General features: G+C 65.0%; 210 protein-coding genes, 3 tRNA genes and 1 pseudogene (2 of these 214 only partly in view). 116 read left to right on the forward strand and 98 right to left on the reverse strand.

The genetic code is table 11. The features are described 5' to 3' along the window. The 4 genes from KY496_RS17990 to KY496_RS18005 form a co-directional block, all read right to left on the reverse strand. A protein-coding gene (locus tag KY496_RS17990; protein ID WP_184240134.1) for a glutamate synthase-related protein crosses the window boundary here: on the reverse strand, window positions 1-976 show its beginning. The gene continues 3,740 nt to the left of window position 1, outside the view; the window shows 976 of its 4,716 coding nt (coding positions 1-976); it begins with the start codon at window positions 974-976; its stop codon lies off the left edge, out of view. A 251-nt stretch (window positions 977-1,227) separates the two neighbouring features. Continuing rightward, window positions 1,228-1,938, reverse strand: coding sequence for a transposase (locus tag KY496_RS17995; RefSeq protein WP_184240132.1), 711 nt, complete (start codon window positions 1,936-1,938; stop codon window positions 1,228-1,230). Window positions 1,939-2,193: 255 nt separating this feature from the next. Beyond that, window positions 2,194-2,874 (reverse strand): response regulator transcription factor, encoded by a 681-nt coding sequence (locus KY496_RS18000; RefSeq protein WP_005664361.1) that lies wholly within the window; start codon window positions 2,872-2,874, stop codon window positions 2,194-2,196. A gap of 123 nt (window positions 2,875-2,997) precedes the next feature. After that, on the reverse strand, window positions 2,998-4,128 hold the full coding sequence (locus KY496_RS18005) for a sensor histidine kinase KdpD (protein ID WP_219861847.1): 1,131 nt from the start codon (window positions 4,126-4,128) through the stop codon (window positions 2,998-3,000). A gap of 182 nt (window positions 4,129-4,310) precedes the next feature. Between KY496_RS18005 and KY496_RS18010 the strand changes: the two genes are divergently transcribed. Beyond that, a complete protein-coding gene (locus tag KY496_RS18010) occupies window positions 4,311-4,559 on the forward strand; it encodes a DUF3297 family protein (RefSeq protein ID WP_005664358.1) in 249 nt (82 codons plus the stop codon). Window positions 4,560-4,644: 85 nt separating this feature from the next. Here KY496_RS18010 and KY496_RS18015 read toward each other — a convergent pair whose 3' ends face one another. Then, window positions 4,645-7,758 carry a DEAD/DEAH box helicase gene (locus KY496_RS18015; RefSeq protein ID WP_219861849.1) on the reverse strand — a complete coding sequence of 1,038 codons (3,114 nt, stop codon included), beginning with the start codon at window positions 7,756-7,758 and terminating at the stop codon, window positions 4,645-4,647. 228 nt (window positions 7,759-7,986) lie between these two features. Between KY496_RS18015 and KY496_RS18020 the strand changes: the two genes are divergently transcribed. Next, window positions 7,987-10,341: a Tex family protein gene (locus tag KY496_RS18020; protein ID WP_219861851.1), complete on the forward strand. Its 2,355-nt coding sequence runs from the start codon at window positions 7,987-7,989 to the stop codon at window positions 10,339-10,341. Between the two features lie 4 nt (window positions 10,342-10,345). Continuing rightward, on the forward strand, window positions 10,346-10,792 hold the full coding sequence (locus KY496_RS18025) for a GNAT family N-acetyltransferase (RefSeq protein ID WP_219861853.1): 447 nt from the start codon (window positions 10,346-10,348) through the stop codon (window positions 10,790-10,792). A 24-nt stretch (window positions 10,793-10,816) separates the two neighbouring features. Here the strand turns inward: KY496_RS18025 and KY496_RS18030 are convergent, their stop codons facing one another. Both KY496_RS18030 and KY496_RS18035 read right to left on the reverse strand, forming a co-directional pair. Beyond that, window positions 10,817-11,101, reverse strand: coding sequence for a hypothetical protein (locus KY496_RS18030; protein ID WP_005664350.1), 285 nt, complete (start codon window positions 11,099-11,101; stop codon window positions 10,817-10,819). A gap of 62 nt (window positions 11,102-11,163) precedes the next feature. Then, window positions 11,164-11,475, reverse strand: coding sequence for a hypothetical protein (locus tag KY496_RS18035; RefSeq protein WP_219861855.1), 312 nt, complete (start codon window positions 11,473-11,475; stop codon window positions 11,164-11,166). A gap of 171 nt (window positions 11,476-11,646) precedes the next feature. Between KY496_RS18035 and grxD the strand changes: the two genes are divergently transcribed. Both grxD and KY496_RS18045 read left to right on the forward strand, forming a co-directional pair. Further along, window positions 11,647-11,961: a Grx4 family monothiol glutaredoxin gene (gene grxD, locus KY496_RS18040; RefSeq protein ID WP_005664345.1), complete on the forward strand. Its 315-nt coding sequence runs from the start codon at window positions 11,647-11,649 to the stop codon at window positions 11,959-11,961. Further along, on the forward strand, window positions 11,961-12,554 hold the full coding sequence (locus tag KY496_RS18045) for a UbiX family flavin prenyltransferase (RefSeq protein WP_219861857.1): 594 nt from the start codon (window positions 11,961-11,963) through the stop codon (window positions 12,552-12,554). The genes grxD and KY496_RS18045 overlap by 1 nt, the downstream gene beginning before the upstream one ends. 31 nt (window positions 12,555-12,585) lie before the next feature. On the opposite strand, the gene KY496_RS18050 is transcribed toward KY496_RS18045, so the two are convergent. The 3 genes from KY496_RS18050 to KY496_RS18060 all read right to left on the reverse strand — a co-directional run bounded on the left by KY496_RS18050 (window position 12,586) and on the right by KY496_RS18060 (window position 14,634). Next, window positions 12,586-12,756 carry a hypothetical protein gene (locus KY496_RS18050; RefSeq protein WP_005664342.1) on the reverse strand — a complete coding sequence of 57 codons (171 nt, stop codon included), beginning with the start codon at window positions 12,754-12,756 and terminating at the stop codon, window positions 12,586-12,588. Window positions 12,757-12,883: 127 nt separating this feature from the next. After that, window positions 12,884-13,303, reverse strand: a complete 420-nt coding sequence (locus tag KY496_RS18055; RefSeq protein WP_040775023.1) for a hypothetical protein — start codon at window positions 13,301-13,303, stop codon at window positions 12,884-12,886. 278 nt (window positions 13,304-13,581) lie between these two features. Then, complete coding sequence (locus tag KY496_RS18060; protein WP_219861859.1) at window positions 13,582-14,634, reverse strand: MBL fold metallo-hydrolase; 1,053 nt, start codon at window positions 14,632-14,634, stop codon at window positions 13,582-13,584. Window positions 14,635-14,770: 136 nt separating this feature from the next. Here KY496_RS18060 and KY496_RS18065 point away from each other — a divergent pair, with 136 nt between their 5' ends. Then, a complete protein-coding gene (locus KY496_RS18065) occupies window positions 14,771-15,175 on the forward strand; it encodes a MerR family DNA-binding transcriptional regulator (protein ID WP_005664336.1) in 405 nt (134 codons plus the stop codon). Between the two features lie 171 nt (window positions 15,176-15,346). On the opposite strand, the gene KY496_RS18070 is transcribed toward KY496_RS18065, so the two are convergent. Continuing rightward, window positions 15,347-15,556 carry a hypothetical protein gene (locus KY496_RS18070; RefSeq protein WP_005664334.1) on the reverse strand — a complete coding sequence of 70 codons (210 nt, stop codon included), beginning with the start codon at window positions 15,554-15,556 and terminating at the stop codon, window positions 15,347-15,349. A 612-nt stretch (window positions 15,557-16,168) separates the two neighbouring features. Here KY496_RS18070 and KY496_RS18075 point away from each other — a divergent pair. The 5 genes from KY496_RS18075 (at window position 16,169) to KY496_RS18095 (ending at window position 21,029) form a co-directional block, all read left to right on the forward strand. Then, on the forward strand, window positions 16,169-17,353 hold the full coding sequence (locus KY496_RS18075) for an isovaleryl-CoA dehydrogenase (RefSeq protein ID WP_219861861.1): 1,185 nt from the start codon (window positions 16,169-16,171) through the stop codon (window positions 17,351-17,353). Window positions 17,354-17,375: 22 nt separating this feature from the next. Further along, window positions 17,376-18,575, forward strand: a complete 1,200-nt coding sequence (locus KY496_RS18080) for an acetyl-CoA C-acyltransferase (RefSeq protein WP_219861863.1) — start codon at window positions 17,376-17,378, stop codon at window positions 18,573-18,575. A gap of 74 nt (window positions 18,576-18,649) precedes the next feature. Further along, window positions 18,650-19,318 carry an SDR family oxidoreductase gene (locus KY496_RS18085; RefSeq protein WP_219861865.1) on the forward strand — a complete coding sequence of 223 codons (669 nt, stop codon included), beginning with the start codon at window positions 18,650-18,652 and terminating at the stop codon, window positions 19,316-19,318. 35 nt (window positions 19,319-19,353) lie between these two features. Further along, a complete protein-coding gene (locus tag KY496_RS18090; protein WP_219861867.1) occupies window positions 19,354-20,481 on the forward strand; it encodes an acyl-CoA dehydrogenase family protein in 1,128 nt (375 codons plus the stop codon). Next, a complete protein-coding gene (locus KY496_RS18095) occupies window positions 20,478-21,029 on the forward strand; it encodes a GNAT family N-acetyltransferase (protein ID WP_219861869.1) in 552 nt (183 codons plus the stop codon). The genes KY496_RS18090 and KY496_RS18095 overlap by 4 nt, the downstream gene beginning before the upstream one ends. Here KY496_RS18095 and KY496_RS18100 read toward each other — a convergent pair. From KY496_RS18100 to KY496_RS18110, 3 genes are all read right to left on the reverse strand, one after another. Further along, on the reverse strand, window positions 21,022-22,074 hold the full coding sequence (locus KY496_RS18100; protein ID WP_219861870.1) for an LD-carboxypeptidase: 1,053 nt from the start codon (window positions 22,072-22,074) through the stop codon (window positions 21,022-21,024). The genes KY496_RS18095 and KY496_RS18100 overlap by 8 nt on opposite strands. 82 nt (window positions 22,075-22,156) lie before the next feature. Next, window positions 22,157-25,012, reverse strand: coding sequence for a TonB-dependent receptor domain-containing protein (locus KY496_RS18105; RefSeq protein WP_005664320.1), 2,856 nt, complete (start codon window positions 25,010-25,012; stop codon window positions 22,157-22,159). A gap of 219 nt (window positions 25,013-25,231) precedes the next feature. Continuing rightward, window positions 25,232-26,977, reverse strand: coding sequence for an ABC transporter substrate-binding protein (locus KY496_RS18110; RefSeq protein ID WP_219861872.1), 1,746 nt, complete (start codon window positions 26,975-26,977; stop codon window positions 25,232-25,234). A gap of 163 nt (window positions 26,978-27,140) precedes the next feature. Between KY496_RS18110 and KY496_RS18115 the strand changes: the two genes are divergently transcribed. The 3 genes from KY496_RS18115 to KY496_RS18125 all read left to right on the forward strand — a co-directional run bounded on the left by KY496_RS18115 (window position 27,141) and on the right by KY496_RS18125 (window position 30,960). Beyond that, window positions 27,141-28,379 (forward strand): nucleoside recognition domain-containing protein, encoded by a 1,239-nt coding sequence (locus KY496_RS18115; RefSeq protein WP_005664317.1) that lies wholly within the window; start codon window positions 27,141-27,143, stop codon window positions 28,377-28,379. Window positions 28,380-28,389: 10 nt separating this feature from the next. Next, window positions 28,390-29,850, forward strand: coding sequence for a D-alanyl-D-alanine carboxypeptidase/D-alanyl-D-alanine-endopeptidase (gene dacB / locus KY496_RS18120; protein ID WP_219861874.1), 1,461 nt, complete (start codon window positions 28,390-28,392; stop codon window positions 29,848-29,850). Between the two features lie 177 nt (window positions 29,851-30,027). Then, window positions 30,028-30,960, forward strand: coding sequence for a GGDEF domain-containing protein (locus KY496_RS18125; protein ID WP_229520310.1), 933 nt, complete (start codon window positions 30,028-30,030; stop codon window positions 30,958-30,960). On the opposite strand, the gene KY496_RS18130 is transcribed toward KY496_RS18125, so the two are convergent. The 9 genes and pseudogenes from KY496_RS18130 to KY496_RS18170 all read right to left on the reverse strand — a co-directional run bounded on the left by KY496_RS18130 (window position 30,961) and on the right by KY496_RS18170 (window position 40,335). After that, window positions 30,961-31,572, reverse strand: a complete 612-nt coding sequence (locus tag KY496_RS18130; RefSeq protein WP_219861876.1) for a M15 family metallopeptidase — start codon at window positions 31,570-31,572, stop codon at window positions 30,961-30,963. Window positions 31,573-31,575: 3 nt separating this feature from the next. After that, window positions 31,576-32,475 carry a LysR family transcriptional regulator gene (locus KY496_RS18135; protein WP_005664309.1) on the reverse strand — a complete coding sequence of 300 codons (900 nt, stop codon included), beginning with the start codon at window positions 32,473-32,475 and terminating at the stop codon, window positions 31,576-31,578. Between the two features lie 325 nt (window positions 32,476-32,800). Next, a pseudogene (locus KY496_RS18140) lies at window positions 32,801-33,565 on the reverse strand (N-acetylmuramoyl-L-alanine amidase); the annotation flags it as partial. A gap of 28 nt (window positions 33,566-33,593) precedes the next feature. Next, window positions 33,594-34,511, reverse strand: coding sequence for an N-acetylglucosamine kinase (locus tag KY496_RS18145; RefSeq protein ID WP_184240083.1), 918 nt, complete (start codon window positions 34,509-34,511; stop codon window positions 33,594-33,596). 18 nt (window positions 34,512-34,529) lie between these two features. Further along, on the reverse strand, window positions 34,530-36,119 hold the full coding sequence (locus KY496_RS18150) for a glycoside hydrolase family 10 protein (RefSeq protein WP_229520311.1): 1,590 nt from the start codon (window positions 36,117-36,119) through the stop codon (window positions 34,530-34,532). A 33-nt stretch (window positions 36,120-36,152) separates the two neighbouring features. Further along, a complete protein-coding gene (locus KY496_RS18155) occupies window positions 36,153-37,295 on the reverse strand; it encodes an acyltransferase family protein (protein WP_219861880.1) in 1,143 nt (380 codons plus the stop codon). Window positions 37,296-37,301: 6 nt separating this feature from the next. Further along, complete coding sequence (locus KY496_RS18160; RefSeq protein WP_184240086.1) at window positions 37,302-38,567, reverse strand: MFS transporter; 1,266 nt, start codon at window positions 38,565-38,567, stop codon at window positions 37,302-37,304. A 41-nt stretch (window positions 38,568-38,608) separates the two neighbouring features. Next, window positions 38,609-39,487 carry an N-acetylmuramic acid 6-phosphate etherase gene (gene murQ, locus KY496_RS18165; protein ID WP_005664298.1) on the reverse strand — a complete coding sequence of 293 codons (879 nt, stop codon included), beginning with the start codon at window positions 39,485-39,487 and terminating at the stop codon, window positions 38,609-38,611. Between the two features lie 107 nt (window positions 39,488-39,594). Further along, the gene (locus KY496_RS18170) at window positions 39,595-40,335 is read right to left on the reverse strand and encodes a GntR family transcriptional regulator (RefSeq protein ID WP_005664296.1); all 741 of its coding nucleotides are present in this window, start codon (window positions 40,333-40,335) and stop codon (window positions 39,595-39,597) included. 124 nt (window positions 40,336-40,459) lie between these two features. On the opposite strand from KY496_RS18170, the gene KY496_RS18175 reads away from it, so the two are divergent. Further along, window positions 40,460-41,755 (forward strand): serine hydrolase, encoded by a 1,296-nt coding sequence (locus tag KY496_RS18175; RefSeq protein ID WP_219861882.1) that lies wholly within the window; start codon window positions 40,460-40,462, stop codon window positions 41,753-41,755. 116 nt (window positions 41,756-41,871) lie between these two features. Next, the gene (locus KY496_RS18180) at window positions 41,872-43,104 is read left to right on the forward strand and encodes a D-amino acid dehydrogenase (RefSeq protein WP_219861883.1); all 1,233 of its coding nucleotides are present in this window, start codon (window positions 41,872-41,874) and stop codon (window positions 43,102-43,104) included. A 17-nt stretch (window positions 43,105-43,121) separates the two neighbouring features. Here the strand turns inward: KY496_RS18180 and KY496_RS18185 are convergent, their stop codons facing one another. Further along, the gene (locus KY496_RS18185) at window positions 43,122-43,424 is read right to left on the reverse strand and encodes a HigA family addiction module antitoxin (protein ID WP_219861885.1); all 303 of its coding nucleotides are present in this window, start codon (window positions 43,422-43,424) and stop codon (window positions 43,122-43,124) included. A 168-nt stretch (window positions 43,425-43,592) separates the two neighbouring features. Here KY496_RS18185 and KY496_RS18190 point away from each other — a divergent pair, with 168 nt between their 5' ends. The 10 genes from KY496_RS18190 (at window position 43,593) to KY496_RS18235 (ending at window position 55,050) form a co-directional block, all read left to right on the forward strand. Then, window positions 43,593-44,054, forward strand: coding sequence for a YchJ family protein (locus KY496_RS18190; RefSeq protein ID WP_005664290.1), 462 nt, complete (start codon window positions 43,593-43,595; stop codon window positions 44,052-44,054). A gap of 46 nt (window positions 44,055-44,100) precedes the next feature. Then, window positions 44,101-45,708 carry a carboxyl transferase domain-containing protein gene (locus KY496_RS18195; protein WP_005664288.1) on the forward strand — a complete coding sequence of 536 codons (1,608 nt, stop codon included), beginning with the start codon at window positions 44,101-44,103 and terminating at the stop codon, window positions 45,706-45,708. Window positions 45,709-45,721: 13 nt separating this feature from the next. Next, on the forward strand, window positions 45,722-46,510 hold the full coding sequence (locus KY496_RS18200; RefSeq protein ID WP_219861886.1) for an enoyl-CoA hydratase/isomerase family protein: 789 nt from the start codon (window positions 45,722-45,724) through the stop codon (window positions 46,508-46,510). A gap of 16 nt (window positions 46,511-46,526) precedes the next feature. Continuing rightward, entirely contained in the window at window positions 46,527-47,867 is a 1,341-nt protein-coding gene (bioA, locus tag KY496_RS18205; protein ID WP_005664284.1) for an adenosylmethionine--8-amino-7-oxononanoate transaminase, read from the forward strand. Window positions 47,868-47,869: 2 nt separating this feature from the next. After that, window positions 47,870-49,057, forward strand: a complete 1,188-nt coding sequence (bioF, locus tag KY496_RS18210) for an 8-amino-7-oxononanoate synthase (protein WP_005664282.1) — start codon at window positions 47,870-47,872, stop codon at window positions 49,055-49,057. After that, window positions 49,054-49,902 (forward strand): dethiobiotin synthase, encoded by an 849-nt coding sequence (gene bioD / locus KY496_RS18215; protein WP_005664281.1) that lies wholly within the window; start codon window positions 49,054-49,056, stop codon window positions 49,900-49,902. Before bioF ends, bioD begins: the two co-directional genes overlap by 4 nt. 19 nt (window positions 49,903-49,921) lie before the next feature. After that, complete coding sequence (gene bioB, locus KY496_RS18220; RefSeq protein WP_081589885.1) at window positions 49,922-50,947, forward strand: biotin synthase BioB; 1,026 nt, start codon at window positions 49,922-49,924, stop codon at window positions 50,945-50,947. Between the two features lie 77 nt (window positions 50,948-51,024). Next, entirely contained in the window at window positions 51,025-53,037 is a 2,013-nt protein-coding gene (locus tag KY496_RS18225; RefSeq protein WP_219861888.1) for an acetyl/propionyl/methylcrotonyl-CoA carboxylase subunit alpha, read from the forward strand. 164 nt (window positions 53,038-53,201) lie between these two features. After that, window positions 53,202-54,131 carry a glyoxylate/hydroxypyruvate reductase A gene (locus KY496_RS18230; protein WP_219861890.1) on the forward strand — a complete coding sequence of 310 codons (930 nt, stop codon included), beginning with the start codon at window positions 53,202-53,204 and terminating at the stop codon, window positions 54,129-54,131. Between the two features lies 1 nt (window position 54,132). Next, a complete protein-coding gene (locus KY496_RS18235; protein ID WP_071361003.1) occupies window positions 54,133-55,050 on the forward strand; it encodes a hydroxymethylglutaryl-CoA lyase in 918 nt (305 codons plus the stop codon). A gap of 71 nt (window positions 55,051-55,121) precedes the next feature. Here the strand turns inward: KY496_RS18235 and KY496_RS18240 are convergent. After that, a tRNA-Pro gene (locus tag KY496_RS18240) sits at window positions 55,122-55,198 on the reverse strand. Between the two features lie 105 nt (window positions 55,199-55,303). Here KY496_RS18240 and KY496_RS18245 point away from each other — a divergent pair. Continuing rightward, window positions 55,304-55,918 carry a hypothetical protein gene (locus KY496_RS18245; protein ID WP_219861891.1) on the forward strand — a complete coding sequence of 205 codons (615 nt, stop codon included), beginning with the start codon at window positions 55,304-55,306 and terminating at the stop codon, window positions 55,916-55,918. A gap of 4 nt (window positions 55,919-55,922) precedes the next feature. Here the strand turns inward: KY496_RS18245 and rsmI are convergent, their stop codons facing one another. Next, complete coding sequence (gene rsmI, locus KY496_RS18250; protein WP_005664275.1) at window positions 55,923-56,828, reverse strand: 16S rRNA (cytidine(1402)-2'-O)-methyltransferase; 906 nt, start codon at window positions 56,826-56,828, stop codon at window positions 55,923-55,925. 11 nt (window positions 56,829-56,839) lie between these two features. Here rsmI and KY496_RS18255 point away from each other — a divergent pair, with 11 nt between their 5' ends. From KY496_RS18255 to KY496_RS18275, 5 genes are all read left to right on the forward strand, one after another. Beyond that, entirely contained in the window at window positions 56,840-58,180 is a 1,341-nt protein-coding gene (locus KY496_RS18255; RefSeq protein ID WP_005664274.1) for a penicillin-binding protein activator, read from the forward strand. Window position 58,181: 1 nt separating this feature from the next. Then, complete coding sequence (locus KY496_RS18260; RefSeq protein WP_005664273.1) at window positions 58,182-58,541, forward strand: YraN family protein; 360 nt, start codon at window positions 58,182-58,184, stop codon at window positions 58,539-58,541. Window positions 58,542-58,597: 56 nt separating this feature from the next. After that, the gene (locus tag KY496_RS18265) at window positions 58,598-59,194 is read left to right on the forward strand and encodes a phosphoheptose isomerase (protein ID WP_005664272.1); all 597 of its coding nucleotides are present in this window, start codon (window positions 58,598-58,600) and stop codon (window positions 59,192-59,194) included. Beyond that, window positions 59,187-59,831: a BON domain-containing protein gene (locus KY496_RS18270; RefSeq protein WP_005664270.1), complete on the forward strand. Its 645-nt coding sequence runs from the start codon at window positions 59,187-59,189 to the stop codon at window positions 59,829-59,831. Before KY496_RS18265 ends, KY496_RS18270 begins: the two co-directional genes overlap by 8 nt. Before the next feature lie 72 nt (window positions 59,832-59,903). Continuing rightward, window positions 59,904-60,431: a TlpA disulfide reductase family protein gene (locus KY496_RS18275; protein ID WP_219861893.1), complete on the forward strand. Its 528-nt coding sequence runs from the start codon at window positions 59,904-59,906 to the stop codon at window positions 60,429-60,431. Window positions 60,432-60,434: 3 nt separating this feature from the next. Here KY496_RS18275 and KY496_RS18280 read toward each other — a convergent pair whose 3' ends face one another. The 3 genes from KY496_RS18280 to KY496_RS18290 all read right to left on the reverse strand — a co-directional run bounded on the left by KY496_RS18280 (window position 60,435) and on the right by KY496_RS18290 (window position 63,426). Further along, complete coding sequence (locus KY496_RS18280; RefSeq protein WP_143054479.1) at window positions 60,435-60,857, reverse strand: PaaI family thioesterase; 423 nt, start codon at window positions 60,855-60,857, stop codon at window positions 60,435-60,437. A gap of 83 nt (window positions 60,858-60,940) precedes the next feature. Then, window positions 60,941-62,956 carry a helicase-related protein gene (locus KY496_RS18285; protein ID WP_005664266.1) on the reverse strand — a complete coding sequence of 672 codons (2,016 nt, stop codon included), beginning with the start codon at window positions 62,954-62,956 and terminating at the stop codon, window positions 60,941-60,943. Window positions 62,957-63,018: 62 nt separating this feature from the next. Next, complete coding sequence (locus KY496_RS18290; RefSeq protein WP_071360999.1) at window positions 63,019-63,426, reverse strand: rhodanese-like domain-containing protein; 408 nt, start codon at window positions 63,424-63,426, stop codon at window positions 63,019-63,021. Window positions 63,427-63,516: 90 nt separating this feature from the next. On the opposite strand from KY496_RS18290, the gene ftrA reads away from it, so the two are divergent. After that, a complete protein-coding gene (gene ftrA / locus KY496_RS18295; protein ID WP_219861895.1) occupies window positions 63,517-64,509 on the forward strand; it encodes a transcriptional regulator FtrA in 993 nt (330 codons plus the stop codon). Here the strand turns inward: ftrA and lipA are convergent. The 7 genes from lipA to KY496_RS18330 form a co-directional block, all read right to left on the reverse strand. Next, window positions 64,506-65,498, reverse strand: coding sequence for a lipoyl synthase (lipA, locus tag KY496_RS18300; RefSeq protein ID WP_071360997.1), 993 nt, complete (start codon window positions 65,496-65,498; stop codon window positions 64,506-64,508). The two genes, ftrA and lipA, sit on opposite strands and share 4 nt — an antisense overlap. Before the next feature lie 24 nt (window positions 65,499-65,522). Beyond that, entirely contained in the window at window positions 65,523-66,218 is a 696-nt protein-coding gene (lipB, locus tag KY496_RS18305; protein WP_005664261.1) for a lipoyl(octanoyl) transferase LipB, read from the reverse strand. A 118-nt stretch (window positions 66,219-66,336) separates the two neighbouring features. Then, window positions 66,337-66,603 (reverse strand): DUF493 family protein, encoded by a 267-nt coding sequence (locus tag KY496_RS18310; protein WP_005664257.1) that lies wholly within the window; start codon window positions 66,601-66,603, stop codon window positions 66,337-66,339. Window positions 66,604-66,650: 47 nt separating this feature from the next. After that, a complete protein-coding gene (locus KY496_RS18315; RefSeq protein WP_219861897.1) occupies window positions 66,651-68,567 on the reverse strand; it encodes a DUF6600 domain-containing protein in 1,917 nt (638 codons plus the stop codon). Window positions 68,568-68,703: 136 nt separating this feature from the next. Further along, window positions 68,704-69,342, reverse strand: a complete 639-nt coding sequence (locus tag KY496_RS18320) for a LysE family transporter (RefSeq protein ID WP_005664254.1) — start codon at window positions 69,340-69,342, stop codon at window positions 68,704-68,706. A gap of 124 nt (window positions 69,343-69,466) precedes the next feature. After that, on the reverse strand, window positions 69,467-69,754 hold the full coding sequence (locus KY496_RS18325; RefSeq protein ID WP_005664253.1) for an HU family DNA-binding protein: 288 nt from the start codon (window positions 69,752-69,754) through the stop codon (window positions 69,467-69,469). An 89-nt stretch (window positions 69,755-69,843) separates the two neighbouring features. Next, entirely contained in the window at window positions 69,844-70,065 is a 222-nt protein-coding gene (locus tag KY496_RS18330; protein WP_071360995.1) for a BrnA antitoxin family protein, read from the reverse strand. A 219-nt stretch (window positions 70,066-70,284) separates the two neighbouring features. Here KY496_RS18330 and KY496_RS18335 point away from each other — a divergent pair, with 219 nt between their 5' ends. Next, window positions 70,285-71,226: a DUF808 domain-containing protein gene (locus KY496_RS18335; RefSeq protein ID WP_005664250.1), complete on the forward strand. Its 942-nt coding sequence runs from the start codon at window positions 70,285-70,287 to the stop codon at window positions 71,224-71,226. A gap of 43 nt (window positions 71,227-71,269) precedes the next feature. Here the strand turns inward: KY496_RS18335 and KY496_RS18340 are convergent, their stop codons facing one another. Continuing rightward, a complete protein-coding gene (locus tag KY496_RS18340; RefSeq protein ID WP_071360994.1) occupies window positions 71,270-71,743 on the reverse strand; it encodes a hypothetical protein in 474 nt (157 codons plus the stop codon). A gap of 36 nt (window positions 71,744-71,779) precedes the next feature. Here KY496_RS18340 and KY496_RS18345 point away from each other — a divergent pair, with 36 nt between their 5' ends. The 3 genes from KY496_RS18345 to KY496_RS18355 all read left to right on the forward strand — a co-directional run bounded on the left by KY496_RS18345 (window position 71,780) and on the right by KY496_RS18355 (window position 74,842). Beyond that, a complete protein-coding gene (locus KY496_RS18345) occupies window positions 71,780-73,072 on the forward strand; it encodes an SDR family oxidoreductase (RefSeq protein WP_005664246.1) in 1,293 nt (430 codons plus the stop codon). Continuing rightward, complete coding sequence (locus KY496_RS18350) at window positions 73,072-73,536, forward strand: DUF2269 domain-containing protein (protein ID WP_005664245.1); 465 nt, start codon at window positions 73,072-73,074, stop codon at window positions 73,534-73,536. The genes KY496_RS18345 and KY496_RS18350 overlap by 1 nt, the downstream gene beginning before the upstream one ends. 280 nt (window positions 73,537-73,816) lie before the next feature. Further along, a complete protein-coding gene (locus tag KY496_RS18355) occupies window positions 73,817-74,842 on the forward strand; it encodes an NAD(P)-dependent alcohol dehydrogenase (RefSeq protein WP_005664241.1) in 1,026 nt (341 codons plus the stop codon). Window positions 74,843-74,856: 14 nt separating this feature from the next. On the opposite strand, the gene KY496_RS18360 is transcribed toward KY496_RS18355, so the two are convergent. The 3 genes from KY496_RS18360 to KY496_RS18370 form a co-directional block, all read right to left on the reverse strand. Further along, the gene (locus KY496_RS18360; protein WP_219861899.1) at window positions 74,857-75,645 is read right to left on the reverse strand and encodes a glutaminyl-peptide cyclotransferase; all 789 of its coding nucleotides are present in this window, start codon (window positions 75,643-75,645) and stop codon (window positions 74,857-74,859) included. Window positions 75,646-75,709: 64 nt separating this feature from the next. Beyond that, on the reverse strand, window positions 75,710-76,114 hold the full coding sequence (locus tag KY496_RS18365; RefSeq protein ID WP_219861901.1) for a hypothetical protein: 405 nt from the start codon (window positions 76,112-76,114) through the stop codon (window positions 75,710-75,712). An 83-nt stretch (window positions 76,115-76,197) separates the two neighbouring features. Further along, complete coding sequence (locus KY496_RS18370) at window positions 76,198-76,542, reverse strand: DUF6152 family protein (RefSeq protein ID WP_071360989.1); 345 nt, start codon at window positions 76,540-76,542, stop codon at window positions 76,198-76,200. Window positions 76,543-76,687: 145 nt separating this feature from the next. Between KY496_RS18370 and KY496_RS18375 the strand changes: the two genes are divergently transcribed. Together KY496_RS18375 and KY496_RS18380 are read left to right on the forward strand one after the other, a co-directional pair. After that, window positions 76,688-77,167, forward strand: a complete 480-nt coding sequence (locus KY496_RS18375; protein WP_219861902.1) for a GNAT family N-acetyltransferase — start codon at window positions 76,688-76,690, stop codon at window positions 77,165-77,167. 91 nt (window positions 77,168-77,258) lie between these two features. Then, the gene (locus KY496_RS18380; protein WP_184240113.1) at window positions 77,259-77,897 is read left to right on the forward strand and encodes a DUF6624 domain-containing protein; all 639 of its coding nucleotides are present in this window, start codon (window positions 77,259-77,261) and stop codon (window positions 77,895-77,897) included. On the opposite strand, the gene KY496_RS18385 is transcribed toward KY496_RS18380, so the two are convergent. From KY496_RS18385 to KY496_RS18395, 3 genes are all read right to left on the reverse strand, one after another. Continuing rightward, window positions 77,857-78,618 (reverse strand): SDR family oxidoreductase, encoded by a 762-nt coding sequence (locus KY496_RS18385; RefSeq protein WP_219861904.1) that lies wholly within the window; start codon window positions 78,616-78,618, stop codon window positions 77,857-77,859. The genes KY496_RS18380 and KY496_RS18385 overlap by 41 nt on opposite strands. A 179-nt stretch (window positions 78,619-78,797) precedes the next feature. Continuing rightward, window positions 78,798-79,451: an oxygen-insensitive NAD(P)H nitroreductase gene (gene nfsB / locus KY496_RS18390; protein ID WP_071360985.1), complete on the reverse strand. Its 654-nt coding sequence runs from the start codon at window positions 79,449-79,451 to the stop codon at window positions 78,798-78,800. Window positions 79,452-79,498: 47 nt separating this feature from the next. After that, the gene (locus KY496_RS18395; RefSeq protein ID WP_219861906.1) at window positions 79,499-80,506 is read right to left on the reverse strand and encodes a zinc-binding alcohol dehydrogenase family protein; all 1,008 of its coding nucleotides are present in this window, start codon (window positions 80,504-80,506) and stop codon (window positions 79,499-79,501) included. A gap of 108 nt (window positions 80,507-80,614) precedes the next feature. Between KY496_RS18395 and KY496_RS18400 the strand changes: the two genes are divergently transcribed. Further along, window positions 80,615-81,529: a LysR family transcriptional regulator gene (locus KY496_RS18400; protein ID WP_219861908.1), complete on the forward strand. Its 915-nt coding sequence runs from the start codon at window positions 80,615-80,617 to the stop codon at window positions 81,527-81,529. Here KY496_RS18400 and KY496_RS18405 read toward each other — a convergent pair. Next, entirely contained in the window at window positions 81,526-82,809 is a 1,284-nt protein-coding gene (locus tag KY496_RS18405) for an amidohydrolase family protein (RefSeq protein WP_219861910.1), read from the reverse strand. The genes KY496_RS18400 and KY496_RS18405 overlap by 4 nt on opposite strands. 72 nt (window positions 82,810-82,881) lie before the next feature. Continuing rightward, entirely contained in the window at window positions 82,882-83,499 is a 618-nt protein-coding gene (locus KY496_RS18410; RefSeq protein ID WP_005664221.1) for a LysE/ArgO family amino acid transporter, read from the reverse strand. A gap of 96 nt (window positions 83,500-83,595) precedes the next feature. Between KY496_RS18410 and KY496_RS18415 the strand changes: the two genes are divergently transcribed. Beyond that, window positions 83,596-84,489, forward strand: a complete 894-nt coding sequence (locus KY496_RS18415; protein WP_219861911.1) for a LysR family transcriptional regulator ArgP — start codon at window positions 83,596-83,598, stop codon at window positions 84,487-84,489. Here KY496_RS18415 and KY496_RS18420 read toward each other — a convergent pair. Both KY496_RS18420 and KY496_RS18425 read right to left on the reverse strand, forming a co-directional pair. After that, window positions 84,414-84,881, reverse strand: a complete 468-nt coding sequence (locus tag KY496_RS18420; RefSeq protein ID WP_005664217.1) for a hypothetical protein — start codon at window positions 84,879-84,881, stop codon at window positions 84,414-84,416. The genes KY496_RS18415 and KY496_RS18420 overlap by 76 nt on opposite strands. Window positions 84,882-85,004: 123 nt before the next feature. Beyond that, on the reverse strand, window positions 85,005-87,272 hold the full coding sequence (locus KY496_RS18425; protein ID WP_370660084.1) for a PhoX family phosphatase: 2,268 nt from the start codon (window positions 87,270-87,272) through the stop codon (window positions 85,005-85,007). A 221-nt stretch (window positions 87,273-87,493) separates the two neighbouring features. Between KY496_RS18425 and KY496_RS18430 the strand changes: the two genes are divergently transcribed. Beyond that, window positions 87,494-89,833: a PAS domain-containing protein gene (locus tag KY496_RS18430; protein ID WP_219861913.1), complete on the forward strand. Its 2,340-nt coding sequence runs from the start codon at window positions 87,494-87,496 to the stop codon at window positions 89,831-89,833. Between the two features lie 9 nt (window positions 89,834-89,842). Here the strand turns inward: KY496_RS18430 and KY496_RS18435 are convergent, their stop codons facing one another. The 4 genes from KY496_RS18435 to tssE all read right to left on the reverse strand — a co-directional run bounded on the left by KY496_RS18435 (window position 89,843) and on the right by tssE (window position 93,785). Further along, on the reverse strand, window positions 89,843-90,250 hold the full coding sequence (locus KY496_RS18435) for a DUF2750 domain-containing protein (RefSeq protein ID WP_005664212.1): 408 nt from the start codon (window positions 90,248-90,250) through the stop codon (window positions 89,843-89,845). Between the two features lie 70 nt (window positions 90,251-90,320). Then, window positions 90,321-91,460: a type VI secretion system baseplate subunit TssG gene (gene tssG / locus KY496_RS18440; protein WP_184240120.1), complete on the reverse strand. Its 1,140-nt coding sequence runs from the start codon at window positions 91,458-91,460 to the stop codon at window positions 90,321-90,323. Further along, window positions 91,424-93,265 carry a type VI secretion system baseplate subunit TssF gene (gene tssF / locus KY496_RS18445; protein WP_219861915.1) on the reverse strand — a complete coding sequence of 614 codons (1,842 nt, stop codon included), beginning with the start codon at window positions 93,263-93,265 and terminating at the stop codon, window positions 91,424-91,426. Before tssF ends, tssG begins: the two co-directional genes overlap by 37 nt. Before the next feature lies 1 nt (window position 93,266). Beyond that, window positions 93,267-93,785 (reverse strand): type VI secretion system baseplate subunit TssE, encoded by a 519-nt coding sequence (gene tssE / locus KY496_RS18450; protein WP_071360976.1) that lies wholly within the window; start codon window positions 93,783-93,785, stop codon window positions 93,267-93,269. 149 nt (window positions 93,786-93,934) lie between these two features. Between tssE and tssK the strand changes: the two genes are divergently transcribed. The 8 genes from tssK to KY496_RS18490 all read left to right on the forward strand — a co-directional run bounded on the left by tssK (window position 93,935) and on the right by KY496_RS18490 (window position 103,518). Next, window positions 93,935-95,287: a type VI secretion system baseplate subunit TssK gene (tssK, locus tag KY496_RS18455; RefSeq protein WP_219861917.1), complete on the forward strand. Its 1,353-nt coding sequence runs from the start codon at window positions 93,935-93,937 to the stop codon at window positions 95,285-95,287. Window positions 95,288-95,305: 18 nt separating this feature from the next. Beyond that, a complete protein-coding gene (locus tag KY496_RS18460; protein WP_219861919.1) occupies window positions 95,306-98,074 on the forward strand; it encodes a type VI secretion system Vgr family protein in 2,769 nt (922 codons plus the stop codon). 20 nt (window positions 98,075-98,094) lie between these two features. Beyond that, window positions 98,095-98,826, forward strand: coding sequence for a hypothetical protein (locus KY496_RS18465; RefSeq protein ID WP_219861921.1), 732 nt, complete (start codon window positions 98,095-98,097; stop codon window positions 98,824-98,826). A 130-nt stretch (window positions 98,827-98,956) separates the two neighbouring features. Beyond that, entirely contained in the window at window positions 98,957-99,529 is a 573-nt protein-coding gene (locus KY496_RS18470; RefSeq protein WP_157225430.1) for a hypothetical protein, read from the forward strand. 105 nt (window positions 99,530-99,634) lie between these two features. Then, window positions 99,635-99,898, forward strand: coding sequence for a PAAR domain-containing protein (locus tag KY496_RS18475; protein WP_071360974.1), 264 nt, complete (start codon window positions 99,635-99,637; stop codon window positions 99,896-99,898). 4 nt (window positions 99,899-99,902) lie between these two features. Beyond that, the gene (locus KY496_RS18480; RefSeq protein ID WP_219861923.1) at window positions 99,903-101,135 is read left to right on the forward strand and encodes a hypothetical protein; all 1,233 of its coding nucleotides are present in this window, start codon (window positions 99,903-99,905) and stop codon (window positions 101,133-101,135) included. Next, complete coding sequence (locus KY496_RS18485; RefSeq protein ID WP_184240401.1) at window positions 101,132-102,634, forward strand: hypothetical protein; 1,503 nt, start codon at window positions 101,132-101,134, stop codon at window positions 102,632-102,634. Before KY496_RS18480 ends, KY496_RS18485 begins: the two co-directional genes overlap by 4 nt. A gap of 146 nt (window positions 102,635-102,780) precedes the next feature. Beyond that, the gene (locus KY496_RS18490; protein WP_229410094.1) at window positions 102,781-103,518 is read left to right on the forward strand and encodes a DNA-binding protein; all 738 of its coding nucleotides are present in this window, start codon (window positions 102,781-102,783) and stop codon (window positions 103,516-103,518) included. Between the two features lie 116 nt (window positions 103,519-103,634). On the opposite strand, the gene mqo is transcribed toward KY496_RS18490, so the two are convergent. The 6 genes from mqo to KY496_RS18520 all read right to left on the reverse strand — a co-directional run bounded on the left by mqo (window position 103,635) and on the right by KY496_RS18520 (window position 112,558). Continuing rightward, window positions 103,635-105,263 (reverse strand): malate dehydrogenase (quinone), encoded by a 1,629-nt coding sequence (gene mqo / locus KY496_RS18495; protein WP_370660081.1) that lies wholly within the window; start codon window positions 105,261-105,263, stop codon window positions 103,635-103,637. Between the two features lie 437 nt (window positions 105,264-105,700). Further along, complete coding sequence (locus KY496_RS18500) at window positions 105,701-105,976, reverse strand: DUF6150 family protein (protein ID WP_005664187.1); 276 nt, start codon at window positions 105,974-105,976, stop codon at window positions 105,701-105,703. Between the two features lie 14 nt (window positions 105,977-105,990). Continuing rightward, on the reverse strand, window positions 105,991-107,139 hold the full coding sequence (tssA, locus tag KY496_RS18505; RefSeq protein WP_184240400.1) for a type VI secretion system protein TssA: 1,149 nt from the start codon (window positions 107,137-107,139) through the stop codon (window positions 105,991-105,993). Between the two features lie 148 nt (window positions 107,140-107,287). Then, the gene (locus tag KY496_RS18510; RefSeq protein WP_219861924.1) at window positions 107,288-109,384 is read right to left on the reverse strand and encodes a bifunctional diguanylate cyclase/phosphodiesterase; all 2,097 of its coding nucleotides are present in this window, start codon (window positions 109,382-109,384) and stop codon (window positions 107,288-107,290) included. A 390-nt stretch (window positions 109,385-109,774) separates the two neighbouring features. Further along, window positions 109,775-111,583 carry an amidohydrolase gene (locus tag KY496_RS18515; RefSeq protein ID WP_219861926.1) on the reverse strand — a complete coding sequence of 603 codons (1,809 nt, stop codon included), beginning with the start codon at window positions 111,581-111,583 and terminating at the stop codon, window positions 109,775-109,777. Between the two features lie 105 nt (window positions 111,584-111,688). Beyond that, window positions 111,689-112,558 carry a LysR family transcriptional regulator gene (locus KY496_RS18520; protein WP_219861928.1) on the reverse strand — a complete coding sequence of 290 codons (870 nt, stop codon included), beginning with the start codon at window positions 112,556-112,558 and terminating at the stop codon, window positions 111,689-111,691. Between the two features lie 133 nt (window positions 112,559-112,691). On the opposite strand from KY496_RS18520, the gene KY496_RS18525 reads away from it, so the two are divergent. Beyond that, a complete protein-coding gene (locus KY496_RS18525; protein WP_219861930.1) occupies window positions 112,692-113,438 on the forward strand; it encodes a glucose 1-dehydrogenase in 747 nt (248 codons plus the stop codon). Beyond that, window positions 113,438-114,286: an NAD(P)-dependent oxidoreductase gene (locus KY496_RS18530; protein WP_005664175.1), complete on the forward strand. Its 849-nt coding sequence runs from the start codon at window positions 113,438-113,440 to the stop codon at window positions 114,284-114,286. The genes KY496_RS18525 and KY496_RS18530 overlap by 1 nt, the downstream gene beginning before the upstream one ends. Before the next feature lie 118 nt (window positions 114,287-114,404). Here the strand turns inward: KY496_RS18530 and KY496_RS18535 are convergent, their stop codons facing one another. Both KY496_RS18535 and glmS read right to left on the reverse strand, forming a co-directional pair. Next, complete coding sequence (locus tag KY496_RS18535) at window positions 114,405-114,980, reverse strand: hypothetical protein (protein ID WP_071360965.1); 576 nt, start codon at window positions 114,978-114,980, stop codon at window positions 114,405-114,407. 213 nt (window positions 114,981-115,193) lie between these two features. Then, entirely contained in the window at window positions 115,194-117,023 is a 1,830-nt protein-coding gene (gene glmS, locus KY496_RS18540; RefSeq protein WP_219861932.1) for a glutamine--fructose-6-phosphate transaminase (isomerizing), read from the reverse strand. Between the two features lie 162 nt (window positions 117,024-117,185). Here glmS and KY496_RS18545 point away from each other — a divergent pair, with 162 nt between their 5' ends. Beyond that, window positions 117,186-117,656, forward strand: coding sequence for an Lrp/AsnC family transcriptional regulator (locus KY496_RS18545; RefSeq protein WP_071360963.1), 471 nt, complete (start codon window positions 117,186-117,188; stop codon window positions 117,654-117,656). Between the two features lie 124 nt (window positions 117,657-117,780). On the opposite strand, the gene glmU is transcribed toward KY496_RS18545, so the two are convergent. Further along, the gene (glmU, locus tag KY496_RS18550) at window positions 117,781-119,157 is read right to left on the reverse strand and encodes a bifunctional UDP-N-acetylglucosamine diphosphorylase/glucosamine-1-phosphate N-acetyltransferase GlmU (protein WP_219861934.1); all 1,377 of its coding nucleotides are present in this window, start codon (window positions 119,155-119,157) and stop codon (window positions 117,781-117,783) included. Between glmU and KY496_RS18555 the strand changes: the two genes are divergently transcribed. The 4 genes from KY496_RS18555 (at window position 119,117) to KY496_RS18570 (ending at window position 121,685) form a co-directional block, all read left to right on the forward strand. Further along, entirely contained in the window at window positions 119,117-120,076 is a 960-nt protein-coding gene (locus KY496_RS18555; RefSeq protein ID WP_307718442.1) for a DUF6279 family lipoprotein, read from the forward strand. The two genes, glmU and KY496_RS18555, sit on opposite strands and share 41 nt — an antisense overlap. Window positions 120,077-120,129: 53 nt before the next feature. Then, the gene (gene rsmD, locus KY496_RS18560; RefSeq protein WP_370659599.1) at window positions 120,130-120,786 is read left to right on the forward strand and encodes a 16S rRNA (guanine(966)-N(2))-methyltransferase RsmD; all 657 of its coding nucleotides are present in this window, start codon (window positions 120,130-120,132) and stop codon (window positions 120,784-120,786) included. Window positions 120,787-120,908: 122 nt separating this feature from the next. After that, window positions 120,909-121,409, forward strand: coding sequence for a pantetheine-phosphate adenylyltransferase (gene coaD, locus KY496_RS18565; RefSeq protein WP_005664073.1), 501 nt, complete (start codon window positions 120,909-120,911; stop codon window positions 121,407-121,409). Between the two features lie 15 nt (window positions 121,410-121,424). Next, the gene (locus tag KY496_RS18570) at window positions 121,425-121,685 is read left to right on the forward strand and encodes a YfhL family 4Fe-4S dicluster ferredoxin (RefSeq protein WP_071360959.1); all 261 of its coding nucleotides are present in this window, start codon (window positions 121,425-121,427) and stop codon (window positions 121,683-121,685) included. Window positions 121,686-122,334: 649 nt separating this feature from the next. On the opposite strand, the gene KY496_RS18575 is transcribed toward KY496_RS18570, so the two are convergent. Beyond that, window positions 122,335-122,619 (reverse strand): hypothetical protein, encoded by a 285-nt coding sequence (locus KY496_RS18575; RefSeq protein WP_005664069.1) that lies wholly within the window; start codon window positions 122,617-122,619, stop codon window positions 122,335-122,337. Window positions 122,620-122,768: 149 nt separating this feature from the next. On the opposite strand from KY496_RS18575, the gene KY496_RS18580 reads away from it, so the two are divergent. Continuing rightward, window positions 122,769-123,722 (forward strand): LysR family transcriptional regulator, encoded by a 954-nt coding sequence (locus KY496_RS18580; RefSeq protein WP_005664067.1) that lies wholly within the window; start codon window positions 122,769-122,771, stop codon window positions 123,720-123,722. A gap of 96 nt (window positions 123,723-123,818) precedes the next feature. Here KY496_RS18580 and KY496_RS18585 read toward each other — a convergent pair whose 3' ends face one another. Next, entirely contained in the window at window positions 123,819-124,274 is a 456-nt protein-coding gene (locus tag KY496_RS18585) for an Lrp/AsnC ligand binding domain-containing protein (protein ID WP_005664065.1), read from the reverse strand. A gap of 212 nt (window positions 124,275-124,486) precedes the next feature. Between KY496_RS18585 and putA the strand changes: the two genes are divergently transcribed. Further along, entirely contained in the window at window positions 124,487-128,134 is a 3,648-nt protein-coding gene (gene putA / locus KY496_RS18590) for a trifunctional transcriptional regulator/proline dehydrogenase/L-glutamate gamma-semialdehyde dehydrogenase (protein ID WP_219861936.1), read from the forward strand. Window positions 128,135-128,236: 102 nt separating this feature from the next. Further along, window positions 128,237-129,352 carry an alanine dehydrogenase gene (gene ald / locus KY496_RS18595; protein WP_184240381.1) on the forward strand — a complete coding sequence of 372 codons (1,116 nt, stop codon included), beginning with the start codon at window positions 128,237-128,239 and terminating at the stop codon, window positions 129,350-129,352. Here ald and KY496_RS18600 read toward each other — a convergent pair. Continuing rightward, window positions 129,322-130,116, reverse strand: a complete 795-nt coding sequence (locus tag KY496_RS18600) for a 5'-methylthioadenosine/adenosylhomocysteine nucleosidase (protein ID WP_071360956.1) — start codon at window positions 130,114-130,116, stop codon at window positions 129,322-129,324. The two genes, ald and KY496_RS18600, sit on opposite strands and share 31 nt — an antisense overlap. Window positions 130,117-131,359: 1,243 nt before the next feature. Between KY496_RS18600 and KY496_RS18605 the strand changes: the two genes are divergently transcribed. From KY496_RS18605 to KY496_RS18685, 17 genes are all read left to right on the forward strand, one after another. Then, window positions 131,360-132,199, forward strand: a complete 840-nt coding sequence (locus KY496_RS18605; protein WP_005664054.1) for an alpha/beta fold hydrolase — start codon at window positions 131,360-131,362, stop codon at window positions 132,197-132,199. 83 nt (window positions 132,200-132,282) lie between these two features. Then, window positions 132,283-133,053, forward strand: coding sequence for a TSUP family transporter (locus tag KY496_RS18610; protein WP_005664052.1), 771 nt, complete (start codon window positions 132,283-132,285; stop codon window positions 133,051-133,053). 199 nt (window positions 133,054-133,252) lie between these two features. Next, entirely contained in the window at window positions 133,253-135,184 is a 1,932-nt protein-coding gene (gene mnmG / locus KY496_RS18615; RefSeq protein ID WP_005664050.1) for a tRNA uridine-5-carboxymethylaminomethyl(34) synthesis enzyme MnmG, read from the forward strand. Beyond that, entirely contained in the window at window positions 135,181-135,828 is a 648-nt protein-coding gene (rsmG, locus tag KY496_RS18620; protein ID WP_005664048.1) for a 16S rRNA (guanine(527)-N(7))-methyltransferase RsmG, read from the forward strand. Before mnmG ends, rsmG begins: the two co-directional genes overlap by 4 nt. Before the next feature lie 116 nt (window positions 135,829-135,944). Further along, entirely contained in the window at window positions 135,945-136,715 is a 771-nt protein-coding gene (locus tag KY496_RS18625) for a ParA family protein (protein ID WP_005664046.1), read from the forward strand. 23 nt (window positions 136,716-136,738) lie between these two features. Beyond that, window positions 136,739-137,617 carry a ParB/RepB/Spo0J family partition protein gene (locus tag KY496_RS18630; protein ID WP_005664045.1) on the forward strand — a complete coding sequence of 293 codons (879 nt, stop codon included), beginning with the start codon at window positions 136,739-136,741 and terminating at the stop codon, window positions 137,615-137,617. A gap of 366 nt (window positions 137,618-137,983) precedes the next feature. Continuing rightward, window positions 137,984-138,319 carry an ATP synthase subunit I gene (locus tag KY496_RS18635; protein ID WP_040774964.1) on the forward strand — a complete coding sequence of 112 codons (336 nt, stop codon included), beginning with the start codon at window positions 137,984-137,986 and terminating at the stop codon, window positions 138,317-138,319. A gap of 4 nt (window positions 138,320-138,323) precedes the next feature. After that, a complete protein-coding gene (gene atpB / locus KY496_RS18640) occupies window positions 138,324-139,157 on the forward strand; it encodes a F0F1 ATP synthase subunit A (RefSeq protein ID WP_005664043.1) in 834 nt (277 codons plus the stop codon). A gap of 85 nt (window positions 139,158-139,242) precedes the next feature. Continuing rightward, window positions 139,243-139,488, forward strand: coding sequence for a F0F1 ATP synthase subunit C (gene atpE / locus KY496_RS18645; RefSeq protein WP_005664041.1), 246 nt, complete (start codon window positions 139,243-139,245; stop codon window positions 139,486-139,488). Window positions 139,489-139,563: 75 nt separating this feature from the next. Continuing rightward, window positions 139,564-140,034, forward strand: a complete 471-nt coding sequence (locus tag KY496_RS18650; protein ID WP_005664039.1) for a F0F1 ATP synthase subunit B — start codon at window positions 139,564-139,566, stop codon at window positions 140,032-140,034. Window positions 140,035-140,036: 2 nt separating this feature from the next. Continuing rightward, window positions 140,037-140,570: a F0F1 ATP synthase subunit delta gene (locus KY496_RS18655; protein WP_005664037.1), complete on the forward strand. Its 534-nt coding sequence runs from the start codon at window positions 140,037-140,039 to the stop codon at window positions 140,568-140,570. 78 nt (window positions 140,571-140,648) lie between these two features. After that, on the forward strand, window positions 140,649-142,190 hold the full coding sequence (gene atpA / locus KY496_RS18660; protein WP_005664034.1) for a F0F1 ATP synthase subunit alpha: 1,542 nt from the start codon (window positions 140,649-140,651) through the stop codon (window positions 142,188-142,190). Between the two features lie 57 nt (window positions 142,191-142,247). Then, window positions 142,248-143,123: a F0F1 ATP synthase subunit gamma gene (gene atpG / locus KY496_RS18665; RefSeq protein ID WP_005664033.1), complete on the forward strand. Its 876-nt coding sequence runs from the start codon at window positions 142,248-142,250 to the stop codon at window positions 143,121-143,123. A 55-nt stretch (window positions 143,124-143,178) separates the two neighbouring features. Continuing rightward, entirely contained in the window at window positions 143,179-144,582 is a 1,404-nt protein-coding gene (gene atpD / locus KY496_RS18670) for a F0F1 ATP synthase subunit beta (RefSeq protein ID WP_005664031.1), read from the forward strand. 32 nt (window positions 144,583-144,614) lie between these two features. Continuing rightward, window positions 144,615-145,037 carry a F0F1 ATP synthase subunit epsilon gene (locus tag KY496_RS18675; RefSeq protein WP_005664028.1) on the forward strand — a complete coding sequence of 141 codons (423 nt, stop codon included), beginning with the start codon at window positions 144,615-144,617 and terminating at the stop codon, window positions 145,035-145,037. A 323-nt stretch (window positions 145,038-145,360) separates the two neighbouring features. Then, window positions 145,361-146,179: an Abi family protein gene (locus tag KY496_RS18680; RefSeq protein ID WP_219861938.1), complete on the forward strand. Its 819-nt coding sequence runs from the start codon at window positions 145,361-145,363 to the stop codon at window positions 146,177-146,179. A gap of 160 nt (window positions 146,180-146,339) precedes the next feature. Continuing rightward, complete coding sequence (locus KY496_RS18685) at window positions 146,340-148,019, forward strand: serine hydrolase (protein ID WP_219861940.1); 1,680 nt, start codon at window positions 146,340-146,342, stop codon at window positions 148,017-148,019. A 36-nt stretch (window positions 148,020-148,055) separates the two neighbouring features. Here KY496_RS18685 and KY496_RS18690 read toward each other — a convergent pair whose 3' ends face one another. Further along, complete coding sequence (locus KY496_RS18690; protein WP_005664022.1) at window positions 148,056-148,697, reverse strand: peptidoglycan recognition family protein; 642 nt, start codon at window positions 148,695-148,697, stop codon at window positions 148,056-148,058. A 111-nt stretch (window positions 148,698-148,808) separates the two neighbouring features. Here KY496_RS18690 and KY496_RS18695 point away from each other — a divergent pair, with 111 nt between their 5' ends. The 3 genes from KY496_RS18695 to KY496_RS18705 all read left to right on the forward strand — a co-directional run bounded on the left by KY496_RS18695 (window position 148,809) and on the right by KY496_RS18705 (window position 150,663). Continuing rightward, window positions 148,809-149,231 carry a CoA-binding protein gene (locus KY496_RS18695; RefSeq protein ID WP_005664020.1) on the forward strand — a complete coding sequence of 141 codons (423 nt, stop codon included), beginning with the start codon at window positions 148,809-148,811 and terminating at the stop codon, window positions 149,229-149,231. A 73-nt stretch (window positions 149,232-149,304) separates the two neighbouring features. Then, window positions 149,305-149,889, forward strand: coding sequence for a glutathione peroxidase (locus tag KY496_RS18700; RefSeq protein WP_071360943.1), 585 nt, complete (start codon window positions 149,305-149,307; stop codon window positions 149,887-149,889). 162 nt (window positions 149,890-150,051) lie between these two features. Further along, the gene (locus tag KY496_RS18705; RefSeq protein WP_219861942.1) at window positions 150,052-150,663 is read left to right on the forward strand and encodes an OmpW family protein; all 612 of its coding nucleotides are present in this window, start codon (window positions 150,052-150,054) and stop codon (window positions 150,661-150,663) included. A 110-nt stretch (window positions 150,664-150,773) separates the two neighbouring features. On the opposite strand, the gene pabB is transcribed toward KY496_RS18705, so the two are convergent. The 5 genes from pabB to argB form a co-directional block, all read right to left on the reverse strand. Next, window positions 150,774-152,591 carry an aminodeoxychorismate synthase component I gene (pabB, locus tag KY496_RS18710; protein WP_005664015.1) on the reverse strand — a complete coding sequence of 606 codons (1,818 nt, stop codon included), beginning with the start codon at window positions 152,589-152,591 and terminating at the stop codon, window positions 150,774-150,776. A 9-nt stretch (window positions 152,592-152,600) separates the two neighbouring features. After that, window positions 152,601-153,179 carry a nucleoid occlusion factor SlmA gene (slmA, locus tag KY496_RS18715; protein WP_005664013.1) on the reverse strand — a complete coding sequence of 193 codons (579 nt, stop codon included), beginning with the start codon at window positions 153,177-153,179 and terminating at the stop codon, window positions 152,601-152,603. Between the two features lie 7 nt (window positions 153,180-153,186). Beyond that, window positions 153,187-153,945 carry a pyrimidine 5'-nucleotidase gene (locus KY496_RS18720; RefSeq protein WP_005664011.1) on the reverse strand — a complete coding sequence of 253 codons (759 nt, stop codon included), beginning with the start codon at window positions 153,943-153,945 and terminating at the stop codon, window positions 153,187-153,189. 89 nt (window positions 153,946-154,034) lie between these two features. Beyond that, window positions 154,035-154,109, reverse strand: a tRNA-Thr gene (locus KY496_RS18725). 68 nt (window positions 154,110-154,177) lie between these two features. After that, window positions 154,178-155,107 carry an acetylglutamate kinase gene (gene argB / locus KY496_RS18730; protein ID WP_005664009.1) on the reverse strand — a complete coding sequence of 310 codons (930 nt, stop codon included), beginning with the start codon at window positions 155,105-155,107 and terminating at the stop codon, window positions 154,178-154,180. Window positions 155,108-155,229: 122 nt separating this feature from the next. Between argB and KY496_RS18735 the strand changes: the two genes are divergently transcribed. After that, the gene (locus KY496_RS18735) at window positions 155,230-155,433 is read left to right on the forward strand and encodes a cysteine-rich CWC family protein (protein WP_184238609.1); all 204 of its coding nucleotides are present in this window, start codon (window positions 155,230-155,232) and stop codon (window positions 155,431-155,433) included. A 4-nt stretch (window positions 155,434-155,437) separates the two neighbouring features. Here KY496_RS18735 and KY496_RS18740 read toward each other — a convergent pair whose 3' ends face one another. Further along, window positions 155,438-156,493: a PHB depolymerase family esterase gene (locus tag KY496_RS18740; RefSeq protein ID WP_219861944.1), complete on the reverse strand. Its 1,056-nt coding sequence runs from the start codon at window positions 156,491-156,493 to the stop codon at window positions 155,438-155,440. A gap of 98 nt (window positions 156,494-156,591) precedes the next feature. Next, window positions 156,592-157,071: a hypothetical protein gene (locus KY496_RS18745; RefSeq protein WP_219861945.1), complete on the reverse strand. Its 480-nt coding sequence runs from the start codon at window positions 157,069-157,071 to the stop codon at window positions 156,592-156,594. Between the two features lie 152 nt (window positions 157,072-157,223). On the opposite strand from KY496_RS18745, the gene KY496_RS18750 reads away from it, so the two are divergent. From KY496_RS18750 to KY496_RS18760, 3 genes are all read left to right on the forward strand, one after another. Then, the gene (locus KY496_RS18750) at window positions 157,224-157,418 is read left to right on the forward strand and encodes a DUF1289 domain-containing protein (RefSeq protein ID WP_184238604.1); all 195 of its coding nucleotides are present in this window, start codon (window positions 157,224-157,226) and stop codon (window positions 157,416-157,418) included. A gap of 9 nt (window positions 157,419-157,427) precedes the next feature. Then, on the forward strand, window positions 157,428-158,339 hold the full coding sequence (locus tag KY496_RS18755) for an MBL fold metallo-hydrolase (protein ID WP_219861948.1): 912 nt from the start codon (window positions 157,428-157,430) through the stop codon (window positions 158,337-158,339). A 73-nt stretch (window positions 158,340-158,412) separates the two neighbouring features. Beyond that, window positions 158,413-159,366: a nitronate monooxygenase family protein gene (locus KY496_RS18760; protein ID WP_005663998.1), complete on the forward strand. Its 954-nt coding sequence runs from the start codon at window positions 158,413-158,415 to the stop codon at window positions 159,364-159,366. Window positions 159,367-159,369: 3 nt separating this feature from the next. Here the strand turns inward: KY496_RS18760 and KY496_RS18765 are convergent, their stop codons facing one another. After that, the gene (locus tag KY496_RS18765; protein ID WP_219861950.1) at window positions 159,370-159,954 is read right to left on the reverse strand and encodes a hypoxanthine-guanine phosphoribosyltransferase; all 585 of its coding nucleotides are present in this window, start codon (window positions 159,952-159,954) and stop codon (window positions 159,370-159,372) included. Window positions 159,955-160,081: 127 nt separating this feature from the next. Here KY496_RS18765 and KY496_RS18770 point away from each other — a divergent pair, with 127 nt between their 5' ends. The 7 genes from KY496_RS18770 (at window position 160,082) to KY496_RS18800 (ending at window position 165,288) form a co-directional block, all read left to right on the forward strand. After that, window positions 160,082-161,899 carry an aminopeptidase P family protein gene (locus KY496_RS18770; RefSeq protein ID WP_219861952.1) on the forward strand — a complete coding sequence of 606 codons (1,818 nt, stop codon included), beginning with the start codon at window positions 160,082-160,084 and terminating at the stop codon, window positions 161,897-161,899. Further along, window positions 161,899-162,159 carry a hypothetical protein gene (locus KY496_RS18775; RefSeq protein ID WP_071360932.1) on the forward strand — a complete coding sequence of 87 codons (261 nt, stop codon included), beginning with the start codon at window positions 161,899-161,901 and terminating at the stop codon, window positions 162,157-162,159. The genes KY496_RS18770 and KY496_RS18775 overlap by 1 nt, the downstream gene beginning before the upstream one ends. Before the next feature lie 30 nt (window positions 162,160-162,189). Further along, entirely contained in the window at window positions 162,190-162,933 is a 744-nt protein-coding gene (locus KY496_RS18780) for an MgtC/SapB family protein (RefSeq protein ID WP_071360931.1), read from the forward strand. A 59-nt stretch (window positions 162,934-162,992) separates the two neighbouring features. Further along, the gene (locus KY496_RS18785; RefSeq protein ID WP_219861954.1) at window positions 162,993-163,571 is read left to right on the forward strand and encodes a DUF924 family protein; all 579 of its coding nucleotides are present in this window, start codon (window positions 162,993-162,995) and stop codon (window positions 163,569-163,571) included. Window position 163,572: 1 nt separating this feature from the next. Then, a complete protein-coding gene (locus KY496_RS18790; protein ID WP_219865139.1) occupies window positions 163,573-164,403 on the forward strand; it encodes a Rossmann-like and DUF2520 domain-containing protein in 831 nt (276 codons plus the stop codon). 24 nt (window positions 164,404-164,427) lie between these two features. Then, a complete protein-coding gene (locus tag KY496_RS18795; RefSeq protein ID WP_219861956.1) occupies window positions 164,428-164,805 on the forward strand; it encodes an MAPEG family protein in 378 nt (125 codons plus the stop codon). Window positions 164,806-164,925: 120 nt separating this feature from the next. After that, on the forward strand, window positions 164,926-165,288 hold the full coding sequence (locus tag KY496_RS18800; RefSeq protein ID WP_005663981.1) for a hypothetical protein: 363 nt from the start codon (window positions 164,926-164,928) through the stop codon (window positions 165,286-165,288). Between the two features lie 16 nt (window positions 165,289-165,304). Here the strand turns inward: KY496_RS18800 and KY496_RS18805 are convergent, their stop codons facing one another. Beyond that, window positions 165,305-165,895 carry a hypothetical protein gene (locus tag KY496_RS18805; RefSeq protein WP_005663979.1) on the reverse strand — a complete coding sequence of 197 codons (591 nt, stop codon included), beginning with the start codon at window positions 165,893-165,895 and terminating at the stop codon, window positions 165,305-165,307. 63 nt (window positions 165,896-165,958) lie between these two features. Here KY496_RS18805 and KY496_RS18810 point away from each other — a divergent pair, with 63 nt between their 5' ends. Together KY496_RS18810 and KY496_RS18815 are read left to right on the forward strand one after the other, a co-directional pair. Further along, a complete protein-coding gene (locus KY496_RS18810) occupies window positions 165,959-166,555 on the forward strand; it encodes an alpha-ketoglutarate-dependent dioxygenase AlkB (RefSeq protein WP_184238623.1) in 597 nt (198 codons plus the stop codon). Between the two features lie 176 nt (window positions 166,556-166,731). Further along, entirely contained in the window at window positions 166,732-167,304 is a 573-nt protein-coding gene (locus KY496_RS18815; RefSeq protein WP_005663975.1) for a porin family protein, read from the forward strand. A 77-nt stretch (window positions 167,305-167,381) separates the two neighbouring features. On the opposite strand, the gene KY496_RS18820 is transcribed toward KY496_RS18815, so the two are convergent. From KY496_RS18820 to rarD, 3 genes are all read right to left on the reverse strand, one after another. Beyond that, a complete protein-coding gene (locus KY496_RS18820; protein ID WP_005663973.1) occupies window positions 167,382-167,939 on the reverse strand; it encodes a transposase in 558 nt (185 codons plus the stop codon). A gap of 187 nt (window positions 167,940-168,126) precedes the next feature. Further along, window positions 168,127-169,794 carry an energy-dependent translational throttle protein EttA gene (gene ettA, locus KY496_RS18825; protein WP_005663971.1) on the reverse strand — a complete coding sequence of 556 codons (1,668 nt, stop codon included), beginning with the start codon at window positions 169,792-169,794 and terminating at the stop codon, window positions 168,127-168,129. A 128-nt stretch (window positions 169,795-169,922) separates the two neighbouring features. Next, window positions 169,923-170,804 carry an EamA family transporter RarD gene (rarD, locus tag KY496_RS18830; protein ID WP_005663969.1) on the reverse strand — a complete coding sequence of 294 codons (882 nt, stop codon included), beginning with the start codon at window positions 170,802-170,804 and terminating at the stop codon, window positions 169,923-169,925. Window positions 170,805-170,971: 167 nt separating this feature from the next. Between rarD and KY496_RS18835 the strand changes: the two genes are divergently transcribed. From KY496_RS18835 to KY496_RS18860, 6 genes are all read left to right on the forward strand, one after another. Beyond that, on the forward strand, window positions 170,972-172,849 hold the full coding sequence (locus tag KY496_RS18835; RefSeq protein ID WP_219861958.1) for a potassium transporter Kup: 1,878 nt from the start codon (window positions 170,972-170,974) through the stop codon (window positions 172,847-172,849). Between the two features lie 509 nt (window positions 172,850-173,358). Further along, a complete protein-coding gene (locus KY496_RS18840) occupies window positions 173,359-174,294 on the forward strand; it encodes a glycosyltransferase (RefSeq protein WP_229520544.1) in 936 nt (311 codons plus the stop codon). A gap of 101 nt (window positions 174,295-174,395) precedes the next feature. Then, window positions 174,396-175,883, forward strand: coding sequence for an asparagine synthetase B family protein (locus KY496_RS18845; protein ID WP_219861961.1), 1,488 nt, complete (start codon window positions 174,396-174,398; stop codon window positions 175,881-175,883). Window positions 175,884-176,088: 205 nt separating this feature from the next. Next, the gene (locus KY496_RS18850) at window positions 176,089-176,523 is read left to right on the forward strand and encodes an FKBP-type peptidyl-prolyl cis-trans isomerase (RefSeq protein ID WP_071360923.1); all 435 of its coding nucleotides are present in this window, start codon (window positions 176,089-176,091) and stop codon (window positions 176,521-176,523) included. Between the two features lie 134 nt (window positions 176,524-176,657). Then, the gene (locus tag KY496_RS18855) at window positions 176,658-176,852 is read left to right on the forward strand and encodes a hypothetical protein (RefSeq protein ID WP_005663961.1); all 195 of its coding nucleotides are present in this window, start codon (window positions 176,658-176,660) and stop codon (window positions 176,850-176,852) included. Window positions 176,853-176,981: 129 nt separating this feature from the next. Beyond that, window positions 176,982-179,093 (forward strand): PEP-CTERM sorting domain-containing protein, encoded by a 2,112-nt coding sequence (locus KY496_RS18860; RefSeq protein ID WP_169331310.1) that lies wholly within the window; start codon window positions 176,982-176,984, stop codon window positions 179,091-179,093. Window positions 179,094-179,125: 32 nt separating this feature from the next. Here KY496_RS18860 and KY496_RS18865 read toward each other — a convergent pair whose 3' ends face one another. The 9 genes from KY496_RS18865 to KY496_RS18905 form a co-directional block, all read right to left on the reverse strand. Then, window positions 179,126-179,593: a GNAT family N-acetyltransferase gene (locus KY496_RS18865; protein WP_005663958.1), complete on the reverse strand. Its 468-nt coding sequence runs from the start codon at window positions 179,591-179,593 to the stop codon at window positions 179,126-179,128. Window positions 179,594-179,631: 38 nt separating this feature from the next. After that, entirely contained in the window at window positions 179,632-180,678 is a 1,047-nt protein-coding gene (locus tag KY496_RS18870; RefSeq protein WP_005663957.1) for a histone deacetylase family protein, read from the reverse strand. Between the two features lie 88 nt (window positions 180,679-180,766). Beyond that, complete coding sequence (gshA, locus tag KY496_RS18875; RefSeq protein WP_184238587.1) at window positions 180,767-182,362, reverse strand: glutamate--cysteine ligase; 1,596 nt, start codon at window positions 182,360-182,362, stop codon at window positions 180,767-180,769. 77 nt (window positions 182,363-182,439) lie between these two features. After that, the gene (locus KY496_RS18880; protein WP_219861963.1) at window positions 182,440-184,464 is read right to left on the reverse strand and encodes a DUF885 family protein; all 2,025 of its coding nucleotides are present in this window, start codon (window positions 184,462-184,464) and stop codon (window positions 182,440-182,442) included. A 67-nt stretch (window positions 184,465-184,531) separates the two neighbouring features. Next, a complete protein-coding gene (prmC, locus tag KY496_RS18885; RefSeq protein ID WP_219861965.1) occupies window positions 184,532-185,353 on the reverse strand; it encodes a peptide chain release factor N(5)-glutamine methyltransferase in 822 nt (273 codons plus the stop codon). Then, complete coding sequence (locus KY496_RS18890) at window positions 185,350-185,832, reverse strand: disulfide bond formation protein B (RefSeq protein WP_005663953.1); 483 nt, start codon at window positions 185,830-185,832, stop codon at window positions 185,350-185,352. Before KY496_RS18890 ends, prmC begins: the two co-directional genes overlap by 4 nt. 116 nt (window positions 185,833-185,948) lie before the next feature. Beyond that, entirely contained in the window at window positions 185,949-187,025 is a 1,077-nt protein-coding gene (gene prfA / locus KY496_RS18895; RefSeq protein ID WP_071360916.1) for a peptide chain release factor 1, read from the reverse strand. 99 nt (window positions 187,026-187,124) lie between these two features. After that, window positions 187,125-188,399 carry a glutamyl-tRNA reductase gene (hemA, locus tag KY496_RS18900; protein WP_005663950.1) on the reverse strand — a complete coding sequence of 425 codons (1,275 nt, stop codon included), beginning with the start codon at window positions 188,397-188,399 and terminating at the stop codon, window positions 187,125-187,127. 60 nt (window positions 188,400-188,459) lie between these two features. Beyond that, window positions 188,460-189,149 (reverse strand): response regulator transcription factor, encoded by a 690-nt coding sequence (locus tag KY496_RS18905; protein WP_005663947.1) that lies wholly within the window; start codon window positions 189,147-189,149, stop codon window positions 188,460-188,462. Window positions 189,150-189,373: 224 nt separating this feature from the next. Between KY496_RS18905 and KY496_RS18910 the strand changes: the two genes are divergently transcribed. Continuing rightward, the gene (locus KY496_RS18910) at window positions 189,374-189,988 is read left to right on the forward strand and encodes a hypothetical protein (protein WP_219861967.1); all 615 of its coding nucleotides are present in this window, start codon (window positions 189,374-189,376) and stop codon (window positions 189,986-189,988) included. Between the two features lie 42 nt (window positions 189,989-190,030). Here KY496_RS18910 and KY496_RS18915 read toward each other — a convergent pair whose 3' ends face one another. From KY496_RS18915 to minC, 4 genes are all read right to left on the reverse strand, one after another. Continuing rightward, window positions 190,031-190,567: a carboxymuconolactone decarboxylase family protein gene (locus KY496_RS18915; protein ID WP_005663944.1), complete on the reverse strand. Its 537-nt coding sequence runs from the start codon at window positions 190,565-190,567 to the stop codon at window positions 190,031-190,033. A gap of 203 nt (window positions 190,568-190,770) precedes the next feature. Continuing rightward, window positions 190,771-191,022: a cell division topological specificity factor MinE gene (gene minE / locus KY496_RS18920; protein ID WP_005663943.1), complete on the reverse strand. Its 252-nt coding sequence runs from the start codon at window positions 191,020-191,022 to the stop codon at window positions 190,771-190,773. 1 nt (window position 191,023) lies between these two features. After that, a complete protein-coding gene (gene minD / locus KY496_RS18925; protein ID WP_005663941.1) occupies window positions 191,024-191,839 on the reverse strand; it encodes a septum site-determining protein MinD in 816 nt (271 codons plus the stop codon). Between the two features lie 35 nt (window positions 191,840-191,874). Beyond that, window positions 191,875-192,672, reverse strand: coding sequence for a septum site-determining protein MinC (minC, locus tag KY496_RS18930; RefSeq protein WP_184238578.1), 798 nt, complete (start codon window positions 192,670-192,672; stop codon window positions 191,875-191,877). Window positions 192,673-193,005: 333 nt separating this feature from the next. Between minC and KY496_RS18935 the strand changes: the two genes are divergently transcribed. From KY496_RS18935 to KY496_RS18965, 7 genes are all read left to right on the forward strand, one after another. After that, window positions 193,006-194,184: an acetyl-CoA C-acetyltransferase gene (locus KY496_RS18935; RefSeq protein ID WP_184238577.1), complete on the forward strand. Its 1,179-nt coding sequence runs from the start codon at window positions 193,006-193,008 to the stop codon at window positions 194,182-194,184. Between the two features lie 92 nt (window positions 194,185-194,276). Beyond that, window positions 194,277-195,017, forward strand: coding sequence for an acetoacetyl-CoA reductase (phbB, locus tag KY496_RS18940; protein ID WP_005663936.1), 741 nt, complete (start codon window positions 194,277-194,279; stop codon window positions 195,015-195,017). An 88-nt stretch (window positions 195,018-195,105) separates the two neighbouring features. Beyond that, on the forward strand, window positions 195,106-196,440 hold the full coding sequence (locus KY496_RS18945; RefSeq protein WP_005663934.1) for an amino acid deaminase: 1,335 nt from the start codon (window positions 195,106-195,108) through the stop codon (window positions 196,438-196,440). Window positions 196,441-196,497: 57 nt separating this feature from the next. Further along, window positions 196,498-197,454 carry a prolyl aminopeptidase gene (pip, locus tag KY496_RS18950; protein ID WP_219861969.1) on the forward strand — a complete coding sequence of 319 codons (957 nt, stop codon included), beginning with the start codon at window positions 196,498-196,500 and terminating at the stop codon, window positions 197,452-197,454. A gap of 157 nt (window positions 197,455-197,611) precedes the next feature. After that, the gene (locus KY496_RS18955) at window positions 197,612-198,094 is read left to right on the forward strand and encodes a DUF2721 domain-containing protein (RefSeq protein WP_005663930.1); all 483 of its coding nucleotides are present in this window, start codon (window positions 197,612-197,614) and stop codon (window positions 198,092-198,094) included. Window positions 198,095-198,114: 20 nt separating this feature from the next. Next, the gene (locus tag KY496_RS18960; RefSeq protein ID WP_005663928.1) at window positions 198,115-198,570 is read left to right on the forward strand and encodes a hypothetical protein; all 456 of its coding nucleotides are present in this window, start codon (window positions 198,115-198,117) and stop codon (window positions 198,568-198,570) included. A 56-nt stretch (window positions 198,571-198,626) separates the two neighbouring features. Continuing rightward, window positions 198,627-200,660 carry an NADPH-dependent 2,4-dienoyl-CoA reductase gene (locus KY496_RS18965; RefSeq protein WP_219861971.1) on the forward strand — a complete coding sequence of 678 codons (2,034 nt, stop codon included), beginning with the start codon at window positions 198,627-198,629 and terminating at the stop codon, window positions 200,658-200,660. Window positions 200,661-200,698: 38 nt separating this feature from the next. Here KY496_RS18965 and KY496_RS18970 read toward each other — a convergent pair whose 3' ends face one another. Further along, window positions 200,699-201,820 carry a beta-ketoacyl-ACP synthase III gene (locus tag KY496_RS18970; RefSeq protein ID WP_005663922.1) on the reverse strand — a complete coding sequence of 374 codons (1,122 nt, stop codon included), beginning with the start codon at window positions 201,818-201,820 and terminating at the stop codon, window positions 200,699-200,701. 110 nt (window positions 201,821-201,930) lie between these two features. Then, complete coding sequence (locus KY496_RS18975; protein ID WP_071360905.1) at window positions 201,931-203,367, reverse strand: S41 family peptidase; 1,437 nt, start codon at window positions 203,365-203,367, stop codon at window positions 201,931-201,933. 583 nt (window positions 203,368-203,950) lie between these two features. Between KY496_RS18975 and KY496_RS18980 the strand changes: the two genes are divergently transcribed. Continuing rightward, complete coding sequence (locus KY496_RS18980) at window positions 203,951-206,026, forward strand: M13 family metallopeptidase (protein WP_005663918.1); 2,076 nt, start codon at window positions 203,951-203,953, stop codon at window positions 206,024-206,026. Window positions 206,027-206,099: 73 nt separating this feature from the next. Next, a complete protein-coding gene (locus KY496_RS18985; protein WP_005663917.1) occupies window positions 206,100-208,172 on the forward strand; it encodes a M13 family metallopeptidase in 2,073 nt (690 codons plus the stop codon). A 130-nt stretch (window positions 208,173-208,302) separates the two neighbouring features. On the opposite strand, the gene KY496_RS18990 is transcribed toward KY496_RS18985, so the two are convergent. Further along, the gene (locus KY496_RS18990) at window positions 208,303-209,748 is read right to left on the reverse strand and encodes a hypothetical protein (RefSeq protein ID WP_005663916.1); all 1,446 of its coding nucleotides are present in this window, start codon (window positions 209,746-209,748) and stop codon (window positions 208,303-208,305) included. 551 nt (window positions 209,749-210,299) lie between these two features. Here KY496_RS18990 and KY496_RS18995 point away from each other — a divergent pair. Further along, window positions 210,300-210,941 (forward strand): PEP-CTERM sorting domain-containing protein, encoded by a 642-nt coding sequence (locus tag KY496_RS18995; RefSeq protein WP_005663915.1) that lies wholly within the window; start codon window positions 210,300-210,302, stop codon window positions 210,939-210,941. Between the two features lie 102 nt (window positions 210,942-211,043). On the opposite strand, the gene KY496_RS19000 is transcribed toward KY496_RS18995, so the two are convergent. Beyond that, complete coding sequence (locus KY496_RS19000; protein WP_219861973.1) at window positions 211,044-211,925, reverse strand: cytochrome c5 family protein; 882 nt, start codon at window positions 211,923-211,925, stop codon at window positions 211,044-211,046. 175 nt (window positions 211,926-212,100) lie between these two features. Here KY496_RS19000 and KY496_RS19005 point away from each other — a divergent pair. The 6 genes from KY496_RS19005 (at window position 212,101) to KY496_RS19030 (ending at window position 220,633) form a co-directional block, all read left to right on the forward strand. Further along, a tRNA-Arg gene (locus KY496_RS19005) sits at window positions 212,101-212,176 on the forward strand. Between the two features lie 273 nt (window positions 212,177-212,449). Next, window positions 212,450-213,535 carry an acyltransferase gene (locus KY496_RS19010; protein WP_005663913.1) on the forward strand — a complete coding sequence of 362 codons (1,086 nt, stop codon included), beginning with the start codon at window positions 212,450-212,452 and terminating at the stop codon, window positions 213,533-213,535. 664 nt (window positions 213,536-214,199) lie between these two features. Further along, entirely contained in the window at window positions 214,200-215,603 is a 1,404-nt protein-coding gene (locus tag KY496_RS19015) for a TIGR03013 family XrtA/PEP-CTERM system glycosyltransferase (RefSeq protein ID WP_005663912.1), read from the forward strand. Between the two features lie 90 nt (window positions 215,604-215,693). After that, window positions 215,694-217,802 carry an XrtA/PEP-CTERM system histidine kinase PrsK gene (prsK, locus tag KY496_RS19020; protein WP_005663911.1) on the forward strand — a complete coding sequence of 703 codons (2,109 nt, stop codon included), beginning with the start codon at window positions 215,694-215,696 and terminating at the stop codon, window positions 217,800-217,802. Window positions 217,803-217,816: 14 nt separating this feature from the next. Then, complete coding sequence (prsR, locus tag KY496_RS19025; protein WP_219861975.1) at window positions 217,817-219,181, forward strand: PEP-CTERM-box response regulator transcription factor; 1,365 nt, start codon at window positions 217,817-217,819, stop codon at window positions 219,179-219,181. A gap of 24 nt (window positions 219,182-219,205) precedes the next feature. Beyond that, window positions 219,206-220,633, forward strand: a complete 1,428-nt coding sequence (locus tag KY496_RS19030) for a NosD domain-containing protein (protein WP_219861976.1) — start codon at window positions 219,206-219,208, stop codon at window positions 220,631-220,633. 4 nt (window positions 220,634-220,637) lie between these two features. On the opposite strand, the gene KY496_RS19035 is transcribed toward KY496_RS19030, so the two are convergent. The 5 genes from KY496_RS19035 to KY496_RS19055 form a co-directional block, all read right to left on the reverse strand. After that, entirely contained in the window at window positions 220,638-221,513 is an 876-nt protein-coding gene (locus KY496_RS19035; RefSeq protein ID WP_040775560.1) for a hydrolase 1, exosortase A system-associated, read from the reverse strand. 19 nt (window positions 221,514-221,532) lie between these two features. Then, window positions 221,533-222,378: a hydrolase 2, exosortase A system-associated gene (locus KY496_RS19040; protein WP_005663902.1), complete on the reverse strand. Its 846-nt coding sequence runs from the start codon at window positions 222,376-222,378 to the stop codon at window positions 221,533-221,535. Further along, complete coding sequence (locus KY496_RS19045; RefSeq protein ID WP_005663900.1) at window positions 222,375-222,623, reverse strand: acyl carrier protein; 249 nt, start codon at window positions 222,621-222,623, stop codon at window positions 222,375-222,377. The genes KY496_RS19040 and KY496_RS19045 overlap by 4 nt, the downstream gene beginning before the upstream one ends. Before the next feature lie 11 nt (window positions 222,624-222,634). After that, on the reverse strand, window positions 222,635-224,095 hold the full coding sequence (locus KY496_RS19050; RefSeq protein WP_005663898.1) for an oligosaccharide flippase family protein: 1,461 nt from the start codon (window positions 224,093-224,095) through the stop codon (window positions 222,635-222,637). 280 nt (window positions 224,096-224,375) lie between these two features. Next, a protein-coding gene (locus KY496_RS19055; protein ID WP_005663896.1) for a glycosyl hydrolase family 79 C-terminal domain-containing protein crosses the window boundary here: on the reverse strand, window positions 224,376-225,920 show its 3' portion. Its footprint extends 621 nt past the window's final position; the window shows 1,545 of its 2,166 coding nt (coding positions 622-2,166); its start codon lies off the right edge, out of view; it ends in the stop codon at window positions 224,376-224,378.

Here is a 225,920-nt window from a genome sequence, read left to right on the forward strand (position 1 = left end):
GGTTTTCCCAGGCTTCAGGGATCATCATCATCATCGCCTGGGCCACCGGATAGCCGGCCATCACCAGCAGCTCGAGCGCGTTGTCGAAGCAGGCGGTGTCGGACTGGCCTTCGTAGATCAGCGGGAACAGCTTGTTCAGGTCTTCGCCCAGCACGGCCGACTTGAGCGTGCCTTCGCGCGCGCGGGTCCAGTTGAAGTTGCCCTTGACGGTGTTGATCTCGCCATTGTGGGCGATCATGCGATACGGGTGGGCCAGCGGCCACTCGGGGAAGGTGTTGGTCGAGAAGCGCTGGTGGACCAGCGACAGGGCCGAGATGCAGCGCGGATCCTGCAGGTCCTTGTAGTAGACGCCGACCTGGTCGGCCAGCAGCAGGCCTTTATAGACGATGGTGCGCGCCGACATCGACGGCACGAAGAATTCCTTGCCGTGCAAGAGTTTCAGGGCCTGGATCGCGTGGCCGGACGATTTGCGGATGACGTAGAGCTTGCGTTCGAGCGCGTCGGTGACCATGATGTCCGGGCCGCGGCCGATGAAGATCTGGCGGATCACGGGTTCCTTGGCGCGCACGAAAGGCGACATCGGCATGGTCTCGTCGACCGGCACGTTGCGCCAGCCCAGCACGACCTGGCCTTCGATGCGCACGGCGCGCTCGATTTCCTGTTCGCAGGCGATGCGCGAGGCGTGCTCTTTCGGCAGGAACACCATGCCGACGCCGTATTCGCCGGGCGGCGGCAGTTCGACGCCCTGCTTGGCCATCTCGTCGCGGAAGTACTGGTCCGGGATCTGGATCAGGATGCCGGCGCCGTCGCCCATCAGCGCATCGGCGCCGACGGCGCCCCGGTGATCGAGGTTCTTCAGGATCTGCAGACCCTGTTCAATAATCGAGTGACTCTTGTTGCCCTTGATATGGGCGATGAAGCCGACGCCGCAGGCATCGTGTTCATTGGCGGGATCATACAAACCTTGGGCAATCATGAGACATTCTCCACAACTTTACGGGGATCGAACGCCGAGAATAGTGCACTGCAAAATGCCTCGTCAACCAGAATAATTAGGGTCAGAGTCGAATTGTTTGACAACTTTTTGTCTTGACGATTAATTGGGGACAGAGTCAATCACGCCTGTTCAGAATCAGTTGATTTAGCACTAAGTCGTTGATGTCATGAGGATTTCTGGCAAAAAAAACGGCACGAATAACCGTGCCGTTGTGTCAGGAATTGTGCGCTTCAGGCTGCTGAAAGTGGCGGTAGCGGTGGATTGAAGGGACGTCCGCGCTTGGCCGGCAGGATCTGGCGTTGCGTTTTACGCTCGAGTTCAGTCTTGAAGGAGAGCGAGCCGAGCGGCTGGTTCTTGAGGATCGCGATCGTGATGAAATCGACCTCTTCCGTGCTGAGGCCTTGCCGGACCATGTCGATATACGCCGCCTCGCGCTGGAACGGCGTGTTGCCCAGTGCCCAGAACAGCGGATGATCGGCGACCAGGGTGTCGGTGCGGATGCCGGCGTGGTGGGCGTAGCTGGACCAGGGATAGTCGTCCGGCGCCACCGTGAGCTGCGCACGCACCGGATTGAGCTCGATGTAACGGCTGCAGGTCATGAAATAGCGGTCCGAATCGATCAGCGAGGTGCGAAAACGTCCTTCGAACAGACCGCCGCTGCGCTCGTACTTGAGATTGAACCAGGGGACGTAGAGCCGGCCCACCTTCTGCATCATCAGCGCCAGGCCGGTGGCATCGCTGGGCGTGGCCAGCAGGTGCAGGTGGTTCGGCATCAGGACGTAGGAGTGGATCGCCACGTCATAGAACTTGGCGCCCTCCTTGAGCCAGACCAGGAAGCGCTGGTAGTCGGCCTCTTCGCGAAAGATCACCTGGCGGTTATTGCCGCGCTGGATGACGTGGTGCGGTTGCTCGGGAACGATGAGTCGGGGTTGGCGTGCCATGGCGTCTGCTCAAATGTTGAGCAGGCGATTTTACAGCAGAAATCGACTCTGTCCCCAATTAATCGCAAGCGTCGGCAAAAATACGCCGACTCTGTCCCCATTTACTGGACACACAAGCCAGGAGCAATCGAAACCGCGCAATGTTGAGTAAAACTGAGTAAAGTCGGCAAGATTGCCAAGGAAATTGGCCAATAATTCTACTCTGACCCTAATTGTCCGAGGGGCTATTGGCCAATAATTCGACGCTGACCCTGATTAGGAGAGGGTGAAGCCGGCGGAGAGGCTGTAGCCTTCGCCATAGGCGCTGCGCAGGGGGAGGTCCTGGCCGAGGCCGGAACGGGCTTTCTTGCGCAGGCGGTAGACCAGCATGTCGACCCGGCGGCTGGCGTCCGGGTCTTCGCCGCCCATGCCTGCCACGATCACGTGGCGCGGCACCGGACGGGTATTGATCGTCAACAGGTGCAGGAAATTGCACTCTTTTTCGGTCAGGTCGATCACCTTGCCCATCAGCTCGAGCTGGCGCGCGCTCACGCGCAGGGTCCACTTGCTCGGCGTCGGGACCGGATCGGGCGGACGCACGCGCCGGTCCAGGGCTTCGATGTGGGCCGCCAGTTCGGGGAACTTGATCGGCTTGGTCAAATAATGGTCGGCGCCCAGGCGCAGGCCCAGGATGCGGTGGTCGAACGCCACCCGGCCCGTCAGCACCAGCAGGCCGATCTCGGGATACAGCTGGCGCATGCGCGGAATGACATTGAAACCGTCCTCGTCCGGCAAGCCAAGGTCGAGCACGACCACCGCGGCCGGGGTGCGCGTCAGCGCCGCCCACATCTCGCTGGCGGTCCTGGCGATCGTCACTTCATGGTCGAGCTCCTTCAGGAACTCGGCCATGTCGTCGGCGTATTCGCCATTGTCTTCAACAATCAGTATCTGCGTCATTCCTTGGCCGTAGTGTTCTTTAACCCGACAATGATACCAATGGTAGCGTTATCCTTGCCGGGTCGCGGTCCGATTATCGTTGCTGAGGCGGTCTGAAGCAAGGAGTTGTTCCTCTATAACTCCCTAAAGGCTCAAAGCAGGCATCCATAAACGGAATTCGGCGCCCGCCCCTTCCTCTCCCGGCGCCAGGCTCAGCACACCGCCATGCACCTCGACGATCGAGCGCGCCATGTACAGACCGAGGCCGCTGCCGGGCAGGCCGGCGGCATTGCGGCCGCGGTAGCCCTTGTCGAAGACCCGCGCCACGTCCTCCGGCGGCACGCCGGCGCCGCCGTCCAGCACCGCCAGCTCGACCCCGCCGCCGCTGCGCCGCGCACGCAGGATCACGGGCGCCGACGGCGGCGAAAACGCCAATGCATTATCGATCAAGACCTTGAGCGCCAGGCGCAGGCCTTCCGGCTCCCCGCGCAGGGTCAGTGGCAGTTCTTCCAGCCGCAGCGCAGCTTCGCGGCCGGCCGCGCGGATCTGGACGGCGCCGCTGTCGACCAGGTCGCGCACGGTGATCGTGTTCGGCTGGCGCGCGCGGCCGAGCGCGGCCATGCGATCCGGCGACAGGTATTCGTCGAGCATCCCGATCAGGCGGTCGACCGCGGCGCCGATCTTGCGGTAGCGCGTGCGCGTGGGCTCGTCGGCGTGGCTCGACGTCGCCTCGAGGCGCTGGATGGCGCCGTCGATCGTGGCCAACGGGGTGCGGAATTCGTGATTGAGCATGCTGGCAAAACGCTTCTGCTCGCTTTGGTGGGCGCGTCGCGCCGACAGGTCGCGCAGCAGCCCGACCAGGGTCGCGCCATGGTCGGCAGCACCGTCGGCAGAGCCGTCGACCAGCGCCGTGGCCAGGCCTTCCAGCGCCAGCGGCCGGCCCTCGGCGTCGAACAGGTCGAATTCGCGCTGGCTGCGCGCGCCGGGCGCGCCGCCGGCCGCCTCGCGCAGCCAGGCCGCGAGCGGCGCCAGGGGCGAGACGGCGTCGCCGTCGAGCGCACGCTGCAGCGCCTCGCGGTCGAAGCCGCTCAGTGCGCCGAAGGCGGGGCTCAGATACACGAAGCGGTGCGCCGGCAGCGCGATGGCGAAGGCGACATCGCCGCCCAGTTCGGCGATCGCGCGGAACTGCCCGGCCGGCAGCGCATCGTCGTCAGGGCGGCCCGCGATGGGAGGGGAGCCTGGCGACGAGGCGGCGGCATGGGGGCTGGACTTCATCGGGCTCTTTCTTGACCAACTAGCAAGGATGTCAGGTTTACCATCAAGTATACAGCCATGAAACAGTGTTTGTGAAATATCTCTCGATGGGCACGCCATGATTCGGGCCAGGCCCGGGCCAAAGGCCGCCCGCGCAAAGAAATGCGCCATGTCCCGGCGAGTTGAGGGATAATTCGCGCACCATGAACGATACCGCAACCCTCCCCCCGCTCCCAGACCGGCTGTCGATCGATCCGAGCAGCCCTTTCCACAACCGTGACGTGTTCCAGCGCGAAATCGGCATCCGCTTCAACGACAAGGATCGCTACGACGTCGAAGAATATTGCCTCAGCGAAGGCTGGATCAAGGTCGCCGCCGGCAAGACCCTCGACCGCCGCGGCAAGCCGATGCTCATCAAGCTCAAGGGCAAGGTCGAAGCCTTCTACAAATAAGCTGTCTTGACAGCGTCGCACGCGGCCTTGCGCCGCGTGCCTTCTTTTCGGCCGTGCTCACGCCAGCGAGCGCGGCCCCATCCAATCAGTCGTCCAGCGGCGCGAAGATCGCCTGCAGGTCTTCCTGCGTCAGCGCCATCTTCTGCGATTCGCCTTCGGACAGGATCGACTGCGCCAGCTCCGACTTCTTCTGCTGCAGCTGCTGGATTTTTTCTTCCAGCGTGCCTTTCGCGATCAGTTTATAAACGAACACGGGCTTGTCCTGCCCGATGCGCCAGGCGCGGTCGGTCGCTTGATTTTCGGCCGCCGGGTTCCACCACGGGTCGTAGTGAATCACGGTGTCGGCCGCTGTGAGATTGAGTCCTACTCCGCCGGCTTTCAGGCTGATCAGGAAGATCGGCACCGCGCCCTGCTGGAAGGCCGCCACCTGGGCCGAGCGGTCGCGCGTCTCCCCGGTCAGGATCGCGTACGGGATGTTGCGCGCGTCGAGTTCTTCCTCGATCAGGCCGAGCATGCTGGTGAACTGCGAGAACACCAGGATCTTGCGGCCCTCGCCCAGCAGGTCTTCGACCATCTGCATCAGGTCCAGCAGCTTGGCCGACACGGCGGCCGTGTTCTTCTTGGACGGCATCGCCTTCACCAGGCGCGGATCGCAGCACACCTGGCGCAGCTTGAGCAAGGCCTCGAGGATGACGATCTGGCTGCGCGCCACGCCCTTGCGGTCGATCTCGTCGCGCACCTTCTTGTCCATCGCCAGGCGCACGGTCTCGTACAGGTCGCGCTGCGGGCCGGTCAGCTCGATGCGGCGCACCATCTCGGTTTTCTCCGGCAGCTCCTTGGCCACGTGGTCTTTCGTGCGGCGCAGCAGGAAGGGACGGATGCGGCGGTTCAGCAGGGTGCGGCGCACCGGGTCGTCCTGGCGCTCGATCGGATGGCGGAACTGCGTGTTGAAGGTCTTCTCGTCGCCCAAGAGGCCCGGGAGCAGGAAGTGGAACTGCGACCACAATTCGCCCAGGTGGTTCTCGAGCGGGGTGCCCGACAGGCACAGGCGGTGGCGGGCGTCGAGCGAGCCGGCCGTCTGCGCCGCCTTGGAGCGGGTGTTCTTGATGTAGTGCGATTCGTCGAGGATCACCAGGTGATAGTGGTGCTTGCGCAGTTCTTCTTCGTCGCGCGGCAGCAGCGCATAGGTGGTCAGGACGATGTCGGCGTCGTCGATCTGGTCGAACAGGTCCATGCGCTCCTTGCCCTGCAGGAGCAGCACCTTGAGGCTCGGCGCGAAGCGCGCGGCTTCGTCGAACCAGTTGGCCATCAGGCTGGTCGGGGCGATCACCAGGGCCGGGCTGGTAAGACGGCCGGCCTCTTTCTCGGTGAGGATGTGGGCCAGCGTCTGCACCGTTTTACCGAGACCCATGTCGTCGGCCAGGATGCCGCCCAGGTCGTACTCGCGCAGGAACTGCATCCAGGACAGGCCGTCGAGCTGGTAATCACGGAGGGTCGCTTGCAGGCCCTTGGGCGCTTCGACCTTCTTGACCGCGCCGAACTGGCTCAGCTTGCGGCCGGTCTCGCGCAGGCGCTCGCCGCCGGTCCAGCGCAGCTCGACGCCGCGCGCCAATTCTTCGAGGCGCGCCGCATCGAGGGTCGACAGGCGCAGCTTGCCCTTGATCTTGTCGTTGAAGTACAGCTCGCCCAGGGTGGCGAGGATCGGCTTGAGGCGGCCCCACGGCAGCGCCACGCGCACGCCGTCAGGCAGGACGGCCAGCATCTGGTCGGCCTCGGCATGGGCGGCCAGCACGGCCGGGTCGAATTCGAGCGGCGCGCTGCGGATCAGCTGCACCAGCACCGGCAGCAGCGGCACGCGCTTCTTCGCCACCACGATGCCCAGCTCCAGTTCGAACCAGGCATTGCCTGCTTCGGCCGGCTCGTCGATGTCGGCGTACCAGTCTTCGACCGGGACCACGTCATACCGGTACTTGTTCGATTTCTGCAGGTGCCAGCCGGCGTCGGACAGCGCGTCGACGTCGTTCTCGGCAAAGCGCAGCCAGTGCGCCTGGCTTTCGAGCTGCAGCGCGCCGGCCATGGCGTTGAACGGGGCGGTGGCCGGCTTGCGAAAGCCGATCTCGCCCAGTTTATCGAGGGCGTCGCTCTCGGCTTTCGGGTCGCGTTCGATGATTTCGGTGAGGTCGCCGATCTGGCGCACCACGCGCTGCGACGGGTCGAACGAGACGCGCTGGCCGTCGTAGTCGAAGGCCAGCACGGCGAAGTCTTGCCAGCGCGTGACGTTGCCGTCGGCCAGCTGCACGGCATCGAGCAGCAGGTGCGGAATCGGCTTGACGTCATTGCGCAGGCGCTGGGTCAGCGGCTGCGGCAATGGCATCAGCTGCTGCAGGCCGTGGGCCAGCAGCAGCTGCGAGACGCGTTTTTTATCGGTGCCGGTCAGGGCCGGGGCTTGCGCCACCAGGGCCTGCAGTTCGGCCAGCGAGATGTCGATGCCGCCGCGATTGAGTTCGAGCGGCCCGCAGGACAGGTTGTCGATGTACCACGGCGGATCGGTCGGCAGCATGTAGTCGATCTGGTCGGCCGCGCTGTGCGTGGCGGCGCCACCGACCGGCTCCACCGACCATCCGAGCTTGGACACGCGGCCTTCGTCGCGCCAGGCCAGGCTGGCCAGGCGGGTCGGGCCACCCTGCAACGGATAGACAAGGCCGCTGGCCATGTCGGACCACGAGTTCGCCCACAGCAGCTTGCCCTGATCGAGCAGCATCTGCAGCAGGATCGCGCCCACCTTGCCCTTGGGTTCGGTGGCGCTGGTGCCCTGGGCCGACCCGCTGCGCATGGCGATGAAGAAGCGCACCAGGTCGACGTCGTCGCCTTCGAGGTAGGCGGGCGGCGCCGACAGCAGCGAGAACACTTCGCTGACCGGGCTGGCCGCGGCCACGTCGCCGTTCGGACGCAGGCGCGCCTTGCACAGGCACAGCGCGACGTGGCGGCCGCCGCTGGTGGGCGCCATGACATAGACGAACTTGTATTGCGCGGCCTTGGGGTCGACGACTTCATCGGTCAGCTTCGGCTGGGGGTGGGCCGCGGCCTCGACCCGTTGCAGCCAGCTCACCACCGGCGCCGGAAGGGCCGGGGAACGTGCGGGAGCGCGGACCGGAGGTGCGTCGCTGGCTTTCTCGCGAAGATAATCGACTGTGGTCATTGGGTCTCGTGGCTTCGTATCAAAAAAGGCAATAAACGGCATTATCTCGCATACGATCACTTCCGTTTTGTTCGGAATCGCACGTAGCGGACAAATCTCATCCGTGCGCAGTGCGCACGCTTTCTCGTCAACCGGTTGTTCTCTCATGTCCGCGACACGCTGTCAAGACTGGCGCATCGTCGATGAGCGCGTATCATTGGCCGCTTGATCTTCGATACAACGATTCACATGCTGCCCTCCATCGAACAACGCCTCGCCCAAGAACTCGCCGCCCGCCCGGCCCAGGTGGCCGCCGCCATCGCCTTGCTCGACGAAGGCGCCACCGTGCCCTTCATCGCCCGCTATCGCAAGGAAGCCACGGGCGGTCTCGACGACACCCAGCTGCGCCTGCTCGAAGAACGCCTGCGCTACCTGCGCGAGCTCGAAGACCGGCGCGCCACCATCGTCGCGTCGATCACGGAGCAGAACAAGATGACGCCCGAGCTGATGCAGGCGATCGCCATGGCGGAAGACAAGACCCGCCTCGAAGACCTGTACCTGCCCTACAAGCAGAAGCGCCGCACCAAGGCCCAGATCGCGATCGAGGCCGGCCTGGCGCCGCTGGCGGATAGCCTGCTGGCCGATCCGACCCTGAACCCGGAAGAAGTGGCAAACGGCTACCTGCGCGAGGCATTCACCAATGCCGATGGCGGCGCCAACCCCGGCGTGCTTGACGCCAAGGCGGCCCTGGACGGCGCGCGCCAGATCCTGATGGAGCGTTTTGCGGAAGACGCAGAACTGCTGCAATCGCTGCGCGAGTACGTGCAGGAGCACGGCGTGGTCGAATCGAAGGTCGTCGCCGGCAAGGAAGACGAGGGCGAAAAGTTCGCCGACTACTTCGACTACAACGAGCCCCTGGGCGCCGTGCCGTCGCACCGTGCGCTGGCCCTGCTGCGCGGCCGCCGCGAGGGCGTTCTGGACGTGAGCCTGCGCCTGGATTCGGAACCCGAGAAGCCGAAGTGGGATGCGCCGCTGAACCCGTGCGAGGGCCGCATCGCGGCGCGCTTCGGCATCAAGGCGCAAGGCCGCCCGGCCGACAAGTGGCTGCAGGACACCGCGCGCTGGACCTGGCGCGTGAAAAGCTTCATGCACCTGGACACCGAGTTGATGGGCGCCCTGCGCGACAAGGCCGAACTGGACGCGATCGGCGTCTTCGCGCGCAACCTGAAAGCGCTGCTGCTGGCGGCGCCGGCCGGCCAGCGCGCCACCATGGGCCTCGATCCGGGCCTGCGCACCGGCGTGAAAGTGGCCGTGGTCGACGCCACCGGCAAGGTGGTCGACACCGCCACCGTCTATCCGCACCAGCCGCGCAACGACTGGCATGGCGCGCTGCACACGCTGGGCCAGCTGGCGGCCAGGCACAAGGTGTCGCTGATCTCGATCGGCAACGGCACCGGCTCGCGCGAGACCGACAAGCTGGCGCAAGACCTGATCAAGCAAAACCAGGAACTCAAGCTGACCAAGATCGTGGTCTCGGAAGCCGGCGCCTCGGTGTACTCGGCTTCGGAGTTCGCGTCGCGCGAACTGCCCGACATGGACGTCTCGCTGCGCGGCGCGGTCTCGATCGCGCGCCGCCTGCAGGATCCGCTGGCCGAACTGGTCAAGATCGATCCGAAGTCGATCGGCGTCGGCCAGTACCAGCACGACGTCTCGCAGACCCAGCTCGCGCGCTCGCTCGACGCGGTGGTCGAGGATTGCGTGAACGCGGTGGGCGTGGACGTGAACACCGCCTCGGCGCCGCTGCTGGCGCGGGTGTCGGGCCTGTCGAACACGGTGGCCCAGGGCATCGTGGCCTACCGCGACGCCAACGGCGCGTTCGCCTCGCGCGCCGCGCTCAAGAAGGTGCCGCGCCTGGGCGACAAGACCTTCGAGCAGGCGGCCGGCTTCTTGCGTATCGTGAACGGCGCCAATCCGCTGGACGCGTCGGCGGTGCACCCGGAATCGTATCCGGTGGTCGAGAAGATCCTGGCCGACGTCAAGCGCGACGTCAAATCGCTGATCGGCGACGGCCCCTTGCTGAAAGCCCTGTCTCCGTCGAAGTACGCGGACGAGAAATTCGGCGTGCCGACCGTGAGCGACATCCTGAAGGAGCTGGAAAAGCCGGGCCGCGACCCGCGTCCGGAATTCACCACCGCCACCTTCAAGGAAGGCGTGGAAGAGATCTCGGACCTGCGTCCGGACATGATCCTGGAAGGCGTGGTGACCAACGTCGCCGCCTTCGGCGCTTTCGTGGACATCGGCGTGCACCAGGACGGGCTGGTGCACATCTCGGCGCTGTCGAACACCTTCGTGAAGGATCCGCATACGGTGGTCAAGGCCGGCCAGGTGGTCAAGGTCAAGGTGCTGGAAGTCGACCCCAAGCGCAAGCGCATCGCGCTGACCATGCGCCTGGCGGACAGCGCGCCGCAGGCGGGTGCGCGGCCGGAGCAGCGCGGCGATCGTACCGACGCCAAGCGCGTGGCCCAGCACCAGCGCCAGGAACGTTCGGCGCCGCCGTCCAACAATGCGATGGCGGACGCCTTCGCCAAGCTGCGCGGAAAATAAGCGGATGCCGCTGCTGGCCAGCGTCGATCCGGACAGCCCCGATGCAAGGCAGCTGATCGCCGAGCTCGACGCGGCGCTGGCCGCCATCACGGGCGACAGCGGCGCCTCGTCGTTCGATCCGCAGGATTGCCGTGGGGCCGGCGCGGTCTTCGTGATCGCCTATGACGCGCAAGGCGTCGCAGTGGGCTGCGGCGCGCTGCGATCGCTCGAAGGCGAGGTGGGTGAAATCAAGCGGATGTATGCGCGTGCCGGCAGCGGCGCCGGCGCGCCCATTCTGGCCGAGCTGGAACGGCGTGCCGCTGCCTGCGGCTACCGCCGATTATCGCTGTCGACGCGGCGCGTGAACGTGCGCGCGGTCGACTTCTATGAACGGCACGGTTACGTGGAAGTGCCGCCTTACGGCCGCTACGTCGGCCGCGCCGTGTCGATCTGCCTGGGCAGGCAGCTGTGAGCGCTCATCTTGTGAGCGCTCATCTCAGGCGTGCTTCATGAACATGCCGATCAGGTAGACCGTCAGGCAGCCGAAACCGATCAGGAGCATGCGCGCCTGCGGGATGGCCGGCAGGCCGGTCTTCTTGATGTGCACGGCGTCGCGCACCAGCAGCACGGCATACACCAGGGCCGCCACGCCGGACAGGATGTCGCCCACGCTGGAGCGTGTGACGCCGCTATAAATGTTCAGCAGGCCGGGAATGCCCAGCAGGGCGGCGATCACGAAGTTCATGTTCGGCGATGGTACGCGCGGGCGGGGTTGCTGCATCGTTACTCCAATAATCTGAATGACAAACCGGGCGATCATACCGCAATGCCGGCCGCATACCGTCACATCCCGGGCAGTCTCAGGGTCGCGCCCTGGGTCATGATCTTCACCAGGAAGCTGCCGACGAAGGCGCCGAAGCAGATGTAGCCGATCAGGGTGACGCGCGGCGACGCCAGCAGCGCCGTGCGGCCGGCCTGGCGCTGCAATGCGCACCAGGCCAGGTACAGCGCCATCATCAGCGGCCCGAGCGCGAAGAAGATGCCGGCGAACCAGCCACGCGAGAGGGCGCTGGCGATATCGAACAAGGCAGGCAGCCCCAGCACGGCCGCGAACACCCACATGGCCACTGGAGGCAAGGAAGCAAACGTCTTCATCGTGTTTCTAGGTAATCTTTAACTGGTCGATGATACCGCAGACCACCGACGGTCGACGGCGATATGAACTTGGCCCCCCACCTGCGTGGGGGCGACTTGGCCAACTTTGTCGGCCAAGTCGTTATAGAATGTCGCCATCTACTTATTCCTTTTCTTCAAAGGCAAAATCAAATGAGCGACGTGCAAACCTGGATCAAAGAAACCGTGACCTCCACCCCGGTCGTGCTGTTCATGAAGGGCACCGCCCAGTTCCCGCAGTGCGGCTTCTCGGGCCGCGCCATCCAGATCCTGAAAGCCTGCGGTGTTGACAACGTTGCCACCGTCAATGTGCTGGACGACGCCGAAGTTCGCCAGGGCATCAAGGACTATTCGAACTGGCCGACCATTCCCCAGCTGTACGTGAAGGGCGAGTTCATCGGCGGCACCGACATCATGAACGAGATGTACGAATCCGGCGAACTGCAGACCCTGCTGAAGAACGGCTGATGGCCGAACGTCCGCGTCGAATCATTGTCGCCATCACCGGCGCAACCGGCGCGACCTATGGCGTGCAGCTGCTGCGGCGGCTGAACGCCACCCCGGGCGTCGAGACCCACCTGGTCGTTTCCGACGCCGCCTCCCTCACCCTGCACCAGGAACTCGGCCTGCAGCGGCGCGACGCCGAAGCGCTGGCCCACGTCGTCCACCGCAACCGCGACGTCGGCGCCTCGATCGCCAGCGGCTCATACCAAGCGGACGGCATGGTGATCGCCCCCTGTTCGATGAAAACGCTGGCAGCGGTCGCGCATGGTTTTTCTGACAACCTTGTGACACGCGCGGCCGACGTGATCCTCAAGGAGCGCCGGCGCCTGGTCCTGATGGTGCGCGAAACGCCCTTCAACCTGGCCCACTTGCGCAATATGACGGCCGTGACGGAAATGGGCGGCATCGTCTTCCCTCCCCTGCCCAGCTTCTATCATCGGCCGGCGACGATCGCGGACATGGTCGAGCACACGGTGGACCGTGTCGTGGATTTATTAGGGATAGAGAATGCCCAGGCCGCCCGCTGGGGCGGCATGAAGGGCGAACAAGACGCCTGAAGGCGCGCCAGCGTCCTGCCGGCGCACGCGTTCAGCGTTTGTCGTCGTACTTGTCTTGGGACTTCTTCAACTCGCGCGCCTCTTCAAGCATTCGGCGCCGGGCATTGCGTTCTCGCATGACCTCGGCATGACGCGCTGCCGTCATGGGGGGCGCCGTCATCAAATCCTTGAGCTGGGCGGTATTGGCGTAGTTGTTTCGCATGCGTCAGCTGCTCCTGGGTAGACCTGGGGCGGTGGCGGACATGCTGCCACCTGAACAGATTATGACCCAGCTGCGGCCGTTTGTGCGGCTCGGCATGACGAAAAGTGCAAGCCCCGGGGGAACCGGCTTACTTCGCTTCCGCTTTCTGGTGGTTCATGCGCACCAGCATGCGGATGAACTCGCGCGCCAGCTGGCGGTGGTGTTCATCCAGGCGCTGCAGGTCGGCGATCAGTTTGACGTCGGCCGATTCGAAGCGGGCGCCACCACCGTTGGCGGCGTCAAGGCTGGCGGCCTGCTCGGCGCCGCCGAAGCGCAGCCAGTCGGCCGGCACGCCCAGCCACTGGGCGATCATGCGCAGCTTTTCCTGGGTGGGAATGGCTTCGCCTACCAGCCATTTACGGGCCGCGTGAACCGTGATCGGACGGCCTTCGAAGCGGATATTAAATTCTCGGGCAAGGCGGGTCGGACTGTCGGGCGAGTAGTGTGCGTTCTTCAGGGCCTGCTGCAGTCGCTCACTGAAGCTCTCCCGTTCATTCGTTGAATTCATCGTGATACTGGGTTGTTGAGACTGGACGGGCGGCATCTTCATCCCTTGCGGATGAGAAGCCATGGGGTCCAAATCATACAACTAAAATGTAACAATGATGTGGTTTTTTAAGAGTTTTTACGCTCAGTGCAACTAATACCCAACAGCAATACAGCCAAGTAGGATTTTCACAAAATTTTCTATTATTCGAAATGAATAAGTCTACGCACCATTACTTAGACAGGCTGACTGGAATGCACGTACCAAAAAAATTGTATCCAATGGTTACAATTTAAATGTTAGATTTGTTGAAATCTCACCACGCCGTCGTGACCAATCATGCGGCGTAGGCGACCGTCGCGCCAGAGCTTGTGCAGGTGGGCCAGCGCTTCGCCCAGCGCAAAGCTGAGCTGGTGCGCGTCGAGCGGCCTCCGGAACATGATCGGCACGATGTCGGTCGCCGAGCGTGGCGCGGCGCAGGCCGCGATCACCTCCGCCAGGCGCGCCGTGTGGTGCTCGCGCAGCTGGGCGATGCGGGTATGCAGGCCGCGGAAGGGCTTGCCGTGCGACGGCAGCACCAGCACGTCCTCGGGCAGGTCGGCGAACTTCGACAGCGAGTCGAGATAGAGCTGGAGCGGATTGCCCTCGGGCTCGACCGCGAATACCGAGACATTGGTCGAGATCCGCGGCAACACCATATCGCCCGAGACCAGCACATTCAGCGCCGCGCAGTAGAGCGAGGCGTGTTCCGGCGAGTGGCCGAAGCCGGTGATCACGCGCCACGCCTGGCCGCCGATCGTGACGACCTGCCCATCCTGCAGCCGGGTATAGGCTTGCGGCACCGACGGCACCAGCGAAGGATAGTAATTGCGGCGGCTGCGCATCTGGTCCAGCATCGCCGCATCGACCAGGCCGTGGCGTTCGAAATGGGGAATGGCCGACGGCCCATCCACGCCGGGCAGCGCCGCCGCCATCATGCGCATGAAGCCGAATTCGCCGGTGGTGGTCCAGAACGGCGCCCCAAAACGCGTGCACAGCCAGCCGGACAGGCCGACGTGGTCGGGATGACAATGCGTCGCGATCAGGCGCAGCAGCGGCCGGCCGTCCAGTCCCCCGGCCAATACCTGTTCCCAGGCGGCGCGGGTGGCGTCGGTGCCGGCGCCGGTATCGACCAGGCTCCAGCCGCGCCGCTCCTCGCGTTCGTCTTCCAGCAGCCACACATTGACATGGTCCAGCGCAAACGGCAACGGCATGCGCGCCCAGCGCAGGCCCGGCATGACCTCGTGCACGGCGCCGGGAACAGGGATGGTGTCGCCAAATGGATAATCCAGCTGGGCTTCGAGGGCATTCATGGCAATCTTTTCATTTTCCGGGTCGGTGGACCGCGCTACAATGTGGCGAAACTGACAGTTAACGTAAACGGCAATCACGGTATCATTTTTCGATTCTAAGCGATTCCGCCAGCGTTTCCCAATTGCCTTAAATCTCATGCCCACTACCTATACCATTGCCGAACTGGCGCGCGAATTCGACATCACCGCAAGGGCGATCCGTTTTTATGAAGACCAGGGCTTGCTCAGCCCCAAGCGCGAGGGCGTGGGCGGACGCAACCGCGTGTACACCCCGCGCGACCGCACCCGCCTGAAACTGACCCTGCGCGGCAAGCGCCTTGGCCTGACGCTGTCCGAAATTAAGAGCATCGTCGACATGTATGAGTCGCCAAGGGACACCGTGGCCCAGATCAACCGCTTCCTGGGCGTGCTGGCCCAGCAGCGCCTGACCCTGGAACAGCAGCGCGCCGACATCGAGATGGCGCTGGAAGAGATTTCGGCCCACGAGGAAGAATGCCGTCGCCTGCTGAGCGAGGACGAGGCGGCGCGCGACACGGCGTGACATTCGCCTGGTCCGCGACAAGGCCTGCAGTGATTCAGCCGATCAAAAGTGGTTGATCAACTCAACTGTCGCAGCACGAAGACATTCAATCCGCAATGGCGATCGACGCCGTGCGGATTGCATGCATGCTGTTCAGGGTTCCGGTTCCAGGAGTCGGAACGATCTCGTGAACTAGATATTGAAGCATCCCCCCGCCCATCCTGAATTAGCCTTGCGGAATTCGGCGAGCGCCGTACGGCATTGACCCAATGTCGCGTATTTCCCGATACTCTTGAGATTCTGATTATTGCTCTGCCAAACCTTCAATTCGTAATGCGCCGTATTGGCGAACGCAAAGGTGGCACTCGTTGACAGCAATAGGATAAGCAATAGCGTTTTCATGGTTTGTCTCCAGCTATGATTGGCAGCCATCAGAACTTTGTACGCGACAGAATTTCCTCGACCTCCTTCCCATTATTCCCCCAGTTCGGCGCCCAGACCGCGGCGCGACCCGGACCATGCCTGCTCCCCTGTTGAGCGCATTGTTCTGGATTCGCCGGGAGCATCACCAAGGCTTCGCGAGCGCTGAACGGGCAATAAGATCCAGCAAAGAAAACAACCACATATTGCCATGGAAAAATCTTTATTTTTCATCCGCGGCGATATGATGGAATGCGTTGTTTGAGGATAACAACAAAGGCGACTCGATGGCTACGTTATGGTGTAAATACCACATTTAACATTTATCAATCTGCCCCATTCCTTTTCTGCCTTTTAAGAATTGTAGAATCGCCGTTTTCTTCCTTATTCAATAACCAGACATTTATTCTTGGTGAATGCATTTATTGTCATTCTCATCAGCGTGACATCCGTGCTGGTGCGGCGGGTTGGTCGTCGGTTGAAGAGGCTGTCGTAGACGACTTCACTTTACGTTTACGTTAACGTAACAGGCGAGTATGATATTCCTTCACTGGCTGCCCACTCTGCCCAACCACCGTTCACCGTGAGGACGACATGCTGCATCTCCCAGGCTTGACCTTTGACCATGGCGAAGACATCGCCGCGCTGCGCGAAGCAGTCCAACAATTCGCGGCGAGCGAAATCGCCCCGCGCGCGGCGGAGATCGACCGCAGCGACCAGTTCCCGATGGACTTGTGGAAGAAGATGGGCGAACTGGGCCTGCTGGGCATCACCGTCGGCGAGGAATACGGCGGCGCCAATATGGGTTACCTGGCCCACATCGTGGCGATGGAAGAAATCTCGCGCGCCTCGGCCTCGGTCGGCCTGTCCTACGGCGCCCATTCGAACCTGTGCGTCAACCAGATCAAGCGCAACGGCAACGAGGAACAAAAACGTCGCTATCTGCCGCAACTGATCTCGGGCGAGCACGTCGGCGCGCTGGCGATGTCCGAGCCGAATGCCGGTTCCGACGTGGTCAGCATGAAGCTGCGCGCCGACCTCAAGGGCGATCGCTACGTCCTGAACGGCAGCAAGATGTGGATCACCAACGGTCCGGACGCCGACACCCTGGTGGTCTACGCCAAGACCGACCTCGAGGCAGGCCCGCGCGGCATGACCGCCTTCCTGATCGAAAAAGGCTTCAAGGGTTTCTCGATCGCGCAGAAACTGGACAAGCTGGGCATGCGCGGCTCGCATACCGGCGAACTGGTGTTCCAGGATTGCGAAGTGCCTGTGGAAAACGTGCTGGGCGGCGTCGGCAAGGGCGTCAACGTCCTGATGTCGGGGCTGGACTTCGAACGCACCGTGCTGTCCGGCGGCCCGCTGGGCATCATGTCGGCCTGCATGGACGCCGTGGTGCCCTACATCCACGAGCGCAAGCAGTTCGGCCAGGCGATCGGTGAGTTCCAGCTGATGCAGGGCAAGATCGCCGACATGTATTCGACCATGATGGCTTGCCGCGCCTATGTGTATGCCGTGGGCCAGGCCTGCGACCGCGCAACGATGCCGGAACAAGTGCGCGCCCTGCGCAAGGACGCCGCCGGCGCCATCCTGTACAGCGCCGAAAAGGCCACCTGGATGGCGGGCGAAGCGATCCAGACCCTGGGCGGCAACGGCTACATCAACGAATACCCGGTCGGCCGCCTGTGGCGCGACGCCAAGCTGTACGAGATCGGCGCCGGCACCAGCGAAATCCGTCGCATGCTGATCGGCCGCGAGCTGTTCGGCGAAACCATGTAACCCTTCATTGGAGACAAATACCATGAATGATCCAGTCGTCATCGTCGGCGCAGCGCGCACCCCGATGGGCGCCTTCCAGGGCGATTTCTCTTCCAAGACCGCGAGCGACCTCGGCGCGGTGGCGATCAAGGCCGCGGTCGAGCGCGCCGGTGTCGCCCCTGACGCGGTCGAGCACGTCTACTTCGGCAACTGCCTGATGGCCGGCCAGGGCCAGGCCCCGGCGCGCCAGGCGCTGATCAAGGCCGGCCTGCCGCTGTCGACCGGCGCCGTCACGCTGTCCAAGATGTGCGGCTCGGCGATGCAGGCCGCCATCTTCGCCCACGACCAGCTGGTGGCCGGCAGCGCCGACATCGTGGTCGCCGGCGGCATGGAGTCGATGACCAATGCGCCCTACCTGATCCCGAAGGCGCGCGGCGGCTACCGCATCGGCCACGCGCCGATGTTCGACCACATGATGCTCGACGGCCTGGAAGACGCCTACTCGCGCAACGAGAAGACCGGCGAAGGCCGCTCGATGGGCACCTTCGCCGAAGAGTGCGTGGCCACGTACCAGTTCACGCGCGAGGAGCAGGACGCGTTCGCGATCGCCTCGGTCAAGCGTGCGCAGACCGCCAGCCTCGAGGGCGGCTTCGACTGGGAAATCGCCCCGGTCAGCGTCACCAGCCGCGCCGGCGACACCGTGATCGACAAGGACGAAGGCCCGCTCAAGGCCAAGGTCGACAAGATCCCTTCGCTCAAGCCTGCGTTCAAAAAGGACGGCACCGTGACCGCCGCCTCGTCGTCGTCGATCAACGACGGCGCCGCCGCGCTGGTGATGATGCGCGAATCGACCGCGAAAGAGCTCGGCCTGACCCCGATCGCGCGCGTGCTGGGGCACGCCACCCACGCGCAAGAGCCGAACCTGTTCACCACCGCCCCGATCGGCGCGATGCACAAGCTGTTCAAGAAGACAGGCTGGACGGCCGGCGACGTCGACCTGTTCGAGATCAACGAAGCCTTCGCCGCGGTGCCGATGGCCGCCATGCGCGACCTCGACATCCCGCACGGCAAGGTCAACGTCCACGGCGGCGCCTGCGCGCTGGGCCACCCGATCGGCGCCTCCGGCGCGCGCATCATCGTCACCCTGCTCGGCGCGCTCAAGCGCAGCAGCGGCAAGCGCGGCGTGGCTTCGCTGTGCATCGGCGGCGGCGAAGCCACCGCGATGGCGATCGAGCTGGTGTAATCCTTCGACCAGCGCGGCAATGATGAACGAACCATGCGAACATTGAGGATTCAACCGTTCACAGGGAGTTCATCATGCCAACCGCACTGATCATCGGCGCCTCGCGCGGCATCGGCCACGAAATGGTCCGCCAGTACCGCGCGGACGGCTGGCGCGTCATCGCCACTGCGCGCAAGCAGGAAGATTGCGACGAGCTGGTTCATATGGGCGCAGTGGCGCACCAGCTGGACGTCACGAGCGCCGAATCGATCGCCGCGCTCGGCTGGCGCCTGGACGATGAAAAGATCGATAGCGCCTGGCTGGTGGCGGGTGTCTACGGCCCGACCCACGGCAGCTTCCCGACCGGTCCCGAATTCGACGCCGTCATGCACACCAACGTGCTGGCCGCGATGCGCCTGATCCCCATCATCGGCCCGCTGCTGGCCGACACGCGCGGCAAGCTGGCGGTCGTCTCCTCGCGCATGGGATCGATCGGAGAGCGCACGGGCACCGAAGGCACGCTGTACCGCGCCAGCAAGGCGGCGCTCAACTCCGTGCTGAGGGACGCGTCGATCACCTATGGCGCGCAAGGCGTCACCTGTGTCGCCTTCCATCCGGGCTGGGTTCAGACCGATATGGGCGGCTCGGGCGCCAGCCTGACGCCGGAGCACAGCGTGCGCGACCTGCGCGCTACCCTGGCGAAGGTGGACGCCAGCGCCAACGGCAGCTTCCTGAACCATGACGGCGCCGCCATCGCCTGGTAGGCAATCACTACACATAAAAAGACACACGAGACACCATGATCCTGAGCGAAGAACACCAGATGATCCGCGACGCCCTGCGCAGCTTTGCGCAGGAGCGCCTGGCCCCCAACGCCGCGCGCTGGGACCGCGAACACCATTTCCCGAAAGAGGAACTGAAGGAACTGGCGGCCCTGGGCGCCTTCGGCGTGGCGGTGCCGGAGCAGTATGGCGGCGCGGGCCTGGACTACGTGTCGCTGGCGCTGGTGCTCGAAGAGATCGCGGCCGGCGACGGCGGCACCTCGACCATCATCTCGGTCAACAACTGCCCCGTATGCAGCATCGCCATGATGTACGCGAACGAGGAACAGAAGGAGCGCTGGCTGCGTCCTCTCGCCCAAGGCGCGCTGCTGGGAGCGTTCGCTCTCACCGAGCCGCATACCGGCAGCGATGCGGCGGCGCTGCGCACCACGGCCACGCGCGATGGCGACAGCTACGTCATCAACGGCACCAAGCAGTTCATCACCAGCGGCAAATACGGCGACGTCGCCATCGTCATGGCCGTCACCGATAAGGCGGCCGGCAAGAAGGGCATCAGCGCATTCTGGGTGCCGACCGATACGCCCGGCTACATCGTGGCCGGCATCGAGCAGAAGATGGGCCAGCACTCGTCGGACACGGCGCAGATCGTGTTCGACAACTGCCGTATCCCGGCGGCCAACCTGATCGGCGAGAAGGGCATGGGCTACAAGATCGCCCTGTCCGGGCTGGAGGGCGGCCGCATCGGCATCGCCTCGCAATCGGTCGGCATGGCGCGCGCGGCCTACGAGGCGGCGCTCGGCTATGCGAAGGAGCGCGAGAGTTTCGGCAAGCCGATCTTCGAGCACCAGGCGGTGCAGTTCCGCCTGGCCGAGATGGCGATGAAGATCGAAGCCGCGCGCCAGCTGATCCTGCACGCCGCCGCGATGAAGGATGCGGGCCTGCCCTGCCTCAAGGAAGCGGCGATGGCCAAGCTGTTCGCTTCCGAGATGGCCGAGAACGTCGTGTCGAGCGCGATGCAGGTGTTCGGCGGCTACGGCTACGTGGCCGACTTCCCGGTCGAGCGCATCTACCGCGACGTGCGCGTGTGCCAGATCTATGAAGGCACCAGCGATATCCAGAAGATCCTGATCGCGCGCGCGCTGTGAGCCTGCCCTTGCTGCGGATCGTGCCTTTGGCGCCCGAGCGGCTGGCGCAGCTGTTCCAGTATCTCGACGACCAGCTGCAGGAAAATGGCCGCGGCGGCATGCCGCTGTTCCAGCCGCTGTCGCGTCTCCAGTCGCGCGTGCCGCCCGAGAAGGCGGCCGCCTTCGCGGCCAGCTTCTCGGTGCCGTTCGGCCAGCCGGGCTGGCGTCAGATGTGGATCGCGCTCGACACGCTGGGTGCGATCGCGGGCCATGTCGACCTGCGCGCGCGGTCCGATCCAGCTTCCAGTCACCGCGCGCTGCTGGGCATGGGCGTGCAGCGCGACTACCGGCGCTTTGGACTGGGCCGGCAACTGGTCGAGACGGCGCTGTCCTGGGCTGCCGCCACGCCGCCGCTCGAATGGGTCGACCTCGACGTGCTGTCGGTGAACCTCGCCGCGCGCCGGTTGTACGAACGCGCCGGCTTCGTCGTCACGGGCGAGGTGCCCGACCTGTACCGCATCGATGGCGAGTCGCACGGCTCGGTCATGATGAGCCGGCGCGTCAGGTAACGGCAGGCTCCAGCAGCGTGATCGTCTGCGCCCGTGTATCGATCCGCGCCTGGATCCCCATCGGCAGGGTGAACTGGTTGCGGATATGCCCGATCGAATAGCCCGACACCGCCGGAATCGTCAGCGGATGCAGGTGCAGGCCCAGCGTCCGCTCCAGCGTGAGCGAGATGTCTTCGTGCTCCGGCCCGCAGTTCTCGCAAATGCCGACCACCAGCGCCGCCGCGTTGTTGAAGCCGCCCGCCAGGTCGAGCTGGGTCATCCAGCGGTCGATCCGGTACGGCGCTTCGTTCACCTCTTCCAGGAACAGGATGCTGCCCTTGATGTCGGCCGCATACGGCGTGCCGGCCAGCGCCGCCACCAGCGACAGGTTGCCGCCCATGAGCGGACCGGTGGCCACGCCGTGGGTGAAGGTGTGGACGCCGAAATGCGGCTCGCTCGCGGCGCGCTGCGCGTTCTCGTGCGACATCGGGATCGTGTAGCCGGCCTGCGGCTCGGTCAGCACCGCCATCATGTGCTGGCTCGAATATGGCGTCATCGTCGACGAGGCGACCGGGCCGTGGAAGGTCACCAGGCCGGTCTGTTTAAAAATCGCGAGATGCAGCGCCGTGATGTCGGAATAGCCGATCAGGACCTTCGGGTTGCGGCGAATGAGGTCGTAGTCGAGGCTTGAGACCAGCGAGATGCAGCCCGAGCCGCCGCGGATCGGCCAGATCGCTTTCACTTCCGGATCGAGGAACATCGCATGCAGGTCGGCCAGGCGCTGCTGCACCGATCCGGCATAGTTGCCGAACACTTCGCGCAGATAGGCGCCGGTCTTGACCTTGAAACCCAGCGCTTCGATATTGCGCACCGCCTTCTCGATGGCGCGGTCGTTGGTATAGCCGCCGGGCGCGATCAGGCCGACGGTGTCGCCGCGCTTCAGGCGCGGTGGTTTGATGAGTTTTTTCATGGGGCGTGAGGGGTGCTGGCGCGCTGCGGCCAGGCCGGGCAAGGCAAGGGACAAGGCGGCGGCGATGGCGCCGAAGCTGCGACGGCTGATCTTCATGCGTGAGGCGGGACTCCAGATGAAAAAAGGCCCGCGCCGGGAGGCCGAAACCTCCATGGCGCGGGCCCTCAGTGTAGGCCAATCAGAAGAACTTGTAGTTGGCCATCAGGGTGAACGAGCGGCCACGCGGATCGGCGACGCGCGGTTCCCAGCTGCTGCCGGCGCCGGTGTTGCTGTCGTAGGTGATCGCGAACGGCGGATCTTCGTCCAGCAGGTTCTTGACGCCCGCGGTCAGGGTCAGGTTCTGGAAGCCCGTATAGTTCACCGACAGGTTGAAGATCGAGTAGTCGTCGACCTTGCTGCTGTAGTTCGACGGCACGATGCGACCGCTGGCCACGCCCGGCAGCACCTGGTCGTCATAGCCCGAACGGTAGATGTTCTGCAGCATGCCGCTCCAGTTGCCCTGCTTGTAGGTGACGTAGGCGCTGTGCTTCCACTTCAGGCCCAGGTCGCCGGTGAACAGGAAGCGGCCTACTTCGCTTTCGCCGAACTCCGAGTTCTTCGTGGCGCGCGACTTCTTCTCGAGCAGGCGCGAGCCGTCCAGGCCCACGGTCCACACGGCGCCGGTGCTGAACTTGCCGTTCAGGCGGGCGCCGACTTCGACGCCGCGCGTGATGCGCTCGCCGGCATTGAGCCAGCGCTGGTCGATGATGGCCAGCTGGCCGGTGGCCGGGTCACGGATGAACTGGTCCTGGAACAGATTGTAGTTCTCGACCATGGTCGCCACATTGAACGAATCGATCGTGTCGTACTTGCGGATCTCCCACAGGTCGGCATTGGCCGAGAAGTAGCTGGTCGGCTCGAACACCACGCCCAGGCTGCCCTGCTTCGCCGTTTCCGGTCCCAGCATCGGCTGGCCGCCGGTGATGGTGACCGGGTTGACGGCCTCGCAGCCGGCGATCGTGCTGTCGACGCGGCCGATCGGGCAGGTGGCCGGGTCGGCCAGGTCCTTGCCTGCATACGGCGACTCGGTCACGCCGTTGAACAGCTGGTTGAACGACGGCGCGCGGAAGCTTTCGTTGTACGAGCCGCGGAACATCAGTTGTGGGATCGGCTGGTAACGGAACGACACCTTCGGATTGGTGGTGGCGCCGAAACCCGTGTAGTCGTCGCGGCGGATGGCGAAGGTCAGTTCCAGCGCCTGGGTCACCGGCACCAGCACCTCGGCGTAGATCGCTTTGATGTCGCGCTTGACCTGGTCCAGCGCGTTGACGTCGTCGAACGGCGCGTTCAGGATCGCCGGACGCGCGTCGGCGGCGCGGCGGTCGCCATTGAACTTGTATTCCTCGCGGCGCAGGTCGGTGCCCAGCGCGGCCATGACGGGGCCGGCCGGCAGGTTGAACAGTTCGCCCGAAATCGCGGCATCGAACTGCGTCATGGTCACTTTGCCGCCATACATCACCACGCCGGCGGCCGAGGTGGCGCGGATCGCGTCGATCGCTTCCTGGCTCTGGCTCTGGCCCGGCAGCAGGAACGGGTTCACGATGCCCGAACCGAGCACGTCGGCCAGCGCCCGGGTGTAGTTGTAGCCGGTGCCCAGCGTCGAATCCGATTCGCTGAAGGCGCGCGACAGGCCCACGCGGTAGTCGTAGCGCTTGCCGAACAGGCTCAATGGTCCGTCGGCGCCCAGCAGCAGGCGGCCGGCCTTGGTCTCGGTCTCGATCTCGCGGTTGCCGCACTCCATGCAGCGCCAGCGGTAGGCGATCGGCAGGCCGTAGTTGGCCGAGATGCTCGGGAAGACCTTGACCAGCGCGTTGTACACGTCGTCGTAGGCGGCGCCGGTGCTTGGGTAGAACGAGGTCGGACCGAAGGTCGAGGCGGAAGGAGAAATCTGATTCGGCGAGAAGCGCTTGGCTACTTCGACGCGCGAGGCCACGCCTTCGGCATAGAACTCGTGCTCGCCCATGCGGAAGGTGGCGCGCGCCAGCGCATTCGAATTCTTGACCGGCTGCTGCAGCACGGCGGCGCGGCCGGTATCCCAGGCGCAGCCATAGGCGGCGCCCGGCGAATCCCAGAGCTTCTCGTCGTAGGCGCCCATGCCGTCGATGCTGTCGCAGCCAGGGCCGCCCGGCAGGTCGAGCAGGCTGATGCCGTTGTAGGCCACGGTGCCGCCGCCCGGGATGGTCGGACCGGTGCCGGTGCGCGACAGCAGGGTCGGCGCCAGGGTGGTGGCGAAGATGTTGCCGCTCGGCGTGCCGCGGGTATCGACCGACACGCCGCGGTTCGGCTGGAAGGTATTCACGAAATCACGCTGGTCGCCGCGCAGCGCCTTGTTCTCGCTGTGCGCGGCCGTCACCAGCACGTTCCAGCCCTGGGTGTCGAGGTCGCCCCAGCCGCCGGTGATGGTGGCGCGGCCGATTTCGCCGCCGCTCTCTTCGGCGATGTCGGTGAAGGCCTGGGCTTCCAGGCCCTTGTAGTTCTTGCGCAGGATGAAGTTGATCACGCCGCCGATCGCGTCGGTGCCATACACGGCCGAGGCGCCGTCCTTCAGCACTTCGACGCGCTCGACCGCCGCCATCGGGATCGAGTTCAGGTCGACCGCCGAGCCCTTCATGCCGTGGGTCGCGACGCGGCGGCCGTTGAGCAGCACCAGGGTCGAATCGGAACCCTGGCCGCGCAGGTTGGCGCTCGAGGCGCCGTTGTTGCCGCGCTGGGCGCCGGACGTCACGTCGGCGTTCGACGCCAGGTTGTCGGAACCGTTGCCGTTGACGTTCAGGGTCGCGATCAGCTGCTCGGCCGTCACGATGCCCTGGTCCTCGAGCTGTTTGCGCGAAATGATTTCAACCGGCAGCGCACCTTCCTTGGCGATGCGCTTGATGCTCGAGCCGGTGATTTCCACCCGCTGCATCGACGCTTCCGCCTGTGCCTGCGCTTGTGCCACGATCGGGGCGGCAGCGCCCATCAAGGCCATCCACTGTGCCAGCTCTTTTAATTTCACCGTGTTTCTCCTAACGTTTCCCTTGGCGGTCTTGGGCCAGTCTGGTGCACCGCAGGGGTGCGGCGCCTGGCCTGCTCTCTTCGTAATGGCTAGTTCGCTCTTAGCATTACGTTATGTTGTGAATTCAGAGTACGCCCACAAAAATCTCAGGTGCCAATGAATTATCCGGAGGGCAGTATAACCAGCAGGAATATTTTATTTAGGAAAAACTAACGGAATCTATCGCTTAGCTCTGGCGGAGCGTGCTCTTTGCGCAACATCGACATCGAGGTAACGCCAGGTCGTGAATTCGACCGGATGCCGTTTGTAGTTTTTCAACCACGGATGACGCAGGTCGCCGGACAGCACATGGGTCAACGGCACCCATGGGTTATAGGCGTGGATGAGCTGATTCATCTCGAAATACAGCTGGTTGCGCTGCGCACCATCGCCGAGCAGACGCGCTCTTTCGTAGCGCACGTTGTACTCGGGCAGGTTGAAACGCGAGTAGTTGGCGCGGCCCGCGTTGGGTCCGTACAGCAGCTGATAAAAATTGTCGCCGTCGGGGAAGTCGGCAATCCAGTTACTTTCGAACATCTGCACCGTGCCCAGGCGCGACGCCTTGATGATCTCGGTCTTCTTGTCCGACTTGAACACCACGCGCAGGCCGATCGCGTTCAGGCATTTTCTCCACAACTCGTCGCGCAGGCGGCCGCCGACGGTGGCTTCGCTGTGCATCGTGAGCGTGAGCGGCTTGCCACCAGGCGCGCGCCGGAAACCATCGGCATCGCGCCCGTCGTAGCCATGGCGGTCCAGCAGCGCGTTGGCCAGCGCCGGGTTGTAGGGCACCGGGCTGCGGTAATCCGGATCGTAGCCGAGCACGTTCGGCGGCAGCGGCGATTCGGCCTTGATCGCGAATCCCTTCTTGAGCAGCGCGATGTCTTCCGCGCTGTTGTACGACATCGAGATCGCGCGCCGCAGCGCTACCCTGTCCTTTCCGTAGCCGCCGACCACCGGGTCGTTCATGTTCATCCACATGTAATAGGTCTGCAGCACCGGGAAGCGCGACAGCACGATGCCGCGCGCCGCCAGCTCGGGTTTGAGTTCGCCATCGCGCACCACCATCTCGGTCATCGATTCGGGAATCTGTTCCAGGTAGTCGTATTCGCCATTCAGGAAGCCCAGCATGCGGCCCTGGAATTCCTCGGCGATCTTCACGTCGATCCGGTCCACCCGCGGCAAGCGTTTTCCGTTCAGGGCGGCGGCAATCGCCCGGTCTTCCGGGTCGTCTCCCGGCGTGGCATGGAACACGGCCGTCGAATAGGGATTCGCCAGCAGGACGATGCGGTCGCTGCGCTTCCATTCCTTGACCATGAAGGGGCCGGTGCCGACCGGATGGTTGCCGGCCTGGCCCGGATAGGCCTCGATCACCTCGCGCGCCACCACGCCGGTGGCCGGGGTGGCGAGATAGAACAGGAAGTTGTTGTCGGGCGCGGCCAGGCGGATGCGCAGGGTGTAGCGGTCGACCGCCTCCACCTGCTTGCCTTCGAGCATATACGACCAGGGCGACCTGAGCGACGGGTCGCGCAGGCGCTCGAGGCTGTAGACATAGTCGGCGGCGGTGACTTCGCGCTTCACGCCCTTGAAGGCCGGGTCGGGCGTGAAATGGATGCCGGGGCGGATGCGGAAGGTATACGTCAGGCCGTCGGCGCTCACCTGGGGCATCGCAGTTACCGTGTTCGGCCGCAGCTTGGCCGGCCGCGCCAGGTAGTCGTAGCGCAGCAGCGGATCGAACAGGTTTTCCAGCAGCGACAGGGTGGCGTTGTCGGACGCCATCGCCGGGTCGAGCCCCGTTTCGCTGGTGGACAGGAACATGCGCAGCACTTTTTGCTCCGACTGCGCCGGCGGCTGCGCCTGGGCCTCGGCCGCCTGCGCACCAAGGCAGGACAGGGTGAAAACTAGGGCGGCGGCGTAGCGGAATGTCATGACGGCGGGTCGTGTTGGGCGTTGCGTATCATAGGCCGGCGCCCTGCCCGAGGCAACGCTCATAACTTTTGCACATGGTGCGGCTGCATTCTTTCATCCACGCGGCTTGCCCTCAGCCCCTGTCCACTGCACAATCGTGCGATACCCAGCAGCGACCTACTTCATGGCACTCAATTACATCTGGACTGGCTTCTTCCTCGTCGGCTTCATCGCAGCGCTATTCCAATGGCTGTTCCTCGGCGACACCGAGATTTTCAAGCGCATCATCGACGGCACCTTCGACTCGGCCAAGATGGCCGTGATGGACATCGCCCTGCCGCTCGCCGGCGTGATGACCTTCTGGCTGGGCATCATGAACGTCGGCGAAAAGGCCGGCGCCATCAACCTGTTCGCGCGCGTGATCGCGCCCTTCTTTTCGCGCATCTTCCCCGGCGTGCCGCGGGACCATCCGGCCAACGGCCACATGGTGATGAACTTCTCGGCCAATATGCTGGGCCTGGACAACGCCGCCACGCCCTTCGGCCTGAAGGCGATGGAAAGCCTGCAGTCGATCAACCCGAAGAAGGACGAGGCCAGCGACGCCCAGCTGATGTTCCTGGTGATCCAGACCTCCGGCCTGACCATCATCCCGCTGGCCGTCATGGCCCAGCGCGCGGTGCTCGGCGCCGCCAATCCGGCCGACATCTTCATCCCGACCCTGATCGCCACCTATACCGCCACCATCTTCAGCATCATCGCGGTGGGCATCCGCCAGCGCATCAATATGTTCGACCCGGTGGTCTTTGCCTGGATCGGCGGCACCGCCGCGCTGATCGCGTCGATGGTGTTCAGTTTTACCTACTTCCTCGATAAATCGCAGATCCAGCTGGTGTCGACCGTGGTCGCCAACCTGGTGCTGTTCTCGGTGATCGCCGCCTTCATGACCGGGGCCCTGATGAAAAAGGTGAACGTGTTCGAGGCCTTCATCGAAGGCGCCAAGGGCGGAGTCGAGACCGCGATCAAGATCATCCCCTACCTGGTCGGCATGATCGTCGCGATCAGCGTGGTGCGCAACTCCGGCATCCTGGGCCTGATCGTGAACGGCTTCGCCTGGGTGTTCGCCTCGCTCGGCCTGCAGACCGACTTCGTCGGCGCGCTGCCGACCGCGCTCATGAAGTCGCTGTCGGGCAGCGGCGCGCGCGCCATGATGATCGATGCGATCAATACCTACGGCGTCGATTCCTTCGTCGGCCGCCTGGCCAGCATCCTGCAGGGCGCCTCGGACACCACTTTCTACATCATCGCCCTGTATTTCGGCTCGGTCGGCATCCGCAAGACCCGCTATGCGGTCAGCTATGGCCTGCTGGCCGACCTGATCGGCATCGTCGCCGCCATCTTCGTCGCCTATCTCTTCTTCGGTTAAAAGGAACAGCATGCTCCAACGCTCCGTCTTCGCTCTTGCCGCGCTCTTCACGAGCATCTCGTTCGCCCACGCCCAGCTGCCGCAAGCGGTGGCCCAGGCGCTGCAGCAGAACGGCATCGGGCAGGACGAGATCGGGGTGCTGGTGCTGCGCGGCGACGCCACCGTGCTGGAACACCGGGCCGGCCTGCCGATGCAGCCGGCATCGACCATGAAGCTGGTGACGACCCTGGTCGGCCTGGAACGCCTGGGCCCCGCCTTCCGCGGCCGCACCGAGCTGCGCACCACCGGCCAGGTCGAGGACGGCGTGCTGCGCGGGAGCCTGTACCTGAAGGGCGGCGCCGATGCCGACTTATCCGGCGAACACATCGCCGACATGCTGCGCGCGCTGCGCTACGAGGGCATCGAACGCATCGAGGGCGACCTGGTGCTCGACCGCGCCCTGTTCCAGCCGGAGCGTCCGGACGTCGGCCTGCCGCCCTTCGACGAGTCGCCGGAAGCGTATTACAACGTGATCCCCGACGCCCTGCTGGTCAACAAGAACATGCTGCAGCTCGACATGCGCTCGACCGCGTCGACCCTGCAGCTGCGCATGCATCCGCAATTGGAGCGGGTCTCGGTGGCCTCCGAGATGACCCTGGTCGACGCCGACTGCGCCCAATGGGAGGCCGGCTGGAAGCTGCCCGAGGCGCAGCGCCAGCCCGATGGCCGCATCAAGGTGGTCTTGCGCGGCACCTTTCCGAAGAACTGCAACCGCAGCTACGGCGTCAACGTGCTCGATCGCGACGATTACGTGAGCCGCCTGGTGCGCCAGGCCTGGAGCGATCAAGGGGGCGTGCTGAGCGGCCGCACCATCACCGGCGCGACGCCGCTTGACGCCCGTCTGCTCGCCGCCCACGTGTCGCGGCTGCTGCCGGAACTGGTGCGCGACACCAACAAGCCTTCCGACAACGCGCTGGCGCGCACCCTGTTCCTGAGCCTGGGCAGCCTGCAGGCCGACCCGGTGACGGGCAGCCTGGCGCTGCCGCTGGCCGGGGAATCGACCTTCGCCCGCGCCGACGCCGCCGTGCGCGCCTGGCTGCGCGAGAAGCAGATCGACGACACCGGCTTCGTGATCGACAACGGCTCCGGCCTGTCGCGCATCGAACGCATCAGCGCGCAGCAGATGGCGCGCCTGTTGCAGGCCGGGCTGCGCAGCCCCTGGGCGCCGGAATTCCAGTCCAGCATCCCGATCGGCGCGGTCGACGGCACCATGCGCCGCCGCCTGCAGGACAGCCCCGCCGCCGGGCGCGCGCGCCTCAAGACAGGCTCGCTGCGCAACGTCACCGCCCTGGCCGGCTACGTGCCGGACGCGAACGGCATTCCTTGCGTGTTCGTGGCGATGATCAACAGCGAGCAAAGCGGCAACGGCCGCGGAAGAGTCGTGCTCGACACGCTGGTGGACTGGGTGGCGCGCTCGGGCGCGGCGCCCTGAACCGGGAATGCACAGGTAAACAATGCTGTCGAAACAAGGTCACTATCGAATTACTATAATTCGTTAGTTTTCGATAGCAAAAACTGACACAATAGCGGCCTGGTGTGTGTCCCGCGCTCCGGTTCCGCCTCCGCAGGACGCGTTGCCGACCTTCAAGTTTGGCTGGCGCGCCTGGGCGTGGCCCTCAATGGCGGCGTCTGCGCCTGGCTGGCCTATCGCCGTCCGCTGTCCATACGCGGCACCCGGCTGGCCGCGTCGAGCGCCGAGATCCTGTCGCTGGGCTGCTTCATGGTGGTCGCGCTGGCCCGTCCGAACGAGGTGCACTGGCATGCGCTGTCGATGGTGGTGATCCAGGTCGTGATCTACCTGTACATCCCGAACCGGCTGGCCTACGCCACCGCGATCGCGAGTGGCGGCGTCATCGTCTTCCTGGCGCTGGTGCACACCCTGCTGCCGCCGCGGCCGGTGGCAGACCTGCTCACCATGGGCATGCTGCTGGCGATGATCAACACCTTCGGCATCCTGGCGGCGCGCCGCTTCAACCGGGTGGCGCGCGAGGAATTCCGGCTGCAGACGCAATTGAAGCGCCTGGCCGAGCGCGACCAGCTCACCGGCTGCTACAACCGCCACTACCTGAACGACCATCTGCTGGGCGCCGAGCTGGCGCGGGCGCGGCGCTTCGGCCATCCGGTCTCGGTGGTGCTGTGCGATATCGATCACTTCAAGCACATCAACGACACCTTCGGCCACCACCAGGGCGACCACGTGATCCAGAACTTCGCCACCCTGCTGCAGCGGATGACGCGCCAGGGCGTCGATGCGGTGGTGCGCTACGGCGGCGAGGAATTCCTGCTGATCCTGCCCGAGACCGGGCCGGCGGGGGCGACCGTCCTGGCCGACCGCCTGCGCGACGCCTTCGCCGCCAGCACCTTCACGGTCGACGGCGAACCGGTGCCGACCAGCGCCAGCTTCGGCGTGGCCGCCTTCGATTTCGCCAGCGCCGACCTGCGCGTTACCCTGCCCGACCTGATCGTGGCGGCCGACAAGCAGCTGTATGCGGCCAAGCGCAACGGCCGCAACCGGGTCGAATCGGTCGAGCTGGCCGCGTAACTACAACACGCGACGGAAGGTGGCGCGCACCAGGTCGCGGTCGCCGCAATCGAAGTGCCACCATTCGGTCTTGATGCCCAGGAAGCCGGCCTGCAGCATCGCTTCACGCAGCAGGCGCCGGTTGGCCAGCTGCTGCTCGGTCAGTTGCCCGGCCAGCAAAAAGCCTTCTTCCAGCGCCGGATGCGACAGCTCCGTCATGTCGTCGAAGCCGGTGCCCATGTCCAGTTCGACGCCGTCGGCATCGAGCAAGGTGATGTCGAGCGCCATGCCGTAGGAGTGGATCGAGCCGCGCGCCGGATCGGCCAGATACAGGCGCAGGTCGGTGCCCTCGAGCGCATCCCACAACTGCTGCTGCACGCGCTGCGGACGCAGGGCGTCCAGCACCAGCGGCTTCAAGCCGGGCGCATGCACGGCCAGCCAGGCCACCGCGCGCTCGAGCGCCGCCGCCGCCTCGACGTGCAGCCAGGCGCAGTCGTAGGGCGAATACAGGTCGCGTCCGACGAAGTTGTTGGCCGTGGCGTAGCGCAGGTCGACGTCGATGCCGGCGATGCTGTCCAGGTGGCGAAATTCGGGGCTGCCGGCGATGTCCTCGCTGGCGAGGGTAAGCGTCATGGTCTACTTTTGTTCAAGGCAGGCGCGCGCGGTCGCGCCGATGCAGTTGGCCAGCTCGCGCGCCCCGTGCGACAGGGGCGAATGGCTGGCGGTGAGCAGGTACAGGTGCACCGGGATCGATGGCGACCACTGGCGGCACTGCACCTTGCTTGGGGCCGCCGAGGCGGCGGTGAACGGGTCGAGGATGGCGGTGCCGGCGCCGGCCTCCACCAGCGAGCGCGCGATCTGGTAGGTCTGCACCACGGTGCGGAACACCGGCTGCACGCCCTGGGCCTCGCAGGCGGCGACGACCATCTCGCCCAGCGGATCGCGGTCGGCCAGGCCGATCAGTTCGCCGCTCAGGTCTTCGGCCGAGATCGGCTTCTTGCATTCGTCGTCGGTCCAGGTGCCGGCGGGCGCCACCACGGTCAGCAGGCCGTGGGCGATCGGCTCGGCCACGATGCCGGGATGGCGCGGATCCTGCAGCGACAGCGCGAGGTCGGCTTCGCCCAGGCGCAGCGCATTGACGATCTCGCTCGTGTGATGCGTTGCAAGCTCACAACGGGTTTCGGGAAAATCGCGGCGCCAGGCCGTCATCCCCACCGGCAGCACGCTGACCGCGATGGTCGGCGTCGACACCAGGCGCACGGTCTCGACCGCGCGGCCCTTGAGGCTGGCGGCCAGGCGGCGGATGCCCTGCAGGTCGCGGTTCAGTTTCTCGGTTTCGGCGAACAGGCGGTGCGCTTCCGGCTTGGGATACAGCTTGCCGCGCACGCGCTCGAACAGCGGCATGCCCAGCTGCAGCTCGGCGTGCTGCAGCACCTTGGTCACCGCCGGCTGGGAGATATGCAGCACCTGGGCGGCGCCGCTGATGGTGCCGACTTGCATGATGGCGTGGAATACCTCGATATGACGCAGACGCATTGCTTCATCCTTCAGTAGAAAACCCACCCCGCATACGCACAGGGTGGATGGGCGAAGGATACAGCGAAAATTGCTGTACGGCGATGGGTCACGGTGTATTCACTGGCGGCGTGGCAGGCACGGGCGCAGGCACCGGCGCGGTCGGCGGCACGTTCTCCAGCGCGCCCGGCAGCGGCTCGGCAGTCGGGGCCGGCGCCGATGGCGGCACTGGCGTACCGACCGGCGGCATGGGCGCCGGCATGGGCGCCGGCGCTTGCTGCGGCAGCGGCAGCGGCTGGGCCGGGATCACCGGCATCGGCGGCGGCGGAGTGCCGGCCGGCGTGGTCAGCACTTCGAGCAGCGCCGCCGTCTCGGCGTCCGGATTGCCGGAAATGTCCAGCGGGCGGTATTTCATCTGGAACGCCGCCAGCGTGGTGCGGGTGGCTTCGTCGTACACGCCGCTTTGCACAATGCCGAAACCGTGGGTCGCCAGCTTGCGCTGGAACCAGCCGACGTCGGGCAGCAGGGCGTCGAAGGCCGGGCGCACGGCCGCCACGCGGGCGGCGTCCGGCCACAGCACCAGGCCCTCTTGCGCCAGGCGCTGCCACGGGAATTGCGGACCCGGATCCTGCTTCCTCAACGGCGCGATGTCGCTGTGGCCCAGCACGTTCTCGGGCGCGATGCCGTGGCGCTGGACAATGTCTTTTACCAGCGGAACCAGGGCGTCCACCTGCGCTTGCGGGAACGGCGCATAGACGCGGCCGGTCGGCGTGTCCTTCCAGCCGGCGTTGACGATCTCGATGCCGATCGAGCTGTTGTTCAGCTGGGTGAAGTTCTTCCAGCTCGAATTGCCGGCATGCCAGGCGGCGCGGTTCTCGTCGACCAGGCGATAGATCTTCGGCGTCGCCTCGTCGGTCAGCAGGTAGTGCGAGCTGACCTGCTGCTCGGTCAGGATCTTGATCGAGCTCGGCGTGTTGGCGACCGTGTAATGCAGCACCAGGAAGCGCGCCCGGCTCGACTGGCCCTTGGCGGTATAGGTGGTGTCGTAGCGCGGGACGGTGGAGCAGCCCGCCAGCACGGTCAGGGCGAGTAAGGCGGCGATCGATTTCATCTTGTTCTCCTTGGTGGTTTCTTGTCGTTCAACCCAGCGCCAGGCGCGCGGCCGCGTGGTGGGCGCGCAATCCGGTCTGCGCAAAGTCGATATTCGGGGGCAGCGCTGCGCGCATGGTGTCGGCGATCAGCGGATGCAGTTCGGCGGCGCGTCCGCTCAAGGCCACCGGACGCGCCCCGAAGCGCGCGATCAAGGCCGACGCCAGGCGCGCCAGTTCGCGGCCGGCGTCGACCAGGATGGCGCGCGCCGCCGGATCGCTTTGCGCACTGGCGGCGACGGCCAGCGCCAGCTTGCCGACCGTCCCGCGCTCGTTTTGATAGATGAACTTTCGCGATTCGGCCCAGTCCGATCCGCCGACGTGTTCGAACACCGCATGCGCCATCGGCGAATCCCGCCAGCAGCCGGGACGTTCGTCTTCATTGCGCCAGATGTGGCGCAGCGCTTCGCGCGCGATCCAGAAGCCGCCGCCGCCATCGTCCAGCACCACGCCCCGGCCGCCGGCGCGGTGGAACACGTCGTGCTCGTCGATGAAGGCCCCGATCGAACCGGTGCCGGCATAGACCAGGTAACCTTCGCCCGGCGCGAAGCTGGCGCGGTAGGCGATCTCGATGTCGTTGCACAAGGTGACCGCGCCCGGCGCCACGCCCAGCAAGGCGGCCAGCCAGCCCTGCAGCAATTCGCCGTCGCCGCCGAAACCGGTCAGGCCAGCCTGCACCCGCACCGGATGCGCATGCTGCAGCACTGCCGCCGCCAGCCGTTCGAAGGTGGCGCGCACGGCGTCGCGGCCGTGGGGCGTGGCCATCTGCAGGGCGGAGAGACCGTCGACCGTGCCCTCGGCCAGGATCGCGCCGCCGGGCGCCGCCAGCGCCCAGCGGGTCTGGGTGCCGCCGGCGTCGATGCCCAGGCCGGCGCCTGCCACGCGCAGATTGTCTTGATCAGTCGGCATACCGTGATGCTACCCGCATTATGGTTTCGACCACACACGCACGCGCTCGCCCTCGTTGCCGAGACGGTCGACCGCGCTCACCACGACGATCTCGGCCGGGCCGAGGCGTTCGTCGTCGGAAATCGTCCAGGTCGCGCGCGCCGCCGGCGCCACGGCGAAGCGCCATTCATTGCCGTGGCGGGCCCAGATCGCATACAGGGCATTGCCCTTGCCCGCCTTCAGGCTCAGGTCGACCGATCTGGCGCCGCGGCTCGCCTTGATCGCGGGCGTGCCGGGTCGCGTGCTGCCCAGCCACGGCGTGGCCGGCACCAGCGCCTGGCCGGTGTAGCGGGTCGTGCGCAGCTGGTCGCTGATGCCCTTGCGGTTCTGCATCAGGGCCACCATGCTGAAGTGGATGTGGCCGGTGGCCAGCGGACGCGAACGGGTCACGCTGACCTGCTGCAGCACTTCGTCCGGCTCGTAGTCGCGGGTCGGCGCGCCGATGCGGCTGGTGAACAGGCCCGGCCAGATATGGCGGCCGAGCGGGTTCTGGCCGATCCAGTAGTCCAGCAGCACGTCATAGGCCTGGCCCGGCGGCTTGATCGGCCAGTACAGCTGCGGCACGAAGTAGTCGAGCCAGCCCTCCTGCAGCCACAGTTCGGCGTCGGCATACAGCTTGTCGTATTGCGAGAAGCCGACGATGCCAGGCGGACGGCGGTCGGGCCGGCCCAGGCCGAAGGGGCTGATGCCGAAGCGCACCCAGCTTTTTTCGGCATGGATGCCCTTGTACATGGCCTCGATCAGGCGGTTGACATTGTCGCGGCGCCAGTCGGCGCGCGCCAATGTGCCGCCGCTCTTCAGGTAGCGCTGCCAGGCCGGATCGTCGGGGAAGTCCAGTTCGGCCCTGGCCGCGCGGCCATCCAGCGCGGCGGCATTGCCGGCCACGGCCGGCGTGGCCTCGATCGGGTAGGGATAGAAATAGTCGTCGATGTGCACGCCGTCGATGTCGTAGCGGCGCACGACGTCGAGGATCACGTCCATGGTCTGCTTGACGGCTTCCGGCTCGCCCGGGTCCATCCACATGAACTTGCCATAGCGCTTGACGATGTCGGGATTGGTGTTGGTGATGTGGTTCGGCGCCGACTGCGAGCGCGCCGCGTCCATGCGCGCACGGTAGGGGTTGAACCAGGCGTGCAGCTCGAGGCCGCGCGCATGCGCCTGGTCGATCCAGAACTTGAGCGGATCGTAGGCCGGCATTGGCGGTTTGCCTTGCGCGCCGCTTAGGTACTCGGTCCACGGCTCGATCTTCGACGGATAGATCGCATCGGCCGAAGGACGCACCTGCAGCACGATCGCATTCAGGTTCAGCGACTTGGCGCGGTCGAGGATGGCGATGGCTTCCTGCTGCTGCTTGGCGGACGACAGGCCGGGCTTGCTGGGCCAGTCGATATTGGCGACGGTCGAGACCCAGGCGGCGCGCAGCTCGCGCGGCGCGGCGGGCGGGTCGTCGCCGCCGCTGGTTTCGGCGACCGGCACGTCGCGGGTGAGCGGCTTGGTGCCGCAGCCGGCCAGCAGACCGCCGAGGGCGAAGGCGCTGGCCATGCCGAGCGTGAAAGCGCGTTTGTTCATATCGGGAAGCAAAGTGGCTCCTTTGTGTTCTGTTCAGACTTTGACGAACCAGCGCTTGCGCCACATGCACCAGGCAATGGCAAACATGCAGGCGTTGAAAGCGATGGCGTACAGTAATGAGGTGTTGCGTGGGTCCAGCGGCAGCGCGGCGAACGGCGCGTACAGGAGTCGGCCGAGCGCGAGCTGGCTACCGTCCGGCTGCGTGAGTTGGATAAAACCGAGCATCTTGGCGATGAGGCCGGATAAAGCGAAGATGAACAGCGCGTTCATGCCGTAGATGACGAAGGGGGTGCTCAGGCGCTGCATGCGCTCGCGCAGTGCCGTTGACGGCGCCGCGTCCAGCAGCCAGTAGCTGGCGCCGAAGGCCAGCAGCGCCCAGCCGCTCATCAACAGGCAGAACGATGGCGTCCACAGGCTTTTATTGATCGGCATGAGGACCGCGTCGAGCGTGGAGCCCAGCGCCAGGCAGGCCAGGCCGGAGAGCATCAGCCACACCACCTGCTCGACCCGCGGCAGCGCCGAGAGCAGCAGGCGGCCGGCCAGCACGCCGAACAACAGGCTGCACACGGCCGGGAGCGTGGACACCAGGCCTTCCGGGTCCCAGGTCTTCGCCTGCGCCCACAGGTGGCCGTCCATCAGCGCGCGGTCGATCCAGGCGCCGAAGTCCTGGCCCGGTTCCAGTACGCCGGCGCCGATGCCGGGAACGGGGACGAAGAGCATCAGCACGCTGTACAGGGCCAGCAGCAGGAACATGGCAAGTGCCTGGCCGCGCCAGCCCAGATAGACCACCAGCGGCGCCGCCAGCAAGGTGCACAGGGCGATGCGCTGCAGCACGCCGGGAATGCGCACGCTGTCGAAATCGAAACGCGGGATCAGGTTGAGCAGGAAGCCGATCAGGAAGATCAACGCGGCACGCTTGGCCAGCTTGAGGAGCAGCTGCGGCTTGTGCGCGCCGGCGGCGGCCAGGCGGCCCAGCGACAGCGCCATCGCGACGCCGCCAATGAATAAAAAGAAAGGGAAGATGGTGTCGGTGAACGTCCACCCATGCCAGGCCGCATGCGCGAGCTGCGCATGCAGGTGGCCCCAGTCGCCCGGATTATTCACGAGCACCATCGCGGCGATGGTGAAGCCGCGGAAGGCGTCGAGCGATGTCAGGCGCACCGGTGCGTCGATCATGGCCCGTTATTTTTTCCCGAATTCGGGATCGATCTTCACCAGCGCCGCCACGATGAATGCGGGGATCGTCGCCAGGCAGGTCCAGATGAAGAAGTGCTTGTAGCCCAGGTATTCCTGCAGGTCGCCGCTCCACATGCCCGGCACCATCATGCCCAGCGCCATCAGGCCGGTGCAGATTGCATAGTGCGCGGTTTTATTGGGACCATCGGCCACCATGATCATGTACATCATCATGGCCGTGAAGCCGAAGCCGTAGCCGAACTGCTCGAGCGCCAGGAAGGCGGACACCGTCACCAGGTCGGTGGGCTGCGTCTGCGACAGATAGACGAACACCAGGTCCGGCAGGTGGATCGCGAACACCATCAGCCACAGGCAGCGCTTGAGCCCCAGGCGCGAGATCAGCCAGCCGCCAGCCAGGCCGCCCAGCGTCAGCGCGATGATGCCGACCGTGCCGTAGGCGATGCCGTATTCGGCGGTGGTGAGCCCCAGGCCGCCTTCGCTGACCGGGTCCTTCAGGAACGGCGCCACGAGCTTGAGCAGCTGGGCTTCGCCCAGGCGGAAGGTGAGGATGAAGGCGACGATCATCCAGATGTCGCGCTTCCTGAAGAAGGCGGCGAAGGTGCCGAAGAAATCGCGCAGCGGGTTATTGGTGGACGGGACAGCCTTGTCTTCAGGCGGCACCGGCAGCACGAACTGGTGCCAGGCAAAGGCGGCGAAGAAGATCCCGGCCAGCACGTAGAACACGATCGCCCAGGCTTGCCTGACGTCGCCCAGGCTCACGGCCAGGTAGCCGGCCAGCACCACCAGCGGGCCTTGCCCGACCAGGGTCGCCAGGCGATAGAAGGTGCTGCGCACGCCGACGAAGGCGGCCTGCTGCTGCTGGCGCAGGCCCAGCATGTAGAAGCCGTCGGCCGAGATGTCATGGGTGGCCGAGCTGAACGCCATGATCCACATGACGGCCAGGCTGACGGCGAAAAAGGCCGGTGTGTGCAATACGGTGCCGACCGCGATCAGCGAAGCGCCGACCACGATCTGCAACAGCACGGTCCAGCGGCGCTTGGTGCCGAACATGTCGACGATGGGCGACCACAGCGGCTTGACGACCCACGGCAGGTACAGCAGGCTGGTGTAGAAGGCGATGTCGGAATTCGAGATCCCCATGTCCTTGTACATGATGACGGTCAGGTTCATCACCACGACATAGGGGATGGCCTGGGCGAAGTACAGGGACGGCACCCACAGCCAGGGGCGGTTCGCTTGCGGTTTCTGCATGTCTCTTTCTTGTGCCCTTAGGCAAGGCTGCGGAAACGCGCTTACGCGAGCGCCTGGCGCACGCTGCCGCGCGCCGCTTCCAGCAGCGCTTGCGCCTGCTCGACACTGGTTTGTTTGGACAAGGCCACGATGGCGGTCTTGACGTGGAATCCGCATTGCTCCAGCACCGCCCGCGCGGCCTCCTCGTCGGCGCCGGTGGCGAAGCTGGTGAGGCGGATCGCGCGCCGTACCAGTTTGGCATTGGTAGCCTTCAAGTCTACCATCAGGTTGCCGTAGACCTTGTTCAAACGCACCATCAGCGCGCTGGAAAAGGTGTTCAGCGCGATCTTTTGCGAGGTGCCGGCCTTCAGGCGCGTGCTGCCCGAGACCACTTCCGGGCCGGTGTCCAGGGTGATGCCGATTTCGGCTTCGCGCGTGACCGGCGCGTCCGGGTTGTTGGCGAAGCCGATCGTCAGCGCGCCGACCGCGCGCGCGGCCCGGATCGCGCCCAGCACATACGGCGTGCCGCCCGATGCGGCGATCGCCAGCACCACGTCGTCCGGCCCCACGTTCACGCCCTCCAGGTCCGCGCCGCCCTGCTCCACGTCGTCTTCGGCCCCTTCGACCGCGACGAACATCGCGTCGCTCCCGCCGGCCAGCAGCGCCACCGCGCGTCCATGCGGCCAGGAGAAGGTCGGGTACAGCTCGACGCTGTCGAGCACCCCCAGGCGGCCCGAGGTGCCGGCGCCGACATAGATCAGGCGTCCACCCGCTTCCATGCGCGGCAGCGCGGCGGTGACGGCGGCGGCGATGCGCGGCGCGGCCTTGCGCACCGCCTCGACGGCCTGGAACTGGTCATCGACGAAGACGTTCACCAGTTCGGTGGTCGGATACTGGTCGAGGGCGGCGTGCGCCTGGGAAGGGGTTTCGGTATTGAGCATCGCCGTGTCTCGAAATGGAATTGTGATGAAACCAGTGTAATACCAATTCGGCAAGCCATCCCATGAAAGGATCGGCCGCCGCCATGCCGCGAGGTTATGCGGGCGAGTTAAGCCGGCCTTCGCAGCTCAGCCACGAAGTCATAGTGATCGCTGCGGCAGTAGGAATGGGTCAGCTCGACCGGCTCGCCCGATTCCAGGTAGCCGACGCGGGTGATGAACAGCACCGCGCGCCCTTCCGGCACGTCCAGGCGCGCCGCCAGCTCGGCGTCGGCGTTCATGGCGCGGATATGCTGCAGCGCGCGCACCGGCATGTGGCCGGTCTTGCCGAGGTGGGCGTACAGCGAGGCGGCCACGCCATCGGGACGCGGCAGCACCGTGGCCGGGATCACGCTGACCTCGTAGGCCATCACGACGTCGTCGGCCAGGCGCAGGCGCTCCAGGCGCGCCACCCGCGCGCCGGGCGACAGGCCCAGCGAGAGCTGCTCGTCGGCGTCGGCCAAGACCACTTCGCGGCGCAGCCACTCGGAGCGCGGGGTGTAGCCGCGCTGCTGCAGTTGTTCCGAAAAACTCGACAGGTTCGACAGCGGCTGCTCGATGCGCGGCGCGATATAGTTGCCCGAGCCGCGACGGCGCACCACGAGGCCCTGCTCGACCAGCTGGTCGATCGCCTTGCGCGCGGTGACGCGCGAGACGTCGAGCTGTTCGGACAGCATGCGTTCGGAGGGCAGCGCCTGGTCGGCCTGGTAGCGGCCGTCGCGCACGTCCTGCGCCAGCTTGCGCGCCAGCTGCATGTAGAGGGGAGAATTGTCGTCCAGGTTGACCTGGAATCCGGGACCGGGGGTGTTCATACCGTGGAAGCATACCACTTGAGACCAATACAAAAGAGTTATGGCGTCCCCACGGCTATTCATTAGGCAAGGGTTTCGGGCTGTCCGTATCCTGATCCCGCAAACTCAATAAAAAAGGAATGACATGAATCACGGCAGGCGATCCCTGCTCGGCATGGTCATGCTGGGCGCGATGGAACCGCTGTTCGCGGCGATGCCGCCGGCGTCCGGCGGTGTGGCCTCGCTCGACGCCGAGCTGGCTGCCATCGCCGATGATCCCGCCTTCCCGCTGGCCAGCCTGTCGGTGGTGGCCCTGCGCGCCGGTCGGCCGGTGTACGAAGGCGCGTTCGGGCGCCGCACCATCGGCAACGGCGCCATGCCCGACCGTCCCGCCACACCGGATACTTTGTTCCGCATCGCCTCGATCTCGAAGCTGGTCACCACGCTCGGCCTGATGCGCCTGCTGGAAGACGGCAAGGTCGATCTCGATGCCGACGTCTCGGGCTACCTCGGTTTCGACTTGCGCAATCCGCATTTCGCCAACCAGGCGATCACCCTGCGCCACCTGTTGCTGCATACCTCCTCGCTGCGCGACGACGCCGGCTACTTCTGGCCGGCGACGACCGCGCTGAAGGACGTGCGGCCCGCCTGGTCGAGCCTCGCCGGCCCTGACGGCGCCTATTACAGCTACTGCAACCTGGGCTTCGGCCTGATCGGCACGATCATGGAGCGCGTGACCGGCGAACGCTTCGACCGCCTGATGGCGCGCCTGCTGTTGCAGCCGCTCGGCCTGCAGGCCGGCTACAATCCGTCCGAACTGCCGAAGGCGGCGCAGGACCGGCTGGCGACCATCTACCGCAAGCGCGCGGTGGACAGCGACACCTGGCAATCCGACGGCCCCTGGGTCGCGCAGGTCGACGCCCCCGGCATCCAGCCGCCGCCCGGCCTGGCCGGCTACGTGCCGGGCACGAACGCCACGCCGTTCAGCCCGACCGGCGGCCTGCGCATCTCGGCGCGCGACCTTGGCGTCGTCATGCGCATGCTGATGGCGGGCGGCGTGCATGACGGCAAGCGCCTGCTGCAACAAGCGACGCTCGACCGGATGTTCGCCCGCCACTGGCGTTACGACGGCGTCGGCGGCAACGGCAACCCGCTGGGCAGCATCCTCAGCCCGCGCGGCCTGGGCAACGCCCACTATCCCGACCGTCCCGGGATGTGGCTGACGCCCGGCTTCGACGCGGTGGGCCACCTGGGCGACGCCTACGGCCTGCGCTCGGTCTTCGCCATGGACCGCGCCAGTGGCAACGGCATCGTGGTGCTGGCCGGCGGCAGCGCGCGTGACCCGTCGACCGATCCGGGCCGCGATTCCTCGCTGGCGCGCTACGAGGAACGCGTGCTGGCAAGTGTTTACCGGCGCGCCATCCTCGGCCAATCTTCGTGAACGCTCGCGCAAATGCGTACATATATGCCGGTTATGACTGTTCGCCCACCATTCATTGGCGGGCCGTCCAACCAGCCTCTAAGCTCTCTCCCCCAATCTGAACAAACGAGTCTGGCATGCAGCACATCATCGTGATCGGCGGCGGCGTCGTCGGCCTGGCATCGGCCTGGTGGCTGGTGGAAGCCGGCTACGGCGTCACCCTGCTCGAGCGCGCGCCGGAAGTCGGCAGCGGCGCCAGCTACGGCAACGGCGGCCAGCTCAGCTACCGCTACGTCTCGCCGCTGGCCGACGCAGGCATTCCGCTCAAGGCCGTCAAATGGCTGTTCCAGGCCGACGGCCCGCTGCGCTTCAAGCCGGAGGCCGACCTGCGCCAGTACCGCTGGCTGGCCAGCTTCCTGGCCCACTGCCGCGCCGACGTTAACCGCCGCACCACGGCCAAGCTGCTCGAGCTGGGAGAATGCTCGCGCCGCGCGATGGGGCAGCTCGAGCTGGTGGTGCCGCCCGAATCCTTCCACTGGCGCGACGCCGGCAAGCTGGTGGTCTACCGCTCGCGCGACGTGTTCGAGGCGGCGGCGTCGAAACCCGGCGCCGGCCAGGTCTGGACGCCCGAGGAATGCGGCGCGCGCGAACCGGCGCTGGCAGCAAGCCAGCACCTGCTGGCCGGCGGCATCTACAACGCCGGCGAGGCGGTGGCCGACTGCCACGCCTTCTGCCTGGCCCTGGCCGGGCGCCTGCGAGAACACCCGCGCTTTCGCGGCTTCGTCCATGGCGAGGCGCGCGGGCTGTACGCCGAACGCGGACGCATCCGCGGCGTCGAGACGGCCGGCGGCCTGCTCACGGCGGACGCCTACGTGCTGGCGGCCGGGATCCAGAGCCGCGACCTGGCCGAGTCGATCGGGATCGACCTGCCGCTGTATCCGCTCAAGGGCTACAGCCTGTCCGCCCCGATCCGCCAGGACGATGTGGCGCCCGAGATCAGCGTCACCGACTTCGAACGCAAGGTGCTGTATGCGCGCATCGGCGACCGGCTGCGGGTGGCGGCCATGGTCGACATGGTGGGCGAGGACCTGCGCCACGATCCGAAGCGGGTCGAGGGCCTGACGCGCCAGGTGCGCGACACCATGCCGCGCGCGGCGGATTATTCGCAGGTAGCGGTGTGGGCGGGATTGCGGCCGGCCACGCCGAGCAGCGCGCCGATCATCGGGGCCACCCGCTACGACAATCTGTGGCTGAACGTCGGGCACGGGCCGCTGGGGTTTACGTTTGCCTGCGGGACGGCGGCGGTGCTGGCCGACCTGGTGCAGGGGAAGGCGCCGCCGTTTGGGCTGGATGGGTTGACGCTGCGTTAATAAATTCCGTTCATGCGTCAACGGCTACAACGTGGCTGGATCATCTTGGTGATCGATTCTCCAGACAGGGACTTGGCTGTTTGAAGCTCGTACATCATCTGCAAGTTCAGCCAGAACTCTGGAGTCGTTCCGAAGTAACGTGAAAGGCGCAACGCCATGATTGGACTGATGCCCGATTTTTCGCGCCTGATTCTATTCACCTGTGCGGGACTGACGAGCAATGCCACGGCTAATTCATCACCTGACATTTTCAGCGGCACCAAATATTCTTCACGCAGAACCTCTCCAGGATGAACTGGCCGCATTCGATTAATAAACATATAAGTTCCTGTACAAGTCCATACCCAGCTGCTGATTTTTTAAGCTGGGGTTCGCTTTTACGTTGAAATAGACACCTCGGCTGTCTATACGTTCCAGCAATTATCCTTGGCGCCGGAGTCATGCAGCCCGCATGACCCACAGTCGCGAAATCGCGGATAATTGCCGCCATGTCCACCCGTCCCACCTCTCCCTGCCCCTGCGGCGGCCCCGCGTTCGCGCAATGCTGCGGACCCTACCTGGCCGGCGCGGCCCTGCCGCCGACCGCCGAAACCCTGATGCGCTCGCGGTATACCGCATTCACGCTCAAGGACGAGTCCTATCTGGTTGCCACTTGGCATCCAAGTACCCGCCCGCAGGAAGCGATCATCGACGAGTCCGAGCCCATGCGCTGGCTCGGACTCGAGATAAAAACTGCTTTACGTTTACGTCAACGTAAAGCAGAATTGCCGGACGATCCAGAGCAAGACCCGAACCGTATCAACGAGGATAGCGTCGAATTCGTCGCCCGCTTCAAGGTCGGCGGCCGTGCGCACCGCCTGCACGAAGTCAGCCGCTTCGTGCGCGAACCCGGCCCGGATGGCGCGCTTCGCTGGTTCTACCTGGACGGCAGTTTCCCTGACAAGAAGTAGCGCCGCGAGAGGCGGACAAAAAAGAGACGAAAGCAGAGGACGGCACATGCCCCAGATCGAGAGCAAACTGAACCCGCGCGGCGAGGACTTCAAGACCAATGCCGCGGCAATGCAGGCGGTGGTGGACGACTTGCGCGCGCGCGTTGCCCAGATGTCCCAGGGCGGTGGCGAAGCGGCCTGCGCCAAGCACGTTGCGCGCGGCAAGCTGCTGCCGCGCGAGCGCGTCGAACACCTGCTCGATCCGGGTACGCCCTTCCTCGAATTCTCGCAGCTGGCCGCCTATGAGATGTATGACGGCGCCGCCCCCAGCGCCGGCATCATCACCGGCATCGGCCGCGTATCGGGCCAGGAATGCGTGATCGTCTGTAACGATGCCACCGTCAAGGGCGGCACCTATTACCCGATGACGGTGAAAAAACACCTGCGCGCGCAGGAGATCGCCGAGCAGAACAACCTGCCCTGCATCTACCTGGTCGACTCGGGCGGCGCCAACCTGCCGAACCAGGACGACGTCTTCCCCGACCGCGACCACTTCGGCCGCATCTTCTACAACCAGGCGAACCTGTCGGCCAAGGGCATCCCGCAGATCGCCGTGGTGATGGGTTCGTGCACCGCCGGCGGCGCCTACGTGCCGGCGATGAGCGACGAGTCGATCATCGTCAAGGAACAGGGCACGATCTTCCTCGGCGGCCCGCCGCTGGTGAAGGCCGCGACCGGCGAAGTGGTCAGTGCCGAAGACCTGGGCGGCGGCGACGTCCACACCCGCCTGTCGGGCGTGGCCGACCACCTGGCCCAGAACGATCCGCATGCGCTGGCGCTGGCGCGCACCATCGTCTCGAACCTGAACCGGGTCAAGCCGGTGCAGGGCGCGCTGCGCGAGAGCGTGGAGCCGAAGTACGCCCCTGAAGAACTGTATGGCGTCATTCCGGTCGATACCCGCAAGCCCTTCGACGTGCGCGAAGTGATCGCGCGCGTGGTGGACGGTAGCGAATTCGACGAATTCAAGGCGAGATATGGCACCACGCTGGTGTGCGGCTTCGCCCACATCTACGGCATGAAGGTCGGCATCATCGCCAACAACGGCATCCTGTTCTCCGAGTCCGCCTTGAAAGGCGCCCACTTCATCGAACTGTGCTGCCAGCGCAAGATCCCGCTCGTCTTTTTGCAGAACATCACCGGCTTCATGGTCGGCCGCAAGTACGAAAACGAAGGCATCGCCCGCAACGGCGCCAAGATGGTCACCGCCGTCGCCACCGCCTCGGTGCCGAAGTTCACCATCATCATCGGCGGCTCCTTCGGCGCAGGCAACTACGGCATGTGCGGCCGCGCGTTCTCGCCGCGCTTCCTGTGGATGTGGCCGAACGCGCGCATCTCGGTGATGGGCGGAGATCAGGCGGCGTCGGTGCTGGCCACCGTCAAGCGCGATGGGCTGGAAGCGAAAGGCGGCCAGTGGTCGCCCGAAGAAGAAGCCGCGTTCAAGCAGCCGATCAAGGACCAGTACGAACACCAGGGCCACCCCTACTATGCCAGCGCGCGCCTGTGGGACGATGGCGTGATCGATCCGGTTGATACGCGCATGGTGCTGGGCCTGGGCTTATCAAGCGCCATGAACAAGCCGATCGAGGACACGAAGTTCGGCGTGTTCCGCATGTAAGGGAGAGATGAATATGGACTATCAGACCCTCACCATCGCGATCGCCGACAAGGTCGCCACCGTCACCCTGAACCGCCCCGAGCTGCGCAACGCCTTCAACGAGCACGCGATCGCCGAACTGGCGCTGGCCTTCGATGAACTGGGCCGGAGCGACACGGTGCGCGCCATCGTCCTGGCCGCGAACGGTCCGGCCTTCTGCGCCGGCGCCGACCTGAACTGGATGAAGAAGATGGCCGGCTACTCGCATGAAGAAAACCAGGAAGATGCGCTGCGCCTGGCCGACATGCTGCGCACGATCTACCTGTGCCCGAAGCCCACCGTGGCCAAGGTGCAGGGCGACTGCTACGCCGGCGGCATGGGGCTGGTGGCCGCCTGCGACATCGTCGTCGCCATCGACACCGCCGGTTTTTGCCTGTCCGAAGTGAAGCTCGGCCTGATTCCGGCTACCATCTCGCCTTACGTGATCAAGGCCATGGGCGAGCAGGCCGCGCGCCGCTACTTCTTGACGGCCGAACGTTTCGATGCGCTTGAGGCGCGCCGCATCGGCTTCGCGCATGAAGTGGTGGCCGCCGACGCGCTCGACGCGACGGTCGCCGGCATTGCCCGCGCCCTGGTCAACAACAGCCCGAACGCCGTGAGGCAAGCCAAGACGCTGGTGCGCGACATCGTCGGCAAACCAGTCGACGATGCGCTGCTGCTCGATACCGCCGGCCGCATCGCCGCCATCCGCGCCTCACTGGAAGGGCGGGAAGGCGTGGCTTCCTTCCTTGAAAAACGCAAGCCCACATGGCTGCAATCATAGATATTGGAATACAGAAGTGACTCAATCGACCTCCTCCGAGTGGATCGCGCGCAGCCTGCGCAGCGTATGGCATCCCTGCACGCAAATGCAGCATCACGAGGAGGTGCCGCTGATCGCGGTCAGCCATGGCAAGGGCCCGTGGCTCTATGACTATGACGGCAAGCGCTACCTGGACGGCATCAGCTCGTGGTGGGTCAATCTGTTCGGCCATGCGAACCCGCGCATCAACGCCGCGCTGAAAGACCAGCTGGACAAGCTCGAACACGCGATGCTGGCCGGCTTCACGCATGCGCCGGTGGTCGAGCTGGCCGAACGCCTGTCGAAGCTGACCGGCCACGCGCTGGGCCACGCCACTTTCGCCTCGGATGGCGCTTCCGCGGTCGAGATCGCGATGAAGATGAGCTTCCACGCCTGGCGCAATGCCGGCAAGCCGGCCAAACAGGAATTCGTCTGCCTGCAAGGCAGCTACCACGGCGAGACCATCGGCGCGCTGTCGGTCACCGACGTCCCGCTGTTCAAGGATGCCTATGGCCCGCTGCTGCGCGCCTCCCACGTGGTGAGCGCGCCCGACGCGCGCAACGCGGGCGAAGGCGAAACCGCCCAGGACGTGGCGCGCCGCGCGATCCTGGAAGTGAAGGAACTGTTCGAGCAGCGCGGCGACAACATCGCGGCCATCATCGTCGAACCGCTGGTGCAGTGCGCGACCGGCATGGCGATGTACGACCCGCTCTACCTCAAGTTGCTGCGCGACCTGTGCGACCAGCACCATGTGCACCTGATCGCCGACGAGATCGCGGTCGGCTGCGGGCGCACCGGCACCTTCTTCGCCTGCGAACAGGCGTCGATCTGGCCCGACTTCATGTGCCTGTCGAAAGGCATCAGCGGCGGCTACCTGCCGCTGTCGCTGGTGCTCACCCGCGACGACATCTACCAGGCCTTCTACAGCGAAGACATCACGCGCGGCTTCCTGCACTCGCACTCGTACACCGGCAATCCGCTGGCCTGCCGCGCCGCGCTGGCCACGCTCGACATCTTCGAGGAAGACGATGTCTTGAACCGCAATCGCGAACTGGCCACCAAAATGACGATCGCGCTGGCGCCGCTGGCGGAACACGAGCGCGCCCGCCACTTCCGCCAGCGCGGCATGATCTTCGCGTTCGACGCCATCGAGCCGGACAAGGATCGCGCCTCGACCTTCTCGCGCCGCTTCTTCTCCACCGCGGTCGAGAACGAACTGCTGCTGCGCCCGATCGGCCGCACCGTCTACCTGATGCCGCCCTATGTGCTGGACGACGAGGACGTCGCCGGCCTGGCCGCGCGCACCATCAAGACCTTCGAATCGGTGATTGCTGCGTGACCATGAACCTGATTGCCGCCATCGACCGCAAGCTCGACGCGCTCGCCGCCCACAGCCTGGTGCGCAAGCGTCGCGTGACCGACGGCGCCTGCGCGCCGCGCCAACGGGTTGACGATCGTATGCTGCTGGCCTTCTGCAGCAACGACTACCTCGGCCTGGCGTCGCATCCCGTGGTCATCGAAGCATTGCGCGCGGGCGCCACTTTGTACGGCGCCGGCAGCGGCGCCTCGCACCTGGTGTCGGGCCACGGCCGCGCCCACCACGTGCTGGAAGAGCGCCTGGCCGAGTGGATGGCGCCGCACCTGCAACAGGCGCGCGCGCTCACGCTGTGCACCGGCTATATGGCCAACCTCGCGATCCTGACCGCGCTGGGCCTGGATGCCGATGCGACGATCTTCTCGGAGGAGCTGAACCACGCCTCGCTGATCGACGGCGCGCGCCTGGCGAAGGCCGGCGTCACCGTTTATCCGCATGGCGACGTCGATGCGCTCGAGGCGCAACTGAAGGCCAGCACCGCCGCCACGAAAATCGTCGTCACCGACAGCGTCTTCAGCATGGACGGCAACCTGGCCCCGCTGCCGGCGCTGCTGGCCGTGTGCGAGCGTCACGGCGCCTGGCTGGTGGTCGACGACGCCCATGGCTTCGGCGTGCTGGGGACGAACGGCCGCGGCGCGCTCGAACACTTCGGCCTGCGCTCGCCCAACCTGGTGTATATGGGCACGCTCGGCAAGGCGGCCGGCGTCGGCGGCGCCTTCGTCGCCGCGCACGCCAGCGTCATCGAATTGCTGGTGCAGCGCGCCCGTCCCTACATCTACACCACGGCCTGCCCGCCGGCCCTCGCGCACGCCCTGCTCGCCAGCCTTGATATCATTGGCGGCGCCGAAGGAGAATCACGACGCGCCCACCTGGCGGGGCTGGTCAGGCAGTTGCGCGAGTCGCTGGATTTCCAACGTTGGAAACTGGCGGCGTCGACCACCGCGATCCAGCCCGTCATCATCGGCAGCAACGACGCCGCGCTGCGCGCCTCCGCCGCCCTGCATGAACAGGGCCTGTGGGTGCCGGCGATCCGCCCGCCGACCGTGGCGCCGGGCACGGCGCGCCTGCGCGTGACCTTGTCGGCCGCCCACGGCATCGACGACGTCGCGCAACTGGCGCAGGCGCTCAACAGACTGGAAAAGGCCGCACCATGAACAACCCGAACAACCTGAACGACAATGACGACCCGATCGCGGCGCCGCCCGCTGCGGTGCCAGAGGTCGACCTCCACGAGCCGGCTCATAGACCGGAACTTGAGCCAGAGCTCGAGGCGCGCGCCATCGACGGCCTGCCTTCGCGCTTCGCCTGCTTCGTCACCGGCACCGACACCGAGATCGGCAAGACCCTGGTCTCGAGCGCCATCCTGCACAAGCTCGCCGCCAGCGGCGTGCGCGCCTGCGGCATGAAGCCGGTGGCGGCCGGCGCCGAACTGCGCGACGGCGAACTGCATAACGACGACGCCGACATGCTGGTCGCTGCCGGCAACGTGCACCTGCCGTCGTCGATCACGACGCCGTATATGCTGCGCGAACCGGCGGCGCCGCACATCGCCGCCGCGCTGGAAAACGTCACCATCGAATCGGCGCCGATCATCGCCGCCTTCGCCGAGATCCAGGCCGCCTCCGACGCGGTCGTGGTCGAGGGCGTGGGCGGCTTCCGGGTGCCGTTCAACGACAACTTCGACAGCGCCGACCTGGCCGCGCAACTGAACCTGCCGGTGATCCTGGTGGTCGGCATGCGCCTGGGCTGCATCAGCCACGCCCTGCTCACGGTCGAAGCGATCGTGGCGCGCGGGTTGGTGCTGGCCGGCTGGGTCGCCAACACGGCCGACCCGAATATGAGGTTCGAGCAAGAGAACATCGAGGCGCTGGCACAGCGCATCCCGGCGCCGCTGCTGGGCCGCGTGCCGCGCCTGCAAACACCGACGGCCGCCGCGGCGGCCGAATTCATCGATCTCGCTGGACTGCCGGGATGGCCGTCCACGCGAGGCCAGTCCTGAAGGAACCACCATGTCCAATATGAACACCGTCGCCCTGCACCGCCCGGCGGCCCCGATCAAACCAGCGGAAAACGCCACCTGGCCGCTGGCCGACGTGCTCGCGCTGTTCGAGCTGCCATTCCCGGAACTGATGCACCGCGCCTCGACCCTGCACCGCGAATACTTCCCGGACGGCGACGTCGAACTGGCGACCCTGCTGTCGATCAAGACCGGCGGCTGCGAGGAAGACTGCGGCTACTGCCCGCAGGCGGCGCGCTACGACACCGGCGTCGAAGCCAAGAAGATCCTCGACATCGACACCGTGCTGGACGCGGCGCGCGCGGCGAAGGCCAGCGGCGCGACGCGCTTCTGCATGGGCGCCGCCTGGCGCAGCCCGAAGGAGCGCGACATGGAAAAGGTCGAGACCATGGTGCGCGAAGTGAAGGCGCTGGGCATGGAGACCTGCGCCACGCTGGGCATGCTCGAAGCCGGCCAGGCCGAGCAGCTGAAAAAAGCGGGCCTGGACTACTACAACCACAATATCGACACCGCGCCTGACTTTTACAACAACGTCATTTCGACCCGCGAATACCAGGACCGCCTGGACACGCTGGGCCGCGTGCGCGAAGCGGGCCTGAAGGTCTGCTGCGGCGGCATCGTCGGCATGGGCGAGACGCGCGAGCAGCGCGCCGGCCTGATCGCCCAGCTGGCCAACCTGAACCCGTATCCGGAATCGGTGCCGGTCAACCACCTGGTGCAGGTCGAGGGCACGCCGCTGCACGGCCTCGACAAGCTGGACCCGATCGAATTCGTGCGCACCATCGCGGTCGCGCGCATCACCATGCCGCAAGCGCGCGTGCGCCTGTCGGCGGGCCGTCGCGAGCTGGGCGAAGCGGTGCAGGCGATGTGCTTCATGGCCGGCGCCAACTCGATCTTCTACGGCGACAAGCTGCTCACCACCGACAATCCGGAAGCCGACGACGACCGCGTGCTGCTCGAGAAGCTGGGCCTCAAGACGCGCGCTGCCACGCTCGATTCGGTACAGAAGGAAGCTTGCGGCTGCTGATGCAGCACCCTGCGCGGCCGGGGAGACACGGCCGCGCCCACAATTCGTCCGAACAACCATAAGCGAAAGATAAGCGCATGTTCACCAAGATCCTCATCGCCAACCGTGGCGAAATTGCCTGCCGTGTCGCCGCCACCGCGCGCCGCATGGGTATTCGTACCGTCGCCGTGTATTCCGAGGCCGACGCCGGCGCCAAGCACGTCGCGGTGTGCGATGAGGCGGTCCTGATCGGCCCCGCGGCCGCCAAGGACAGCTATCTGCGTGGCAGCAAGATCATCGAGGTGGCCAGGGCCACCGGCGCCCAGGCGATCCATCCGGGCTACGGCTTCCTGTCCGAGAACGCCGAGTTCGCGGAGGCGGTGCAGGCCGCCGGACTGGTGTTCATCGGCCCGCCGGCTTCCTCGATGCGCGCGATGGGCTCGAAGTCGGCCGCCAAGCAGCTGATGGAGAGCGCCAACGTGCCGCTGGTGCCGGGCTACCATGGCGACGAGCAGAGTCCGGATTTACTGCATATGCAGGCCGACCGCATTGGCTACCCGGTGCTGCTCAAGGCCAGCGCCGGCGGCGGCGGCAAGGGCATGCGCGTGGTCGAGCGCTCGGAAGATTTCGAAGCCGCGCTGGCCTCGTGCAAGCGCGAGGCGATCTCCAGCTTCGGCGACGACAAGGTGCTGGTCGAGAAGTACCTGATCCGCCCGCGCCACATCGAGATCCAGGTCTTCGCCGACAGCTTGGGCAACTGCGTCTACCTGCACGAGCGCGACTGCTCGGTGCAACGCCGCCACCAGAAAGTGCTGGAAGAAGCGCCGGCCCCGGGCATGCCGGCGGACCGTCGCGCGGCCATGGGCGAAGCGGCGGTGAATGCCGCGCGCGCGGTCGGCTACGTCGGCGCCGGCACGGTGGAATTCATCGCCAACCAGGACGGTTCGTTCTACTTCATGGAGATGAACACCCGCCTGCAGGTCGAGCATCCGGTGACCGAGATGATCACCGGGACCGACCTGGTCGAATGGCAGTTGCGCGTCGCCTTTGGCGAGCCGCTGCCGAAGAAACAGCATGAACTCGGCATCCACGGCCACGCGATCGAGGCGCGCGTGTATGCCGAGAATCCCGAAAAAGGCTTCCTGCCGTCGATCGGCGCCTTGCGCCACATGGACGTGCCGCAGGCGGTGGCGTTCGAGCTCGGCGCGGATGCAATGCATCCCGCCGCCGTGCGCGTCGACTCCGGCGTGCGCGAAGGCGACGCGATCTCGCCGTTCTACGACCCGATGATCGCCAAGCTGATCGTCTGGGGCGCGGACCGCACGCAGGCGCTGGCGCGCATGTCGCAGGCGTTGGCCGAGTTCCGCATCGTCGGCCTGGCCACCAATATCGCCTTCCTGAAACGCCTGGTCGAAGGCGACGCGTTCGCTAGCGCCGACCTGGATACGGGTTTGATCGAGCGCAATCATTCCTCACTTTTCCCGCCACCGGCCCCGGCCCCGCTCGGCGCCCTGGCCCTGGCCGCGCTTGCGCTCATCGATAGCGAAACCGCGCACGGCGCCGCCAACGACGCCGACCCATGGAGCCAGGCCCGTGGCTGGCGCATGAATGGCGACTACCGCCGCACCCTGTCCTTCAGCGACGAGCACGGCGATTACCGTGTCGGTCTGACTTATCTCAATAGTGCGTGGGAAATTGACCTTGATAAGCAGAGCCAGCGCATCGAACTAATCTCGCGGAACGATGCCGAGCTGGCGCTGCGGCTGGGAGAGACCGCCGTGCATGGCTGCGTGCGCCGCGATGGCGACATGTTCCACGTGTTTAGCGGTGGCCGCCATCACACCCTGACGTACAATGACCCGATGGCACATGCCGGTGAGATTGAATCGGCGGGCGGTCGCCTGACGGCGCCGATGCCGGGCAAGGTGGTCGCAGTGCTGGCCCAGTCCGGCAAGGACGTCAAACAGGGCGAGCCGCTGGTGATCATGGAAGCAATGAAGATGGAACACACGATTTCCGCGCCGAGCGACGGCCTGGTGGAAGAAGTGCTGTACCAGGTCGGCGACCAGGTGGCGGATGGCGCGCCGCTGCTGGCCTTCAAGGCGGCGTAAGCAAGACCCATAAAGGGCACCTCGAAAAACCGTCGCGAGCGGCAGCAGTTTCGGGTGAGAAGCGCAGCTGTACTGGAGTACAGCGAGCATCGCAGACCGAAAATGCAACGCGCAGCAGGTTTTTCGAGGTGCCAGAACCACCCTGACAAAAACGAGGGGGAGACATGCGCATTGTCCTGTACCGGGGCGATGGCGTCATCGAGCCGTGGGAACGCGAGTTCTCGGCCGTGATGCCAGGCGTCGAGACGGTCACCTGGAAGGAGGGCCAGCTGTTGCCCCCTTGCGATTACGCGGTATTGTGGAACCCGGCGCCCGGCCTGCTGGCGCAGCTGGACGAGGTCAAGGCGATCTTCCTGATGGGCGCCGGCGTCGACGCCGTGCTCAAGTTCGGCGACACGCTGCCGCGCGTGCCGCTGGTGCGCCTGGGCGACGCGGGCATGGGCGTGCAGATGGCCGAGTACGTGGCGCACGCCGTGCTGCGCTACTTCAGGCGCTTCGACGAATACGAACAGCAGGCACGGCACGGCGCCTGGAATCCGCTGCCCCAGCATCCGAAAGAGTCGTTCACGATCGGCGTCATGGGACTGGGCAAGCTCGGCATGCCGGTGGTCGAGGCGATGCGCCATTTCGGCTTCCCGGTGCGCGGCTGGAGCCGCAGCCCGAAGGACATCCCCGGCGTGCCGACCTATGCCGGCATGGAGCAGCTCGACGATTTTTTACATGGCACGCGGGTGCTGGTATGCCTGCTGCCGCTGACCGCGGACACGACCAACCTGCTCGACCGCCACCGGCTGGGCAAGCTGGCGCCCGGCGCCTACCTGATCAACGTCTCGCGCGGCGCGATCCTGGCCGAGCCCGACCTGATGACGCTGATCCGCTCGGGGCACATCGCCGGCGCCACGCTCGACGTGTTCCGCCATGAGCCGCTGCCGGCCCCGCATCCGTTCTGGAACGAGCCGCGCATCGCCCTCACCCCGCATATCTCGGCGCTCACCATGCGCCTCGACGCCGTGCGCCAGATCGCCGCCAAGATCGGCGCCCTGGAAGACGGCGAACCGGTCGACGACCTGGTCGACCGCCAACTTGGATACTAAGATGAACCAGCCTGCATTGCCCACCAAAGTCAAGATCGTCGAAGTCGGCCCGCGCGACGGCCTGCAGAACGAGAAGGAAGCGCTGAGCGCCGACGTGAAAGTCGAACTGGTCGAGCGCCTGGCGCGCGCCGGCTTCGTCAACGTGGAAGCGGCCGCCTTCGTGTCGCCGAAATGGGTGCCGCAGATGGCGACCAGCGCCGAGGTGCTGGCGCGCATCGCGCGCCGGCCCGGCACCATCTATTCGGCGCTGGTGCCGAATATGCAGGGCTTCGAGGCCGCGCTTGCCGGCGGGGCCGACGAGGTGGTCGTGTTCGGCGCGGCCTCCGAAGCCTTCTCGCAAAAGAACATCAACTGCTCGATCGCCCAGTCGATCGCGCGCTTCGAGCCGGTGGCGCGCGCGGCGAAGGAACACGGCTTGCGCCTGCGCGGCTCGATCAGCACCGCCTTCGGCTGCCCCTACCAGGGCGAGGTGCCGCTGGACGCCGTCGGCGACGTGGTGGCGCGCATGCGCGACCTGGGCTGTGACGAGATCGACATCGCCGACACCATCGGCGTCTCGACCGCGCGCAAGACCCAGGCCGTGATGCTGCGCGCGGCGCGCGAATTCCCGATCGCCCAGCTGGCCGGCCACTTCCACGACACCTATGGCCAGGCGCTGGCCAACATCTATGCGGCGATGGAGGTGGGCGTGGCGATCTTCCACTCCTCGGTGGCCGGCCTGGGCGGCTGCCCGTATGCCAAGGGCGCGACCGGCAACGTGGCGACCGAGGACGTGCTGTACCTGATGCAGGGGCTGGGCATCGAGACCGGCGTGGATCTCGACCAGGTGGTCGATGCCGGCCTGTTCATCTCGCAGCAGCTGGGCCGCAAGAGCATCAGCCGCGCCGGCAACGCGATCGCGGCCAAGCGCGCCGGATGAATCGTCGGGGTGGACGGCACCCCACAACGAAAAAAGCCGACAACTCACGTTGTCGGCTTTTCTCTTAATGCTGGTCGGAGTACAAGGATTCGAACCTTGGACCCCCTGGTCCCAAACCAGGTGCGCTACCGGGCTGCGCTACACTCCGAAGAAGCGAGATAATATCGGTTTCGCGTGACCTGGTCAAGTTTTCGTTGCAAAATAGCGAGCTGGTAGTTTTCTGAAGTTAAGTTGAGGTATGTATGTCATGCATATGGCTCTGAACTTTGGCGACCCGGTCAGCCTGCAACGAGGCAACCGGCGCATCGTCATCGGCGTCGCGGTATCGATCGCGGTGCACGCATTATTCCTGCTGGCGTACCGGAATACGACGTTCAAGACCATGGAGATCGCGCCGGCCGAGCCGACGGTGCTGTCCGTCATGATCGCCCCTCCGGCGCCGCCACCGCCACCACCCGCGCCGGAAATCGTTCGTCCCCCGGCGCCAGCCCCGAGCGCCCCCAGCGCCCCCGCTGCACCACGCACGACCCAGCCTGCGCCACCACAAGCCGTGATCGCGGTCCCGGAAAGTTCACGCACCGGGCCCGATCCGTTCGTCGTACAACAGGAAGAAACCGTGGAACCAGCGCCGAAGTTCGACATGAACGCGGCGCGCGCGGTGGCGCGCGCGAATGCCCACCTGCGCGACCCGTCGAAGGAAGGCACGGCGCTGGCGCAATTCCCCGAGCCGGCGCTGCAGACCGAATCGAAGCTGGCGCGCGGCATCCGCGAAGCCAAGCGGCCCGATTGCAAGGACGGCCTTCCGGGCGGGCTGCTGGCGCCGATTTATTTACTGATGGAGAAAAAGGATTCGGGCTGCAAGTGGTAAGCCGTCATTCACCCTTGATCTGCAGCGCACGCTCGTAGAGCGCATTCTTCTTGCGCCCCGTGATCTGCGCCGCCAGGTTCGCCGCCTGCTTCACGCTGCACTCGCTCAACAGGATCTGCAGCACGCGCTCGGCCTCGGCATCTTCGGCGTCCGTGGCTTCGACGGCGCCGGCCACCAGCACCACGAATTCGCCGCGCTCGCGGTGCTGGTCGGCCGTGACCCAGGCGCGCGCATCCTTCAGTTCGCAGCGGTGCACTTCCTCGAACATCTTGCTCAGCTCGCGGGCGAACACCACCTGCCGGGTCGGCTCGAAAGCCGCCGCCAGCGCCTCGACGCAATCGACGATGCGATGCGGCGCCTCATAGAACACCAGGGTCGAGGTCTCGCGCGCCAACGGCGCCAGCGCCGCCTCGCGGCCCTTGGCCTTGGCCGGCAGGAAGCCGACGAAGTGGAAGCGGTCGTTCACCAGGCCGCTGGCCGACAGCGCCGCGATCGCGGCCGAGGGACCCGGCAGCGGCACCACGTTCAGGCCCGCGCTGCGCACCGCATCGACGATGCGCGCGCCGGGATCGGACACGCCCGGCGTGCCGGCGTCGGACACCAGCGCCACGCGTTGTCCGGCGCGCAGGCGCTCGACGATTTTCTCGGCCACTTCGCGCTCGTTGTGCTGGTGCGCGGCGATGGTCGGCTGGGACAGGCCGAAGCGCTGCAGCAGCGCACCGGTCTTGCGCGTGTCCTCGCAGGCGACCACGTCGCTGAGGGCCAGCAGGTGTAAAGCACGCAGGGTGATGTCGGTGACGTTGCCGATCGGAGTAGCCACGACGTACAGCGTTGCGGTAGGATAGGACTGCTGGGCCGCCTCGCCCATGACGGGAAGTCGGGCGATGTCGATGGTCTGCTGATCTGTCATAAAGGGTTCCGATGCTGAAGAAAAAAAATCTACCGGGCTTGCTCGCGGCCGCCGTCATTACACTCTTGGCAGGCTGCGGCAGCACGCCGCTGCCTCCCGATACCGGTTGCGGCATGCCAGGCGGAGTGTGCGGTCCTGCGACGCCGGTGACGAATGCGCCGCCACCGGCGCCAGCTTACACGCCGCCGCCGCGCGAAGAAAGTGGCGTACAGACCAATCCGGTCGAACTGCCGCCGAGCGCCGGCGGCGGCCCGCGCGCCGCGGCGCCATCGTCGGCGCCGTACAGCGGCCCGGCCGTGCGCGTGGCGCTGCTGCTGCCGCTCGAGTCGCAGGCGCTGGCCCAGCCGGCCGAAGCGGTGCGCGCCGGCTTCATGGCCGCCCACGACCAGCAGCGCGAAGGCGTCACCGTCAACCTGGTGCCCACCGGCGACTCGACGCAGGCCGCGCTCGACGCCTATCGCGGCGCGGCCGAGCAGAACGATATCGTGGTCGGTCCGCTGGCGCGGTCCGCCGTGGCGGCCCTGGCCACCAGCGGCGCGGTCAACAAGCCGACCATCGCCCTGAACCACCCGCAAGTCAATTCCCCGCTGCCGCGCCAGATGCTCGTCATCGGCCTGTCGCTCGAAGACGAAGCGCGCCAAGTGGCCGAGTGGGCCGCGAGCGAGCAGCCGGTCGGCCAGGCCCTGGTGCTGACCGGCCGCGCCGCCTGGCAGCAACGCCTGTCGGGCGCCTTCAGCCAGCGCTGGGCCGAACTGGGCCGCATGCACGCGACGGTCGAACTGCCGGCCGAAGGCGGCTACGTCGACGGCAATGCGCTGGCCGAGCTGCGCGCCCGTTTGTCGGCCGAGCCGCCGCAGCTGGTGTATGCCGCCCTCGACGCCAACGGCCTGCGCCAGGTGCGCATGGCGATCGGCACCTCGCTGCCGACCTATGGCACCGCCTCGGTCAATCCGGGCCTCGACATGTCCAGCGTGCCGGCCGAACTGGTCGGCGTGCGCTTCCTCGACCTGCCCTGGACCGTGCAGCCCGACCATCCGGCCGTCGCCGGCTATCCGCGCTGGAGCAATGGCGGCCAGGGGCTCGATCCGCAGCGCCTGTACGCGCTCGGCATCGACGCCTACCGCATCGCGCGCGAACTGGCGCAACGCCCCACCGGCGCGTTCGAACTCGATGGCGCCACCGGCCGCCTGTCGGTGAACGTCGGCCAGGGCGATCGCGCCTTCCGCCGCGTCGAGACCGGCGTCGTGGTGCGCGACAATGGCCCGACTGAAGAAATCCTCACCGACGATGCCGGCGGCGACAGCCTTCCGCGCCCGCGCCGCGTGTTCGAACCGGTCGCGACCGGTTTATGAAATGTGGCCCTTGCGCCTGTCCCGACGGCAGGCCCAGGGCCGGGAATGGGAACGCGCCGCCCTCGATTACTTAAAACACCATAAACTGTCCCGGGTCGAGGAGAATTTTCGCTGCAAGGGCGGCGAGATCGACCTGATCATGCGCGATGGCGCAACCCTGGTGTTCGTCGAGGTGCGCCAGCGCGCCGACCGCGCACACGGCGGCGCCGCCGCCAGCATCACCCCTGCCAAGATCCACCGCCTGGTCTGTGCGGCGCAAGTCTATCTGTTGCGTTTTCCCGTCACTCCTCCCTGCCGTTTCGACCTGGTCGCCATCGATGGCGAGCATATCGAATGGTTGCGGAACATCATTGAAGTGTAAGCAATTTTTACTGCGCTTGCTCAGGTGGGGTTGCCGCTGCACTATAATCCTCGGCTATGAATACTCAACGCATCCTCGCTCACTTCCAGGAGAGCGCCGACCTGAAGATGAAGTCGGCCGCCACCCTGGCTCCTTCCATTTCGGCGGCGGTAGAACTCATGTTCAGCGCCCTCTCCAACGGCAACAAGATCCTGGCCTGCGGCAACGGCGGTTCGGCCGCCGACTGCCAGCACTTCGCGGCCGAGCTGGTCGGCCGTTTCGAGCGCGAGCGCTTCCCGCTGCCGGCGATCGCCCTGACCACCGACACCTCGATCCTGACCGCGGTCGGCAACGACTACAGCTTCAAGGAGATCTTCTCGAAGCAGGTGCAGGCATTCGGCCAGGCGGGCGACATCCTGCTGGCGATTTCGACCTCGGGCAACTCGGCCAACGTGCTGGCCGCGGTCGAGGCGGCCCTGGAGCGCGAGATGCGCATCGTGGCCTTCACCGGCAAGGACGGCGGCCAGTTGGGCAAGCTGCTGACCGACGCCGACGTGCACATCAACGTCCAGCATGCGCGCACCGCGCGCATCCAGGAAGTCCACCTGTGCGCCATTCACTGCATCTGCGACGGCATCGACGTCGCGCTGTTCGGAGGAGACGAGAATGCGTAACACCCGCCGGCCCATGGCCGCGCTATTGACCAAAGTCGTGCTGGGCACCGCCCTGGCGGCATCGCTGTCGGGCTGCTTCGGCCTGATCGTCGGCGCCGGCGTGGCCGGCGCCGTGTCCACGGTCGACCGCCGCACGCTGGGCGCCCAGACCGAGGACAAGTCGATCACGGTCAAGGCCGAGCTGGAAATGCGCAAAGTCACCGGCGATGCCGGCAACGTCAACGTCACCAGCTTCAACCGCCGCGTGCTGCTGACCGGCGAAGTGCGCGACGAAGCCATGAAGCAGGCGGCCGAGCGCGAAGTGCGCAAGATCGCCAACGTGGTGTCGGTCATCAACGAGCTGGCGGTCTCCGGTTCGTCGAGCTACACCTCGCGCTCGAACGACGCGCTGATCACCACCAAGGTCAAGACCAGCCTGGTCGACATGAAGACCGTGTCGGCGATCTCGTTCAAGGTCACCACCGAACGCGGCGTGGTCTACCTGATGGGCCTCGTCACTCCGCGCGAAGGCAATATCGCCGCCGATGTCGCCAAGGGCGTCTCGGGCGTCACCCGCGTGGTGAAGATCTTTGAATACATCAACGAAGAAGATCCGCGCGTGCGGCAGAACAGCCCGGCGCAGGCTTCGCTGGATTAAACAAGGCCTTCATCAGCCCACCAGAAGCGGCAGGACTATAATGGTCCTGCCGTTTTTTCATATCGACCGACCATGACCGCTCCCACGCATTCATCCGCTACCCGTTCCTGGTTCAAGCCCGCCGCCATCGGCGCCGTGGTGCTCGCCCTGGCCGGCATCGGCTACGCCTCGTTCAGCAACACCACACAGGCGCCGGACGTCACCTTCATCAGCATCGCCGGAGAAAAGATCAGCACCCAATCCTTGCGCGGCAAGGTCGTGATGGTCAACTTCTGGGCTACTTCCTGCGTCACCTGCGTCAAGGAGATGCCGGACATGGTCGCGACCTACAACAAGTACAAGGACCAGGGCCTGGAATTCGTCGCGGTCGCGATGCAGTACGACCGCCCCGACTACGTGCTGAACTTCACCGAGCAGCGCAAGCTGCCGTTCAAGGTAGCGCTGGATTCGGCCGGCGACATCGCGCGCCAGTTCGGCGACGTCACCCTGACCCCGACCACCTTCCTGATCGACAAAGAGGGCCGCATCCTCAAGACCTATGTGGGCGAGCCGGACTTCGCGGCCGTCCACAAGCTGATCGAGAAGGAACTGGCCGGCTGAGGCTCAGGCTTTCGGATACAGGATCATCTGGGTGCAGCGGAACAGGGCGATGGTCTTGCCGCTGGCCTGGTCCGTGACGGTGGCGTCCCACACCTGCGTGGTGCGGCCCAGGTGCACCGCGGTGGCGGTGCAGGCCAAGGTGCCTTCGCGCGCGGTGCCCAGGTGGTTCGATTTCAGTTCGATGGTGGTGAAATTCTGGGCGCCTTCCGGCAGGTTGCTGACGCAGCCATAGCCGGCGCAGGTGTCGGCCAGGGTGACCACGCTGCCGGCGTGCAGGTAGCCATTGGGCGCCAGCAGCTGCGGCTCGACCTTCATCTCGGCGGACAGCTTGCCGGGGCTGACGTCAGTGATGCGGATGCCCAGGTGGCCAGGGAGGAACTTGGCGCCGAACTCGTTGAAGGCTTCCGGGGTGTACTTGGTATTCACGTGTGTCTCGATGTTGTTGTAAAAAACGGCATCGTACACCGGGATCGTTCCACCGGGTCGAGTGATGCTTCTACTCGGCCGGCTCAACGGCGCTTGGCGCCACCCTGTCGTCCGCCCTGCTTGCCTCCCTGCTTGCTCCCCTGGCGCCTGCGCGCCGCCGAATTCTGCTGCTGCAGCATCGCGTCGACCCGCTCCGACGCCTCGCGCGCCAGCTCCTGGGCCAGCTCGATGCTCGGGAAGTATTCCGGCTCGCGGTAGCCCAGCCAGGCATAGGCCGAATACACGCGGCAGGTGTCCTCGACCTCTTGCAGGTTCATGTAGAACAGGTGCTGCGGATTCGGGTTCGGCTGCAGCTTGACCACCTTCTTCTTGGCCAGCGAAAGCGCCCAGTGTTCCCAGGCGCTTTGCAGCACCGGCACGCGGCTCGAGATCGGCACCAGCGACAGCATGAATTTTTCCGCCACCGACAGCGGCAGCGTGTCGAGCCATTCGGCGCGCTCGTTCTGCTCCTCGGTGATGCGCGGGTAGAAGAAGCCGTCCGGCACGTCGATATTGTGCACGAAGCGTTTCAGGAGCTTGACCAGCGAGGTCTCGCCGGTCACCGCCGCGATGCGGTGCAGCTGCTCGAGCGACGGCGCGACCGCGAAGCCGGTGGCGGCCACCGGCGGGATCTTTTCCTTCATCAGCGCGCGCATCACCTGGTGGGTGTCGTCGTCGTAGCCGGCGACGAAGCCCTCCTCGTGCACGCCGTAGCGCCCTGCCCGGCCCGCGATCTGCTTGGCCAGCGCCGCCGGGATCTCTTCTTCCTCATAGCCGTTGTACTTGACCGTGGTGGTCATCACGATGCGCGCGATCGGCATGTTCAGGCCCATCGCCAGCGCGTCGGTGCCGACCACGATGTCGGCCTGCCCTTCGCGGAAGCGCTCGGCCTGGGCCCGGCGCACCTCGGGCGACAGGTTGCCGTAGACCGTCGCCACCGACAGGCCCTTCTCGGTGATCATGTCGCGCCACATCAAGACCTCGCGCCGCGAAAAGCAGATCACGGCGTCGCCGCGGCGCAGGTTCGACAGCTTGCGCACGCTGGACGGCTCCATCGACAATGGCCCCATGCGCTTGAGCACATGGACTTCGAGCGGCACTTCCAGGCGCTCGGCCAGCGCCTCGATCGCGCGCCGCGCTTCCGGCGCGCCGACCAGGTACACGACGTTCGCCGGCGCTCCGACCACGGCGGTGGTCCAGGCCGCGCCGCGGTCGCGGTCGGCCAGCATCTGGATCTCGTCGATCACCGCGACTTCCACCGGCGTCTTCGTGTCGAGCATCTCGACCGTGCTGGCGACGTGGGTCGCGCCTTCTTCCAGGCGGCGTTCCTCGCCGGTGATCAGGCTGACCTTGATCGGCTCGCCGTGCGGACGGGCGGCCTGCAGGCGCTCGTAGTTTTCCAGCGCCAGCAGGCGCAGCGGCGCCAGATACACGCCGCTGCCGGCCTTGGCGAGCGCTTCCATCGCGCGGTGGGTCTTGCCCGAGTTGGTGGGCCCCAGCAGGGCGATGAACTTGCGCTGCATGCGGCTGGCCACCTCGAACGAGCGCGGATACTCGGCCAGGTTGATGCTTTCCTTGGTGCGCGCCGCATGGCGCTCTTCCTCTTCGCGCTCGACCGCGTGGGTCAGGCGCTGCGAGATGCGCTGGAACACGTACTCGGCCGGCTCGGACGTTTCCAGCTCGTCGAGCACGTCGAGAAACAGCATCGGGTCCCAGCCGAACTGGTCGGCATCCTCGGCGATGTCGCGCACGAATTCCTCGGCTTCGAGGTGCAGGCGCTGCAGGTCTTTCTGGTCGGTGCGTTCCTCGACCAGCTCGCGCCGCGCCAGCAAGTCCATCTTGCGCCACTTGCTCGGCTTGGCCAGCACGCCGCGCGCCGGCACCAGGCGGTAGGGCACGCGCAGGCCTTCGTACTGCACCTCGCCGGAAAAGCGCAGGAACACGCGGCCTTCGAGCTTGACCAGCTCGATGCCGCGCGCGGCCAGGCCGAGTTCGCGCTCGAGGAAGGCGTCGTCGTTCTCGAGGTTGTCGGAAGAAAGATTGTCGTGGTGGTTGCTCATGAGTGAATGCGTCAGAATCGCTTGCCGCCACTATAGCGCGTAAGCGGCCGACGCATTGTCCGTCAGGCGCCCCCGTCTTTCACGAGCGCATAGCCTTCATCGACCCAGCCCGTGACGCCGCCAATCATCAGCTTGACCGGCCGCCCCAGCCCCGCCAGGCGCGCGGCGCCGCGGTGCGCGCCATTGCAATGCGGGCCGGCGCAGTAGACGACGAACAGCGTGTCCATCGGATAATCGCGCAGCTTGACCTCGACCAGCTTCGCGTGCGGCATGTTCAGGGCGCCCGGCACGTGGCCGGCCGCGTACAGCGCGGGACCGCGCACGTCGAACAGGACGAAGTCGGGCTGGCCGCCCTCGAAGGCCGCATGCACGTCGGCGCAGTCGGTCTCGTATTCGAACGCCGCGCTGAAATGCGCCAGCGCCCTGTCGCTCGGCGCCGCCGGAACCGCGGAAACGGGTGAAGTCATCATGGTTGCTCCTCGTTGAAAGAGCCTGCAGTGTGGCAGCGAACGAGGGGCCGGGGCAGGTGGCGGGACGACAGAAACTGGTAACATCGCGCCATGCCCCACCATGTCGCCATCCTCGCCTACGACGGCCTGTGCACCTTCGAATTCGGCTGCGCGGTGGAGCTGTTCGCCCTCGAGCGGCCGGAGCTCGGCGTGCCCTGGTACACGCATGCGGTGTGCGCCGTGGACCCCGGACCGCTGCGCGCGATGGGCGGCTTGAGCGTCGTCGCGCCGCACGGCCTGGAGGCGCTCGACGCCGCCGACACGATCGTCATCCCCGGCTGGCGCGACGCGGCGGAGCCGCCGCCGCCAAGCCTGGTCGACGCGCTGCGCCGCGCCGAAGCCCGCGGCGCGCGGCTGTGCGCGATCTGTTCCGGCAGCTTCGTGCTGGCCCATGCCGGCCTGCTGGACGGCCGCAGGGCGACCACCCACTGGCGCTATCTCGAGCGGCTCGCGGCAAGCTTCCCGCAAGTAGAAGTGGAGCAGGGCGTGCTGTACGTGCAGGACGGCCGCATCGTGACCTCGGCCGGTTCCGCCGCCGGCCTGGACATGCTGCTGCACGTGGTGCGCAGCGACTTCGGCGCCGAGCTGGCCAGCCGCGTGGCGCAGCGCCTGGTGATCCCGGCCCACCGCGACGGCGACCAGGCCCAGCTCGTGGCGCGTCCGCTGCCGCCGGGCGAGCGCAATGCGATCGCGCAGCTGATGGATTGGGTAAGAGAAAACGTGCGCGCGGGGCACACGGTGGAGTCGATGGCGGCCCGGGCGCGAATGGGCACGCGCACCTTCCAGCGCCGCTTCAAGGACGTCACCGGCGTAACGCCGCTGGCCTGGCTGGTGCGCGAACGGGTCGCGCTGGCGGAACGGCTGCTGGAAACGAGGCCGGGGCTAACCATCGACGCCGTCGCCGACCTGGCCGGCCTGGGGTCGGCCGAATCGCTGCGGCGGCACTTCAGGAACCATGGCCTGCCGCCGCCGGCACGCTGTCGCCGGCTGGGCAGGGCGGCTGCCGGGGCAGCCGAAGTGGCCGGGCTGGCCGGGCTGGCTTAGGCGGCGACGCCCGCCTCGTGCGCCTGCTGGTCGGCGTGGTACGACGAACGCACCATCGCGCCCACGGCGGCGTGCACGAAGCCCATCTCATACGCCTTTTCTTCGAACATCTTGAAGACATCAGGATGCACGTAGCGGCGCACCGGCAGGTGCGAATTGGTCGGCGCCAGGTACTGGCCGATGGTCAGCATGTCGATGTCGTGCTCGCGCATGTCGCGCATGACTTCGAGGATCTCTTCGTCGGTCTCGCCCAGGCCGACCATCAGGCCCGACTTGGTGACCGCGCTCGGGTACATCTTCTTGAAGTCGCGCAGCAGGACCAGCGAGTGCTTGTAGTCGGCGCCAGGACGCGCTTCCTTGTACAGGCGCGGCACGGTTTCCAGGTTGTGGTTCATCACGTCCGGCAGGCCGTCGGCGAAGATGTTCAATGCTTTTTCGAGGCGGCCGCGGAAATCCGGCACCAGCACTTCGATCTTGGTGTTGGGCGACAGCGCGCGGGTCTTCTGGATGCACTCGACGAAGTGGCCGGCGCCGCCGTCGCGCAGGTCGTCGCGGTCGACCGAGGTGATCACGACGTAGGACAGGCGCAGGTCGGCGATGGTCTTGGCCAGGTTGCCCGGCTCATTCACATCCAGCGGATCCGGGCGGCCGTGGCCGACGTCGCAGAACGGGCAGCGGCGGGTGCACTTGTCGCCCATGATCATGAAGGTCGCGGTGCCCTTGCCGAAGCATTCGCCGATGTTCGGGCAGCTGGCTTCCTCGCACACCGTCACCAGCTTGTTGGCGCGCAGGATGTCCTTGATTTCGTAGAAGCGCGACGAGGCGGTGGCGGCCTTGACGCGGATCCAGTCCGGCTTTTTCAGGCGCTCGACGTCCGCGATCGGCACGATCTTGATCGGGATGCGCGACGTCTTGCTGGCGCCTTTCTGCTTTTCGCTGGCGTTGTAGGCGGATGCGGAGGCGATGCCGGTGTCGATTTCGGAAGTCATTTGGCTCGTTGCCCCAGAAGGGCGTCAGTTGGTTTGTTCGGTTGGGACACTGTCTGGCACGGGCGACTGGCCGAGATGCCCGGTCAGGGCCCTGGCCAGCGCCTGCTGGACATCGGCCAGCGGCGCCTCGACGCCCATGGTGCGCATGTCGACCGTGGCCAATCCCGAATAGCCGCACGGGTTGATCCAGGTAAACGGGGCCAGGTCCATGCCCACGTTCAGCGATACGCCGTGATAGGTGCAGCCGTTGCCGCGCACCTTGAGGCCGAGCGCGGCGATCTTGGCGCCCTTGCGCGGGCCCTCGGCGATATAGATGCCGGGCGCGCCGGCGATGCGCTCACCGGCCAGATTATACGCCCCTAATACATCGATGACCGCCTGTTCGATTTTTTCCACGAACTGGCGCGCATACAGCTTGCCGCCCGGCTTGTTGCGGCGCAAGTCCATCAACAGGTAGATCACGACCTGGCCGGGGCCGTGGTAAGTGACCTCGCCGCCGCGGTCGGTCTGGACCACCGGCACGCCGTGCGGCGCCAGCACGTGGCCCGGATCGGCGCCCAGGCCCAGCGTGAACACGGGCGGGTGCTCGACGATCCACAATTCGTCCCGGGTCTCGGGCGTGCGCGCGTCGGTGAAGGCGCGCATGGCGGCGAAGGTGGGTTCGTAGTCGGCGCGGCCGAGTTCACGGACGAGCGGCGCGGCGGGGTGGATCGAAGACATGGAATCGGGGGCGAGGCATCGGGCCATAGTATGGACAGCCCCGTCATTATAAGCCAGCACGATGGGGCGTGCCTGCCGAACAGGCAGCCTGCCCCGTTGACGAGATGGCAAGCCGCCCTTACAGGACCATCTTGACCATCGGGTGGGTCGACAGGGTGCGGTACACCTCGTCCAGCATCTCGCGGCTGGTGGCGGTGACGGTGACGGTCAGGCCGGTGTAGTTGCCCTTGGCCGAAGGACGGGTTTCCAGCTTGCCTTCATGGAAAGTCGGATCCAGCTGGGTCACCAGCGCGACGATGGTGGGAGCGAAATCGATATGGGTCGCGCCCATCACCTTGATCGGGAATTCGCTCGGGTATTCGATGAGGGATTCTTTCGGGTCCATGACTAATCCTGTGTAAATGCGCATTGTAGCCAATGCCGGCGTTTTCCTCAGCGTTCCTGAATTTGCCGGCCGCGCGCATCCGTATGGGCGCGCTGCTCGCCGCCGCCGCGCGGGGTGAAGGCCGGCGCGGACGGTTGCGGGCGCGGCGCGGTCGGGGCGACCATCTGCGGCGGCGGGGCGGGCCGTGGCGGCGGCGCGGCAACCATGTGCGGCGGCGGACGCACGTCGGGCCGCGGCATCGGTCGCGGTTCGGGGCGAGCAAACGCCGGCGCCGGAGTGGGCGCCATGGCCGGCGGGCGCTGCTGCTGCAGTTGCTGGCCGCGTTCGGCCCGCTCGCGCATGCGTTCGCGCTGCTCGCGTTCGCGCTCGGCGTGGCGCCCGAAACTCATGCGGTCGGCCTGCATGCGGTTGTCCAGGTCGCGCTGCATGCGGTCGCGCTCTTCCTGCTGGCGCACGACGCGCTCCTGCTGCTGCAAGCGTTCGCGCGACAGGCGCTCGTTGCTCTCGCGCTGGCGCGCCATCGGGTCCGTCCCGAGGCGGCCGCGATCCTGCACGAAGCCGTCGCGCGTCACCTGGCCGGTCTCCAGGCGCTGGCGCACCTCGCGCCGCTCGAGCAGGTCGCGCCGTTCGTTGTTCCCACGGTTCCAGTCGGCGCGCGCCACCAGCGGCGGCGGCGGGGCGCTGCCCGGTCCGCGCGGCAGCGCGAAGTTCGCGCGGTCGGGGCGCGGCGCGCGCGGCACGACCACCGGCCCGCGACCGCCGAAGTGCTCGCGCGGCACCACGGTCAGGCCCTGGTGTCCCGGCCGCTGCTGGGCCGCGCGGCGGGTGGCGTGGCGCCAGTCGTTCAGGCGCCGCAGGCGCTCGCTGGACAGGCGGTAGCCGGGCACGTAGCGGTCGTAGGGGCTGAGCGGATACCAGCCATGCGCGTGCAGGTCGTGCGAGGCGAAGCCGACGCTCCAGTTGCCGCCGCCGACCCAGCCGACCAGCGCCGGCGACCATACCGGCCGCCGCTCGAGACGGCCCGGGGCCCAGGCCCAACGGTTGCGCACCTGCACCCAGCGGCCGTAGTGGAAGGGCGCATAGCCCCATGGCGCATTGTCGACCCAGGTCCAGCCCCACGGCGCGATATAGCTCCACTGGCCGTCACGGTAGGGCGTCCAGTCGGATGCCACCACGGTGGGCGTCCACAGGCTGCCGTAGTCGGAGTGGGTGCTCCAGCTGCCGTAGCGGTCGAGCTCTTCGTAGCCGGTCATCTCGGTGCCGATGTGGCGCGACGACTGCCCGGCCACCAGCGCCTGGTCGCGCGTGAGGGCCCAGTCGTCGAATTCGTCGCGCCGCGCCTGGCGCGTGCTCACGTCCTCGTCGCGTACCTCGGCGCTGCGGCCGGCGCGCACGGTGAGGCTGGCGCCGGCGCCGTCGACCTGGGCCTCGCCATCGAGCACGCTCACCAGGCTGGTGTCGGGCACGCGGTCGGCGTCCACGCGCAGGCGGCCCGGCTGGGTCAGGCGCACGGTCGCCTGGGCCGTGCGCAGTTCGAACTCGGGCGCCACCTCGCTGTTCATGACGCGGATGCTGGCGCTGCCGAAGTGCAGGCGCAGGCGCAGGCTGTCGTCGTCCAGTTCGGTGAACTCGAGCGAGCTGTCGCCGTCCAGGCGGATCGAGGTGGAGCCGATGCGGATCTCGGTGCGGGCGCCGGGCGAAGTCGTGACGAGGTTGCGCGTGGTGACCGGCCAGTTGACCACGGCGGCGGCGCTCTCGGCGCCGACGTCACCGCCGATCTCGACCTGGCCCTGGACCAGGGAAACGCGGCCCACCCGGCCCGGCGGCTCGGTTTCCATGACGCCGTTGCCGGTCGCTTCGACCTGCCCTGGCGGATCGGTCTGCAGCACGGTCTGCGCGGACGCGCAGGTGGAAATCGCAGCCAGGGCGAGCAGGGCGGCGGTATGGACGAGGCGATGGGTCATGACATGCTCCAGGATGGAACGCGGACGGGGTGGTTCAGCCTCATTACAACGCTCGAGCTCCCACGCGGACAACGCGGGTTACACAAAGTTGCATCTGCCGGCTTAGCGGAAATAGTAGCCGGCGCCATGCACATTGTCAGGCCGGCTGGCGCTTGACGAAGAACAGCATCGAGCCGATCAGCACCAGCACCGCGCCGAACACGCGGTTCTGCAGGCGCATGTGGCGTGGATCGCGCATGAAGCGCTGCATCGAGGCGGCCAGGGCGGCGTAGCCGTGCATCACGATCGAATCGATCGCCACCATGGTCACGCCCAGGATCGCCAGCTGGGTGAGCAGCGGCGCATCCTTGGCGATGAATTGCGGCAGCACGGCGACCATGAAGATGATGCCCTTCGGGTTCGTGGTATTGGTGAGAAAGCCGGTCAGCACGCGCTTGCCGAAGGACGGATGCGCTTCCAGGCCGGCGGTCGACGCCGTCGGGCCGGGCGCCGGGGCGGCGCGCCACTGGCTGATGCCGAGATAGATCAGGTACAGCGCGCCGATCACCTTGACCGCCGTGAAGGCGACCGAGGATGCCAGCAGCAGCGAACCGACGCCGGCGCCGGCGATGACCAGCACCAGGACCAGGCCCAGCTGCAGGCCGAGGACGGTCGCGCTGGCCTTCTTGAGGCCGTAGGCCAGGCCATGCGACATCGACAGGACCGCGCCGGAACCGGGCGAAATGGCGATCAGCGAACCGGCGATGACGAAGGCGATCCAGGTGGCGAAGCTCATGGTGGTGAAAAATGAATGGTGCTGCGGAAGGAGGGGGAAGACGACTGCCGGGGAGGCAAGAAACGACACATTCAGCCAGCGCGCGCGACCCGCGAACGGGCCGCGACGCGAGGCCGGGTACTGATTACTTCTTCTTGGTCGGGTTGACCGCTGCCTTCAGGGTCGCGCCAGCCGAGAAACGCGGGCTCTTCGACGCCGCGATCTTGATCACTTCGCCGGTGGCAGGGTTACGGCCCTTGCGTGCGGCGCGCTTGGTCACCGAGAAGGTGCCGAAGCCGGTGATGCCCACCGTGTCGCCCTTTTTCAGGCGCTCGGTGATGATCTCGATGATGGTGTTCACGGCGTCGCCAGCGGCAGCGCCCGACATCTCGGTGCGCTTCGCGAATTCTGCGATCAGTTCGCCTTTTTTCATAAATCCCTCCGGGGTTAAAAGAGCGGGAAGATTAGCATAAATATTGCTATGTGTAATGCCGCTCCCCGAGGGAAATTTGAAAGGAAGCCTTATGCGACGCCAGATTCGATGACCGGACCGCTCAAACGGTTGCGCAGCGCGGCGTTGATCAGGGTCTGGTAACCGGTGCCGCAACGCTCGGACAAGTTGCGGAATTCCTTCAGCACCTCGTCGTCGAGATAGATCGTGATGCGGGTCTTGCGCTTCGGCGGACGGGCGCGGCGGACCGGAGCGGAAGTGGAAGCGGCAGGCTGGATCGAATCGGTATTCATTGGATGATCTCCTTCGTTTGGGGGGACGAGGCTGCAGTGCCGCAACCTTCAGCGTTGCACTATACGTATGCAGACCGGCAGTCGCCCGGCAAAAGCGACGAGATGCAGATTTCCAGGCATGAAATGCAAAAAGCCGCGCCGAACGGCTCCGCGAACCGTGTAGCGAGCATTTGGCGGCTCGGTTAATATCGTAGCAACTTGACATGAAGGAGCAGAACTATGGCTGGAGTCGGCTTACTTGCACTCCTGGACGATATCGCCACCATCCTCGACGACGTCGCCGCGATGAGCAAGATTGCGGCCAAGAAAACCGCGGGCGTGCTGGGCGACGACCTGGCGCTCAATGCGCAGCAAGTCTCGGGCGTGAAAGCCGATCGCGAGCTGCCGGTGGTCTGGGCGGTGGCCAAAGGATCGATGGTCAACAAGGCGATCCTGGTGCCGGCCGCCCTGGCGATCTCGGTCTTCCTGCCCTGGCTGATCACGCCGCTGCTGATGATCGGCGGCGCCTTCCTGTGCTTCGAGGGCTTCGAGAAACTGGCGCACAAATACCTGCACAGCGCGCAGGACGAGGCCCGGCACAAGGCGCAGCACGAGGCGGCCGTGGCCAACCAGGCGATCGACATCGTCCAGCTCGAGAAAGACAAGATCAAGGGCGCGGTGCGCACCGACTTCATCCTGTCGGCCGAGATCATCGTGATCTCGCTCGGCACCGTGGCCGGCGTGGCGCTCGGACAGCAGGCCCTGGTGCTGACCGTCATCGCAGTGGTGATGACGGTCGGCGTCTATGGCCTGGTGGCCGCCATCGTCAAGATGGATGACGCCGGCCTGCACCTGAGCAAGAGCCAGAGCGGCGCCGCCCGTAGCTTGGGCAAGGGTTTGCTGGCAGCCGCGCCACGCCTGATGAAGATCCTGGCGGTGGTCGGCACCGCCGCCATGTTCCTGGTCGGCGGCGGCATCATCTCGCATGGGGTGCCGGCGCTGCACCACTTTTCGCAGGGAGCGGCCGCCGCGGTAGCCGATGTGCCGACGGTCGGTGGGGTGCTGGCCTTCCTGGCGCCGATCCTGGTCGATGCCCTGGTCGGCGTGCTGGTGGGCGCCGTGGTGCTGGGCGTGGTGACGCTGGTGCAGCGCATGCGCGGCAAGAAGGCGGCCGCGCACTGATCCCGTTCACCGGCGCGGGCATCCAGCCCGCGCCGCTCGCCATTCATTTCGGCGGTTCGTTCTTGCGCGACATGATGGCGCCGATCGCCAGTCCGATCGCAAACCCCGCATACACCACGCCCAGCGCATTGCGCGACAGGCGCTTTTCATAGCCCGGCTGCAGCGGCCGCGGCGTCAGCTTGTAGTCGGTGAAGGCCGCGAACGCGGAGGTCGCCGCCGAGGCGGCGGCAATGGCCATCGGGTTCTTGCCGTCCATCACACCCCCGAGCGCGCGTTCGAACACGAACGACCAGAAGGTCGCGCTGGCATGGTGGATCAGGTAGCCGGGAACCGTGTAGCGCAGCGAGAAGCGGTCGCGGTAGCCTGCTTTATGGCCATGCACATAGTGGCTGACGGCATTGGTCGGTGCATAGGCGCTGCCGGTCTGCATCTTGCCGACCACGGACATCGCCACCGTCGACAGGATGCTCGAAGTCGCCCCGGAGATGAGTGCGCGCTGTAATGCCGTATTTTCCATACAATCCTCTTTTACTTGATGTGAAGGGAAGCACGGATGCGGATTTTGCTGACGGGGGCGAGCGGTTTCATCGGGCAACATTTGCTGCAGGCGTTGCTCACCGAAGGCCACCACGTCGTGTGCGCGGTGAGAGCACCTGAAGCGAAGCTTCCGAAAAGCGCTGACCCGCGCTTGAGCACTATCCACGCCGATTTTTCCAAAGATACCGACAAATCCACCTGGCTGGCGCGCCTGTCGCATATCGACGTCGTGATCAACACGGTCGGCATTTTCCGCGAAAGCGGACGCCAGGATTTCGCCCGCCTGCACCGCGACACGCCGCGCGCGCTGTTCGCCGCCTGCGCCGAATCGCACGACGTACAGATGGTGATTCAACTGTCGGCGCTGGGCGCCGACCGCGATGCGACGACGCCCTACCACCTGTCCAAGCGCGATGCCGACGACTACCTGGCCTCGCTGCCGCTGCGCTCCTACATCGTCCAGCCCTCGCTCGTGTATGGCCGCGACGGCGCCAGCGCGCGCACCTTCCGCACCCTGGCCAGCATGCCGTTCACGCTGCGCTTCGGCAGCAAGCCGCAGCTGGTGCAACCGATCCACGTCGACGACCTGGCGCTGGCCATCGTCGGCCTGCTCAAGCACCGCCTGCCGATGGCGCCGGGAGCGGGCACCTCGATGCGGGTGCCGCTGGTGGGGCCGCAGGCGATGCCGTTCACCGACTATCTCGGCCTGCTGCGCTCATCGATGGGCATGGGGCGCCAGCGTGTGCTGCCCCTGCCGGGACCGGTGGCGCGGCTGGCGGCCGCCGTCCTGCCGGGTTCGCTCATCAGCCGCGATGCGCTGAGCATGCTGGACCGCGACAACACGGGCGACGTCATGCAGACGGCGATGCTGCTCGGCCATCTGCCGCGCTCACCGGATGAATTCATCGGCGACCCGGACGGCGAACGCGCGCGCGCCAAGCTCGGCTGGCTGCTGCCGATGCTCCGCTACAGCATCGCGGCGGTGTGGATCCTGACCGCGATCGTCTCCTTCGGCCTGTATCCGGTCGAGGCCAGCTACGAGCTGCTGGCGCGCACCGGCATTCCTCCCGACCTGCAGCCATTGATGCTGTATGGCGCCGCCAGCTTCGACCTGCTGCTGGGGCTTGGCATCCTGTTCCTGGCGCGGCGGCGCTGGCTATGGCTCGCACAATTGGGCCTGATCGGGTTCTATACGATCGTGATAGCGTTCAAGCTGCCTGAATTCCTGCTGCATCCCTACGGGCCGCTGACCAAGAACCTGCCGATGCTGGCGGCGATCTGGCTGCTGTATCAACTCGAGGAAAAATAATGGATTACGTGGTGCTGAAATGGCTGCATATCGTCTCGTCGACGCTGCTGTTCGGCACCGGCATCGGATCGGCCTGGTACATGCTGTTCGCGAACGTCAGCCGCGATGTGCGGGCGATCGCGGTGGTGGCGAAATACGTCGTCATCGCCGACTGGCTGTTCACGGCCACCACCGCCATCCTGCAGCCGCTGACGGGCTTCTACATGATCCACCTGGCCGGCTATCCGCTGCACAGCAAATGGATCATGTGGTCGATCATCCTGTACGTGATCGCCGGCGCCTGCTGGCTGCCGGTGGTGTGGCTGCAGATCCGCATGCGCGACATGGCGGCGGAGGCGGCGCGGCTCGATACGCCGTTACCGGCGCTGTACTGGCGTTATTTCAGGATCTGGGTGACGCTGGGCGTGCCGGCGTTCGCGGCGTTCATCGTGATCTTCTGGCTGATGGTGGCCAAGCCGGTGTAGCGGGAGCGGGCTGCATCCTTCGTATCGAAATACGTTTTCGCCACCGTCCACCCGCCCCAGACGCCCACGCCAAAGGCGATGAAGGCAGCGACTCCGAGTACTGTTTTAAGCAATTTCCAAGCTGCTTGTTCTTCCATGTTCTACCTCTTGCGGGTTGCAACCAAGAATCCTAATTTATCATAAACCCGACACTCGACAGACGCGCGACTGGCGAGCGTCCCGCCCTCGGCCAGCCGCGTACAATGGCCCGCGTACCGATCAACCAGAAGGAGATTTACGCATGCGGGCTTACCAGATTCTTCACGGCGCGAACATCGACGGCCTCCAGTGCATCGACTACCCGGAGCGCGACCTCGGCCTGGGCGAGGTGCGCATCCGCGTGCACGCCGTCTCGCTCAACTACCGCGACCTGATGGTCGCCGGCGGCAACTACCTGGTCTCGGTCGAGGACCCCATCATCCCGTGCTCGGACGGCGCCGGCGAAGTGCTGGCGGTCGGTCCCGGCGTGACCCGGGTGCAGGTCGGCGACCGCGTGGCCGGCTCCTTCTTCCCGCACTGGCTGGAAGGCGGGCCGACGCCTGACAAGGTGCGTCACGGCCTGGGCGGCGACATCGACGGCATGCTGGCCGAAGAAGTCATCCTGCACGAGGACGCGCTGGCCATCATCCCGGCCGGCCTGTCCTTCATCGAGGCATCGACCATGCCGTGCGCCGCGGTCACCGCCTGGAACGCGATCTTCGTCTCCAGCAATCATGTCAAGCCGGGCGATACCGTGCTGCTGCTGGGCACCGGCGGCGTCTCGATCCTCGGCCTGCAACTGGCGCGCGCGGCGGGCCTGCGCGCCATCGTCACCTCGTCCAGCGACGACAAGCTGGCGCGGGCGCGCGCGCTGGGCGCCCACCACACGATCAATTACCAGGCGATTCCCGAGTGGCACGACGAGGTGCTGCACCTCACCCACGGCGTCGGCGCCCAGGTGGTGCTGGAAGTGGGCGGCAAGGGGACGGTGAACAAATCGGTGTCGAGCGCCGCGATGGGCGGGACCGTCGCCGTCATCGGCGGCGTCAGCGGTTTCGGCGGTGAAGTCAATCCGGCCTCGCTGCTGGCCAGCGCCAAGCGCCTGGTGGGCATCTATGTCGGCAGCCGCGCCATGCTGGAAGACGTGATGCGCTTCGTGGACGTGAGCGGCGTCAAGCCGGTGATCGATCGCGTGTTCCCGTTCGGCCAGGCCCAGGAGGCGTATCGCCACATGGCGTCCGGCGCGCACTTCGGCAAGGTCGTGATCGACGTCACCGACCGCTCCTAGATCAGCAGCGCAGCTTACTTTCGAAGCTTCGGCACCAGCTCGATCTCGAACAGCTTGGGCCACAGCTTGCCGGTGACGAACAGGCGCTTGCCCTTGCCATCCCAGGCGATGCCGTTGAGGACGGCATCGACCTCCTTCGTGCCGCGCTGGTCGGGCGGCAGCAGGCCGGTGAGATCGATCACCCCGAGCACCTTGCCGCTGTCGGGGTCGATGCGGGCGATGAGTTCGCTGCCCCAGATGTTCGAGTACAGCTCGCCGTCGACCATTTCGAGTTCGTTCAGGCGCTCGACCGGGCGGCCCTCGCTCGTGACCTGCACCCGGCGCAGCTCCTTCATCGTCTTCGGATCGAGGATGCGGATGAAGGAACTGCCGTCGCTCATGTATAGCTGCCTGGCATCGCTGGCCAGGCCCCAGCCTTCTCCCTCGTACTTGAAGCTCTGCTTGAGCTTGAAGGTCTTGAGGTCGAACACATAGCCGACCTGCGAAGTCCAGGTCAGGCCGACCAGGTGGTTGCCCACCGCGGTCGACCCTTCGCCAAACACTTCCTTCGGCAAATCGGCCTTCTGCACCACCTTGCCGGTCTTGAGCTCCACCTTGCGGATCGTCGAGCGGCCATACTGGCCGGTGCTTTCGTACAGGTGGCCGTCACGGTAGAACAAGCCTTGCGTGAAAGCCTGGGGATCGTGGGGGTAGGTATTCTTGACAATGAAACCGTAGACCGGCGGCGCGGCCTGGGCGGCGCCCGCGCTCATGCAGGCGATGGCGCAGGCGACGGCGAAGGTGGAAAACTGTTTGAGCATCATGGTTGACTGAAAAAGCGGCAACAGACTGTAGCACGATCGCCATCGGTTCGCCCTCGCCTGCGCTTCAGACATACGCCAGCAGGCGCCCGCAGGCGATCACGGCGATCCAGAGCAGCAGCGACAGCGCCGCATGCAGCCTGGCCCAGGCCGGCGCGCCGGCCGGCCAGCTGGCGGCCCCGCGCCAGGGGCCGGCATGAAAGACGAGAGCATTGACGCCGGCCGCCACGATCAGCGCCAGCTTGAGCAGGAACACCCCGTTAGCCAGCAGCTCGGGCTGGGTCGAGAACATCAGCAAGCCGCTCGGCACGATCAGCAGCAGCCCGAACCAGGACCACGGCAGCAGGTGGCGCGCCAGCGCCTGGACCGGCAGGGCGCGGCCGAAGCCGAGCAGGCGCAGGTCGAACATCGCCGCCGCCCCCACCAGCACGGTGAAGCCGACGATGTGGACGATCTCGACGATCGGATACAACCACGGATCGTCGCGCAGGGCCTGCGCCAGCGGCGTCGCGGCGGCCCAGGCGGCCGCCTCCTGGACGAAGTCCGGCGCGACGCTCAGCGCAGCTCCGTGACCTTGTCGCCGACGGTGATGCGCTCGGCGCGCAACTCATCGGCCTTGCTGCGGTTGGGATAGCCGTAGACGGTGACCTTGTTGCCGACGGCCAGCATGTCCTTTGCCAGGCCGCGGTTTTCCATGCGTCCCGGCGGCGCCAGCACCACGAGCCAGGTCTTGTCGGCTGTCTTGAGGCGCACGAAGCCGTGCGGCTGCTGGTAACCGGATTCTTCGATGGTGCCGGTCAGCTGTTGGGGTTGCTTGGCATCGTATTCGCTCCACCCGTGATGGGCGGAAGCGGTGGCGGCCACGATGGACAATACGGTGGCCAGGAGTGCGCGTTTCATTGTTTCCTCCAGAGTGAAGAAATCCATGATGCATGCGGCAAGCATATCCTTGAACATGGAATGAAGCGCGCACGGCTGCTCTACGGGAATGGCTATCCCGGCGGCGGTATAGTATGCATTTATTGCCCGCATTCAAGGAGACGCCATGCCATCGCGCCGCCCGGCCACCCTGGCCGACCTGTCGACATTATGGGAATTGCGCACCCGGGCGGTGCGCGCCGGTTGCGCTGACCATTACCCGGCCGCGGTGATCGACATCTGGTGCGCCGCCCCGGCTCCCGCCTCGCTGCCGCTGCTGGTCCAGGCCGGTGGCGCCGTCGTGGCCGAGGAAGAAGGACAGATCGTGGGCTACGCCGTCCTGAACCTGGATACCGGCGAGCTCTATGCCGCCTTCGTCGAGCCGAGCCACCAGGGCCGCGGCATCGCCCTGCAATTGCTGCGGCAGCTCGAATCGATGGCGCGCGAATGCGGACTGGCCCGCCTGTTCGTCTCGGCCTCGCTCAATGCGGTGCCGTTCTACGAGCGCGCCGGCTTCGTGTCGCTGCGTGAAGAGCTGTATCCGCACCGCTGCGGGGTCGACCTCAAGTCGGTGTTCATGGAAAAGCAGCTAGCCCGGCCTTCCTGAGACGGCGGCTCATGCAGGACGAATGGACCAGTGCGCCGGCGCCGCGTACACTCGGCCATTCGTCCACTTCGCCCCAACGCCGATGCACCGTTTGTCGACCCTCCTGGGGATCGCGATTTCCGCCATCCTGACCGCCCTGCCAGCCCACGCCGCCTGCGACGACTATCCGCAACAACTCGCCACACGGGTCAGCGCCGACCAGGCCCTGCGCGCACGACTCGACTTCAGCCGGATGGATGATCCAGAACAGAAGAAGCTGATGCAGCAAATGGGCATCGTCGACCGTGCCAACACAGCGTGGCTGAAAGCCGCGTTCGAGCAATGCGGTTTTCCGGACAAGGACAAGCATGGCGAGAAGGCCCAGGGCAACGCCTGGCTGCTGGTCCAGCATGCCGACCACGATGTGGCGTTCCAGAAGTACACTTTGTCGCTGCTCGAAAAGATGGCCGCGCAGCGCGGCGAACCGGTGCGCCGCAGCTTCGCCTACCTGGCGGACCGGGTCGCGGTGGCCGAAGGGCGGCCGCAGCTGTACGGGACGCAGTTGATGGCGCCGGCCGAGCAGCCCTGCAATTTCGACTTCAATCCGATGGACGACCGCGAGAAAGTGGAAGCGCGGCGCGCCGCCCTGGGGCTGCCGCCGCTCGACATCTACAAAGAGATCGTCCTGGAGAATTCGAACTGCATGCCGCCTAGTGCGTCGGAATCGGGTTCGCCGCCAGATAGGCATTGAACTCATTGACCAGCTTATGCTCGCCCGGCCCTGCGTTGGCGCGCATCGGCTGGGCCGACTCTACCACCACTTCTTCCTTGCCGGTCGCAAGACCCGCCATGGTCTGGGCAATGAAATCCTCCAGCGGCATGGCGCGCGGATCGTCGCCCTTGTGGATCAGATCCGTGTTCACCCAGGGCGGAGCGATTTCCTGCAGGGTCACCGAGGTGTCGCGCAGCATGAAGCGCTGCGACAGCGTGTACGAGTGCAGCGCCGCCTTGGTGGCCGAATACACGGCGGTCGAAGCCAGCGGCACGTAGGCCAGCACCGAGGTGTTGTTGACGATGGTGGCGCGCGGCTGCTGTTTCAGGTGGCCCAGCAGCGCGGAACTCATGCGGATCGGGCCGAGCAGGTTGGTGGTGACCGTCGACAGCATCGTGTCTTCGTCGATTTCGCCGGCCGCATCGTCGAAGGGCATGATGCCGGCGTTGTTGATCAACACGTTCAGATTCGGGAAATCCTGCGTCACCTGGGCCGCGACGCGCTTGATGCTGGCGGCGTCGGCGATGTCCAGCTCCACCGCATGCATGCCCGGATTGGCCTTCACCACTTCGTCCAGCAGCGCCTTGCGGCGGCCCGCGATGATCACGGTATTGCCCAGCTTGTGAAAGGCTTCCGCCAGGCCGCGACCGATGCCCGAGGCGCCGCCGGTGATGAGGATGGTGTTGTCATTCATTTGCATGGTCTTCTCCCTGGTTGGTGTTTCGCTGTTGATGTGAACAGTCTACGGAGAAGTAACATGTCGGTTTGGCCGTATATCCCTCGATTTCAGCCATCATGCGAATAACCGGATTCGAGGGAGACGCACAAACAACAACGGCGTGCATCGCTGCACGCCGTCGCGAACTAACCCGCAGCCGATCAGATGAAGGTGAAAGTCGCTTCCTGCGTCAGGCGCGATTTCGGCAGGCCGGCATTGAAATCGCTTTCCGACGAATAGCCGAAGCTCACCAGCACCAGGCTGGTCAAACCTTTCGCGTTCAGGCCGAACTCCTCGTCCAGGATCTTCTGGTCGAAGCCTTCCATCGGAGTCGCGTCGATCTCGAGCGTGGCCGCGCCGAGGAGCGCCGTGCCCAGCGCCAGGTAGACCTGCTTTTCGAGCCACTGCGCCACGTCCTTGCCGCCGAAGCGGTGCTGGCGCACATAGCCGCGGCGTCCCGCGTCCTGGCCGGCGCGCGCGGCGTCATCGCGGAAGCGGCCATCGCGTTGTTCCTGGTCCAGCAGCGCTTCCAGGTGCGCCTCGTCCATGTCGATGCGCGAGCACAGCACGATCACGTGCGAAGCGTCGTTGATCTTGGCTGCGTTGTAGCTGTAGCCGCCCTGCGCCGCCTTGGCGATGCGCGCGCGGCCTTCCGGCGTGTTGGCGACGACGAAGTGCCACGGCTGCGAATTGACCGACGACGGGCTGCTGCGCAGCAGGTCGTACACTTGCTGCATCACTTCTTCGGGGATGCGGCGCTCCGCATCGTAGGCTTTGGCGGTATGGCGTTTTTGTGCGGCCGACAGGATATTCATGGTGTTCCTTCTGATAATGAATCCGACGATCTTAAGCGATCTGCAGCTTAAAAGTCTTCAAGGACGATTTTTCCGATCGCGCGGTTGCTCTCGATGAGGGCGTGGGCGCGGCGCAGGTTGGCGGCGTTGATCGTGCCGAAGTGCTCGCCCAGGGTGGTGGTCAGGGCGCCGTCCTCGATCATCGCGGCCACCCGGTTCAGCAGCTCGTGCTGGCGCACCATGTCGGCCGTCTCGAACATCGAGCGGGTGAACATCAGCTCCCAGTGCAGCGAGATCGACTTGCGCTTGAGCGGCACCGCGTCGAGCGTGGCCGGATCGTCGATCAGCGCCAGCTGGCCCTGCGGCGCCAGCGCGTCGATGATGTCTTGATAATGGCGGTCGGTGTGGGTCAGGCTGATCACGATGTCGACGTTGGCGAAGCCCAGCTCCTCCAGTTGCGGCTGCATCGGGCGGGTGTGGTCGACCGTGTGGTGGGCGCCCAGCCTGGTCACCCATTCGCGGGTGGCGTCGCGCGAGGCGCTGCCGATCACGGTGAGTTTGGTGAGCCGGCGCGCGAGCTGGGTCAGGATCGAACCGACGCCGCCGCCGGCGCCGACGATCAGGAGCGACTTGCCTTCACCGCCGCCTTCCGGCACGCGCAGGCGGTCGAACAGCAACTCCCAGGCCGTGATCGAGGTCAGGGGCAGGGCGGCCGCTTCGGCGAAGCCCAGATTGGCGGGCTTCGTGCCGACGATGCGCTCGTCGACCGCCTGGAACTGGCTGTTGGAGCCGGGGCGGACGATCGAGCCGGCATAGAACACTTCGTCGCCCGGCGCGAACAGGGTCACGTTGGCGCCCACGGAGCGCACGATGCCGCTGGCGTCCCAGCCCAGCACGCGCGGCTCGTTCACCGCGACGCCCAGGCGGATCTTGGTGTCGACCGGGTTGACCGAGACGGCGCGCACTTCGACCAGCAGGTCGTGCGGGCCGGCCAGCGGCATCGGCAGCTCGGTGTCGAGCAGGGCCTGCGGGTCGTCGATGGGCAGGCCGTGTTGGGTATAGACTATCGCTTTCATTTTCTTCTCCAGGCATAAAGTGAGCAGGGCAGTGAAGACCATTTTAGGGATGCATCAACCGGTGAAACAGTGCCATGGCAGAGTTTCACTTTCACTGTGGAAGAGAAAATGATCCGCCTGGACGACCTGTCGCTGTTCGTGCGCGCCGCCGCCCTGGGCAGCTTTTCGCAGGCCGCGCGCGAAGTGAACCTGCTGCCCGGCCAGGCCAGCGCGGCGATCCAGAGGCTGGAACGCGAACTCGACGTCCGCCTGTTCGCGCGCTCGACGCGCAGCCTGCGCCTGACCGACGAGGGCAAGCGCTACCTGCCCTTTGCCCAGGATGCGCTGCAGGCGCTGCGCGACGGCCATGACGGCATGCGCGGCGAGAATGCGTCCCTGTCCGGCACCTTGCAGGTGGCGGCGCCGTCCGACTTCGGCCGCAACGTGCTGCTGCCGTGGATCGCCGAGTTCCGGCGCGCCCACCCGGGCCTGGACATCCAGCTGCTGGTGTCGGACCAGGTGGCGGACGTGTTCCGCGACCCGGTCGACATCGCGCTGCGCTACGGCCAGATCGATGACGCGAGCTTCATCGCGCTGCCGGTGGCGCCAGAGAACCGGCGGGTGCTGATCGCGTCTCCCGCTTACCTGGAACGGCACGGCCGCCCCTCGGCGCTGGCCGACCTGGCCTCACACAGCTGCCTGGCCTACCGCCTGCGCGGGCGCATCTATGACCGCTGGTGCTTTCCGCTGCCCGCAGGAGACCAGGTGGCGCAGGTCAAGGGATCGCTGGTGAGCGACGACGCCGACGTGGTGCGGCGCTGGGCCGTCGCCGGCGAAGGCATCGCCTATAAATCGTGGCTCGACGTCTGCGCGGACGTGACGGCGGGAAGGCTCGAGGTGGTCTTGCCGGACATGCCCGGCGAAGCCACCCCATTGAACCTGGTGTGCCCGCACCGCAAGCAGTTCTCGCCCGCGGTGAAGCTGTTGCATGCGCTCCTGAAGGAGCGCTGCGCTCCATTGCTGGAGCGGCTGGGCGACGTTTAGAGCGCGCCGCCCTTGACGACGGCGCCCGCCTGGATCACGGCCGCCGGCGCTTCCAGCAGGGTGACGTCCACGAGCGGATCGCCCTTCACCGCCACCATGTCGGCATAGCGGCCCGGCTCGACGACGCCGATGTCCTTGCGCGCCAGCGCCTCGGCCGCGTTCACGGTGGCGGCCTGGATCGCCTGCAGCGGCGTCATCCCGTACTGGACCATCACGGCGAACTGCTTGGCGTTGCCGCCGTGCGGGTGCACGCCGGCGTCGGTGCCGAACACCATCTTGACCCCGGCCGCATGCGCCTTTTTGAAATTCTGGCGCTGCAACTCCGTCACTTCGCGGTCCTTGCGCAGATTATCTTCCAGCACGCCGTTCTTCTTGCCCTCGGCCGCCGTGTAGGTGCCGTTGTAGATGTCCATCGACAGCCAGGCGCCGTGCTTTTTCGCCAAGGCGATGCCCTCGTCGTCGATCAGGCTCGCATGCTCGATCGTGTTGACGCCGGCGCGGATCGCGTCCTTGATGCCGGCCGCGCCGTGGGCGTGGGCCGCCACCTGCAGGCCCCACTGGTGCGCTTCCTCCACCGCGGCGCGCATCTCGGCCAGGTTCATCTGCTGCTGGCCCGGTTCGGTATTGCGCGAGAAGACGCCGCCGGTGGCGCAGATCTTGATCACCTGGGCGCCGTACTTGCGCAGCTCGCGCACCGACTTGCGCGCCTCGTCCGGGCTGTCGGCGTTGTACTTGTTCTTTTCCTCCATCGACGGCGGGAAGTAGGTGCTGTCGCAATGGCCGCCGGTGGCGCCGAACGACCAGGCGGCGGGCACGATGCGCGGACCGCGCACCTTGCCGGCGGCGATGGCCTGGCCCAGGCCGACGTCGTTCCAGTCCGAGGCGCCCAGGTTGCGCACCGTCGTGAAGCCGGCGTCCAGCGTCTTGCCCGCGTGGGCCACGGCCAGCGCCGACCAGAAGCGGTCGTTGTATTCGAGGCCGGTGTAGCCGCCATAGGTCGGATCCGAATCGAGGTGGACGTGCATGTCGATCAGGCCGGGCAGCAGGGTCATGCCGGGCAGGGCGATGCGGGTCGCGTCGGCGGCTGGCGGCGTCGCGGCATCCGGCTTGAGGCTGACGACCTTCCCGTCGCGCACCAGGATCTCGGGGTTCTGGATCATGCGGCCGCTCTTGACGTCGAGCAGGCGGTCGGCGCTGATGACGACATCCGCGGCATGGGCGGAAGACCAGCCGGCGGCGGCCAGGCACAGGGATAGGACGTTCAGGGTCAAGCGGTTCAAGCAGCCTCCGGGCAATGGATGGGTAAATAGCAACTTTACACCGGACAACATCTTACCCATCCATTTTTTTGCTCAGCTGTCTGTCAGCAGCAACGCCGCCAGCACCAGCATCATGGCGCCGGTCAGCGCCTCGAACACGCGCCACACCCCAGGGCGCGCCAGCACCGGGGCGAAGCGCTGCGCACCGACACCGATCGCCGTGAACCACAGGATCGAGGCCGTGATGGCGCCCAGGGCAAACGAGCCGCGCTCTTCAAGCGCCAGGCTGCTGCCGACGGCGCCCAGCAGCACCACGGTGTCGAGATAGACGTGCGGGTTGAGCAGCGACAGCGCCAGCACGGTCGCCAGCGCCGCGCCGAGGGTCTGGGTCTGCGCCGCCGGATCGGCGGCCAGCGAGGCGCCGCCGCGCAGGCTGCTCTTCCAGCAGCGCAGGCCATACCAGAGCAGGAAGGCGGCGCCGCCATAACGCGCCACCGACGTCAAGAGGGGCGACGCCTCGATCAGGGCGCCCAGGCCGGCAGTGCCGGCGGCGATCAGGATCACGTCGACCACGATGCAGGTGAGCACCGTCGGCAGCACGTGCCGGCCGCGCACCGCCGTGCGCAGCACATGGGCGTTCTGGGCGCCGATCCCCATGATGAGACCGGCGCCCAGGCCCAGCCCCTGTAGATAGATTTGATGCGAGAACATGGCCGCCTCTTTGTGAAAAAGCGCCACTATCCCAGCCCGGCTGGTCTACTTCAATTATATTCATGAATATTCAGGTTACTTAAGAAAATCTAATTCATGACGATCGATCCCCGCCGCAGCGCCGCCTTCGTGGCCGCCGTGGATTGCGGCAGCCTGGAGGGCGCCGCCGCCCAGCTCAAAGTCACGCCGTCGGCCATCTCGCAGCGCATCGCGGCGCTCGAGCAAGAGCTGGGCACGCCGCTGCTGGTGCGCAGCCGTCCCTGTCGCCCGACCGCGCCCGGCACGCGGCTGCTGCAATACCTGCGCCGCTCGACCCTGCTCGAGTCGGAATTCCTGGCCGGGATGAAGGACGACCCTGGCCCGGCGCGGGTCACGCTGGCGGTCAACAACGACACCCTCGCCACCTGGCTGCTGCCGGTGCTGGCGCCGATCCTCGATGCCGAAGGCCTGCTGGTCGAATTCGTCCTCGACAACCAGGGCCATACCTTCGCGCTGCTGGAGGGCGGCCATGCGGTGGCCTGCATCTCGGGAGAGACCGAGCCGATGCGCGGCTGCAGCGCCAGAGCGCTCGGCATGATGCGCTACCGGATGGTGGCCTCGCCCGACTTTGCGCGGCGCTGGTTCCCGGACGGGATGACGCGCGCCACGGCCCAGCGCGCGCCGCTGGTGGTGTTCGACCGCAAGGATGCGATGCAGTCTTCTTTTCTGCTCACCCACTTCGGCCTGCCGGACGGCGCCTATCCGTTTCACTACGTGCCGGCCAGCGATCCCTTCGTGCACGCGGTACGCCACGGCATGGGCTATGGCATGCTGCCGGAGGAACAGTGCGGCGCCTTGCTGGCAACGGGCGAACTGGTCGACCTGGCCCCGGCCCTGTACCACGACGTGCCGCTGTACTGGCACGCCTGGCGCATTCAGCCGCCGCGGCTGGAGCGCATGGGCACGGCGCTGGTGAAGGCCGCGCGCGGCGTGCTGCTGCCGCTCGCCTGAGCGACCGGCCACCACTGCGCCACGCCCCACAGCAGTTCGGGGACCAGGAACAGCCACAGCACCGGCAGATCCGCCTTCAGCATCGCCCAGCCGATCCAGAATGCGAACAGCAGGCGTCCGACGCCGTCGAAGCGACCCAGGCGCAGGCTGGGCTCCTTCAGGCGCACGGCGCACCACAGCAGCACCAGCGTGCCAAGGAGAGACGACAACAACAGGTGCAGCGGCGCGAACGGCGGCAGCGGCGCGCCGCCCAGCCACACGTTCATGCCGGATAGCCAGTCGAGCAGCAGGGCGAAGGTCCACGGCGTGGCGAAGGGCAGGATCTGCACGACGTCGTAGGCGGCGCTGGCGCGCGCGAGGCGCAGGTAGGTCGATAGCGGCAGGGCAGGCATGGCGGACTCCCGGTTGAACGATCCGCTTGATGCTGACACGGGCCGGACTGGCCCATCTTGCGCACAATAAAGAAAGGGCCGGCTGCGTATGCAACCGGCCCTTTCACGCCTTACAGCGTCACATCACGAACCGATGCGGCCGCCGTCGTTCTTGGTGATGACCAGGGTCGCCGAGCGTGGGCGGCGGCCGGCGCCGTAGCCCGCGTTCGCCGGCCACTGGCTGGTGTACTTGCTGGCGTCGCCGACATTGGCCGCGGCGGTGGTTTCGCCCGGGTGCTGGATGTTGACGAACAGCGCCTTGCCGTCCGGGGTCTCGGTGATGCCGGTCAGTTCGCAGCCGACCGGGCCGACCAGGAAGCGCTTGAGCGTGTCGGCGCTGGCGGCCTTGCCCACGAAGGTGTCGACGCTCAGGGTCGAGCCGTCGGTCTTCGGATAGCTCAGGGTGACCTTCTTGCCGTCGCCGACCTTGCCCGGCAGGCCGGCCACCATCATGCAGTTGGTGACGTCGGTGTAGGCGCCATCGTCGGTCTGGAACCAGCAGATGCCGGTCGAGTTGCTGAAGGCCAGGCCGTCCGGGCTCGAGAAGTCCTGGTCGGCGGTCAGGCCCGACAGGTTGATGCGGGCGGCATCGGCGGCGGCTTCGGCGCCGAACAGGTAGACGTCCCAGGCGAAGCTGGTGGCGGTCGAGCCGGCGGCGTCTTCACGCACGCGGATGATGTGGCCGTTCGAGTTGCCCAGCTGGGCGGTGGAGCCCTTCATGTCGGTGTACGACCGCGGGTTGGCGGCGTCTGGCGCGACCTGGCTCGAGCTGCTCGGCTCGACGCGGCGGTTGCTGTTGTTGGTCAGCGTGTAGTAGATCTCGCCGTTGGCAGGGTTCACCGCGCACCATTCCGGACGGTCCATCCTGGTCGCGCCGACGGCGTCGGCGGCCAGGCGGGCGTTGACCAGCACGTCGGCCTGGTCGGCGAACTTGTAGTTCGCGTAGTTGGCGATGACGCTGTTGGCGATGGTCAGCTCGATCCACTGGCCCTTGCCGTCGGCATTGAATTTGGCGACGTACAGCTTGCCGCTGTCGAGGTATTTGTCGCCGGTGGCGATACGATCGAGCGCGACGGCGTCGGCCGGGTTCCACGGTGCGGTCGACACGAACTTGTAGATGTATTCGCCGCGCGAATCGTCGCCCATGTAGACGGCCAGCGGCTGGCCGGCGGTCAGGCGGCCGAACGAGGCGCTTTCGTGGGCGAAGCGGCCCAGCGCGGTGCGCTTCTTGAGCGGGCGGGTCTTGTCGTAGGCGTCCATCTCGACGATGTAGCCTTCGCCGTTCAGTTCATTGCGGTAATCGTCGGTGCCGTCCGTCGACGTGCCCTTCTTGCTGATGTCCCAGCGCTGGTACTTGTCGTCCACGCCGCCGGTTTCCCAGCCGTGGCGCGAGGACGCGCCCTGCGCCAGGCCATAGCGGTTGAGCGAAGCGACGCTCTTGTCGCCGCGCGCGGCGTTGTCGGTGCTCGAACGGGTGAAGTAGCCGGCCCAGTTCTCCTCGCCCGACAGATAGGTGTTCCACGGGGTGCGGCCGGTGCCGCAGTTATTGATGGTGCCGCGGAACTTGGTGCCGTCCGGCGAGTACTTGGTCTTGACCAGGGCATTGCCGCGCACCGGGCCCGAGATCTGGACTTCGGTCTGCTGGTGCACGCGGCGGTTGAAATTCGAACCCTTCAGGTATTCCCACTTGCCGTTGTTGCTGCGCACTTCGAGGACCGACAGGCCGTGCAGGGCCATTTCCTTGTCCACCTCGAGGGCCGGGCGCGGCAGCGCATTGGTGCCGCCGTTGGCGTGCACAAAGAACGACGGCAGGCCTTCGTTGGTGGTGGCCTCATGGTTCATCGCCAGCAGGCCGCGGGTGGCGCCGGTGGTCGAGACGCCGCCGCTGTCGGACAGCGAGAAGAATTCCATGCCGTCGTGGTGGTCGCCCGCGCGGTTTTCGAAATCAGTATCGGTGCCGTCGTTCTTGTAGGCCGGGGTGCTGCTGGTGAGCGGATCGCCCAGCGCGTACAGTACGGTGGCGGTATAGCCGGCCGGGACCACGACGGTGTCGGCCAGGCTCTTGCCCACAGCGGTGAAGCCGAGCAGCTTCTCGACCGGCGCCGGCGGCGGGGTGGTGCCGGTCGGCGGGTTGGTCGGCGGGGTGACAGGATCGTCGTCCGAACCGCCGCAGGCGGTCAGGCCGAAGCTGCCGAGCAGGGCGGTCGCGGCCGTCGCAGCGCTGCCGCGCAGCATGTTGCGGCGGCTCAGGCGGGTCTGGAGGACGGTGCTGAAGTGTTCGTTCGACGAGTTGTTCGAATCGATGTCGTCGTGGTCGACAGGCATGCGGGCGAAATCGGTCGGCTTGTTCACGGAAGTGGATCCTGTTTTCTAGTGTGGGAAAGGAAAGCCACTAAATGGTAGTAAGGCAACATGACGACTCCGTGACAGTTTGGTCACAGTTTGATGACACTGGTGCGGCACGCTTGTGCTTTTCTTAGCGGCATTTTTAATATTTATGTGTCATTCACCGGACGCGGACGCTCCCGGCCGGGCCGTTGTGGTATAGATGACGTTTTACCGGAAACAGACAGATGCAGGAAAACCGCGCCCCCACGCCGCAGCAGGACACGATCACCTTGGGATGGGCCCTGTTCGAAGCCATACCCGACTGCGTGAAACTGCTCGACATGGACGGCATGGTGTTGGCGATCAACCGCAACGGCCTGCTCTCGATGGAGATCGACGACGCCGGGACGGTGGGCGGCAAGCCGTGGAAGGCATATTGGCCGCAGCCGTCGCACGCAGCCATCGAGGCGGCCCTGGACGCGGCGCGCGCCGGCGGCACCGGGCACTTCAGCGCCGCCTGTCCGACGGTCAAGGGCAAGCCCAAATGGTGGGACGTGATGGTCACCCGCACCGCCGCGACCGGCGACCAGGAAACACGCCTGCTGGCGATCTCGCGCGACATCACCGAACAGGTGCGCGCCGAGGCCCTGCGCAAGGAGACCGAGCGCGCGCTGCACGCCAGCCGCGAGCGCTTCGAGAAGATCGTCAGCCAGGCCTCCACCGGGGTGGTGCAGATCGACACCGCGGGCCGCATCGTGCTGGCCAACCAGAAGTATTGCGAGATGGTGGGCCGCAGCGAGGCCGAGCTGCTCGGCATGAGCGTGGCCGAGGTCACCGCGCCGCAGTCGCGCGCCCAGACCCACGATGCGCTCGAGCGCCTGAAGGCCGGCGCCGCCGGCGTGGCGCTCGACAAGTATTACCTGCACAAGGACGGCTCGCTGGTCTCGGCCACCAGCAGCGTCAATGCGCTGCGCGGCCCCGACGGCGAGTTCCAGGGCCTGGTCGCGATCGTCCTCGACACCACCGGGAACAAGCAGGTCCAGGAGCAGCTGCGCGCCAGCGAAGAACGCTACCGCACCCTGTTCGAGTCGGTCGACCAGGGCTTCTGCATCTTCGAGATGATCTTCGACGCGGCCGGCAAGGCGGTCGACTACCGCTTCCTGGAGATGAACCCGATGTTCGAGCGCCACACCGGCCTGGTGGATGCGGCCGGCCGCACCGCGCGCGAGCTGCTGCCCGGCCTGGACGACTTCTGGTTCGAGACCTATGGCAGGGTGGCGCTGACCGGCATCCCCGCGCGCTTCGAGAACGAGGCCCCGGCCATGGGCCGCTGGTTCGACGTCTACGCCAACCGCATCGGCGGCCCGGACAGCCGCAAGGTGGCGCTGCTGTTTTCCGACGTCTCGGCGCGCAAGCGCTCCGAGGAAGAGCTGCGCCGGCTGGCCGACGACCTGGCCGAGGCCGACCGCCGCAAGACCGAGTTCCTGGCCACGCTGGCGCACGAGCTGCGCAATCCCCTGGCGCCGATCCGCAACGGCCTGTCGGTGATGCGCCTGGGCGGCGACAATCCGGCGGCGGTCGGCAAGGTCAGGGAGATGATGGAACGCCAGGTCGGCCACATGGTGCACCTGATCGACGACCTGCTCGACGTGGCCCGCATCAGCGGCGGCAAGCTCGAACTCAAACGCCAGCGCGCCGACCTGCGCGCGATCCTGGCCAGCGCGGTCGAGACCAGCCTGCCGCTGATCGAGGCGGGCCAGCACGCGCTCGAGGTGGACGTGCCCGACCTGCCGCTGTTGATGGACGCCGACGCCACCCGCATCGCCCAGGTGGTGGCCAACCTGCTCAACAACGCCGCCAAGTACACGCCGGCGCGCGGGCATATCCGGCTGTCGGTGCGGCGCGAGGGGCTTGAAGCGGTGATCGCCGTCAGCGACACCGGCGTCGGGATCGCCGGCGACGCGCTGGCCGGCGTGTTCCAGATGTTCAACCAGATCGGCCGCACCGTCGACCGCTCGCAGGGCGGGCTCGGCATCGGCCTGTCGCTGGTGCGGCGCCTGGTCGAGATGCATGGCGGCAGCGTGGTCGCCGAGAGCGGCGGCCCGAACGCCGGCAGCGTGTTCACGGTGCGCCTGCCGCTGGCTGAAGTGTCCGACGATCAGCCCGCCCGCCCGCTGGGTTGGGACGCGCCGGCCGGCGACGGCGGCCCGGCCGGCGACGGCGAGGCGGGTCTCAAAGTGCTGGTGGTGGACGACAACGTCGATGCCGCGCTGACGCTGTCGATGATCCTGGAAGCGTCGGGCCACGTCACCCGGGTGGCGCACGACGGCTACGGGGCGCTGGAGGCGGCGCGCGAGTTTCGTCCGCGCGTCGCCTTCCTCGACATCGGCATGCCGGGCATGAGCGGCTACGACACGGCGCGCGCGATCCGCGCCATGGAGGAACTGGATGGGGTCGTGCTGGTGGCCCTGACCGGCTGGGGCGCCGAAAGCGACCGCCAGCGTTCGAGCGAGGCCGGCTTCAACCACCATCTCACCAAGCCGGTGCAGATGGCGGTGGTGGAGGAATTGCTGGCGCGGTTGTAAAACACGGAATCAGGTCCTGCGCAGCTCGTCCTCCAGGTCGCCGATCAGCTGGACCACGCTCGGCGTGATGCCCTTGTCGCCCGGGGTATAGAACACGCCCGGCAACACCCGGTCTTCTTCCAGCTGCGGCAGCAATTCGTCGATCAGCTCCTCGAGCGAGAACGCCTGGGCGTCATAGCCGTCCCATTCGTATTCGGCGCACAGGCTGGCGTAGTCGCTCGCCGGCCACATCGGAAACACCAGGGTGCCGTCGTCGGTCTTGGCCAGGGCCCAGCCGTCCTGGTACAGCCCCCACACCTCGCGCGCGTCGGCGACGCGCTTGATGAAGTACTCGTAGCGCTCCGGCCCCGGCAGCGTGACCACGGCGGCCAGCTGCTGGCCGCCCAGCTTGATCGCCGAGATGATACGTTCGCTCATCACCATTCCCGTTCATTGAGGCGCGAAGCCTGACATCGTCAGGATACGCCATCGGCGCCGGCAGGTGCGTTCAGCAGGCGTGCGGCGGCCGTCCGGCCGCGTTCAGGTCATAGCGCACGTCGTGGCGGTCGCCCGGCGGGGCGTCCAGCACCAGGAAGGCGTCCCAGCCGAGGCGGCCGGGATGCAGGTCGTCCAGCGTGGTGTTGTGGACGTCGGCGGCGCGCAGGACCACCTCGACTTCGTATTCGAGCGCGACGCCGGTGAACAGCGCCAGCACGCTCCCCAGGGCCCGCGCCGCCAGGCCGCCCGGCAAGAAGGCCTGGAAGCCGGCATGCGCCAGCGGCCCCACGACCAGGCGCAGGCGCAGGCTGCGCTGCCAGACGCGCGCGCCGGCGATCGCGCGCGCGCCGAGGACGGCGCTGTCCTGGCCCAGCGTGGTCTGCTGCGCCGGCGGCACGTCGTACCAGGAACCGACGAACTGCTCGGCCTCGACCTGTTCGCCGAAGTATTCCGACAGCACCCGCGCCAGCTGCACGGCGGACACCGGCCGGTGCCGGATCGCCGCCGCGAAATACCCGATCGATTCGTCCAGCACGGCGCCGTCGGCCGCGCCGGCCAGGCGCCGGCGCAGCGCGGCGTCGCCCAGGCCGGCCAGGGACAGCAGCAGGGGCAGGAAGGCATCCTGGCCGTCCAGCTGGTACTTGAACGGCAAGCGGTACTTGCGCCAGGCTTCGTAGAACAGCGCCAGCGAGCGGTTCGAGAACGCGTCCAGGAAGGCGCGCGGGCCCTGGTCCTCGTCTTCGTTCTTGTGGCGCGCCGCGTGCTCGGCGATGCGCTCGGTGTAGTGGGCCGGCAGCACGCCGTGCCCGCCCAGCAGGCCCATGAAGGCGGGGGTCAGGTGCACCCGGCGCAAGGTCCCTTCGCGCACCGCCTCGCCCAGCGCGGCGGCGTCGATCGGCAGGTCGAAGGGCATGCCGACCTCGAGGTCGCGCAGCTCGGGCTCGATGGCTTCCAGCTGGCTGGCCGGGAAGCCGAGGGAGAGGGTGTTCCGGAACCGCAGCATGTCGGGCACCAGGCCGTGCGGCCCGCGGCCGCGGCGCTTGAGCCATAGCTCGAGCACGCGCACCGCCTGGAAGAACTCGAAGCGCCACGGCTCGCGCAGCAGGCGCTCGATCACAGGAGGCTCAGTTCTCCGCTTCTCGGCCCGCATCGCAGCAGCTCCTCTCCGGATTGGTGGGACACGATCACCAGCTGGGTGAAGCTGTTGGCGTGCACGTACAGCGCCAGGAAGCGCTCGACGATGTGGGCGAAGGCATGGATGCCGCTGCCCACGAACGCTTCCTCGTCGATCGCGATCCTGACCTCGACCCCGCGCACCAGGCAGTTGAAGGGGTTCCCGGACAGCCAGGCGCTGGTGGGCGTATAGGCGATCGCATTGATGCCGCCGACCTGGCGCGTCGACGCCGCCGAGCGCGGCAGGTCGTGCAGGGCCAGCATCTCGCGGAAGGCGTCGACGCCGCCGTCGGCCAGCGACAGGTGGTTGAGCGAGAGCAGCGAGATCAGGCGCCAGTGCGCGCTGCGTCCGCGCGAGAAGCGCCAGGTGGGGCTGGGTTTGCGCAGGAAGGAAATCTCGCGCACGCCAGATCCGCCTTCGAGGAACAGGTCGCCGCCCGGCTGGCCGTAGCTGAGCAGCAGCGGCAGGTCGCGGTTGGTGCAGGTCAGCTCCAGGTTCAGGGTCGTGGTCTCGACGTCGGCCGGGTCGAAGTCGATGTCGACGATCGAGATCTGGGTTTCGAAGCCCGGGCTGCGCTCGGCCATCGTGTCGTCGCGGCGCATGGCCCAGTAATGCCCGTTCTGCTCGGGCGTCTGCGCATGCTTGAGCGAATAAAAGGGCTGGAACTGCACCACCGTCTCGCCCTGCGGCGTCTGGCGCACCAGGTTGACCTCGTCGATCGCGTTGACCTCGTAGGCATAGGCGCGGCGCGCATCGGCCAGCACCGGATAGCTGGCCGTGGCATGGGTCAGGCGGATCGGTTCGCCGCGCTGGGCGAACAGGTTGATCACCGGCGTGCAGCCCGCCACCAGGTTGTTGGTCGACAGGGTGGACAGCATGCGCGCCAGGTTCGAGTCGCTGCGGATCCCGTTCAGGGCCAGGTGCACGGTGAGGCGGCGCGTGCCCGCGGGCAGGCTGCGCGCCAGCAGCGCCAGGTCGAGGTCGACGAAATTGAACTTCTCGGGAAAGCAGAAGTATTCGGTCAGCAGGCGGTAGGCGGTGTGGGAACGCGCCGGGAAGTCGATCAGCGCGTCGTCCTCGACGAAGCCGGCGGCGCGCACCGGCAGCGCCGGCAGGGCGATCCAGTGGCCGCCCTCGGGCTGCGCATAGGCCGCGACCGTGCGCGCCAGCAGCGCGTCGCGCAGGGCCGCGCAGAACGACGGTTCGCCATCGAGGAACAGGCGCAGCGCCGGCAGGTCGATCGCCTCCAGGCCGCCGCCTTCGCAGCCGACGTTCAGGGACAGGCTGATGCTCGCGCTGGCGCCGGGCGGCAGGCGCACCGCATCCGGCGCATGGATGATCGGCGAGAACACCGCCCGGCTCAGGACCAGCGGCGCCATCGCGACCGGGTACACGGTGCGGAAGATGCAGGTCACGCCGCGCACCGGGCGCGTGGTCAGCTTGGTGCCGCGCGGGACGGTGCTCACCGTGGTCTGCTGCTTGGCCGCGGCGGCGACGTCCAGGCGCGCGATCGAGCACGATGGAAAGGGCCGCAGGTAATGCGGATACAGCACGTCGAACAGCGCCTCGGTGAACTCGGGATAGTCGTCGTCCAGGCGCTTGGCGATGCGCGCGTTCAGGAAGGCGAACGACTCGATCATGCGTTCGGTATGCGGGTCTTCGCATACTTCGCCGCTGATCGCCAGGCGGCCGGCGATGCGCGGATAGCGCTCGGCGAACTCGCGCAGGTTGCGCCGCAGGTAGGCCAGTTCGCTTTCGTAATAGGGCAGCAGGCGGTCCAACTCAGGCTCCCGCCATCGTCGATGACGCCGCCGCCGCGCCCGCGCGGCCGGCCTTGCGGATGCTGTACTGGAGCGTGGACGGCTGCAGCACGGCGTCGAAGTTGACCGGCTCCTCCGACATGCTTCCCACCAGCACCGCCGTGATCGAAAAACTGAGGCGGTTGACCGAGGGCGCGCCGGCATCGCCCTGCATCTCGAGCAGCGCCTTCACGTTCTGCAGCCGCGGCTCGTGGCGCGCGATGGTGTTTTCGATGCAGGCGCAGATGTGGGCGCGGTCGGTGGGACTGGACAGCGAGCGGTCGGCGAAGTCGCACAGCCCATAACCGACCATCGACTTGCCGCATTCGGGAAAGACGGCCAGCGCGCCGTCCTGGATGGTCGAGCGCGTGTTGAGCAGCGCTTCGAGGTCGCGCGCGACCGCATCCTTCAGTTCCTCGACGTTCAGGCGCGCCACTACCACGCCATTGCGCAGCGGCTGGCCGAGCAGGCGGTCGAACAGGTCCGGCGTGAATCCTTTCATCGATCCCCCTCCTTGGCACAAGCTGGTGTTGCGCACCGAAGCATGTTGCCACGGCGTTTAGCGCCAACCTTTGATCAAGTTCACATGCGCAACAGCATCTCGTCGTTATCGTTTCCTTTCGCAAAGAACAAGGTGAAGGAACAACAGCCATGACCAGCAAAGTCCTCTGGGGCGAAGGCCTGCTGCTGCGCCCGCAGCATTTCCAGCGCCAGGACGCCTATCACGAGCATTGCCTGTACAAGGGCGTCAAGGCGGCGCACCCGTATGCATGGGGGGTCGAGGGATTCGACATCGACCGCGAGGCGCTGGCGAGCGGCATGCTGCGCGTGCTAAACCTGTCGCTGCGCTTCCAGGACGGCGAGCTGTACGAGGCGCCCGGCCTCGACGAGCTGCCCGGCACCGTCGACCTGAGCGGCCTGCAGCAGTCGGTGCAGGCCGTGACGTATTACGCGGCGCTGCCGGGACTCAAGCCCTTCAACGCCAACTTCGTCCAGCCGGGGCAGGCGGCCACGCAGTCCGCCAGCACGACCCGCTTCATCCAGGCCAACGAAGAGACGCCCGACCTCTACACCCAGGCGGCGCCGGTGCAGCTGGCCTACCTGAAGCGCGCGCTGCGCCTGGTGTCCGAATTCGAGCCGCGCGACGCCTACATCCACTTTCCCTTGCTGCGCGTGCGCAGATGCGCCACCGGCGGCTTCGAGCTCGATCCGGCGCTGGTGCCGCCGTCGATGTCGCTGGGCGCCGCCCCGGCCCTGTTCCAGCAGTTGCGCCGGCTGCTCGACGCGCTGCAGGCCAAGGTCGGCGCGCTGTACGGCCACCACCGCGAGCCGACCCGCAACGTCATCGAATTCCGCTCGGGCGACATGTCATCGTTCTGGCTGCTGCACACGGCCAGTTCGGCCTATGCGGCGCTGTCGCACCACTTCAACCAGCCGGCGCTGCACCCCGAACGCCTGTTCGAGGCGCTGCTGGACGTGGCCGGCGGCCTGATGACCTTTTCCAAGAGCTGGACCCTGTCCGACCTGCCGTCCTACCAGCACCACGATCCCGGCCCCGCCTTCGCCAGGCTGCACCAGATCATCCGCGAGCTGCTCGACACCGTCATCTCGGCCAAGTACTTCGGCATCGCCCTGAACGAGGTGCGGCCCTGCTACCACATCGGCATGCTCGACTCGGGCAAGATCGACGACGACACCACCTTCTACATCGCCGTCTCGGCCGACATCCCGGCGGTGGAACTGGTCGACGTGGCGCCGCTGCGCTTCAAGGTCGGCGCCCCGGACGACGTCGAGAAATTCGTGCTCTCGGCCCTGCCCGGCGTGCGCCTGCAGTACACGCCACAGCCGCCGGCGGCGATCCCCGTGCGGCCCGACACCTGCTACTTCATCCTCGAGGCGAAAGGGGCGATGTATGAGCGCATGCTCAAGGCGCAGTCGATCTCGATCTACGTCCCGGCCGGCATGAAGGAGCTCAAGCTCGAGCTGCTGGCGGTGATGTCCTGAACGCGGAATAGCGCGCCGATGAGAGCCTTTCCCGCCCCCGCTTCGCTCGGCCTGTACGGCACGGGCCTGAGCCAGCACGCGCGGCTCCTCACCCTGGCCAGCAGCCAGCAAAGCGGCTTGCCGCAATCGCTGGTGGCGGAGCGCTTCGCGGGACGCGAGGCCGTCAACGAGCTGTTCCGCTTCGAGGTCGATGCGCTCAGCACCTCGACCGACCTCGACCTGTCTTCCTTCATCGGCGAAGAATTGACTGTCGGGCTGCTGCAGCCGGACGGCGGCCGGCGCGCCTGGCATGGCCTGTGTACGCAAGCGTCCTGGCTGGGCGCCGATGGCGGCGTCGCCCGCTACCGCCTGGTGCTCGAACCGGCGCTGGCGCTGTTGACGCTGCGGCGCGATTGCTACCTGTTCCAGAACAAGACGGTGCGCGACATCGTCTGTGAACTACTGGCCGATTATCCACAGGTGAACGTCGCGTTCGACGTGACGCAGGAACTGACGCCACGGCCCGTCTGCACCCAGTACCGCGAAAGCGATTACGCATTCTTCGCGCGGCTGCTGGCGTCCGAGGGCCTGAGCTGGCGCTTCGATCATTCTCCGTTCGAGACAGTGGCGGGCGCCGACCACGGCCAGGCGCGGCACCGGCTGGTGATCTTCGACCGGCGGGCGCGGATTCCCCCAATGCCCGGCGGCGCGACGTTGCGCTTTCATGGCGTGCGTGCGACCGAGCGCGACGATGCGATCGACGCCTTCCACGCAAGGCGCCGGGTAGCAGCCAACGGCGTCAGCATCAGCAGCTGGAACCCGGCCGTCTTGCTGGCGCCGGCGGCCGAACTGGGTTCGCACCTCGATGCCGGCGCCCTGCCCGCGCTCTCCATCCACGACGGCAGCGGCGAACGCATCGGCGGCGACACCGGCGCCGCGATGCGTGGTCACAGCGAGTTGATGCTGCTGGCGCTCGAGTTGGACAACAAGGTCTTCGAAGGCGCGGGCGCCGTGCGCCGGCTGGCGGCGGGACACGGCTTTAGCTTGACGCAGCACGACCGCTATCCGGCCGGCGCCAACGCCTTCACCGTGCTGTGGGTGCAACACGAGGCGCGCAACAACTTCGACACCGGCATCGCAGGCGCGTCGAAACAGGTCGAGAACGGCACTTACCGCAATACCTTCGCCTGCGTGCGCGACGTGGTGGCGCTGGTGCCGGCCGCGACCGCCGCGCCGCATCCCTGCACTAGCCTTGGGCCGCAGACCGCGCTGGTGGTCGGCTTGCCGAATGCGGTCGCCACCAGCACGCGCGATCATCAAGTAAAAGTCCAGTTCGCTTGGCAGCGTGGCGTCAATCCGAATCCCGGAGGCGTGGCGCACAACCTGGATGAACGGGGCAGCGCGCCGGGCAACGATGCTTCCGGCAGCTGGATACGGGTGGCCGAGGCGCTGGCCGGGCCGAACTGGGGCACTGTGTTCACGCCGCGCATCGGCACCGAAGTGCTGGTGGATTTTATTGAAGGCGATATCGACCGGCCAGTCATCGTGGCGCAGTTGCATAACGGCCTCGATCTACCGCCCTTCCCGGCTGGCGTGGATTCGGGGGCGGATCACGCCGGCGTGCTGTCCGGTATCCATAGCCGGAACTTCGATGGCGGGGGCTTCAATCAGTGGCAGGTGGACGATACGCCCGGACAGCTGCGCACGCGGCTGGCAAGCAGCAGCGCCGGCAGCGAACTCAACCTTGGCTATCTGGTCGAGCAGCCGCCCGGCACGTCACAGCGCGGGCGTTATCGCGGCAGCGGCTTCGAGCTGCGCACCGATGCCTGGGCGGTCGTGCGCGGCGGTGAAGGCGTGCTGCTGTCGACCAGTGCGCGGCCGCAGCTCGGGAGCGGGATCATGTCGACGCAGATGGATGTGGCCGAGGCTGTGGCGCAGTTCAAGGCGGCGCAGTCGCTGGGCGATGCGCTGAGGGATGCGGCGGACCAGTCGCAGGCGCTGTTTAGTATCGATGCGGCCAAGGCGCAGGAGGAATTCATCGCGCTGATCGATCCTCAGGCCAGGGGCAAGTACGACGGTGCGGTTGGGGGACAGACGGCGCTCAAGGCCAGGGTGGGGTCGCGCGAGCTCGATGGCGGGCAGCCCGTTGAAAAATTCGGGGCGGCGGTCGTGCTGATGGACTCGGCGGCCAGCGTCAATTGGGCGACGCCGGCATCGACCGTGATCTATGCCGGCGGGCAGATGCAGTGGACGACGCAGTCGGATGTCCATATCGCTGCGGCGCATACGGTGTCGACCGTGGCGGGTGGCGCGGCCAGCCTGTTTTCGCATGCGGGCGGGATTCAGGCGATTGCGGCGAATGGACCGGTGTCGTTGCAGGCGCATACGGATCAGCTGGAGATTTTGGCGGACAAGGAAGTCACCGTGATGTCGGTGAATGATCGGATCGAGATCAAGGCCAAGGAAAAGATCGTGCTGCAGGCGGGCGAGTCGGCCGTCACGCTGGAAGGTGGGGATATTACGTTCGCCTGCCCTGGGAAGTTTTCGGTCAAGGGTGGCAAGCATCTCTTCGACAAGGGCGAAGGCAGTCCATCCAGGTTAGGCAGCTTGCCCGATTCTAATGCAAACCTCTTTGATGAAGCTTTTACCGTGCGTGATAAAGCCACCGGCGCACCACTTGCTCATGTCGATTACAGAATCAAGCGCGAAGACGGAACGTTTGAGTATGGAAAAACGGATGAGAACGGCCTGACTCATATTGTCAGATCCGATAAGGAAGAAACCGTGACTATCGAGGTTAAAGAATGACAAGGATGCCGTCTCGGACAATGAAGTGGGCGAATATTGGAGCATCACGTACTTCGCCTGTTGACCATACAGCCAGAAAAAGCGTAGAGCTGGACGTCTTCTATCTTGTTATAGGCTTTGAAGTCAATAGTGTCGATGCATTTAAAAATAATACTCATGACATCGCAATTGATTATGGACACATGTTTTATTACCTAGTACAAAATACTAAAGTAATTCAATCCTTCAGCTTCGGTCCTGATGGGGCCGGGAAAGTAGGCTGGCTCAATAAAGGATTTAGCAAGGGAAAACAGATATATACAGTTGGCGCCATAAAAAAAGATGGGCAGAAAAATTCACGGCCCGGCACTGCTGATTACATGATTACGGAAAAAGTAAAATCCTTCAAAATTCCGATAAGTAGAAAACAAGCAGGGGCAGTAAATGAAAACACTACAAAAGCGCGAGTTGAAATATATAAAGGACAGTTGACTTATTCGGCAATTGTCAACGACACCTGTGCCGAAACTGCCAAGGAGATTCTTGATGATTCTGACATCGAGACACCCAACGGCTTCAGTTGGATCAAACATAGCAACATAGCTGACATTCCAATTGCCTACGCTGTCAATCCATACAAGTGGCATAAAGAATTTAAAGCCAAATATCAAGAAATTGTCTTTCATTCGGATCGCCACTGGATTCCTCTGATTGGCAATATTGATCCTATCTATGAAAATCCATCATTGGCAAAATCCGAACAAACTACTTGATGTGCTTATGATCTTAATGAGATATCTATTTCTACTAGCAGCCATTCCCATCATTATAAGCTGCAAGAAAGAGTCCTCTTCACAGATATCACAAAGCCTCACTGAAATTGATAAAAAAACGAGGGCCGGCATGACCCAGAAACCTATTATCAATAAATATGAAGACAAAGACATTCTAGAACTTCCGTCTATAGTTGAACTGAATGAAGAAGAACGATCATATTTAATGGGACTAGTTTCCTCCGTGCATCGCGTCATAGATGCAAGTTCCAATTTAGAAACTGAAGAATCCGAAATTCTGGGCGAAGGTAATTTTTTCTGGCCGAAAGATCCACAGGCACCCGTCATGCGATCTAAGTTTTATCACGAGAAAAATTTTCGGATGCGTGGAATCCACATAAACATCAGCAGGGAAGACAACGCGAAAAAATGGAATAAGGCTTGGATTTCAGCAACTCCCCGAAACTTTCCTATTGGGGTTTTCTCGATGAATCTGCCTGCGCAATTCTTTGACGACTATGTTCTCTTACGTTCAGAACAAGAAAATCGCCCCGAATACAGAATAAAAGATCCGTTAATCTTCGTTTTCGCCCTCAAAAGTAATAAAAAAATCTCCATGAAACTTGAGGCACGAAGCGATGTGGCTAGTGTTGCCGATGCTTATCCCAAGAGCTTTCACTTACTCGTGCTTGAGCGCGAATGAGCGTCCTACCTTATTAAATCACCATGGCCTGAATAAGCTGGGTCCCTGGTTAATCAAGTGAAATTCCAGATCACATAGTTGAAGTTATCCAGACGAGGAAAAACCATGGCAGGAGCACTGATCAGACTCGGCGACAAGACCTCGCACGGCGGCGTCGTGCTGGAAGCCTCGCCCAACAGCGATATCGATGGCGTCGGCATCGCCCGCATGGGCGACAGGACGAGCTGTCCCAAGCATGGCCCCGGGCCGATCATCGAAGGCGATGCGACCCTGATCGTCGACGGCAAGGCGGCCGCGCGGCATGGCGACAAGACCGCCTGCGGCGCGACGCTGATCGCCGGCCAGCAAACCACCATCGACCAGGTCTGAGCCCATGTCCACCACGACTACGCCGCCGGCCCCGGGCTGGCTCGGCCGCATCGGCGGCAGGCTGCTCGCGCGCCAGGCCGTCGCACAGGCCGCCGCCGCGCCGGCGGTGCAGCAGGACGCCGCCCAGGAACCACGCTGCCCGGCCTTGTCCATCCTCGCCGGCGCACTGCGCACGCCGCATGGCGCATCCGCCGAAGAACTGGGCGCCGCGCTTGCCGCTAACAAGGTCGACGCCGACCTTGACCGCGAACTGGTCGACGACGACGGTTTCCCGGTCATGAGCGCACGCTGCGAACAGGCCGGCGACGAGGCGGTGCGCGAAGAGATCGCCGACTGGCTGGACTCGTGCGCCGCGCCGGCGCCGCCCTTTGGCGACGAGGGGTGGCGCGCGCTCGTTCTCGGCACGGCGGTCCTGCGCGAGCTCGCCGATCGCGCGGCAGGGCTGCTGGGCGCGGACGAAGACGCGCCTTTCACGCTGCAACTGGCCTTGGTGCTGCCGGACGACTGGCAGGTGGAACAACGCCAGGCGGCAGCGATGTGGTGCAGGCAGGTGCTGGCGCAGGCTGGCTGGCCCGCGGCGCGCATCGACGTCACCGAAGCCGCAGCTCCTGCGCCATTCATTGCCCGGCTGGCGCAGCAAACAGAAAAAAGCGCGGAGCCCGCGGCGACGATCCTGCTCGCCTTCTGCTCCCACATCGGCCAGGAGACGGTCGACCGCTGGTCGGCCAACGGCACGCTGTTCACCTCCTTTCATCCGCGTGGCCGCATCCCCGGCGAAGGCGCGGCCGGCCTGCTGCTGGCGCCAGCGGCGGACGGCGCCGGCATTGCGCACGTCAGCCTGGAAGCCGACGCCTGCGATCCAGCATCCGCCAGCCTCAAACGCCTGTCGCCGCAGCGCCTGAACATGCTCGCCGGGCGCCTGCTGCAGGGCGCGGCGATCGCGCCGGCCGCCGTCGCCATGCTCGTCGCCGATGCCGGCGCCGACACGCGCCACGCGCTCGAACTGATGGAATTCGGCGACGCCACCACGCCGCACCTCGACAACGCCAGCGACATCGTCCGCCTCGGCCCGGCCTGCGGCACATGCGGCGCCGTGCCCTTCGTCGCCGCGCTGGCGCTGGCCGCGCACGCCGCGCTCGAACACGATGCGCCGCTGCTTTGCGTGGGCAACGACAGGCCGGACTTGCGGGCGCTGGCCCTGGTCCGCCCCGCTCCCAAGCCACAGGACACGCCATGAGCTCACCCTATTACGTGCCGTCGGGCCGCCTGCCGGCGCAGGCTATCGTCTCGACGGCGGCCTGCGCGCCGTGCGTCGTCATCCCGGCCTGGCTGTATGCCTGGCTGACGATCCACTCGCCGCTCATCCTGCTCAACTGGCTCGCCATGGGCGTCTTCGCGCTCGTCATGGGCGTGGCCGCGCGCGCGGTGGCGCTCCAGGCGAAGGCGCGCAACCCCATGTGGATGGGCCGACTGGGCCTGGCCATCGGCGTCGTGGGCTGGTACGCCCACTGGGCCGCCTGGCTTGCCATCGCCGACGCGGGCGGCTTCGCATCGCTGCTCGGCGCTCCGCAGGACATGTGGCGCTTCGGGATGGTGCTGGCGGAGAACGAAGTGCGCCACGTCGCGGGGATGCGGATCGAGGGCAGCGCGCTCGTCGCCGGCTGGGTCGTCGAATTCATCCTGCTGACCACCGTGCCCCGTTCGCTGGCGCGCGACGCGGCCGAGGAACCGTTCTGCGAGCTGAGCGACAGCTGGGCGACGCCGTTCGAGCTGCCGCGCAGATTCGCCTGGATCGAAGAACCCCATGTCGTCGTGCACCGGCTCGAAACCGCGCCCGGTGAACTGTTTTCGATCCTCGGCGCCAGCGTCGAGGCGGACGCCTCACGCTACAGCGCGGTGACGCTGTACCGCACCGGAGGCGACCCGTTCGTTTCGATCGACAACGTGAAGGTCGAGCGTGACGCAAAAAAGGAAAAGAAGACCACGCGACCGGTCATCGCCTACCTGCGCCTGCCGGGCATGGATGCCGAACGGATCATGGAAGCATGCAGCGCGCCGACCGCAACCGACACCGCAACGAACACCGGACAGGCCCAGGCCGACCCGCCGGAACTGGTCGACGCCATCGACCATCTGGGTGCCGGCCGCCTGGAGGAAGCGCTGGCCGGCGCCATGCCCCATGCGGCGGCCACGCAGGACGGCTTGCGCATCGATGCGATCCGCCTGTGCGCGATGGCCAGCGCGCGCCTGGGGCGCTGGGCCGAATCGCTGCGCTACTGGAACGCCTTGTGCGACGAAGAGCCGAGCGCCTTCAACGCGCTGCAAACCGGATGCTGCTGCGCCATGACGGGCGACACGGCGCGCGGCGAAGAGTGGATCGCCTGGGCGCGCGAACGCAATGCCGCCTCGCGCGAAATGCCGGATCCACAGATAGTGACCAGCTTCATCACTGCCCTGACCCAGTCGGGCCAGGCGGCGCGGGCGATGCCGTATCTCGAACAGATGCGCGCGATCTATACGGGCCTGGGCTGCCTTGATGCCACCTCGCTGTTCGTGCGCCGGGCGCCCCTGTTCGGCATCTTCCTGCAGAACAGCCTGCCCATCGTCCGCGCCGTGCTGGGCCAGGAGGAGGGACGCGCCTGGTACGCCGCGATGCTGCCGCATCTCGACGGGCCGGGAACCGAGGCGCTGGGCGCATGGCTGGACGAGAATTTTGTCAGCATGGAAATGGAATAATCGCAGCCACGCCGGCCTCGGCCTGAAATAGCGGCAAATCCGCGACACTTGGTCGTATCGGGCGATGCTTTCGAGCAACTAAACCATCGTCTAGCGTATGATGGACAGCCCTACAACGAACATTCTGACGCGGTATGAAAACGGATATGGCACACCTGGACGTGACGCTCGGCGACGTCATCGAGGCGGCCAACACTCTCCAGAACGACAGGCAGCAAGTCACGATCGAGGCGGTGCGCGCCCTGATCGGCGCCGGCTCGACCAAGACCATCCACCAGCACCTGGCCACCTGGCGCGCCAGCCATGCGCAACCGGTCGAGCCGCCGAAGGCCGAGATGCCGCCCGAGCTGCTCGCCGAACTGAGCCGCTGGGCCCAGCAGTATGCGCAGGATGCCGGCGCCGGCATGCGCGATGCGCTGGCGCGCGCCGAGAGCGACATGGATGCGCTGCTCGAGGCCGGCAATGCACTCGAAGCCGAGCGTGACGGCCTGGACGCCGAACTGAGCGATGCGCGGGTCGCGCGCGAACAGGCTCAGTTGATCGCGGATGAACGCAACGAAGAGATCGAGCGCCTCACGGCCGAGCTGCGCAATGCGCGCCAGATCGCCGCCGATGCGCTGGTCGGCAAGGCCAAGGATCAGTTGGCGATCGACGGCAAGGATGCCCAGCTGGCCGACCTGCGCCAGCAGCTCGAGCGCAACGTGGCGGCCACCGCGGCCGAGTCGGATGCGCGCCTGCGCGCCCAGATGGAGCTGGTCGGCGTCACGACCGAGCGCGACAACCTGGCGGCCGAGGTCAAGGAATTGCGCACCATGCTCGACAACTCGCGCAGCGAACGCAGCAATCTGCGCGCCGAACTCGAAGCCCTGCGCGCACGCAAATAAGCCTGCGTCGGCTGAAATACAAAAAGGCCTCGGTTCACTGAACCGAGGCCTTTTTTACTGTTGCATCACTGCTTGTTGAATGGCTGCGGCTCATGCCGCAGCCGTTCTCTACACCATTATTCCTGCGTTGCCGCCGGCACGTCCAGCGTGAACGCCTTCAGGCCCAGCGCAGCGCTGCTCTGCTGGCGGATCTGGTTGGCGAAGGCCGGATCGTCGTTCAGCTTGCGGCCGTACGAAGGAATCATTTCGTGCATCTTGGCTTGCCATTCCGGCGTTTCCAGCTTGTCGCGGAAGGCCGATGCCTTGAGCACCTTGAGCATGATCGGCGCGGCGGTCGAGGCGCCTGGCGATGCACCCAGCAGGGCGGTCACGGAGCCGTCAGCCGAGGCAACGACTTCGGTGCCGAACTGCAGCAGGCCACCCTTCTTCGGGTCGTCCTTGACGATCTGGACGCGCTGGCCGGCGTTGACCAGTTCCCAGTCTTCCATCTTGGCTTCCGGCAGGTACTCACGCAGGGTGGCCACGCGGTCTTCCTGCGAGTTCATCACCTGCTCGACCAGGTACTTAGTCAGCGGAATGTTGTCGATGCCAGCCTGCACCATCGGACGCACGTTGCCGGTGCCGATCGAGGCCGGCAGGTCGACCCACGAACCGTTCTTGAGGAACTTGGTCGAGAAGGTCGCGAACGGTCCGAACAGCAGGGCTTTCTTGCCGTCGATGATACGGGTGTCGAGGTGAGGCACCGACATCGGCGGCGAACCGACCGAGGCCTTGCCGTACACCTTGGCGTGGTGCGCTTCGATCAGCGCCTGGTTGGTGGTCACCAGCCATTGGCCGCCGACCGGAACGCCACCGTAGCCCTTGGCTTCAGGAATGCCGGTCTTTTCCAGCAGTGGCAGCGCGCCGCCGCCGGCGCCGATGAACACGAACTTCGCGCTCACGGTCTTGAGCTTGTTGTCCGCCAGGTTCTTGACGGTCACGTTCCACAGGCCATCCTTGCCGCGCTTGATGTCTTCGACCTGGCTGCGCAGGTTCAGGGTCATGCCGTGGGTGCCGGTCAGGTGCTTGACCATGCTGCGGGTCAGGGTGCCGTAGTTGACGTCGGTACCGATGTCCATGCGGGTCGCGGCCACTTTCTGGTTCGCGTCGCGGCCGTTCATGACCAGCGGCGCCCACTTGCGGATCGTCTCGTGGTCTTCGGTGTACAGCATGCCCTTGAACAGGTTTTCCTTCTGCAGCGCATCGTAGCGCTTGCGCAGATAGTTGATGTTGTCGTCACCCCAGACAAAGGCCATGTGCGGCACGTTGTTGATGAAGGTGTTCGGCGCGCCCAGGTATTCCTTCTTGACCTGGTAGGCCCAGAACTGCTTCGAGATCTCGAACTGTTCGTTGATGTCGACGGCCTTCTTGGTGTCGATGGTACCGTCCGGCATTTCGGGCGTGTAGTTCAGCTCGGCGAAACCGGAGTGACCGGTGCCGGCATTGTTCATCGCGTCGGAGCTTTCGGCCGAGACCGAATCCATGCGCTCGAACATCTCGATCGTCAGTTCGGGATCGAGTTCCTTGAGCATGGTGCCGAGGGTGGCGCTCATGACGCCGGCGCCGATCAGGACGACGTCGACCGGCTTGTCATTGGAGGGAGCGGGGGCTTTGCTGCAAGATGCAACGATGAAGCAAGAAAGGACAACTAGAAGCGAGGTACGCATACGAGTATCACCTGAAAAATGTTTGCGATGGCCTGGCATGCAATCAGATTTAAAAAGTTCAACGGCTCGGTAAAGGAATGTTTCCACACCGCCTGCTGGCGGTATCGAAGCACCGATAAGGAACGGGTTGTCGGGACCTGTCGCGATCCGTGAGAACAGCAACAAAACTCGGCAACCGACGCATAGCGAAGGCAAGGCAACGGTGAACTGGATGACAGTCAAACCGGCCTTGCAGGCAACACGGATATGACGCGCTGACATGGATTGTCAGGCAGGCCAGTCGATATCCCTGGCGTCCATTGAGCGGGAAGTCCTATAGAGGACTGAGCGGAGTATAGCCCAAACAAATCAGGCTTGCGCGGACCACCCCCGGTAAACGTGGCCCTCTCAGTATTCGACCTGTGGCGGACTCAGTAGTAGTACCGAGTCCGCCTTGGCGGAACGACATCACGCCGGCCCGGCCGGCGTTACGCACGCTAGCGCAGGTGGATTGCGGGCGGCCGCGGACGCTGCCAGCCGGCCTCGTCCTGGTTCGGGACAAAAAAGATTTTCAGCTGGGCCATTCCCGGCGAAACGAAGAAGACGCGCACACTGGCGTCCTCGCGGTGCCGCGTGCTGTACCACAGCGCGTCGCCATGCGCCAGGCCGCGCGCCGCCACCCTGTGCACCAGCAGGTCGGCCATGCCGCGTTCGACCAGGGCGACGCGCAGGTCGGCGTCACCGAAATTGCTGGCCTGATAAATGATCGCCATTGCGTGCTCCTTGTTCAGTCTTTCTTGTCGGCCTGTCCGGGAGTGTCCAGGCCCATGACGTCGAAGATGTGGACCTGGCCGCCCCTGCGCAGGAACAGCTCCTGGTACAGCTCGGCGGCGTTCAGCTTCCCCCATTCGGCGGCGCGACGCACCAGGTAGGGCACCGGGCTGTGCGGGTCATCACGCTGCAGGAAGCTGGCCGCCTGCTCGAGCAGCGCATAAGCTTCGGCGCGATCGCGTATGCCGGCCGGCTCCGCCATGGTGGTCCGCGGCAGGATGACGTCTGCCGGCGTCGCGGCCGCTTCCTCGGGTGCCGCGGGCACGGCCGGCTCCGCCGGAATCGGACTCGGCCGCGCATGACGCGGCAGGCCGCGCCGCTCGAGTTCGGCCTCGAACAGTCCACGTGCCTGTTCCATCACTCCGGCGAACATGCCGAAGGATGGCGCGCCTTCGTCCAATCTCGGCTCGAGCACGTCGGCCAGGTGCTTCAGCATCGCCAGGGCGTCGGCCAGGTCGCGCTCCATGTCGGCGCAGGTGTCGTCCGCCACCGCCGCGAGCGCCGCGGACAGATCGGCGCCGGACGGGCCTTCGACGTTGCCGCAGGAATCGGTCTGGCGCAAGTGTTCATGGCGGCGCGCGCGTTCCCAGTCGGCGAGGGTGAACGGCTGGCCCTGGTGACCGAAGGCCAGCGGCACCTGGCGCAGGATCGGGGACAGCGCGTGGTTGACCCAGTGGAAGATGTTGGCGCGGCGCTCGTAGGTGTCGGCGGCGCCCTGGGGATGGATGTCGTCCCAATACTGCTCGCACAGGCGCGTCATGAGGTGCAGGCCGCCGGCGATCGCCGCAAACCCATGTTGGTGGATCTGGGCCTCGAGCAGCCAGGCGGCCACCTGCAGGTCCTTGCCGTGGCGGACGAGGGCCTCGCACGAGATGTGCATGATCTTGTCCCAATCCGGGCGCCGCAATTCGCCCGTGAACGCGCCCATCGGCAGGCTGGCGTCGCCGGCGGTGCGCCACTGGCGGATCGCCCTGACGATGCCATCGCTGGCTGCCTGCCCGGCGCCGGGTTCGCCCTCGATCGGCGCCAGCAGTTTTTCGAATGGCATGCCGCAGGCGTTGGAAAAGGCCTGCTCGGCGCGCTGGATGAGGTGTTGGTCGATCATGGGCGATCCTGTGTCTATGCGAAAAATGCGGGCGGCTGCCGGCCCAGCCGCCATATCATGCGGTCACCGACGATGGCGTCGTGATGCATGGCAGTCGCTGGAAAATGTCGTTGTCCGTTTCATTATCGACTACGGCAAATGCGTCCAGTCAGACCGCAGGCCAGTCGAGCCGCTGCATCCGGTTCTCGGCCGCTTCCGGACGCCCGAACAGATAGCCCTGGAAGTGCGAGCAGCCTTCCTCCATCAAGCGCTGCAATTGCTCCTCGGTTTCCACGCCCTCGGCCGTGGTCTCGATCAACAGGCTGCTGGAGAGGCCGGTGATGGCGCGAATGATCGCCATCGCTTCCCGGCTCTGCCCGATCTCTTGCACGAACGACTTGTCGATCTTGATCTTGTCGAAAGGGAAGGAGCGCAGATAGCTCAGCGACGAATAACCGGTGCCGAAGTCGTCGAGCGAAATGCGCACGCCCAGCTTCTTCAAGGCCTTCAGGGTGCGGATATTGCCGTCGCTATTGTCGAGCAACACCGACTCGGTGATCTCGAGTTCCAGCCGCTCGGCCGCGAGGCCGGAATCGGCCAGCGCCAGCGCCACCATGCTGACCAGTTCGCTGCTCTTGAACTGGATCGGCGACAGGTTGACGGCGATCGTTTCGCCATTGGTCCAGGTCGCCGCTTCCTGGCAAGCGAGGTTCAGTGCGCGCGCGCCGAGCTCGTGTATCAGGCCGGTTTCTTCGGCGATCGGAATGAAGTCGATCGGCGCGATCGGACCGCGTTCCGGATGCCGCCAGCGGATCAGGGCCTCATAGCCCGAGATGCGGTTGCCGGCCTTCTCGACGATCGGTTGATAGTGCATCTGCAGCTCGCCGCGGTGCAGCGCGCGGCGCAGGTCGATCTCGATCTGGCGCCGTACCCGCGCCGCCGCCTCCATCTCGGGCCGGAACACCTCATGGCGGTTGCGGCCGTTGCGCTTGGCTTCATACAAGGCCATGTCCGCGTGCTGCAGCAATTGCTCGGCCGTACTGCCAGCCGAGGTGGACAAGGCGATGCCGACGCTGATGCCGACCGCGAAGCTGTGGCCCTCGATCGAGAATGCCGGCGCCACCGCCTCGATCAGGCGCTGCGCCGCCTGTTGCGCTTCTTCCAGGCGCTTGATGCGCGGCAGGACCACGGCGAACTCGTCGCCGCCCAGGCGCGCCAGCGTGTCCTGGTCGCGCAGGCATTTGCGCAAGCGGCCCGCCAGCGTCAAGAGGATCTTGTCGCCGAAGCCATGGCCGTAGGCGTCGTTGATGTTCTTGAAATTGTCCAGGTCGAGGCACAGGATGCCCACCCCGGAGTCATCCTCCGCGCTGTGCGAGAGCGCGCTCTCGAGGCGTGCGTTGAACAGGTTGCGGTTGGGCAGATTGGTCAGGCCGTCGTGCTGCGCCATGTGGTGGATTTGCGCATAGGCGGCCAGCTCGTCGGTCACGTCTTCGGTGATGATCAGGACGTAATCGCCCTCGCCGTCGGGCTGCTTGCCCAGCACCGTGCGGCTGCGCAGGCTGCGCGGGCCGACCGAGGTTTCGACCAGCACGGCGTCGTCCAGCCCGACCCTGGTGGGCGCCGCATGCGCCGTCTGGCGCTCGACGTAGTCGGCCACGCTCGGGCTCAGGCAATCGCCGACTGGCAAGCCCTTGAGGTCGACATAGACCTGGGCGAACAGGCGCTGCGCCTGCTGGTTGGCCAGCAGGATGGTGCGCGATGCGACGTCCAGCACCAGCACGCTGGCCGGGATGTTGGCGATCACCGAATCGAGGAAGTGCGACAGCGAGGCCATCTGGCGGCTATAGGCTTCGGCCAGCTCCTTGGCCTCGACCAGCTTGCGCCGCTGCTGGTGGCGTTCGGTGATGTCGCGCGTGATCTTGGCAAAGCCGACCAGGGCGCCGTCATCGTCGCGGATGGCGTCGATCACGACGTGGGCCCAGAACGCGCTGCCATCCTTGCGCACACGCCAGCCCTGGTCTTCGAAGCGGCCGGTGCGGGTGGCGATCTCGAGGTTGATGTCGGGCAGGCCGGCCTCCCGGTCCTCGGCGCCGTAGAAGCACGCGTAGTGGCGGCCGACGATCTCGCCGGCGGTATAGCCCTTGGCGCGCTGGGCGCCGGCGTTCCAGCTGGAGACGACGCCGGTCGGCGTGAGCATGTAGATGGCGTAGTCGACCACGCCCTGGACGAGCAGGCGGTACATCAGGTCGGGGTTCTCGGCGTTCATGGGCGTAGCATTGGCAATCGGGCACCGGACAGACGCAGTGCGGCGTCCCTGGCCGCGTGGACGCGCCGGGGCGGTCGGTCAGGAGCTTGACTATACAGGATTTAGTTCTTTGTAGAACTATTTCCGGTGCGCGCTCCATACGGGTCGCGAGCGACCAGGCGCGGATTGCCGGTGTGCTCGTAGCGCAGGCGCAAGTCGCCTCCCAGCGTCAGGCGCACATGGTCCGCGAGCGGGCGGCCCTTCCAGCATGCGGTGCGGCTGCCTTGCCGGCCGCATCCCTGGCGCTGGGCCTTGACGTTGTCGTCGAAGCGCTACGGCTGGAACTGCGCGAGCGCGGCGTCGGCTGCCAGCAGCAAAGGAATGGCGAGCCAGGCCGCGTGCGCATTCACCTTACCGCGCCTGGTAATAGCCGCCGAAGTGCTTGATCGGCGACCACGCGGGCAGGATCTCGGGCAATGCCGGCGACAGCGAACCGTAGTCCTGTGCGCCGTACACCACCCGGCCATCCATGACCGTCAGGACCGAGGAAACGGACTTGATCTGGGCTTCCGGCACCGTAAAGTAATCCCGGTCGAGCAGCGCGAAGTCGGCGAGGTAGCCGGGGGCGATCATGCCCATCTCGGACTCGGTGTTCATGAACCACGCTGCATTGCGCGTAAACAGCTTGAGCGTTTCTTCACGTGTCAGGCGGTTATTCCGGGCCAGGATCTCGGCGCCGGAGATCGATTTGCCGGACACCATCCAGCTGATGCCGATCCACGGATTGAACGAGGCGGCGCGGAAGGCGTCGGTGGTCATGGCCAGCGGCACGCCGCTGTCGACGAGCTCGCGCAGGCGCGGGGTGATCAAGGCCTTGTCGCGGCCGTGGGTCTTGACGAAGCTGTCGCCATGCAGCGCCATCTTGGTATCCAGGGCGATGCCGCCGCCCAAGGCCTTCACGCGGGCGACGTTGGCCGGACTGATGGTCTCGGCGTGTTCGAGGCTCCAGCGCAGGCCGTCGAGCGGCATCTTCTGGTCGAGCTTCTCGAGCGCATCGAGGAAGGGCGTGATGTTCTCGTCGTAGGTGATGTGCTCGCGGAAGGGAATGCGCCGCTGGACCAGCTTGGCGATGTCGCGCTCGACCAGTCGATGCATCTTGGCCGGCTCGATGACGACCGCCGGACGGTCGAAGTTTTCGTGGTCGTGCACCTCCACCGCCAGCAGCTCGCCGGCGCCTTGATAGGAGTGGCCATGGGCCAGGTGCGGGTGCAGGTTGTGGCCGGGAGCGATCGGCGCCGTCCTGGTGATCGCCGTGATCTGGGCATCCACCACGTTGAAGTCGGCGCCGTCGCCGAACTGGATGTCCATGAAGGGCATGCGGATGTTGAGGCGGTTGTCGCGGGCGAGGGCGTCCACGGTGCGCACGGCCTTGGGATAGCCGCGGAAGCCCGTGCCCGCATCGACGATCGACGTGACCCCGACACGGTTCAGACTATGCACCGTCTGGACCAGCGAGCTCACCTCTTCCTCCGGGGTGAGCTGGGGGACCATGGTTTCCATGGTGATGAAGGTGAACGTGAAGCCATGGACCACGCCCGTAAAGCGGCCCTGCGCGTCCTTCTCCAGCTCGGTGCCCGGCAGGTTGGGGAACCTGTCGGTGCCGGCGCCGAGGGCGTCCAGCGCCTGCTGGTTCAGGAAGGCGCGGTTGTAGGCGTACTGCACGATGAGCGGACGGTTGGGGACGGCCTTGCGCAGTTCGTCCATGGTGGGGAAGCGGTTTTCCTCGAACTGGTAGGGAGACCAGCCGCCGATCACCTTCACCCAGTGGCCTTCCGGGGTGCGCCTGGCTTGCTCGCTCAGCATCTGCAGGGCCCGGCGCAGCGTGGGCACGCCGTCCCAGCGCAGGGTGTAGTTGTAGCCGCCCTCGTTGAGCACGTGGGTGTGGGCGTCGATGATGCCCGGGATGAGTCGGCGGCCGCGGGAATCGATGATTTTCGTGTTGGCGTTCTTCAGGCACAGCACGTCGGCATCGGTGCCGACCGAGTAGATGCGGCCGTTCTTGACGGCCACGGCGGATGCCGATGGTTGTGCCGGATTGCCGGTGTAGATCTTGGCGTTATGGACGATCAGGTCGGCGCCTGGCGTTTCCTGAATGGCTTGCGCGAAGGCGTTGTTCAGGCCACTTAATACCATGAGTCCGATGAATAAAATCGACTTCACTGCTGCTCCCCATTCGATGGATTGAAACCACATTGAATGAGAGAAGGTTACCTAGACGGTTCAGCACAGTCACTGATCGTTCCTGCTGTTAGCAGCACGATTCGATCATGGCGTTGTGCTCGAGGTATTCGACAGCATCGTAGCGGCGATATCCAGCATCGCCCGCAGGCGATCCATATGCCGCAGGTCGTGATGGTACCCCACCCAGATATCCCTGCCCGGGGGTTGGTCCGGCATGTCGATGCGCTGCAAGCCAGATAGCGCATCGCCAAGCGGCCTCGGCAGCACTGCAATGCCCATGCCTTGCAGGCACATCTGTGCCTGGACGGCCCGGCTCGTGCTCGTGAAGACCCGCCGCGACAGTGGAAACCTGTCGAGCAGCCAGGCGACATCGGGAAAGTGGGACTGCGCCGTATTCATGAGAACAAGGCCGACCGATGCCGGATCGGCCTGCAGTGCGGATGCGGTGTCGGCCGAGCCATACACACCATATGCCATGCTCATCAGGCGGCGCTGGACGATGTCCGGTTCGCTGAAAGGAACGAGGCGAAACGCCACATCGGCCTCGCGGCGCGACAGGTCGAGCAAGCGGTAGCTGGCGATGACTTCCGGCACGACCGCCGGATGGCGGCGCGTCAATTCGGCCAGGACAGGCGCCAACACATAGCCTGCGAACCACTCTGCCGAGGATATCCGCAACATGCCTTCGAGGCGGTCGTGATTACCCGCCAAACGTCTTTCCATGGCCAGCGCGGAATTTTCCATGGATTCGGCCAGCGCCAGCACGCCGTCCCCGGCATCCGTGAGCACCAGTCCATCCCTGGTCCGGCGAAACAGCGCCTGCTGCGCCTCGTCTTCCAGCGCCTTGATCCGGCGGCCGACTGTCGGATGGCTCACACCCAGCGTCCGGGCGGCTTCACCGAACGATCCGCCGCGCACCACTGCCAGGAAGATGCGGACGTCGCTCCATTCCATGTCGTCGCTACCCGTTCAAAAATGTACTTCGAATATACATGGATGGCAGTTCTCAAACAATATTGTAGGGATCACCATGGCGCTTCAAGCATGCCGGCCCATTCCGGGCTGGCCTCATCCGGGATCGCAAGACATGAACAAGTTAACAGGCAAAGTCGCCATCGTGACGGGCGCGTCGAAAGGCATCGGCGCGGGCATCGCGCGCCGGCTCGCGGCCGACGGCGCGAAGGTCGTCGTCAATTACGCATCGAGCAAGAGCGGTGCGGACAAGGTGGTCGCCGACATCGAAGCGGCCGGCGGGCACGCCGTGGCGGTGGGCGCGGACGTCACCAGGAAAGCGGAAGTCGAAGCGCTGGTGAAGGCGGCGATCGATCATTTCGGGCGCCTGGACATCGTGGTCAACAACTCCGGCATCTACCAGTTCGCGCGGATCGAAGAGACCACCGAAGAACGCTATCGCAAGCAGTTCGACATCAACGTCCTCGGTCCGCTGCTGGTCAGCGCCGCCGCCGCGCCACACCTGGGCGAGGGCGGCAGCATCATCAACATCGGTTCCAACGTCACGAGCGTTCTTCCGGTCGAGAGCGCCATCTACAGCGGCACCAAGGGTGCGATCGACGTCATCACCGGCGTGCTGGCGCGCGAACTCGGTCCGCGCGGCATCCGCGTCAATGCGGTGAATCCCGGCCTGATCGAGACCGAAGGCACGCACACCGCCGGGGCAATCGGATCCGACTTCCAGACCTGGAACGAGGAACGGACACCGCTCGGCCGCAGCGGCCAGGTGCAGGACATCGCGCCGATCGTGTCCTTTCTGGCGTCAAGCGATGCCGGCTGGGTGACGGGCGAGATCGTCCTGGGTTCGGGAGGCATGCGCTGATGGAGATCGGCATCATCGGCCTGGGCGCCATGGGCCGCGCGATCGCGCGCAATCTGGCTGCGGCGGGGCATGCGGTGAAGGCGTGGAATCGTTCCGGTGGAGACGTCGCGGGCGTGCGGATGGTGGAGACGCCGGCGCAAGCGCTGCAGGCGGACGTCGCCTTGACGATGCTGTCCGACGATGCCGCGATCCGCAGTGTCTTGCTGGAGACCGGGGCGCTGGCGCAGGCGCGAAGAGGATTGGTGCACATCGTTGCATCGACCATCTCTGTCGCCTTCGCACGGGAACTCGTCGAATGTCACCGCACTGTGAAAATTGGCTACGTGGCCGCGCCGGTGCTGGGGCGGCCGGACGTTGCCGCCAAGGGAGAACTGCAAGTGCTGGCCGCCGGTCAGCCCGCGGCACTGGACACGGTTCGGCCAGTGCTGGAAGTCATCGGCAAGCGCGTATGGGACATGGGCGCGGAACCGCCCACGGCCTATGCCGCCAAGCTCGCCTGCAACATGATGATCACGATGGCGATCGAGGCCATGGCCGAAGCCGTTGTGCTGACCGAATCGCATGGACTGGCGCGCGAGCGGTTCTTCGACCTGATCCTGCATACCCTGTTCGGCAGTCGTTCATACCAGGTGTATTCGGCCAATATCATGCACGAGCGCTACGAGCCGGGATTCAAGGCATCGCTGGGCTTGAAGGATTTGCGGCTTGCGCATGCGGCGGCGGAACAGCTGGGGCGGCAGCTGCCGATGCTCGATGCGGTTCGTCAGCGAATGGGCGAGGCGGTCAGTGCCGGCGGTGGTGAAAGGGATTGGTCGGTGATGGCTGACTACACCATTCGGTCGGCATAGTCCTCTTATACCGGAGGCCTAGCGGCCGGCGGGCCGCATGTGTTGGTGAGGATCTCGATCAAGACGTAAGGATGGCTGGATGGGCGACACCATTTACCCGCATGACGTCGCCTGTCATCTAGACGGGCAGGATAAATTCGTGCACGCACAAAGGATTCTTGGCAGGACCGTTTTTTTGCAGGAACTCCTTCGCCTTCTCCGTGTCGATGCGAATGCACTGCACCGGGCGATAATAACCTGGCATGGCTTCGACACTGTATGCGAACACGCCGGTCTCCACGAGAGCGTCCACTACCGCTGTCGTAGCCTGCATCACGTTGCGGTAAGGGGAGTCTTTTGGAAGAAAGCAGCGACGCAGGATCGCATCGAGACCGTTCACAGCCTCGCCCTTGAATCGGTCGTAGCCTTGACGTCGTTTGCTAATTGCCAGCATCGATATCGTTCCACGCTGCATCCAGGCATCGATAAACTGAACAAGATCGATCGCTGCTCCTGGCCCACCATACGGCAGCCGGACAAAAAGTCCATCGGCGGTGAGGAGCGAACTCGTAGCAATTTCCTGGCCTTCTGCGGCGCCGGAGCCGTTGTTACGTAAGTACTCAGCGTAGGGAATAACGACGAAGGCAGGCTCGCCATCCGCGCCATAAATGTATTGATGAGACATGGTTACTTTTGGATTTTGGTTGTAATACATCGAAGTTGACGGCCACGTGCAAGCAGCGAACCATGCCTGCTTGGCTGTAATACATCGAAGTCTACATCGAAATACACCGAAAATCCACTGCCTTGTTGGATCGTGTATGAAAGAAAAAGCCCATGAACCGAAGCTCATGGGCTTTTTCAGATGCTGCTGGGTAGTGAGTTTGGCTTGCGTTCTCGCTTACTTACACCCTTCGATCGTAGCTGCTTACTCGACCGTCACCGACTTGGCGAGATTACGCGGCTTGTCCACATCGGTCCCACGCGCCAGCGCCGTGTGATACGCCAGCAGCTGCAGCGCCGCCACGTGCAGGATCGGCGACAGCAAGCCGTAGTGTTCCGGCAGGCGAATCACGTGCAGGCCATCGCCCGAGGTGATGCGCGAATCGACGTCGGCGAACACGTACAGCTGGCCGCCGCGCGCGCGCACTTCCTGCATGTTCGACTTCAGCTTTTCCAGCAGCGCATCGTTCGGCGCGATCGTTACTACCGGCATTTCTTCGGTCACCAGCGCCAGCGGGCCGTGCTTCAGTTCGCCGGCCGGGTAGGCCTCGGCGTGGATGTACGAGATTTCCTTGAGCTTCAGCGCGCCTTCCAGGGCGATCGGGTAGTGGATGCCGCGACCCAGGAACAGGGCGTTCTCTTTACGCGCGAATTCCTCGGCCCAGGCGATGATCTGCGGCTCGAGCGCCAGCACCGACGACAGCGCGACCGGCAGGTGACGCATCATCTTGAGGTGTTCGGCTTCCTCGGCATCGGTCAGGCGGCCGTTGACTTGCGCCAGGGTCAGGGTCAAGAGGAACAGCGCCGCCAGCTGGGTGGTGAAGGCCTTGGTCGAGGCCACGCCGACTTCGACGCCGGCGCGGGTGATGTAGGCCAGCTGGCACTCGCGCACCATGGCGCTGGTCGAGACGTTGCAGATGGTCAGCGTGTGGTGCATGCCGAGGCTGCGCGCGTGCTTGAGCGCGGCCAGGGTGTCGGCCGTCTCGCCGCTCTGCGAGATGGTCACCACCAGGGTGTCGGGGTGCGGCACGCTGTCGCGGTAGCGGTATTCGCTGGCGATCTCGACGTTCACCGGCACCTTGGCCACCGATTCGATCCAGTACTTGGCGGTGAGGCCGGCGTAGTAGCTGGTGCCGCAGGCCAGGATCAGCACGCGGTCGATCTTCTTGAACACGGCGTAGGCGCTGTCGCCGAACAGTTCCGGCATCACGCCGGTCACGCCCTCGAGGGTGTCGCCGATGACGCGCGGCTGCTCGAAGATCTCTTTCTGCATGTAGTGGCGGTACGGGCCGAGCTCGGCCGCGCCGGTGTGGGCGTGCACGGTTTTCACTTCGCGCTCGACCGGACGGCCGTCGACGTCGACGATCCAGTAGCGGGCCAGCTGCAGGTCGACCACGTCGCCTTCTTCCAGATAGATGATCTGGTCGGTGGTGCCGGCCAGCGCCATCGCGTCGGAGGCGACGAAGTTCTCGTCCTTGCCGACGCCGACGATCAGCGGCGAGCCCTGGCGCGCGGCGATCACGCGGTGCGGTTCTTCGCGGCAGAACACGGCGATGGCGTAGGCGCCGTGCAGGCGCTTGACGGCTTGCTGCACGGTCTCGAACAGGTCGCCGGTGTACAGGTGATCGACCAGGTGGGCGATGACCTCGGTGTCGGTCTGGCTCGTGAACTTGTAGCCCAGGCCGGTCAGTTCGGCGCGCAGCTCGTCGTGGTTTTCGATGATGCCGTTGTGGACAAGTGCAATGCGGGCATTGTCTTCGGTCGGCGAGAAGTGCGGGTGGGCATTGTGCGACGCCGGGGCGCCGTGGGTGGCCCAGCGCGTGTGGGCGATGCCGGTGAAGCCGTCGAGGCGTGCCTCTTTGACTTGCGATTCGAGGTCGGCCACGCGCGAGGTGGAGCGCGAGCGGGTCAGGCGGCCATCGAGGTGGACGGCGACGCCGCAGGAATCGTACCCGCGGTATTCGAGCCGTTTGAGGCCCTCGATCAGGACGGGGGTGATATTACGCTTGGCGACTGCGCCGACGATACCGCACATGGCTAACCTCTCGAATGGAAAAACTGTTGAGTCTTATCGTAAGGCAATCGTGATGAAATAAGCTTACAGTGCGCAGCCATATTTGTTAGATTATTTCATGACGACACACGAACAAAATAATATTTCATACACACATAAAAATTTACCGAATATTTCATCACGATGACCGAGTTACCCACCCTCGACGACCTCGATCGTCGCATTCTGAATATTTTGCAAACTGACGCATCGCATACGAACGCCGAACTGGCGGCGCTCGTGCACGTGTCGCCGCCGACTTGTTTGCGCCGCGTGAAGCAGCTGACCGACAGTGGCGTCATCGAGCGCCAGGTGGCGATCGTCGCGCCCGACAAGGTCGGCAGCCGCCTGTCCGCCATCGTCGAGATCACGCTCGACGTGCAGGCCGCCGAGCGCATGGAAGAGTTCGAGAACCTGGCCGCCAGGGAAGCGGCCGTGTTGCAGTGCTACCGGGTGTCGCCGGGACCCGATTTCGTGCTGGTCGTGCAGGTCGCCGACATGCCGGCCTACCACGCGCTGGCGCACCGGCTGTTCACGTCGCACGCGAACGTGCGCAACGTGAAAGCCTATTTTTCGACCCACCGCAGCAAATTCGACACCCGCATCGCCGTGTAAAGCACGGGCCACCGCCTGTGGATAATATTGTGGAAGACCAGGTGGATGGACAGGGGGTAACCACGGTAAAACCCTGTGTTTATCTTGTTTGTTTCCTGTGATTACCCTGTCGACAGCCGGTGGATTACTTCTTCACTTTCACCGGACGCTTCCATCCTTCGATGGTGATCTGCTTGGGCCGCGAGATGGTCAGCTTGCCGGCCGGCGCATCCTTGGTGAGCGTGGTGCCGGCGCCAATGGTGGCGCCCTTGCCGATCGTCACCGGCGCCACCAGCTGGCTGTCGCTGCCGACGAATACCTCGTCCTCGATCACGGTGCGGAATTTATTCGCGCCGTCGTAGTTGCAGGTGATGACGCCGGCGCCGACGTTCACGCGCGAGCCGACGGTGGCGTCGCCGATATAGGCCAGGTGGTTGGCCTTGCTGTGCGCCGCCACGGTGCTGTTCTTGACCTCGACAAAGTTACCCACATGGACGTCCTCGCCCAGCTCGGTGCCGGGACGCAGGCGCGCATACGGTCCGATCTGCGAGGCGGCGCCGATGGTAGCGCCTTCGATATGGCAGAACGGCTTGATGTTGGCGCCAGCACCGACCGTGGCGCCGACCAGCACGCAGTTGGCGCCCACCTTCACGCCGTCGGCCAGCTCCACCCGGCCTTCGAACACGCAGCCGACGTCGATGACGACATCGCGGCCGCAAACCAGTTCGCCGCGCACATCGATGCGCGCCGGATCCATCAAGGTCACGCCTTTTTCCAGCAGTGCATGTGCGATATTCAATTGATGACGACGCTCGAGCTCGGCCAGCTGCACCTTGCTGTTCACGCCAGCCACTTCCCATTCGCCCGACGGTTGCGCCGACACGACCGGCACGCCGTCCGCCACGGCCTGGGCCACGATGTCGGTGAGGTAGTACTCGCCCTGGGCATTGTTGTTGGACAGCGCCGCCAGCCATTTCTTGAGGTGGCGGGTCGGGATCGCCATGATGCCGCTATTGATTTCGCGGATGGCGCGCTCGGCCTCGCTGGCATCCTTTTCTTCGACGATGCGCACGATGTGGCCGTTCTCGCGCACGATGCGGCCCAGGCCGAAGGGGTTGGCCTGTTCGACGGTCAGGATGCCCAACTTGTCGCTTCCTGCGGCCTCAACCAGGCGGCGCAGCGTGTCCGCCGTGGTCAGCGGCACGTCGCCGTACAGCACCAGGGTGGCGGCGCCATCGCCCAGTTGCGGCACGGCCTGCATCACCGCATGGCCGGTGCCCAGCTGCGGCTGCTGCAGGGCGGTATCGATCGACACGCCGGTCTCTTGCGCCAGCGCGGACACCATGTCGGGCACCGCTGCGCCGCCGTGCCCGTAAATCACACATAATTTCTGCGGACTCAGGCTACGTGCCGTATCGATCACGTGGCGGAGCAGCGGCTTACCAGCCAATGGATGCAGGACTTTCGGCAGGGCGGATTGCATGCGCTTTCCCATGCCGGCGGCGAGGATCACAACGTTCATAAGCCGTTCTCAAAAAGTTGAAAATATGAAAAATTCTAGCATGCGAGATACCTTGTTCCGGCGCACCTTAGCGTTAATGGCGATTGCCCTGATGGCGCTGGCGGCCGGTTGCAGCACCATTCGCTTCTCGTACAACCAGGGCGACACCTTACTGTACTGGTGGATGAATTCCTATGTCGACTTCGAAGGACAACAGGCCGACATCGCCAAGCGCGACATCAATGGCTTGTTCCAATGGCATCGTCAGACCCAGTTGCGCGACTATGCTGGTCTATTGGGCAATTTCCAGCAAAAACTAGCGGGCAACCCGAGCCAGGCCGACCTGCTCCAGGCCTACCGCGAGATCCGCGTTCGCGGCGAGCGCCTGTCGCAGCGCGCGGTGCCGGAACTGACGACGCTGGCCATGTCGATCACCCCCGCGCAGATCGCCAATATCGACAAGAAGTTCAGGGACAAGAACGAGGAATACCGGCGCAAGTTCATGAGCGGCAGCGTCGAGAAGCGCCAGCGCGCGCGCTTCAAGAAATCAATGGAGCAAATGGAGCTGTGGTTTGGCAATTTCACAAGCGAACAAGAAGCCGCCCTGCGCCGCGCCTCCGACCTGCGCCCGCTCGACAACCAGCAATGGTTGGAGGAACGCCAGTACCGCCAGCGCCGCATCCTGGCGCTGCTGCAAGAGGTGCAACAGAAAAAGCTCAACCGCGAGCAGACCACGGCCAGGGTGCAAGGCCTGATGCGCGAGTTGTTCACACGCATGGAGTCGCCCGAGCGCAAGGCCTTCTATGACGCCAGCATCGACCACACGACAAAATACATCCTGACCGCGATCAAACTGGCGACGCCGCAGCAAAAGGCCCATGCGCAGCAGCGCATGCAGGGCTGGATCAATGATTTCGAGGCCTTGGCGGCAGGCAAATAAGCAGTGAAGGGCGGCCCCGCAGGGTGGGAAACCCGCATGCTATAGTGCCGCCCATGCAAAGAAAGTCCATCAAATCAAGGCCCCAGGCCGCCAAACCCCACGGCGCGCCGCGCATGGCCCAGCACCAGGTCCGCATCATCGGCGGCGCCTGGAAACGTACGCTGCTGCCGGTGGTCGACGCCCTCGGCCTGCGTCCCACCCCCGACCGCGTGCGCGAAACCGTGTTCAACTGGATCAATCACCAGCTCGGCAGCGACTGGGACCAGGCCGGTTTTCTCGACCTGTACGCGGGTTCCGGCGTGCTCGGCTTCGAGGCCGCCAGCCGCGGCGCGGCGAAGGTGACCATGGTCGACAACCACGGCCCGGCCGTGCGCCAGCTCGAAGCCAACCGCGACAAGCTCAAGGCCGACAACATCACGATCCTGCGCGCCGACGCCCTGACCCTGGCGCGCGACCTGGCCACCCGCGGCCAGCGCTACGACGTGATCTTCCTCGACCCGCCTTATCAACAGGATCTGTTGGCCAAGACCCTGCCGCTGTGCGCGGCGCTGCTGCTCGAAGGCGGCATGGTGTATGCCGAAGCCGAGGCGCCGTTGCCGACCGGGGGCGACGACGTCCCCGACTGGCTGATTGGCTGGGAAGTGGTGCGCGCCGACAAGGCGGGCATGGTGTATTACCATTTGCTGAAGCTGCAGGAAAAGGCGGCCTGAGTCCCGCCAAGGGCCTGAAAACCGCACAACCATTGGGCAAACCATGCCCCGGCCTGGGGCGGATGCCGTATTTTCAGGCATAATGCGCGTTCCAATAGGGTGTTCATTTTCAGGGAGCCGCAATGGTTGTAGCCGTTTATCCAGGTACGTTCGATCCGCTGACCCGCGGCCACGAGGATTTGGTACGTCGCGCATCCGGGCTGTTCGACCGACTGGTGGTCGGCGTCGCCGACAGCCGCAACAAACGTCCGTTCTTCACGCTCGAAGAACGCCTGGATATCGCCAACGAAGTGCTTGGCCATTACCCCAATGTGCAGGTCGAGAGTTTCTCGGGCCTGCTCAAGGACTTCGTGCGCAAGCACGACGCCCGCGTGATCGTGCGCGGCCTGCGCGCGGTGTCCGATTTCGAGTACGAGTTCCAGATGGCGGGCATGAACCGCTACCTGCTGCCCGACGTCGAAACCATGTTCCTGACCCCGTCCGACCAGTACCAGTTCATCTCGGGCACCATCGTGCGCGAGATCGCCATGCTGGGTGGCGACGTGTCCAAATTCGTTTTCCCTTCGGTCGACCGCTGGCTGCAGCAGAAAATCGCCAGCATGGCGCAAGCGCCGAAGGCCTGATTCCCAGGACGTATCATGGCTTTATTGATTACCGACGACTGCATCAACTGCGACGTCTGCGAACCCGAATGCCCCAACGATGCCATTTCGATGGGCGAAGAGTATTACCAGATCGATCCGCACAAGTGCACCGAGTGCGTCGGCCATTTCGATGAACCGCAGTGCGTGCAGCTGTGCCCGGTTGCCTGCATTCCGCTCAATCCGGAATGGCGCGAATCGCGCGAAGAACTCCTCATCAAGTACGAGCGCCTGACGGCCGACAAGGCCACGGCCTGATTCCCCCAAGCCGGCGACTCTGCCGGCTTTTTGTTTCCCCGCCTCGATTTTCCTGACCGCATACCGGCTAGTCCGGCATGTGGCGTCCGCACGTCCCTGAACGCCATCCTCTCATCCAGCGCTACTCGTCCGTCCTGAACTACTACTCCCGGTCAAATTTCATCGGCACTTTTTCGCGCTTGTTGGTCTGCTGTTTTCGCTTGTCCGTCGCATTACCATAAGTATCATTTTATATGATCTAGAATGTGAACTTTGTTGAACCTGCACGATTTATCAACCAAGTTACATTAAACATCTACCAACTTCACGCAATACTGGAAAATTTTCCTTTCAATTGAGAGCGATACACTACTCATCCATATTCCTTAAACATGCATCCAACACACGTCATAACATACTCATCATTCTATCAATTCACTTTTCATGGATCTCATTCTAAACCCGACTATTTGACTCTTTGTGAACTTTGTTAAATAAAAAGGACGAGAAAAGCCCGGTAACGCAAAGTCACCGGGCGTGAAGCGACATCCGGGCGTTTTTCAGGGGGAAAAGAAGATGTGCCGCCGTGGCGGCGTACGACGGAGAGCAGGGACGAAAAAAAACGCGGTGTCCGTTGCCGGAGACCGCGTCAGGGGAAATCAGGTAATGATCAGTGGCGGATGCCCATCGCACGCACCTCGGCGGCGTCCACCGGATCCAGGCTGGCCAGCTTGCGCTTGAGCGCCAGCGCCTCGTCCAGCGCACGGCGCGCGGCCTGTTCGGCCTTGCTGCGGCGTGGACGCACGGTCAGGTACAAGGCGCGGCCGATGCCGACCAGCAGTGGGCGGAAAAACAGGACGAAGCCAGCCAGCAAGGCAAGATACACGGTGGTGCTGAACACCTGGCCGTAGGGCACGGCGGCGGCAGCTTGGACTAGGGTGGCGGTAGAAGACATGATAGGCTCTTTCTGTTATTGTTGAGAACTATAGTGCGTCGCAACATATAAATCTAATTCCGTTCACTGATGGCCCTTATACTGTTTGTGAATGATTTGGAGTACACTACCCGTACCCCTGTCTTCACAACAGTTTTCTCCTTGATCCCATGAGCTTTCTGACGCTTGACCTGAATCTGCTGCGCGTATTCGACGCGGTGATGACCGAGCAAAACCTGACCCGCGCCGCCGGCCACCTGGCCATGACCCAGCCTGCGGTGTCGAATGCGATCAAGCGACTACGAGAAAGCCTGGGCGACGAGCTCCTGATCCGCACCGCCTATGGCGTCAAACCGACCCCGCGCGCCGAAGCCTTATGGCCGGCCGTGCGCCAGGCCCTGGCGGCGCTGGAAGCGGCGGTGATGCCGGAAACCTTCGACGTCTCCAAGGCGCAGGCGACCTTCCGCATGGCGATGGCCGACGCCACCGCCGCGCTGTGGCTGCCTTCCCTGATGCGCTCGATCGAGCGCGAAGCGCCGGGCGTGAACATCCGCATGGTGCCGCTGACGACGCGCGAACCGCGTCCGATGCTGTTGCGCGGCGATATCGACCTGGCGGTCGGCTTCTTCCCCGGCGTCGCGGCCCAGCTGTCGTACGAAACCGGTTCGCCGATCCGCCACGAGCGCCTGTATTCCGGCGTCTATGTGTGCGTGATGCGCAAGGACCATCCGCTGGCCAAGGAAAAGCTCGATCTCGACACCTATTGCAAGGCGAATCACTTGCTGGTGAGCTTCTCCGGCCGTGCCCACGGCCTGGTTGACGAGGCGCTGGCCCAGCTCGGCCGCGAACGCCGTATCCTCTTGACCGTGAACCAGTTCTTCACGGCGGGCAGGGTAGTCGCGAACTCCGACCTGATCACCGTGCTGCCGAAGCACTTGATGGTCTCGACCGGCATGACCGACGTGCTGATCTGGAAGGAACTCCCGTTGCAGCTGCCGGCCGTCCACCTGGACATGCTGTGGCATGAGCGCGACGGCCGCAGCCCGGCGCATCGCTGGCTGCGCAAGAACCTGGAATCGATGGCCGAAAGCGCTTCCAAGACCGGCGTGCGCAAGGTCGTCTGACAGCGCCAGCACAAGTCGCGACGAAGCAAAATGCTTCACGTGAAACAAAACGGCCAGGCAAATGCCTGGCCGTTTTATTGATGCGCTGGCTTGTGATCAGCGGATCGGCAGCTTGGTCGTATTCTTGACTTCTTCCATCACCGCATAGGTGTGCGTCTCGCGCACGCCTTTCTGCAGCAAGGTCTTACCCAGGAATTCGCGGTAGGCCGCCATGTCTTTCACGCGTGCCTTGACGAGGTAGTCGAAGCCGCCGGCCACCATATGGCATTCCAGCACCTCGGGAATCATCTGCACGCTCTGCTTGAACGCATCGAAGACTTCGGGAGTGGTACGATCGAGCACGACCTCGATGAAGACCAGCAGCGACACGTCGAGCAGTTGCGGATTGAGCTGGGCCGTGTAGCCCATGATATAGCCCGATTCGTGCAGTTTGCGCACGCGCTCGAGGCAAGCCGCCGGCGACAGGTTCACGCGCGCCGCCAGCTCCACATTGCTGATGCGGCCGTCATTCTGCAGCTCGGCGAGGATCTTTTTGCTGATCTTGTCCAACATCGGGTGTCTCCCGTTAATTTTATTCGGTCAGATTGTCGCATCAAAAACTATCTATTGCTAGTATCGATTAAAAGCAGAATTAATCCAGAAGAAATCCTTCTACAATCGAATCATTTCCACCGACGTACAAACCGCGCCGACCACCATTTGTGGGACGGCGCTTTTGCTGTGCGGTGCCCTTCATTGTGACTTTTTCTTTTGACTAGATAGCCATGCAGATCGCTGCTTCCCCGGCCTCCACCTTCGTTCCCTTCGACGCCCTCCACGCTGAAACCAAGCGCGAGCAAACGCTACTCCGCGCCGCCATCACCGCCGCCTACCGCCGTGATGAAACCGAGGCCGTGCAATGGCTGCTCGCGCAAGGCGCCACGCCCGGCGCGGATGCCCAGCCGCTGGCGCATCGCCTGGTGTCGAGCGTGCGCGAAAAGCGCACCCGCGCCTCGGGCGTCGATGCGTTGATGCACGAGTTCTCGCTGTCGTCGGAAGAAGGCGTGGCCCTGATGTGCCTGGCCGAAGCGCTGCTGCGCATCCCGGACAGCGAGACCGCCGACCGCCTCATCGCCGACAAGATCAGCCGCGGCGACTGGCGCAAGCACCTCGGCGAATCGCCATCGCTGTTCGTCAATGCCGCAACCTGGGGCCTGCTCATCACCGGCAAGCTGGTCTCGACCAATAGCGAGCAGGGTCTCGGCTCGGCGCTCACGCGCCTGATCGCGAAGGGCGGCGAACCGCTGATCCGCAAGGGCGTCGACATGGCGATGCGCATGCTGGGCAACCAGTTCGTCACCGGCCAGACCATCGACGAAGCGCTGAAGAACAGCCGCGACAACGAGACGCGCGGCTATCGCTATTCTTACGACATGCTGGGCGAGGCGGCGCTGACCGAAAGCGACGCCAGGAATTATTACGCCTCGTACGAAGCCGCCATCCACGCGATCGGCAGGGCCTCCAATGGCCGCGGCATCAAGGATGGCCCGGGCATCTCGATCAAGCTGTCGGCGCTGCATCCGCGCTACAGCCGTGCGCAATATGCGCGCGTGATGGGCGAGCTGCTGCCGCGCGTGCGCAGCCTGGTCCTGCTGGCCAAGACCTACAACATCGGCATCAATATCGACGCCGAGGAAGCCGACCGTCTCGAGATCTCGCTCGACATGCTCGAAGCGCTCGCGTTCGACGCCGACCTGGCCGGTTTCGAAGGCATCGGCCTGGTGGTGCAGGCGTATCAAAAGCGCTGCCCGTTCGTGATCGATTACCTGGTCGACCTGGCCAAGCGGAGCGGCCGCAAGTTCATGGTGCGCCTGGTGAAGGGCGCCTACTGGGACGCCGAGATCAAGCGCGCCCAGGTCGACGGCATGCCCGGCTATCCAGTCTATACGCGCAAGGTGTACACCGACGTCTCTTATCTCACCTGCGCGCGCAAGCTCCTGGCGGCGGCCGACGTGCTGTATCCGCAGTTCGCCACCCACAACGCGCACACGCTGTCGGTGATCTATACCTGGGCCAAGCAGGACAACGTCAGCAACTACGAATTCCAGTGCCTGCACGGCATGGGCGAGACGCTGTACGACCAGGTCGTGGGCAGCAAGAACCTGGACAAGGCTTGCCGCATCTATGCGCCGGTCGGCTCGCACGAAACCCTGCTGGCCTACCTGGTGCGCCGCCTGCTGGAAAACGGCGCCAACTCCTCGTTCGTGAACCAGATCGTCGACGAGAACGTGGCGATCGACACGCTGCTCACCGATCCGTTCGACGTCGCGCGCGCCAGCGGCGGCAAACCGCATCCGGCGATCGCGCTGCCGCTCGACATGTTCGGCGCCGAGCGCAAGAATTCGAACGGCATGGACCTGGTCAACGAAGACGTCCTGGCCAAGGTGGCGCTTGGCCTCGCGCAGCAGCGCCAGCACGTCGCCGGTCCGCTGATTGCAGGTTCGGTCGATGCCGGCGCTCCGGCCAACGTGATCAACCCCGCGATGTCGAGCGATATCGTCGGCCAGGTAAGCGAAGCCTCGCGCACCGACGTCGAAACCGCCCTGGCCGCGGCCAGCGCCTTCGCCGCCGAATGGGCCGCCACCGCCACCCATGAACGCGCTGCGATCCTCGAGCGCACCGCCGCTTTGTTCGAGCAGAACGGCGTCGAGCTGATGGCCCTGGCCGTGCGCGAAGCCGGCAAATCGCTGCCGAACGCGATCGCCGAATTGCGCGAAGCGGTCGACTTCCTGCGCTATTACGCGGTGCAGATCCGCAGTTCAAGCAAAGCCGAGGCACTGGGCCCGGTCAGCTGCATCAGCCCCTGGAACTTCCCTCTGGCGATCTTCACCGGCCAGGTGGCGGCCGCCCTCGCGGCCGGCAACGTGGTGCTGGCCAAGCCGGCCGAGCAGACCCCATTGATCGCCTGCCGCGCGGTGGAGCTATTCCTCGAGGCGGGCACCCCGCGCGCCGCGCTGCAGCTGCTGCCGGGCCGCGGCGAAGTGGTCGGCGCCGCCCTGACGGCCGATAGCCGCATCAAGGGCGTGATCTTCACCGGCTCGACCGAAGTCGCCCAGCTGATCAACCGCACGCTGGCCAAGCGCGCCGAACAGGAAGGCATCGACATCCCGCTGGTGGCGGAAACCGGCGGCCAGAACGCGCTGATCGTCGATTCCTCGGCGCTGCCGGAACAGGTGGTGCAGGACGTCCTGAGCTCGGCCTTCGACTCGGCCGGCCAGCGCTGCTCGGCGCTGCGCGTGCTGTTCCTGCAAGAGGACATCGCCGACAAGACCATCAAGATGCTCAAGGGCGCGATGCAGGAACTGCGCGTGGGCAGCCCGGACCGCCTGGCGACCGATATCGGCCCGGTGATCGACGCCGAGGCCCAGCGCAACCTGCTGGCCCACATTGAGCGCACCAGGGCCACGGCGCGCAGCCACTTCGCGCTCGAGCTGCCGGCCTCGGTCGTCGCTGCCGGCACCTTCGTGCCGCCGACCGTGCTCGAAATCGCCTCGCTGGCGGAACTCAAGCAAGAGGTCTTCGGCCCGGTGCTGCACATCGTGCGCTATCGCCGCGCCGAGCTGCCTGCGGTGATCGATGCGATCAACGCCACCGGCTATGGCCTGACCCTGGGCGTGCATTCGCGCATCGATGAAACCATCAACACCATCGTCAACCGCGCCCACGTCGGCAATATCTACGTCAACCGCAACATCGTCGGCGCGGTGGTCGGCGTGCAGCCGTTCGGTGGCGAAGGCAAGTCGGGCACCGGTCCGAAGGCCGGCGGCCCGCTTTACCTGAAACGCCTGCAGCGCGGCGCGGCGCCCTTGATGGAACACGTGCGCCAGCCTGAAGCGGCATTGGAAGCCCTGACCAGCTGGCTGCGCGCCAATGGCCAGCAGCCGGTGGCCGCGCTGGCCGAAGGTTACGCGCGCACTTCGCTCAATGGCGTCTCGATGGACCTGCCCGGCCCGACCGGAGAGAGCAACCGCCTGTCGTTCACGCCGCGCGGCGCCGTGCTGTGCGCGCCAGCCACCCCGGCCGGCCTGCTCAATCAACTGGCGGCGGCCCTGGCCACCGGCAATCGCGCGCTGGTGCTGGCGCCGACGCCTGAGTCGATTCCGGCCAACCTGCCGGCGGCGGTGAAGGAACGCGTGCGCTTCGTGGGCAAGGAAGAGATCGATGCGGCCGACGTCGCGATCGCGCTGGTCGAAACCGGCCTGGCCGGCCTGCTGCGCACGCAGCTGGCGGCGCGTCCGGGTGCGATCGTCGGCATCGTCGACACCGACGCCCTGGTGCCGGTGGACCTGTGGCGCCTGGTCGCCGAGCGCGCGGTCTGCGTCAACACGACGGCCGCTGGCGGCAACGCAAGCCTGATGACCCTGGGCCTGTAAGAATAACCGTAACATGGGGTGGGCGGGTTTCCCGCCCACGCGTTCAACAATCAATACATCAGCAGGAGAGTCAGCAGCACCACATCACAACAGGAGACAACCATGCTTGTAGGCGTTCCAAAGGAAATCAAGAACCACGAATACCGCGTCGGCCTCACGCCGGCGTCCGTGCACGAACTGATAACACGCGGCCACCAGGTGATCGTCCAGCAAGACGCTGGCAGCGAGATCGGCCTCGACGACGCGCACTACACCGCGGCCGGCGCCACCATCGTCGACAGCGCCCAGGAAGTCTTCTCACGCGCCGACATGATCGTCAAGGTCAAGGAGCCGCAACCGCTTGAGTGCGCGATGCTGCGCGACGGCCAGATACTCTACACCTACCTCCATCTCGCTCCGGATCCGGAGCAAACCGCGGCCCTGGTCAAATCGGGCGCCGTCTGCATCGCCTACGAAACCATCACCGGCCCGGGCGGCGGCTTGCCCCTGCTTGCGCCGATGAGCGAAGTCGCGGGACGCATGGCGATCCAGGCCGGCGCCGCCCATCTCGAAAAATCCCGGGGCGGCATGGGCCTGCTGCTGGGAGGCGTGCCTGGCGTAGCGGCCGGCCACGTGGTCATCATCGGCGCCGGCGTCGTCGGCGCCAACGCGCTTCAAATGGCGGTCGGCACCGGCGCCCGCGTCACGGTGCTCGACAAGAACGTCGACCGGCTACGCCAGCTCGACCTGGTGTTCGGCAACCGCATCTCGACCCTGTATTCGAATGCCCATGCGCTCGAGGAAGCGGTCGTGAATGCCGACCTGGTGATCGGCGGCGTGCTGGTGCCGGGCGCCGCGGCACCGAAGCTGGTCACGCGCGACATGGTGTCTCGCATGAAGAAGGGCGCGGTGGTGGTCGACGTGGCGATCGACCAGGGCGGCTGTTTCGAAACCTCGCACCCAACGACGCACGCCGATCCGACCTTCCTGGTCGATGGCGTGGTCCACTACTGCGTCGCGAACATGCCGGGCGCGGTGGCGCGCACCTCGACCTTCGCCTTGAACAACGCCACCATCGGCCATGCCCTGGCGCTGGCGAACAAGGGCTGGCGGCGCGCGCTGGCGGACGACGTCCACCTGCGTCATGGCCTGAACGTCTGCCAGGGCAAGGTGACCTTCGAGGCCGTCGCCCAGGCTTTGGGCTACGATTACATCCCCGCCGACTCGCTCCTGGGCTGAAGCGGCGCTTCCACCAGATGCCGGCACAGGCGCCGGGTGATGTGGAAAGCATATTGCGCGGCCACCGACTTCACGAAGCGCATGAAGTCGTGGGCCGCGTTTTCATTGGCGTTGTCCGACACCGCGCGGATGACGGCGAACGGCACATCCAGTTCGTGACATACCTGCGCCACCGCGGCGCCTTCCATCTCCACCGCCACCAGCCCGGGCAGGGCGCCATTCAAGGCATCGATGCGCAGGCGGTCGTTGACGAACTGGTCGCCGCTGGCGATCAGGCCGCGATGCACGCGCGGCTGCGCCAGGCCGAAAGCCTGTCTCTCGGTCTCGGAGATCGTCTCCAGAAAGTCGCATTCCAGGAAGGCATGGGCGGCGCCGGACAGGCGCAGCGACAGCTGCTGGTCTGGCTGGAAATGCGTCCGACCCGTGAGCGGCACCTCGAAACGCGGGAACAGGGGACTGGCATCCATATCGTGCTGGACCAGCGATTCGGCCACCACGATGTCGCCGACACGGATCGTTTTATCCCCGGCGCCGGCAACGCCCGTGAAGAGGATGTGCGTAACTCCGAACTTTTCCACAAGCGTTGTCGCCGTCATCGCAGCGGCAACCTTGCCAATCCGCGATAAAACGCACACAGCGTCGATTTCCCACAGTCGTCCGACCCAGAACTCGCGTTTGCCGTGGATGAGCTTGGCGGGCCCTTCCATGGCTTCCACGAGGCCTGCCTGTTCTTCGTGCAAGGCGCTGATGATCCCTAGACGCATGTTTTCTTGATGAGTGAGTGTGTAGAGATGTTGTGCACCCTGGCGGCCGTTCAGATCGGCAACTGTGCATAAGGGACGGATTGTACACAGCTTCCACCGCATGCAGTCCTTGAATTGCAACGATCGTGGTTCTTGCTGGAAGAGGTGAACGCCCTGTCTTGGAAGACGCTTTTTTGCCTGCGCTGTGTTTGCTTATTTAATTAAGAGATATGTATACAAGGTTGATAGTAGTAGGTAAACGCGACGTTCTCTGTGGATAAGACAGGTTTACTCCACAGTATCAACGGTTTACGACGCCGTTTACGCGCTGGAAAAAGCTTGCGTTCGGCTTGCACGGTTCTTGGACAACAAATCGGCGGTAGGAAAAAGCAGCTGTTCTGCACATCTGATGCTGTGGATATGCAGCGGCTTTTCCACAGCCGGATCTTTGTCACTGCTGTTCGGCAGGCATCGTTGACGGTACAGGTGCATCTTCCATGACCGGGGACCAGTGCGTTACCACGGCGTTTTTTGTACGCCATACATTGGTTGCAGCTTTTTGGGTGGTGCAGAGCCAGCTGCGATGGCGTTTCCTTAGATTGTTATAGCCAAAAGCTTGTATACAAAATGGTAGTAGTAGTAAACGCCGGCCGCTTTGTGGATAAAAGCGATTTTTTCCACAACATCAGGGGTTTACGGTCGTGTTAACCCGGTGGAAAACGCTTGTGCCGGCGCTGTAGGAAAGTTGGATAGAAATTGCTCGCCTGGACAAGCAGGGGTTTCTGCACATTCCATCCTGTGGATATTCATTCGGTTTTCCACAGAGACCGGCTTTGTGCCGGTGTTGATGGCCCTGGCGAGCAAGGTGCGAGCGCCTGCAGTCGGGATGGCCAACTGCGTCGACTGGCGTGATATCGCTTCCCGGATTTGCCACACTCGACGAAAATTTTTTTTTCGCGGGCTCACCAGGTTTACAACCAATATCTGTATACAACGCTGATAGTAGTGGTTAACGGTCGCAGGTTTCTGTGGACAACCCGATTAAAGAACGAGAAATCAGGGATTTATGTCACGGATAAGTCCGTGCACTGCTGAGCAAACTGCTTGGTGGCAAATCTGGACAAGATTTTTGCCTGTGCAAAAAAGCTGAGTTTTACACAAACGATACCTGTGGATATCAAGTAGCTTATCCACAGAAGGGGTCTGGACAGGCGTTTACGTTCTGGTAAGCTGTTTCCCATCGAACTGAGGTACAGGGAAACGCATGGATGTCGTGTCGCGGTACGCCAGGGTCAATGGTTTGAGCATGCATTACGTGACTGCCGGTGAGGGCCCGCCAGTCCTGCTCCTGCATGGCTTTCCGGATACCCATGCGGTGTGGCGACGTCAGATCCCGGCCCTGGCCGCGGCTGGTTTCCAGGTCATCGCTCCCGACCTGCGCGGCTACGGCAAGACCGATATGCCGCCCGACGTCAGCGCCTACGCAGTCGAATTCGTGGCCGATGACGTGCTGCAGCTCATGGATGCACTGGGTATCGCCGAGGCGACGGTGGTCGGTCACGACTGGGGCGCGCAGATCGGCTGGCACCTGGCCATGCATGCGCCGCAGCGTGTCAGCCGCTATGCGGCGCTGTCGGTCGGCCACCCGAAGTCGCTCGCAAAGTCAGGCCTCACGCAAAAACTGCGCTTCTGGTACATGGCGGTGTTCATGACGCCGGTCCTGGCCGAGACGCTGTTGAGGGCAGGTGATTGGGCGGCGCTGCGCGCGATGAATCGCAGCCGCGAACAGCAGCAACTCTGGATCGATGCGCTGGCGCCGCAAGGCCGGCTGACTGCGGCCCTGAATTACTATCGCGCCAATCTGAAGGCTTCCGGCGGCAAGCGGTGGAAGCCGGTCGACGTGCCGGTGCTGGGCGTCTGGAGCGAGCACGATCCCGCATTGCGCGAGCAACAGATGCTGGACACGCGCCAACAATGCCGCGCCGGTTTCGAGTACGCGCGGATCGACGGCGTGGGCCATTGGCTGCAGCTGTCGGGCGCCGACCGGCTCAACGGGCTGCTCATCGATTTCGCAAGATCGCAGGCGGCGGTCACGCCGGCATAGCTTGTGCGGGGAAGGGCGGCGGCGTGTCAGTACGGCTTGCTTGCCGTACAATATTGGCTCTGCGCTTCCCCTGAAAGTCTCCCATGATCGATGTAGTCTGGCTCGGCGGCGCCGCCTTCGCCGCCGGCCTGGTCGACGCCGTTGTCGGCGGCGGCGGCCTGATCCAGCTTCCCGCCATGTTCTCCCTGTTGCCGAAAGAAGCGCCGGCAACCATCCTCGGCACCAATAAACTCGCAGCGATCTTCGGCACCAGTTCGGCCGCCGTCAGCTACGCGCGTCGGGTGCGGGTCGCGTGGAGCACCGCCGCGCCGGCCGCCATCGCCGCGTTTGCCCTATCCTTCGTCGGCGCCTGGACCGTGACGCGGGTGCCGGCCGATTTCGTGCGTGCGCTGCTGCCCTTCGTCCTGGTGGCGGTCGCCGTGTATACCTTCATGAAGAAGGATCTCGGCGCGGTGCACGCCCCACTGCACAGCGGGATGGCCGAGCGTTACTGGGCCGTCGGCATCGGCGCCGCCATCGGTTTTTATGATGGCTTCTTTGGACCGGGCACCGGCAGCTTCCTGCTGTTCCTGTTCGTACGCTTCTTCGGCTTCGATTTCCTGAGCGCCTCGGCTGCGGCCAAGGTCGTCAATGTCGCCTGCAATCTGTCGGCGCTGATGTGGTTCGGCTATAGCGGCCATTTGCTGTGGCAACTGGGCTTGCTGATGGCGGGATGCCAGATCGTCGGTTCCTTGATCGGCACCAGGCTGGCCTTGAAGCACGGCAGTGGGTTCGTGCGCAAGCTGTTCCTGCTGGTCGTGTCGGCGCTGATTGTAAAGACAGCCTACGACTCGTTCACAAAGCTGGGCTGGTAAGTCCTGTTCCACGTGAAACATCAAAGCCGGGTTTCTACCCGGCTTTTTTTCGTTGACTGTTCCACGTGAAACATGCCAGTAAGAACTGAAGAACAAGGTTTCACGTGAAACAAAATCTGTCGTTTTCAGACCCTTGCAGAGTCCAGCAGGAAAAAAGAATCTATAATCGCGCATTAGTCTCCTCGCTCCACACCCCATCATGCTATTTCCTACTGAATTCGACGTCATCGTCGTCGGCGGCGGCCATGCCGGAACCGAGGCCGCACTCGCGTCCGCACGCACCGGTCAAAAGACCCTGCTGCTGACCCACAATATCGAAACCCTCGGCGCCATGTCTTGCAATCCGTCGATCGGCGGCATCGGCAAGGGTCACCTGGTCAAGGAAGTCGACGCCCTTGGCGGCGCCATGGCCATCGCGACCGACGAGGCGGGCATCCAGTTCCGCATCCTGAATTCGTCCAAGGGCCCGGCCGTGCGCGCCACCCGCGCCCAGGCCGACCGCGTGCTGTACAAGGCGGCGATCCGCGCACGCCTGGAAAACCAGCCGAACTTGTGGCTGTTCCAGCAGGCGGTCGATGACCTGATGGTGGAGGGCGACCGCGTGGTTGGCGCCGTGACCCAGGTGGGCCTGAAGTTCCGTGCCCGCGCCGTGGTGCTCACCGCCGGCACTTTCCTGGACGGGAAAATCCACGTCGGCCTGCAGAACTATTCGGGCGGCCGCGCGGGCGACCCGCCGGCCACCTCGCTGTCGGCGCGCCTGAAGGAACTCAAGCTGCCGCAGGGCCGCCTCAAGACGGGCACGCCGCCGCGCATCGATGGCCGCAGCATCGACTTCTCGGTGCTGACCGAACAGCCGGGCGACCTCGATCCGGTGCCGGTGTTCTCGTACATGGGCAATGTGGCGATGCATCCGCGCCAGGTGCCGTGCTGGGTGACGCATACCAATGAGCGCACCCACGACATCATTCGCGCCGGCCTGGATCGCAGCCCGATGTACACCGGCGTGATCGAAGGCGTCGGCCCGCGCTACTGCCCGTCGATCGAGGACAAGATCCACCGCTTCGCATCGAAAGAGTCGCACCAGATCTTCCTCGAGCCGGAAGGCTTGACCACCAACGAGTTCTACCCGAACGGGATCTCGACCAGCCTGCCGTTCGACGTCCAGCTGGAGCTGGTGCGCTCGATGCGCGGCATGGAGAACGCCTTCATCCTGCGTCCCGGCTATGCGATCGAATACGATTACTTCGACCCGCGCGGCCTGAAGGCGTCGCTGGAAACGAAGGCGATCAAGGGCCTGTTCTTTGCCGGCCAGATCAACGGCACCACCGGCTACGAAGAAGCCGCGGCCCAGGGCCTGCTGGCCGGCCTGAACGCCGCGCTGCAAACCCAGGGCAAGGATGCCTGGACGCCGGGCCGCTCCGAAGCCTACCTTGGTGTGCTGGTCGACGACCTCACCACGCAAGGGGTGGCCGAGCCCTACCGCATGTTCACCAGCCGCGCCGAGTACCGCCTGTCGCTGCGCGAAGACAACGCCGACATGCGCCTGACCGAAATCGGCCGCCAGCTGGGCATCGTCGACGACGCGCGCTGGCAAGCGTTCGAGACCAAGCGTGAATCCGTCGCCCGCGAACTGGAGCGCCTGAAATCGACCTGGGTCAACCCGCGCATCCTGGCCGCCGCCGAATCGGAGCGCGTGGTGGGCCAGGCGCTCGAGCGCGAATACAACCTTGCCGACCTGCTGAGAAGGCCGGGCGTCGAGTACGACACCCTGATGACGATGCAGGGGAACGAGGGCCAGCCGCTGGCCGGCCCCGGCGTCGACGACCCGGCGGTAAAGGAGCAGGTGGAAATCCAGCTCAAGTATTCGGGCTACATCGATCGCCAGGCGCGTGAAGTCGAGCGTCATGACCATTACGAAAACCTGAAGCTGCCCGAGAACCTGAATTACCTCGAGATCGCCGCGCTGTCGTTCGAGGTGCGCCAGAAGCTCGATAAACAGCGTCCCGAAACCCTGGGCCAGGCTTCGCGCATCTCTGGCGTGACCCCGGCGGCGATCTCGCTGCTGCTGGTGCACCTCAAGAAACGCGGCGTCAAGGGCTTTGCCCCGACCACCTCGGAGGCGGCGCAATGAAATATGCGTTCGACCGCGATGCGCTGGCCAGGGTGCTGGCCGATGGCATCGCCGAAATGGGCCTCGACGTGAGTTTGGCCCAGCAGGGCAAGCTGATGGCCTACCTGCAGCTGATGCACAAGTGGAATGCGGTGTACAACCTGACCTCGCTGCGCGACCCGATGCAGATGGTGACCCATCACCTGCTCGATTCGCTGGCCGCGGTGCCGGCATTTGCCGATGCGCGCAATGTGCTGGACGTGGGCGCAGGGGGCGGATTGCCGGGCATCGTGCTGGCCATTACCCGGCCCGACATGAAAGTGGCGATGATCGACACCGTGCACAAGAAAACCGCCTTCCTCACGCAAGTGAAGGCCGAACTGGGCCTGGCCAACGTGACCGTGCACACGATGAAGGTGCAAGACTTGGCCGTGAGCGACAAATTTGACGTCATCACCTCGCGCGCTTTCGCGGACCTGTCCGACTTCGTCAACTGGTCGGGACACCTGTTGCAAGAGGGCGGCAAATTCATCGCCCTGAAAGGGGTGGCGCCAAGCGAGGAACGCGAACGGCTGCCCCAGGACTGGAAAGTGACGGGTTTGCAGCCGCTGCAGGTGCCAAGGCTGGGCGCAGAGCGGCACCTCGTCTTCATCGAGCGAACTTAGTAAACAATATTAACTGTATAAACCGTTTATATCGTTTATTCAGTATGAATCATTTAAACGGTTTGTACGGTATGAACGGTATGGCGTCTTGTAGCCGCTTTCAGGAAAGAGAATAGATGGCGAAGATTTTTTGCGTTGCGAACCAGAAGGGTGGGGTAGGCAAGACCACCACCACCGTCAACCTGTCGGCGGGCCTGGCAAAGCTGGACCAGCGCGTGCTGCTGGTCGACCTCGACCCGCAGGGCAATGCGACCATGGGCGCGGGCATCAACAAGGCCGCGCTCGAGTCGTCGATCTACCAGGTGCTGCTGGGCGAGTCGGACGTGGCCGGGGCCCGGGTGCGCTCCGAGGCGGGGCGCTTCGACGTGCTGCCCGCCAACCGCGAGCTGGCCGGCGCCGAAGTCGAGATGGTGTCGCTCGAAAACCGCGAACGTCGCCTGAAGGATGCGCTGGCCGCGGTCGACGCCGACTACGACTTCATCCTGGTCGACTGCCCGCCCGCGCTGTCGCTGCTCACGCTCAACGGCCTGTGCGCCGCGCATGGCGTGATCATCCCGATGCAGTGCGAGTACTACGCGCTCGAGGGCCTGTCCGACCTGGTCAACACGATCAAGAAGGTGCACGCCAACCTGAACACCGACCTCAAGATCATCGGCCTGCTGCGGGTGATGTTCGACCCGCGCATGACCTTGTCGCAGCAGGTCTCGAACCAGCTCGAGCAGCACTTCGGCGACAAGGTGTTCAAGACCATCATCCCGCGCAACGTCCGCCTGGCCGAAGCGCCGTCCTACGGCATCCCGGGCGTGACCTTCGATCCTTCGTCGAAAGGCGCGCAGGCGTACATCGCCTTCGGCGCGGAGATGGTCCAGCGCATCAAGACCATGTAATCACCAGAAGAGCTGACACAACAATGGCAACCAAAAAACTCAAGGGACTGGGCCGCGGGCTCGACGCCCTGCTCGGCGGCGACATGGACGCCGCGCCCGCCGCAAGCAATCTGCCTTCGGTCCTGGCGGTCACCCAGATCCAGGCTGGCAAGTACCAACCGCGTACCCGCATGGATGAAGTAAGCCTGTCCGAGCTGGCCGCCTCCATTAAAACCCAGGGCATCATGCAGCCGGTGCTGGTGCGTCCGCTGCCGGCGGGATCCAGCACGCCGTACGAGATCATCGCCGGCGAGCGGCGCTTCCGCGCGGCGCAGATGGCGGGCCTCGAAGAGATCCCGGTGCTGGTGCGCGACGTCGACGACCAGGCCGCCGCGGCCATGGCCCTGATCGAGAACATGCAGCGCGAAGACCTGAACCCGCTGGAAGAAGCGCAGGGCATCCAGCGCCTGATCTCGGATTTCAATTTCACGCACGAGCAGGCGGCCGGCGCCGTCGGCCGCTCGCGCAGCGCGGTGTCGAACCTGCTGCGCCTGATCAACCTGGCGCAGCCGGTGCAGACCATGCTGATGGCGGGGGATATCGACATGGGCCATGCCAGGGCCCTGCTGGCGGTCGACAGCGCGAACCAGATCGCGCTGGCCAACCACGTGATCGCCAAGCGCCTGTCGGTGCGCGAGACCGAGAAGCTGGTCGCGCGCGCGCTCGAAGAGCAGGACGCTCCGGCCCAGCCGGCGCGCGCCAGGGACAAGCCGGGCGACATCGTGCGCCTCGAAGAAGAACTGTCCGACAAGCTGGCGACGCCGGTGTTGTTCAAGATGGGCGCCAAGGGCAGGGGCCAGATGATCATCGACTTCGCCGACCTGGATATCCTGGAAGGTGTGCTCGCGCGTCTGCGCGCGTGAAAAAACAGGGACGCCACCTGGACGCATGGGGTGGCGTCGCAGGGGCCGGCGACCTCGCCGGCCGCTATCGCGTTGGCCACCTTGTGCGCGTTAGCGCTACCAACTCTCGTGCCGTCCGGTCCGCTCCAGCGGCTACGTACAACAGCGCAATTGTCACATCACCCCATATACACCATTTGAGCGTAAGTAGCTGAAAATATTGCGCTATCAGTCGGCATCGTGTCACATTTTCGCCAACTATTCGTCCCAGTTATAAGTGTGGAATCGTTTGACTCACGTCCGTATAACCACTTATAATTCCGGCGATTCTTGTAATTATCACCTCGTAGTACGTCCAAAATGCGCTAGCGCAAGAGCTAAAAGAATATGCTACGCATCGTTTCCCTGCAGTTGATAGCAACGGTAGTCGTCGGCCTGATCGCCGCACTACTGGGGGGATGGGCTGCGATGTTTTCGGCTGTACTGGGCGGTTTGTGTTGTGTCGTGCCCAACGGGATCATGGCAGTGCGCTTGTTCGCCGCGTCCGCGTCTGGAACGGCAACTCCCGCGACATTTTTCATCTGGGAATTTGTAAAGATTGCATTAACGCTGGCGCTTTTAGGCGCAACTGCGTGGCTGTATCACGATCTAAATTGGCTGGCACTGGTTGCTGGGATCATCGTGGCACTGAAAAGTTACATCATCTTATTATTTAGGCAATGACAACATGGCGACTCCAGTAGACGGCGCAGCGCACGCGCCCACCGCTTCAGAATACATCGTTCACCACCTGGGCCACCTGAAGAACCAGTATCAGGTGGGTCCGGTCGACTTTTCGGTCATCCACTACGATACCCTGTTCTGGTCGATCGCGATGGGCCTGACCGCCTGCCTGCTGATGTGGGCCGCCGCGCGCAAGGCGACGTCGGGCGTTCCCGGCCGTTTCCAGGCCTTCGTCGAAATGATGTTCGAAATGGTCGACGACCAGGCCAAGACCATCGTGCACGGCGACCGCAGCTTCATCGCTCCGCTGGCATTGACCGTGTTCGTCTGGATCGTCCTGATGAACGCACTGGACTTGCTGCCGGTCGACATGTGGTCGTGGCTGTTCGCCGCCTTCGGCGTCGAGCACATCTTCCCGTATCACCGCGTGGTCCCGACCGCCGACCTGAATGCGCCGATCGGCATGTCGCTGGGCGTGCTGCTGCTGATGGTCTACTACGGCATCAAGATCAAGGGCTTCGGCGGCTGGCTCCACGAATTGTTCGCAGCACCGTTCGGCATCTGGATGGCGCCGTTCAACCTGCTCCTGAACCTCATCGAATACGCAGCAAAAATGGTGTCGCTCGGTATGCGACTGTTCGGCAACATGTTTGCCGGCGAACTGCTGTTCCTCTTGATCGCACTGCTGGGCGGGACCGCGACGATGTTCGGTTTCATCGGCCACGTGATTGCCGGTTCCATCTGGGCGATCTTCCACATCCTGATCGTGATCCTGCAGGCATTCATCTTCATGATGCTGACGCTGGTTTACCTCGGTCAGGCTCACGAAGGCCACTGATCGAAGCCGCAAGCATCGAGTGAATGTGGTTGTAAAGAAGTTGTAGTTTTTAATTTAGTTTTTAATTTAACTTTTGGAGTTTTTCATGACTGACCTTTCTTTTGTTGCACTGGCTTGCGGTTTGATCATCGGTCTGGGCGCAATCGGCGCTTGTATCGGTATCGCTCTGATGGGCGGTAAATACCTGGAAGCTTCTGCACGTCAGCCAGAACTGATGAACACCCTGCAGACCAAGATGTTCCTGCTGGCTGGTCTGATCGACGCGGCATTCCTGATCGGCGTTGGTATCGCCATGCTGTTCGCGTTCGCTAACCCGTTCGTTCCAGTCTAAGACTCGCCTCTCGAGGTCTTGAAGGGCCGAACCAGTTTCTGGTTCGGCATCCGTGTTTCTAAGAAGGATAAACCCGTGAACCTTAATTTCACCTTGGTTGCACAGCTGGTGGTGTTCTTCATCCTGGCGCTGTTCACGATGAAATTCGTGTGGCCGCCGCTGATGAAGGCGCTCGACGAGCGCGCTGCGAAGATCGCGAGTGGCCTGGCCGCTGCCGATCGCGGCAAGGCCGACCTGGCCGCCGCAGAAAAGCGCGTCCAGACCGAACTGGCTGGCGCCCGTGACGAAGTACAGAAGCGTATCGCCGACGCCGAAAAGCGCGCTGCAGCGATCATCGAAGAAGCGAAGAAAACCGCCGCCGAAGAAGGCGCACGCATCGTCGCCGCTGCCAAGGCCGACGCCGAGCAGCAAGTGACCCGCGCGCGCGAAGAACTGCGTGGCCAGGTTGCAACCCTCGCGGTTGCCGGCGCCGAGCAGATCCTGAAGCGCGAAGTGAACGCAGCGGCTCACGCCGACCTGCTGTCGAAACTGTCGACCGAGCTCTGATCATGGCTGAACTCGCAACCGTCGCCCGCCCTTACGCCGAAGCGCTGTTCCGTGTCGCCCAATCCGGCGACATGAACGCGTGGTCGGCCATCGCGTCGGAACTGGGCCAGATCGGCGCCATTCCCGATGTGCAGGCCTTCGCCAGCAACCCGAACGTCACGCAGGCACAACTGGCGGACACGATTGCGTCGCTGGTCAAGGCTCCGCTGAATGCTGAAGCGAAGAACTTTATCGCGATGCTGGCCGAAAACGGCCGCATCAACCTGCTGCCCGAGATCAGCACCCAGTTCGCGATCCTGAAGAACGCGAACGAAGGCGCAGCCGACGCGACGATCTTCAGCGCGTTCGAGATTTCGGCCGACCAGCTGTCGCAGCTGGTCGCCACGCTGGAAAAGAAATTTGGCCGCAAGCTGAACCCAACGGTGACAGTGGATCCCTCGCTGATCGGTGGTGTGCGCGTGGTCGTCGGCGACGAAGTGCTCGATACCTCGGTCCGCGCCAAGCTGCAACGGATGCACGTTGCGCTGGCGTCGTAATCGATAGTGTGCACTCGCATCGGCCGACGTCCCGCCCTTGCCCTACGCATCAAGAAACTATAATTGGAGTTAGCTAGCATGCAACTTAACCCATCTGAAATCAGCGAGCTGATCAAGAGCCGGATCCAGGGCCTGGAAGGCTCTGCAGACGTCCGCAACCAAGGCACCGTGATCTCGGTCGCCGACGGTATCTGCCGCATCCACGGTCTGTCGGACGTGATGCAGGGCGAGATGCTGGAATTCCCAGGCAACACCTTCGGCCTGGCGATGAACCTCGAGCGCGACTCGGTCGGCGCCGTCATCCTGGGTGCTTACGAGCACATCTCGGAAGGCGATACCGTCAAGACCACCGGCCGCATCCTGGAAGTGCCGATCGGTCCTGAACTGCGTGGCCGCGTGGTCAACGCACTGGGCCAGCCGATCGACGGCAAGGGTCCGATCGCCACCACGCTGACCGCCCCGATCGAAAAGATCGCGCCAGGCGTCATCGCGCGTGAATCGGTGTCGCAGCCTATGCAGACCGGCATCAAGTCGATCGACGCGATGGTGCCGATCGGCCGTGGCCAGCGTGAGCTGATCATCGGCGACCGCCAGACCGGTAAATCGGCTGTCGCAGTCGACGCGATCATCAACCAGAAAGGTCAAGGCGTCACCTGCGTGTACGTCGCGATCGGCCAGAAGGCATCGACCATCAAGAACATCGTGCGTTCGCTGGAACAGCACGGCGCGATGGAATACACCATTGTTGTCGCGGCATCGGCGTCGGAATCGGCCGCCATGCAGTACATCTCGGCCTACTCGGGCTGCGCAATGGGGGAATACTTCCGCGACCGCGGCGAAGACGCGCTGATCGTCTATGACGACCTGTCGAAGCAAGCTGTCGCTTATCGTCAAATTTCGCTGCTGCTGCGCCGCCCACCAGGCCGCGAAGCCTATCCAGGCGACGTGTTCTACCTGCACAGCCGTCTGCTCGAGCGCGCAGCCCGCGTGAACGCCGACTACGTCGAGAAGTTCACCAACGGCGCCGTCACCGGCAAGACCGGTTCGCTGACCGCACTGCCGATCATCGAAACCCAGGCTGGCGACGTCTCGGCCTTCGTGCCGACCAACGTGATTTCGATTACCGACGGCCAGATCTTCCTGGAGACCTCGCTGTTCAACGCCGGTATCCGTCCTGCGATCAACGCCGGTATCTCGGTGTCGCGCGTCGGTGGCGCCGCCCAGACCAAGGTCATCAAGGGCCTGTCGGGCGGTATCCGTACCGACCTGGCGCAGTACCGTGAACTGGCTGCGTTCGCGCAGTTCGCATCGGACCTGGACGAGTCGACCCGCAAGCAGCTGGACCGCGGCGCGCGCGTCACCGAACTGCTGAAGCAGCCGCAGTTCTCGCCGCTGTCGACCTCGCTGATGGCCGCATCGCTGTTCGCCGTCAACAAGGGCTACCTGGACGACATCGAAGTCAAGAAAGTGCTGCCGTTCGAGCAGGGTCTGCACGGCTTCCTGAAGTCGGGCCACGCCGCCCTGCTGTCGAAGATCGACGAAACCAAGCAACTGGACAAGGACGGCGAAGCTGCGCTGGCCGCCGCCATTGCTGATTTCAAGAAATCCGGCGCATATTAATTGATGGACCGGCGCCGCTTGAATAGCGGCGCCGGTGCCCGGAAGGAGTAAGGACTCATGGCAGCAGGCAAAGAGATTCGTGGCAAGATCAAGAGCGTAGAGAATACGAAGAAGATCACCAAGGCGATGGAAATGGTCGCCGCATCGAAAATGCGCAAGGCGCAGGATCGCATGCGCGCCGCCCGTCCCTACAGTGACAAGGTTCGTAACATCACCGCCAATCTGGCCAACGCAAACCCGGAGTACACGCACGCATTCATGGCGCAAGCCAAGGGCGTGTCGGCAAAGGCAGTGGGTTTCATCGTCATCACGACCGACAAGGGTCTGTGCGGCGGCATGAACACCAACATCCTGCGCCAGGTAACGCAGAAGGCGCGTGAGCAGGAGCAGCTGGGCAACCGTGTCGAGGCAGTCGCCATCGGCAACAAGGGCCTGGGCTTCCTGAACCGCGTCGGCATGAAGCTGGTGTCGCAAGCGACCCAGCTGGGCGATGCCCCGCAACTGGACAAGCTGATCGGACCGGTCAAAGTGATGCTGGACGCGTACCAGGAAGGCAAGCTCGATGCCGTCTACCTGTGCTACACCAAGTTCATCAACACGATGAAGCAGGAAACGATGGTCGAGCAACTGCTCCCGCTGCCAGCCAAAGCGCTGGAAGCCGATGCAGGCGCCCACAGCTGGGACTACATCTACGAACCGGAAGCGCAAGTCGTCATCGACGAGCTGCTGGTGCGTTATGTGGAAGCGCTGGTGTACCAGGCAGTGGCGGAAAACCTGGCGTCGGAACAATCGGCGCGCATGGTCGCGATGAAGGCCGCGAGCGATAACGCCGGCAGTGTCATCAGCGACCTGAAGCTGGTCTACAACAAGACCCGCCAGGCTGCGATTACCAAAGAACTCTCCGAGATCGTGTCGGGTGCCGCAGCCGTCTAAGGCCGCGCCCAGCGATCAAGTAAAAGAATCTAACTATATATCTGAAGGAACGAACATGGCTGATGGCAAAATCGTTCAGTGTATCGGCGCCGTGGTTGACGTGGAATTCCCACGTAACGCCATGCCGAAAGTGTACGACGCACTGAAAATGGAAGGCTCCGAACTGACCCTGGAAGTCCAGCAGCAGCTGGGCGACGGCGTGGTCCGTACCATTGCTCTGGGCAGCTCGGAAGGCCTGCGTCGCGGCATGATGATCCAGAACACCGGCAATCCGATCATGGTGCCAGTCGGCGTGCCGACCCTGGGTCGTATCATGGACGTGCTGGGCAACCCGATCGACGAATGCGGCCCGGTCAGCCATGAGCGCATGGCATCGATCCACCGCGATGCGCCGGCCTACGACGAGCTGTCGCCGTCGACCGACCTGCTGGAAACCGGCATCAAGGTCATCGACCTGGTCTGCCCGTTCGCCAAGGGCGGTAAAGTCGGCCTGTTCGGCGGCGCCGGCGTCGGCAAGACCGTCAACATGATGGAACTGATCAACAACATCGCCAAGGCACACTCGGGTCTGTCCGTGTTCGCCGGCGTGGGTGAGCGTACCCGTGAAGGTAACGACTTCTACCACGAAATGGCCGATGCAAAAGTCGTCGACCTGGAAAACCCAGCCAACTCGAAAGTGGCGATGGTCTACGGTCAGATGAACGAACCACCAGGCAACCGTCTGCGCGTCGCGCTGACCGGCCTGACCATGGCGGAAGCGTTCCGTGACGAAGGCAAGGACGTCCTGTTCTTCGTCGACAACATCTACCGCTACACCCTGGCCGGTACCGAAGTCTCGGCACTGCTGGGCCGTATGCCATCGGCAGTGGGCTACCAGCCGACCCTGGCCGAAGAGATGGGCCGTCTGCAAGAGCGCATCACCTCGACCAAGACCGGTTCGATCACCTCGATCCAGGCCGTCTACGTCCCTGCGGATGACTTGACCGACCCGTCGCCTGCAACCACCTTCGCCCACCTGGACTCGACCGTCGTTCTGTCGCGTGACATCGCATCGCTGGGTATCTACCCTGCGGTCGACCCACTCGATTCGACCTCGCGCCAGCTGGACCCGCTGGTCGTCGGCGAAGAGCACTACTCGACCGCGCGCGCCGTGCAGGGCACCCTGCAGCGCTACAAGGAACTGCGTGACATCATCGCGATTCTGGGCATGGACGAACTGGCGCCGGAAGACAAGCTGGTCGTCGCTCGTGCACGTAAGATGCAGCGTTTCCTGTCGCAGCCGTTCCACGTCGCTGAAGTCTTCACCGGCGCCCCAGGCAAGTACGTTTCGCTGAAAGACACGATCAAGGGCTTCAAGATGATCGCATCGGGCGAACTGGATCACCTGCCGGAGCAAGCGTTCTACATGGTCGGCACGATCGAAGAGGCAATCGAGAAAGCCAAGAAACTGGCTGCCTAAGTCGGCTTCTTCATTCAAACTGAAGGACACACATGGCAAACACATTTCTCGTTGACGTAGTCTCGGCCGAAGAGCAGATCTTCTCCGGCCAGGCCGAATTCGTCGCGTTGCCGGGTGAAGCGGGTGAGCTGGGTATCTACCCGAAGCACACCCCCTTGATCACGCGCATCCGCCCGGGCGCCGTGCGCATCCAGGTGGCCGGCGGCGGCGAAGAGTTCGTCTTCGTAGCCGGCGGTATCCTCGAAGTGCAGCCGAACGGCGTGACCGTGCTGGCCGACACCGCGATCCGCGGTGGCGACCTGGACGAAGCGAAAGCAACCGCGGCCAAGAAGCAGGCCGAAGAGCTGATGCTGAACAAGGATTCGAACATCGACTACGCGAAAGCCCAGGCCGAGATGGCCGCGGCGGTCGCGCAGCTGGCGGCGATCCAGAAGCTGCGGTCGAAAGGCCGTTGAGCTTCATAGCTCGGCAATAGAAGGGGCAGCCTGCGGGCTGCCTTTTTTTTGTTCGCGATCAGTATGGCCGTATCGATACAGCGATTGACGCTCTTTAGGATCGTGCATAGCATTGTTAGTCGACGAAGTCGCATCGCCAAATTTGATCAATTTTGCGCGCTAAGGTAAACTACCTCCAACAACACCCGCCGCCACGCGCTCTACCAAGAGCAGTGTAAAAATGGCGGGTTTTTTTTGTCGGTACAAAATGCAATACGCTAAGCCTGTACTGTCTGTCGCTGACAGCGTTGTACGTCTCAAGAACAAGGGCTTGGTAGTGGCGAATGACGCGGACGCAGAACGCTTTCTGCGTAGTGGGCTACTTCCGGTTCCGCGGCTATGCCTTGCCTTTTATGCAGCAGGCGCCTGTCGGGTTCTTGTATGGGAACAGGCAATTTAAACCCGGCACCACTTTCGATGACATACGGCAGATCTACGAGTTCGATCGCGCGCTCAGGTCGCTTGTGATGGAACAGATCGACAGGATCGAAGTTGCCGTTCGCACTGCCATTCTTCAGGAATTGAACACCCACTTCGGTACGCATTGGTATCTCGACTTTACGAAAGTCGTATTCAAGAATGCATCAGACCAGGCAAAGTGGTTTGGCGAGGTAGCCAGGGAAGTACAGCGGTCTGAAAAGCAAAAGTTTATTGCTCATTACCACGCGAAATATACCAACCCGCGTTTGCCGCCTTCTTGGGCGGTAGCCGAGTGCCTTTCGTTCGGTAAATGGTCGACGCTCTACAAGGAGCTCGCGCATGGCAAGAGTGCGATCGCAAATATGTTTGGCCTGTCGGCTCCAGTGCTCGAATCCTGGCTCCACAGCTTGAACAACCTACGTAATGCCTGTGCGCACCATGGACGAATCTGGAATCGTTCTCTGCCGTTCGATCCACAATCGCATCCACGTTATTCGGCGCACTTCGCCCATCCGTCCCGCTTCTATTCTCGTGCTGCGGTCATCCGCATCATGACCACGGCTATTGATGGGAACCCGTTCTTTTCGGACGGCTTGCGATATCTGTTCCACTCGTATCCGATGATCAATCCGGCGCAGATGGGTTTTGGCCAAGGCTGGGACCGAGATCAGCTCTGGGTATAGATCGAACCTGGCGCCTCGGCGCGACAGGCGACAGGACCCTCTCGCACCCATCGCGCAGGCTTTTATCCGGTCTTTTCAGCACTTCATCGGATTATTTACCATTTGTGATACGGCAGAGTTACAGTAGCAAGATCACAACTCGTCAAGAAGGGTAGCCGTCATGCTGAAACTCTCCGCCGTCGCCGTTGCTGTCGTCCTGCTGTCGAACCCGATGCTCGCGCAAGCGCAGCAACCAGCCACCAGGGCCGCCTCGGCGCAATCCCTGGCCGGCAAGCTCGATGCGCTATTCAAACCCCAGTACAAGGCGGAAGACCCCGGCGCCACGGTCATCGTGGTCAAGGACGGCAAGACGGTGTTCAGGAAGGCCTATGGCGCCGCCGACGTGGCCGCCAAGACGCCGCTGACGCCCGGTACCGTGCTGCGCCTGGGCTCGATCACCAAGCAGTTCACGGCGGTGGCGATCCTGATGCTGGCCGAGGAGGGCAAGCTGGCCCTGAACGATCCCATTACGCGCTTCTTCCCCGACTATCCGACCGGCGGCAAGGTCATCACCGTCGAGCACCTGCTGACCCATACCTCGGGCATCGTCAGCTACACCGGCAAGTCGGGCTATGTGTCGACGATGGCGAAAGACTTCACCGTGGCCCAGATGATCGACGGCTTCAGGAACGATCCGCTCGAGTTCGAGCCCGGCACCCAGTTCCGCTACAACAACAGCGGCTACTTCCTGCTCGGCGCGATCATCGAGCGGGTGTCGGGCACGAGCTACGCCAGCTTCCTCGAGCAGCGCATCTTCACGCCGCTGGGCATGAAGGACACCGCGTATGAAGGCGTCGAGCGTTCGAACGCGCCGCGCGCGATCGGCTACAGCGCGCAGGAGAAGGGGTTCGCGCCGGCGCAGCCCCTGTCCATGAGCCAGCCGTATGCGGCCGGCGCGCTGGTCTCCACCGTGGACGACCTGGCGAAATGGGACGCCGCCATCGCGTCCGGCAAGCTGCTCAAACCCGCGAGCTGGAAGATGGCCTTCACGCCCTACCAGCTGACTCCCGAGAAGTCGACCGGTTATGGTTATGGCTGGGGCGTCGGCACCCTGCAGGGCACGCCGGTCATCGAGCATGGCGGCGGCATCAATGGTTTCAGCACCTATGCGCTGCGCCTGCCGGAAAAAAAGATCTTCGTCGCGGTGCTGGGCAATGCCGACAGCGGCAGCGCCAACCCGGAGGTGCTGGCCAAGAAGGCGGCGGCGCTGGCGATGGGCAAGCCGTTCATGGAGCCGAAGGCATTCAAGCTCGATGCCAAGGCCCTCGACGGGTTCACAGGCGTATATGACATCGACGGCAAGGAAAAGCGCATCTTCACGAGCCGCGACGGCAATCTCATGATGGCCCGCGGCGACCGCTCGCCGGCCGCCCTGACGCCTTATTCGAAGGACGGCTTCTTCTTCCCGGGGACGCTGGCGCGCTTCGAGTTCGGACGCGATGCGCAAGGCAAGGTCACCCACGTCACGGTCGACAACGCAGGCGAGCGGACGCGCAACGAACGCGTCGGCGATGCGCCTGCCGAACGGGAGGCGGTGAAGATCGACAACGCCGGCTTCGATGCGCGCGCCGGCGCCTACCAGCTCGCGCCGCAGTTCACGATCACGCTGAGCCGGGAGGGCGAACGCTATTATGCGCAGGCGACCGGACAGCGCAAGATCGAGATCTTCCCGGCCAGTGAGGACGTGTTCTTCTCGCGCGACGTGAATGCCGAACTCAGGTTCGAGAAGGGCGCGGATGGCGCGCCGGTGGTCGTATTGCACCAGAACGGCCAGGCCACGCCCGGCAAACGGCTGCAGTAAGCACTCACCAAGAGTACTGAATGAGCTGGCCGCGGCTTATTTCGCGGCCTGCTCCTGCGCCAGCCGCAAGGCCACCTTGTGCCTGAAATAATCGTCCTTCACGTAGCGGTACAGGTTTTCGCCCGGGCACACCGTCTTGTCCGAATAATCGCGGTGGCTCTGAATGTCGTCCAGCGAGACCTGGTGCTTCGCGGCGAGCATGGCCATCAGGCCCACCACCGCATCGAGCTGCGGCTGGTTCGGCTCCACTTCTTCGAAATTGCCGACCACCTCGATCAGCGCATGTCCCTTGGGGTCGTAGTCGGTATTGGTGTCGCCCGCATAGGCGAGGTCGCGCGCGCCGTAGATGCGGCCATCGAGGTCGATCACGTAGTGGTAGGGGATGTCGAGCCAGCCTTTCTCGGCACGCGACCAGGCCTGCAGGCGGCGCAGGTAGGCTTGCGGGTCGGCGCCCGGCTTGAACGGTTCGCCCTGGTGGTGCAAGGTGATGTGGGTGATCCGGTGGCGCCGCGCCTTCGTCGCGTCGGCCGGCGTGCCGCCCCAGCTGGCGACCGGCACGATGGCGCGTTCGAGGTCGGGCAGGGACTCGGCGCCGTGCGCGCCGCCGATCGAGAACGCCAGCGCAATTGCGGCGCCAATATGTGAAACAGATGCGCGTGAAACAGATGCAGGGATCATGGCAGAATATCCAACATGGATGAGCCATCATCTTTCCACGTTTGACCGTGCAGCGCCAGCATATGCAAACCTGATAAGCTGATTCCAACGATAACAACAGCAGAGCACACCATGCGAACCATCACCCAGATCCTCCGCGACAGCAAGATTATCGCCATCGTCGGCATGTCGAACAAGGAAGACCGCGCCAGCAACGAAGTGGGCGCCTACTTGCAGCACAACGGCTACCGCATCCTGCCCGTCAACCCGAGCTATGCCGGCCAGACCATCCATGGCGAGACGGTCTACGCCAGCCTGCAAGAGGCCGCCGATGCCATCGCCGGCAGCGGCCAACGTATCGACATCGTCGACTGCTTCCGCAAATCCGAAGACATCGGCCCGATCGCGCGCGACGCCATCGCCGTGCGCGCCAGCTGCCTGTGGATGCAGCTCGATATCGAGAACCAGGCCGCCGCCGACCTGGCGCGCGCCGCCGGGCTGGACGTGGTCATGAACCACTGCATCAAGATCGAGCACCGCAGCCTGGAGGGATGAGAAAAAAGCGTTGGCCGCCGGGGTTGCCGCTTGCGCTACAATCGACGCATTTCAACCCCGTCAATACCACGCCATGATCAAGACCATCGCCCTGCTGCTCGCCGCCACGGCCGCCGCCAGCGTCACCCAGCCGGCACGCGCGCAGGCCGCGCCGGTCGCCGCGCTGACCAAGAGCCCGGCCGCATGCCCGGCCGTGCTCAAGCACAGCTTCAAGCGCCTGCAGGACGAAGCGCCGCAAGACCTCTGCCAATATGCCGGCAAGGTGGTGCTGGTGGTGAACACGGCCAGCTACTGCGGCTTCACCAAGCAGTACGAAGGCCTGGAAAAGATCTACGCCAAGTACGGTGGCCGCGGCTTCGTGATCCTGGGCTTCCCGTCGAACGACTTCGGCCAGCAGGAACCGGGCAGCGCCAAGGAAATCGCCGACCTGTGCTTCAACACCTATGGCGTCAAGTTCCCGATGTTCGCCAAGAGCTCGGTGAAAGGCCCGCAAGCCAACCCGCTGCATGCGCAGCTGATCAAGGCCACCGGCCAGGAACCGAAGTGGAACTTCACCAAATACCTGATCGGCCGTGACGGCAAGGTGCTCGACTACTTCCCGAGCAAGGTCACGCCGGAAGATCCTCAGCTGACCGGGAAGATCGAAGCGGCCCTGTAAGGGCATTCTCTGGCGATCAAAGATATAAGCTGGGAGATAGGCGTTTTATAAACCACATTAATAGCATGGTCATTTTGATGTAGATCATAGTTTGTTTTGCTTCACATCAATAAGCTTACCTTCGTCGCAGATGACATAAAAACGAAGAAAGGTAAGAAAAAGATGAAAACGCCGATGAAGACCGTGCTGGTGGCCCTGATCGCCATGGCGTCCGCCCAGGCGCTGGCGCAGGAATCCCCATGGCTGGTGCGCGCCCGCGCCGTGTACGTCGACCCGGACAACAAGTCGACCCCGATCGCCGGCGTCGGCGCGGCGGACCGCCTCGAAGTGAGCACGAAGACCATTCCCGAGCTGGACATCAGCTACTTCTTCACCCCGCATATCGCGGCCGAACTGATCCTGACTTATCCACAGAAGCACAAGGTCCGCCTGGACGGCGCCGAGATCGGCACCTTCAAGCACCTGCCGCCGACCCTGAACCTGCAATACCACTTCGCCCCCGGCGCGGCCATCAGCCCCTACATCGGCGCCGGCGTGAACTACACCCGCATATCGAGCGTCAAGCTGCTCGATGGCGCCGGCGACCTGGAAAACGATAGCTGGGGCCTGTCGCTGCAGGCCGGCGTCGACTTCCGCCTCAACGAACACTGGTCGATCAACGCCGACGTCAAGAAGGTCAAGCTGCGCAGCGACGTGTACGTCGGCGGCGCCAACGCCAGCCACCTGAAGGTCGATCCGGTCCTGTTCGGGCTGGGTGTCGGCTACCGCTTCTGACAGCTTGTGCGTGATCGCGTCCTGCCCGTCTTCCATGGGCGAGCTTCCAGCAAAAGCATCAAACATGGGAAAGGGCGGGGCGCGACCCACGCCTTCATTCTGCCCTGCGATTACGCCGCAAGCACGGCGCGCAGCGGCCCGCGCAGCGCGTTGCAGACGACGATGTCGTCGGCCTGTTCGAGCATGGCGCGCGTGATCACGGCTTCGCGCGCACGCCAGGCGGGCGCGGCCAGCAGCACGCCGCGCATCACGCCCGGCAGCACGCCGCAGGACAAGGGCGGCGTGAGCCACTCCTCGCCGAAGCGCAGGAACACGCTGCAGCGCCCTCCTTCCGTCAATTCTCCGCGCTCGTTAAAGAACAGCATATCGAAGGCGCCTTGCGCCTCGGCCGCCTTCCACGCCGCGTCGTAGCGGCCGCGGACGCTCGTCTTGTGGCGCAGGAAGACGTCGCCGCTGTGCGTCGGCTCCTGGGCCAGCAGCAAGGTCACCGGCTCATGCAAGGGCGTCAGCTCGCCGGATGTGAGCGTCAGCGCGCCGTCGTGGGAGACGGCCAGGCGCAGGCGGTGCAGCGCATCGGAGGGCAGGGCCAGGCTGGCTTCCAGCAGCGCGATATGGGCCGCGCCGCGGTCGAAGGCAAAGCCGAACCAGGCGCACGATGCTTCCATGCGGTCGAGATGCTGCTCCAGGTGGCGGCAGCCGTGTTCGCGCGAGGCGCGGATGGTCTCGAAGATCTCGAACTCGTTGGGCAGGCCGGTAAGAAAACCCGCCTTCAATTGGCACTCGGCGTATTCGGATTGCGCATCGCTGTCGTACACGATGCCGGCGCCGACGCCCAGTTCGCCGCGTCTTGCTCCATCGATCGATGGACCGAGCGCCAGCGTCCGGATCGGCACCGACAGGCAGAAGTCGCCGAAGGCGCGACCCGGGGGCGCCGGATCGAACCAGCCGATGGCGCCGGTATAGATGCCGCGTGCATCGGGTTCGAGTTCGTGGATGATCTCCATCGTGCGCCGCTTCGGCGCGCCGGTGATCGAGCCGCATGGATACAAGGCCTTGAAGATCTCTTCCAGCCCCGCATCCGCGCGCAGGCGCGCCTGCACGGTGGAGGTCATCTGCAGCACGGCGCCGTAGCGCTGCACCTCGAACAGGGCCGGCGTCTCGACGCTGCCGGTCTGCGCCACGCGGCCCAGGTCATTGCGCAGCAGGTCGACGATCATCAGGTTTTCGGCGCGGTTCTTGCTGTCCTGCGCCAGGCTTGCAGCGCGCGCGGCGTCGACATCCGCATCGCCGCTGGCCGGCGCCGTGCCCTTCATCGGCCGCGCCACCAGCATGCCCGCCTCGTGGCGCACGAACAGCTCGGGCGAGAACGACAGCACGGCGCCGCCGCCAGGCAGCGTCACCAGCGCGCCATACGGCACCGGCTGGCGCGCGCGCAGGCGCGTGTACAGGGCGAGCAGCGAACCGAAGGCTTCGAAGCGCAGCCGCCAGGTGTAGTTGACCTGGTAGGTGTCGCCGGCCGCGATGTAGTCGCGGATGCGGCCGATCGCCTCGGTGAACCGCGCCTCATCGACATTCGCGGTAATACCGGCGACGCCGGCCGGCGCAAGGTCCATGCTGCGCGTTGCCAGCCACGAGGCCACCTGCTCGCCGGTCATGCGTTCGCAGCGGGTAAACAGCAGCACCTGCGCCAGCGGGCCGTCGAGCGGGCGGGCCGGCAGGCCCTCCAGGTGCGCGCCCAGTTCATAGCTCAGCAGCGGCACCGCGTGCAGGCCGCTTTGCAGCGCCTGCGACAGCGCCGCCACCAGTCGCGGCCAGCCGGCCGCGTCCTCGCAGGTCAGCGTGCCCGCATGCCCGCTGTACAGGCGCGAGCGGGCCTCCTGCGTGGCGCGGGCATCGTCCAGCAGCGCGAAGACTTCGCCGGTATCCATGCTCCGATTCTACGCCGCCAGCAGCAGGGACAGCTGGAGCGACGTGCCTTCGGTTGGATTGAGCTTGAAGCCCGTCTTCGCGAAGCGGTGCCAGCGGCCGGTGACATAGTTCACCAGCAGGCTGGCGCGCGCGGCGACGTCGGCTTCCTGGCCGTGTCCCTGGGTGACGGCCAGGCGCAGGGCGCCCTTGAAGGCCAGTTCGACCTTGTCGTAGAACTGGTTCATGCGCAGTTGCAGGCGCTCGTCTTCATTCACCAGCGCATCGCCGATCAGCACGCGCGTCATGCCCGGGTTGTTGGCCGCGAAGCCGAGCAGCATCTGCAGCATCGCGTGCGCCTGCGACAGGCCGCTGTCTTCTTTCTCGGTGATCTGGTTGATCACGCCGAATACCGACGACTCGATGAACTCGATCAGTCCCTCGTACATCTGCGCCTTGCTGGCGAAGTGGCGGTACAGCGCCGCTTCGGACACCGACAGGCGCGCCGCGAGCGCGGCGGTGGTGATTTTCTCGCCCTTGGGCTGCTCGAGCATCGAGGCCAGGGCCTGGAGGATTTGCAGCTTGCGCTGGCCTGGCTTCGTGCTTGCCATGGGATCCCTAGGAGTTGTTATTGGAGCGGCGCAGCCCGGAGAGCCGCGTCGGAAGTTGCCGCACGGATTTTACTTTGACATTGACGTAACCGGGGCATTTCAGGGTCCTCGGGAGGGGCGCTTTTCCAATCGGATCGCTCATCCGGGCGGTGTGACGCAGGTATTGGGTGACCCAGACGGTGCGCAGGCCCAGCTGGCGCGCGGTGCGCAGATTGGCCAGCGTGTCTTCGACCAGGATGCAGCGCTGGGCCGCGATGCCGTGCTTGCGCAGCAGGCGGCGCAACATCAGCTTCGACGGTTTCGGCCGCAACTGCCCGTGCACGTGCATGTGCTCGATTGCCACATGGTGCGAAAAATGGTTGTGCAGCTTCAGGCGGCGCACGATCTCGGTCGAATAGCTGTTCGGCGCATTGGTCAGCAAGATCTTGCGGCCAGGCAGGCGACGCAGCAGGCGCGCCAGGCCGCGCTCGGCGCGCAGCAGGGCGTCGAGCGGGCCGATGTCGTGGGTCTGGTGCAGGAAATCCCTGGCGCACACCTGGTGGTGGCGCATCATGCCGAGCAGGGTGGCGCCGTAGCGCTGCCAGTAGCCCAGGCGCGCGGCATCGACCATCTCTTGCGTGGCCGGCACGCCGTCGCTGCTCAGCACGCGCGCGATATACGTGTTCATATTGGCGCTGATCGCCGGGAAGATCGCGTGCGAGGCGTCGTGCAGGGTGTTATCGAGGTCGAACAGCCAGACTGGGGCTTGGAGGGAAGAAGTAGACACGGGTAATCGGCTCGCAAAAGATGCAACACGCGATTATGCCAGCGGCGCCTGACGACGTCATGGAGCGGGGTAAAACAGGGGATGGGAGATGGTGCCCTTGACGTGGATTGAACACGTGGCCTCTCCCTTACCAAGGGAGTGCTCTACCACTGAGCTACAAGGGCGGGTAGATGCGGTGGGCAATGCCCACCGTAACGACATTTTCTGTGGGGGTTTCCCCGTCACAAAAAATTTAGTGAGACCGGATCATAGTGCCAAAAGCCTGTTCGGTCAAGACTTCGAGCAACAATGAGTGCTCGATGCGGCCATCGATGATGTGCACGGTGTTCACGCCCGACTTCGCGGCGTCCAGCGCCGACGAGATCTTCGGCAGCATGCCGCCCGAGATCGTGCCGTCCGCGAACATTTCGTCGATCTCGCGCGCCGACAGGTCGGTCACCAGATTGCCCGCCTTATCCTGCACGCCGGCGATATTGGTCATCATGATCAGCTTTTCGGCTTTCAGGATTTCCGCGATCTTGCCGGCGACCACGTCGGCGTTGATGTTGTAGGCCTGGCCGTCCTGGCCGAAACCGATCGGCGAGATGATCGGGATGAAGGCGTCGTCCTGCAGCGCTTTCACGACGGCCGGGTTGATGGCCTCGATCTCGCCAACGAAACCGATGTCGAGGAACTCGCCCGGTTTTTCCTTGTCGGGCATCGCCATGCGGCGTGCGCGGATCAGGCCGCCGTCCTTGCCGGTCAGGCCGACTGCCTGGCCACCGTAGTGGTTAATCAGCATCACGATGTCTTGCTGAACTTCGCCGCCCAGCACCCACTCCACCACTTCCATGGTCTCTTCGTCGGTGATGCGCATGCCCTGCACGAAAGTGCCCTGCTTGCCGATCTTCTTCAGCGCATTGTCGATCTGCGGGCCGCCGCCGTGGACCACGACCGGGTTCATGCCCACCAGCTTGAGCAGGATGACGTCGCGCGCGAAGCCGTGTTTCAGGCGTTCGTCGGTCATGGCATTGCCGCCGTATTTGATGACGATGGTCTTGCCGTGGAAGTTGCGGATGTAGGGAAGCGCCTCGGCCAGGATCTGCGCCTTCAGCGCCGTCGACACGGCAGTCAAGTCGTCAGGTTGGTCGTCGGTCTTCAGGCTGGTCACTTGAGCGTTCATGGAGGGTCCGAAATAAATGTCGCGAGATTTTACAGGCAAATGCCGTAAAAACAGCGTAAACCTTGTGGGGAAAGGGCGGTGTCCTGTTGTATTTTATGGCAGCAATCGGTACTTTATCAGTTATGAGTATTTGCACGCGCTGCGGCGCCGAATTCGGATGTGCAATGGCCGACGGCGCCACCGAAGCTTGCTGGTGCACGGCCTTGCCGCCGGCGGTGGCCGTGCCGCAGGAGGCGGCCGGCTGCTGGTGCCCGGCGTGCCTGCGCGCGCATATTGCCGCGCACCCATTGCCAGTCGCCTTGCCAGTCGCGCCAACGACCGACTGACAGCTCAGCGCCGCGTGCGGAAGAAACGCATCATCTCGCGGCTCGCATCCGGTCCCTTGCCATCGGTATAGCTGCCGCGCGCATTGCCGCCGAACCAGGCATGGCCGGCGCCATGCACCAGCCAGTGTTCGGCCTGCACCATGCCGTCCTCGTCCGGATACAAGGTGCGCGTGTAGGCATGGCCGTCGGGCACGCGACCCGGTTCGGCGGTGCCCGGCTGCGCCAGATGGCGCGCGCCTTGCGCGACCACTTCCTCGCCATTGGCCGGATGCACGGTGGTGTCGCGGTCGCCGTGGAAGACGATGATCGGCAAGGGCTGTGCGCTCGTCGTGCTGCGGCGGAAGTCGCCCTTCATCGCCGCCAGCGCCGACGACAGGCTGTTGGCCGAGGCAAAGGGCAGGCCGGAATGCACGCCCACCGCCGCATACAGGTCGGGATAGAGCGTGCCCATGATGGTCGCCATCGCGCCGCCGGCGGACAGGCCGGCCACATACACCTGGCTTGGGTCCACCGCATGGCTGGCCATGATCGAGCGCGTCATGCCGGCGATGATCGATGGCTCGCCTTCGTCGCGGCGCTGGTCGACCGCATTGAACCAGTTCCAGCAGCGCGACAGGTTCGCGCCCTTGCTCTGGGCCGGATACAGCACCAGGCAGCCGATCTCTTCGGCCAGCACGTTCATCTGGGTGCCGGTGGCGAAATCTTCCGGGTCCTGGGTGCAGCCGTGCAGCATCACCACCAGCGGCGCCGGCGTACCGGTATAGCTGCCAGGCACATACAGCTTGTACTCGCGGCGGCCGGCGGCGTTCATGTGATGGCCGTCCTCGAACCTGCCGGTCAATGGCTCGCGCGCCGGCGGCGCAGGAGCGGGAGCAGGGGCACGGGCAGGGGCAGGGGCAGGCATGACGAAGTCGCGCATCTGGCGCTCGGCCACGCGCTGCACGGCTGCCGCGTTCTTCATGGCCTGCTGCACGGCGGCGCCAGGCGTGGCCGGTCCCGATCGCAACAGCGATCGGACGGCCCCGCTTAGCTGCCTCATCAGTAGTCGGTTGAGTTTCATGGCATTCCTTTTGTGCAGTGCACAATTTCACGCCACGAGCTTACACCAACCTGTCAAACGTTGCCGAGCGTCTGTTGTTGCAGTATTTCTGCGACTGTTTACCCACACATCTCCACGTAGTCGACAGCCGGCTTGATGCCGGCGCGCATGGTCGTCAGTTTCCCTTTGCTGGCTTCGAAGATCAGGGCCTTGTTCTCGCCTTTGGGCAAGACAAGGTACTGGCCCTGTTCGTCGTATTTGTGGCGTTCGCTGCGCAGCCCGGGAGCATGGCGCAACGCATCCTTGGCCGACATGCGCGACGTGACGCCGGCGCTGTTGCGCACCACCGTCCTGGCGTCGGCGCGCACGATCACGCCGTTCTCGACCATGAAGCTCACCTGTGGATAACGCTTGAAGCGGACGATGGGGCAAGAGGGATCGAGCGGCCGCGGCGTGGCGCGCTGGCCCAGCGTGCGTTCGACCTGGTCGAGCCGCTGGCCGAACCCGATCTTGCCGTAGCCATCGGGCGACAACACCTGGCTCGACGCCGTGGCGGACACGCCCAACAGGGCGCTCGCGATGATGAAACGAATGTTCATGGGTCACCTCGTGCAGCAACATGAATCAATGCGACACTGTTCCAAAGACAGTGCGTATTGACGAGTATAGTGACTCACAAGCAAAAACGGCGCTGGACTGCCGGACGCGCGATAATGCCGCCTCCGACACATATCCGCTCAGGCATCAGGCAATGGCTCCAGAACTGCACACTCCCGTCCCTTCGCCCTGCATCAATATCTGCAAGATGGTGCCGGCAACCGGCTTGTGCGAGGGCTGCATGCGCACGATCGACGAGATCCGCGCCTGGCGCAATGCCAGCGAGGACGAGAAGCGCGCGATCTGGGCCGAGATCCGGCGCCGCGAAGCCGGGCTGTTCGGCGAGTAAGGGCGCGCCATGGACCTGCGTTTGCCGCCGTCGATTCATGTGCTCGAGCGCAACTGGCTGTCGTCGAATAATGTCCTGTTGATCGGGCCTGACGACACGGCCCTGATCGACAGCGGCTACGTCACCCATGCGCCGCAGACGCTGGCGCTGGTGCGCCACCTGCTGCGCGGCCGTCCGCTCGACCGCCTGCTCAACACCCACCTGCACTCCGACCACTGCGGCGGCAACGCGGCCCTGCAGGCCGCCTACGGCTGCCACACCGCGATCCCCGCGCCGGAAGCCGACAAGGTCGCGCGCTGGGACGAAGCGGCGCTGAGTTTTCGCGCCACCGGCCAGCAATGCCCGCGTTTCGGCTTCGACGGCGTGCTGGCGCCGGGCGACACCTTATCGTTGGGCGGCCTGCGCTGGCAGGTATTGGCCGCGCCTGGCCATGATCCGCATGCGCTGCTCATCTTTTGTGCAGACGAAGGCGTGCTGGTGTCCGGCGACGCGCTGTGGCAGGACGGCTTCGGCGTGATCTTCCCCGAGCTGGCCGGGGAGCCCGGCTTCGACGAGGTCGGGGCCACGCTCGAGCTGATCGGCAGCCTGGCGCCGCGCGTGGTCATTCCCGGGCATGGGCCCGTGTTCGGCGACGTCGATGCGGCCCTGGCGCGGGCCAGGGCGCGCCTCGACTACCTGGCGGCCGATCCGACACGCAATGCACGCAACGCGGTCAAGGTGCTGCTCAAGTTCCTGTTGCTGGAGCGTGGGAAGATTGCCGTGGCCACGCTGCCGCGCCTGCTCGCATCGATTCCGCTGGTCGAGCGGGTGCGGCCGACCGTGCTCGGACTGGATGCCGATGCGTTGGCGCAATGGGCAGCCGCAGCGCTGGTGCGCGCCGGCGCGGCGCGCATCGAGGGGGAGATGTTGCTCGATCTTTAGAGGAAGAAATCTAGCACGGTCGTTCTTTTTCTGGGGCTATAATGGCCCGATACCCAACACCGAGAGTCCTTTCATGCCGATGCCCGCCGCGTTGCAAGACCTGTCCCTTCCCGTCATCGCCTCGCCGATGTTCATCGCCAGCGGTCCCGCCCTGGTGGCGGCCCAGTGCAAGGCCGGCATCGTCGGTTCCTTCCCGGCCCTGAACGCGCGTCCGGCCGAATTGCTCGACACCTGGCTGACCGACCTGCAGCGCGAGCTGGCCGACTACGCGGCCGCCAATCCGGGCGCGAAAGTGGGCCCGATCGCGGTCAACCAGATCGTCCATCAATCGAACGACCGCCTGGCGCACGACGTCGAGGTGTGCGTCAAGCACCAGGTGCCGATCATCATTTCGTCGCTGCGCGCGCCGCCGCGCGAGATGATGGATGCGGTGCACTCGTATGGCGGCATCGTGCTGCACGACGTGGTCTCGATCCGGCACGCCGAGAAGGCGCTGGAGGCGGGCGTCGATGGCCTGATCCTGGTGGCGGCCGGCGCCGGCGGCCATGCCGGCGCGCTGTCGCCGTTCGCGCTGGTGGGAGAGGTGCGCAAGTTCTTCAAGGGGCCGATTGCCCTGTCCGGATCGATCGCGACCGGCGACGCGATCCTGGCGGCGCAGGCGATGGGCGCCGACTTCGCCTACATCGGTTCGCGCTGGCTGGCCACGAAGGAGTCGAACGTCAGCGACGGCTACCGCGACGCGATCGTCGAATCGAGCGCGGCGGACGTGGTGTACACCAACCTGTTCACCGGCGTGCACGGCAACTACCTGAAAAAATCGATCGTGGCGGCCGGGCTGGATCCGGACAACCTGCCGCAATCGGACAAGAGCAAGATGAGCTTCGGCTCGGGCGCGGCCAAGGCCTGGCGCGACATCTGGGGCGCAGGCCAGGGCGTAGGCCTGATGGACGACGTGCCGACGGTGGCCGAGATGGTCGGGCGGCTCAAGCGCGAGTACGACGCCGCGCGGGCGCGGCTGGCGCTGTAAGACTCAATCCGCCTGCTTCAGGTCTTCCTGACGAATGGTCCACAAGCCCGGCAGGTTGCGCCAGTAGCCATACACGTCCATGCCGAAGCCGACCACGAACTTGTTGGGCAGGGTCAAGCCCACCAGGTCGGCCTGGATCGGCTTGGCGCGGCCCAGGTCCTTGTCGGCGAACACCACGACGACGACTTCGGCGGCGCCCATGTCGAGCAGGCGCTGCTTGACGTGGGCCAGGGTCTCGCCTTCGTCCAGGATATCGTCGACTACCACGATCTTGCGGCCGACGACGTTCTGGCGCGGGATCACCTTCCACACGATCTCGCCGCCGCGGTCTTCGTCGCCATAGCGGCTGACGTGGATGTAGTCGAAGTCGAGCGGGAAGGTCAGTTGCGGCAGCAGGTGGCCGGTAAACACCACCGCGCCGCCCATCACCCCCAGCACCAGCGGGAATTCGGCCGCGCCCTCGGCGTTGAAACGGGCATTGAGTTCGTCGGCGACGCGCCGCACGGCGGCATTGACTTCGACGGGTTCGACGATCTGGGTGGCATTCGCCAGTAGCGCTCGCGCGCGCTCATGGTGGAAATCGTGCATGGTCTTCAGTTCAGTTGAGTGCGGGACCATTATGCGTCATCCGTCGGACCCATGCGTTCCCGTTGGCCATTCGGGAGGATTGCGGCGTATGATACGTGGCTTGGAAAACAAAACCGACGCATCAGCCATGTCCCATAACGAATTCCAGGCCGCACGTGCAGGCCGCCTCGCGCAACTGCGCGCCGCCATGGCGCGCCACGGCATCGACGCCTACATCGTCCCGTCGAGCGATCCGCATCTGTCGGAATACCTGCCCGGCCACTGGAAGGGCCGCGAATGGCTGTCCGGCTTCACCGGCTCGGTCGGCACCTTCATCGCCACCGCCGATTTCGCCGGCGTCTGGACCGATGGTCGCTACTTCACGCAGGCCGAGACCGAGCTGGCAGGCTCCGAGATCGCGCTGATGAAGATCCCGGGCGCCGCGAGCCAGCTGCACGTCGACTGGCTGGCCGCCAACCTGGCAGCGGGCCAGACCGCCGCCGTCGATGCGCGCGTGCTGGGCCTGGCCGGCGCGCGCCTGTTGAAAGATGCCCTGGCCGCCAGGGGCGTGACCCTGCGCACCGACATCGACCTGCTCGACGAAGTCTGGAGCGAGCGTCCATCGCTGCCGCTCGAACCGGTGTTCGAACACGTCGCGCCCTACGCCACCGTCAGCCGCGCCGACAAGCTGCACGCCACGCGCGCCGCGATGGAAGCGCATGGCGCGGGCTTCCATTTCATCTCGACGCTGGACGACATCGCCTACCTGTTCAACCTGCGCGGCGCCGACGTCAGCTTCAACCCGGTGTTCCTGGCGCATGCGCTGATCGGCCGCGGCGACGCGACCCTGTTCGTCCTCGAGGGCAAGGTGCCGCAAGATGTGCGCGCCCGCCTGGAAGCCGACGACGTGCACCTGGCGCCGTACGCCAATGCCGTGCACGCGCTCGAATCGCTGCCGGAAGGCGCGACCCTGCTGCTCGATCCGCGCCGCGTCACCGCCGGCATGCGCGCCGCCGTGGCGCAGGGCGTGAACGTGGTCGAGGCGATCAACCCGACCACCTTCGCCAAGTCGCGCAAGCTGGAAAGCGAGGCGGTGAACGTGCGCGCCGCGATGGAACAGGATGGCGCCGCGCTGTGCGAATTCTTCGCCGCGCTCGAGCCGCTGCTGGCCGACCCGAACCGCGCGCCGTTGAATGAAGTCGACATCGACACCCGCCTCACCGCCGCGCGCGCGCGCCGTCCTCATTTCGTGAGCGCCAGCTTCTCGACCATCGCCGGCTTCAACAGCAATGGCGCGATCATGCACTACCGCGCCGAACAAGCCACCTGCGCCGTCATCGAAGGCGACGGCCTGCTGCTGATCGATTCGGGCGGCCAGTACCTGGGCGGCACCACCGACATCACGCGCGTGATCCCGGTCGGCGCGCCAAGCGCCGCGCAGAAGCGCGACTACACGCTGGTGCTGAAGGGCCTGATCAACCTGTCGGCCGCGCGCTTCCCGCGCGGCACCCGCGCGCCGATGCTGGACGCGATCGCGCGCGCCCCGATCTGGGCCGCCGGCATCGACTACGGCCACGGCACCGGCCACGGCGTCGGCTACTTCCTCAATGTGCACGAAGGCCCGCAGACGATTTCGCCGGCGGTGCCGCCGGAGCCGCATACCGCGATGGAGCCGGGCATGATCACCTCGATCGAGCCGGGCATCTATCGTCCGGGACGCTGGGGCATCCGCATCGAGAACCTGGTGCTGAACCAGCACGTCGAGACGTCCGAGTTCGGCGAATATCTTGGCTTCGAGACCCTGACCTTGTGCCCGATCGATACGCGCCCCATCGATCGCAGCCTGCTGCGCGCCGACGAAATCGCGTGGCTGAACGACTACCACGCGACCGTGCGCGCGCGCCTGACGCCGCACGTCGAAGGCCCGGCATTCGAGTGGCTGATGCTGCGCACGGAGGCGATCTGATGGCCAGCTCGCGTTCCACCCGCGCCAGCACCGCCGTCGAGCGCCTGAAGCAGCGCACCGGGAACAATCTGTACTCGATGGCGCGCACCGGCGACGGCCATTTTTACCTGTCCGAGGCGCCCGGCAGCCCGCCGCTGTGCCCGCCGATGGAGCTCGACGATTTCGTCAACTTCGTCAAGGGTCTCGGTCCGCAGGAGCAGCCGCGCATCAGCAAGAACGACCTGGCGTTCGAGAAGCAGCTGGTCAAGAAAAAAACCTGACCGCCGGCCGACCATGAACACGATGCGCGCATGACGGAAGCCAACCTGTTCGCGGCCTACTGGTCCAAGAACGAGCTGTTCACCAATGGCCTGATCCTGTTGCACCTGGTCGGGGCCCTGCTGCTCGGCCTCCTGGTCGGCTACGAGCGCGCCTATCACGGGCGCGCCGCCGGCATGCGCACCTATGGCCTGGTGTGCATGGCCTCGGCCGCGCTGACCATCCTGGCCGGCTATCCGGACCTGTGGTACGGCGGCCATGCGGGCCTGCTGGCGCCGATCGATCCGACCCGCATCATCCAGGGCGTGGTCACCGGCATCGGCTTCCTCGGCGCCGGCGTCATCATGCGCGACGGCTTCAATATCAGCGGCCTGACCACGGCGGCCTCGATCTGGGCCTCGTCGGCGATCGGCGTCCTGATCGGCATCGGCTTCTACCTCGCCGCGATGGGCCTGGCCTTCCTGTCGGCGATGATCATGATCTACCTGAACCGCCTGGAGACCTTCCTGCCGTCGCGCCACGCGGTGGCGGTGCGGATGCGCTTCCGGCCCGAATTCATGCCGCGCGAAGACGCGATCCGCAAGGTGGCGCTCGAACGCGGCTACGAGATCGCCGGCAGCTCGCTGACCATCAGCAGCGACGAAGGGCGCCAGGAATGGCGCTTCGTGGCGCTGGCGCTGTCGCGCAAGACCGGCGCGCCGCTGTCCGAACTGGCGCGCGAACTGGCCGCCTTCGACGGCGTCGATTCGTTCCAGCTGTCGCACGCGCGCAATTGAAGCGCCACGCATCTTCATCTTCAGGCAACACCAATAACAATGCCAAACGGGGTTTTCCAATGGACGCACAAGAAGTTCTCGATTTCTGGTTCCTGCCGTCTTCCGACCCGGGCCACGGCCAGCAGCGCGCCGCATGGTTCCGCAAGGACGACGCCTTCGACGCCGTCATCCGCGAGCGCTTCGGCGCCGCGATCAACCACGCGATCGCCGGCGGCCTGCGCGAATGGGACGAGGAGGGTCCGCGCGGCGTGCTGGCGCGCATCCTGGTGCTCGACCAGTTCACCCGCAACGCCTATCGCGGCACGCCGGAATCCTTCGCCGGCGACGTGCTGGCGCTGAACGCCGCGCGCCAGCTGGTGGCGTCGGGCGCGCACCTGGCCCTGAGCCCGTGGGAGCGTTCCTTCGCCTACATGCCGTTCGAGCACGCCGAAGACGCGCGCACCCAGGAGCAGTCGGTCGAGCTGTTCACCGACCTGGCCGCCAGCCATGAAGGCTTCAGCCAGTCGCTCGACTATGCGCACCGCCACCGCGGCGTGATCGCGCGCTTCGGCCGCTTCCCGCACCGCAACCCGATCCTGGGCCGCGCCTCGACGCCCGAAGAACTCGACTACCTGGCCAAGCCGGGTGCGGGTTTCTGACGTGGCCTCGACCCTCAACCTGGTCGGCGCCGGCCATGTCGGCAAGGCGCTGGGACGCCTGCTGTCGGCCAGCGGCGCCTACGTGGTGCAGGACGTGCTGACCCGCTCGCCGGCCAGCGCCCGGGCGGCGCTCGACTTCATCGGAGCCGGCCGCGCCGGCGCCGACCTGGCGGCGCTGCGTCCGGCCGACGTTTGGCTGCTGGCCGTGAACGACGACCAGATCGCGCCGATGGCCGCGGCGCTGGCGCAGGCGCATGACGTCCGCGGCGCGGTCGTGTTCCACTGCAGCGGCGCCAAGGCGTCGGGCGAATTGCAGGCGCTCGCGGACCAGGGGGCGCTGGTGGCCAGCGTGCATCCGATCCGCAGCTTCGCCGATCCCGACGCCGTGGCGCGCGACTTCGCCGGCACCTTCTGCGGCATCGAGGGCGAGGCCAAAGCGCTGGCGCGTCTGGCGCCGGCGTTCGAGGCGATCGGCGCGCGCCTCGTGCCCATCGATGCCGCGGCCAAGACGGTCTACCATGCGGCGGCGGTGTTCGCGTCGAATTACCTGACCACGGTGCTCGACGCCGCGCTGCGCGCCTGGCAGGCGGCCGGAGTGCCGGAGGCGATCGCGCGCGAGCTGGCGCGTCCGCTCGCCAGCGAGACCATGGCCAACGTATTCCGCCTGGGCCCGGCGGCGGCCCTGAGCGGGCCGGTGGCGCGCGGCGACCATGCGACCGTGGCGCGCCAGCAGCAGGCCCTGCTCGAGTGGGACGAGGCCACCGGCAGGCTGTACGAGGCGCTGGTGCCATTGACGGCGGATCTGGCGCGGCGCAAGCACGCTGCTGCATGACTTCGACACAATAAGGAAAACGCGATGTTCTTTACCGCCTGGGCCACACTCGCCGTGCTGGGTGTCTATTTCTGGACCTGGGGCGTCGCCGGCTACGCCCGCGTGCGCTACAAGGTGCCGGCGCCATCGATGGAGGGTCCCGAGGCATTCCAGCGCGCCCACCGCGTTCAGATGAACACCCTGGAAATGCTGCCGCTGGTGCTGGTGCCGCTGTGGCTGTGCGCCACCTTCCTGGGCGACCTGTGGGGGGCGGCTGGCGGCCTGCTGTGGTGCCTGGGCCGCATCATGTATGCGCTCGGCTACTACCGCGACCCGGCCAGGCGCGAAGCGGGCTTCATTCTGGGCATGCTGGCTTGCGCTGCGTTAATCGGCGCCACAGTTTTCGGCTTATTGATGCGCTAAAGCGAAAAAAGCGAATACAAAGATCGACAAAGTTCCCGTATGGAAATATGCTTGAGTACTGACTACTAATTAGCATCGCGCGTCTCGTCCTGATGGTCACTGGCGCGCCAGGAGAACAATATGTTGTTTCTGAAGAGCACGAGTGTAACCAAGGCGCCAGGGATCTATGAGGTCGACGTCGCAGCCAAGCCGCCGGGTAAAACCTTTGGCGTCTTCCTGGCCACCGACCCGGAAAACCCGCCGCACACCGTGCTTGCCGGCCTGGCCGAACTGGGTTTCCAGAATGTCCATCAACAAAACTATGTTCACCGCGACAAGGGCAAGGTGCTCGACCTGCATTTCCAGAAGGACGGCACCGATATGTTCAAGGGTTGGAAGGCGGAGGAATGCAGCGCCAACCTGGCCGCCATCGACGCCCTGTTCGGCAATGTCGGCATCAAGGTGGCGCCGCGCGTGATGAGCCTGGCCGAAGCCTACGCCTGACACCCTGGCGTCTCGCTCAGGCCATCACTTCCAGGTGATACAGGGCCCAGGGGCAGGCGCCGAAACGCTGCGCCAGCGGGAGCGCCGCCATCTCCGGCACCCGGTCGGCGTCATACACGGCCCATAGCGGCCCCAGCCCGCCCAGCGGCATCGGCTTGCCATCCAGGTGGGTGGCGACGATGACATTCCACGCTCGCAGCTGTCGCATTTCCAGCACGGCGGCATAGCCGTCGACCGCCCGCATCAGCACCTTGGCGGCATCGCGCGGCTCCGCGCCGGCCTGGGCCAGCACCTCGAGCAGCAGCGGTCCGCGCAAGGTGTGCGGCTTGCCGTCGTATTCCAGGGTCGGGCGGATGGTGCGCGCCGGCAGGGCGGCCAGGGCTGCGAAATCGAGGGCATAGGCACGGTCGAACGCCAGCTTCTGCTTGGCCATCATCTGGTCGAGCGCCGGATCGAGGGCGCCGCGGTTGCTGCGCGTGATTGCGCCGGTGATGGTCAGCAGTGTCGGCCCTGCGGTCGGCCCCGGGGCCGTGCCCGTACTGCGGCTGGCGAAGGCCGGCGCTGCGCCAGCCACGACGGCGGCGCCGAGGAAATGGCGTTTGTCCATGCGAGAATGCGCCGTGGTGGAAAGCTCACCATCATAACCGTGAATTTCGCGCACATATTGACGATGGATTTATTCGCTGCCGACTCCGTCCCGACTCCTATCCCGCTCAAGGACGGCGAGCTCGCCTGGATGCCCCAGCTGCCACTGCCCTGGACCAATGCCGAGGTCATGGCGCGCCTGCTGCGCGAGACCGACTGGCGCGAGGAAACGGTAGTGGTGTACGGCAAGCGTCACCTGCAGCCGCGCCTGAGCGCCTGGTACGGCGACGCGGCCTATACCTACTCCGGACTGCGCCTGCAGCCGGCGCCGTTCACGCCCCTGCTCGACACATTGCGCCAGGCCGTCGAGGCAGCGAGTGGACACCGCTTCAACAGCGTCCTGCTGAATCTCTACCGTAACGAGCGCGACAGCATGGGCATGCACAGCGACGACGAGCCGGAACTGGGACCGCAACCGGTCATCGCCTCGCTCAGCCTGGGCGCTGCCCGCACCTTCATCCTGAAGCATAAATACAACAAAAAGACTGTCCGATTGGAATTGACCGATGGCAGTCTGTTGCTGATGCGCGGTGAAACCCAGAAATATTGGTTGCATGGCATCAATAAGATGACACGCGCGTTACAAGCGCGGGTCAACCTAACTTTCAGGAAAATCGTTTAAACTGACTGCAATCTCATCGATCCACTCGGAAATATTAATAACCGGCGGGTCATTAAGTTACACTTTCTTACAGTTCTTACGGAATCGGCACGGACTTGCTCTTTCGGCAGTGCTATCTTGGTCACATCGCGATTCGTTGGGAATCGCGAGCCAGATGAACAAGAAGAGGAATTGAGATGAAAAAGCTGATCGTTGCACTGCTCGCTACCACCGCCGCTGTCTCGGCTGTCCAGGCACAAGAATTCACCCCACGCGCCTACGTCGGCGTCGGTGCGGTGGCTACCGATTATGAAAGCCGCGTCCCAGGTGCAACCACCGCCGACATCGATACCATCAAGGCATCGGCCAAGCTGTTCGGCGGCTACGAGTTCACCCCGAACTGGGCAGTCGAAGTCGGCCACACCGACTACCGCAGCGCCGACATCTACTACACCCTGGGCCCAGTGGCTGCCAGCGGTCAGGTCGATGGCCGTTCGACCTACGTCGCCGCCAAGTTCAGCTCGCCGCTGACCGAGAAGCTGGTCGGCTACGCCAAGCTGGGCGTGTCGCATGACGTGAACGAACTGGCAGCGGTCAACGCGTCGCTGAACCGTCGCGACAGCGACAACAACGCCTACGGCGCCCTGGGTGTGCAGTACAACATCAACCAGGACGTGGCGGTGATCGCCGAATACGAACGCTTCGGCGGCACCCGCGACTTCGGCGTGCGTCCGAACGCACTGACCATCGGCGCGAAATACTCGTTCTAAGCCGAGCGTTTCACAAGCCAAAAGGCCCTTCGGGGCCTTTTTTCATGGTCGGATCATCCGGGCAAGCGGCATGGCGATTACAGCCGCGCCAGCGCCAGGCCCTGCGGCCGCTGCACCCATGGCGGCACGATGATCGACGGTTCGGGCGCCGCATGCCCGGCCGAGATGAAACGGTGCAGCGACGACCACGGCCATTCACGCGCCTCGAGGCAATGGCCATGGCGCACGGCGTCGGTATGGACATAGTCGACCAGCGCCGCGTAATCGTCGTCCAGGCCGACCCGGTAGTGGCGGTAGTGGCGTTCCCAGACCGCGCCGTCGTCCACCCCGGGCTGGCCGGTCTTGCGCAGCGCTTTGGAAAAGGCGATCTTGACCGCCCGCCAGCGGCTGGAACAGTCGTGGTCGCCCGGTGGCAGGGTCCAGATGGCGTGGGCGTGATCGGGCAGGACCGCCCAGGCATCGACGTGGAAAGGACGGCGCGTACGCGCCAGCCGCATGGCTTCCCCGAACGCGGAGATATGTTCGGTCAACAGGTGACTGCCGCGGTCGAGCAGGCGCACCGTGAAAAAGAAGGTCCCGCCGGGGACGCGGTTATCGCGGTAAAGATTGCGGTAACTGTTAGGGTAATCGAGCATGGTCTGGCCGACGCCGCGCGCATGAAGCGGCTGCGGTCGACGAGCTTCCGGTAGTCCTCATCGCAAACAGTTTTACATATTTTGCATTCGGACCCCGTTCCATTTCCGCTAGTAAAAAGCCCGCCAATGACGGTCGCCAAGGCGGGATTTTCCCTTACGAAACAAGCGCTTGCATTCTGTCCACGGATCAGGTGGTCAGCGGCTTGTAGCGGATACGCTTCGGCTTGGCGCCTTCTTCGCCCAGGCGTTTCTTCTTGTCGGCTTCGTATTCCTGATAGTTGCCATCGAAGAAGGTAACCTGCGAATCGCCTTCGAAGGCCAGGATATGGGTCGCGATACGGTCCAGGAACCAGCGATCGTGGGAGATCACCATCACGCTGCCGGCGAACTCGAGCAGTGCATCTTCCAGTGCGCGCAGGGTTTCGACGTCCAGGTCGTTCGACGGTTCGTCCAGCAGCAGGACGTTGCCGCCCTGCAGCAGGGTCTTGGCCAGGTGCAGACGGCCGCGTTCACCGCCCGACAGATTGCCCACGACTTTTTGCTGGTCAGAACCCTTGAAGTTGAAGCGGCCCAGGTAGGCGCGCGACGGCATTTCGAAGCGGCCCACGCTGAGCATGTCGGCGCCGCCGGAGACGTCTTCGAACACGGTCTTGTTGTTGGCCAGTTCGTCGCGGCTCTGGTCGACCAGCGACACCTTGGCGGTCTTGCCGATCACGACTTCGCCGCTGTCCGGCTGCTCTTTGCCGGCGATCATCTTGAACAGGGTCGACTTACCGGCGCCGTTGGGGCCGATGATGCCGACGATCGCGCCTGGCGGGATGGTGAACGACAAATTATCAATCAACAGACGGTCGCCGAAGGCTTTCGAGACGTTCTTGAACTCGATGACTTCATTGCCCAGGCGCTCGGCCACGGGGATGAAGATCTCCTGCGTCTCGTTGCGCTTCTGGTATTCGTATTCGGAGAGTTCGTTGAAGCGGGCCAGGCGGGCTTTCGACTTGGCCTGGCGCGCCTTCGGATTCTGGCGCGACCATTCGAGTTCCTTCTGCAGCGCCTTCTGGCGCGCCGATTCGGTCGCTTCTTCCTGTTTCAGGCGCGCCTGCTTCTGGTCGAGCCACGACGAGTAATTGCCCTTCCATGGGATGCCATGGCCGCGGTCCAGTTCCAGGATCCATTCGGCGGCGTTGTCGAGGAAGTAGCGGTCGTGGGTGATGCCGACCACGGTGCCCGGGAAGCGCAGCAGGAATTGCTCCAGCCACTCGACCGATTCGGCGTCCAGGTGGTTGGTCGGTTCGTCGAGCAGCAGCATGTCGGGTTTCGACAGCAGCAGCTTGCACAGCGCCACGCGGCGCTTCTCGCCACCCGACAGCACGCCGATTTTCTGGTCCCATGGCGGCAGGCGCAGCGCGTCGGCGGCCATTTCCATTTGCAGGTTCAGGTTGCCGCCGTCGGCCGCGGCGATGATCGATTCCAGGCGTTCCTGTTCCTTGGCCAGGGCGTCGAAGTCGGCATCCTCGTCGGCGTAGGCGGCGTACACGGCTTCGAGCTTGGCTTGCGCCTCGAAGGCTTCGCCGAGGCCGGATTCCACTTCTTGACGCACGGTTTTTTCCGGGTCGAGCTGCGGTTCCTGCGGCAGGTAGCCGATGTTCAGGCCCGGCATCGGGCGTGCTTCGCCCTGGATGTCGGTGTCGATGCCGGCCATGATCTTGAGCAGGGTCGACTTGCCCGAGCCGTTCAGGCCCAGCACGCCGATCTTGGCGCCCGGGAAGAAGGACAACGAGATGTCCTTGAGAATTTGACGTTTCGGCGGGACGATCTTGCCCACGCGGTTCATCGTATAGACGTAATTGGCCATGCTTTGACTCTGGTGTTGTTTAAGGTGCACAGGATACGACAGAACCCCGTGCCCGACACAGGATTTCTTGGCCGATGCCGGTGAAATCCTGCGGGTTATTAACAGGAACTGCGAGAAACTGCGCCGGATCAGCCCTTGGCCGGCGCCGGCGGCCGGCGCAGCAGGCCTTCGCCGGCGAACAGGATCAGCGCGCTCCAGATCAGCACGAAGCCGACCAGGCGATCGGCGGTAAACGCTTCCTTGAACAGCCACACGCCGAGCAGGAATTGCAGGGTCGGCGACAGGTATTGCAGCAGGCCCAGGACCGACAGCGGGATCTTGCGCGCGCCGCTGGCGAACAGCAGCAGCGGGATCGCGGTGAGCGGGCCGGCCATCACCAGCAGCACGCGCGTGGTGTCGGAGTCGGTGTTGATGAACACGTTCTGGCCATTCACGGTCAGCCAGATGACATAGGCGGCCGCCAGCGGGAACAGCACGATGGTCTCGAACGACAGTCCCTCGAGCGCGCCGAGCGCCGCCGTCTTGCGCAGCAGGCCGTAGCCGCCGAAGGAGAACGCCAGGAACAGCGCGATCCAGGGCACCGTGCCGGTCTGCCAGGTCAGCCAGGCCACGCCCAGCGCGGCAATCGCGATCGCCACCCACTGGACGGCGCGCAGGCGCTCCTTCAGGATCAGGTAGCCCAGCATGATATTGACCAGCGGATTGATGAAATAGCCGAGGCTGGCTTCGATCACGTGGTGGTTGGTGACCGACCAGATATACACCAGCCAGTTGGCGCTGAGCAGCAGGGCGGACAGCACGAAGCTGAAGAACACGCGCGGCTGGCGCACCACGTTCAGCCATTTCCACTGGCGCCGCAGCACCAGCACGATCAGCAGGAAGCCGAGCGACCACAGCATGCGGTGCGCCAGGATCTGCAGTGGCGGCACGCCGTCCAGCGCGTGGAAATAAATGGGGAACAGGCCCCAGCAGAGAAAGGCCAGGGCCGCGTAGATGATTCCGGAACGCATGGAAGTGGGGGCTGGATTGCAGGGATGACATTATCCCTGAATATGTACGCAGCTGCTGGAGGGTGCCTCTTTTTGCAGGGGTGTATGATGCGCCACGAAATATTCTTGCTTTTTTTCAGCCACTATTTTATGGTGCGCCGCACCAATACAAAAGCGATGGTGTAATCTTGACATCAGATAGCAAGAAAAGCAGCCTGGCGGCACTCACCCTGGCTGCGGTCGGCATCGTCTACGGCGACATCGGCACCAGCCCCCTCTACACGCTGCGCGCGGTGTTCGACGACACCCACGGCCTGCCTCTCAATACTCCCAACATCCTCGGCGTCATCTCCCTGATCTTCTGGGCGCTCACGGTCATCGTTTCGCTCAAGTACGTGAGCCTGGTGCTGCGCGCGCACAACCGCGGCGAGGGCGGTATCATGGCCCTGATGGCGCTGGCGACCAACTCGGTGCCGCGCCACTCGCGCTGGAGTTTCCCGCTGCTGGCCATCGGCGTCATCGGCGCCACCATGTTCTATGGCGACAGCGTGATCACGCCGGCGATCTCGGTGCTCGGCGCGATCGAGGGCCTCGAGGTGGCCGCGCCCGGCATGTCGCACTACGTGGTGCCCCTGGCGGTGGTGGTGCTGGTGGCCCTGTACAGCGTGCAGCGCCATGGCACGGCCGGCATCGGCCGCTTCTTCGGTCCGGTGATGCTGGTGTGGTTCCTGGCGCTGGCCGCGATGGGCATCGTCAACATCGTCCAGTCGCCCGAGATCCTGAACGCGCTCAACCCCTGGCATGCGGCGCACTTCATGCTGGACAATAAATTGCTGGCCTTTATCGCGCTGGGCGCGGTGGTGCTGGCGATCACCGGCGCCGAGGCCCTGTATGCCGACATGGGGCACTTCGGCGCCAAGCCGATCCGCATGGCCTGGTTCCTGATCGCCTATCCGGCGCTGACCCTGAACTACCTGGGGCAAGGCGGCCTGCTGATCGCCGATCCCGGCGCGGTGGAAAACCCGTTCTACCACCAGCTCGGCACCTGGAGCGTGATCCCGCTGGTGATCCTGTCGACCATGGCGGCGGTGATCGCCTCGCAGGCCACGATCAGCGGCACCTATTCGATGACCAAGCAGGCGATCGCGCTCGGCCTGCTGCCGCGCATGCGCATCCTGCACACCTCGGAAAGCGAGATCGGCCAGATCTACATTCCGGCCGTCAACTGGCTGCAGCTGGCGGTGGTGCTGATCGCCGTGGTCGGCTTCGGCTCGTCGGACGAGCTGGCGGGCGCCTACGGCATCGCGGTCACGGCGACCATGATGATGACCACCGTGCTGACCTTCTTCGTGACCCGCTACCGCTGGCGCATGCCGCTGTGGGTCTGCCTGGGCGCGACCGGCTTCTTCCTGATCATCGATGTGCTGCTGTTCTCGGCCACCACCACCAAGGTCTTCCACGGCGGCTGGTTCCCGCTGCTGATGGGCGGCGTGCTGCTGACCCTGATGCTGACCTGGAAGCGCGGACGCGCTCTGGTGTTCGAGAACCTGCAGAAGCATGCGATACCGCTGGAAGCCTTCATGGAATCGCTGTTCGTGGCGCCGCCGACGCGGGTGCCGGGCACCGCCATCTTCCTGCGCGGCGAAAGCGACGGCGTGCCGCACGCGATGCTGCACAACCTGTCGCACAACAAGGTGCTGCACGAACGGGTGGTGTTCCTGACCGTGCACATGCGCGAGGAGCCATGGGTGCCGTTCGAGGAACAGATCGACATCGTCGACCTGGGCCACAACTGCTACCAGCTGAACATCCACTATGGCTTCAAGGACGAGGCCGACATTCCGGACATCCTCGACCGCTGCGGCGCGCTCGGCCTGTCGTTCGAGATGATGGAAACCTCGTTCTTCATCGCGCGCCAGACCGTGATCTCGGGCCCGGGCGGCGGCATGGCGCCATGGCGCGAGCACCTGTACGTGGCGATGTCGCGCAATGCGCGCAGCGCGGCCGACTATTACCAGATCCGCAGCAACCGGGTGATCGAGCTGGGCACGCAGATCGAGATCTGAGGAGACCGCCGCCATTGATGTACGGATCTGGAACTGTATATCTCAGTGTACGATTGTCATTCTGCTATGTTGCAGCCTGCCGGCAGTCCGCATGCGTGGCCATGGCGGTCCCGCACCACGATCACAGGGGCTCGCCTGATATCGGGCAGACGAGTGGCCAGGTGTCATGATTTTCTCCTGGAAAGATGACATGGCAGAAAAATGCTAAGATTGTTGACAATTTTTTACCGATGGTCAGGGGAACCCTGTGTGTATGGTCATGCCAAACTGTATATGCCTGGCGCCATGAATTTCGTGAGAGTAAGGCAAAAGCGTATTGCATGAAGTACTGGCAGGTTCCACGGGTAGCAGTCAACCACGGCGCTGCCTGTTACCTGACATGTACAGACTTGCCGCATTCTGGACTTGAAGCCGAACAGCCCCTCCTCGATACACTTGTAGCTGACTGTTATCAGGTCAGCCAACACACTCGCGAAGATTTAGGTGACTATAGGAGATAAATCTTGTCCATGATAATTATTATGGCAACGTGCAACGGGGCCAAGACGTTGCCAAAAGTGTTTGAAGGATATGCGAACCTCGCACAACCCGTAGGTGGGTGGTCGGCCATCGTGGTGGATGACGGGAGCGATGACGAAACCCGTTCAATCGTCGAATCTTACGCAAAATTATTGCCGATCGAATACGTTCATCAGGAGCGAAGCGGCAAGAACGCAGCACTCAACCGTGGCGTTGAGCTGGCGCTGCAACGTCGTCCGGCCGCCGAGTTGGTCGTGATGACAGACGATGACGCCACGCCTGAGCGCGATTGGCTTGTTGCGATGCAGGCTTGCATGCTGGAGCACGCCGACTACGACCTGTTTGGTGGTGCAATATTGCCCGATTGGGGCGCCCCACCTCCTGACTGGGTGCTGCGTCACGTTCCACTTGGGCTGGCGTTCGCGATCACCAACTTCAGCGACGGCCCGATTCAGCCCGGCGCCATATGGGGGCCGAATATGGCAGTTCGCCGCCGGGTGTTCGAAGCCGGGCACCGGTTCAACCCGAATGTGGGACCAAACCGCGGTAACTATATCATGGGTAGCGAGACGGAATTCAATAAACGTGTCGTCGCCGCAGGCCATAAAGCCTGGTTCTCGAACAATCCGCGAGTCAACCATTTTATTCGTCCACATCAGTTAACTGAGGAGTTTTGCCTGGGCCGCGCTTTCCGAGGAGGACGCGGTACTTGTCTGGAAACGGGCGACATGACGCACTTCCCCACATTATTTGGCGTACCGCGCTGGCTATATACGAAAAAAATGCGTCATGCACTGCAAATTGCCTTGGCAACGTTGCGTGGCGATAGTGAAGCCAAGTTCAAGGCGCGCTTCCACTACCATCACACGCGTGGATTCTTGCATCAGGCACATGATCTGAAAAACGCAGCATCGCGGAAACAATGAGCTTGCTTTAGCGGGCTCAACCGGGCATCGCAAGACTGGATCATTGAACGGATTGTGATATAGAACTTGTGCATCAATCTTTTCATGAATTGGATATTGGAATGAACGAATCATTTTTCCACGTCAAACGGCTGACTGAAGGGTTTGATGTTCGGGGAAAAGCGCATTGTGCCCTTGGGCACCAGATCGCACGAGAATCGGGTAATCCCGATGGCATCTACGTCGAATGGAATTGGGATGGGAAGTGCTTAACTGCGCGCAACGACCGCTACGGGATGTTCCCGGTTTTTTATTACTCGCGCGACGGGGAATTCGCGATATCGTCGTCCATTGATCAGCTTCTCAATGCCGGTGCCAGTCCCGAACTGGATGAAACGGCGCTATCCGTATTCTTCAGGCTCGGCTTTTTTATCGGCGACGATACACCTTTCCGCCACATCCGCGCCCTGCCGCCGGCGGCGACACTGAGTTGGGATGGTGAACTACGTCTTGAACGCGCGACCAGGGCCCGTGGCGCCCCCAGCCGTGGCGAATCTCGCACATCTGCGCTCGACACCTATAACGAACTTTTCCGCCGTTCGATGACCCGGCGGGCTCCCTCCGATGCGAATTTCGCTGTGCCATTGAGCGGAGGACGCGATTCACGACATATCTTGTTCGAACTGCTCCGCCAAGGGCATAAGCCTGGTCGCTGCATTACTGCGCTCCACTTCCCACCACGGGGAAACGAAGATGCGCGCATTGCCACCATGCTTACGCAAGAATTCGGGTTGAAGCATGACATTATTCCGCAATCCGGCTCATTTTACACAGCGGAAGCGGCGAAAAATCTGTTGACCAGTTATTGCACCGATGAGCATGCCTGGTATCTGGAGACGGTATCCAATATTCGCGCGCGAGAACGTGTCGTTTATGACGGTATTGCAGGAGATGTTCTTTCGCAAAGCGTTTTTCTGACAGAGGAACGCCTGCGATTATTCCAGACCGCTTCTGCCAAAGAAATCGCAACACAGCTCCTTAGCAAAGCCGAGAGGAAACTCAGCAATCTTCTGACGCCGCAGTTATACCGTAGTACAAGCCTGGAACTTGCTGTCAGCCATCTGGAAAAAGAAGTAAAAACTCATTTGGATAGTCCAAATCCGGTCGGTTCGTTCTTCTTCTGGAACCGTACACGACGCGAGATTGCCTTGGTACCCTATGGCCTGCTGGGAGATGTGCCAACGGTGTATGCTCCATTCCTGGATCATGATCTCTACGACTTTCTTACGGGACTGCCTGTAGAAATGTTAGTCGATCATACCTTCCATACAGATACAATCAGCCGCGCATATCCCGAGTACGCAGGACTTCCATATGAAGACAAAGGAAAGCGCGCCGATTCGCCAGACTTCATGCTGCTTCACGCCGAATTTGGCAGGAAGGTAGCCAAGCGCCTGCTGCTTCGTCCATCATCACGACTGATCAACAAGCGCTTTGCCCTTCCACGCGCTGTGCGGACCCTCTTCAGTTCAGCCTTCAGTGCGTCTACACACTGGTACAGTCCGTTGGCACTCTATCTCGACCAGCTCGATATCGCGTCGCGTCGCTGAGCGCCGCGGAATGCCATGGCATCCCGCATCGGCCGTTTCGGGCCGAGGGGGCGAGGTTGACTTTTCTCGCTGTCGTCCCGGCACGTCCGTTGCAGAATGGCACGACAATTATCAGACAAATTCAAGACAGTTTCATGGGACTAATTCGATAAGGTACGAGGTTTCGTTACACCAACCTTATTTGCCTTTCCTGTCGAGGACCCCCATGAAGCTGAAGTTTCCCCTGATTGCCGCCTTTGCCGCCATGCTCGCGCTGACCGCCTGCGGCGGTGGCGGCAGCGACGACGACAAGCCCGTCGTCAGCAGCCCCGCGGCGCTGACCAAGACCGACAACACGGTGGGTACCGGCGCCGAGGCCGTGACCGGCAAGACGGTGACCACCCAGTACACGCTGTGGCTGTATAACGACAAGGTCGCCGACTTCAAGGGCACGCGTCTGGAATCGGGCAATCTGCGCCCTTACGTCGTCGGCAGCGGCACCGTCATTCCCGGCTACGACCAGGGTGTGATCGGCATGAAGGTCGGCGGCAAGCGCACCGTCCTGATCCCGGCTAACCAGGCCTACGGCGCGACCGGCAACGGTCCGGTTCCGCCGAACTCGGGCCTGGTGTATGAAATCATCCTGACCAAGGTCGAGTAAGCCGGCCAGGCCCGGCGTCAATGACCTACCGGACCGGGGCACCGCCCCGGTCTTTTTTTGCGTGTACGGCTGACCTGGCGCACGGTCCACGTGACGGCGGCAGGCGATGCTCGGGATTTTAGGCCGAGCCGATCATGCGTTCTTCTTTCCACTTTGCCGTCTGCCTGCTGCCCAGCTACTCTGCCTTCGCCGCCACCAGGCCCGCGCCCGCGCCGGTCTCCCCGGCTTGCGTCGTCGCTGATCCCGTTCTCGCCGCCGACCCGCCCGCCTGGCTGCTGCTGGCCGCCGCGCTGCTGCTGCTCGGGGCAGGCCGCCTGGCCGCCTCCTGACCCGTGCACGCCTGCGCTGGCGCAGAACGTCCCCGCCGTGTTTGCGACATCGTTGAGATTCCCCGGTCACCGGAAGGATCGATCATGTCCCTGCGCAAACATTTCTTAAATAAATTGTTGGTGATAATAATGGCGTTGCCGGGACTGGCCATGGCGGCGCCGCTGTACCGCATGACCTGGCTGCCGCAAGACTTCACCGCCGCCGGCCTCGACGGCGCCGGGCGGGTGGTCGGCACCGCGCAGGGCGGGGCGGCGGTGTGGTCGACGGGCGGCACCACCTACCTGGCCTCGCTCCTGCCGGGCAGCGAAGGCCTGGCGATCAACAACGGCGGGTCCATCGTCGGCCGCGTCGGCAGCGACGCCTTCGTGTATGCCGGCGGCGCGTTCTCGATCTTCAACGTGCCGCCGGCCTACGGCACCTGGGCCACCGCCATCAACGACGCCGGCCAGGTGGCGGGCTTCGGCGCCGTCGGCTTTTCCGAGACCTACGCCTTCCTGTACCAGTCGGGCGCGGTGACCCAGCTTGGCAGCTTCGGCGGCACGATCAGCGTGGCCAACGCGATCAATGCCAGCGGCCACATCGCCGGCTTCGCCAGCCGCGCCGGCGATGGCGCCGACTGGGGCGATCCGCGCCGCACCGCCTCGGTCTACCGCGACGGCGTCCAGCACGACCTCGGCTCGCTGGGCGGCTGGTTCAGCGAAGCGAACGACATCAACGACGCCGGCTTCGTCGCCGGCTGGTCCGGGCTCGAGGACAACTTCAGCGAGCGGCCCTTCCTGTTCTCGCCCCTTGATGACCGCATGATCGATCTCGGCACGCTGGGCGGCGTGTCCGGGCGCGCCAATGCGCTCAACAATGCCGGGCTCGTGGTGGGCCTGTCCGGCATCGGCAGCGTGGGCGGCTTCGACTACCATGCCTTCGTGTATGGGGCCGACGGCGGGCGTGAAGGCATGCTCGACCTCAACGCGCTGGTGGGCGAGCGCGGCGACTGGCAGCTGGTGAATGCGCTCGACGTCAACGATGCCGGCCAGATCCTGGTCCAGGCCTGCAACGGGCTGGGCGACTGCCGTGCGGTACGGCTCGACCTGGTCACGGCGGTGCCCGAGCCCGGAACCTGGGCGATGCTGGGGACTGGGCTGGCGCTGCTGGCCTGGCGCGCGCGCCGGCGCCCGCGCGCGCGCCTGCACCGGATGGCGCCGGCGCTCCTGATCGGACCGCTGGCGGCGCCGCTGGCAGCGGCCGCTACTCCTGCCACAGCGCCGGCCACAGCGCCGGTGGAAGCGGCGCAGGCCGCGCCGGGCTTGTTCCGGGTCACCTTCATTCCGGCCGAACTCAATGCCAGGGCCATCAATGGCAAGGGCCATGTGGCCGGCAGCAACGGCGCGGCCGCCGTGTGGGATGGCGCCACCGTGCGCGATTACGCCGCGCTGGCGCCGGGTTCGAGCGCCGCCGCGATCAACGGTCACGGCCACCTGGCCGGGGCCTACGTCGATGCCGCCCACGTGTTCTCGCCCGCCGGCCTGCGCAATGCCGGGCGCGGGGTGCTGGTGGGTTTCAATTCGGCGAGCGGCCTGAACGACAGCGGGGCGGTATCCGGCAACGCCGCCTTTGGCGTCGGCGAGCGTGGCCGCGGCTTCGTCGTCGCCAACGGCATCACGCGCATCATTCCCACGTTCGGCGGCACCTGGGGCGGTTCCGCCGCGATCAACCGCCACGGCGCCGTGACCGGCACCGCGTCGGTCACGGGCGACGCGATCCCGGTGCCGCACTACCTTGCCTACGTGTATCGCGACCAGATCATGCGCAGCCTGGGGACGCTGGGCGGCAAGAACAGCAGCGCCTTCGACATCAACGATGCGGGCGACGTGGTGGGCGTCGCCGATACCGGCATCGTCATCGACGGCGCCAGCTATCTATGGCAACCGTTCCTGTATTCGGGCGGCGTGATGTACGGCCTGGGCGCGCTGGGCGGCTTCGGCTATGGCGTCGCCAACGGCCTCAACAACGCCGCATCGGTGGTCGGCTCGTCGAGCGCCGACACGCCCGATGGCCCGGCGTCGCACGCCTTCCTCTACGAGCGGGGCGCGATGCGCGACCTGAACGCGCTGAGCGCGATGCCCGCGGGCTGGACGCTGGTGGACGCGACCGACATCAACGATGCGCGCCAGATCCTGGCCCTGGCCTGCCGTCTCGAAGACTGCCAGTATGTGCGGCTCGATCCGCCGCCATGCGACTGCTGAGACCGCGGCGCCGCCCGCAGTCGTGCGGGCGGTCAGCGCAGCATGTCGATGTGCATGATGCCGTCTTCGTCATAGGGTTCCGAGACGGTCTGGAAGCCGAAGCTGCCGTAGAAGCGCTCCAGGTATTGCTGGGCGCCGATGCGGATGCGGTGGCCCGGATACAGCGCCTCGGCCTGGCGGATGCCTTCGTCGAGCAGGGCGCGGCCGGCGCCGGTGCCGCGCGCGGCCGGGGTGGTGATCACGCGGCCGATCGACATCTCGTCGTACTTGGCGCCCGGGGCCAGCACGCGCAGGTAGGCGGCCAGGCTGCGCTTGCCGTCGACGCTGCGCCAGCCCAGCAGGTGGTGGGCTTCGGGGTCGTGGCCGTCGATGTCGGGATACAGGCAGGTCTGCTCGAGGATGAAGACGTTCTGGCGCTGGGCCAGCACTTCGTAGAGGTCGAACGGGGTAAGGTCGGCGAAGCGCGAGAATTGCCAGTCGATGAGGCTAGAGGTGGTCATGAAATGCGAAGCGATGGTGGTGGAATGTGGAACGGCGGTCATTCGGCGGCGGTTTCGAAACCTTCCAGCACATTGACCGTATGGATGCCGAGCTCGGGGCCGGCGTTGCCGCCCTCGAACATGAAGGCCGTGGGCAGGCCCAGGTGGGCGATGCGTTCGCCGATGCGCAGGAAATCGCCGCCCTGCAGGCCGAAGCGCGGATCCTGTCCTTGCGCGGCCGTATCGACGCCGAGCGAGACCACCAGCGCCTGCGGCCGGGCCATGGCGATCTTGAGGCAGGCGGTTTCCAGCGCCGCGAACCAGGCGCTGCTGCCGCAACCGGGCGCGAGCGGGATATTCATCGTGTAGCCGAGGCCGGCGCCGCTGCCGGTCTCGTCGGCATGACCCAGGTAGAACGGATATGCCTGGCGCGGGTCGGCATGGATCGAGACGAACAGCACGTCGTTGCGATGATAAAAAATGCTTTGGGTGCCGTTGCCGTGGTGGTAGTCGAGGTCGAGGATGGCCACGCGCTCCAGGCCGTCGTCCAGCAGGTGCTGGGCCGCCAGCGCGGCATTGTTCAGGAAGCAGGCGCCGCCGAAGAAATCGCTGCCGGCGTGGTGGCCGGGCGGGCGCGTGAGCGCGAAGGTGCCGCGCTCGCCGCGCCGCAGGGCATGGGCCGCATTGACGGCGCAGTCGGCGCCGGTCTTGGCCGCGATCCAGGTGCCGCTCGTCAGCGGCGTAGCGGCATCCATCGAGTACAGGCCGAGGCGCGCGCACACATCGTCCGGCTCGATATCGGCGCGCAGGGTGCGCACCGGCCACACCCCCGGCAAGGCATCCTTGCCGGCATTGCGCGGGTCGAGACCGATCCACTCGTTCCAGGCCTGGCGCAGGAAGTGCAGATAGCGCGGGCTGTGCACCCGCTCGAGCGTCATGAGCGGCACGCCGTGCGGCGTGACGATGGCGCCCAGGCCGCGCCGCTCGCATTCCTTCAGAACGATGGCGGCGCGCTCGGGTTTTTCCGAACAAGGCGCCAGCTCGCCGCGATCGAGCTCGACGCGGCCGTCATGCTGGGCATGGTGTTCGTTGTAAAACGTGAGCAAGTGGTCCTCGGGGCTGCGGAGTCAAGCGGTAAGCGCGAGCGGCCGTGGCGGCGCTGGCGCGCCCCGTCGAACTACAGCCTACCGGAACTTAGTTGTTGGAGCATAGCCTACTGCAATTGTAGGCCGCAACAAAGTCGTCGAAGCTGCCGGTGTCCGTCTGCTCGATGCTCGCCTGCTCGGCGTGCGAGTTGGCCGCCATCTCGTCGAACAGCGCTTCCTCGGCCGGCATCAGCGGGCTGTCGCGGAAGGTGGCCGCATGCAGGCGGCTCTGCTGCAGGCCGAAGGCCGCGGCCGAGCCGAGCGCGCGCACTTCTTCCAGCACCCGCGCCGACGGGGTCAGCGATGGATCCTCGATCTTCGCCTTCTGCCTGGCCAGCGAACCCTGGTGCACGTCGCCCTCGTTGTGCTGGTCGTCCAGCAGCTGCGCCACCGGGCGGATGCGCTCGATCAGTTCCAGCGCCCATTCCGTCAAAGGCACCTCGAGGCCGTCGCGGGTCAGGGTCAGGTCGGGGCGGCGCCCCTCCTTGACCGTGCGCGCGAAGTTGCGCGCGTGCAGCTGGCTGTCGTGGGCGCTGATCAGGGGGCTTTCCTCGAGCGCGCAGAACAGCAGGAAGGCGTCCAGGAAGCGGCCGGTATCGAGGGCGATGCCGACCGGTTCGAACGGGTCGACGTCGAGGCAGCGCACCTCGATGTATTGCACGCCGCGGTTGCACAGGGCCTGGACCGGACGCTCGCCGGTGCGGATCACGCGCTTGGGTCGGATGGTCGAGTAATACTCGTTCTCGATCTGCAGCACATTGGTCGACAGCTGGATCCACTCGCCGTTTTTCTTGGTGCCCAGCTTGGCATAAGGCTCGTAGGGACGGTTGACCGCATCCATCAGGCTCGTGACATAGCTTTCCAGGCTGTTTTCGTGCGGACGCAGGCCGGACTGGGCATCGTTCTGGTAACCCAGGTCGCTCATGCGCAGGCTGGTCGCGTACGGCAGGTACAGGGTGTCGTCGGACAGTGTCTCGAGCTGGTGCTCACGGCCGCGCAGGAAGCTGGTGGTGAGCGCCGGCGTCGCGCCGAACAGGTACATCAGCAGCCAGGAATAGCGGCGGAAGTTGCGGATCATCGCGATATAGCTTTCCGACTGGAAGTCGCGCAGCGCATGGCGGCGTTCCTCGGTGATCCCTTCTTCTTGCGCGAACAGCTGCCACAACCGTTCCGGCAGCGAATAATTGTAGTGGATGCCGGCGATGCATTGCATGGCCTTGCCATAGCGCAGCGCCAGGCCGCGCCGGTACACGTGCTTGAGCATGCCGATATTCGACTTGCCGTACCAGGCGATCTCGATCTCTTCCTCGGGCGGCAGTTCGCCCGGCATCGACACGCCCCACAGCATTTCGTCGCCCAGCTTGGCGTAGGCGTAGCGGTGGATCGCATCGAGGCGGTGCAGCGCCAGCGCGATGTCGTGCTCGGCCGGCGTGATGAATTCCAGCAGCGCCTCGGCGTAGTCGGTCGTGATGTGCGGGTGCGTCAGGGCCGAACCGAGCGCCGGGGAGTGCGGGGTGCGCGCCAGCCGGCCTTGCGCGTCGACCCGCAGGGTCTCGCGCTCGATGCCGCGCAGGCCCTGGCCCAGCAGGGCGCGGTGGTCGTCGTCGTCGAGCAGGGCCAGGCGGCGGTTGAATTGGTTCGACACAGTGTTTCCTTTCTTATACTGCCAGTTCGGTTGGTGCAGAGATTAACCGAAAAACGGACTGCGCGTTCGGGCGCCCCTCATTCAGGCGAAGGCGCATCCCAGAGCGGCGCCCGGAACGATTTGCTGGCAGGCGGCGGCGCAGGCAGGGACGGCGGCGCGAAATCGGGCGCCGGGCCCGGGTCGTAGCCCGGCGGGAGTTCGCCGTCGAGCACGAAATCGAATTCGAAGGCGGGCATCCAGGTCGGCTCCGGCCGCGATGCGAATTCGGCGTTGAACTCGGCATCGGGGGCGGCCGCGGCCTGCGGCGCGCCGGCGCGCGTGGCGGGATCCTTCTCGGCCACGAGCCAAAGGCCCATCCGGCGTTCCAGCTCGGCCAGCGGCAGCGCGCCGCCGCCGAGCAGGGCGTCGTGGAAGCGGCGCAGGTCGAACAGCTTGCCGAGCGCGGAGCGCGCCTGGGTGCGCAGCGCCAGGATGCGCAGCTGGCCGATCTTGTAGCCCAGCGCCTGGCCCGGACGCGCGATATAGCGGTCGACCTCGGCCTCGTTGTCCAGCGGCGGATTGGCGGTATGCGTGTTCAGGTAGTCGATCGCCTGCTGGCGCGTCCAGCCGAGCGAATGGATGCCGGTGTCGACCACCAGGCGCGCGGCGCGGAACATCTCTTCGTTGAGGTGGCCGAACAGCGAGAACGGATCCTGGAACAGGCCGAGTTCGGGGCCCAGGCTTTCGGCATAGGTGGCCCAGCCTTCGCCGTAGGCGTCGTACCAGCCGTGGCGCCGGAACGCCGGCAGGTCCAGTTCCTGCGCGCGCGCCACCTGCAGGTGGTGGCCGGGCACCGCCTCGTGCAGGGCCACGGTGTCGACCTGCCAGATCGGACGCGCGTCCAGGCGCGCCGTGTCGACCACCAGCGCGGCGGTGCGCGCCGCGCTGCCGGCCTCGTAATAGGCGGCCGGCTGGCTGGCGCCGTCGCCGCCCATCGGCTTGACGACGATGCCGGCCGCCGGGACGACCGTCACCACGCGGCCCAGCCGCGCCTGGGCCAGCGCCAGCGTGCGCCGGTAGCGGTCGAGCAGGGCCGCCGCGTCGACGAAGAACAGGCGCCGGTCGCTGCGCGCGAAGGCGATGAACTCGGCGAAGCCGCCGCGAAAGCCCGTGCGCGGGATCAGGCGCTCGATTTCCGCGCGCAGGCGCGCCACCTCTTGCAGGCCGAGCGCATGCACCTGGGAAGGCGTCATCGCGGTGGTGGTGCTGTCCTTCACCAGCTGGGCGTACCACGCGGGGCCGCCCGGCAGCGCCGCGGCGCCGATGCTGTCGCGTGCGGCGGGCACGTAGTCCTGGCGCAGGAAGTCCTCGAGCTTGCGCAGGGCGGGCGCCGCCTGCTGTTCGAGGGTTGCCTTGCCGGCCGCGCGGAACTGCTCGCGCACCTCGGGCGCGATGGTCGCCGGGATGCGCCGGAAGGGCGCGCCGAGCGGTCCTTCGGCCAGCTTTTCGCGCAGCGCGCGCAAGGCGTCTGCTACCTGCGCGACGGCGGGCTTCGGGATCGTCCAGCCGGCCTGTTTGCCGGCGCGCAGCTGCTCGATCAGGCCGTCGACGTGGGCCGGCAGCGCCTGCAGGCGCGCCAGATAGGTCAGGTAGTCGGCGTCGGTCGCGAACGGCATCTGCGCGACCAGGCGCGGCAAGCGCACCTGCAGACCGTCGTAGGCGGTGATCGGGAGCGGATCGAAGGGCGTCAGCGCGCCGGCGGCGATCAGGCGCTCCTTGTCGGCCACGAACAGGTCGTACGACACCCGGTCTTCACCAACCAGCTGCGCGCGGTCGATCTTCTGCGCCGCCGCCAGCATGGCGCGCTCGTGCTCGAGCGCGGCCGCGCGTCCCGCCAGCGAGGTGTCGGACAGCCAGGCGTTGTAGCGATGCTCGCCCAGGGCGGTGGCCTTTTCGGGCGCATGGCGCAACTGCCACTGCCAGTCGCGCTCGTAGAGCCGGGCCGCCAGCCTTGACGGCTGCTCGCCCGGCGCATCCTGGGTGACGGCAGGCGGCGCGGGCGGCACGGCGGCGGCGCCATGCAACGGGGCGAGCAGGACGAGAGAGGCGAACAGGATGCGCATGCATGCTCCGGAATCAGGACTGGTCATTTTAACAAGTCCATTCCCAGGCGTGCGCGCCCCAGGCGCCCTAGGCACCGCGGCGGCCCCCGCTGACCCGTTCGATGCCGGCCAGGTCGCGCCAGCTCCGCACCTCGCCGTAGCCGCGCGCGCTCAACAGGCCGCGCACCGCCTCGGCCTGGTCGTAGCCATGCTCGAGCAGCAGCCAGCCGCCGGGTTCCAGGTGCGCCGCCGCGCCATCGGCGATGGTGCGCAGGTCGGACAGGCCGTCGGCATGGTCGGTCAGGGCGTCGATCGGCTCGAAGCGCAGGTCGCCCTCGATCAGGTGGCGGTCGCCGGCCACGATATAGGGCGGGTTCGAGACGATCAGGTGGAAGCGCTCGGCGCCGAGGGCTGCGTACCAGTCGCTGCGCAGGAAGCGCACGCGCGCGCCGTTGGCGGCGGCATTGGCGCGCGCGACGGCCAGCGCCTCTTCGCTCACGTCGAGCGCGGTGACGTCGGCGTCGGGCCGCGTGTGGGCGACGGCGACGGCGATCGCGCCGCTGCCGGTGCCCATGTCGAGCACGCGCTGCTGCGGCGCCAGGCGCTCCAGCGCGAGTTCGACGATCAGTTCGGTGTCCGGACGCGGGATCAGCACCGCCGGCGTCACCTTGAACGGCAGCCCGAAGAATTCGCGCTCGCCGACGATGTAGGCGATCGGTTCGCCGTCCAGGCGGCGTTGCACCAGCGCCGCCAGGAGCGCCGCTTCTTCAGGGGTGAGCACGCGTTCCGACTGCGTGATCAGGGCCACGCGCGGCAGGCGCAGCGCATGGCACAGCAGGATGCGGTTTTCCAGCGGATCGAGCGGCAGCGACAGCCGCACCTGCCCGAGGGTGGCGCCGGCCTCGATCATGCCCGCTTGGCGCGGAAGTGGCGCAGCAGCACCCAGCCCAGCAGCACGGTGAGCACCACGAACCAGACCGCCGACCATTGCGGGATGGCCAGGCCCAGGATGGCGTCGGTCGCGCCTTCGCACAGGCCGTCGGCGCGGAACAGCCACGGCAGGTATTCGGCGGTGGGAATCTTGTTGAGCATCGTTTCCATCGGATCGATGCCGCACGAGAAGCCGGGATTGGCGATCACGTACAGGTGCTTGCCGACCGTGTACAGGCCGCCGAAGGCCGCCAGCAGGGCCAGGATCGTGCCTTCACGCACCTTGCCGCTGATGGCCGATACCAGCGTGCACACGCCGATGGCGAGGAACATGTAGCGCTGGATCACGCACAGCGGGCAGGGCCGCATCTCCATGATGTGCTGCAGATAGAGGGCGACGGCGATCAGCGCGAACGAGATCGACGAGATGGCGAACAGGACCTGGCGGTTGGTAGGCATGCGTGGCTTTCTCAGAACGTGTACCAAGGGGCGGGGCAAGCGCTTATTTTCGCATGAAGCGGCCACGCCCGACGTCGTGCATTTTCAATCTGGCAACTTAACAATGACTTAAGTCATCAGTCACCGAGCGCCGCCAGCAATTCGGCCTGGTGTTCCTGGGCCAGCGCATCGGTCAGCTCCTTCAGGTCGCCGTCCATGATGAAGTCCAGCTTGTACAGGGTCAGGTTGATGCGGTGGTCGGTCAGGCGGCCCTGCGGGAAGTTATAGGTGCGGATGCGCTCGCTGCGGTCGCCCGAGCCGATCAGGCTCTTGCGGGTGGCCGCTTCCTTCGACTGCTGTTCGCGCAGCTGGGCGTCCTTCAGGCGCGCCGCCAGCACCTTCATGGCCGAGGCCTTGTTCTTGTGCTGGCTGCGGTCGTCCTGGCACTCGACCACCAGGCCGGTCGGCAGGTGGGTAATACGCACTGCAGAATCTGTTTTATTGATGTGCTGGCCGCCGGCGCCGGAAGCGCGGTAGGTGTCGATGCGCAGGTCGGCCGGGTTGATGTCGACGTCCTCGACCTCGTCGGCCTCGGGCATCACCGCCACCGTGCAGGCCGAGGTGTGGATGCGGCCCTGGGTTTCGGTGGCCGGCACCCGCTGCACGCGGTGGCCGCCCGATTCGAACTTGAGCTTCGAATAGGCGCCATGGCCCACCACGCGCACGATCACTTCGCGGTAGCCGCCCAGGTCGGAGGGCGACTCGGACACCATCTCGACCTGCCAGCGATTGCGCTCGGCGAAACGGGTGTACATGCGCAGCAGGTCGCCCGCGAACAGGGCCGATTCGTCGCCGCCGGTGCCGGCGCGGATCTCGAGGAAGATGTTGCGCTCGTCGTTGGCGTCCTTCGGCAGCAGCATTTTCTGCAGCTCGAGTTCCAGGCCCGCCATGCGTTCCTTCGCGGCCTCGATTTCCTCCTGGGCGAAGTCCTTCATGTCCGGATCCTGCAGCAGCTCGCGGGCCGCCTCGGTATCCGCGAGCGCGCCCTGGTACTGGCGGTACACGCCCACCAGCGGCGTCAGTTCGGCGTGCTCGCGCGTCATCTTGCGGTAGCTGTCCATGTTCGCGGTGGCGCCTTCGCTCATCAGGAGTTCATCCAGCTCGACGAGGCGGTTGGCGAGTTGGTCCAGCTTGAACAGCATGGAAGGTTTCATGGGCAGTCTCGGTATGAAGATGGTCGGATGGCCGCAGCGAAGGGCCGGGTTGCGCGAGCTGGCGCGCATGGCGGGCGGGGCCGCCGGGAGGATCGGGCGCTAACGGCGGCCGCGGAACAGCTGCGGCAGCAGGGTGGCCAGGCGCGCGCGGTCGTCGCCCTGGGCCTGGTGCAGGGCCTGTTGCGGGCCGTGCAGGAACTTGGCGGTGAGGCCCTTGGACAGCGCTTCGAGCACGGCTTCGGCATCGTCGCCGCGCGCCAGCATCTTGCGCGCGCGTTCCAGCTCGGCCTGGCGCAATGCCTCGCCCGATTCGTGCAGGTCGCGGATCACCGGCACCACGGCGCGGTCGCCGACCCAGTGCATGAAGGACTGGACCCGGGTCTCGATGATGGCTTCGGCCTGGCGCACGGCGGCCTGGCGGCTTTCCATGCCGGTCTGCACCACCTGGGCCAGGTCGTCGACCGTGTACAGGAACACGTCGTCCAGGCGCGCGACCTCGGGTTCGATATCGCGCGGCACGGCCAGGTCGACCATGAACATCGGGCGGTGGCGGCGCGCCTTGACCGCGCGCTCGACCAGGCCCTTGCCGATCAGCGGCAGGGTCGAGGCGGTGCACGAGATGACGATGTCAAATTGCTGCAGGTTGTCCGGCAGGTCGGCCAGGCGGATCGCGCGGCCGTTGTAGCGCGCGGCCAGCGCCTCGCCGCGCTCCATGGTGCGGTTGGCGATGGTGACCGATTTCGGGTTCTGGGCCGCGAAGTGGGCCGCGCACAGCTCGATCATCTCGCCGGCGCCGATGAACAGCACGTGCTGGTCGGCGATGCGGTCGAAGATGCGGTGCGCGAGGCGCACCGCAGCGGCGGCCATCGACACGCTGTGGGCGCCGATCTCGGTGGTGGTGCGCACTTCCTTGGCCACCGCGAAGGTGCGCTGGAACATCTGGTGCAGATAGGTGCCCAGGCCGCCGGCGGCGTCCGCGGTGCGCACCGCATCCTTCATCTGGCCCAGGATCTGCGGCTCGCCCAGCACCATCGAGTCCAGGCCCGACGCGACGCGGAAGGCGTGGCGCACGGCGTCGTCCTGCGGCAGCAGGTAGAGGTGGGGGCGCAGCTCGGCGTAGTTCAGCGCATGATAATGCGCCAGGAACTGAGCGGAAGCGTCGAGCGGATCGGGCAGCCTGGTGGCCGCGTACAGCTCGGTGCGGTTGCAGGTCGACAGGATCGCCGCCTCTTCGCCGCCGACCGACCCTTGCCGCGCGAACCAGCCCCGCGCCGACTGCACCGCCGTGCCGATCTGGTCGGGCGCGAGCGCCAGCTGCTCGCGCAGCGAGACCGGTGCTGTGGTGTGGTTCAGGCCGACGGCAAGCAGTTGCATTTCGGAGGGAGGGCGAAGGTCAATGGACTGGGGCCATTATACCTTCTTGCTGTCAGGGTTTCAGGCGCCGAGCTTTTCCAGCCGGTAGCCATAGCTGTAGACCGGCACGAGGCGGAAGCCGTTCTCCGGCCGCAGATGGAGTTTGTTGCGTACGCGCGAAACGTGGGTATCCATGGTGCGCGACGGCACGTCGTTTTCGCGGACCCACACCGATTCGTGGATGTAGGCGCGCGACAGCGGGCGGCCGATGTTGCGGAAGAACAGCAGCGCCAGCGAAAACTCTTTTTGGGTCACGTCGATCACCGAGCCGTCCTTGAGCAGCCGTCCGGGACGGGTCTCGAAGGTGTACGGGCCGAACTGCAGCTGCTCGGCGCTGTTCTGCGACGGATAGGCGCGGCGCAGCAGGGCCGAGACGCGCGCCACCAGCTCGCCGCGGCGCAGCGGCTTGACCAGGTAGTCGTCGGCGCCGGCGGTGACGCCGGCGATGATGTCGTCTTCGGCGTTATTCCCGACCAGGAACATCGTCGGCGCGGCGGACGCCAGCTTTTCCTTGGCGCGGCGCAGTACTTCGGTGCCTTCCATATCGGGGACATTCCAGTCCATCACCAGCATGTCGGCGCTGTCCTTGCGCAGCTGCCCCAGCAGCTCCTTGGCGCTGTCATACGATTGACAGCTGTGGCCAGCAGCGCTGAGGACCTGGCAAATCAGGTCAGCTTGGGGGCGGTCTTGCTCCAGTACGGCGATCTTCATGACGGGCGAAATGTTGTTTGGTTGCCTATGTAGGAAGATTCCTACAAAGTTAAACCAAATATATCAGACTTTCACAAAACGATGCTACTGATAAACTTCGCCCAGACACCAAAAGGTGACATTTGTACTATAAGACTGTTGTGTTAAGGGGACCACGCAGTAAATCTCGCTACAGGCGTAGACTGAATTTCATATGTCATTCAGATAATGTAGAGGGGTAAATTATGTTGTTTACACGTAAAAACGTGACGGTGCCCGAGGATCGCGTGCCCGTCAGCGGCGCCGCCATCGAGACCACCCGCATCCAGTGCCTGGCCCTGGTCAAGAAACGCGCCGCCATGTCGGCGGCGGTGGCCGCGGTGCCGGTGCCCGGCCTCGACCTGCTGGCCGACATCACGGGCTTCGCGGCCCTGGTCGACCAGATCAATGCCGAATTCGGCCTGACCCAGAAGCAGATCGAGCGCCTCAACCCACGCATGCGCGTGATCGCCTACAAGGCGGCGGCGTCGGTGGGCGGCATGCTGGTCGGCAAACTGGTGACGCGCGGCGCGGTGGCGCGCCTGTTCCGGGTCGTGGCCGGCCGCATGGCGGTCAAGACCACGGCCAAGATGGTGCCGCTGGCCGGCCAGATCGCGTCGGCGGCGATCGGCTACACGCTGTTCAAGCGGATGGGGGCGCAGCACGTGGAAGCCTGCGTCAAGGTGGTGCAGGAGCTGGAGCGGGCCGAGTCCGCGGGCGAAGCGCCGCAGCCGGTGGAGGAGAACGATGACGCCGCCACTGCACAGGTCAATGGCGGCGCGGTCAGCGGACCGGCGAAGGAGCCGGTGCTGGTGATGTAAGGCGAGGGGGCCCGGACGCGTGGCGGCGCAGTCCCCGCGCGTTCAGGCAACCTTCGGAAAATCGACCACCGTATCGTTGATCCGGTTGAACAGGTTCGTCAGCGTGATCGCCGTGATCGCCAGGGTGAGGTCGACGATCTGGGCATCGCTCACGCCGGCCGCCTTGACCGCCTCGATCCTGCTCGCGTCCACGGTGCCGCGGGTCGTCACCAGGTGGCGCGCGAACTCCGCCAGCGCGTCTTCGCGGGCATTGCCGGTGGCCTGGCCCTGGCGCACGGCGGCCAGCGCATCGGGGGACAAGCCGGCCATCTTGCCCATCAGGCTGTGGGCGGCCACGCAGTAGTCGCAACCGTTGACGGCGCTGACTGCGAGCTTGATGACTTCGACGTCGCGCGCCGACAGCGTGGTTTTCTTGAGGCTGGCGTCCAGGGCCAGCACCGATTCCAGCACCACCGGGCTGTTGCTGCCGATGTCGCGGTAGGCGTTCGGCACCTTGCCGACGGCGCCCCGGATGGCGCTGAACAATTGGGCGGCGGCGCCGGTGGCGTCCGGGACGGGGCGGGAGGCGAGACGGGTCATGGTGAAGCTCCTTGTCGAAAGTTCGTCGGGTGTGGCTGGCTGTCCGATGTGTTGCAGCCATGAATCCAGTATAGGCAGGCCCGTCGATACTTTGAATGCTCGGATTTCACTAATAATTGCCCGATCGTCTCACTGCTACTATGCTCGGCACCAAAGAAAATGCCCGCACCAGGCGGGCATCGTCGGGCGAAGGGCCTTGCCGCTCAGGTATCCGGCAGCACCACGTTCACGTCCAGCACTTCCAGGTTGCCCTGGCGGTCGAGCGAGACCTTGATGTCGTCGGGATTGACCTTGACGTACTTCGAGATCACGGCGATCAGCTCCTGGTGCAGGGCCGGCAGGAAATCCGGACCGGCGCGGTTGGTCCGTTCGCGTGCGATGATGATCTGCAGGCGTTCCTTGGCGGCTGTCGCGCTCTTCTTTTTTTCGGGGAAGAGGAATGAAAGCAATGCCATCTCACTTGGCTCCGAAAATGCGCTGGAACAGTCCCGGCTTTTCGTAGTTGGTAAAGCGCAGCGGGCGTTCTTCGCCCAGGAAGCGCGCGACGACGTCCTCGTAGGCATCGGCCACGTCGGTCCCCTTGAAGTGGATCGCCGGGTTGCCCTGGTTCGAGGCGTGCAGCACCGATTCCGATTCCGGAATGATGCCGATCAGGGGGATGCGCAGGATTTCCTGCACGTCCTGGTAAGAGAGCATTTCGTCCGCTTCGACGCGCTTCGGCGAGTAGCGGGTGATCAGCAGGTGTTCCTTGACCGGCTCGCTGCCGCTCTGGGCGCGGCGCGACTTGGCCTGCAGGATGCCCAGGATGCGGTCCGAGTCGCGCACCGACGAGACTTCCGGATTGGTGACCACGATCGCTTCGTCGGCGAAGGTCAGCGCCATCAGCGCGCCGTGCTCGATGCCGGCCGGCGAATCGCAGATGATGAACTCGAAGTCCATCTTGACCAGGTCGTTGAGCACGCGCTCCACGCCTTCTTCGGACAGGGCATCCTTGTCGCGCGTCTGCGAGGCCGGCAGGATGAACAGGTTGTCGCAGTGCTTGTCCTTGATCAGCGCCTGGTGCAGGGTCGCTTCGCCATTGACGACGTTGATCAGGTCGTAGACCACGCGGCGTTCGCAGCCCATGATCAGGTCGAGGTTGCGCAGGCCGACGTCGAAGTCGATCACTGCCGTCTTGTGGCCGCGCATGGCCAGCCCGGTGGAGAAGCTAGCGCTCGAGGTCGTTTTGCCCACACCGCCCTTGCCGGACGTCACAACAATAATTCTTGCCACAAAAAAGTCCTTTACAGTATCTGTTCAGTTCGGGATCAGCGGGATGCCGGAGCCAGCGATTGGATGTCGATCCGGTCGCCGACCAGCCGGATCTGCGTTGGCTGGCGCGCCAGGTCGGACGGGAAACCTTCGTCGAACGTGCGGTACACGCCGGCGATCGAGACCAGTTCCGGCTGCATCGACAGCGCGAAGATGCGCGCGTCCGGATTGCCGGAGGCGCCTGCCAGCGCGCGGCCATTGAGCGGCGCATACACGTGGATGCTGCCGTCGGCGATCAATTCTGCGCCATTATTGACCACGGCGGTGACGATCAGGTCAGTGCCGCGCGCATAGATGCGCTGGCCGGCGCGCACCGGGGTGTCGATGATCAGGGGCAGGGCGGCCGGCGCCTGGGCCGCGGCCGGTTCCAGGGCCGGCGCCGCGGGAGCCGCCGCCGGGGCAACTGCGGGAGCAGCCGGTTCCGGCGCCGCTGGGGCGGCGGGCTGCGCGGCCGCGTGGCCGCCGGCGCGCACGCCGCTCGAGCCGTCGTCCAGCGCCAGGCCCTGGGCCCGGATCGCCTCGATCATCGCCGGGCTGGCGCCGCGCACGGCGACCGCGTTCAGGCGGTATTTCTTGAGCAGGGCGACCAGCGCCGCCCAGTCGAGCCGCGGCGCGTCAGGCGCGATCGCGGCCACGTCGATCACCGCGAACTCGTCCTCGAAGAAGTCGGACACGCCACCCGTCATCTGCTCCAGGGCGGAATCGATGGCTTCCGGGTCGGCCGAGTGCAGGATCGTGGAGATGGCAACGACCGTGGAAATCTTGATTTCGATGGGAAGCGTGGTTTTAGGCATAAAACGGTGTAGTTGGCGTTGCGCTTGTGCATTCTACTGTGAAAATTGTGGAAAAGGACAGAAGCGCACGCATCATTCCTTACGGAAATTGAACGTTTGTCAGCAACCAGAAATTAAGTCATGCGATAGATCAAACACGCACGATTGGCATGTTGTTTTCGATGAATAAACTGCTAAGATTGCTGATGCTTTAACAGCAGCATGGGTTCCTCATTCCGTAACTTGAGGTTTTTATCGATCCCATGCACAAAGCCCGCCATCGCAGAATGGCGCGCCGAGTCCGAGGGAATTCTGTATGTTGCCGGCCACGGCCGGCTGAACGGAGATTTGAACATGGAAGACGTAGTCATCGTCGCCGCCGGTCGTACGGCCGTCGGCAAATTCGGCGGCACCCTCGCCAAGATTCCCGCCGCCGAGCTCGGCGCGCAAGTGATCAAGCACCTGCTGGCCAAGACCGGCATCGCGCCCGAGTCGGTCAGCGAAGTCATCATGGGCCAGGTGCTCACCGCCGGCGTGGGCCAGAACCCGGCGCGCCAGGCCGTCATCAAGGCCGGCCTGCCCGACATGGTGCCCGGCTACACCATCAACAAGGTGTGCGGCAGCGGCCTCAAGGCCACCCACCTGGCGACCCAGGCGATCCGCTGCGGCGACGCCGAGATCGTCATCGCCGGCGGGCAAGAGAACATGAGCGCCTCGCCGCACGTGCTGGCCGGCTCGCGCGACGGCTTCCGCATGGGCGACGCCAAGCTCACCGACACCATGATCGTCGACGGCCTGTGGGACGTCTACAACCAGTACCACATGGGCGTCACCGCCGAGAACGTCGCCAAGAAATACGAGATTTCGCGCGCCGAGCAGGACGAATTCGCGCTGCAATCGCAGCTGAAGGCCGAAACTGCTCAAAAAGAAGGCAAGTTCAAGGACGAGATCATCCCGATCGAGATCGTGACCAAGAAGGGCACGACCGTCTTCGACACCGATGAATACCCGAAGCATGGCAGCACGCTCGAGGCGCTGGCCAGCCTGCGTCCGGCGTTCAACAAGGAAGGTTCGGTCACCGCCGGCAATGCGTCGGGCATCAACGACGGCGCCGCCGCCGTGATCATGATGAGCGCCTCGAAAGCGAAAGAACTGGGCTTGACCCCGCTGGCGCGCATCAAGGCCTATTCGTCGGCCGGCCTCGACCCGTCGATCATGGGCATGGGCCCGGTGTCGGCCTCGCAGCTGTGCCTCAAGAAGGCCGGCTGGACCCACGAAGACGTCGACCTGATGGAAATCAACGAAGCCTTCGCCGCCCAGGCCATCGCCGTCAACAAACAGATGGGCTGGGACACGTCCAAGATCAACGTCAACGGCGGCGCGATCGCGCTGGGCCACCCGATCGGCGCTTCCGGCGCCCGCGTGCTGGTCACCCTGCTGCACGAAATGATCCGCCGCGACGCCAAGCGCGGCCTGGCGAGCCTGTGCATCGGCGGCGGCATGGGCGTGGCGCTGGCGGTCGAGCGCGACTGAGCACGACCTGGCGACAGGCAGCGACGGCCCGCCTGGCGGCGCCGTCGGTTTCAAGCGGTGTGAAGTGACACAATATAAAACTGGAGAAGACAATGGCTCGAGTAGCATTAGTAACCGGCGGCATGGGCGGCCTGGGCGAAGCGGTGTGCATCAAGCTGGCCGCATTGGGATATCAGGTCGTCACCACTTTTTCGCCTGGCAATACCAAAGTCGATGCGTGGCTCGGCGCCATGAAAGAGCAGGGCCATGACTTCAAGGCCTATGCCTGCGATGTGGCCGACTACGACGCCGCCCAGGAATGCGTGCGCCAGGTGATCGCCGACGTCGGCCCGATCGACGTGCTGGTCAACAACGCCGGCATCACCCGCGACATGACCTTCAAAAAGATGGACAAGGTCAACTGGGACGCCGTGATCAAGACCAACCTCGATTCCGTGTTCAACATGACCAAGCCGGTCTGCGACGGCATGGTCGAGCGCGGCTGGGGCCGCATCATCAATATCTCGTCGGTGAACGGCCAGAAGGGCGCCTTCGGCCAGACCAACTACTCGGCGGCCAAGGCCGGCATGCACGGTTTCACCAAGGCGCTGGCGCTCGAAGTGGCGCGCAAGGGCGTGACAGTCAACACCATCTCGCCGGGCTATATCGGCACCAAGATGGTGATGGACATCCCGAGCGAAGTGCTGGAAACCAAGATCATCCCGCAAATCCCGATGGGCCGCCTGGGCAAGCCTGAAGAAGTGGCCGGCCTGGTGGCGTATCTGTCGTCGGACGAGGCGGCATTTGTTACCGGCGCCAATATCGCCATCAATGGCGGGCAGCACATGTCCTGATCCATCAGGGCGAACCACGAAGCACCGCTCAGGCGGTGCTTTTTTTTCGCCGATTACAATAAACGACCACCCATTTTCGGAGCAGATCATGCACACCTTGCCCCACGGCGGCCTCGCCCTGTCCAGCCTCGACGAACAGCTGCTGCTCCCCGGCACCAAGGGCTTGCCGCTGCGCGCACCGCTGCGCCAGGGCGCGATCGGCGTGCAGGGGTGGAATGTGCTGCGCGGCGACACCAGCTATCCGGTCGCCGTGCTCAGGGAGTCGAGCCTGCGCCACAACCTGGCCTGGATGCGCGCCTTTTGCGAGCGTCACGGCGCCACGCTGGCGCCGCACGGCAAGACCACGATGAGTCCGCAGCTGTTCGGCGCGCAACTGGCCAATGGCGCCTGGGGCATCACCCTCGCCACCGCGATCCAGGTCCAGGTGGCGCACCGCTTCGGCGTGCGCCGCGTGCTGCTGGCCAACCAGCTGGTGGCGCGCAGCGACATCGACGCCGTGCTGGCCCTGCTGCATGGCGATCCCGATTTCGAGTGCATCGTGCTGGCCGATTCGCCCGCCGGCGTGGCGCGCCTGGCGCAGGCGGTCGCCGCGCACAGGCTGGCGCGTCCGCTCTTGGTGCTGGTCGAGCTGGGCCTGGCCGGCAAGCGCGCCGGTTGCCGCACGCCGCAGGAAGCGATGGAGGTGGCGCACGCCATCGCGCTGGCCGACGGCCTGGCGCTGGCCGGCTTCGAGGGTTATGAGGGCCTGCTCGTCAGCGACGACCGCGCCGCCGACCTGCGCCAGGTCGACGCTTTCCTTGCTCAACTGGTGGCGCTGGTGCGCGGCGCCGATGCCGAGGGCCTGTTCGCCACGTCCGAGATCGTGATCTCGGCCGGCGGCTCGTCCTATTTCGACCTGGTGGCGCGCGGTTTCCAGGATGTGGATGGCCTGTCGCGTCCAGTGCGCGCCATCCTGCGCAGCGGCTGCTACCTGACGAGCGACCACGGCATGTACCGCCGCCACATCGACGAGCTGAACGCGCGCGCAGGCGGCCGGGAGGAAGGCCTGCAGGAAGGGTTACGTCCTGCGCTCGAAGTCTGGAGCATGGTCCAGTCGCGCCCCGAACCGACCCTGGCCATCCTCACCATGGGCAAGCGCGACGCCTCCTACGACGCCGACCTGCCGATTCCGCTCTACTCGGCGCGTCCCGATGGCGCTGCCGTGCCGGCCGCGCTGCCGTCCGGCTGCACGATCTTCAAGATGAACGACCAGCACGCCTATCTGCGCCTGCCGGAAGGCGACCCGCTGTGCGACAGCCTGGCGGTGGGCGACCTGGTCGGCTGCGGCATCTCGCACCCGTGCACCACCTTCGACAAGTGGCCGCTGCTGCTGGCCGTGGACGACGCCTACACGGTGCGCTACGCGCTCAATACCTATTTCTGAAACAGACCGTCCATACGCTACAATCGGCTTCTTGAATCACTGCCAACAAGAGCCGCCATGCCCGTCACGCCGCCGTCGCTGTTCCCGCCGATCCAGCCCATCCGCCACGGCATGCTGGCGGTCGACGAGATGCACACGATCTACTGGGAAGAAGTCGGCAATCCGGACGGCATCCCGGTGCTGTTCCTGCACGGCGGCCCCGGCGCCGGCCTGTCGCCCCAGCACCGCCGCTTCTTCGATCCGCAGGCCTACCGCGTGATCCTGTTCGACCAGCGCGGCGCCGGCAAGTCGACGCCGCTGGGCGAGTGGCGCAACAACACGACCCAGCTCCTGATCGATGACATCGAGCGCCTGCGCGCGCTGTTCGGCATCGAACGGTGGCTGGTGTTCGGCGGCTCCTGGGGCTCGACCCTGGCGCTGGCCTATGGCCAGGCCCATCCCGAGCGCTGCCTGGGCTTCGTGCTGCGCGGGATCTTCCTGTGCACCCGCGCCGAGGTGGACTGGTTCATCAACGAGGTGCGCTGGTTCTATCCCGAGCTGTACGAGGAATTCGTGGCCCCGATTCCGCAGGACGAGCGGCACGACCTGCTCAACGCCTATGCGCGCCGCCTGCTGTGCCACGACCCGGATGTCTACTGGCCGGCCGCGCGCGCCTGGAGCCGCTTCGAAGGCCGGCGCGTGTTCCTGCTGCCGCAGCCCGAGGAAGTCTCGAACGATACGCTCGACCTCGGCGTCGGCCGGCTCGAGTCGCATTACATGCTCAACGGCGCCTTCCTCGAAGAAGACCAGCTGCTGCGCGACCTGGCGCGCATCGCCCATCTGCCGGCGGTGATCGTGCAGGGCCGCTACGACGTGATCTGCCCGCCGCTGTCGGCCTGGCGCCTGCACACGGCGTGGCCCGGCTCGAAGCTGGAGATGATCGCCGACGGCGGCCATGGCGCGCTGGAGGCGGGCATCGCGCGCGCGCTGGTGGCGGCCACCGAGCAGTTCAAGCGGCTGCGCCGGTTTGAATGAAGCTGGGTCGGGGTGCTGTTGGCTGCTACACTATGTGTCATGGAGTTGAACGCGTCGGCGGCGTAGCCGCCAACCCTACGCATGCCGTCGAGTCCCCAGGCAGCACAGCTGCGCACCTGACGCACCAGGCACATTACAACAATTCGAACGTGTTCTTATGAATATCCAGATCAGCGACATCGGCCATGTCATCCAGCTGGCGATCGCGCCGGTTTTCCTGCTCACCGGCGTGGCCACCAAGCTGACCGTGCTGACCAACCGGCTGGCGCGCATCATCGACCGCACGCGCGTGCTCGAGGACCGGCTCAAGGTCAGCCCCAACGCCGAGTTTTCAAGCGAACTCGAACTGCTCTACCAGCGCTCGCACCTGATCAACTTCGCGATCGCCTCCAGCACCGCCTGCGGCCTGCTGGTGTGCGTGGTCATCGCGATGCTGTTCGCGGGCGACACCACCGGCATTCCGCTCGACCAGTACATCGCCGCCTGCTTCGTGTTCGCGATGATCGCCCTGATCAGCAGCTTCGTCTATTTTTTGCGCGAGATCTTCATCGCGTCGAAGTTCATGCGCATGCAGCACCAGGCCATCATGATGCTGCAATCGCCGCCGCCGCCACCACCATCGCCAACCTCGCAGCCTTGAATGCGGCAAGAAAGAATCCCATGCACGACTACCAACGCCCTCCGACCCTGCACCGCTACGCGCTGCGCGCCGAACTCGAAAACGCGCTCAAGACCGGCCAGTTCCGCCTCGAGCCCAATGGCGGCTTCCTGCACGTCTCGTTTTCCACCGTCTGGGACAAGCGCCTGTTCGACATCATCACGCCGAGCGACGCCTGCCTGGTGATCCACAATACCGAGGAATTCGGCGAGCGCCTGCACCGCGCCGTGCAGCGCCTGCTGCCCAACTGGGCTGGCATCGACGGCGCCATCGAGTACGGCAACCGTTCGCCGCTGGGCGCGGCCTTCACCAAGAGCCTGGGCCAGGCGCGCGAAAAAGAATGGCAGTTCGCCTGGCGCCCGATGTCCCCCGGCGCCAGCCTGAACCCGGTGGTGGTCAGCATCGGCAGCATCGAAAGCTTCGCCGAACTGCGCGACCGCGAAAGCCACCTGGCTTGATGCGCCTTCCAGCCGTTTAGACGCACGGCTCCAGAAAATCGCGGTGTAATGCCGCGATGACTACTGCTACCTATCCCCGCCTGCTTGCGCCGCTCGACCTGGGTTTCACCACCCTGAAGAACCGCGTGATCATGGGCTCGATGCACACCGGGCTCGAAGACCGCTTCTACAACTACGGCAAGCTGGCCGCCTTCTACCGCGAACGCGCGCGCGGCGGCGTGGGCCTGATCGTCACCGGCGGCATCTCGCCCAATCGCCAGGGCTGGCTGCTGCCCTTCGGCGGCACCCTGAACTCCCTGTTCGACGTGCCCAACCACCGGCGCGTCACGCGCGCGGTGCACGAGGAGGGCGGCAAGATCCTGATGCAGATCCTGCACGCGGGCCGCTACGGCTACCAGCCCTTCGTGGTGTCGGCCTCGAACATCAAGTCGCCGATCTCGCGCTTCAAACCCAGGGCGCTCACCGAGGCCGGCATCGAAGCGACGATCCGCGCCTACGTGCGCTGCGCCAGGCTGGCGCGCACGGCCGGCTACGATGGCGTCGAGATCATGGGCAGCGAGGGCTATTTGCTGAACCAGTTCCTGTGCGCGCGCGCCAACCGCCGCACCGACCGCTGGGGCGGGCCGATCGAGAACCGCATGCGGCTCGCCATGGAGGTGGTGCGCCGCATCCGCGCCGCGGTCGGGCCGGACTTCATTTTGATGTATCGGCATTCGGTGCTCGACCTGGTCGAAGGCGGCAATACCTGGGACGAGATCGTGCTGTCCGCCAGGGCGCTGGAGGCCGCCGGCGCCACGATCCTGAACACCGGCTATGGCTGGCACGAGGCGCGCATCCCGACCATCGTCACCTCGGTGCCGCGCGCCGCCTTCGCCGAAGTCGCGGGACGGCTGCGCAAGGAAGTCGGCATTCCCGTCGTGGCCTCGAACCGCATCAATATGCCGGCCGAGGCCGAGGGCATCCTGGAGCGCGGCGACGCCGACCTGGTGTCGATGGCGCGGCCCTTCCTGGCCGACGCCGATTTCGTCGCCAAGGCCGCCGCCGGCCGCAGCGACGAGATCAATACCTGCATCGCCTGCAACCAGGCCTGCCTGGACCATACCTTCTCCAACCGGCGCGCGACCTGCCTGGTCAACCCGCGCGCCTGCCACGAAACCGAACTCGTGTTCCGCAAGGCCGCCACGGCGCGCCGCATCGCGGTGGTCGGCGCCGGGCCGGCCGGGCTGTCGGCGGCGACGGTCGCGGCCGAGCGCGGGCACCGCGTGACCCTGTTCGACGCCCAGGACCGCATCGGCGGCCAGTTCAATATCGCGATGCGCATTCCAGGCAAGGAAGAATTCGCGGAGACGATCCGTTATTTTGGCCGCCGTCTCGAATTGCTGGGCGTCGACATTCGCTTGAATTGTTTGATTACGCGCGAGGAACTGCTGGCCCAGGGCTTCGACGAGGTGATCGTGGCGACCGGCATCCGCATGCGTAAGCCATCGATTCGCGGCATCGACCATCCGAAGGTCCTGAGCTATCTCGACGTGCTGCGTGACGGCCGCCCGGTCGGGCGCCGGGTGGCGATCATCGGCGCCGGCGGCATCGGTTTCGATACCGGCGAATTCCTGGTGCACGATCCGCGAGTAGCCCTGCCGGTGCCGGCGGCGCACTGGATGAAGGAGTGGGGCGTCGACCCGCTGGTCGCCACGCCGGGCGGGCTGGCGCCGCCGGTGGCGCCGCATCCGCCGCGCCAGGTCTGGCTCCTGCAGCGCAAGACCACGCGGCCAGGGGCCGGCCTGGGGAAAACATCGGGCTGGGTGCACCGCGCCACGCTCGCGCGCAATGGCGTGACCATGCTGGCCGGCGTGGGGTACGAGCGCATCGACGACGCCGGCCTGCACATCACGGTCGGGGGCGAAGCGCGCCTGCTCGAGGTGGACAATGTGGTGATCTGCGCCGGGCAGGAAAGCCTGGCGGAACTGATGCCGGCGGATGGGGCCACGGGCGGCCCGCGCTTCCACAAGATCGGCGGCGCGGCGCTGGCGGCGGAGCTGGATGCCAAGCGCGCGATCCGCGAAGGGGCGGAACTGGCGGCGCGGCTGTGAGCCGCGCCGATGTGGATTCGAAGTGGATTCGAAGTTGATTACTTCTTGCGCACCACCACGCAACCAATCGAGTAACCTGCGCCAAACGAGCAGATGACGCCATTGGCGCCCGCCGGCAGGTCGTCCTGGTAGCGGTGGAAGGCGATGATCGAGCCGGCCGACGAGGTGTTGGCATAGCTGTCCAGGATCACCGGCGCTTCGTCGGCTGTCGCGTCGCGGCCCAGCAGGGTGCGCACGATCAGCAGGTTCATGTTCAGGTTGGCCTGGTGCAGCCAGTAGCGCGACACGTCTTTCGTTTCCAGGCCGGCCGCCGCGAGCGTGTCGGCGATGGTCTGGGCCGCCATCGGGCAGACTTCCTTGAATACCTTGCGGCCCTGCTGGCGGAACAGTTTATCCGGCTGGCCGATGCCCGCTTCGTCGAAGCGGTTCATGAAGCCGAAGTTGTTGCGGATATTGTTCGAGAAACTGGTCTTGAGGCGGCTGTCGAGGATTTCCCACTGGTGCGCACTGCTTGCCGTCTCCGCGGCCTCGATCACGATCGCGGTGCAGGCGTCACCGAAGATGAAGTGGCTGTCGCGGTCGCGGAAGTTCAGGTGGCCGCTGGTGATTTCAGGGTTCAGCACCAGCACCGCGCGTGCGCGGCCATTGCGCACCGCGTCGACCGCGGTGGCGATGCCGAAGGTGGCCGAGGAGCAGGCCACGTTCATGTCGAAGCCGAAGCCGTCGATGCCCAGCGCCTCTTGCACCTCGACCGCCATGGCCGGATAGGCGCGCTGCATATTGCTGCAGGCGACCAGCACCATGTCGATGTCCTGCGGCGTTTTGCCGGCGCGCGTCAACGCTTCGCGCGCAGCGGCCACGCACATCTCGGCCTGCAGCGAGATCTCGTCGTCGGCCCGTTCCGGAATGCGCGCCGTCATGTGGCTCGGGTCCAGGATGCCGCTCTTTTCCATCACGTAGCGCGACTTGATGCCCGACGCTTTTTCGATGAAGGCGCTGCTCGACGGTTCCAGCGCCGTCACCTCGCCCGCCGCGATTTGCGCGGCATGCTCCTGGTTGTGCAGTTCGACATAGGCGTTGAAGGCTGTCACCAGCTCGTCGTTCGAGATGGAATGCGGCGGGGTAAACAGGCCGGTGCCGCTGATGACGACAGGTTTCATATTCAGCAAACTTTCAGGGAAAATAAGCGGGGTTGTCCGCAAGATGCGCCGATTCTACACGCTCGGCGCATGCCTGGGAATCGGCTGCCGCAGGGACTGTTCAGTCGCGTTTATTGGTCCTTGCGCCCGTGCTGGGCCAGCGTGGTGGCGGGGGCGGCGCGCTTGGACAGCACCACTTCCTGGCCCTTGAGGTGGCGCAGGGCCTGGGCCAGCTGGAAGTCGTCCGCGCTGCCGTAGTCGAGCGGCTTGCGGGTGCGCGCCTCGGCCAGCAGGCGCATCTGTTCCTCGATGTCGTCCTCGCGCGTGGCGGCTTCGGGTCCCGCGCCGTTCGACAGGTGGTGCTGCAGGTCGGCCTCGCGCATGCGCAGCGCGTTCAGGCCGTCGCCTTCCAGCGTTTCGTCCACGGGCAGGTCGGGCACGATGCCGCGCGCCTGGATCGAGCGCCCGGCCGGGGTGTAGTAGCGCGCCGTGGTCAGCTTGACCGCGGCGTCGCGCCCGATCGGGCGGATGGTCTGCACCGAGCCCTTGCCGAAGGTCTGGCTGCCCAGGATGGCGGCGCGTTTATAGTCCTGCAGGGCGCCGGCCACGATTTCGGAAGCCGAGGCCGAGCCGGTATTGACCAGCACGACCATCGGCAAGTCCTTGAACGCCGGTGGCAAGGTGGCCAGCGGGTCGGCGCCGCTGCGCAGCATGTAGAACTCGGGCCGCGCGTAGAAGCGCTGGCGCGAATCGGCCAATTGGCCGTTGGTCGACACGATCTCGGCGTTCTTCGGCAGGAAGGCGGCGGCGACGCCGATCGCGCCCTGCAGCAGCCCGCCCGGATCGTTGCGCAGGTCGAGCACCAGGCCTTTGAGGTCCGGATCTTCGCGGTACAGCGCCTGCAGCCTGGCGGCCATGTCGTCCACGGTCGGTTCCTGGAACTGCGCGATGCGCAGCCAGGCGTAGCCCGGCTCCACCATCTTCGCCTTGACGCTTTTCTGCACGATCTCGCGCCGCTCGATGGTGAAATTCAGTGGTTCGGGCGCGTCCTTGCGTGCGACCGTGAGCGTGACGCGCGTGCCCGGCTCGCCGCGCATGCGCTTGATGGCGTCGTCGATCGGCGTGCCCTGGACCGGGTGGCCGTCGATGCGGGTGATCAGGTCGCCCTCCTTGATGCCGGCGTGGTAGGCCGGCGAATCTTCCATCGGGGTGACGATCTCGATATAGCCGTCCTCGCTCACGGCGATCTCGATGCCGACGCCGACGAAGCGGCCCTCGGTGCCTTCGCGCAGCTCGCGGTAGGCGCGCGGATCGAGGTAGGCCGAATGCGGGTCGAGCGAGGCGACCATGCCGGCGATCGCCTCGGACAGCAGGGCTTTATCTTCGACCGGTTCGACATAGGTGGACTTGATGACGCCGTAGACGTCGGCCAGCTGGCGCAGCTCGGCGATCGGCATGCTGGCGTCGACCGGCGGCTTGAAGGCGAGGGCGGAGAATTGCATGGTCAGGCCGACCCCGGCGATCACGCCCAGGCCGACGAGGCAGGAATTCTTGAAGGTGGAACCCATGTGGTTGATCCGTTGAGGCATTTGCGCACGGAACCGGCAGGCGAACTTATGCCTGAGGTAGCGCAAGGCCAGTATAAACCGGTTCGTGCGCGGCTGCGGGCGGCGGCGCAAAAGCTATCGAGCTGGAATGAAAAAGGATGCGTTGGGAGGCGGAGTTGTTACACCCGATCCTACGATGGTAAGCAATTGTAAGAGTAGAAGAGCGTGCGGATGAGGCAGCCTATAGTTGGAACCAGTTTTTCTCTCTCTCCACTCTTGAAGTGGTCTTTGCCCGCGGCCTCCACCGCGGGCTTTTTTCTTTCCGGTCCCGGTTTCGCACATTGTGCGATCTGTCGGCTGCCTCTGCGGAGATTGTACATTCCCCTTCACCGGACACGGGGCGCACATGTCATCCCGCCTGTCATCGTGTTGTCATCTTCCAACACATGCATACGCGAAAACACATGTGTGCCGTGTATCGAAAAGTAAAAATCCGTGCTCCGCCAGCGAGGTTTATTGCCTAACCGCTAGAATGGTTTTTTTGCCGACCATCCGGCCGGAACCGATTCACCCTGCAATCGCACTGCAAGTAAGGATTTTTCCCGTGAAGCGACACCTCCTGAGCACCCTGACCCTGTCCCTGATGGCCGCCTTCGCTGCGCCGGCCATGGCTGCCGACGCTGCGCCGGCCACCGCCGCCACCGCCGCCGCGCCGGCCGGCGTCATTTCGGGCATCGACACCCAGTACATCGACACCAGCGTGCGTCCGCAGGACGACTTCTTCACTTACCTGAACGGCAAGTGGCTGAAGGACACCGAAATCCCGAGCGACCGTTCGAGCTGGGGCACCTTCATGAAGCTGCGCGAAGACACCACGCCGCAGCTGCTGGCGATCATCGAGGCCGCACAGAAAGACACCGGCGCCAAGGCCGGCACCGAGACCAGGAAAATCGGCGACCTGTACGCCAGCTTCATGGACGCCGAGCGCCGCGAAACCCTGGGCTACAAGCCGCTGACCGGCGAGCTGTCGCGGATCCGCTCGCTGAAGGACAAGAAGGGCATCCCGGCCCTGGCCGCCCACCTGGCGAAGATCGGCGTTTCGAGCCCCTACGGCATCTACGTCGGCCAGGACATGCGCGAGTCGACCAAGTACGCCACCTACATCAGCCAGAGCGGCCTTGGCATGCCCGACCGCGACTACTACCTGAAGCAGGACGACGCCAAGCTGGCGGAGATCCGCGCCAAGTACCAGCAGCACGTCGAGAAGACGCTGGCCCTGGCCGGCGAGAAGAACGCCGCGGCCCAGGCCAAGGCCATCGTCGACTTCGAGACCGAGCTGGCCAAGGTGCAGTGGACCAAGGTCGAGAACCGCGATCCCGTCAAGCGCTACAACAAGATGAGCGTGCTTGAACTGACCAAGCTGGCGCCGGGCTACGACTGGAAGGCGGCCCTGGGCGCCGCCGGCGTGGGCAACAAGCTGGAATACATCATCGTCAACCAGCCGAGCTACTTCACCGGTTTCAATGAACTGCTGGCGAAGACCGACCTGGCGACCGTCAAGTCGTACTTCGAATGGCAGCTGCTGCGCGAATACGCGCCCTACCTGTCGAAGGCCTTCGTGGACGAAAACTTCGCCTTCTACGGCACCGCGCTGACCGGCGTGACCGAGCAGCGTCCGGAATGGAAGAAGGGCGTGGCCACCGTCGAAGGCGCGCTGGGCGAGGCGCTCGGCAAGCTGTACGTGAAGGAGCACTTCCCGGCCGAGCGCAAGGCGCGCATGGAAGAGCTGGTGAAGAACCTGATCATCGCCTACGGCCAGTCGATCGACAACCTGGAGTGGATGAGCCCTGCGACCAAGAAGGAAGCGCGCGCCAAGCTGGCCAAGTTCACGCCGAAGATCGGCTATCCGGACAAGTGGCGCGACTACGCGCGCCTGACCATCAAGCGCGACGACCTGGTGGGCAACGCGATGCGCGCCTCGACCTTCGAGTACGAGCGCAACATCGGCAAGCTGGGCAAACCGATCGACCACACCGAGTGGGGCATGACGCCGCAGACCGTGAACGCCTACTACCGCAGCACGATGAACGAGATCGTGTTCCCGGCCGCGATCCTGCAGCCGCCGTTCTTCGACATGCGCGCCGACGACGCCGTCAACTACGGCGCGATCGGCGCCGTGATCGGCCACGAAATCGGCCACGGCTTCGACGACAAGGGCAGCCAGTCGGATGGCGACGGCAACCTGCGCAACTGGTGGACCGCCGAGGACAAGGCCGCGTTCAAGGCCCGCACCGACAAGCTGGTCAACCAGTTCAACGGCTACAGCCCGCTGCCGGGCTATAACGTCAATGGCGAACTGACCCTGGGCGAGAACATCGGCGACAACGCCGGCCTGGCGATCGGCTACAAGGCCTACCAGATCTCGCTGCACGGCAAGCCGGCGCCGGTGATCGACGGTCTCACGGGCGACCAGCGCTTCTTCATGGGCTGGGGCCAGGTGTGGCGCTCGAAGATGCGCGAAGCGCAGCAGATCAACCAGGTCAAGACCGACCCGCACTCGCCGGGCCAGTTCCGCGCCAACGGCACCGTGCGCAATATGGCCGAGTTCTACAAGGCCTTCGACGTGAAACCGGGCGACAAGATGTACCTGCCGCCTGAAGAACGCGTCATCATCTGGTAATCTGGTCCAGGGACGGGCCGGCGTCATGAGCGCCGGCCCGTTTTGCATTGCACTCACAACAAAGAGAGAGAACATGAAACGACATTTGTTCAGCGCTGCCGCACTCGTGCTGGTAGCTTCGTTCGCGCACGCCGAATCCGGCGCCGCCGCCCCTGCCGCCCCTGCCAGCGCCGCCAAGGCCAGCGCGGCAGCGTCGGGCATCGCCACCCAGTACATCGATGCCGGCGTACGCCCGCAGGACGATTTCTTCGAACACCTGAACGGCAAGTGGCTCAAGAGCGTCGAGATCCCGGCCGACAAGTCGACCTGGGGCGCCTTCCACCAGCTGCGCGACGACACCCTGCCGCAACTGCGCGCCGTGATCGAGAAAGCTGCGATGGAACGCAGCGCGGCCAACGGCACCGAAGCGCGCAAGATCGGCGACTTCTACGCCAGCTATATGGACGAAGCGCGCCTGGAACAGCTGGGCGCCAAGCCGCTGGCCGGCGAACTGGGCAAGATCGCCGCGCTCAAGAACAAGAATGAACTGCCGGCCATGTTCGCCCACCTGGGCCGCATCGGCGTCAACGTGCCCTTCGTGTTCTTCATCCACCAGGACGCCAAGGATTCGACCAAGTACGTGGCTGACCTGTACCAGGCCGGCCTGGGCATGCCCGACCGCGACTACTACCTGAAGCTGGACGACGCCAAGCTGGCGGACACCCGCGCCAAGTACCAGCAGCACGTCGAGAAGATGCTGGCGCTGGCCGGCGGCAAGAATGCCAAGGCCGATGCGAAAGCCATCGTCGAGCTGGAAACCGAGCTGGCCAAGGCGCAGTGGACCAAGGTCGAGAACCGCGACCCGATCAAGACCTACAACAAGGTCGAACTCTCGAAACTGGCCGCCATGGCGCCGGGCTACGATTGGCAGCAGTGGCTGAAGGCGTCGGGCCTGCAGGGCAAGGCCGACTACCTGATCGTCAGCCAGCCGACCTACCTGAAGGGCTTCGCTGACGTTCTTGGTCGTATTCCGCTGGAAACCTGGAAAGCCTATCTGCAGTTCCAGACCGTGAACGGCTACGCCAACTACCTGTCGAAAGCCTTCGTCGACCAGCGTTTCGCCTTCAACGGCACCACCCTGGCCGGCATCCCGCAACTGGAACCGCGCTGGAAGCGCGGCGTCTCGACCCTGGAATCGAGCCTGGGCGACGCGGTCGGCAAGCTGTACGTGGCGAAGCACTTCCCGGCCGAGCGCAAGGCGCACATGGAAGTCCTGGTCAACAATCTGCTGGCCGCCTATAAAGAGTCGATCGACACTCTGGACTGGATGAGCCCCGCGACCAAGAAGGAAGCGCAGGCCAAGCTGGCCAAGTTCACGCCGAAGATCGGCTACCCGAACAAGTGGAAGGACTATTCGGCCCTGACCGTGAAGCGCGATGACCTGGTCGGCAACGTGATGCGTTCGCGCGAAGTGGAATACAACCGCGAACTGAACAAGCTCGGCAAGCCGATCGACCGCGACGAGTGGGGCATGACGCCGCAGACCGTCAACGCCTACTACAACCCGGAGCTGAACGAGATCGTGTTCCCGGCCGCGATCCTGCAGCCGCCGTTCTTCGACGCCAATGCCGACGACGCGGTCAACTACGGCGGCATCGGCGCCGTGATCGGCCACGAGATCAGCCACGGCTTCGACGACCAGGGTTCGCAGTATGACGGCGACGGCAATATGCGCAACTGGTGGACCGAAGAAGACGGCAAGCGTTTCGGCGAGAAGACCAAGGCGCTGATCGCGCAATATGCCGCCTTCAGCCCGCTGGAGGGTTACCACGTCAACGGCGAACTGACCCTGGGCGAGAACATCGGCGACAACTCGGGCCTGGCGATCGCCTATAAAGCCTACAAGATCTCGCTGAAGGGCAAGCCGGCGCCCGTCATCGACGGTCTCACCGGCGACCAGCGCTTCTACATGGGCTGGGGCCAGGTGTGGCGCACCAAGATGCGCGAACCGGCGCAGATCGCCCAGATCAAGACCGATCCGCACTCGCCGGCGCAGTACCGCGCCAACGGCACCCTGAAGAACCAGCCTGGTTTCTACGAGGCGTTCGGGGTCAAGGCGGGCGACAAGATGTACCTGGCGCCGAAGGATCGCGTGATCATCTGGTAAGCCAGGGCTGTCCAAGCCGAAAATAGTGCTGCATATATAAAAGGCCCGGTCGACGACGACCGGGCCTTTGTGCTTGTACCGTGGCTACGCGCGGAAGAGCTGGTCGGCCGTTCCCCGCGATACAGGACGGTCAGCGCGCCAGGCTGGAATAGCTGCAGGTCTTCGAATAGCCTTTCTTCGGATCGCCGAATACGGCGGAGGTGCAGGCGGTTTTTGCAGTAATGACCTTGGTGCTGTAGGCGCCCGGCACGCCGTAGCGCACCTCACGGGTACCGGTGAAAGAGCAGGTATAACCTTCGGTGGCGCACTGCTTCCAGGTTTCCGGCGTCGTCGGCGCAGGCGCAGGCACAGGCGCAGGAGTCGTCGGCGCCGCCGTCGAACCTGCCGCTTCATAGGCACCGATATCGAGCGTGCCGGAAACCAGACGGGATTCTCCCGAAGCCGTATGCTTGTACTGCGCGGTTGGGGCCAGGCTGACGCCGGCCGCCGACTTGCCCGGTGCGGTGCCGGCATTGATCACCAGTGCGTTGGCGAGCGGATGCAGGTCGAACTGCGCGCGGTTGACGAAGCCTGCGGCCACCGAACGATAATTGCTCTTCTGCACGGCGCTGCCCTGGCTGGTCACGGTGCCTGTGCCGCTAAAGATATTGTTCTGCAGTAAGACCGGGGTCGTCACTTTGCTGCCGACCAGGACGAAGGTGCCGCGCGAGCTGTCGTCGTTCAGGAAGGTATTGTTCACGACATACAAGTCCTTGCCCGGATTTGTCGCACCTTCCATGCCATAGGCCAGCATGCCTGGATTATTGTGGACCGCCGGCTGGTGGATCACGTTGCCGACGACGTAGGCGGTACCGGCATTCGGCAGGTCGATCTCATAGCTTGGTGCACCTGCCTTGGCAGTGGCCGATGGCGTGCTCGAGAAACGGTTGTAGCTAATCGTATTGACCTTGGCGCGCGACTTCAGATTGTGGCCGACCAGGGCGTCGTGCGAATAGTTATAGCGGAACGCGAGGCTGGCGACATTGCCGATATATAAGTTATGCGAATAGCCATCGCCCGCGCCATTGCGTTCGAATTCGCTGTATTCGATCACGATATTACTGTTGGCGTTGGCGCCGCTCAGAATTCCGTTTTCATTGCCGCGCAGGTAGGACGAGCGCAGCGTGAAGTTAGTGCCCTCAAGGCGTAGCGCGGCGCCGTTCTTGTCTGGCACCTTGGCGCCGAACATCTCGACGTTCTCGACGGTGATGTTATTGCCCTTGACCACCCAGATCGCCTTGCCTTGAGCATTCTTGCCGGCAGCATCGATCTTCGGGCGGCCGTTCACGCCGCGGATAACGAGGTCGCTCGGGCTGATGGCGCAGACGTCACCACTATAGGTCTTGCCACCCTGGATCTCGATGATGTCGCCGGCCTTGGCCTTGGCGAAAGCGGCGCAGGGCGCCGCGTAGGTCTTGCCAGGACCGACGGACAGGGTGGCGGCCGAGGTGCTGCCAATGGCTGCCAGCGACATCAGCAGCGCGGCGTTCAGGCGAAAGACGTGGTGTTTGGTCGATGCAGAGTTGCAGAATTGCATGGTATTTATCCTGTAAAAAATTCCGCTTGGAATTTGTTCCGGTGGGAAAGTTTTGAAGGATACGATATTTACGGCAGTCTACTTGTAACCAATTGTGACAGTGCAATATGGAAATATTTAACAATTACTAACCAATGAATATGAACGGCAACTATTTCATGCAAGTATTTTTGTTCAATAGTGCCAACTGTTTCTGAGCAGTTTAAATTTTCTTTCGAGCAATATTTTGAATCAGGTTTTATTTTGGTATTCAAGAAAATTCACGATAAGGGATTCAACGGCAATACAGTGCAGCGAAATACCACGCGGCATATATCCGTTGCTGGAAGCTGCCCGGGAAGCTTGCGAGAGGAGGAGAATGAACGAAAAGTTGCGCAGAAGACCGATAGTGCAAGGTGATCGCTCGACTTGAGGTAGTGTCGGTATAATTTACAGCGCCTGGATTTGCTTCCGGTAAGCTCGAGCTAATTCACTGATTTTTATAGAAATCAGGCCAAAAGGCATGAATTTTGCTTTGATGTAAGTATAATATTTTGCATCAAGGGGAAAGCATGCGTAAATTTATTGGATCGATTCTTGTAGTCGCCGCAACACTGGGCGCGGGGTCGCAGGCTGCGGTCGCGGCGCCGGTCGTCACTGTCGGTTCCGCCTACTCCTTCTATCTGCAAGGGAGCGAAAGCGATGAGGCGTTTGCCGGCGTCGCCACTTTCGATGACGAGGCAGCCATGGCGGTTCGGGGAGATAGTTTTCTCACCGTGAGCGAATCCGAGAGTGACTTGGGCAATGGTCGATCACTCATCAGTATTCAGATTCGAAGCACTGGCGATTTATTCCCGGTGTTGGGAGAAACAGCGATTTTGGGTATCGGTCTGTTCGATTATCCGCTCGAATTGATGAGCGTCGTTAATTTGTACGAGGCCCGTATTTCTTTCCTCGATTCAAATAATAAGCTGCTCATCGAAACGGATAATCTTGCTGACGGGGTATATCAGAATTATCCTTGGGACGGTTTTTTCCCGGCCACTGACGATGCGTTCGGAACCGAACAAATCGGCGGACTTGGCGTGTTGGGCATTAACTTCGATTTCTTCGTGAGCACCGAGCCGACCGCAGTCCCCGAGCCGGCTGGCGTCCTGCTGGTCGGACTTGGGTTCATGGCCATGCTGACCACGCGCCGTCGCCGCCTGCACTGATCGAAGCGACGTTATTGCTGGGTTGCGCTGCAACAACGTTCATGATCTTTCAAACAAAAAAGCACCCGGCTGGGTGCTTTTTTATTGGAGCCGCAGCGCGTCTTATTTGACGGCGGCCACCATGTAATCGACCGCGGCCTTGATCTCGGCATCGGGGAGGGTAGAGCCGCCTTTTGGGGGCATGAAGCCGGCCTTGCCCTGGAAGCCCTTGATCGCGTGTTCGTACATCACGTTAGCGCCCTGGCCGAGACGCGCGGTCCAGGCCGCCTTGTCGCCGAATTTCGGCGCGCCGGCGATGCCAGCGCCATGGCAGGCGATGCAGGCTGAATCGTAGGCTTTCTTGCCAGCGTCGGCGCTGGCAATGGCTGGCGCGGCTGCCGGGGCAGCGGCGGGCGTTGCGGCCGGAACTGGCGCTACCGGTGCGACGGTGGTAGCGGCGGCATCGGCCGGCGCCTCGGCCGCAGCCGGGGCAGGCGCGGGCTCGGCCGGCTCCTTGAAGCTGGCGCCACTCTTGTTGGTCATGAAGACGACGGCGCGCTCGACCTCGAGATTGTCCAGGTCCGGATTGCCGCCCTTGGCCGGCATCGCGCGGATGCCTTCGATGGCGTGTTTCAGCAGGGTGTCATAGCCTTGCGCCAGGCGTGCGCCCCAGGCGCCGTTGTCGCCGGTCTTCGGCGCCCCGGCCATGCCGCTGTCGTGGCAGGCTGCGCAGGTGGCGGCATAGACGGCGCCGCCGGCCTGCAGCACGCGCGGCGCATTGGCGTCGACCAGGGTGAAACCTTCTTCGGAAACGGGGCGAATGCGGTTGGAGATGGCTTCGGCGCTCTGGCCGTCGGTGCCGGCGCCGGTGGTGGCGGTACTGGTCACGAACGTGACGAGTAAAATGATACCTAGAACAATAACCAAGAAGAATCCCGTGACGGCAACGACGAGCTGTTTAGGCGTGCGGATGAGGGATTGGTGTTCGTTGTGTGCGTCGCTCATGATTTCCTTAATTCAATTAAAAAAACCGGCCACTGGGGCACTGCGATCTAGTGGCTTTTTGCAAATGCCGTCAAGAATCTTATTATAGTGTAATCCTGCTTTGGTGTAGGGGTTTTTCCGCCTCTCCCCATGGACGTACTTGCGGAAAGACTGTATCCTTCGTCACGCCTCCAGCGCGGCTGTAGCTCAGTGGATAGAGTATTGGCCTCCGAAGCCAAGGGTCGCTGGTTCGATCCCAGCCAGCCGCGCCATTCCGGCATCATTGCCATCGTTTTCCTTTCTCCTTCCGAACGTCCCGCATGCGCCAGCATGTCGCGGTCTCGCGTCCGTGCTCGCCGCTCATACCGCGCATTCGACACTTTTGTGTAATGACGCACGCGCACAATTGACATTGATCAGTGTTGACTTTAAGGTAAGTGGGAGTTGGCAGGCCCTTCATTGCCGGCAGGCTCGATTCGGCAGTTTCTCGTGCCATGCGCGACGACTTTCCCGCGCATGTTCCGCACTCTTGAAAAGGACCTTCCATGACCCTCGACCATGGCCTTCGCGACCGTATCGCACTTCTGCGGTTCGTCATGATCTTCGGCGTCATCATGCTGCATACACCGCAGTACGTGCCCATGGCCGAGATCGGCAATGGCTGGTTCGATGCCACCAAGGCCTTTTTCCAGCTCGCCGTGTTCCGCGCCACCGTCCCGGTGCTGACCGTCATTTCGGGATTCCTGCTGTTCGGCGCCGCCCTCGATCGTGCGCCGGCCCGCCTGTTCAGCAAGAAGGCGCGCACCATCCTGCTGCCCTTCCTGTGCTTCAACCTGCCGCTGCTGCCCCTGGCGCTCGGAGCGCAACTGTTTGCCGGTGTCGAGATGTCCGCGCAACTGTGGCCTTTTGAACCGATGGCCTGGCTCAACGCCGCCTTCGGCCTGACGGCGTCGCCCGTGAATTACCCATTGAACTTCCTGCGCGACCTGCTGGTGCTCATCCTGCTCGCGCCGGCATTCGGCTGGTTACTGCGCAATTACGCCTGGCCGGGCCTGGTGCTGGTGTCGGTGGTGTTCTTCAAAAACTACGATGGCGTGCTGGTGCTGCGCGACGTGATGGCGGTGCTGTTCTATGTGGGCGGCATGGCCGCCGTGCGCGGCTGGAACCTGCGCCTGCTCGACCGATACGCAGTGCCGTGCTTCCTGTTGTTTTTGCTCGCCTGCGCCGCCATCGTGCATTTCCGTGTCGCGAACACGACCTATCTGCGCCTGGTCGCTCCGTTCCTGATCTGGCCGGCTACCGCCTGGCTGGCGGCGAGCCGGCTCGGGCCCTGGCTGGTCGGCATGAGCAAGTACAGCTTCTTCATGTTCCTGGCGCACGCCCCGGTGCTGTTGCTGACCTGGCTCCTGTACAGCCGCTATGGCAGCGCCTTGCCCTATCCCTTGTACTGGGTCATGGCGCCGGTGCTGGTGACGGCCATCCTGGTCGCCGTCTACCGTATCGCCAACGTCCTGATGCCGCGGCTGTTCCCTCTGCTCATAGGCGCAGGACGACGCGCGCGGCAGCCGGCACCGGCGGCCGGCGCCATGCCGGTGGTGGATGCGCCCCAGGCCGCCGGGGCGAAACTCTGAGGCGCACACTTGCTATAAATCAATATTAGCTTTAAAACAATAGCGCACGATATCCATCGTTGCGCTGCATACTGTTGAGTCAATGCTAAAATTTCTTTCCCTAAGCGCAGGTGAGCTTTGCAACAGTCTGTCTTACCCGTGTTGCATTGACCTGACGCGGCAGTGAACCATCGTTGAGTCTGCTTGTGTTTCCATGCTATATTTACTGTTAAAAATATAGCAAAAAACTACCATGCTTGTGATATATAAAATGCATGGTTAAGCAATGGTTGTCTGGATTTGCTTGTACAGGCGACAAGTCATCGACATTACACAGCGCTGACCTACTATGGCGAGCACATGATCAGCGACAAGCGGCGTGGGGAAACATGATGACAGGGCTGTTGCCCTGTGGGAAATTTTTTCTACCCCGCGCACGGCAGATCTAGCGATAAAGAAACAAATCTCAATCTTTGCTATATTGATAATGTCGCGTAGGAAAATTTATTAACCAGGAGGCGGACGAGGTCGGCGATTGTCGTCAATACAACACGTCCTGGCGAGCGCGACACGTTATAGCTATTGTATGAGACCATGCGCGCGCTGCTGTCGATGCAGCCGATGCCTTGTGGTCGTTTTGCCAACTCAGCAAGCAGTGAAGCAATAATAAATTCTGGGGAATAAAATGTTTCGGATCTCTAATCACTATGTGTCGAAGATCGTATTCGTCCTGCTGTTCGTAGAGATATTGATCCTGCTTGGGGCCGCCTATGCGGGCGCCGCCATGCGTTTTCTTGATGTCGGCGCGCCGGCGACGGCCTTGCAGCTCGATCACTTCATGGCCTCGGCAATCGCCTTCGCGGTGGCGGTGAGCTTCAGCATGAGCGCCATGGGGATGTACCAGCTCGATTTCGACGAAGGCCTGCGCCATCCCTTCCTGATGAAGCTGATGCCCGCCTTCCTGATGGGCTTCCTGATCCTGACCCTGGTGTTCTATATCGCCCCCGACCTGTATTTCGGCCGCGGCATCCTGCTGCTGGTGTTCGGCCTGGCGGCGGTCGGCATCTTTACGGCGCGCATCATCTTCTTCAAGACGTCCGAGCTGCGCCTGATGCAGTCGCGCATCATGTTCCTGGGCAGCGGTCCGCTGGCCAAGGAGTGCAGCGAACTGGCGCAGAAGAAGACCAGCTACCACCGCTACAATATCGCCGGCTTCATTCCGGTCGCCAGCGAAGAGGTCTGCGTGCCTGCCGGCGACCTGCTCAAGGTGCGCGACGGCGATTCGCTGGTCAAGGTCGCCAAGCAGTACGGCGTGCAGGAAATCGTGGTCTCGGTACAGAACCGGCGCGGCAGCTTCCCCATCAAGGAACTGCTGGACTGCAAACTGCAGGGCCTCAAGGTCACCGACGCCGCCACCTTCTTCGAACGCGAAACCTGCCAGATCCGGGTCGATTCGCTTCAGCCGAGCTGGCTGGTGTTCGGCGGCGGCTTCGACCAGAGCTTCATCCGCACTTTCATGAAGCGCGGTTTCGATCTGGTGTGCAGCACCCTGATCATGGTCATGACCCTGCCGATCATGCTGGCCGCGGCGATCGCCGTGTGGCTGGAAGACCGCGGCCCCGTGTTCTATTCGCAGGAACGGGTCGGCAAGGACGGCAAGATCTTCCGGGTGCACAAATTCCGCAGCATGCGCACCGATGCCGAAAAAGGCGGCAAGCCGCAGTGGGCGGCCCAGAACGATCCGCGCGTCACCCGCGTCGGCAATTTCATGCGCAAGACCCGCATCGACGAACTGCCCCAGGTGTTCAATGTGCTCAAGGGCGAGATGTCCTTCGTCGGTCCGCGGCCCGAGCGTGCTTATTTCGTGGAGCAGCTGATCGAGGTGGTGCCGTATTACAATGTACGTCATAGCATCAAGCCGGGCATCACCGGCTGGGCCCAGGTGCGTTACGGCTACGGTTCCTCGGCCGAGGATGCGCTGCAAAAGCTGCAGTACGACCTGTATTACGTCAAGAACAACAGCCTGTTCCTCGACGTGCTGGTCCTGATCAATACGCTCAAGGTCGTGCTGTTCCGCAGCGGGCGCTGACGGCCGTGCCCCGGGTGGTCCCGGGGCCAGGCATCGGTGTGGCCTCCTTACCCGGATTTTTTCAATGCACGTTCTCATGGATGGCGCACGTTGACCAGCATTGCCGTCTACAGCTATAGCGTCGCCGCCGTCGGTTTCTTCCTGCTGATCGGTCTCCTGCTGACGATCTGGCGCGGCCGCAGCCACGTCGCGCCGGTCGCGATCGCCTGCGCGCTCACCGCGCTCTGGTCCGGCGCCCTGGCCCTGGAAGCCGCGTCCGGCCTCGGGCTGTGGTCGGTCTGGACCGACAAGCTCGAGATCCTGCGCAGCGGCGCCTGGTGCGTCGTGCTGCTCCTCTTGCTGGGCAACTACCGCGATCCGGGCAGCCGCTGGCCGTTCGGCCTGCGCACCCCGGTATTCGTGGGCGGCATGGTCTACCTGGGCCTGCTGCTGGCGACGGCGTTGCTGCGCACCGACCTGATGCTCAACTTCGACGGCCTGCTGCCGAACGTGACGGCGCGCGTGTGCCAGGCGGTGCTGGGCATGCTGCTGGTCGAGCAGGTGTACCGCAACAAGACGGTGCAGGAGCGCTGGGCCATCAAGTTCGCCTGCCTCGGCATCGGCGCCATGTTCGCCTACGACTTCTACATGTACAGCCAGGCGATGCTGTTCCACGAGATGCACCAGGACACCTGGGCCGCGCGCGGCATCGTCAACGCCCTGGCCATGCCGCTGATCGGCACCGCGATCAAGCGCGGCGCCTCACGCGCCAATGCGCTGGCGCTGTCGCGGCGCGTGATGTTCCATTCGACCGCGCTGTTCGGCTCCGCGCTGTACCTGATGGCGATGGGCTTCGCCGGCTATTACCTGCGCTACTTCGGCGGCAGCTGGGGCGGCGTGATGCAGGTGGTGTTCCTGTGCGGCGCGCTGCTGGTGCTGGCCGGGACCCTGTTCTCGGGCACCTTCCGCGCCTGGCTCAAGGTTTTCATCAGCAAGCATTTCTACAGCTACGGCTACGACTACCGCGAGGAATGGATGCGCTTCACGCGCACCCTGTCCGAGCACAGCGCCAATATCGGCGAACGCGCGATCGAGGCGGTCGGCGCCCTGGTCGAAAGCCCGGGCGGGGTGCTGTGGCAGCGCCGCGACGGGGAACCCGACAGCGGCGGCGCCGGCGCCTATCGCCCGGCGGCCGGCTGGCAGGCTTCCAGCAGCGCCGTCGAGCCGGCCGATTCGAAGTTCTGCCGCTTCCTGGAAACCACCCAGTGGGTGATCGACCTGCACGAATACAAGGCCCTGCCCGAGAAGTACGGCGACCTCGAACTGCCGGAATGGCTCAAGGCATTCCCGCGCGGCTGGCTGGTGGTGCCCCTGATCATGCACTCGAAACTGTTCGGCTTCGTGGTGCTGCAGGACGCGCGCAGCACGGTGGCCCTGAACTGGGAAGTGTTCGACCTGCTCGAGATCGCGGGCAGCCAGGCCGCCAGCTACCTGGCGCAGCAGGACGCCGCCAACGAGTTGATGGTGGCGCGCCAGTTCGATTCGTTCAACCGCATGTCGACCTTCGTGGTGCACGACCTCAAGAACCTGGTGTCCCAGCTGTCCCTGATGAACGCCAACGCCGAAAAGCACCGCGACAATCCGGAGTTCCAGCGCGACATGCTCGATACGGTCGACCATTCGATCCAGAAGATGACGTCGATGCTGCAGAAACTGAGCCGCAACGACGCCCCGGCGCGGCCGCGCGCCCTGTCGGTCGAGGCCGTGGTGCGCCAGGCGATCGCGCTCAAGAGCGCCCTCGAGCCGCATCCGTCGCTGCAGGTCGAGCAGCAGGGCCTGATGGTGCTGGCCGACCGCGAACGGCTCGAGCGCGTGCTGGGCCACCTGATCCAGAACGCGATCGAGGCCACGCCCAAGAGCGGCCAAGTGAACGTCAGCATCCGCCGCCAGGGCAACCGGGTCGCGATCACGGTGGCCGACACCGGCGCCGGCATGACCGAGAAATTCATTCGCGAGCGCCTGTTCAAGCCGTTCGAGTCGACCAAGCCGGCCGGCATGGGCATCGGCGTGTTCGAGAGCCGCGAATACATCACTGAACTGGGCGGCGCGCTGGACTTGACCAGCACGCCCTCGGTCGGAACCACTTTTACCGTCACCCTGCCGTTGTACCATGAGGCCGGCGCCGGCATTGCCGCCGGCGCCATCGATCGCGCAGCGTGAACTGAGGAATAGCCGTGACCCAAAACAAACCGAAACTGTTGATCATCGAAGACGACCCCGGCCTGCAGAAGCAGCTGCGCTGGAGCTTCGATGCGTATGACGTGGTCGTCGCCGGCGACCGCGAAAGCGCGCTGGCGCAGATCCGCCGCCACGAGCCGGCGGTGGTCACCATGGACCTCGGGCTGCCGCCCGATCCGGACGGTTCGACCGAAGGCCTGGCCACGCTGGAGCAGATCCTGGCGCTGGCGCCGGACACCCGCGTGATCGTCCTGACCGGCAACCAGGAGCGCGCCAACGCGGTCAAGGCGATCGCCATGGGCGCCTACGACTTCCACCAGAAGCCGTGCGAGCCCGAGGTGCTGAACCTGGTGATCCAGCGCGCGTTCTTTTTGCACAACCTGCAGATGGAAAACCGCCGCATGCAGTCGAACCAGGCCGATTCGCCGATGGCGGGCGTGATCAGCCGCGACGCCGGCATGCTCAAGGTGTGCCGCAACATCGAGAAGGTGGCCCCGACCTCGGCCTCGGTGATGATCCTGGGCGAATCGGGCACCGGCAAGGAAGTGCTGGCGCGCGCGCTGCACGCGCTGTCGCCGCGCGCCAAGGAGCGCTTCGTGGCGATCAACTGCGCCGCGATTCCCGAGAACCTGCTCGAGAGCGAACTGTTCGGCTACGAGAAGGGCGCCTTCACCGGCGCCGCCAAGCAGACCAAGGGCAAGGTCGAACTGGCCAACGGCGGCACGTTCTTCCTCGACGAAGTGGGCGACCTGCCGATGGCGCTGCAGGCCAAGCTGCTGCGCTTCCTGCAGGAGCGCGTGATCGAGCGCATCGGCGGCCACGAGGAAATCCCGGTCGACGTGCGCATCGTGTGCGCGACCCACCAAAAGCTCAAGGAATTGTGCAGCACCGGGCGCTTCCGCGAAGACCTGTACTACCGCCTGTCGGAGATCGTGGTCACGATCCCGCCGCTGCGCGCGCGCCAGGGCGATGCGGCCCTGCTGGCCCACCATTTCAAGAACAAGTTCTGCGCCCAGGAATCGCGCCCGACCCTGCACTTCGCGCCCGACGCGATCGCCGCCATCGAGGGCTACCAGTGGCCGGGCAATGTGCGCGAGATGGAAAACTGCGTCAAGCGCGCCGTGATCATGGCCGACGGCCCGACCATCGTGGCCGACGACCTGGGCCTGCCCGGCGATGGCGCGCAGGTCGAGCAACCGCTGAATTTGCGCCAGGTGCGCGACGAGGCCGAACACGCGGCCATCGTGCGCGCGCTAGCGCGGGTGGACGGCAATATCGTCAAGGCTTCCGAGATGCTGGGCGTGAGCCGTCCGACCCTGTATGACCTGATGAACCGGCACGGCATCAAGAGCAGCGCATGAAGTGCTTCCTATGAAGTGCTTCCCATGAAGCGTGGCGCGCGTCTGGCGCTGGCGGCGACCCTGCTGGCCGGCTGCGGCGTGGCGGCGGGGCTGTTCGCGGCCGAGCGTGCCGGCGTGATGCCGCGCACCCTGGCGCCCTACATCGAAAAGCGCAGCAGCGGCCACAACGCCGTCATCGTCGGCGCCGGCCAGTTCGCCAGCCGCAGCCTGCTGGCGCTGGACCGCGGCGCAGCGGGCGGCGCTCCCGCGCCCGACCTGGCGGCCCTGACGCTGGGCGCCCAGCCGCAGCCGGCCGGAGCCGCCGGTTCCGATGATGCCGCGGTCGGCGACGTCGGCGCCCTGCGCGCCGCCATGGCCGCGGCCACGCCGGGCACGACGATCACGCTGGCGCCAGGCAGCTATCGCATCGAACACCGTGCGCTGGAAGCCAGCCGGCCCGGCAGCGCGCAGGCGCCGGTCGTGCTGCGCGCCGCGCGGCCGGGCACGGTGACCTTGCTGTCGAACGTGCCGGTCGCGATCCGGGTCAACGCCCCGCACTGGCGCTTCGAGAACCTCGCCATCGACGGCGCCTGCGCCGCCCACGACGACTGCGAGCACGCCTTCCAGGTGACCGGCGCGGCCAGCCACTTCGCGGCCGTCAACAACACCCTGCAAGGCTTCAACGCCCACTTCAAGATCAACGGCGCCGCCGGACGCTTTCCCGACCATGGCCTGATCGAGGCGAACACCCTGTCCAATCCGGCGCCGCGCGCGACGCGCAAACCGGTGACCCCGATCGACCTGGTCGCGGCCAGCGACTGGACCGTGCGCGGCAACATCATCCGCGACTTCGTCAAGGCGGGCGGCGACCGGATCAGCTACGGCGCCTTCGCCAAGGGCGGCGGCAGCGGCAATCTGTTCGAGCGCAACCTGGTGTGGTGCGAGCAGGCGCTGGCTGGCCAGCCGGGCCAGCGCGTCGGGCTGTCGCTGGGGGGAGGCGGCACCGGCAAGCCGTATTGCCGCGACGGCCGCTGCATTACGGAACAAGAGCGCGGTGTCGTGCGCGCCAACCTGGTCGTCGGCTGTTCCGACGTCGGTATTTATCTCAATAGCGCGGCCGATTCCCGGATCGAGGACAACACCCTGGTCGACACCGCCGGCATCGACGTGCGCTTCGCCACCAGCAGCGCACGGATCGACGGCAACCTGGTCGACGGTCCGATCCGCAGCCGCGACGGCGGCCTGCTGCGCCTGGGCGATAACCGCGACGCGGCCTTGTGGCGCTCGTACGCGGGACTGCATCCGGTGCGCGCCCTGTTCGCGGCGCCGGCCAGCGGCGATTTCCTTTGGCACGACAGGGCGCCGGCACGCGCCATGCCGCGCCAGGACGGCGTCGACTTGTGCGGCGCCGCGCGTGGCCAGGCGAAGGCTTACGGCGCCTTCGAGGATTTCGGCGCCTGCCTGCGCCGCTGAGGATTTACCAGGAGCGCAGCCACTCGGCGGTCCAGCGCGCGACCTGGTCGCGCCAGGCGCGGCGCGAGAAGGTATGGTCGGCGTCGTCGATCTGGCGCCGCGTCACGCGCGGCGGGGCCAGCACGCCTTTCCAGGCGCGGTCGGCGTCGGCCAGGTCGCAGAATTCGCGCGCGGTCAGGTCGGCGCCGGCGATCACCAGCAATACCTGCCCGCGAAAATCCTGCAGGCCGGCGCGCATCCGTTCCGGCAGCGAAGCGGTGGCGGCGGCGGTGGCAGGCGCGGGCCCGCCCCTGGCCTTGCGCAGCAGCGCCACCAATGACGCCAGCGAACGGCGCCAGTCGAGGCCCCCGCGCAGCAGCTGTTTCCAGAAGGCCGGGTCGCGCAGGCGCGCCCGGTAGTAATGGCGCAGGGTGGCGCGCGCCAGGCCGTCCTCGGTGCGCACCCAGGGATTGAGCAGCACCAGTCCGGTCACGCGCGGGTCGCGCGCCGCATACATGCCGATCGCCGAAGCGGCGTCGCACAGGCCCCACAGCACCACTTCGCGCAGGCCGGGCGAGGCCGCCATGAAGGCGTCGATCGCGGCGCGCAGGTCGTCCTCGACGTCGTCGAACGGGCGGATCGTGCCCTCGCTGTCGCCCATGCCGCGGTAGTCGAAACGCAGCACCGGCACGCCGTCCTGCGCCAGGTCGCGCGCCAGCAGGGTGAACTGGCGGTGGCTGCCGGCCCGGTACTGCGGGCCGCCGACGACCACCAGCACGCCGCGCGCGCCGGATGCGGCATGACCCGGCAGGCTCAGGATGCCGTACAGCCGCTCGCCGCCGCAGTCGAAGGCGAGCGCCCGTTCTTCCGGGGGCCGGTCCGGATCGGTAGCGGCTTCCATATGCCTGATCTCCACGCCTTCAATGCCCATGCAGTCTTGCCTCCAGCGCGGCCGTGCCGGTCTCCAGCCAGGCCGCATTCTCGGTGATCTCGGTGGTGGTCCAGAACGGCGCGCTGTGGACCGGGTGCAGGCGCAGGTCGACACCGGCGTCGCACCAGGCGGCGGCGGCGCGCGCGGCGCCGGGGGACGGCTCGGCGCCGGCCTGGGTGACCGCCTCGATCCAGTCGACCGGGCAGGCCGGGCGGAAGGCGTCCAGCGGGTCGAGCGCATCGAGCGCGCGCGCCAGGTGGGGATCGAGGTCGTAGCCGGCAATCTCGAGCGCTTCGCCGGCCAGCAGCGCCGCACGCAATTGCGCCGTGCCGCCGCCGGCGTCGCCATCGGCCAGCAGCGCGCCGGCCAGGCGCAGACGCAGGAACTGGGTCAGGTAGGTGGAGCCCTTGAGCACCGGCTGCCACAGCAGCATGCCGGCCACCGGGTGCGCCGCCGTGCGCGCGTAGTCGAGCGCCAGCAGGGCGCCCAGGCGCAGGCCCCACAGCCGCAGCGGCGCGTCGGTTCGCTCGCGCAGCCAGGCCGCGGCCTGGGCCAGGTCGGCCTTCCACAGTTCCCAGCGCGCGTCGCCGAAGTCGCCGCTGCTGTCGCCGCAGCCGGCCAGGTCGATCTGCAGCACGGCGTGGCCGGCCGCGGCGAAGGCGCGCGCCTGCAGCGCCGCCATGCGGCGCGCGCGGTTCAGCTCTTCGGCGAAGGGATGCACGTACAGCAGCGCCCCGCGCGCCGGGCCGGCCGGCGGGTGATATAGGCAGAAGCGCTGCCCGCCGTCCGCCTTCAGGAAGAAGGGTTCGGCCGGCGCGCCGGCGGCGGCCTTCATGCGCCGCGCTTGTCGTCCACGAAAGCGGCCAGGCTGCCCAGGGTGGAGAAGGTGCTGGCGCTGATGTCGTCGTCGTCGATCGCGATGTCGAAATGTTCCTCGAGGGCGGCGATCAGGCTGATCACCGCCATCGAGTCGAGTTCGGGCAGCGCGCCCAGCAGGGGCGAGTCGGCGCTCAGCTGGCGGCCGGCATCGCCCAGGCTGAGGACGTCGGTGAGGATGGTCTTGATTTGGTCGAGGATCATGCGAATTCCATTCACGGATTGGGGCGCAGCAGCGCCAGCCGGGTCTTGATCGGGGCCGCCAGGCGGTGCACCTCGCCCACCAGTTCATGGCGCGTCAGGCGCAGCAGCAGGTACCAGGCGACGGCGATGACCGGCGCCATGGCGAGCAGGCGCAGCAGCGGCGCCAGCGAGGACGGCAGCGCCATCGCCAGCAGCATGGCGGCGCCGCTGGTGCCCAGCGCCACCACCGCGCTCGGAAGCAGGGCGCGCAGCAGGCGGCCGATGCCGAGGTCGAAATAATGACGCTGGATGTAGGCGCGCAGCGGCATGGTCAGCACCGTTGCCAGGCACAGCGACCATGCGAAGCGCACCAGCGAACCATCGTACATCCATACCCCGAACCCGATGCGCGCGAACAGGATGGCGAGCACGAACACCGCGCTCATGTAAGGGCGCCCAATCGCGGTCAGCGCGAAGCTGACATACTGGAACGTCATTACCGAGGCGGCCGCAAGCGTCAGCGGCAGGATGGCGGGCACCGCCTCGAGCCAGGTCGGGCCGTACAGCGCCAGGACGATGTCGTGCCCGAGCACCGCCGTCAATCCCAGCGCGGTCCAGCCGACCCCGGTCAGCAGGACGGTGGCGCGGGTCAGCACCGGCGCCAGCGATTCGCCGCGGTGGAAGATCTGCGCCATGTAGGAAACGGCGCCGTAGGTCATGGTCGAGCCGGCGATGTGGATGAAAATCTGGACGGTGGAATTGGCGCGGCTGAGCAGGCCGACCTGGCTTGCCGAGCCGAGCTTGCCGAGCAGGATGTCGGGAATCGCATTATTGATCGCCACAGACGTATTCGAAATGAGAGAACCCGCGCCGAAATTGACGATGCCGCGCCAGTGGGTGAACGCGGGCAGCCATGGCATAGTGCGTGGCCGGAAGGGAGCCAGGGCCACGATACTCACGAGAATATTGATCAGGTTGGCCCACGCCAGGCTCATGCTGCCGAATCCGAGCTTGGCCAGCACCAGGCAACTGGCGCAATAACTCAGGGTGCCCGCTGCCGTTACGTAGGCCTGCTTCTGCGCTTCGAATTTGCGCGAGAGCATGGCATTGGTGATCGAGCCGAAAGGAATGAACACGAATCCGAGGGCCAGCACCTGCATGACCGGCACCATCTGAGGCTCGTCGAACGCGGCGCCGATCGGGCCACTGGCGAGATACAGGCACAGGGCGATCAGCCAGGACGAGGAAAACAGTACGCCAGCCGCCGATTGGAGTTTCTCGGGAGTGAGATCGTTCTCGCGCTGGATGTATTGGTTGACGCCGAAATCGCGGAACACATGGGCGAAATTGACGAACACCACGGTCATCGAAAAGACGCCGATCTCGCTCGGACTCAGGATGCGCGCGAGCAGGACGCTGACGATGAACTTGAGCACCGTCGCCCCGGTCGAGGAACAGAAGGTGATGAACAGCGATCGTCGCAGGTTTGCCATGGTTGTCAGGACTGTCGATGACGGCGATGGCGCTTCAGGCGCACGGCCCCGGCGCGACGATGGGCGCGCCAGGCCGGGCAAGGCACGGATGGCTGTCTGCAGTGCGAACTCGGATCGGATTCTTCATGGACGAATATCTGCGGCATGCACGCCTGGCGGCATGCGATCGATTGCTGTAATGCACAATATTATATGCTGCATCCCTATTTCCTCAGGGTCGCACGATACATTTCTTACATGAAAACTGAGTGTGCCTGCCAGTGATTGCCCACATGGCGACTCAGTCGTCCTGCGTTTTGTTTCGGGGAACGATGGCCCATACGGGCATCTTGCTGTAGTCCGGCTTGTCGGCCCGTGCGTCGAAGCGTTTCCAGGCCTCTGCGGCATGTGGAATGCCGGACGTCGCCGCTACCGCCAGCGCGGGCTGCATATTGGCCGGATAGCCCAGCGGCGAGTCCGAATAGCCCGACATCCGGCCGGGCGACCAGCGTCCCTTGCTGGCCGTGCGCAGCCAGTCGCTCTGCTCGCGGCTCGCGCAGGGCTGGTCGATATATTTCAGGCCCTGCGGATGCTTCAGCTTCTTGCTTTCGTTGAGAATGCTGTCGCCGCCAAAATTAAACTGGTACATGGTGGCCAGGTCGTCGAACAGCGGCTCCTTCGGCCCAGGGCGGAATTCGAGATGATAGGCCGAGGCCTGGATCCAGCAGAAACCGGGCGTCGTCATGCGCCCGACCGCATACTTCGCTTTCCAGCGCAAGATGGGCAGCGCCTTGTCGAAGCCGAGTTCTGCGAGATACCCGAAGCTCCAGGTAAGGAAGTCGTCCTGCCATGGCGCCGATGCCTTCACCTTGAACGAACTGGCGCCCGAACTGTCGTACACGCCCAGGCGATTCGGATTGCCCACCACATACGTCGCATGGTAGAAGGCCAGGTTATTGTCGAGCTGCTTGGCGAAATACCCTTTCAGCGGATGGGCGTCGGGGGTGATGTAGGCGGCGTGGCCGAGCGTGCGCAGCGACCATGCCTGGCCGCGTACCTGCTGCCAGCGCACCAGGCCCTGCCCGCGACCCGAATTGCCCGGATCGGTTTCGAGCGGATTGCTGGCGGCCCAGAAGTGCAGCTCTTCCAGGTAGTAATAGTCGCCGGTAAGCAGGTAGGGCAGGTAGGCGAGCGAAGGCTGATGCGAGGTGTCGTGCTTGTAGGGCGTGTCGCACAAGCCCTTGCCGGCGCAGCGCGGCACCGGCAGCGGCGGCCTGTTTGCCAGGTTCATGTGGGTGGAGACGAGGCGATTGGCCGGTGTGTCGGTGCGCAGCGGGTATCCGGTGCGTTCATCGCGCAGGTGGATCGACCAACTGCCCGAACCCTCGGCGGCCGCGATCATGCTGGCGCGCGCGCGCAAGTCCGCCGACAGCAGGTATTGCACCGACCAGCCCGGTAAAGGTCCGATATCGTCGCGCCCACCGGTCGCCGGCATGTAGCGGTTGACGGGTCCGATCGTCATCGGGCCGGTTTTTCCGGAGCCGAGCCGGGAAGCCTGGTCAGCCAGCGAACGTTCGCTCGGCTTGATGCCCTGGTCGTAGTTGGGCACGGCGCGCGAGGCGATCAGGTAGGCGCTGTCGGGGCGGATGTGCAGTTCCGGGGCGCGCGTCTCGTTCCACCAGGCCAGCTGGCGCCAGCGCGCGTGATGGTAATGGCGCAGTCCTTCCCTGGCATACACGGTGCGTCCGCCCACCTCGACCTCGACGTCGTAGTCGAGGTTGCGCGCGCCGGCCTGGAAGGTCCTGGTGTTCTCGACGACGACCTCGACCCGTGCCTGTCGTTCCAG

It is taken from the genome of Massilia sp. NP310, assembly GCF_019443485.1.
GTDB classification, from domain to species: domain Bacteria; phylum Pseudomonadota; class Gammaproteobacteria; order Burkholderiales; family Burkholderiaceae_D; genus Telluria; species Telluria timonae.

Excerpts from the sequence above, each read along its gene's own strand:
- KY496_RS17995 (WP_184240132.1), bottom strand. The coding sequence starts at position 1,938 with ATGGCACGCCAACCCCGACTCATCGTTCCCGAGCAACCGCACCACGTC.
- KY496_RS18000 (WP_005664361.1), bottom strand. The coding sequence starts at position 2,874 with ATGACGCAGATACTGATTGTTGAAGACAATGGCGAATACGCCGACGAC.
- KY496_RS18005 (WP_219861847.1), bottom strand. The coding sequence starts at position 4,128 with ATGAAGTCCAGCCCCCATGCCGCCGCCTCGTCGCCAGGCTCCCCTCCC.
- KY496_RS18010 (WP_005664358.1), top strand. The coding sequence starts at position 4,311 with ATGAACGATACCGCAACCCTCCCCCCGCTCCCAGACCGGCTGTCGATC.
- KY496_RS18015 (WP_219861849.1), bottom strand. The coding sequence starts at position 7,758 with ATGACCACAGTCGATTATCTTCGCGAGAAAGCCAGCGACGCACCTCCG.
- KY496_RS18020 (WP_219861851.1), top strand. The coding sequence starts at position 7,987 with ATGCTGCCCTCCATCGAACAACGCCTCGCCCAAGAACTCGCCGCCCGC.
- KY496_RS18025 (WP_219861853.1), top strand. The coding sequence starts at position 10,346 with ATGCCGCTGCTGGCCAGCGTCGATCCGGACAGCCCCGATGCAAGGCAG.
- KY496_RS18030 (WP_005664350.1), bottom strand. The coding sequence starts at position 11,101 with ATGCAGCAACCCCGCCCGCGCGTACCATCGCCGAACATGAACTTCGTG.
- KY496_RS18035 (WP_219861855.1), bottom strand. The coding sequence starts at position 11,475 with ATGAAGACGTTTGCTTCCTTGCCTCCAGTGGCCATGTGGGTGTTCGCG.
- grxD (WP_005664345.1), top strand. The coding sequence starts at position 11,647 with ATGAGCGACGTGCAAACCTGGATCAAAGAAACCGTGACCTCCACCCCG.
- KY496_RS18045 (WP_219861857.1), top strand. The coding sequence starts at position 11,961 with ATGGCCGAACGTCCGCGTCGAATCATTGTCGCCATCACCGGCGCAACC.
- KY496_RS18050 (WP_005664342.1), bottom strand. The coding sequence starts at position 12,756 with ATGCGAAACAACTACGCCAATACCGCCCAGCTCAAGGATTTGATGACG.
- KY496_RS18055 (WP_040775023.1), bottom strand. The coding sequence starts at position 13,303 with ATGAATTCAACGAATGAACGGGAGAGCTTCAGTGAGCGACTGCAGCAG.
- KY496_RS18060 (WP_219861859.1), bottom strand. The coding sequence starts at position 14,634 with ATGAATGCCCTCGAAGCCCAGCTGGATTATCCATTTGGCGACACCATC.
- KY496_RS18065 (WP_005664336.1), top strand. The coding sequence starts at position 14,771 with ATGCCCACTACCTATACCATTGCCGAACTGGCGCGCGAATTCGACATC.
- KY496_RS18070 (WP_005664334.1), bottom strand. The coding sequence starts at position 15,556 with ATGAAAACGCTATTGCTTATCCTATTGCTGTCAACGAGTGCCACCTTT.
- KY496_RS18075 (WP_219861861.1), top strand. The coding sequence starts at position 16,169 with ATGCTGCATCTCCCAGGCTTGACCTTTGACCATGGCGAAGACATCGCC.
- KY496_RS18080 (WP_219861863.1), top strand. The coding sequence starts at position 17,376 with ATGAATGATCCAGTCGTCATCGTCGGCGCAGCGCGCACCCCGATGGGC.
- KY496_RS18085 (WP_219861865.1), top strand. The coding sequence starts at position 18,650 with ATGCCAACCGCACTGATCATCGGCGCCTCGCGCGGCATCGGCCACGAA.
- KY496_RS18090 (WP_219861867.1), top strand. The coding sequence starts at position 19,354 with ATGATCCTGAGCGAAGAACACCAGATGATCCGCGACGCCCTGCGCAGC.
- KY496_RS18100 (WP_219861870.1), bottom strand. The coding sequence starts at position 22,074 with ATGAAGATCAGCCGTCGCAGCTTCGGCGCCATCGCCGCCGCCTTGTCC.
- KY496_RS18110 (WP_219861872.1), bottom strand. The coding sequence starts at position 26,977 with ATGACATTCCGCTACGCCGCCGCCCTAGTTTTCACCCTGTCCTGCCTT.
- KY496_RS18115 (WP_005664317.1), top strand. The coding sequence starts at position 27,141 with ATGGCACTCAATTACATCTGGACTGGCTTCTTCCTCGTCGGCTTCATC.
- dacB (WP_219861874.1), top strand. The coding sequence starts at position 28,390 with ATGCTCCAACGCTCCGTCTTCGCTCTTGCCGCGCTCTTCACGAGCATC.
- KY496_RS18130 (WP_219861876.1), bottom strand. The coding sequence starts at position 31,572 with ATGACGCTTACCCTCGCCAGCGAGGACATCGCCGGCAGCCCCGAATTT.
- KY496_RS18135 (WP_005664309.1), bottom strand. The coding sequence starts at position 32,475 with ATGCGTCTGCGTCATATCGAGGTATTCCACGCCATCATGCAAGTCGGC.
- KY496_RS18145 (WP_184240083.1), bottom strand. The coding sequence starts at position 34,511 with ATGCCGACTGATCAAGACAATCTGCGCGTGGCAGGCGCCGGCCTGGGC.
- KY496_RS18150 (WP_229520311.1), bottom strand. The coding sequence starts at position 36,119 with ATGAACAAACGCGCTTTCACGCTCGGCATGGCCAGCGCCTTCGCCCTC.
- KY496_RS18155 (WP_219861880.1), bottom strand. The coding sequence starts at position 37,295 with ATGATCGACGCACCGGTGCGCCTGACATCGCTCGACGCCTTCCGCGGC.
- KY496_RS18160 (WP_184240086.1), bottom strand. The coding sequence starts at position 38,567 with ATGCAGAAACCGCAAGCGAACCGCCCCTGGCTGTGGGTGCCGTCCCTG.
- murQ (WP_005664298.1), bottom strand. The coding sequence starts at position 39,487 with ATGCTCAATACCGAAACCCCTTCCCAGGCGCACGCCGCCCTCGACCAG.
- KY496_RS18170 (WP_005664296.1), bottom strand. The coding sequence starts at position 40,335 with ATGAACACCCCCGGTCCCGGATTCCAGGTCAACCTGGACGACAATTCT.
- KY496_RS18175 (WP_219861882.1), top strand. The coding sequence starts at position 40,460 with ATGAATCACGGCAGGCGATCCCTGCTCGGCATGGTCATGCTGGGCGCG.
- KY496_RS18180 (WP_219861883.1), top strand. The coding sequence starts at position 41,872 with ATGCAGCACATCATCGTGATCGGCGGCGGCGTCGTCGGCCTGGCATCG.
- KY496_RS18185 (WP_219861885.1), bottom strand. The coding sequence starts at position 43,424 with ATGTTTATTAATCGAATGCGGCCAGTTCATCCTGGAGAGGTTCTGCGT.
- KY496_RS18190 (WP_005664290.1), top strand. The coding sequence starts at position 43,593 with ATGTCCACCCGTCCCACCTCTCCCTGCCCCTGCGGCGGCCCCGCGTTC.
- KY496_RS18195 (WP_005664288.1), top strand. The coding sequence starts at position 44,101 with ATGCCCCAGATCGAGAGCAAACTGAACCCGCGCGGCGAGGACTTCAAG.
- KY496_RS18200 (WP_219861886.1), top strand. The coding sequence starts at position 45,722 with ATGGACTATCAGACCCTCACCATCGCGATCGCCGACAAGGTCGCCACC.
- bioF (WP_005664282.1), top strand. The coding sequence starts at position 47,870 with ATGAACCTGATTGCCGCCATCGACCGCAAGCTCGACGCGCTCGCCGCC.
- bioD (WP_005664281.1), top strand. The coding sequence starts at position 49,054 with ATGAACAACCCGAACAACCTGAACGACAATGACGACCCGATCGCGGCG.
- bioB (WP_081589885.1), top strand. The coding sequence starts at position 49,922 with ATGAACACCGTCGCCCTGCACCGCCCGGCGGCCCCGATCAAACCAGCG.
- KY496_RS18225 (WP_219861888.1), top strand. The coding sequence starts at position 51,025 with ATGTTCACCAAGATCCTCATCGCCAACCGTGGCGAAATTGCCTGCCGT.
- KY496_RS18230 (WP_219861890.1), top strand. The coding sequence starts at position 53,202 with ATGCGCATTGTCCTGTACCGGGGCGATGGCGTCATCGAGCCGTGGGAA.
- KY496_RS18235 (WP_071361003.1), top strand. The coding sequence starts at position 54,133 with ATGAACCAGCCTGCATTGCCCACCAAAGTCAAGATCGTCGAAGTCGGC.
- KY496_RS18245 (WP_219861891.1), top strand. The coding sequence starts at position 55,304 with ATGGCTCTGAACTTTGGCGACCCGGTCAGCCTGCAACGAGGCAACCGG.
- rsmI (WP_005664275.1), bottom strand. The coding sequence starts at position 56,828 with ATGACAGATCAGCAGACCATCGACATCGCCCGACTTCCCGTCATGGGC.
- KY496_RS18255 (WP_005664274.1), top strand. The coding sequence starts at position 56,840 with ATGCTGAAGAAAAAAAATCTACCGGGCTTGCTCGCGGCCGCCGTCATT.
- KY496_RS18260 (WP_005664273.1), top strand. The coding sequence starts at position 58,182 with ATGTGGCCCTTGCGCCTGTCCCGACGGCAGGCCCAGGGCCGGGAATGG.
- KY496_RS18265 (WP_005664272.1), top strand. The coding sequence starts at position 58,598 with ATGAATACTCAACGCATCCTCGCTCACTTCCAGGAGAGCGCCGACCTG.
- KY496_RS18270 (WP_005664270.1), top strand. The coding sequence starts at position 59,187 with ATGCGTAACACCCGCCGGCCCATGGCCGCGCTATTGACCAAAGTCGTG.
- KY496_RS18275 (WP_219861893.1), top strand. The coding sequence starts at position 59,904 with ATGACCGCTCCCACGCATTCATCCGCTACCCGTTCCTGGTTCAAGCCC.
- KY496_RS18285 (WP_005664266.1), bottom strand. The coding sequence starts at position 62,956 with ATGAGCAACCACCACGACAATCTTTCTTCCGACAACCTCGAGAACGAC.
- KY496_RS18290 (WP_071360999.1), bottom strand. The coding sequence starts at position 63,426 with ATGATGACTTCACCCGTTTCCGCGGTTCCGGCGGCGCCGAGCGACAGG.
- ftrA (WP_219861895.1), top strand. The coding sequence starts at position 63,517 with ATGCCCCACCATGTCGCCATCCTCGCCTACGACGGCCTGTGCACCTTC.
- lipA (WP_071360997.1), bottom strand. The coding sequence starts at position 65,498 with ATGACTTCCGAAATCGACACCGGCATCGCCTCCGCATCCGCCTACAAC.
- lipB (WP_005664261.1), bottom strand. The coding sequence starts at position 66,218 with ATGTCTTCGATCCACCCCGCCGCGCCGCTCGTCCGTGAACTCGGCCGC.
- KY496_RS18310 (WP_005664257.1), bottom strand. The coding sequence starts at position 66,603 with ATGGACCCGAAAGAATCCCTCATCGAATACCCGAGCGAATTCCCGATC.
- KY496_RS18315 (WP_219861897.1), bottom strand. The coding sequence starts at position 68,567 with ATGACCCATCGCCTCGTCCATACCGCCGCCCTGCTCGCCCTGGCTGCG.
- KY496_RS18320 (WP_005664254.1), bottom strand. The coding sequence starts at position 69,342 with ATGAGCTTCGCCACCTGGATCGCCTTCGTCATCGCCGGTTCGCTGATC.
- KY496_RS18325 (WP_005664253.1), bottom strand. The coding sequence starts at position 69,754 with ATGAAAAAAGGCGAACTGATCGCAGAATTCGCGAAGCGCACCGAGATG.
- KY496_RS18330 (WP_071360995.1), bottom strand. The coding sequence starts at position 70,065 with ATGAATACCGATTCGATCCAGCCTGCCGCTTCCACTTCCGCTCCGGTC.
- KY496_RS18335 (WP_005664250.1), top strand. The coding sequence starts at position 70,285 with ATGGCTGGAGTCGGCTTACTTGCACTCCTGGACGATATCGCCACCATC.
- KY496_RS18340 (WP_071360994.1), bottom strand. The coding sequence starts at position 71,743 with ATGGAAAATACGGCATTACAGCGCGCACTCATCTCCGGGGCGACTTCG.
- KY496_RS18345 (WP_005664246.1), top strand. The coding sequence starts at position 71,780 with ATGCGGATTTTGCTGACGGGGGCGAGCGGTTTCATCGGGCAACATTTG.
- KY496_RS18350 (WP_005664245.1), top strand. The coding sequence starts at position 73,072 with ATGGATTACGTGGTGCTGAAATGGCTGCATATCGTCTCGTCGACGCTG.
- KY496_RS18355 (WP_005664241.1), top strand. The coding sequence starts at position 73,817 with ATGCGGGCTTACCAGATTCTTCACGGCGCGAACATCGACGGCCTCCAG.
- KY496_RS18360 (WP_219861899.1), bottom strand. The coding sequence starts at position 75,645 with ATGATGCTCAAACAGTTTTCCACCTTCGCCGTCGCCTGCGCCATCGCC.
- KY496_RS18370 (WP_071360989.1), bottom strand. The coding sequence starts at position 76,542 with ATGAAACGCGCACTCCTGGCCACCGTATTGTCCATCGTGGCCGCCACC.
- KY496_RS18375 (WP_219861902.1), top strand. The coding sequence starts at position 76,688 with ATGCCATCGCGCCGCCCGGCCACCCTGGCCGACCTGTCGACATTATGG.
- KY496_RS18385 (WP_219861904.1), bottom strand. The coding sequence starts at position 78,618 with ATGCAAATGAATGACAACACCATCCTCATCACCGGCGGCGCCTCGGGC.
- nfsB (WP_071360985.1), bottom strand. The coding sequence starts at position 79,451 with ATGAATATCCTGTCGGCCGCACAAAAACGCCATACCGCCAAAGCCTAC.
- KY496_RS18395 (WP_219861906.1), bottom strand. The coding sequence starts at position 80,506 with ATGAAAGCGATAGTCTATACCCAACACGGCCTGCCCATCGACGACCCG.
- KY496_RS18400 (WP_219861908.1), top strand. The coding sequence starts at position 80,615 with ATGATCCGCCTGGACGACCTGTCGCTGTTCGTGCGCGCCGCCGCCCTG.
- KY496_RS18410 (WP_005664221.1), bottom strand. The coding sequence starts at position 83,499 with ATGTTCTCGCATCAAATCTATCTACAGGGGCTGGGCCTGGGCGCCGGT.
- KY496_RS18415 (WP_219861911.1), top strand. The coding sequence starts at position 83,596 with ATGACGATCGATCCCCGCCGCAGCGCCGCCTTCGTGGCCGCCGTGGAT.
- KY496_RS18420 (WP_005664217.1), bottom strand. The coding sequence starts at position 84,881 with ATGCCTGCCCTGCCGCTATCGACCTACCTGCGCCTCGCGCGCGCCAGC.
- KY496_RS18430 (WP_219861913.1), top strand. The coding sequence starts at position 87,494 with ATGCAGGAAAACCGCGCCCCCACGCCGCAGCAGGACACGATCACCTTG.
- KY496_RS18435 (WP_005664212.1), bottom strand. The coding sequence starts at position 90,250 with ATGAGCGAACGTATCATCTCGGCGATCAAGCTGGGCGGCCAGCAGCTG.
- tssG (WP_184240120.1), bottom strand. The coding sequence starts at position 91,460 with ATGCGGGCCGAGAAGCGGAGAACTGAGCCTCCTGTGATCGAGCGCCTG.
- tssE (WP_071360976.1), bottom strand. The coding sequence starts at position 93,785 with ATGAAAGGATTCACGCCGGACCTGTTCGACCGCCTGCTCGGCCAGCCG.
- tssK (WP_219861917.1), top strand. The coding sequence starts at position 93,935 with ATGACCAGCAAAGTCCTCTGGGGCGAAGGCCTGCTGCTGCGCCCGCAG.
- KY496_RS18460 (WP_219861919.1), top strand. The coding sequence starts at position 95,306 with ATGAGAGCCTTTCCCGCCCCCGCTTCGCTCGGCCTGTACGGCACGGGC.
- KY496_RS18465 (WP_219861921.1), top strand. The coding sequence starts at position 98,095 with ATGAAGTGGGCGAATATTGGAGCATCACGTACTTCGCCTGTTGACCAT.
- KY496_RS18470 (WP_157225430.1), top strand. The coding sequence starts at position 98,957 with ATGACCCAGAAACCTATTATCAATAAATATGAAGACAAAGACATTCTA.
- KY496_RS18475 (WP_071360974.1), top strand. The coding sequence starts at position 99,635 with ATGGCAGGAGCACTGATCAGACTCGGCGACAAGACCTCGCACGGCGGC.
- KY496_RS18480 (WP_219861923.1), top strand. The coding sequence starts at position 99,903 with ATGTCCACCACGACTACGCCGCCGGCCCCGGGCTGGCTCGGCCGCATC.
- KY496_RS18485 (WP_184240401.1), top strand. The coding sequence starts at position 101,132 with ATGAGCTCACCCTATTACGTGCCGTCGGGCCGCCTGCCGGCGCAGGCT.
- KY496_RS18490 (WP_229410094.1), top strand. The coding sequence starts at position 102,781 with ATGGCACACCTGGACGTGACGCTCGGCGACGTCATCGAGGCGGCCAAC.
- mqo (WP_370660081.1), bottom strand. The coding sequence starts at position 105,263 with ATGCCAGGCCATCGCAAACATTTTTCAGGTGATACTCGTATGCGTACC.
- KY496_RS18500 (WP_005664187.1), bottom strand. The coding sequence starts at position 105,976 with ATGGCGATCATTTATCAGGCCAGCAATTTCGGTGACGCCGACCTGCGC.
- tssA (WP_184240400.1), bottom strand. The coding sequence starts at position 107,139 with ATGATCGACCAACACCTCATCCAGCGCGCCGAGCAGGCCTTTTCCAAC.
- KY496_RS18510 (WP_219861924.1), bottom strand. The coding sequence starts at position 109,384 with ATGAACGCCGAGAACCCCGACCTGATGTACCGCCTGCTCGTCCAGGGC.
- KY496_RS18520 (WP_219861928.1), bottom strand. The coding sequence starts at position 112,558 with ATGGAATGGAGCGACGTCCGCATCTTCCTGGCAGTGGTGCGCGGCGGA.
- KY496_RS18525 (WP_219861930.1), top strand. The coding sequence starts at position 112,692 with ATGAACAAGTTAACAGGCAAAGTCGCCATCGTGACGGGCGCGTCGAAA.
- KY496_RS18530 (WP_005664175.1), top strand. The coding sequence starts at position 113,438 with ATGGAGATCGGCATCATCGGCCTGGGCGCCATGGGCCGCGCGATCGCG.
- KY496_RS18535 (WP_071360965.1), bottom strand. The coding sequence starts at position 114,980 with ATGTATTACAACCAAAATCCAAAAGTAACCATGTCTCATCAATACATT.
- glmS (WP_219861932.1), bottom strand. The coding sequence starts at position 117,023 with ATGTGCGGTATCGTCGGCGCAGTCGCCAAGCGTAATATCACCCCCGTC.
- KY496_RS18545 (WP_071360963.1), top strand. The coding sequence starts at position 117,186 with ATGACCGAGTTACCCACCCTCGACGACCTCGATCGTCGCATTCTGAAT.
- KY496_RS18555 (WP_307718442.1), top strand. The coding sequence starts at position 119,117 with ATGCGCTTTCCCATGCCGGCGGCGAGGATCACAACGTTCATAAGCCGT.
- glmU (WP_219861934.1), bottom strand. The coding sequence starts at position 119,157 with ATGAACGTTGTGATCCTCGCCGCCGGCATGGGAAAGCGCATGCAATCC.
- rsmD (WP_370659599.1), top strand. The coding sequence starts at position 120,130 with ATGCAAAGAAAGTCCATCAAATCAAGGCCCCAGGCCGCCAAACCCCAC.
- coaD (WP_005664073.1), top strand. The coding sequence starts at position 120,909 with ATGGTTGTAGCCGTTTATCCAGGTACGTTCGATCCGCTGACCCGCGGC.
- KY496_RS18570 (WP_071360959.1), top strand. The coding sequence starts at position 121,425 with ATGGCTTTATTGATTACCGACGACTGCATCAACTGCGACGTCTGCGAA.
- KY496_RS18575 (WP_005664069.1), bottom strand. The coding sequence starts at position 122,619 with ATGTCTTCTACCGCCACCCTAGTCCAAGCTGCCGCCGCCGTGCCCTAC.
- KY496_RS18580 (WP_005664067.1), top strand. The coding sequence starts at position 122,769 with ATGAGCTTTCTGACGCTTGACCTGAATCTGCTGCGCGTATTCGACGCG.
- KY496_RS18585 (WP_005664065.1), bottom strand. The coding sequence starts at position 124,274 with ATGTTGGACAAGATCAGCAAAAAGATCCTCGCCGAGCTGCAGAATGAC.
- putA (WP_219861936.1), top strand. The coding sequence starts at position 124,487 with ATGCAGATCGCTGCTTCCCCGGCCTCCACCTTCGTTCCCTTCGACGCC.
- ald (WP_184240381.1), top strand. The coding sequence starts at position 128,237 with ATGCTTGTAGGCGTTCCAAAGGAAATCAAGAACCACGAATACCGCGTC.
- KY496_RS18600 (WP_071360956.1), bottom strand. The coding sequence starts at position 130,116 with ATGCGTCTAGGGATCATCAGCGCCTTGCACGAAGAACAGGCAGGCCTC.
- KY496_RS18605 (WP_005664054.1), top strand. The coding sequence starts at position 131,360 with ATGGATGTCGTGTCGCGGTACGCCAGGGTCAATGGTTTGAGCATGCAT.
- KY496_RS18610 (WP_005664052.1), top strand. The coding sequence starts at position 132,283 with ATGATCGATGTAGTCTGGCTCGGCGGCGCCGCCTTCGCCGCCGGCCTG.
- mnmG (WP_005664050.1), top strand. The coding sequence starts at position 133,253 with ATGCTATTTCCTACTGAATTCGACGTCATCGTCGTCGGCGGCGGCCAT.
- rsmG (WP_005664048.1), top strand. The coding sequence starts at position 135,181 with ATGAAATATGCGTTCGACCGCGATGCGCTGGCCAGGGTGCTGGCCGAT.
- KY496_RS18625 (WP_005664046.1), top strand. The coding sequence starts at position 135,945 with ATGGCGAAGATTTTTTGCGTTGCGAACCAGAAGGGTGGGGTAGGCAAG.
- KY496_RS18630 (WP_005664045.1), top strand. The coding sequence starts at position 136,739 with ATGGCAACCAAAAAACTCAAGGGACTGGGCCGCGGGCTCGACGCCCTG.
- KY496_RS18635 (WP_040774964.1), top strand. The coding sequence starts at position 137,984 with ATGCTACGCATCGTTTCCCTGCAGTTGATAGCAACGGTAGTCGTCGGC.
- atpB (WP_005664043.1), top strand. The coding sequence starts at position 138,324 with ATGGCGACTCCAGTAGACGGCGCAGCGCACGCGCCCACCGCTTCAGAA.
- atpE (WP_005664041.1), top strand. The coding sequence starts at position 139,243 with ATGACTGACCTTTCTTTTGTTGCACTGGCTTGCGGTTTGATCATCGGT.
- KY496_RS18655 (WP_005664037.1), top strand. The coding sequence starts at position 140,037 with ATGGCTGAACTCGCAACCGTCGCCCGCCCTTACGCCGAAGCGCTGTTC.
- atpA (WP_005664034.1), top strand. The coding sequence starts at position 140,649 with ATGCAACTTAACCCATCTGAAATCAGCGAGCTGATCAAGAGCCGGATC.
- atpG (WP_005664033.1), top strand. The coding sequence starts at position 142,248 with ATGGCAGCAGGCAAAGAGATTCGTGGCAAGATCAAGAGCGTAGAGAAT.
- atpD (WP_005664031.1), top strand. The coding sequence starts at position 143,179 with ATGGCTGATGGCAAAATCGTTCAGTGTATCGGCGCCGTGGTTGACGTG.
- KY496_RS18675 (WP_005664028.1), top strand. The coding sequence starts at position 144,615 with ATGGCAAACACATTTCTCGTTGACGTAGTCTCGGCCGAAGAGCAGATC.
- KY496_RS18680 (WP_219861938.1), top strand. The coding sequence starts at position 145,361 with ATGACGCGGACGCAGAACGCTTTCTGCGTAGTGGGCTACTTCCGGTTC.
- KY496_RS18685 (WP_219861940.1), top strand. The coding sequence starts at position 146,340 with ATGCTGAAACTCTCCGCCGTCGCCGTTGCTGTCGTCCTGCTGTCGAAC.
- KY496_RS18690 (WP_005664022.1), bottom strand. The coding sequence starts at position 148,697 with ATGATCCCTGCATCTGTTTCACGCGCATCTGTTTCACATATTGGCGCC.
- KY496_RS18695 (WP_005664020.1), top strand. The coding sequence starts at position 148,809 with ATGCGAACCATCACCCAGATCCTCCGCGACAGCAAGATTATCGCCATC.
- KY496_RS18700 (WP_071360943.1), top strand. The coding sequence starts at position 149,305 with ATGATCAAGACCATCGCCCTGCTGCTCGCCGCCACGGCCGCCGCCAGC.
- KY496_RS18705 (WP_219861942.1), top strand. The coding sequence starts at position 150,052 with ATGAAAACGCCGATGAAGACCGTGCTGGTGGCCCTGATCGCCATGGCG.
- pabB (WP_005664015.1), bottom strand. The coding sequence starts at position 152,591 with ATGGATACCGGCGAAGTCTTCGCGCTGCTGGACGATGCCCGCGCCACG.
- slmA (WP_005664013.1), bottom strand. The coding sequence starts at position 153,179 with ATGGCAAGCACGAAGCCAGGCCAGCGCAAGCTGCAAATCCTCCAGGCC.
- argB (WP_005664009.1), bottom strand. The coding sequence starts at position 155,107 with ATGAACGCTCAAGTGACCAGCCTGAAGACCGACGACCAACCTGACGAC.
- KY496_RS18735 (WP_184238609.1), top strand. The coding sequence starts at position 155,230 with ATGAGTATTTGCACGCGCTGCGGCGCCGAATTCGGATGTGCAATGGCC.
- KY496_RS18740 (WP_219861944.1), bottom strand. The coding sequence starts at position 156,493 with ATGAAACTCAACCGACTACTGATGAGGCAGCTAAGCGGGGCCGTCCGA.
- KY496_RS18745 (WP_219861945.1), bottom strand. The coding sequence starts at position 157,071 with ATGAACATTCGTTTCATCATCGCGAGCGCCCTGTTGGGCGTGTCCGCC.
- KY496_RS18750 (WP_184238604.1), top strand. The coding sequence starts at position 157,224 with ATGGCTCCAGAACTGCACACTCCCGTCCCTTCGCCCTGCATCAATATC.
- KY496_RS18755 (WP_219861948.1), top strand. The coding sequence starts at position 157,428 with ATGGACCTGCGTTTGCCGCCGTCGATTCATGTGCTCGAGCGCAACTGG.
- KY496_RS18760 (WP_005663998.1), top strand. The coding sequence starts at position 158,413 with ATGCCGATGCCCGCCGCGTTGCAAGACCTGTCCCTTCCCGTCATCGCC.
- KY496_RS18765 (WP_219861950.1), bottom strand. The coding sequence starts at position 159,954 with ATGCACGATTTCCACCATGAGCGCGCGCGAGCGCTACTGGCGAATGCC.
- KY496_RS18770 (WP_219861952.1), top strand. The coding sequence starts at position 160,082 with ATGTCCCATAACGAATTCCAGGCCGCACGTGCAGGCCGCCTCGCGCAA.
- KY496_RS18775 (WP_071360932.1), top strand. The coding sequence starts at position 161,899 with ATGGCCAGCTCGCGTTCCACCCGCGCCAGCACCGCCGTCGAGCGCCTG.
- KY496_RS18780 (WP_071360931.1), top strand. The coding sequence starts at position 162,190 with ATGACGGAAGCCAACCTGTTCGCGGCCTACTGGTCCAAGAACGAGCTG.
- KY496_RS18785 (WP_219861954.1), top strand. The coding sequence starts at position 162,993 with ATGGACGCACAAGAAGTTCTCGATTTCTGGTTCCTGCCGTCTTCCGAC.
- KY496_RS18795 (WP_219861956.1), top strand. The coding sequence starts at position 164,428 with ATGTTCTTTACCGCCTGGGCCACACTCGCCGTGCTGGGTGTCTATTTC.
- KY496_RS18800 (WP_005663981.1), top strand. The coding sequence starts at position 164,926 with ATGTTGTTTCTGAAGAGCACGAGTGTAACCAAGGCGCCAGGGATCTAT.
- KY496_RS18805 (WP_005663979.1), bottom strand. The coding sequence starts at position 165,895 with ATGGACAAACGCCATTTCCTCGGCGCCGCCGTCGTGGCTGGCGCAGCG.
- KY496_RS18810 (WP_184238623.1), top strand. The coding sequence starts at position 165,959 with ATGGATTTATTCGCTGCCGACTCCGTCCCGACTCCTATCCCGCTCAAG.
- KY496_RS18815 (WP_005663975.1), top strand. The coding sequence starts at position 166,732 with ATGAAAAAGCTGATCGTTGCACTGCTCGCTACCACCGCCGCTGTCTCG.
- KY496_RS18820 (WP_005663973.1), bottom strand. The coding sequence starts at position 167,939 with ATGCTCGATTACCCTAACAGTTACCGCAATCTTTACCGCGATAACCGC.
- ettA (WP_005663971.1), bottom strand. The coding sequence starts at position 169,794 with ATGGCCAATTACGTCTATACGATGAACCGCGTGGGCAAGATCGTCCCG.
- rarD (WP_005663969.1), bottom strand. The coding sequence starts at position 170,804 with ATGCGTTCCGGAATCATCTACGCGGCCCTGGCCTTTCTCTGCTGGGGC.
- KY496_RS18840 (WP_229520544.1), top strand. The coding sequence starts at position 173,359 with ATGATAATTATTATGGCAACGTGCAACGGGGCCAAGACGTTGCCAAAA.
- KY496_RS18845 (WP_219861961.1), top strand. The coding sequence starts at position 174,396 with ATGAACGAATCATTTTTCCACGTCAAACGGCTGACTGAAGGGTTTGAT.
- KY496_RS18850 (WP_071360923.1), top strand. The coding sequence starts at position 176,089 with ATGAAGCTGAAGTTTCCCCTGATTGCCGCCTTTGCCGCCATGCTCGCG.
- KY496_RS18855 (WP_005663961.1), top strand. The coding sequence starts at position 176,658 with ATGCGTTCTTCTTTCCACTTTGCCGTCTGCCTGCTGCCCAGCTACTCT.
- KY496_RS18860 (WP_169331310.1), top strand. The coding sequence starts at position 176,982 with ATGGCGTTGCCGGGACTGGCCATGGCGGCGCCGCTGTACCGCATGACC.
- KY496_RS18865 (WP_005663958.1), bottom strand. The coding sequence starts at position 179,593 with ATGACCACCTCTAGCCTCATCGACTGGCAATTCTCGCGCTTCGCCGAC.
- KY496_RS18880 (WP_219861963.1), bottom strand. The coding sequence starts at position 184,464 with ATGCGCATCCTGTTCGCCTCTCTCGTCCTGCTCGCCCCGTTGCATGGC.
- prmC (WP_219861965.1), bottom strand. The coding sequence starts at position 185,353 with ATGATCGAGGCCGGCGCCACCCTCGGGCAGGTGCGGCTGTCGCTGCCG.
- KY496_RS18890 (WP_005663953.1), bottom strand. The coding sequence starts at position 185,832 with ATGCCTACCAACCGCCAGGTCCTGTTCGCCATCTCGTCGATCTCGTTC.
- prfA (WP_071360916.1), bottom strand. The coding sequence starts at position 187,025 with ATGAAACCTTCCATGCTGTTCAAGCTGGACCAACTCGCCAACCGCCTC.
- hemA (WP_005663950.1), bottom strand. The coding sequence starts at position 188,399 with ATGCAACTGCTTGCCGTCGGCCTGAACCACACCACAGCACCGGTCTCG.
- KY496_RS18905 (WP_005663947.1), bottom strand. The coding sequence starts at position 189,149 with ATGAAGATCGCCGTACTGGAGCAAGACCGCCCCCAAGCTGACCTGATT.
- KY496_RS18910 (WP_219861967.1), top strand. The coding sequence starts at position 189,374 with ATGTTGTTTACACGTAAAAACGTGACGGTGCCCGAGGATCGCGTGCCC.
- KY496_RS18915 (WP_005663944.1), bottom strand. The coding sequence starts at position 190,567 with ATGACCCGTCTCGCCTCCCGCCCCGTCCCGGACGCCACCGGCGCCGCC.
- minE (WP_005663943.1), bottom strand. The coding sequence starts at position 191,022 with ATGGCATTGCTTTCATTCCTCTTCCCCGAAAAAAAGAAGAGCGCGACA.
- minC (WP_184238578.1), bottom strand. The coding sequence starts at position 192,672 with ATGCCTAAAACCACGCTTCCCATCGAAATCAAGATTTCCACGGTCGTT.
- KY496_RS18935 (WP_184238577.1), top strand. The coding sequence starts at position 193,006 with ATGGAAGACGTAGTCATCGTCGCCGCCGGTCGTACGGCCGTCGGCAAA.
- phbB (WP_005663936.1), top strand. The coding sequence starts at position 194,277 with ATGGCTCGAGTAGCATTAGTAACCGGCGGCATGGGCGGCCTGGGCGAA.
- KY496_RS18945 (WP_005663934.1), top strand. The coding sequence starts at position 195,106 with ATGCACACCTTGCCCCACGGCGGCCTCGCCCTGTCCAGCCTCGACGAA.
- pip (WP_219861969.1), top strand. The coding sequence starts at position 196,498 with ATGCCCGTCACGCCGCCGTCGCTGTTCCCGCCGATCCAGCCCATCCGC.
- KY496_RS18955 (WP_005663930.1), top strand. The coding sequence starts at position 197,612 with ATGAATATCCAGATCAGCGACATCGGCCATGTCATCCAGCTGGCGATC.
- KY496_RS18960 (WP_005663928.1), top strand. The coding sequence starts at position 198,115 with ATGCACGACTACCAACGCCCTCCGACCCTGCACCGCTACGCGCTGCGC.
- KY496_RS18965 (WP_219861971.1), top strand. The coding sequence starts at position 198,627 with ATGACTACTGCTACCTATCCCCGCCTGCTTGCGCCGCTCGACCTGGGT.
- KY496_RS18970 (WP_005663922.1), bottom strand. The coding sequence starts at position 201,820 with ATGAAACCTGTCGTCATCAGCGGCACCGGCCTGTTTACCCCGCCGCAT.
- KY496_RS18975 (WP_071360905.1), bottom strand. The coding sequence starts at position 203,367 with ATGGGTTCCACCTTCAAGAATTCCTGCCTCGTCGGCCTGGGCGTGATC.
- KY496_RS18985 (WP_005663917.1), top strand. The coding sequence starts at position 206,100 with ATGAAACGACATTTGTTCAGCGCTGCCGCACTCGTGCTGGTAGCTTCG.
- KY496_RS18990 (WP_005663916.1), bottom strand. The coding sequence starts at position 209,748 with ATGCAATTCTGCAACTCTGCATCGACCAAACACCACGTCTTTCGCCTG.
- KY496_RS18995 (WP_005663915.1), top strand. The coding sequence starts at position 210,300 with ATGCGTAAATTTATTGGATCGATTCTTGTAGTCGCCGCAACACTGGGC.
- KY496_RS19000 (WP_219861973.1), bottom strand. The coding sequence starts at position 211,925 with ATGAGCGACGCACACAACGAACACCAATCCCTCATCCGCACGCCTAAA.
- KY496_RS19010 (WP_005663913.1), top strand. The coding sequence starts at position 212,450 with ATGACCCTCGACCATGGCCTTCGCGACCGTATCGCACTTCTGCGGTTC.
- KY496_RS19015 (WP_005663912.1), top strand. The coding sequence starts at position 214,200 with ATGTTTCGGATCTCTAATCACTATGTGTCGAAGATCGTATTCGTCCTG.
- KY496_RS19030 (WP_219861976.1), top strand. The coding sequence starts at position 219,206 with ATGAAGCGTGGCGCGCGTCTGGCGCTGGCGGCGACCCTGCTGGCCGGC.
- KY496_RS19035 (WP_040775560.1), bottom strand. The coding sequence starts at position 221,513 with ATGGAAGCCGCTACCGATCCGGACCGGCCCCCGGAAGAACGGGCGCTC.
- KY496_RS19040 (WP_005663902.1), bottom strand. The coding sequence starts at position 222,378 with ATGAAGGCCGCCGCCGGCGCGCCGGCCGAACCCTTCTTCCTGAAGGCG.
- KY496_RS19045 (WP_005663900.1), bottom strand. The coding sequence starts at position 222,623 with ATGATCCTCGACCAAATCAAGACCATCCTCACCGACGTCCTCAGCCTG.
- KY496_RS19050 (WP_005663898.1), bottom strand. The coding sequence starts at position 224,095 with ATGGCAAACCTGCGACGATCGCTGTTCATCACCTTCTGTTCCTCGACC.